The organism is Pseudoalteromonas sp. P1-26 (assembly GCF_001401795.1).
Lineage (GTDB): Bacteria > Pseudomonadota > Gammaproteobacteria > Enterobacterales > Alteromonadaceae > Pseudoalteromonas.
The window spans coordinates 115,343-285,291 of record NZ_LKDX01000002.1; the positions used below are offsets into that span (position 1 = coordinate 115,343).

General features: G+C 40.8%; 161 protein-coding genes, 1 tRNA gene and 2 pseudogenes. 119 read left to right on the top strand and 45 right to left on the bottom strand.

Features of this window, described 5'->3' with window-relative positions; all coding sequences use genetic code 11:
• Nucleotides 1–3: 3 nt before the first annotated feature.
• The 3 genes from AN394_RS01875 to barA are packed head-to-tail and all read right to left on the bottom strand — an operon-like array spanning nucleotide 4 to nucleotide 3,624.
• A complete protein-coding gene (locus AN394_RS01875) occupies nucleotides 4–330 on the bottom strand; it encodes a hypothetical protein (protein WP_055020676.1) in 327 nt (108 codons plus the stop codon).
• A 12-nt stretch (nucleotides 331–342) separates the two neighbouring features.
• Nucleotides 343–819, bottom strand: coding sequence for an energy transducer TonB (locus tag AN394_RS01880; RefSeq protein WP_055020677.1), 477 nt, complete (start codon nucleotides 817–819; stop codon nucleotides 343–345).
• A gap of 36 nt (nucleotides 820–855) precedes the next feature.
• Nucleotides 856–3,624: a two-component sensor histidine kinase BarA gene (gene barA / locus AN394_RS01885; RefSeq protein ID WP_054562246.1), complete on the bottom strand. Its 2,769-nt coding sequence runs from the start codon at nucleotides 3,622–3,624 to the stop codon at nucleotides 856–858.
• 80 nt (nucleotides 3,625–3,704) lie between these two features.
• Between barA and rlmD the strand changes: the two genes are divergently transcribed.
• The 5 genes from rlmD (at nucleotide 3,705) to eno (ending at nucleotide 11,200) form a co-directional block, all read left to right on the top strand.
• A complete protein-coding gene (gene rlmD, locus AN394_RS01890) occupies nucleotides 3,705–5,030 on the top strand; it encodes a 23S rRNA (uracil(1939)-C(5))-methyltransferase RlmD (RefSeq protein WP_055020678.1) in 1,326 nt (441 codons plus the stop codon).
• Nucleotides 5,031–5,037: 7 nt separating this feature from the next.
• The gene (gene relA / locus AN394_RS01895; protein ID WP_055020679.1) at nucleotides 5,038–7,197 is read left to right on the top strand and encodes a GTP diphosphokinase; all 2,160 of its coding nucleotides are present in this window, start codon (nucleotides 5,038–5,040) and stop codon (nucleotides 7,195–7,197) included.
• On the top strand, nucleotides 7,197–7,997 hold the full coding sequence (gene mazG, locus AN394_RS01900; protein WP_055020680.1) for a nucleoside triphosphate pyrophosphohydrolase: 801 nt from the start codon (nucleotides 7,197–7,199) through the stop codon (nucleotides 7,995–7,997). The genes relA and mazG overlap by 1 nt, the downstream gene beginning before the upstream one ends.
• Nucleotides 7,998–8,154: 157 nt before the next feature.
• Nucleotides 8,155–9,789 carry a CTP synthase gene (locus AN394_RS01905; RefSeq protein WP_054562242.1) on the top strand — a complete coding sequence of 545 codons (1,635 nt, stop codon included), beginning with the start codon at nucleotides 8,155–8,157 and terminating at the stop codon, nucleotides 9,787–9,789.
• A 112-nt stretch (nucleotides 9,790–9,901) separates the two neighbouring features.
• The gene (eno, locus tag AN394_RS01910; protein ID WP_055020681.1) at nucleotides 9,902–11,200 is read left to right on the top strand and encodes a phosphopyruvate hydratase; all 1,299 of its coding nucleotides are present in this window, start codon (nucleotides 9,902–9,904) and stop codon (nucleotides 11,198–11,200) included.
• A gap of 49 nt (nucleotides 11,201–11,249) precedes the next feature.
• Here the strand turns inward: eno and mutH are convergent, their stop codons facing one another.
• Nucleotides 11,250–11,921, bottom strand: coding sequence for a DNA mismatch repair endonuclease MutH (gene mutH / locus AN394_RS01915; protein ID WP_054554349.1), 672 nt, complete (start codon nucleotides 11,919–11,921; stop codon nucleotides 11,250–11,252).
• A 540-nt stretch (nucleotides 11,922–12,461) separates the two neighbouring features.
• Here mutH and rppH point away from each other — a divergent pair.
• The 16 genes from rppH (at nucleotide 12,462) to AN394_RS01995 (ending at nucleotide 27,368) form a co-directional block, all read left to right on the top strand.
• A complete protein-coding gene (gene rppH, locus AN394_RS01920) occupies nucleotides 12,462–12,980 on the top strand; it encodes an RNA pyrophosphohydrolase (RefSeq protein WP_054562240.1) in 519 nt (172 codons plus the stop codon).
• Nucleotides 12,981–13,013: 33 nt separating this feature from the next.
• Complete coding sequence (gene ptsP / locus AN394_RS01925) at nucleotides 13,014–15,290, top strand: phosphoenolpyruvate--protein phosphotransferase (protein ID WP_054562239.1); 2,277 nt, start codon at nucleotides 13,014–13,016, stop codon at nucleotides 15,288–15,290.
• 75 nt (nucleotides 15,291–15,365) lie between these two features.
• On the top strand, nucleotides 15,366–16,175 hold the full coding sequence (locus AN394_RS01930; RefSeq protein ID WP_055020682.1) for a sulfite exporter TauE/SafE family protein: 810 nt from the start codon (nucleotides 15,366–15,368) through the stop codon (nucleotides 16,173–16,175).
• Between the two features lie 14 nt (nucleotides 16,176–16,189).
• Nucleotides 16,190–16,993 (top strand): prolipoprotein diacylglyceryl transferase, encoded by an 804-nt coding sequence (gene lgt, locus AN394_RS01935; protein WP_054562237.1) that lies wholly within the window; start codon nucleotides 16,190–16,192, stop codon nucleotides 16,991–16,993.
• A 13-nt stretch (nucleotides 16,994–17,006) separates the two neighbouring features.
• Nucleotides 17,007–17,858, top strand: coding sequence for a thymidylate synthase (locus tag AN394_RS01940; protein ID WP_054562236.1), 852 nt, complete (start codon nucleotides 17,007–17,009; stop codon nucleotides 17,856–17,858).
• Between the two features lie 26 nt (nucleotides 17,859–17,884).
• On the top strand, nucleotides 17,885–18,766 hold the full coding sequence (gene galU, locus AN394_RS01945; RefSeq protein ID WP_054562235.1) for a UTP--glucose-1-phosphate uridylyltransferase GalU: 882 nt from the start codon (nucleotides 17,885–17,887) through the stop codon (nucleotides 18,764–18,766).
• Between the two features lie 460 nt (nucleotides 18,767–19,226).
• Nucleotides 19,227–19,763 carry an SPOR domain-containing protein gene (locus AN394_RS01950; RefSeq protein WP_054562234.1) on the top strand — a complete coding sequence of 179 codons (537 nt, stop codon included), beginning with the start codon at nucleotides 19,227–19,229 and terminating at the stop codon, nucleotides 19,761–19,763.
• Nucleotides 19,764–19,836: 73 nt separating this feature from the next.
• Nucleotides 19,837–20,445, top strand: a complete 609-nt coding sequence (locus AN394_RS01955; RefSeq protein WP_082422932.1) for an SPOR domain-containing protein — start codon at nucleotides 19,837–19,839, stop codon at nucleotides 20,443–20,445.
• 240 nt (nucleotides 20,446–20,685) lie between these two features.
• Entirely contained in the window at nucleotides 20,686–21,279 is a 594-nt protein-coding gene (locus AN394_RS01960) for a FlgO family outer membrane protein (RefSeq protein WP_055020737.1), read from the top strand.
• 14 nt (nucleotides 21,280–21,293) lie between these two features.
• The gene (locus AN394_RS01965; RefSeq protein ID WP_055020685.1) at nucleotides 21,294–21,968 is read left to right on the top strand and encodes a FlgO family outer membrane protein; all 675 of its coding nucleotides are present in this window, start codon (nucleotides 21,294–21,296) and stop codon (nucleotides 21,966–21,968) included.
• A gap of 3 nt (nucleotides 21,969–21,971) precedes the next feature.
• The gene (locus tag AN394_RS01970; RefSeq protein WP_055020686.1) at nucleotides 21,972–22,637 is read left to right on the top strand and encodes a FlgO family outer membrane protein; all 666 of its coding nucleotides are present in this window, start codon (nucleotides 21,972–21,974) and stop codon (nucleotides 22,635–22,637) included.
• A 161-nt stretch (nucleotides 22,638–22,798) separates the two neighbouring features.
• Nucleotides 22,799–22,873: transfer RNA gene (locus AN394_RS01975), tRNA-Arg, on the top strand.
• Between the two features lie 735 nt (nucleotides 22,874–23,608).
• Entirely contained in the window at nucleotides 23,609–24,019 is a 411-nt protein-coding gene (locus AN394_RS22145) for an HNH endonuclease domain-containing protein (protein ID WP_200910007.1), read from the top strand.
• 31 nt (nucleotides 24,020–24,050) lie between these two features.
• On the top strand, nucleotides 24,051–24,524 hold the full coding sequence (locus AN394_RS01985) for a hypothetical protein (protein ID WP_055020687.1): 474 nt from the start codon (nucleotides 24,051–24,053) through the stop codon (nucleotides 24,522–24,524).
• Nucleotides 24,525–24,764: 240 nt separating this feature from the next.
• Entirely contained in the window at nucleotides 24,765–26,351 is a 1,587-nt protein-coding gene (locus AN394_RS01990) for a TIR domain-containing anti-phage reverse transcriptase (protein ID WP_055020688.1), read from the top strand.
• Nucleotides 26,352–26,477: 126 nt separating this feature from the next.
• Nucleotides 26,478–27,368: a toll/interleukin-1 receptor domain-containing protein gene (locus tag AN394_RS01995; protein ID WP_055020689.1), complete on the top strand. Its 891-nt coding sequence runs from the start codon at nucleotides 26,478–26,480 to the stop codon at nucleotides 27,366–27,368.
• 298 nt (nucleotides 27,369–27,666) lie between these two features.
• Here AN394_RS01995 and AN394_RS02000 read toward each other — a convergent pair whose 3' ends face one another.
• The gene (locus AN394_RS02000) at nucleotides 27,667–27,858 is read right to left on the bottom strand and encodes a hypothetical protein (RefSeq protein WP_055020690.1); all 192 of its coding nucleotides are present in this window, start codon (nucleotides 27,856–27,858) and stop codon (nucleotides 27,667–27,669) included.
• 863 nt (nucleotides 27,859–28,721) lie between these two features.
• Between AN394_RS02000 and AN394_RS02005 the strand changes: the two genes are divergently transcribed.
• On the top strand, nucleotides 28,722–29,024 hold the full coding sequence (locus AN394_RS02005; RefSeq protein WP_055020691.1) for a helix-turn-helix domain-containing protein: 303 nt from the start codon (nucleotides 28,722–28,724) through the stop codon (nucleotides 29,022–29,024).
• Nucleotides 29,008–30,321, top strand: a complete 1,314-nt coding sequence (locus AN394_RS02010) for a HipA domain-containing protein (RefSeq protein WP_055020692.1) — start codon at nucleotides 29,008–29,010, stop codon at nucleotides 30,319–30,321. The genes AN394_RS02005 and AN394_RS02010 overlap by 17 nt, the downstream gene beginning before the upstream one ends.
• A gap of 72 nt (nucleotides 30,322–30,393) precedes the next feature.
• On the opposite strand, the gene AN394_RS02015 is transcribed toward AN394_RS02010, so the two are convergent.
• From AN394_RS02015 to AN394_RS02025, 3 genes are all read right to left on the bottom strand, one after another.
• Complete coding sequence (locus AN394_RS02015; RefSeq protein ID WP_055020693.1) at nucleotides 30,394–31,458, bottom strand: zinc-binding dehydrogenase; 1,065 nt, start codon at nucleotides 31,456–31,458, stop codon at nucleotides 30,394–30,396.
• A 181-nt stretch (nucleotides 31,459–31,639) separates the two neighbouring features.
• Nucleotides 31,640–33,073 carry a sodium:proton antiporter NhaD gene (gene nhaD / locus AN394_RS02020; protein ID WP_082422933.1) on the bottom strand — a complete coding sequence of 478 codons (1,434 nt, stop codon included), beginning with the start codon at nucleotides 33,071–33,073 and terminating at the stop codon, nucleotides 31,640–31,642.
• Nucleotides 33,074–33,305: 232 nt separating this feature from the next.
• The gene (locus tag AN394_RS02025) at nucleotides 33,306–34,034 is read right to left on the bottom strand and encodes a glutathione peroxidase (RefSeq protein WP_055020694.1); all 729 of its coding nucleotides are present in this window, start codon (nucleotides 34,032–34,034) and stop codon (nucleotides 33,306–33,308) included.
• 109 nt (nucleotides 34,035–34,143) lie between these two features.
• Here AN394_RS02025 and AN394_RS02030 point away from each other — a divergent pair, with 109 nt between their 5' ends.
• A complete protein-coding gene (locus AN394_RS02030; protein WP_054562227.1) occupies nucleotides 34,144–35,043 on the top strand; it encodes a LysR substrate-binding domain-containing protein in 900 nt (299 codons plus the stop codon).
• On the opposite strand, the gene AN394_RS02035 is transcribed toward AN394_RS02030, so the two are convergent.
• Nucleotides 35,026–36,216 carry a flagellar assembly protein FlgT gene (locus AN394_RS02035; protein WP_055020695.1) on the bottom strand — a complete coding sequence of 397 codons (1,191 nt, stop codon included), beginning with the start codon at nucleotides 36,214–36,216 and terminating at the stop codon, nucleotides 35,026–35,028. The two genes, AN394_RS02030 and AN394_RS02035, sit on opposite strands and share 18 nt — an antisense overlap.
• 110 nt (nucleotides 36,217–36,326) lie before the next feature.
• Between AN394_RS02035 and AN394_RS02040 the strand changes: the two genes are divergently transcribed.
• The gene (locus tag AN394_RS02040; protein WP_054562225.1) at nucleotides 36,327–36,785 is read left to right on the top strand and encodes an LPP20 family lipoprotein; all 459 of its coding nucleotides are present in this window, start codon (nucleotides 36,327–36,329) and stop codon (nucleotides 36,783–36,785) included.
• 100 nt (nucleotides 36,786–36,885) lie between these two features.
• Here AN394_RS02040 and flgN read toward each other — a convergent pair whose 3' ends face one another.
• The 3 genes from flgN to flgA form a co-directional block, all read right to left on the bottom strand.
• Nucleotides 36,886–37,317, bottom strand: a complete 432-nt coding sequence (gene flgN, locus AN394_RS02045) for a flagellar protein FlgN (RefSeq protein WP_054562224.1) — start codon at nucleotides 37,315–37,317, stop codon at nucleotides 36,886–36,888.
• A complete protein-coding gene (gene flgM / locus AN394_RS02050; protein WP_054553314.1) occupies nucleotides 37,310–37,630 on the bottom strand; it encodes a flagellar biosynthesis anti-sigma factor FlgM in 321 nt (106 codons plus the stop codon). The genes flgN and flgM overlap by 8 nt, the downstream gene beginning before the upstream one ends.
• A gap of 78 nt (nucleotides 37,631–37,708) precedes the next feature.
• Nucleotides 37,709–38,413, bottom strand: coding sequence for a flagellar basal body P-ring formation chaperone FlgA (flgA, locus tag AN394_RS02055; protein ID WP_054562223.1), 705 nt, complete (start codon nucleotides 38,411–38,413; stop codon nucleotides 37,709–37,711).
• A 142-nt stretch (nucleotides 38,414–38,555) separates the two neighbouring features.
• Here flgA and AN394_RS02060 point away from each other — a divergent pair, with 142 nt between their 5' ends.
• From AN394_RS02060 to AN394_RS02160, 21 genes are all read left to right on the top strand, one after another.
• A complete protein-coding gene (locus AN394_RS02060; protein WP_054562222.1) occupies nucleotides 38,556–39,488 on the top strand; it encodes a chemotaxis protein in 933 nt (310 codons plus the stop codon).
• A gap of 21 nt (nucleotides 39,489–39,509) precedes the next feature.
• A complete protein-coding gene (locus AN394_RS02065) occupies nucleotides 39,510–40,340 on the top strand; it encodes a protein-glutamate O-methyltransferase CheR (protein ID WP_054562221.1) in 831 nt (276 codons plus the stop codon).
• Nucleotides 40,341–40,475: 135 nt separating this feature from the next.
• Nucleotides 40,476–40,886 carry a flagellar basal body rod protein FlgB gene (gene flgB / locus AN394_RS02070; protein WP_054562220.1) on the top strand — a complete coding sequence of 137 codons (411 nt, stop codon included), beginning with the start codon at nucleotides 40,476–40,478 and terminating at the stop codon, nucleotides 40,884–40,886.
• A 2-nt stretch (nucleotides 40,887–40,888) separates the two neighbouring features.
• Complete coding sequence (gene flgC, locus AN394_RS02075; protein ID WP_054562219.1) at nucleotides 40,889–41,320, top strand: flagellar basal body rod protein FlgC; 432 nt, start codon at nucleotides 40,889–40,891, stop codon at nucleotides 41,318–41,320.
• Between the two features lie 13 nt (nucleotides 41,321–41,333).
• On the top strand, nucleotides 41,334–42,017 hold the full coding sequence (locus tag AN394_RS02080; RefSeq protein WP_054562218.1) for a flagellar hook assembly protein FlgD: 684 nt from the start codon (nucleotides 41,334–41,336) through the stop codon (nucleotides 42,015–42,017).
• A gap of 51 nt (nucleotides 42,018–42,068) precedes the next feature.
• The gene (flgE, locus tag AN394_RS02085; RefSeq protein WP_054562217.1) at nucleotides 42,069–43,436 is read left to right on the top strand and encodes a flagellar hook protein FlgE; all 1,368 of its coding nucleotides are present in this window, start codon (nucleotides 42,069–42,071) and stop codon (nucleotides 43,434–43,436) included.
• Nucleotides 43,437–43,596: 160 nt separating this feature from the next.
• Nucleotides 43,597–44,361 carry a flagellar basal body rod protein FlgF gene (locus AN394_RS02090; protein ID WP_054553307.1) on the top strand — a complete coding sequence of 255 codons (765 nt, stop codon included), beginning with the start codon at nucleotides 43,597–43,599 and terminating at the stop codon, nucleotides 44,359–44,361.
• A gap of 21 nt (nucleotides 44,362–44,382) precedes the next feature.
• Entirely contained in the window at nucleotides 44,383–45,171 is a 789-nt protein-coding gene (gene flgG, locus AN394_RS02095) for a flagellar basal-body rod protein FlgG (RefSeq protein ID WP_054553306.1), read from the top strand.
• A gap of 15 nt (nucleotides 45,172–45,186) precedes the next feature.
• A complete protein-coding gene (flgH, locus tag AN394_RS02100) occupies nucleotides 45,187–45,870 on the top strand; it encodes a flagellar basal body L-ring protein FlgH (protein ID WP_054562216.1) in 684 nt (227 codons plus the stop codon).
• Between the two features lie 12 nt (nucleotides 45,871–45,882).
• Complete coding sequence (locus AN394_RS02105; protein ID WP_054562215.1) at nucleotides 45,883–46,977, top strand: flagellar basal body P-ring protein FlgI; 1,095 nt, start codon at nucleotides 45,883–45,885, stop codon at nucleotides 46,975–46,977.
• A gap of 194 nt (nucleotides 46,978–47,171) precedes the next feature.
• The gene (gene flgJ, locus AN394_RS02110; RefSeq protein ID WP_055020696.1) at nucleotides 47,172–48,140 is read left to right on the top strand and encodes a flagellar assembly peptidoglycan hydrolase FlgJ; all 969 of its coding nucleotides are present in this window, start codon (nucleotides 47,172–47,174) and stop codon (nucleotides 48,138–48,140) included.
• 13 nt (nucleotides 48,141–48,153) lie between these two features.
• Complete coding sequence (flgK, locus tag AN394_RS02115) at nucleotides 48,154–50,163, top strand: flagellar hook-associated protein FlgK (RefSeq protein WP_054562213.1); 2,010 nt, start codon at nucleotides 48,154–48,156, stop codon at nucleotides 50,161–50,163.
• A gap of 2 nt (nucleotides 50,164–50,165) precedes the next feature.
• Nucleotides 50,166–51,398, top strand: coding sequence for a flagellar hook-associated protein FlgL (flgL, locus tag AN394_RS02120; protein WP_055020697.1), 1,233 nt, complete (start codon nucleotides 50,166–50,168; stop codon nucleotides 51,396–51,398).
• Between the two features lie 347 nt (nucleotides 51,399–51,745).
• A complete protein-coding gene (locus tag AN394_RS02125) occupies nucleotides 51,746–52,708 on the top strand; it encodes a flagellin (RefSeq protein WP_054562211.1) in 963 nt (320 codons plus the stop codon).
• 429 nt (nucleotides 52,709–53,137) lie between these two features.
• A complete protein-coding gene (locus AN394_RS02130) occupies nucleotides 53,138–54,103 on the top strand; it encodes a flagellin (RefSeq protein WP_054562210.1) in 966 nt (321 codons plus the stop codon).
• A gap of 162 nt (nucleotides 54,104–54,265) precedes the next feature.
• Nucleotides 54,266–55,228, top strand: a complete 963-nt coding sequence (locus tag AN394_RS02135) for a flagellin (protein ID WP_054562209.1) — start codon at nucleotides 54,266–54,268, stop codon at nucleotides 55,226–55,228.
• Between the two features lie 79 nt (nucleotides 55,229–55,307).
• Nucleotides 55,308–55,724 carry a flagellar protein FlaG gene (locus AN394_RS02140; protein WP_054562208.1) on the top strand — a complete coding sequence of 139 codons (417 nt, stop codon included), beginning with the start codon at nucleotides 55,308–55,310 and terminating at the stop codon, nucleotides 55,722–55,724.
• Nucleotides 55,725–55,751: 27 nt separating this feature from the next.
• The gene (gene fliD, locus AN394_RS02145; RefSeq protein ID WP_054562207.1) at nucleotides 55,752–57,158 is read left to right on the top strand and encodes a flagellar filament capping protein FliD; all 1,407 of its coding nucleotides are present in this window, start codon (nucleotides 55,752–55,754) and stop codon (nucleotides 57,156–57,158) included.
• Between the two features lie 39 nt (nucleotides 57,159–57,197).
• Entirely contained in the window at nucleotides 57,198–57,626 is a 429-nt protein-coding gene (gene fliS, locus AN394_RS02150) for a flagellar export chaperone FliS (RefSeq protein WP_054562206.1), read from the top strand.
• Nucleotides 57,616–57,912, top strand: a complete 297-nt coding sequence (locus AN394_RS02155; RefSeq protein WP_055197945.1) for a hypothetical protein — start codon at nucleotides 57,616–57,618, stop codon at nucleotides 57,910–57,912. The genes fliS and AN394_RS02155 overlap by 11 nt, the downstream gene beginning before the upstream one ends.
• A 7-nt stretch (nucleotides 57,913–57,919) precedes the next feature.
• A complete protein-coding gene (locus tag AN394_RS02160) occupies nucleotides 57,920–59,998 on the top strand; it encodes a 6-hydroxymethylpterin diphosphokinase MptE-like protein (RefSeq protein ID WP_054562204.1) in 2,079 nt (692 codons plus the stop codon).
• 17 nt (nucleotides 59,999–60,015) lie between these two features.
• Here the strand turns inward: AN394_RS02160 and AN394_RS02165 are convergent, their stop codons facing one another.
• From AN394_RS02165 to AN394_RS02195, 7 genes are all read right to left on the bottom strand, one after another.
• Entirely contained in the window at nucleotides 60,016–61,317 is a 1,302-nt protein-coding gene (locus tag AN394_RS02165; RefSeq protein WP_054562203.1) for a DUF4910 domain-containing protein, read from the bottom strand.
• Nucleotides 61,296–62,351: a pseudaminic acid synthase gene (gene pseI / locus AN394_RS02170; protein ID WP_054562202.1), complete on the bottom strand. Its 1,056-nt coding sequence runs from the start codon at nucleotides 62,349–62,351 to the stop codon at nucleotides 61,296–61,298. Before pseI ends, AN394_RS02165 begins: the two co-directional genes overlap by 22 nt.
• Nucleotides 62,352–62,355: 4 nt before the next feature.
• Nucleotides 62,356–63,249 (bottom strand): DapH/DapD/GlmU-related protein, encoded by an 894-nt coding sequence (locus AN394_RS02175; RefSeq protein WP_054562201.1) that lies wholly within the window; start codon nucleotides 63,247–63,249, stop codon nucleotides 62,356–62,358.
• Nucleotides 63,246–64,205: a hypothetical protein gene (locus AN394_RS02180; RefSeq protein ID WP_055020698.1), complete on the bottom strand. Its 960-nt coding sequence runs from the start codon at nucleotides 64,203–64,205 to the stop codon at nucleotides 63,246–63,248. Before AN394_RS02180 ends, AN394_RS02175 begins: the two co-directional genes overlap by 4 nt.
• Entirely contained in the window at nucleotides 64,205–64,894 is a 690-nt protein-coding gene (gene pseF / locus AN394_RS02185; protein WP_054562199.1) for a pseudaminic acid cytidylyltransferase, read from the bottom strand. Before pseF ends, AN394_RS02180 begins: the two co-directional genes overlap by 1 nt.
• A gap of 14 nt (nucleotides 64,895–64,908) precedes the next feature.
• Entirely contained in the window at nucleotides 64,909–65,601 is a 693-nt protein-coding gene (locus tag AN394_RS02190; RefSeq protein ID WP_054562198.1) for a phosphoadenylyl-sulfate reductase, read from the bottom strand.
• Between the two features lie 62 nt (nucleotides 65,602–65,663).
• A complete protein-coding gene (locus AN394_RS02195) occupies nucleotides 65,664–66,416 on the bottom strand; it encodes a phosphosulfolactate synthase (RefSeq protein ID WP_054562197.1) in 753 nt (250 codons plus the stop codon).
• 145 nt (nucleotides 66,417–66,561) lie between these two features.
• Between AN394_RS02195 and AN394_RS02200 the strand changes: the two genes are divergently transcribed.
• From AN394_RS02200 to AN394_RS02220, 5 genes are read left to right on the top strand one after another with little or no spacing between them, the layout of a single operon-like run.
• Nucleotides 66,562–68,199 (top strand): L-aspartate oxidase, encoded by a 1,638-nt coding sequence (locus AN394_RS02200; protein WP_054562196.1) that lies wholly within the window; start codon nucleotides 66,562–66,564, stop codon nucleotides 68,197–68,199.
• Nucleotides 68,200–68,202: 3 nt separating this feature from the next.
• Nucleotides 68,203–68,565 carry a 2Fe-2S iron-sulfur cluster-binding protein gene (locus tag AN394_RS02205; protein ID WP_054562195.1) on the top strand — a complete coding sequence of 121 codons (363 nt, stop codon included), beginning with the start codon at nucleotides 68,203–68,205 and terminating at the stop codon, nucleotides 68,563–68,565.
• Complete coding sequence (locus tag AN394_RS02210) at nucleotides 68,562–70,061, top strand: argininosuccinate lyase (RefSeq protein ID WP_054562194.1); 1,500 nt, start codon at nucleotides 68,562–68,564, stop codon at nucleotides 70,059–70,061. The genes AN394_RS02205 and AN394_RS02210 overlap by 4 nt, the downstream gene beginning before the upstream one ends.
• On the top strand, nucleotides 70,061–71,467 hold the full coding sequence (locus tag AN394_RS02215) for a class I adenylate-forming enzyme family protein (protein WP_054562193.1): 1,407 nt from the start codon (nucleotides 70,061–70,063) through the stop codon (nucleotides 71,465–71,467). The genes AN394_RS02210 and AN394_RS02215 overlap by 1 nt, the downstream gene beginning before the upstream one ends.
• Nucleotides 71,457–71,687: an acyl carrier protein gene (locus AN394_RS02220; protein ID WP_054562192.1), complete on the top strand. Its 231-nt coding sequence runs from the start codon at nucleotides 71,457–71,459 to the stop codon at nucleotides 71,685–71,687. The genes AN394_RS02215 and AN394_RS02220 overlap by 11 nt, the downstream gene beginning before the upstream one ends.
• Nucleotides 71,688–71,692: 5 nt before the next feature.
• Here AN394_RS02220 and AN394_RS02225 read toward each other — a convergent pair whose 3' ends face one another.
• Genes AN394_RS02225 through pseB form a run of 3 tightly spaced genes read right to left on the bottom strand, consistent with a single transcriptional unit; the run spans nucleotide 71,693 to nucleotide 74,690 of the window.
• Nucleotides 71,693–72,493, bottom strand: coding sequence for an AAC(3) family N-acetyltransferase (locus AN394_RS02225; protein WP_054562191.1), 801 nt, complete (start codon nucleotides 72,491–72,493; stop codon nucleotides 71,693–71,695).
• Between the two features lie 19 nt (nucleotides 72,494–72,512).
• Nucleotides 72,513–73,679 (bottom strand): UDP-4-amino-4,6-dideoxy-N-acetyl-beta-L-altrosamine transaminase, encoded by a 1,167-nt coding sequence (gene pseC, locus AN394_RS02230; RefSeq protein ID WP_054562190.1) that lies wholly within the window; start codon nucleotides 73,677–73,679, stop codon nucleotides 72,513–72,515.
• A 9-nt stretch (nucleotides 73,680–73,688) separates the two neighbouring features.
• Nucleotides 73,689–74,690, bottom strand: coding sequence for a UDP-N-acetylglucosamine 4,6-dehydratase (inverting) (gene pseB, locus AN394_RS02235; protein WP_054562189.1), 1,002 nt, complete (start codon nucleotides 74,688–74,690; stop codon nucleotides 73,689–73,691).
• Between the two features lie 193 nt (nucleotides 74,691–74,883).
• Here pseB and AN394_RS02240 point away from each other — a divergent pair, with 193 nt between their 5' ends.
• Together AN394_RS02240 and AN394_RS02245 are read left to right on the top strand one after the other, a co-directional pair.
• Nucleotides 74,884–75,669: a flagellin gene (locus tag AN394_RS02240; protein ID WP_054562188.1), complete on the top strand. Its 786-nt coding sequence runs from the start codon at nucleotides 74,884–74,886 to the stop codon at nucleotides 75,667–75,669.
• Nucleotides 75,670–75,811: 142 nt separating this feature from the next.
• Nucleotides 75,812–77,251 carry a sigma-54 dependent transcriptional regulator gene (locus tag AN394_RS02245; RefSeq protein WP_055020699.1) on the top strand — a complete coding sequence of 480 codons (1,440 nt, stop codon included), beginning with the start codon at nucleotides 75,812–75,814 and terminating at the stop codon, nucleotides 77,249–77,251.
• Nucleotides 77,252–77,284: 33 nt separating this feature from the next.
• Here the strand turns inward: AN394_RS02245 and AN394_RS02250 are convergent, their stop codons facing one another.
• Nucleotides 77,285–77,872 (bottom strand): DNA-3-methyladenine glycosylase I, encoded by a 588-nt coding sequence (locus tag AN394_RS02250; protein WP_055020700.1) that lies wholly within the window; start codon nucleotides 77,870–77,872, stop codon nucleotides 77,285–77,287.
• 127 nt (nucleotides 77,873–77,999) lie between these two features.
• Here AN394_RS02250 and AN394_RS02255 point away from each other — a divergent pair, with 127 nt between their 5' ends.
• From AN394_RS02255 to AN394_RS02405, 31 genes are all read left to right on the top strand, one after another.
• Nucleotides 78,000–79,112, top strand: coding sequence for a PAS domain-containing sensor histidine kinase (locus AN394_RS02255; RefSeq protein ID WP_054562185.1), 1,113 nt, complete (start codon nucleotides 78,000–78,002; stop codon nucleotides 79,110–79,112).
• The gene (locus AN394_RS02260) at nucleotides 79,109–80,512 is read left to right on the top strand and encodes a sigma-54 dependent transcriptional regulator (protein ID WP_054562184.1); all 1,404 of its coding nucleotides are present in this window, start codon (nucleotides 79,109–79,111) and stop codon (nucleotides 80,510–80,512) included. Before AN394_RS02255 ends, AN394_RS02260 begins: the two co-directional genes overlap by 4 nt.
• Before the next feature lie 170 nt (nucleotides 80,513–80,682).
• On the top strand, nucleotides 80,683–81,015 hold the full coding sequence (gene fliE, locus AN394_RS02265; RefSeq protein ID WP_054562183.1) for a flagellar hook-basal body complex protein FliE: 333 nt from the start codon (nucleotides 80,683–80,685) through the stop codon (nucleotides 81,013–81,015).
• Between the two features lie 20 nt (nucleotides 81,016–81,035).
• Nucleotides 81,036–82,751 carry a flagellar basal-body MS-ring/collar protein FliF gene (gene fliF, locus AN394_RS02270; RefSeq protein WP_055020701.1) on the top strand — a complete coding sequence of 572 codons (1,716 nt, stop codon included), beginning with the start codon at nucleotides 81,036–81,038 and terminating at the stop codon, nucleotides 82,749–82,751.
• On the top strand, nucleotides 82,744–83,784 hold the full coding sequence (gene fliG, locus AN394_RS02275; protein ID WP_054553274.1) for a flagellar motor switch protein FliG: 1,041 nt from the start codon (nucleotides 82,744–82,746) through the stop codon (nucleotides 83,782–83,784). Before fliF ends, fliG begins: the two co-directional genes overlap by 8 nt.
• A 3-nt stretch (nucleotides 83,785–83,787) precedes the next feature.
• Nucleotides 83,788–84,606 carry a flagellar assembly protein FliH gene (fliH, locus tag AN394_RS02280; protein ID WP_054562181.1) on the top strand — a complete coding sequence of 273 codons (819 nt, stop codon included), beginning with the start codon at nucleotides 83,788–83,790 and terminating at the stop codon, nucleotides 84,604–84,606.
• Nucleotides 84,607–84,623: 17 nt separating this feature from the next.
• A complete protein-coding gene (gene fliI / locus AN394_RS02285) occupies nucleotides 84,624–85,958 on the top strand; it encodes a flagellar protein export ATPase FliI (protein ID WP_055020702.1) in 1,335 nt (444 codons plus the stop codon).
• Complete coding sequence (fliJ, locus tag AN394_RS02290; protein ID WP_055020703.1) at nucleotides 85,958–86,413, top strand: flagellar export protein FliJ; 456 nt, start codon at nucleotides 85,958–85,960, stop codon at nucleotides 86,411–86,413. Before fliI ends, fliJ begins: the two co-directional genes overlap by 1 nt.
• Nucleotides 86,414–86,513: 100 nt before the next feature.
• A complete protein-coding gene (locus tag AN394_RS02295) occupies nucleotides 86,514–88,934 on the top strand; it encodes a flagellar hook-length control protein FliK (protein WP_055020704.1) in 2,421 nt (806 codons plus the stop codon).
• A 72-nt stretch (nucleotides 88,935–89,006) separates the two neighbouring features.
• Nucleotides 89,007–89,528 (top strand): flagellar basal body-associated protein FliL, encoded by a 522-nt coding sequence (fliL, locus tag AN394_RS02300; protein WP_054562177.1) that lies wholly within the window; start codon nucleotides 89,007–89,009, stop codon nucleotides 89,526–89,528.
• A gap of 9 nt (nucleotides 89,529–89,537) precedes the next feature.
• On the top strand, nucleotides 89,538–90,629 hold the full coding sequence (gene fliM, locus AN394_RS02305) for a flagellar motor switch protein FliM (RefSeq protein WP_054553268.1): 1,092 nt from the start codon (nucleotides 89,538–89,540) through the stop codon (nucleotides 90,627–90,629).
• A 22-nt stretch (nucleotides 90,630–90,651) separates the two neighbouring features.
• Nucleotides 90,652–91,053, top strand: a complete 402-nt coding sequence (gene fliN, locus AN394_RS02310) for a flagellar motor switch protein FliN (RefSeq protein WP_054553267.1) — start codon at nucleotides 90,652–90,654, stop codon at nucleotides 91,051–91,053.
• A complete protein-coding gene (fliO, locus tag AN394_RS02315) occupies nucleotides 91,050–91,433 on the top strand; it encodes a flagellar biosynthetic protein FliO (protein WP_054553266.1) in 384 nt (127 codons plus the stop codon). Before fliN ends, fliO begins: the two co-directional genes overlap by 4 nt.
• A 4-nt stretch (nucleotides 91,434–91,437) precedes the next feature.
• On the top strand, nucleotides 91,438–92,178 hold the full coding sequence (gene fliP, locus AN394_RS02320) for a flagellar type III secretion system pore protein FliP (protein ID WP_054553265.1): 741 nt from the start codon (nucleotides 91,438–91,440) through the stop codon (nucleotides 92,176–92,178).
• 40 nt (nucleotides 92,179–92,218) lie between these two features.
• Complete coding sequence (gene fliQ, locus AN394_RS02325) at nucleotides 92,219–92,488, top strand: flagellar biosynthesis protein FliQ (protein ID WP_054553264.1); 270 nt, start codon at nucleotides 92,219–92,221, stop codon at nucleotides 92,486–92,488.
• A complete protein-coding gene (gene fliR, locus AN394_RS02330; RefSeq protein ID WP_054553263.1) occupies nucleotides 92,489–93,268 on the top strand; it encodes a flagellar biosynthetic protein FliR in 780 nt (259 codons plus the stop codon). It begins immediately after the preceding gene.
• A gap of 9 nt (nucleotides 93,269–93,277) precedes the next feature.
• Nucleotides 93,278–94,408, top strand: coding sequence for a flagellar biosynthesis protein FlhB (gene flhB / locus AN394_RS02335; protein ID WP_054562176.1), 1,131 nt, complete (start codon nucleotides 93,278–93,280; stop codon nucleotides 94,406–94,408).
• 71 nt (nucleotides 94,409–94,479) lie between these two features.
• Nucleotides 94,480–96,591 carry a flagellar biosynthesis protein FlhA gene (gene flhA, locus AN394_RS02340; RefSeq protein WP_055020705.1) on the top strand — a complete coding sequence of 704 codons (2,112 nt, stop codon included), beginning with the start codon at nucleotides 94,480–94,482 and terminating at the stop codon, nucleotides 96,589–96,591.
• Nucleotides 96,592–96,611: 20 nt separating this feature from the next.
• Nucleotides 96,612–98,093 carry a flagellar biosynthesis protein FlhF gene (gene flhF, locus AN394_RS02345; protein WP_055020706.1) on the top strand — a complete coding sequence of 494 codons (1,482 nt, stop codon included), beginning with the start codon at nucleotides 96,612–96,614 and terminating at the stop codon, nucleotides 98,091–98,093.
• Complete coding sequence (locus AN394_RS02350; protein ID WP_054553259.1) at nucleotides 98,086–98,946, top strand: MinD/ParA family protein; 861 nt, start codon at nucleotides 98,086–98,088, stop codon at nucleotides 98,944–98,946. The genes flhF and AN394_RS02350 overlap by 8 nt, the downstream gene beginning before the upstream one ends.
• Nucleotides 98,947–98,972: 26 nt before the next feature.
• Nucleotides 98,973–99,683: an RNA polymerase sigma factor FliA gene (locus AN394_RS02355; protein WP_054562345.1), complete on the top strand. Its 711-nt coding sequence runs from the start codon at nucleotides 98,973–98,975 to the stop codon at nucleotides 99,681–99,683.
• Between the two features lie 40 nt (nucleotides 99,684–99,723).
• A complete protein-coding gene (gene cheY / locus AN394_RS02360) occupies nucleotides 99,724–100,107 on the top strand; it encodes a chemotaxis response regulator CheY (protein WP_016708035.1) in 384 nt (127 codons plus the stop codon).
• Between the two features lie 17 nt (nucleotides 100,108–100,124).
• The gene (locus AN394_RS02365; RefSeq protein ID WP_054562173.1) at nucleotides 100,125–100,892 is read left to right on the top strand and encodes a protein phosphatase CheZ; all 768 of its coding nucleotides are present in this window, start codon (nucleotides 100,125–100,127) and stop codon (nucleotides 100,890–100,892) included.
• A gap of 15 nt (nucleotides 100,893–100,907) precedes the next feature.
• Nucleotides 100,908–103,232, top strand: a complete 2,325-nt coding sequence (locus AN394_RS02370; RefSeq protein ID WP_055020707.1) for a chemotaxis protein CheA — start codon at nucleotides 100,908–100,910, stop codon at nucleotides 103,230–103,232.
• A gap of 62 nt (nucleotides 103,233–103,294) precedes the next feature.
• Nucleotides 103,295–104,458, top strand: a complete 1,164-nt coding sequence (locus AN394_RS02375) for a chemotaxis response regulator protein-glutamate methylesterase (RefSeq protein WP_054562171.1) — start codon at nucleotides 103,295–103,297, stop codon at nucleotides 104,456–104,458.
• A complete protein-coding gene (locus AN394_RS02380) occupies nucleotides 104,451–105,215 on the top strand; it encodes a flagellar motor protein (RefSeq protein ID WP_054562170.1) in 765 nt (254 codons plus the stop codon). The genes AN394_RS02375 and AN394_RS02380 overlap by 8 nt, the downstream gene beginning before the upstream one ends.
• A 6-nt stretch (nucleotides 105,216–105,221) precedes the next feature.
• The gene (locus AN394_RS02385; RefSeq protein ID WP_054562169.1) at nucleotides 105,222–106,181 is read left to right on the top strand and encodes a flagellar motor protein MotB; all 960 of its coding nucleotides are present in this window, start codon (nucleotides 105,222–105,224) and stop codon (nucleotides 106,179–106,181) included.
• Between the two features lie 11 nt (nucleotides 106,182–106,192).
• Complete coding sequence (locus AN394_RS02390; RefSeq protein WP_054562168.1) at nucleotides 106,193–106,963, top strand: ParA family protein; 771 nt, start codon at nucleotides 106,193–106,195, stop codon at nucleotides 106,961–106,963.
• Nucleotides 106,964–106,965: 2 nt separating this feature from the next.
• Nucleotides 106,966–107,724 carry a chemotaxis protein CheW gene (locus AN394_RS02395; RefSeq protein WP_055020708.1) on the top strand — a complete coding sequence of 253 codons (759 nt, stop codon included), beginning with the start codon at nucleotides 106,966–106,968 and terminating at the stop codon, nucleotides 107,722–107,724.
• 21 nt (nucleotides 107,725–107,745) lie between these two features.
• On the top strand, nucleotides 107,746–108,243 hold the full coding sequence (locus AN394_RS02400; RefSeq protein WP_054553251.1) for a chemotaxis protein CheW: 498 nt from the start codon (nucleotides 107,746–107,748) through the stop codon (nucleotides 108,241–108,243).
• Nucleotides 108,244–108,258: 15 nt separating this feature from the next.
• Nucleotides 108,259–108,663 carry a DUF2802 domain-containing protein gene (locus AN394_RS02405; protein WP_055020709.1) on the top strand — a complete coding sequence of 135 codons (405 nt, stop codon included), beginning with the start codon at nucleotides 108,259–108,261 and terminating at the stop codon, nucleotides 108,661–108,663.
• Nucleotides 108,664–108,693: 30 nt separating this feature from the next.
• Here the strand turns inward: AN394_RS02405 and AN394_RS02410 are convergent, their stop codons facing one another.
• Both AN394_RS02410 and AN394_RS22265 read right to left on the bottom strand, forming a co-directional pair.
• Nucleotides 108,694–109,002, bottom strand: a complete 309-nt coding sequence (locus tag AN394_RS02410; protein WP_054562165.1) for an EscU/YscU/HrcU family type III secretion system export apparatus switch protein — start codon at nucleotides 109,000–109,002, stop codon at nucleotides 108,694–108,696.
• Nucleotides 109,003–109,007: 5 nt separating this feature from the next.
• Nucleotides 109,008–111,779 carry a flagellar hook-length control protein FliK gene (locus AN394_RS22265; protein WP_055020710.1) on the bottom strand — a complete coding sequence of 924 codons (2,772 nt, stop codon included), beginning with the start codon at nucleotides 111,777–111,779 and terminating at the stop codon, nucleotides 109,008–109,010.
• Between the two features lie 102 nt (nucleotides 111,780–111,881).
• Between AN394_RS22265 and ccmA the strand changes: the two genes are divergently transcribed.
• Genes ccmA through AN394_RS02465 form a run of 10 tightly spaced genes read left to right on the top strand, consistent with a single transcriptional unit; the run spans nucleotide 111,882 to nucleotide 119,597 of the window.
• On the top strand, nucleotides 111,882–112,502 hold the full coding sequence (gene ccmA, locus AN394_RS02420) for a cytochrome c biogenesis heme-transporting ATPase CcmA (protein ID WP_095209716.1): 621 nt from the start codon (nucleotides 111,882–111,884) through the stop codon (nucleotides 112,500–112,502).
• Nucleotides 112,502–113,188: a heme exporter protein CcmB gene (gene ccmB, locus AN394_RS02425; protein ID WP_054553246.1), complete on the top strand. Its 687-nt coding sequence runs from the start codon at nucleotides 112,502–112,504 to the stop codon at nucleotides 113,186–113,188. The genes ccmA and ccmB overlap by 1 nt, the downstream gene beginning before the upstream one ends.
• Nucleotide 113,189: 1 nt before the next feature.
• Entirely contained in the window at nucleotides 113,190–113,927 is a 738-nt protein-coding gene (locus AN394_RS02430; protein ID WP_054553245.1) for a heme ABC transporter permease, read from the top strand.
• A gap of 2 nt (nucleotides 113,928–113,929) precedes the next feature.
• On the top strand, nucleotides 113,930–114,133 hold the full coding sequence (ccmD, locus tag AN394_RS02435) for a heme exporter protein CcmD (protein ID WP_054553244.1): 204 nt from the start codon (nucleotides 113,930–113,932) through the stop codon (nucleotides 114,131–114,133).
• Complete coding sequence (gene ccmE / locus AN394_RS02440) at nucleotides 114,130–114,609, top strand: cytochrome c maturation protein CcmE (protein ID WP_054562161.1); 480 nt, start codon at nucleotides 114,130–114,132, stop codon at nucleotides 114,607–114,609. Before ccmD ends, ccmE begins: the two co-directional genes overlap by 4 nt.
• Nucleotide 114,610: 1 nt before the next feature.
• Nucleotides 114,611–116,566 (top strand): heme lyase CcmF/NrfE family subunit, encoded by a 1,956-nt coding sequence (locus AN394_RS02445; RefSeq protein WP_055020711.1) that lies wholly within the window; start codon nucleotides 114,611–114,613, stop codon nucleotides 116,564–116,566.
• Complete coding sequence (locus tag AN394_RS02450) at nucleotides 116,563–117,132, top strand: DsbE family thiol:disulfide interchange protein (RefSeq protein ID WP_054562159.1); 570 nt, start codon at nucleotides 116,563–116,565, stop codon at nucleotides 117,130–117,132. The genes AN394_RS02445 and AN394_RS02450 overlap by 4 nt, the downstream gene beginning before the upstream one ends.
• Nucleotides 117,132–117,593 (top strand): cytochrome c-type biogenesis protein, encoded by a 462-nt coding sequence (locus AN394_RS02455; protein WP_054562158.1) that lies wholly within the window; start codon nucleotides 117,132–117,134, stop codon nucleotides 117,591–117,593. The genes AN394_RS02450 and AN394_RS02455 overlap by 1 nt, the downstream gene beginning before the upstream one ends.
• A complete protein-coding gene (gene ccmI / locus AN394_RS02460) occupies nucleotides 117,594–118,856 on the top strand; it encodes a c-type cytochrome biogenesis protein CcmI (RefSeq protein WP_054562157.1) in 1,263 nt (420 codons plus the stop codon).
• Between the two features lie 9 nt (nucleotides 118,857–118,865).
• Complete coding sequence (locus tag AN394_RS02465) at nucleotides 118,866–119,597, top strand: VacJ family lipoprotein (RefSeq protein WP_054562156.1); 732 nt, start codon at nucleotides 118,866–118,868, stop codon at nucleotides 119,595–119,597.
• Nucleotides 119,598–119,662: 65 nt separating this feature from the next.
• Here the strand turns inward: AN394_RS02465 and AN394_RS02470 are convergent, their stop codons facing one another.
• A complete protein-coding gene (locus AN394_RS02470) occupies nucleotides 119,663–120,886 on the bottom strand; it encodes an EAL and HDOD domain-containing protein (RefSeq protein WP_054562155.1) in 1,224 nt (407 codons plus the stop codon).
• A gap of 371 nt (nucleotides 120,887–121,257) precedes the next feature.
• Between AN394_RS02470 and putP the strand changes: the two genes are divergently transcribed.
• Nucleotides 121,258–122,769: a sodium/proline symporter PutP gene (gene putP, locus AN394_RS02475; RefSeq protein WP_054562154.1), complete on the top strand. Its 1,512-nt coding sequence runs from the start codon at nucleotides 121,258–121,260 to the stop codon at nucleotides 122,767–122,769.
• A gap of 62 nt (nucleotides 122,770–122,831) precedes the next feature.
• Here putP and AN394_RS02480 read toward each other — a convergent pair whose 3' ends face one another.
• On the bottom strand, nucleotides 122,832–123,134 hold the full coding sequence (locus AN394_RS02480) for a YebG family protein (protein ID WP_054553324.1): 303 nt from the start codon (nucleotides 123,132–123,134) through the stop codon (nucleotides 122,832–122,834).
• Between the two features lie 246 nt (nucleotides 123,135–123,380).
• On the opposite strand from AN394_RS02480, the gene AN394_RS02485 reads away from it, so the two are divergent.
• Nucleotides 123,381–123,674: a helix-hairpin-helix domain-containing protein gene (locus AN394_RS02485; protein WP_055020712.1), complete on the top strand. Its 294-nt coding sequence runs from the start codon at nucleotides 123,381–123,383 to the stop codon at nucleotides 123,672–123,674.
• 28 nt (nucleotides 123,675–123,702) lie between these two features.
• On the opposite strand, the gene AN394_RS02490 is transcribed toward AN394_RS02485, so the two are convergent.
• The 3 genes from AN394_RS02490 to AN394_RS02500 form a co-directional block, all read right to left on the bottom strand.
• Nucleotides 123,703–124,005: a DUF6170 family protein gene (locus AN394_RS02490; protein WP_055020713.1), complete on the bottom strand. Its 303-nt coding sequence runs from the start codon at nucleotides 124,003–124,005 to the stop codon at nucleotides 123,703–123,705.
• Entirely contained in the window at nucleotides 124,005–124,523 is a 519-nt protein-coding gene (gene dsbB / locus AN394_RS02495; RefSeq protein WP_054562151.1) for a disulfide bond formation protein DsbB, read from the bottom strand. Before dsbB ends, AN394_RS02490 begins: the two co-directional genes overlap by 1 nt.
• Before the next feature lie 129 nt (nucleotides 124,524–124,652).
• Nucleotides 124,653–125,804: a chorismate mutase gene (locus AN394_RS02500; protein WP_054562150.1), complete on the bottom strand. Its 1,152-nt coding sequence runs from the start codon at nucleotides 125,802–125,804 to the stop codon at nucleotides 124,653–124,655.
• Between the two features lie 334 nt (nucleotides 125,805–126,138).
• Between AN394_RS02500 and AN394_RS02505 the strand changes: the two genes are divergently transcribed.
• On the top strand, nucleotides 126,139–129,138 hold the full coding sequence (locus AN394_RS02505) for an EAL domain-containing protein (protein ID WP_152968911.1): 3,000 nt from the start codon (nucleotides 126,139–126,141) through the stop codon (nucleotides 129,136–129,138).
• A 30-nt stretch (nucleotides 129,139–129,168) separates the two neighbouring features.
• On the opposite strand, the gene AN394_RS02510 is transcribed toward AN394_RS02505, so the two are convergent.
• A complete protein-coding gene (locus tag AN394_RS02510; protein ID WP_055020714.1) occupies nucleotides 129,169–129,498 on the bottom strand; it encodes a translation initiation factor in 330 nt (109 codons plus the stop codon).
• Between the two features lie 133 nt (nucleotides 129,499–129,631).
• Between AN394_RS02510 and AN394_RS02515 the strand changes: the two genes are divergently transcribed.
• From AN394_RS02515 to AN394_RS02530, 4 genes are all read left to right on the top strand, one after another.
• Nucleotides 129,632–129,937, top strand: coding sequence for an STAS domain-containing protein (locus AN394_RS02515; protein ID WP_054562148.1), 306 nt, complete (start codon nucleotides 129,632–129,634; stop codon nucleotides 129,935–129,937).
• Nucleotides 129,937–131,607, top strand: coding sequence for a fused response regulator/phosphatase (locus AN394_RS02520; protein ID WP_055020715.1), 1,671 nt, complete (start codon nucleotides 129,937–129,939; stop codon nucleotides 131,605–131,607). The genes AN394_RS02515 and AN394_RS02520 overlap by 1 nt, the downstream gene beginning before the upstream one ends.
• Before the next feature lie 45 nt (nucleotides 131,608–131,652).
• Nucleotides 131,653–132,312 carry a GAF domain-containing protein gene (locus tag AN394_RS02525; RefSeq protein WP_054562146.1) on the top strand — a complete coding sequence of 220 codons (660 nt, stop codon included), beginning with the start codon at nucleotides 131,653–131,655 and terminating at the stop codon, nucleotides 132,310–132,312.
• A 73-nt stretch (nucleotides 132,313–132,385) separates the two neighbouring features.
• Entirely contained in the window at nucleotides 132,386–133,576 is a 1,191-nt protein-coding gene (locus AN394_RS02530) for an amino acid aminotransferase (RefSeq protein ID WP_054553227.1), read from the top strand.
• Between the two features lie 75 nt (nucleotides 133,577–133,651).
• Here the strand turns inward: AN394_RS02530 and AN394_RS02535 are convergent, their stop codons facing one another.
• The 8 genes and pseudogenes from AN394_RS02535 to AN394_RS02570 form a co-directional block, all read right to left on the bottom strand.
• Nucleotides 133,652–134,401: a DUF3379 family protein gene (locus AN394_RS02535; RefSeq protein ID WP_054562144.1), complete on the bottom strand. Its 750-nt coding sequence runs from the start codon at nucleotides 134,399–134,401 to the stop codon at nucleotides 133,652–133,654.
• Nucleotides 134,401–134,949: pseudogene (locus AN394_RS02540) on the bottom strand (sigma-70 family RNA polymerase sigma factor); the annotation flags it as partial. The gene AN394_RS02535 and the pseudogene AN394_RS02540, both read right to left, overlap by 1 nt.
• A gap of 66 nt (nucleotides 134,950–135,015) precedes the next feature.
• A complete protein-coding gene (locus AN394_RS02545) occupies nucleotides 135,016–136,665 on the bottom strand; it encodes a BatD family protein (protein ID WP_055020717.1) in 1,650 nt (549 codons plus the stop codon).
• Complete coding sequence (locus AN394_RS02550) at nucleotides 136,659–138,533, bottom strand: VWA domain-containing protein (RefSeq protein ID WP_055020718.1); 1,875 nt, start codon at nucleotides 138,531–138,533, stop codon at nucleotides 136,659–136,661. Before AN394_RS02550 ends, AN394_RS02545 begins: the two co-directional genes overlap by 7 nt.
• A gap of 1 nt (nucleotide 138,534) precedes the next feature.
• The gene (locus AN394_RS02555) at nucleotides 138,535–139,521 is read right to left on the bottom strand and encodes a VWA domain-containing protein (protein ID WP_054562140.1); all 987 of its coding nucleotides are present in this window, start codon (nucleotides 139,519–139,521) and stop codon (nucleotides 138,535–138,537) included.
• Nucleotides 139,514–139,954, bottom strand: a complete 441-nt coding sequence (locus AN394_RS02560; RefSeq protein ID WP_054562139.1) for a DUF4381 domain-containing protein — start codon at nucleotides 139,952–139,954, stop codon at nucleotides 139,514–139,516. Before AN394_RS02560 ends, AN394_RS02555 begins: the two co-directional genes overlap by 8 nt.
• A 2-nt stretch (nucleotides 139,955–139,956) precedes the next feature.
• Nucleotides 139,957–140,901 (bottom strand): DUF58 domain-containing protein, encoded by a 945-nt coding sequence (locus tag AN394_RS02565; protein WP_055020719.1) that lies wholly within the window; start codon nucleotides 140,899–140,901, stop codon nucleotides 139,957–139,959.
• A gap of 3 nt (nucleotides 140,902–140,904) precedes the next feature.
• Nucleotides 140,905–141,861, bottom strand: coding sequence for a MoxR family ATPase (locus AN394_RS02570; protein WP_055020720.1), 957 nt, complete (start codon nucleotides 141,859–141,861; stop codon nucleotides 140,905–140,907).
• A gap of 336 nt (nucleotides 141,862–142,197) precedes the next feature.
• On the opposite strand from AN394_RS02570, the gene fadI reads away from it, so the two are divergent.
• From fadI to AN394_RS02585, 3 genes are all read left to right on the top strand, one after another.
• A complete protein-coding gene (gene fadI, locus AN394_RS02575) occupies nucleotides 142,198–143,508 on the top strand; it encodes an acetyl-CoA C-acyltransferase FadI (protein WP_054553218.1) in 1,311 nt (436 codons plus the stop codon).
• Complete coding sequence (gene fadJ, locus AN394_RS02580) at nucleotides 143,508–145,733, top strand: fatty acid oxidation complex subunit alpha FadJ (protein ID WP_054562137.1); 2,226 nt, start codon at nucleotides 143,508–143,510, stop codon at nucleotides 145,731–145,733. The genes fadI and fadJ overlap by 1 nt, the downstream gene beginning before the upstream one ends.
• A gap of 134 nt (nucleotides 145,734–145,867) precedes the next feature.
• Nucleotides 145,868–146,398, top strand: a complete 531-nt coding sequence (locus AN394_RS02585; protein WP_054562135.1) for a GNAT family N-acetyltransferase — start codon at nucleotides 145,868–145,870, stop codon at nucleotides 146,396–146,398.
• A gap of 13 nt (nucleotides 146,399–146,411) precedes the next feature.
• On the opposite strand, the gene AN394_RS02590 is transcribed toward AN394_RS02585, so the two are convergent.
• Nucleotides 146,412–146,798, bottom strand: a complete 387-nt coding sequence (locus AN394_RS02590) for an MmcQ/YjbR family DNA-binding protein (RefSeq protein ID WP_054553214.1) — start codon at nucleotides 146,796–146,798, stop codon at nucleotides 146,412–146,414.
• A 190-nt stretch (nucleotides 146,799–146,988) separates the two neighbouring features.
• Between AN394_RS02590 and yeiP the strand changes: the two genes are divergently transcribed.
• The 7 genes from yeiP (at nucleotide 146,989) to AN394_RS02625 (ending at nucleotide 154,267) form a co-directional block, all read left to right on the top strand.
• The gene (gene yeiP / locus AN394_RS02595) at nucleotides 146,989–147,561 is read left to right on the top strand and encodes an elongation factor P-like protein YeiP (protein ID WP_055020721.1); all 573 of its coding nucleotides are present in this window, start codon (nucleotides 146,989–146,991) and stop codon (nucleotides 147,559–147,561) included.
• A 146-nt stretch (nucleotides 147,562–147,707) separates the two neighbouring features.
• Nucleotides 147,708–148,436 (top strand): RDD family protein, encoded by a 729-nt coding sequence (locus AN394_RS02600; protein WP_055020722.1) that lies wholly within the window; start codon nucleotides 147,708–147,710, stop codon nucleotides 148,434–148,436.
• Nucleotides 148,433–149,383 carry a stage II sporulation protein M gene (locus tag AN394_RS02605; RefSeq protein WP_055020723.1) on the top strand — a complete coding sequence of 317 codons (951 nt, stop codon included), beginning with the start codon at nucleotides 148,433–148,435 and terminating at the stop codon, nucleotides 149,381–149,383. The genes AN394_RS02600 and AN394_RS02605 overlap by 4 nt, the downstream gene beginning before the upstream one ends.
• Nucleotides 149,373–150,833 carry a hypothetical protein gene (locus tag AN394_RS02610; RefSeq protein ID WP_055020724.1) on the top strand — a complete coding sequence of 487 codons (1,461 nt, stop codon included), beginning with the start codon at nucleotides 149,373–149,375 and terminating at the stop codon, nucleotides 150,831–150,833. The genes AN394_RS02605 and AN394_RS02610 overlap by 11 nt, the downstream gene beginning before the upstream one ends.
• Nucleotides 150,823–151,971 (top strand): DUF4350 domain-containing protein, encoded by a 1,149-nt coding sequence (locus AN394_RS02615; RefSeq protein WP_055020725.1) that lies wholly within the window; start codon nucleotides 150,823–150,825, stop codon nucleotides 151,969–151,971. The genes AN394_RS02610 and AN394_RS02615 overlap by 11 nt, the downstream gene beginning before the upstream one ends.
• Nucleotides 151,968–152,951, top strand: a complete 984-nt coding sequence (locus tag AN394_RS02620) for a MoxR family ATPase (protein ID WP_054553208.1) — start codon at nucleotides 151,968–151,970, stop codon at nucleotides 152,949–152,951. The genes AN394_RS02615 and AN394_RS02620 overlap by 4 nt, the downstream gene beginning before the upstream one ends.
• A complete protein-coding gene (locus AN394_RS02625; protein ID WP_055020726.1) occupies nucleotides 152,948–154,267 on the top strand; it encodes a DUF58 domain-containing protein in 1,320 nt (439 codons plus the stop codon). Before AN394_RS02620 ends, AN394_RS02625 begins: the two co-directional genes overlap by 4 nt.
• 61 nt (nucleotides 154,268–154,328) lie before the next feature.
• Here AN394_RS02625 and AN394_RS02630 read toward each other — a convergent pair whose 3' ends face one another.
• Nucleotides 154,329–154,805: a DUF4234 domain-containing protein gene (locus AN394_RS02630; RefSeq protein ID WP_054562127.1), complete on the bottom strand. Its 477-nt coding sequence runs from the start codon at nucleotides 154,803–154,805 to the stop codon at nucleotides 154,329–154,331.
• A 221-nt stretch (nucleotides 154,806–155,026) separates the two neighbouring features.
• On the opposite strand from AN394_RS02630, the gene AN394_RS22115 reads away from it, so the two are divergent.
• The gene (locus tag AN394_RS22115; protein WP_055020727.1) at nucleotides 155,027–155,221 is read left to right on the top strand and encodes a hypothetical protein; all 195 of its coding nucleotides are present in this window, start codon (nucleotides 155,027–155,029) and stop codon (nucleotides 155,219–155,221) included.
• Here AN394_RS22115 and AN394_RS02640 read toward each other — a convergent pair.
• On the bottom strand, nucleotides 155,218–157,332 hold the full coding sequence (locus tag AN394_RS02640; RefSeq protein ID WP_408003008.1) for an EAL domain-containing protein: 2,115 nt from the start codon (nucleotides 157,330–157,332) through the stop codon (nucleotides 155,218–155,220). The genes AN394_RS22115 and AN394_RS02640 overlap by 4 nt on opposite strands.
• 176 nt (nucleotides 157,333–157,508) lie before the next feature.
• Nucleotides 157,509–160,229: an insulinase family protein gene (locus AN394_RS02645; protein WP_055020729.1), complete on the bottom strand. Its 2,721-nt coding sequence runs from the start codon at nucleotides 160,227–160,229 to the stop codon at nucleotides 157,509–157,511.
• Between the two features lie 195 nt (nucleotides 160,230–160,424).
• Between AN394_RS02645 and sixA the strand changes: the two genes are divergently transcribed.
• The 6 genes from sixA (at nucleotide 160,425) to AN394_RS02675 (ending at nucleotide 168,062) form a co-directional block, all read left to right on the top strand.
• Entirely contained in the window at nucleotides 160,425–160,901 is a 477-nt protein-coding gene (gene sixA / locus AN394_RS02650; protein ID WP_055020730.1) for a phosphohistidine phosphatase SixA, read from the top strand.
• A 49-nt stretch (nucleotides 160,902–160,950) separates the two neighbouring features.
• Nucleotides 160,951–161,301, top strand: coding sequence for a RidA family protein (locus AN394_RS02655; RefSeq protein WP_055020731.1), 351 nt, complete (start codon nucleotides 160,951–160,953; stop codon nucleotides 161,299–161,301).
• Nucleotides 161,285–161,761 (top strand): ASCH domain-containing protein, encoded by a 477-nt coding sequence (locus tag AN394_RS02660; protein ID WP_055020732.1) that lies wholly within the window; start codon nucleotides 161,285–161,287, stop codon nucleotides 161,759–161,761. The genes AN394_RS02655 and AN394_RS02660 overlap by 17 nt, the downstream gene beginning before the upstream one ends.
• Nucleotides 161,758–162,492, top strand: coding sequence for an SDR family oxidoreductase (locus AN394_RS02665; RefSeq protein ID WP_055020733.1), 735 nt, complete (start codon nucleotides 161,758–161,760; stop codon nucleotides 162,490–162,492). The genes AN394_RS02660 and AN394_RS02665 overlap by 4 nt, the downstream gene beginning before the upstream one ends.
• 77 nt (nucleotides 162,493–162,569) lie before the next feature.
• A complete protein-coding gene (locus AN394_RS02670) occupies nucleotides 162,570–164,816 on the top strand; it encodes an NAD-binding protein (RefSeq protein ID WP_055020734.1) in 2,247 nt (748 codons plus the stop codon).
• A gap of 3 nt (nucleotides 164,817–164,819) precedes the next feature.
• Nucleotides 164,820–168,062, top strand: a complete 3,243-nt coding sequence (locus AN394_RS02675) for a toll/interleukin-1 receptor domain-containing protein (protein WP_055020735.1) — start codon at nucleotides 164,820–164,822, stop codon at nucleotides 168,060–168,062.
• Here AN394_RS02675 and AN394_RS02680 read toward each other — a convergent pair.
• Nucleotides 168,054–168,974: an AEC family transporter gene (locus AN394_RS02680; RefSeq protein ID WP_055020736.1), complete on the bottom strand. Its 921-nt coding sequence runs from the start codon at nucleotides 168,972–168,974 to the stop codon at nucleotides 168,054–168,056. The two genes, AN394_RS02675 and AN394_RS02680, sit on opposite strands and share 9 nt — an antisense overlap.
• Before the next feature lie 24 nt (nucleotides 168,975–168,998).
• Entirely contained in the window at nucleotides 168,999–169,556 is a 558-nt protein-coding gene (gene smrB, locus AN394_RS02685; protein WP_054562116.1) for an endonuclease SmrB, read from the bottom strand.
• A 101-nt stretch (nucleotides 169,557–169,657) separates the two neighbouring features.
• On the opposite strand from smrB, the pseudogene AN394_RS02690 reads away from it, so the two are divergent.
• A pseudogene (locus AN394_RS02690) lies at nucleotides 169,658–169,949 on the top strand (50S ribosomal protein L3 N(5)-glutamine methyltransferase); the annotation flags it as partial.

The window sequence follows — 169,949 nt, forward strand, 5'->3', positions numbered from 1 at the left end:
CATTTATTTACTCAGATAAACAATAAATTGTGCAAGCAATGAAGATAGCCAAGGCGAAAGGCAGAGTAGGGCCACTAAATATTGATGTTTTTTCTTAAAGCTTTTTAAAACATCATCATCTATTGCCGACAATTCACCTTTCTTGATTGAATGAAAAACCATTGAGTTAGGTTTTGCCTTCATTAAACGGGCTTGGCTTTCGTATGTTTGCCACTGCTCTGTGTAATTGGTTTTTACGTAATTATTAGCTTCAATACTTAGTTTTTTATAGCGGAGGAAAAACCAAGTGAGTGAAATAGCACTAAAGATGATAAGTAAGATAAAATACAAAGCAAGCTCCCTTTAATACTTCACTACGCGTGTACCCGTGGAATAAATAATATCTGAACTAGGGCATGAATAGTTAGGTTTTAGCTTTTTGCAAGATTGCTCAGGTGTGTCAAAACAAAAATCAAAGCGAGTTTGGGTTTTCACCGCTTTATCAGTAATATTTTTCGCCAGTTCATTCCAGTGCCAATTAGTGATTACATCTTTTGCTGCAGCGGCAAATACAGGGTTAGTTGAGGCAACTACCTGAATATCTCTAATCTCATTTTGTGGCGTAATGACATACTCAATAGTTGCGCAACCTTCTTTTGCTTGGATAACTGCTTTTTTGGGGTATCTGGCAGGAAAGCGTTCAAGCTGTTGCCATTTTGCTGACTCCATTTCATTATAGCTAACAGCTAAATCTGCATACTCTAATTTTACGGGTTTCTCTTCGGTTGATGTGCAACCAAATACAAACAAACTACCAGCTAGCAATAAATAGTTTTTCATTAATATATTCCTTTATACAATTTATTGAGTGTTCTCTTATCGTTGTTGCTCAACCATTCCCGCATCACTTAACAAGTTATTCAGCTCATCAATCAGCTCAAATAATTCAGGCTCAATGTAATTTAAATCGCAATCGCCTTTTAAAGCGGTTTCGAGTGTTTCTGCAAGTGATTTTAGTTTTGGTACGCCGGTGTAACAACATGCGCCATGGAACTTGTGGACTATACTAAGTACATGTTCACAATCTTCTTTTTCTATAGCTTCATTGAGTAGGCGCAAGGTTTCAGGCACGCTGAGTAACAACATATTGAGCATTTCAAGTGCTAGTTCTTCTTTTCCGCCTGCGCGTTGTAGTGCCAATTGCCAATCGAGGCGGGCACTTTCAAATGGAGGTTCAGAGTCAACTGCGGCAGTTTTGCTACGTTCACGATTAATCGGCGCTTGCGGGCTATGATCGCTAATTATTTGTTTTAGCATGTCTTCATCAATAGGCTTAGTTAAATAGCCTTTAAAGCCATCTTTAAGTAGTTGCTCTTTTTCACCTGCGAGGGCGTGAGCAGTAACCGCAATGATGGGGGTATCTTCATTGAGAGATGACTCGCGGATAAGTTTACATGCAGTGATACCATCCATAATTGGCATTTGGATATCCATGAAGATCAAGTCATATTTATGGCTTTTACTTAAGCTGTAAGCCTGTGAGCCGTTGTGTGCGGTATCAATTAGCTCAATTTGTTCTTCAAGCAAGGTACAAATCAGTTTTAGGTTGGCATCGTTATCGTCAACAACCAGTACTTTTAGTGGTAATAATTTTTCATCACCTTGCTCAATGTTATGCACAGGGTGGTCAAGTCGGTAAGGCGCTGCAAGTACCTCGCACAATTTACGGTGGTTAAGCGGTTTACTTAAGCAAGCATCTGCTCCGCTACCGACAAAGGCTTCACGCATATTATGCGAAACCGTATTAAGCATTATGTATAAATAATCAGTGACAGGGCGCACTGCTTTTACATAACTCTTAAGTTGCTGCATATCGTCAATAGTGGCGGTATGGCCAATAATACAAATATCGTAGCTGAAGTCTTTGTTGATCTCATTTAAGAAGCTTTCTTCATCCATGCAGGCGGTAACACGAGTTTGCCATTCATGAAGTAGCGATAACGTTGCTTGGTGGGTATGCTCATGAGGCTCAAGATACAAAATACGCTTATTGATCAGTGATTGGGTCGGTAAGTCACTGGTAATTGAGTTACTTGGCGTTCTGAATACGGCATTAAACGTAAAGCAGGTACCATTACCAGGAGCTGAGTTTAGAGTAATGCGGCCATTCATCGCTTCAACAATATGTTTGGTGATGATTAAACCAAGACCTGTGCCACCAAATTTGCGGGTGATACTAGAGTCTGCTTGGCCAAATGGTGTAAATAACGCATCTTGTTTATCCATTGGGATACCTACACCGGTGTCGGTGACAGACACCAAAATCGAGGCGCGTTCTTCATCTAATAACCGGTAGCCAACATCAACCTTGATTGAGCCTTTTTCAGTAAATTTAATGGCATTACTTAATAGGTTTATCAAAATTTGTTTAAAGCGGGTCGGGTCGCCAGTTAGGTTGTCTGGCACTTGCGGATGGATAAATATTGAAAGCTCAAGTTGCTTTTCGTGAGCACTTGGTGCCAACAAGGTCATAACTTCATTAATATTGTCACGGAGCTGGAATTGCATTGACTCAAGTTCCATGGCTCCGGCTTCTAATTTCGAAAAGTCTAAAATATCGCTAATGATTGTTAATAGGCTATTTGCCGACAGTTCAATGGTATCAAGGTAATCTTTTTGGTGCTTATTGAGCGGGGTTTTATAAAGCTGGCGCGTAAAACCAATTACACCATTTAAGGGAGTACGTAATTCGTGACTCATTTTAGCTAAGAAGTCTGATTTTACTCGGTTCGCGTCTTGCGCGTCTTTTTTAGCAATACTTAACTGAATATTTTGGGTTTCGTATTGTTCGAGTGTTTCGCGGTAATCAGAGGTTGCTTGGTCAATGTGCTTTTGCATCTCATCACGTTGCACAACCATGGTTTCTGAAATAGTATTTAAACCTGTACGTAATAGCTCAAACTCGCCAAACATTTTTTGATCAAGCCCAGTGTCTACTTTACCTTCAATTAGTTTGTCGGTAGCTAGTACTAACTTATTAAGAGGCTGAATGAACATGCGAGTTAATCTAAACGCTAATACGGTGGCAAGTATGAGCGCGAGTAAAATCACCACGCCACTGACTAATAATGCCCGTTGCTGGCCAATAATAGCTTGTTGTTTGTTTAGCATGATCACCACAGTGCCTAACGATGCTTGGTAGCTGTGATGATTCCAAATCATATCTTGGCGGCTATGATTAATTATGGCAGTAGAAAATGTTAAATAGTGCTCAGAATTTTGTACTTGAATGCCATCCATGCTGTTTGCATTGCTGCTAACAATTTCTTTGAATTCACTTTGGTATTTACTAAAAATCACTAACTCATTGTTTTCATCAAAAATAGCAATTGATTGGATAGCAGGGGAGTGTTTGTTATGTGTATGACTAACTAAGCGAGTTAATAAGGCTTTATCACGCTTTATTAATGGTTGCTCAACAGCAATGGCGAGGGGCTCAATAATAGTCACGCCCTGTTGATACAAAATTTCATCGAGCTCAATGTAACGATTTATTGTAAAATAACCGCCCAGCAACAAGCCTATGATCACAGTCGGTATAAGTGTAAGGGTTAAGACTGAGTCACGTAAGCCAAATTTAGTCATAAAGAATGTTGTTATCATTATTATCGTTGTTTAAGAGTATATACTTACTCCCGCTTTATCAATAATTAAGGTGTTGCCCGATGGCACAGATTTTCAAAGCCAAAAAGAAATCCGTTTCGCAAAAAATGCTAACCCTCAATGTCACTGCTATGGATCACCAAGGGCGGGGCGTTGCTAAGCAGGGAAATAAAGTCTGTTTTGTTAATGGTGCTTTGCCGGGTGAGGAAGTAAAAGCGTTATTGATTGAAGATAAGGCACGTTTTGCCAGTGCTGATTGTAAAAAAGTGCTATCAGCCTCAGCGCATAGGGTGACTCCTTTTTGTCAGCATTATCAGGTTTGTGGTGGTTGTCAGCTACAGCACCTTAATGCAGAGCAACAATTGGTTGAGAAGCAAGCTGCGGTGAGCCAGCTGTTTAGCAAGTTCGCCAAAGCTGATGACTTAAATTGGCAAGCACCTCTGCTTAGTGAAGAGCGCCATTATCGTCGCTCTGCGCGTATTGCTGTAATGCATGACAAAGCCGCAAAGAAAATGCGTGTAGGGTATCGAGCTCAAGGCTCTAAACAATTGGTGAGTATTGAAAGCTGTGATGTGCTGAGCGGCACTTTTAAAGACGTTTTTTCAGTTTTTGATGTTCTTATCAACAGCCATTCAGGTCTTAGTAGTATTAGTCACTTACAATTATGTGAAGCTGATAACGCGGCCTTTGTGGTTATTAGGCATACCAAAGCTATTAATGCAGAGTTAAAAGCCATAGTCGTAGCGGCGTGTGATGAATATAGCTGGCGTGTTGTGTGGCAATCACAAAGTGGTGAAATTGATCACAGTGACCATCCAATGCCGTACTACCAGATACCAGCTTATGATTTACGCTTTGAGTTTGGCCTTGAAAACTTTATTCAAGTTAACCCGCAAGTGAACCAAGCTATGCTGCATCAAGCAAAACAGTGGCTTGATTTACAAGGTCATGAGCAGGTATTGGATTTGTTTTGTGGTATTGGTAACTTTTCATTATTGATTGCAAAGTATGCTAAATATGTTATTGGTGTTGAAGGGGTCGATTCTGCGGTTGCATTAGCAAAACAAAATGCGCAAACTAACTCATTGTCGAATACCGATTTTTATTGTTTTGATTTAACAAAATCAATGCAATCAGCTGCTTGGTTTAGTGCCGAACTTGACGTGTTAGTTCTTGATCCATCACGTACTGGCGCAATGGCTATTTTAGAGCAGTTACCACTTACTCAGTTTAAAACGATTTTATACGTCTCTTGTGATCCTGTTACTTTAGCCCGTGACAGTGCAATTATTTTACAAGCAGGCTTTAGCATTGAAAAAATTGGGCTTATGAATATGTTCCCGCATACTGGGCATATTGAAACGATGGCGTTATTTCACAGGAGGTAAAGCGCACATGGTAGCCACTAGACAGTCACATCAGCTAACTAAGCCGAGTGATTTTGCCAGCCGTATCGAGCTGTTAGCGCTAGCAGAAGACAAACATACCTTATTAGAGCAGGCCCACCAACTGTGCCTGCATTGCGATGATGCAAAACGTGAAAACACAGCCATTGAAATGGTGGAGATTTTAGCTGAGCTAAATTTAGATGCAGACTCTCTTGCCACTGCTTTTTTAACGCCTTATTTTTTAGCCGAAAAAATCTCAATTGAGACAGTCACCGAAAAGCTGGGTAATCACGTTGCGTTATTACTAACAGGCGTAAGCCAAATGGCTACCATCAGCACCTTAGCCCATCAAGGAAAAGGCACAGTACAAATCGATAATATTCGCCGTATGCTGTTAGCCATGGTTGAAGATGTGCGCGCCGTAGTGATTAAACTTGCAGAGCAAGTGTGCCACCTGCGTGATGTGAAAGACGCAAGTGAAGAAGAGCGCGTCATTGCCGCTAAAGAAACACGCGACATTTTTGCTCCCCTAGCTAACCGTTTAGGGATTGGTCAGCTTAAATGGGAACTTGAAGATCTTTCGTTCCGTTATTTGCACCCAGATACCTATAAAAATATCGCCAAACAGCTGGATGATAAGCGCCTTGCCCGTGAAGCCTACATGGAGAACATGGTTGCTTTAGTAAAAGCACGCTTGGCTGAAGCAGGTATTGAAGGTGAGGTGTATGGCCGCCCTAAACATATCTACAGCATCTACAAAAAAATGGCACAGAAGAACTACGAGTTCGACCAGCTTTTTGATATTCGCGCTATGCGCATAGTGGTAGAGCGCCTGCAAGATTGTTACGCGGCATTAGGTATCGTGCATACTAACTGGCGCCATTTAAATAAAGAATTTGATGATTACATCGCAACACCTAAGCAAAACGGTTATCAGTCAATTCATACCGTGGTATTTGGCCCAGAAGGTAAAACCGTTGAAATTCAAATTCGTACGAGCGAAATGCACCAAGATGCTGAGCTAGGTGTTGCTGCGCACTGGATGTACAAAGAAGGTGCATTGCCAGGACGTGGTTCAGGCTACGAGCAAAAAATTAGCTGGTTACGTAAGTTACTGCAATGGCAAGAAGAAGTTGTTGATGGCAGTGACCTAGCGGAAGAGCTTAAAAACCAAGTAGTAGAAGACCGTGTTTATGTGTTTACGCCTAAAGGGGATATTTTCGATTTGCCACTGGGTGCAACACCACTTGATTTTGCTTATTACATTCACTCAAATGTAGGGCATCGCTGTATTGGCGCAAAAGTGTTTGGCAAAATTGTGCCATTTACTCACCAATTAAGCACCGGCGATCAGGTTGAAATTTTAACTCAAAAGCAACCTAACCCAAGCCGTGATTGGTTAAACCCATCGCTAGGTTATATTAAGTCTTCACGAGCACGCTCTAAAATCCATCATTGGTTTAAGCAGCTTGATCGCGATAAAAACTTAAGTGCCGGTAAAGAAATACTCGAAACTGAGCTGCAAAAACTAGATTTAACAACCAAAGATCTAGCGCCAGCAATCGAGCGCTTTAACCTTAAAGGCCTTGACGACCTTATGGTTGCGGTAGGTGCTGGAGATGTTCGCTTAAACCAGTTATTAAACTTTATTAGTGACCGTGAGCATGACGAGCCACAAATTAAGTTTAAAAAACCAAAAAGTGTCACCGGCGATAAGAACGGTATTGTTGTTGATGGGGTAGGTAGCTTAATGAGCCATGTTGCTAAATGCTGCCGACCTGTGCCGGGCGATGAAATTATTGGCTACATTACGCAAGGCCGAGGGATTGCAGTTCACCGTGAAGACTGCGATTCGTTTGAGAAACTTCGTGAAAAGCATCCTGAGCGGGTTATATCAGTAAGTTGGTCAGACGATGTCAATGGCTCTTACTCATTAACGATTAAAGTTGAAGCGACCGATCGCTCAGGCCTTATTCGAGATATCAGCTCAGTGCTTGCAAACGAAAAGGTGAATGTGCTGAACATGAACGTCAACACGGTAGAAGATAAGCAGCTTGCGCTGTTTTCAATGCAGGTTGAAGTACATGACTTATCAAGCACCAACCGCTTATTGTCTAAGTTACACCAAATCGAAGGTGTACATGATGCAAAGCGTGGTCACTCGTAATGGATGATAAACAGGCAATTGAGCAGTCGCTTGCAATTATGTCTAAACTACGGGACCCAGAATCTGGGTGCCCGTGGGATTTAAAACAAGACTTTAAGTCAATAGTGCCGCATACCCTTGAAGAAGCTTACGAAGTAGCAGATTGCATTGAAAAAGGTGAGCTTACTGAGCTTAAAAGTGAACTTGGCGATTTACTGTTTCAAGTCATCTTTTATGCTCAACTTGCCAAAGAGCAAGGATTATTTGATTTTGCCGATGTGGCTAATACGCTTAATGATAAATTAGTTCGTCGTCATCCCCATGTCTTTGCAGAGCAAAGTGAGCTGACTGACGCTGAGCTTTCTGAGCAGTGGCAGGCTATTAAAGCACAAGAGCGAGCAGAAAAAGCAGCTTCACCACAAATGAGCCTGTGGCAAGACATTCCTGATGCTATGCCAGGGTTATCAAAAGCGAAGAAGATTCAACAGCGTGTAGCAAGCCTAGGGTTTGATTGGCCAAGTTATCATGGTGCGCTCGATAAAGTTGCTGAAGAAGTAGACGAAGTAAAAGAAGCGCTGGCTCACGACCCTTATTCAGAGCACAGTGCAGAAGAGCTTGGTGATTTACTGTTTGCAACGGTGAATGTAGCACGTCATATTAAGCGCGATCCTGAGCAATTATTACGAAGTGCCAATGCTAAGTTCGCGTCACGCTTTGAAAAAGTGGCTGCTTACTTAGATGAGCGTGGCCAGAGCCTAGAAACGGCTAGCCTCGAAGAAATGGACAACGCATGGGAAGCCATTAAAAAGCAAGCCAAGTAAGTGCATTGTAGAGCAGTTTGGGTACAGTGTAGCCAAGCTCGTTTTTTGTGCACTTATTTGCTAATTTTATCTGGATTGATAGCAGCCCCTTTGCTATAATATCGCCCCGTCTTGATTCTATATTATTCCTTTTAATTCCTGATATTCTAGGGTTCGCATGAGTACAAAATTTATCTTCGTAACTGGCGGGGTTGTTTCTTCGTTGGGTAAGGGTATTGCAGCAGCGTCATTAGCCGCTATTTTAGAAGCACGTGGTCTTAACGTGACTATTTTAAAGCTGGATCCTTACATTAACGTTGACCCAGGCACTATGAGCCCAATTCAGCACGGTGAAGTATTTGTAACTGAAGACGGTGCAGAGACTGACCTTGACTTAGGTCACTATGAGCGTTTCATCCGTACCAAGATGACTAGCCGCAACAACTTCACACAAGGTCGTGTTTATGAAGATGTATTACGACGTGAGCGTCGTGGTGAGTACCTTGGTGCAACAATTCAGGTTATTCCACACATCACAAACGACATTAAGCAACGTGTATACGACGGTGCTGAAGGTCGCGATGTAGCAATCGTTGAAATTGGCGGTACAGTTGGTGACATCGAGTCACAACCTTTCTTAGAAGCAATTCGTCAGCTTGGCACTGAAATTGGCCGTGAGCGCGCATTGTTTATCCACCTAACGCTAGTGCCATTCTTAGGCCCTGCAGGTGAAGTTAAAACTAAGCCAACACAACATTCTGTAAAAGAATTACGTTCGATTGGTATCCAACCAGATATCTTGATCTGTCGTTCTGATCGTAAATTACCAAATAACGAGCGCGCGAAGATTGCACTTTTCACTAACGTTGAAGAAAAAGCTGTTATTTCATTACCAGACGTAGAAAGCATCTATAAGATCCCTGCGTTACTTAAGTCACAAGAATTAGATAACTTCGTATGTCGTCGTTTCTATCTTGAGTGCCCAGAAGCAGATTTATCTGAGTGGGAACAAGTGTTATACCAAGAGTCTAACCCAACAGGTGAAGTGACAATTGGTATGGTTGGTAAGTACATCGAACTACCAGATGCATATAAATCAGTAAACGAAGCATTAAAGCATGCAGGTCTGAAAAACCGTTTAACTGTGAATATCGAATACGTTGATTCACAAGACTTAGAAAGCAAAGGTACTGAGTTACTTTCTCACCTTGACGCTATCTTAGTTCCAGGTGGCTTCGGAGGCCGTGGTGTTGAAGGTAAGATCTTAGCGGCTAAATATGCACGTGAAAACAAAGTTCCTTACTTAGGCATTTGTTTAGGTATGCAAGTAGCGCTTATTGAATATGCGCGTAATGTTGCAGGCCTTGAAGATGCAAACTCAACAGAGTTTAACGCTAAATCAGCACACCCAGTTGTTGGTTTAATCACTGAATGGCAAGATGCTGACGGTAACGTTGAAATCCGTGATGAGCAATCTGACCTAGGTGGTACTATGCGTTTAGGTGCACAGAAGTGTCATTTAACACCAGGTTCTAAAGTAAGCGAAGTATACGGTAGTGACGAAATTGTTGAACGTCACCGTCACCGTTACGAAGTGAATAACCACTTTGTAGAGCAGCTTGAAAAAGCAGGCTTAAGTTTCACTGGTTTATCTGAAGATAAGAAACTAGTCGAAATTATCGAGAATAAAGATCACCCTTGGTTTATTGCCGCGCAATTCCACCCGGAATTCACGTCAACACCACGTGATGGTCACCCGCTATTTGAAGGGTTTGTTGCAGCTGCACACACTCACCAAAAAGCGTCATCGTAATTTAAATAGGCCGTGCTTTATGCACGGCTTATTTGTTTAATAAGCCAATGGCATTAAGGATAATTAATAAAATTGGCACTAACTCACCATTTTCGGGAAAAGAGGAATCAAGATGTCAGAAATCGTAAAAGTGATTGGTCGCGAAATCATGGACTCGCGTGGTAACCCAACTGTTGAAGCTGATGTACATTTAGCTGATGGTTCATGGGGCCGTGCTGCAGCACCATCTGGTGCATCAACAGGTACTCGCGAAGCGCTTGAATTACGTGATGGTGATAAAGCACGTTACCTAGGTAAAGGTGTTTTAAAAGCAGTAGGCTATATCAATAACGAAATCGCTGAAGCGCTTAAAGGCCAAAACGCAGTTGATCAAAAAGCTGTTGACCAAGTAATGCTTGACTTAGATGGTACTGAAAATAAAGAAAAACTAGGTGCTAACGCTATCTTAGCTGTGTCTTTAGCAACAGCTAAAGCGGCTGCTAACTCTAAAGGCGTTGAGCTTTATGAGCACATTGCAGACCTAAACGGCACGTCAGGTGTTTACTCAATGCCATTACCTATGATGAACATCATCAATGGTGGTGAGCACGCTGATAACTCTGTTGATATTCAAGAGTTCATGATCCAGCCAGTTGGTGCTTCAAATTTCCGTGAAGCATTACGTATGGGCGCTGAAGTATTCCACAGCTTAGCAAAAGTACTTAAAGCTGAAGGTCACTCTACATCAGTAGGTGATGAAGGTGGTTTTGCTCCTAACCTTGAATCAAACGAAGCGGCACTTGCTGCAATCAAGGTTGCTGTTGCAAATGCAGGTTATGAGCTTGGTAAAGATATCACTCTAGCTCTAGACTGTGCGGCATCTGAGTTTTACGACAAAGAAGCGAATATCTACGACCTTAAAGGCGAAGGTAAAAAATTCACTTCTGAAGAATTCAACCACTTCCTTAAAGGCCTTACTGAGCAATACCCAATTGTTTCAATTGAAGACGGCTTAGATGAGTCTGATTGGGATGGTTTCGCACACCAAACACAACTAATTGGCGACAAAGTACAATTAGTAGGTGATGACCTTTTCGTAACTAACACGAAGATCTTAAAGCGTGGTATTGATAACGGTATTGCTAACTCAATCCTAATCAAGTTCAACCAAATCGGTTCATTAACTGAAACGCTTGCTGCTATCAAAATGGCTAAAGACGCTGGTTTCACAGCTGTTATCTCACACCGTTCAGGTGAAACTGAAGATGCGACAATTGCTGATTTAGCAGTAGGTACTGCAGCTGGTCAAATCAAAACGGGTTCATTAAGCCGTTCTGACCGTATTGCTAAGTACAACCAATTACTTCGCATTGAAGAAGTATTAGGTGAGAAAGCACCTTACAACGGTCTTAAAGAGGTTAAAGGTCAGTAATCTGGCTTAGCTCATCAAGACTTTAAAAAACCTCCTTCGGGAGGTTTTTTTATAGCTGAAATTGTTGTTTTAGGATTTCGCCAGTAAAGCTGGTTTTTAGGTAAAAGCCGCGAGGTAAGGTTTGTACTATCTGGCCATTTGGGCCAATAGCGTCAGTCAGCGCTTTGCTATTGGCAGCTTTTGGCCTTATTTGCATTACATCACCTAAATGACCCGAAATTTCATCTACGCGACCAAGGGCAATTAGCTCCATTTGTTCTTCCCAATCACGCTGTAAAAGGGCATCTTGCTCTGCACTTGGCTGCCATAAAAAGCCACTGCCTATGGTACGGTGAAAAGGCAGTATCTCGCGCTCGCCTAAAATTGGTAACCACAAAACATGATTCAACTTTTTACGAACCGTACTTTGTTGCCAAGTCATTCCGGTTACATTTAATAGCGGCGTTACCGAAACAAAGGTTGTTTCGAGTGGTTTGCCTTTAAATGAAATAGGAAGAGTTTTTAGCTCAATGCCTAACTCTTCAAAATCAGGTGTTGGTTTTGAACCCGCTGTTGCGCCAAGCACATATTCGATAAGTTGCCCGGTCCAGCCTTTTTCACGAAGTAAATCGTCAGGGGTTTTAAACTGATATTGCTCAGCTAGCTGCCCTAGGGTGAGGCCTGCAATAGCATCAACACGTTGCATTAATTCGTTTATAGAAGCGGGTTTTATTGGTCGCATAAGGCGTTTATTTGATTGTCTATTTATCCGGTTCATGATAGCAAATGCACGCCTTAGTGGATATCTTTGTGTTTGGGTGTTTTTTGCGCACGTTAAGTGTGGGCTAAAAATAATCAGTTTTACTTTTGGATGTTCTAGTCTAACTAATTGATATTTAGTTGTTTTACTGTTTTTTTATGTTGTTTCTATTTCATTAATTAAACAGTTGTTTGTATAAATACAGATATATAAACATGTTTATCCACAGTTTCTGTGGAGAAAGTGGATATTTAAACTGTGGATTGTGGATTTGTTTGCAATTTAGGCATGATTTACAAAAGTTATGCACAAGCTGTGGGTAAGATGATGAAAATACGGTTGTAAATAGTTATTTTAATCAAACAGCACATTTTTATAATAATTACTTCGTAACACCTTGATTAAACGTGTTTGTTAAAAAATAAATTTTCAATCTAATTTAGGCTTAGGTGTAAAGTGTTTGCTGTATCGCAGGTTATGTGGAACAATCAATAAAAATCGACTTACAAATGAGGCACTAAGGTGATTGATGCCGAAGGTTTTCGTGCCAATGTCGGAATTGTAATTTGCAATAATCAGGGACAAGTATTTTGGGCTCGTCGCTATGGTCAGCACTCTTGGCAATTTCCCCAAGGTGGTGTTGATGACGGCGAAACAGCAGAGCAAACCATGTACAGAGAATTACACGAAGAAGTGGGCTTGCTTCCTGAAGACGTTGAGATCGTCGCAAGTTCTAAACATTGGTTACGCTATAAATTACCCAAGCGTTTAATTCGCAGAGACTCAAGTCCTGTGTGTATTGGGCAAAAACAAAAATGGTTTTTACTGAAACTTCGTTGTAAAGATGAAGATGTAGATTTACTTAAAACTCATCACCCCGAGTTTGATGATTGGCGATGGGTGAGTTATTGGTATCCGGTTAGGCAAGTTGTTTCGTTTAAGCGCGATGTATATCGTCGAGTAATGAAAGAGTTTGCTCCGTTTGCAATGCCGTTTAATAAACGAGAGCAACACAAAGATCATTGGCGACATAAACGATAAGGGCAACCTTATTTAAATCAAAGGAGCAGCATCATGTTAGCCACGCTCAGATCAATTGCTGAGGCAGTGTCGCAACAGGCGGACTTAAATAGTGCGCTGGGGTGTTTTGTGCAAATGGTAAAAGATGCCATGCAAACACAGTGCTGCTCGATTTATTTTGCAGATTATAGTCAAGATAACTTTGTATTGATGGCCACCCAAGGCCTCAACCCAGATGCAGTGGGTAAGTTTCGTATTGGCTTTACTGAAGGTCTCGTTGGTCTTGTTGCTCAGCGTGAAGAGCCCATTAATATCGCTTTTGCTAAGTCTCACCCACGTTTTAAACTCTCACCTGAAGTCAATGAAGAAGGCTATAACGCGTTCTTATCTGTGCCAGTCGTGCACCAGAAAAAGGTTTTAGGCGTTATTGTTGTTCAACAAAAACTAGCCCGTGTTTTTAGCCCTGACGAAGAGTCATTTTTAATTACGCTCTCGGCACAGCTAGCTTCTCAGTTAGCTCATGCAGAAATAAAAGAAATATTACGCGTCGATGAGTTTTCACACCAAACCTCAGTATTAAAAGGGGTATCAAGTGCACCAGGTATTGCCATAGGTGAAGCCTTTGTGGTGATCCCTAAACTTGACTTTAGCTCTATTGAACTGCAAAAAGACGACGATATGAGCACCCAGCGTAAGCTATTTACCCAAGCAGTGGCTGCGACGCGGAACGAGTTTAATACCTTATCGATGACACTGAGTGACTCTATTCCGCAAGAGGCACTGGCGGTATTTGATGTTTATCAGCAGTTACTTGATGCCAAAAGTCTTGGTCAAAATGTTGAAGCGCAATTACAACAAGGCTGGAATGCTAAAAGCGCCCTGAAAATTGTTATTGAGAAATTAGTGACTCAATTCAATGCCATGCAAGATCCTTACATTAAAGAGCGTGCTGTTGATGTTAAAGATATTGGTTTACGGGTTTTACATCACTTAGTTAATACTGAGCATGCGGCAAAACCTTACCCTAAAGACACTATTTTAATTGCCGGTACATTAACCCCAGCAATGCTTGCTGAAGTACCTAAAGGGCAACTTGCCGGGGTTGTGAGTGTTAATGGTGCGGCAAATAGTCATGCTTCTATATTAACTCGTGCTATGGGGATCCCTGCTATTTGGGGCATTGAAGATGTGCCGTTATTGCAGTTTGAAGGCAAGCAAATGATTTTAGATGCCTATGCAGGGCGTTTATATATTTCTCCTTCACAAATGCTGCAAGAGGAATACAGTCAGCTCAAATATCAAGAAGCCTTATTGAACGACCGTTTTGTGGCAGAGCAAAACCTAGATGCCGTCACTAAAGATGGCGAACACATTAGCTTATTACTTAACGCGGGTCTTGAATTAAATACCGAGCATGACAATAAGCCATTTTGCGATGGGGTAGGCCTTTATCGCACCGAAGCCTGGTTTATGCAAAAAGGCCAATTTCCTTCACAGTCAGAGCAAGAAAGCTGGTATCGCGAAGTGCTAACGAGTTACCACCCTAATCCTGTGGTGATGCGTACACTCGATATTGGTGGCGATAAAGTTTTAGATTACTTCAATATAACAGAAGAAAACCCATTCTTAGGTTGGCGTGGTATTCGCGTGACCTTAGACCATCCAGAGCTATTTTTAGATCAGCTCAAGGCAATGTTAAAAGCCAATATTGGGTTGGGTAATTTAAAAATCATGCTGCCGATGATCAGTGGTTCAGAGGAAGTCGATGAATCGTTAAAATTGCTCGAACAAGCCTATTTTGAGTTAAGTGAACAATACCCCGAACAGGCAATAGAACGCCCAGAAATCGGCGTGATGTTAGAAGTACCTTCAAGTGTATTTATGCTTGAAGAGTGGTCGCAAAAAGTCGATTTTTGCTCTGTAGGTAGCAACGATTTAACCCAGTATATGCTGGCAGTTGATCGCTCTAATGCCCGCGTTGCTGAGCTATTTAACCCTTATCACCCAAGTGTACTTAGAGTGCTGTTAAAAATAGCACAAGAGTGTCAACAACATGAGTTGCCATTTAGTTTGTGTGGTGAGTTAGGAGGCGACCCTGAAGGCGCTTTACTGCTTATTGCGATGGGTTATCGAAGCTTGAGTATGAACTACGCTTCGATTAGTAAAATTAAGTTTGTGCTTAGGCGATTAAATGTCAGTGATATGGAAAAGTTACTTGCAGAGTGTTTATTACAACCCACTGCAAAACATGTACTCAGGTTAACGCGTAACTTTATGATTGAACATCAACTCGGTGAGCTATTTTATACCCCAAGCCAAGGCCAATCATGAGGGAAAATTGTGCTGTGAAGCGCCTATATATTAGTTTAGTATATGTATATAACAAATTGAATATATGAGTGTGCTATGCATGACGTAATACTTTTAATGGTGTACTGCGCAATTTTGGGCAGCGTGGTTGGATTTTTAGCCGGATTATTAGGCATTGGTGGTGGTCTTATCATCGTGCCGGTACTTAGTGCGCTGTTAGTGTCGTTTAATGTTGCCGATCCAAGCCATGTATTAGTCATTGCGATAGCAACCTCGTTAGCATCCATTATTTTTACCTCGACTTCTTCAGCCCTTGCTCATCATCGTAATGCTAACGTGCCTTGGGAAATTGCCCCATGGGTTATGACTGGTGTTGGCCTAGGCGCATTGATCAGTGGTTTTGCAGCAAGCTTTATCCCAGAGCAGCTACTGCGCTTTGTTTTTGCTGGTAGCGTGGTGTTTATCGCGCTCAGAATGGTGTTATCGACACGAAAAAAAGCCGCCAGTGAAAAACCGCTTCCATCAGGGCCTATTCTTGGCTTTTTATGTGCCATAATGGGGGCGCTGTCGGGGCTAATTGGTATTGGCGGCGGGGCGCTTATTGTGCCGCTACTGCATTATTTTTCTGTTGATATTAAAAAGGCCATTGGTTGTGCTGCTGCATGTGGTATTGTCATTGCGCTGTTCGGCTCGGTGGGTTACGTATCTGCCGGGTGGCAATTAACATCTTTCAGTGATGGATTTGCCGGATTTGTGTATTTACCTGCGTTAGTGGGGATTGTGGTTACCTCGTCGCTCATTGCGCCAATAGGTGCCAAAGCCACGCATTACTTGCCTGTGGCAACAATAAAAAAAGTATTCGCGCTATTACTTGTCATAATTGCGCTTAAAATGGTGTTTAGTTAAAGGTTTTTATTTTTATGGCTCTTCAATTTCCAGATATCGATCCGGTTATTTTTTCGGTAGGCCCGCTTAGCGTACGTTGGTACGGTTTAATGTATTTAATTGGTTTTGCTTTGGCTATGTGGCTTGCTAATCGTCAAGCAGAAAAACCAAACTCAGGTTGGACAAAAGAACAAGTTAGTGACTTATTATTTTACGGCATGCTCGGGGTAATACTAGGCGGCCGTATTGGTTATGTATTGTTTTATCAGTTCAGCTACTTTATTGAAAACCCATTGTATTTATTTAGAATTGACCAAGGTGGTATGTCGTTCCATGGTGGCACTCTGGGTGTAATTACAGCCATTGCAATTTTTGCTTGGACCCGTAAAAAATCATTATTTGAAGTGGGCGATTTTGTAGTGCCACTCGTACCGCTTGGTTTATTAGCTGGACGTATTGGTAACTTTATTAATGGCGAACTATGGGGCAGAGTGACAGATGTACCTTGGGCGTTTATTTTCCCATCAGGTGGCCCAGAGCCCCGTCATCCATCACAATTATACGAAGCCTTTTTAGAAGGTTTGGTGCTGTTCTTAATCTTACAATGGTTTATCAAAAAGCCTCGTCCAGCGGGAAGTGTTGCTGGGGTGTTCTTACTTGGCTATGGCGTGTTTAGATTTATTGTTGAATATTTCCGTGAGCCAGATGCTCATTTAGGTTTATTCGCAGGCTTTATCTCGATGGGGCAAATACTGTCATTGCCGATGGTAATTGGTGGCCTTGGTTTGTTAATATGGGCCTATAAAAAGCCGCAACACAGCGTGGCAAGCAAAGCATAACAAGAGCAAATCAATGAAACAGTATTTAGATTTATGTCAGCGTATTGTTGACGAAGGTGTGTGGGTTGAGAACAAACGCACAGGGACTAAGTGTTTAACCGTTATTAATGCCGATCTTGAATATGATGTGGCAAATAATAAGTTTCCGCTAATAACAACGCGCAAGAGCTTTTACAAAGCGGCGATTGCGGAGTTACTTGGTTATTTACGTGGTTACGACAGCGCTGCACAGTTTCGTGATATCGGCTGTATGACTTGGAATGCTAACGCAAACGAAAACAAAGCTTGGCTTGAAAATCCACATCGTCGTGGTGAAGATGATATGGGTCGAGTGTATGGTGTGCAAGGCCGCAGTTGGCAACGTCCGGATGGCAGCCACCTTGATCAACTTAAAAAAGTTATCGATAACTTATCAAAAGGGATTGATGATCGCGGTGAAATCGTCACTTTTTATAACCCAGGTGAGTTTGAGTTAGGCTGTTTACGCCCTTGTATGCACACGCACACCTTTTCTTTGTTGGGCGATACCTTATACTTAACATCATACCAACGTAGCTGCGATGTGCCGCTGGGTTTGAACTTTAATCAAATTCAATGTTTTGTGTTACTTGCTTTAGTTGCACAAATCACCGGCCACAAACCGGGTAAGGCGTATCATAAAATAGCGAATGCGCATATTTATGAAAACCAACTTGAGTTGATGCGTGATGTGCAGCTTAAGCGTGAGCCATTCGCGTCGCCAGAATTAAAAATAAACCCAAATATTAAATCACTAGAAGACATTGAAACCTGGGTTACAAAAGACGATTTTGAAGTAGTAGGTTATCAGTGTCACGATGCAATTAAGTATCCGTTTTCAGTTTAAGAACAATAAAATTTAAGGAGAAATCAATGAAAGCAGTGATCCCAGTTGCTGGTCTTGGCACGCGTATGTTACCTGCAACAAAAGCAATCCCTAAAGAAATGCTTCCTATTGTTGACCGCCCGTTGATTCAGTACGTTGTAAATGAAGCAATTTCAGCAGGAATTAAAGAAATTGTTCTAGTAACGCATTCAAGTAAAAACTCAATTGAAAACCACTTTGATACCAGTTTTGAGTTAGAAGCAACGCTTGAAAAGCGTGTTAAACGTCAGTTACTCGCAGAAGTACAATCAATCTGCCCGAAAGATGTAACAATTATTCATGTTCGCCAAGGTGAAGCGAAAGGCCTTGGTCATGCGATTAACTGTGCTGCACCTATCATAGGTGATGAACCGTTTGTTGTTATCTTACCGGATGTGATCATCGATGATGTAGCAAGTGACCTTAAAAAAGATAACTTAGCTGAAATGATCCAGCGTTTTGAAACCACCGGCGAGAGCCAAATTATGGTTGAGCCTGTGCCGCAAAACGAAGTAGACAAGTTCGGTGTTGTCGACTTAGGTGATGTAAAAATCAATCAAGGTGAAAGCGCAGCTATTTTAAATATGGTTGAAAAGCCTCCAGTTGATCAAGCACCATCAAATCTTGCTGTTGTGGGTCGCTATGTATTGAGCAAAAATATTTGGCCATTACTTGCAAAAACCCCAGCCGGTGCAGGCGATGAAATCCAATTAACAGATGCCATTGCCATGCTCATGGAAAAAGAGATTGTTGATGCTTACTCAATGAAGGGTAAAAGCCATGATTGCGGTAGCAAAATTGGTTATTTAAAAGCCATCGTTGAGTTTGCACTGCGTCGTGATGAATTCAAAGGTGAGCTTACAGACTTCATAAAGTCGCTGGTTAAATAAGCAATTCAAATTACCTAGTTGAAAATTATGTAAAAAAAGTGTCTATATGGCACTTTTTTGTTATTTACATGTTCCTCCCAATTGTCGATTATTACCCAATAAAGGATTTTTCTGATATACCTAAGTCTTAACGCATTGTTAAGATTAAAGATCAGTGAGATGCTTATTTACCCCTGTAGGATAGTTAAACTCAGCTATACTTATAAAAATACCTATGTAAAGACGGATTTTTATTGCTTTAGGTTGTCTAATATGAAAACTTAAGTATTAGGGTGTCATTAAGTTTTTATTGCAGTTAGTTAAGCACTGTACTGAAAATATTATAATAACAAATAATGTGTTAGAGTTTTCTTATGCAATGCCGTAAATCACTTTTATGGTTTTTGTATAGGTAAGTGCTAACAGATAGACTTCTTTAAAAAGAAGCAAATTTTTAATGGTACGTTTAAGAATCCTACTTATGAAATATTGCTCAAAACCTTTGCGTTACAGTATATACCTGTTGGTGTTATTGACTGTGTCTGGTTGCAGTAATAAGGCATTTCCTGATATCTCTTTTAACAAGCTTCCTGTTTTCAATGTTGTTCAGTACCTTAGCGATGTAACGCTAATGCAAAACTCATTTTTGTTGGCGCAAACCCAAAGTGAACCGGTCAGTACAGTGTTAGATCAGGCTGATACTTCTCAAGCACTATCAAGCGACTCTAAAGACTCTGTTAAACCTGACTATGCATTTGCTTTGCAATTAGCGTCTGTTAATACGGAACAAGATCTAGCTTATACATTAAAGAAAATGGCTAAACGAGCACCCAGTATTTTTCAAGGAAAGCCGATACTTAATGTTGAAGTCGCTGATGTAAATGAGCATACCTACTATCGACTTAAGTTTGGTGGCTATAAGTATTTGAAAAACGCGAAAGCTGATTGTGAAGCGATTAAACGACAAGGCATTGATTGCTGGGTAAGTAACTACACTGACAACCGAATTTATTTTTAGCGTCAAATATTCACTCTAAAGATGGCATTTTTATTGCTAAGATTTAAGTCTGTTTTTTAGAATTGACGTCACCATGCATTTTTCTATTTTCTCTAAATATCTATTTATAACCATCTGCTTAACTGCTCTAACAGCATGTATGATGAGCCAAGAGCAAACCCAGCCAGCTTACACTGAGCAGCAAGTACAGCAATTTGCTGCCGAGTGGCATAATAAACAACCTAGTATTGAGCGTCTTGCGTTGATGGAAAAAGACCTTGCGTTGTTAATCGAAGTGCTTTCAGCCAATAGCGATTTAACCGCACAACCATCACAATTTGAGCCACAAAATGATGTGATTATTCATCAAAGCGAACAAACGCAAGTACAGCAAGCATCATCCACAGACTCACTTGAGGCGATTATTGCAGCAAATAAAGCGGCTGAAGCGGGCGTGCAATTAGGTTTATATTTAACGCCGAAAAAAGTTAGTCATCAGCTCTTAAAGCTTAAACGTGATTATCCTGCTGTTTTAAATGACCTTGATTTTCGTTTTAAAACACGAGAGCAAAAAGGCGTAACCTTGTATGGATTGAGGGCTGGTCCATTTGCAAATTATACTCAGGCTACTGCATTTTGTGAGATAGCCAAAAGAATGGGGCAAACCTGTGTGACGGCACCGTTTCTTGGGCAGATGCTATAACCGCTTATTTAACAACAGAAGGGAATTGACCCTTCTGATAAACCATTCGCCTCCTCAAAAAATTAGTTACATCAGCCTACACAATTAAATCATTGTCTGAATGCAACGCTAGCTTATTGGTATTTTAGAAGTGACGTGTTTTTGTTACCACGCTTCGGCTTTTCATAATAATCCCATCAACAATAATACTTAGGCATAATTATTGCTTTGTACTTACTAAGTTTAGTGAGGATGGCAATTATGCGCCTGTTATTTTATTCAGTTTTTTTAGTGTTGGTGGGTTGTAGCTTAACTGAAGAGCCACAAAAAACGCCCCCTAGAGAAACCCCAAAATCGCCGATGGCACCTTATACGGTGCATCAATACGTTGCTGATTTAAGTAGTCAGCTGAGCCGTATTCAAGGCCCTTACAAAGGCAATGCACGTATTGCTGTGACCAGTTTTTATATGGCTGATGGCTTAGGTACTGATTTAGCAGAAGATCAGGGCAGTGGCTTGAGTCAGCAAATTCAAGAAAGTTTATTAACGCAATTTACTCAGCTTGGTTTTCATACCATAGAGTATCGATTAGAAAATACTTTAAATTTGCAGCAATCGGCCGATAGTGTACTTAGTCGTGATGTAAATACCTTACGTCAACGTCAGAATATTGACTTTGTTATTACCGGCACACTGACGCGGCAACAACATGCCTACATAGTAAATGCCCGATTAGTGAATACCAAAGATCTGCGAATTGTGTCAGCAGCAAGCACTGAGATCCCTATCAATGTAATGTGGGGCGCTGAAAAAGTTCAGCAACGTGATGGCCAGTTGTATCGAAGCGAATATTAAGAGGAACTCATTTAATGAAACGTTTAATTTTAACTTTATGTTTGCCGTTTGGCTTTGGTTGCTCGTCAATGTTAACTGGTGATGCAACACAACACGAAAATGATCCTCAGTTAGCTGCGCAAAGAGAAGTTGCCGCGCCGCATAGTAATGACAGTGTGTTTCAAACCAATCAGGCGGTAATGAATAACAGCACTTTTACAGCAGCCCCAACTCGTAAAAATATCAATCACTATGTACGTGGCATCATGCAGGATTTAGTTGAAAACTTGCAATATGTTAGTGATAACACACCAGTTGCTGTTTCAAGCTTTGTGTACCTTGATGCAGATTACAACTCAACAAATTTGCTGGGTAATCAAATTGCCGAAAGTTTTATTCATGAACTTCATGCGTTTGGTGTGCCTGTCATTGATTTTAAAACCACGGATTATATGCGTGTCACGCCAACTGGTGATTATGTTTTCAGTCGTGATTATTTAGAGCTTAGCCAAGACCAAAACTTCAATTATGTATTGGCAGGTACTTTGGTTAATCATCAAAGTGGTGTGCTCGTGAATGCGCGTATTGTTGGTTTAGCAAGCAAAGCAGTTGTAGGGTCAGCGCAAGGTTTTATCCCGCAATCAGTGGTTGATGCCCTTGATAGTACTAACCGTAGTGATGGTATTACACTTAAACAAGCAAGTGAGTAAGCTATGAAAGGTTTTGTCTTCGCATCGTTAACGCTCGCGCTTTCTGGCTGCCAATTGCTGCCAGAGCAATCAGCAGAGCCGCAAAATACCGCTCAAAATGTACCTGCATCAGCAAATACTCAAGTCGATTACGTTGCTATGCTACAAGCGCTTGAACAAAATGATATGCAGCAGGATAATGCTAACCATCGTTTATTTGCGCCTTATCAACATCATAAAACCGTTGTTAATTATGTCGAGCAAATGGCCCTTGAGTTAGTGGATACCATGCAACAAGAAAGCGAGTTAGGAATAGCCATTACTAGCTTTGTTGATTTAGATGCGAGCCTAAAAAATAGTTCTCAACTTGGTAATCAACTCTCTGAAACAATGATGCACCAGCTGCAAAAATTTGGTTTTGGCGTTGTTGATTTTAAAGCGATGGATATCATTAGTGTGACCTCACGTGGTGATTTTGTGATGTCGCGAGATGTAGAAGAGTTAGCCGAGCGTCGCATTGCCAGCCATGTTCTTACTGGCACGCTTATATATCGCCCAAATGGTGTTGAAGTGAATGCTCGAGTAATTAATTTAAACTCAAAGCTGGTTATTGCCAGCGCACAAAAAGTGATCCCTTATTTTGTGCTAAAGAATGAGTCAATCAAATCAGCAACAGCTAGCGTTAACTAGCCTCATTATTTTGCCAATCGACTTACTAACAAGTCGATTGGTTTATTCTCTTGATTACCAAAGCCTTAGACCGTTATAATTTTAGCTACAAGCTACAAGCTACAAGCTACAAGCTACAAGCTACAAGCTACAAGCTACAAGCTTTACCTCAACTTTTGAGTGGCCTCTTAGTTAAATGGATATAACGGCCCCCTCCTAAGGGGCAGTTACAGGTTCGATTCCTGTAGGGGCTACCAATGAAATCAATGGTTTACAGGCTTCTTTGTGTGTAATTTTATTTTTGTGTAGCGTATTTGTAGCGACTTAAGTCTTTACTCATTTGAGAGTTTTAGTAGAGTTAACTTTAAGTAAGGCTATGAAAATGGAATTTTTACAGTTGAATCAACCATAGAGAATTATTGGCAAGCTATCATTCTTTTTGGTAAAAATGTAGCCTTATATAAATTAGCATTGGCTAAGTCATTATATGATCTAAAAGCGTCCCCAATCGACCTAATTTCATCGGAAGAATTAGTAGTCCCATTCAGTCGCCATCTTTGCGAGCACCTTAAGCATTCACTTAAACAAATTACCTCTCGCTCAAGCAAATATTTAGATGCATGTTTAGCATTTAATAATCAACAAATTGAATTAGATGAGCTCATTTATCATACCGTCAAATTAAGCTTCATCAATGTTATAGATGCTTTTCAAATTGTAAATAATGGTGAAATTAACAAGCGTTTTTTATAGATGAAAGAAAGCAGTTATGTGGGATTCGGGTTACAGATAATTTTTTAACTTTACAGAACTTAAACATTACTCTTCCTCTGAGTTTGAAACAGAAGCGGACTGGCTATTAGTGGAAGAAGCTTGGTGGCTAGGTATTTCTAGAAATATTGTTAGTGTTCATTATGATAATGACGAGCAGTTATTGTTTACTAATAACTCGAATCGGCGAGTTAACTTAAGTAGTTGCAGGGACAGCCTGAATGGGTATCAAAAAGGGCGTTTATTATTCTTATAGGCCGATTTTAATTAATGACAATAGTTCAGAGGAATATGCTGAGGTAGATCATTTTTACCAAATAAAGAAGGTAAAAATATTAAATAATATTGACGGCGTTTGGAATCTAGCATCGGCATCCTCTAGTTGTAACAGAAGTTGTGATGGAAAAATGGCAAGAATTCCTTTATTGAGTCTATTGAAACGTTTGTACAAGCGGAACGAGTATTTCAACAATAGTCATTTAGCTCTAAAAGAAACGATAATTCAGCAAACTGGCTATACGGAGTTGATTAGGAAAGACTTTTCACTGAAAAGTTATAATGAGGCAAAGAGAAATTTTAGTTTTTTTCTGATTACAACAATAAATAAAGATTATATACTTTTATTTCAATGAATTATATTAATAAACAATCGGGAAGTAAGTTATGAAATGGCAGAAATGGCTTGAAAATTGGGATATGACATCTCTAAAAATAAAAACTCCTTTTTTAGAGATGGATTGGGCTCCTAAAGATGAAGACAAGGAAGCTGCATGGGAACTTTATATTGAATTACTTACAAGAGTATCAACACAACACCTCAACGTAGAGCATGGTGATGAAAAAGCGGCACTAAAGAGTATTTTTTCAATTTTTGATCTTACACGAAATGTAATAAAGAGTAATGGTAGGCACTGTATCCAATTTACAAAAATTGCAATTGTAGTTTTAAATCAAAAAATAAGGCCATTTACAGCTAAGTGGCATCGATTATCAAATAACGGTGCATTTGATGATTCAGATCTCTGCATTGAGTTCCGTAATGAGTTAGAACAATTACAGAGTGTTTTAAGAGTTTACACTAAAATGTTAGCTGAAATGGCAAGTGTTGAAGATTTAACAGAACTTGAAAATTCGTAGATTTAATTCTAGAAATACGCGGCATCATTATATGTATTACTTCTAAAATTAATTTATATCGTTTAATATTAACTCGGTTTCGACCCAAAATGTCTGAAGTTGTAACTGCTTTGGATTTGGAACACAGGCTAGCAAATGCTGCCGGCTATACTCTTATGGCTATCTTTATCGAATTGCTCGATGTCTTAATTGGCGCAAGGTGATTGGGTCGAAACCACTAACTCAAGATAGAGCTAACCAATGCTTACCTTTAATAAGTTACAGTTTAGACTGCAAGCGACTGAACCTACTAGATTGTATAACAATTACTGGGTTAAATGGTTGAACCCCTCGTTATCACCAACTTTATCGCGCAATATAGAAACTTCAAGGGAATTAATTTTAGGCTTACAAAGCAGTAATGATGTTGCAAATCTACTTGAGATTCCAGTTGGTCAATTGTTGTATATATTGTACACATTAGAACCCAAATATAAGTCTTTTACTGTAACAAAAAAGTCGGGAAAGAAAAGATTAATTGATAGTCCTAATGAATCAATTAAAATATTGCAAGATAAAGTTCGCCCCTTAATTGAAGCACATTATCGAGTAAAAAAACCTGTTCATGGCTTTGTTGGGGGAGGTAAGGGGATCGTTACCAATGCTATGCAACACAAGAAAAAGAACTATGTATTAAATATAGATTTGTCGGACTTTTTTCATTCAGTTAATTTTGGCCGGGTACAGGGAATATTTAGAAACGCTCCCTTTAATATGGGAAGCGCGGCAGCTACAGTATTAGCACAACTATGCACGCATAATAAGTGTTTACCTCAAGGTGCAAGTACCTCTCCAGTGTTGTCCAATTTAGCGGCTTCTACATTAGACAGGAAGCTCGTCCAGTTAGCAAAAAAGTTTCATTTAACTTACACAAGATATGCTGATGACATAACTTTTTCCAGCAACAAACCATTTTCAGGCAAGATAGTTGAAAATAGAAAAGAAGAAAGTGGATTAGAAACACATCGTGTAGGTAAATTATTAGAGCAAATAATTACAGACTCTGGTTTTCAAGTAAACCACACTAAAACGCGCTTACAGTATAAGTCGCAAAGGCAAGAAGTTACTGGGCTTGTTGTGAATGAAGGAGTTAATGTTAATCGTAAGTTTATTCGAAAAACGAGAGCAATGATACATGAATGGTCTAATGATCTCATTTCTGCTGAAGCGAGATTTATCATGCAGCGTTATAACGTTAGTGACTCTGAAGTTGGGAATGATAGGGATGGATCTATTTTTAAAAGAGCAGTGTATGGAAATTTAAGCTTTATAAAAATGGTAAAGGGGGAAGAGCATTCTCCGTATTTAAATTTATGTCGGAAGGTGTTAGAGCTAGATAACGAACCTCCTTCTTTTATTAGTAAACTTAAGGATGTGCTTGATATGTATGATGTTTTTATTTGCCACGCTAGAGAAAACAAAAATGAAGTAGCTATACCTCTCTATGAGGCACTAAAGTCTAAAGGGATAAATACATTCATCGATAGCTCCGCTATAAATTGGGGGGATTCTCTGGTTTCCAAAATAAACACCGCTCTTCAGAAAGCAAAATATGTAATTGCAATTATTTCTGATGATTCACTAAATAAATCTTGGCCTATGCATGAATTACGATCGGTATTATCAACGGAAATTCGTTCAGGAGAAATTAAGTTGTTGCCTTTAATGGTAGGTGATGCGGATGCTTTAATTTCTCAAATACCATTATTAGCGGATAAGCGGTTTATTCATTTTGAGGACAATATTGATGATGTTGTTGAAGAAATTCAAAAATTGTTAAAGGATTAATCGGATAATTTCTTATGTACTAGATAGTTCCATACGATAATACATAAAAATTTAATAGTGAGTAATTGATTAGATTTAGCTTTCTTACTGCATAAAAAAGAAGGCTTCGTAGCAAAAGATTCAAATATGAATGGACTAGAAAAGGTAAGACTTGTTGAGGATATCAGCTCTGAACTACAAGCCCAAATGACCTTCTCAGATATTGAAAATTATTTTCTTATACATGGAGTTCCTTTAGAAGATACTAGCTCTTACAGCAGCAAAAGAGTTTATTCTAAGAAAATGCTTGGACAAGTTAGTGAAGAGTTATTATTCAAAATTGCAAATGAAATTGGACTAAAAAATCTACCTAGGAATATTGTCAATAGCTCAGAGGTTTATATATGGGAAGGTGGATACTTTAAGCTATTTTTGAGCCATTTATCTTCTTTTAAAAACCAAACTTCGAATCTTCAGTTGGCTCTTAAAAAATACGCTATTTCTGGTTTTGTTGCTCACAAAAACATTGAGCCAACAAAAGAGTGGCTTAATGAAATTGAAGGGGCATTAAGGAATATGGATGCTCTGGTAGCTATTCTTACTCCAGGCTTTGAAGAAAGCAGATGGTGTGATCAAGAAGTTGGGGTAGCAATTGGTCGTGATGTGTTAGTCATTCCAATTAAAAAAGGATTAGACCCTTATGGTTTTATTGGAAAGTTTCAAGGAATTCAGGCAGAGAACAAAACAGTTGCTCAAGTTGCGAATGCTATATTTGAAGTATTAGTCAAATCACCAAAAACGAAGTATAAGATTTTAATTTCGCTTTCAGAAGCTTTATCAAAAGCTCAATCAGTTGAAGAGGTAAGAGAAAAACTTTCTATTTTAAACTCGTTGGAAGGTATTCCAACTGATATTTTAGAAAAGCTTAAACTGCAAATACTAGATAACTCTTGGCTAATGAGCTCTTGGGAGCAAATAGAAAGTATTAATCTTATGCTAAGTAAGAACAAAATTAACAGTATTCAACTTGAAAAATAGAATTACTCTAAGCTTGAGGGCTACCGTTCGGTATATGCATTATGCTTTGCTAATAAATATCTATAGGTTGAATACTTTATACTTTCAGTACAGTTATTTACAGAACTCCAAGTAAGAGCTTTCTTGCCATTCTGGCAAGTGGGTAGCTAAAGGTTATTTTTGAAGTTTGGTAGAAGATTTGAACTACCTAAAGCTTGTTTTATAGCTTTAGGTCTTATGAGAAGCATCAAAAAATGCTTTGAGTATGGCTTGATAGCTAAAGCTCGTAATAGGGCTTTAGCTATTTAAAATAATATTGTTATGCTTTTTCTAAGCGCCATTGGTAGAAGCGAGTAATAAAGGTTTTACCCGCAAACCAAATACCTTTTACTTTTTGGATTAACTCACCATCGTAATAGCTTTGTGAACATTCGCCTGTCTCTTCATTTACGTTAACATCGTAATGAAGTTTTATAAGTCTATTCTTGCTTTTGATATTTAAGCCACCCATAGTTAGCGTGTAAGCTTGCCAGTCGCTATTATCAGCAGCAGAATGCGCTAGTTCTAATAGCGAATTCCTTCTAATTGGACTGAATATTTTTTCTGGTAAGTGCGGGTGAGTAGTTTGTAGAAACTTTCAGTGGTATGACTCATCCGGCTACAATTGCCGGTAATCGGCTCACCATTGAACTGCAATTTGTCATTTCAAATGAGAAGATCGGTTGCCAAGTATTTAACTTTAGGCAACCATATCTAATTCTGTTTTGGTACGACTTGTCCGGCCTCAATTGCCGTTAAGTGGTTCACCATCACAGGGCTCCATTATCAGTGTTGGCGATTTACTCGTCAATACTGTCGATTCTTACAGTTTTCGCCTCTGGTTAAGTTTTCATTTAATAATTCAGAAACTATTTCAGAGTTAAAAATTGTTAAACTTTCTGGCAGGTAAAAACATAACTACATATTGATTGGCTTGGAAGTTACTAAGATAAAGTTTTTAAAAGTAGTTTAGTTTTTTGCGCAGTTTGATTTGTTTTTATCTTTTTCAAACAGCTATTTAATTTATGGATTCGGCAGTTTTAGGGGCTAACAAATCTCATTTTTTGAATATCACCCCTAATAATTTCATCAAAAATATAATTACTAATGACCAAAGTAATAGTGAAAATTATTAAAGTCTATTGAGGTAGACTTTAATGGAGGTGCTGCCATTATTTGAAAATAAAGTCTACTAAACTGGACTTTATTGTGACCTTTTAAGTTTAAAACTGTAAAAGTCTTTTAAAGTAGACTTATTTTATTTTATGGTGCAGGTTGAAATAAAAGTCTGATAGATTAGACTTTTATAGAAACATTGTTCAAATTGAGATTGTGATGGCAAAGAAAGTTAAAGCGAGTAAATCCCCAGATTTAAGTAGAGCGTTCACACCTTCTTTGCTTGGTGACGTTATTAAAGCGAAGAGAACACAAAGCAATATCACGCAAACTGACGCTGCATTACTTTCGGGTATATCAAAGCAGACATACATAAATATTGAACAAGGTAGTGCAGATGTAAAATTGGCCTCGTTAATGAAAGTTGTCTCGGCATTAGGCGTTAAGATATCAATTGAGCCATGGCAAAGTGATAGTACAGTTAACTCACCTCTGGAGGATGAGAATGACGTCTGGGTTTGATAGATATACACTCGACATAATTTATAGCCAAAAGCTGGTTGGTAAATTACATCTTTCTAGAGAAAGCGATAATTTATCATTGAGTTATCAACAAGAGTGGGTGGATGAAGGCTTTCCAATATCTCCTCATTTACCTTTTGGACATGACATACCTTCTGTCAATATCAGACGTTTTTTACAAAATTTACTACCCGAAAATAAGGGCCTAGATTATTTAATAGATTACTTAGGGGTATCACGGACGAATGTATTTGCTCAGATCGGTGGAATTGGTAAAGATACCTCTGGGGCTATGATGTTTTTACCTGAAGGTGCTTTAAACGATAAAGTAAAAAGTAACTTTATCGCTATTAGTGATGCTGAACTGATCAAAAGGTTATCTGATCCTCAACTATGGCATTTGGAAGTCTGGGACGGCAAACCAAGATTGTCAGTAGCAGGTGTTCAATCAAAATTAAATGTATTGTCAGTTGATAGCAAGTTAGGTTTTGGTGAAGGAGACCTTTGCTCTACCCATATTATTAAGTTTGAAAAGAATAATCAGCAACATCTTGTTATAAATGAATTTGTAACAATGAAACTTGCAAAACTAGCTGGGTTTAGTGTTGCAGAGGTTGAACTTAAATATTTTGATCACCACCCTGCGTTACTTGTAGAAAGGTTTGATAGAAAATTGTTTAGCCCCGAAAGTGTAAAGCGCAGGCATATGATTGATGCATGCCAAGCTTGTAATCTAGGGGTTGATAAAAAGTACGAAAGAAATTTAGGTAAGCAGCGAGATGTTCGTCACATTCGCGATGGTGCAAGCTTTGAAAAATTGTTTGCGCTATCTGAACTCTGCGAAAACCCAATAGCAGCAAAAATTGAAATTTTAAAGTGGGCGTTATTTAATCTTTTTATCTACAACTCAGATGCACATGGCAAAAACTTTAGCTTTTTTGTGCAAAAATCAGGTCTAACCCCAGCGCCATTCTATGATTTAGTAAACGTTAAAATGTATCCAGAGTTTGAACAGGATCTAGGTATGAGTATAGGAGATGAGTTTGACCCTGATGCAATTAATGCCTATCAGTTAGTTGACTTTGCAGATGAAAATGGAATTTCAAAAAAGTTACTACAAAGCCATCTAACTAAAATAGCGACAAGTATTAAAAATAATTTACAACAGGCAATATCGCTTGTTGATAGCCCTTCAGAATCACAAGTGTCATATCTAAAGCATTACTTTGATATAGTTAATGCTCGTTGTGATCATTTTCTTGAGCAGGCAAATGTAATCCCTGATATCGAACTATAGTTTATAGCTTAGAAATTAACGTTTGATTGTTAATTTCTAAGCTGCAGAGTTATTACTCGTTTTTAAACTAAATTAACCCGTTACTTTTTCAAGCTCGCCTGTGCGCCATGGTTCAATGATGATTTTGATATGGTCGTTTGGTTTAAATAAAGTATCAAATGCACCTTGTACGCCGTCTATCCCGACTTTACCAGTACGCATTTTTTGCCATGCAATTTTGCCTGACGCAATGTTCTCAAGTGATTGTGCAAACTCTTCTGGCTGGTAGTAATAAGAGAAAATAAGGTCGAGCTCTTTCACTGTGGCATAGGCAAAGTTAACGTTTAGTGGCGCGGTATGTACACCTGTTACAATGATTTTTGCTTTTGCCGGTGCACGTAAAATGTAGTCGTTCAATAAGCGGCTTACACCGGCACATTCAAAAATAACGACCTTGTTGTTACCCGCAAGTGCTGCGGCTGTAGCAACTTCATCATCTTCCATAGGGTTAACATATTCTGTGGCGCCAAATTCAAGGGCAATTTGTTTTTTGCTCTCTTGTGGATCAGAGGCAACGATGTGTTTTACGCCTTGAAGCTTTAACGCGGCAATCGCGGCAAGGCCAATTGGGCCACAGCCAACCACAATGGCAACATCATCATTATGCATTTGTGAGCGGTTTACTGCGTGCAGGCCAACAGCAAGTGGTTCTGTAATGGCTGCCGCTTCTGATGGAACAGCATCAGGGATAGGTAATATTAAGGCTTCATCAACAATAAAGTATTCAGAGTAGGCACCATATAGCCCAGGGGTTACACCTACGCCAGCGCCGCCAGCAGAAAGTAAAATAGGCACAGAGGTTACGCGGGTGCCTTTAGCTAATTCGCCTTTAGTATTTGGGCCGTAGCTAACGATTTCTGCCGCGTACTCATGGCCTAATAACACTTCTTGGTCATCGCCTGCATCTTTAGCCATGATGCCAAGGTTTTTATAGATATCGAATACATCGCTGGTGTGGCGGGTTATATGAATATCAGAACCGCAAATACCGCAAGCTAGGCTTTTTACCAGTACTTGGCCGGGTCCAGGTGTAGGAATATCAATTTGTTTTACATGCAGCTTGCCATTTTGCATGGCAACAGAATTCATTTGGCTCATATGTGTGTCCTCAATTCACCTTATTTGTGAATTATTAGACTAAAGTAAAGCGCCTGCCTTAATCTTGACTTTTTACGACAAAAACACAGCTTATTACGACATGCCTGTTTATAAACTGCTCATTGTGGAATATTTAAAGTAAAAACCCTCAAAGTGATAAGGGTTTTTACTTTATTAAGTCTTAGCCGAAGTAGGCTGTATTGAGGTATAAATGAGTTAATACTCCAGCAAAGTAACCTAGTAAAATGACCGGCGACCATTTTAAGTGGCTATTAAATGTGTAGATCCCTCGCGCTTGACCCATTAGTGCAACTCCTGCCGCAGAGCCAATTGATAACAGGCTGCCACCAATTCCTGCTGTTAGCGTAATAAGCAGCCATTGACCGTGCGACATATCAGGCATCATTTGTAACACTGCAAACATCACTGGAATGTTATCGACTACCGCTGACATTAAACCAAGAATAATGTTCGCACCGGTAGCAGACCAGTTGTTATAAAGTAAGTCAGAAAGCAGCGCTAAGTAGCCGATAAACCCTAAGCCTCCAACACAAATAACGATGCCATAGAAGAACAAGAGCGTGTCCCACTCGGCTCTCGATACACGGCTAAATACATCAAAAGGAACAACGTTACCTAAGCGAGATAAGCGCTCTTTGTCACCTTCACGCTCTGCCATGGCGCGCTTTCTGGCAAGAGAGCCGGGGAGTGTCACGCGTAAGAAGTAACCAAAAAACTGTAAATAGCCAAGACCCATCATCATGCCCACAACCGGTGGTAAACCAAAGGCGGTTTTTAACACCACCGCGGTGAGTATTGTCAGTAAGAATAAGCACAATATGCGAAGCGCACCGCGTTTAAGTTCAATATCTTCATCGGCCGTATCCGGGTGACGGTTATTGATAAATAAAGACATAACAAATGCAGGAATAATATAGCTGACTAAAGCTGGTAGGAATAAAACAAAAAACTCGGTAAAGGCAACAACATCGGCTTGCCAAACCATCAGTGTCGTGATGTCACCAAACGGGCTGAATGCGCCACCGGCATTTGCGGCTATTACAATATTGACGCACGACATAGCAATGAAGCGGTTATCATTTGCTGCTACCTTCATTACCACTGCACATAAAAGTAGGGCAGTAGTTAAGTTATCGGCTACAGGTGAAATACAAAATGCCAGTACACCGCTTATCCAAAATAATTGCTTGTAGCTAAAGCCTCTAGCAACCAGCCAGCTTCTTAGGCCATCAAATAAACGACGCTCTTCTAGGGCGTTGATATAGGTCATCGCAACGAGCAAAAATAGCATTAACTCCGAAAACTCTAACAAGGCGTGACGAAATGCGTCGGTGCTAAGATCAGATAAGTTTTGTGCACTGTACTGCCAAGCAATAAGGGTCCAAATAATCCCGGCTGCAACCAATACGGGTTTTGATTTGCGTAAGTGAATTTTTTCTTCGAGTATGACGAGCACATAAGCAAAGATAAAAATAACAAGGCATATAATGCCAACAGGATGGGTGAGTAAATCGATAGTACCAGTTGACGCAGCATGAGCTTGGCCACCGAAACATAGCAAGGAAAGGAGCAATCCTTGTGTTAGTTTTTTCATTGTATATTCCAATTAAATCATCTTAATTTCGTTACGGTTTAAGTAAATGTAGCTGCAGACATTTTAGATTCATTCTTTGCTTTATGTAACAAATTGGTAACTAAGATGTTGGTATTTTGAATATAAATACGGGTGATGGCGAGAGCAGACCAGTTATATAATTTATAACTTAATCAATGGTTTGAGGTTTTAAAGTAATAAAGGGCTGCAATTAGCAGCCCCAACTTGAAAATTATGCAAAGTGTTTTTCTAAATCGTCAGAGCCACCAATGTGCTCACCGCCTATGAATACTTGCGGCACTGTCTCACGACCAGAAATCGCTTTTAAACTAGTTAATGAAGCGTGTTGACCTAATACGATTTCTTCGTACACATAACCTTTCGTCTCTAGTAACGCTTTAGCTTTTGTACAGAACGGACAATTAGGCTTGGTAATAATACTCACTGATTCTGGTTTTACCTGTGCTGGGTTAATGTATTCGAGCATGGTATCTGCATCAGATACTTCAAACGGGTCGCCAGGCTTTTGTGGCTCGATAAACATTTTTTCGATAACGCCGTCTTTTACCAGCATAGAATAACGCCAACTGCGCTTACCAAAACCTAAGTCGTTTTTATCGACTAGCATACCCATGCCGTCGGTAAATTCGCCGTTGCCGTCTGGCAATAAAGTGATATTTTGCGCTTCTTGGTTTTGTGCCCATGCATTCATTACGAAGGTATCGTTTACAGAAATACATACAATTTCATCAACACCGTTTTGTTTAAATACAGCCGCAAGCTCGTTATAACGTGGCAAGTGAGTTGATGAACATGTTGGTGTAAATGCACCTGGTAATGCAAATAGCACAACTGTTTTACCTTTAAAAATTTCGTCAGTGGTCATTGATTTCCACTGCTCGTCTACACGTGTTGCGAATGTAACGTTTGGTACTTTTTGGCCTTCGATATTGTTTAACATTGTTTTGATTCCTCTTGATTTGTTGAGTGCCATTATGCGATTTAATTTATGATAGCTCCAATCGTTTGTTTGTATTAGTATGATAGGTAAAAGCTATTGGTGGTGTAATATGAATTTAAAAGACTTTGAATACGTTAAAGCGGTTGCACAATATAAGCACTTCAGAAAAGCAGCTGATGCTTGCTATGTCAGCCAACCGACATTAAGCGGGCAAGTTAAAAAGCTTGAACAAGAGCTGGGAGTTGTTATTTTTGACCGTTCAACAAAGCAAGTCACGTTGACTGTGCAAGGTGAACAACTTCTTAAGCAGATCACACTGATCCTAGATCAAACCCAAGTGCTTAAAGAAATAGCTGCCAGCTCACATGACCCACTAAAGGGTAAAATCAATGTCGGTATTATTCCTACCATTGCACCTTATTTACTGCCAACACTCTTAACTTCTATGAAGCAGGCATTTAGTGAAACCCAGTTTTCATTTATAGAAATGCAAACAGCGCAAACGCTGGTGGCCCTTGATAATGGTGAGATTGATATTGCAATTGTTGCTGATGTTGCCGATTTAGCGCCTTATCATGTGTCACCGCTTTATAAAGAAGACTTTTTAGTTGCGGTTTCTGAGCAACACGCTTTAGCACAACATACTGAAGTTGCCTTAGCTCAATTACATGAATGTGACTTATTAATGTTAAACGAAGGGCATTGCTTTAAGGAGCAAGCTGAGCAATTTTGCTTTTCAGCTGGGGTTGAAGTCTCGAATCAATATAAAGGTAACAGTATTGAAACCTTACTCGCGCTGGTGGCAATGGATGATGGGGTAACCTTTGTTCCTAAGCTTGCATGTACACCACGTGAAGGAGTGAAGTATTTAGCTATAACACCAAACCAGCAACGCCAAGTTGTCATTGCAACTCGTAAGCACTACCCACATATAGCTGGTGTTGAGCAATTAGCTAACTGGCTAAATGCTCATGAAGGCCTACAAGCTCATTTACTCACTAGCAGCTAATTCAACAATATCGTTAATTTGAATGTTAGGCAGTGGTTGCTTATCTATACTCATGGCAACCGCTGATTGCTGATAAAGCTGAGTCACTTTTATTTGATTAAGTGTGGTGATTTTGTGCGGGAGTTTATTACCCTGTGCATCCGTTAGGTAATTATGATGGGCTATATTTAAAATTTGCCCTTGCTCAAGCCCATGCGCCTTACCCAAGTTGATGATTAGTCTGTCGTTTTCGATATGCAGTATTTTACCTTGGGTGGGTAAGCAGGCCATGGCTGCTTGTAAGTCATAGGTTAGGGTTTGGTTTATATCGCTAATAGCTTGGCCATAGTCAGTTGCCCAAAATCGGTCGCTATATACATCGATGATCTCAGTCTTTTTATACGGCCAAATACCTTCTGTTTGGTAGCTTTTTTGCCAGAGCTTTTCGTAAGTGGTGCCATCAAATAAGACGTAATCTACTTTGTATGCACGCTTGAAACTATCATCTTGCCAAAATGCATAATCGTTATTGATCTTATGGTTAACCGATAAATCACGAATACGGCTCAGTAATACATATTGCGAGTTACTGCGGCTAGTGATCTCTTCAAGTAGCGCATTACTGTAATCGTATTGCTGAGTGAAAAAATGATCTACTCGCAACGGCATATTGTAATAGGCTGTCGGTTTAGCTGCCATTTGCGTATTACTTAAGCTGGCATATAAGTGTTCACTAATGGCTTTGTTTACGTCAAAAATTTGGCCCATACGCGCTTGCTCGCGATTGGCGAGTTGGCTTTGTGTCACGGCAATAAATTTGGTGTATTGGTTTGCAGGGCATTCTTCTGCTTGAGCAAAAATATCGAGGCGAAGCGTGATGGCATAGGTGTCGTTATGGCGATCTTCGCTGATCAATTCTATTTTCTGGATTTCACCATGGCTGCTTATTTTTAGCTGATCTTGCGTCAAAACCCCGTCAACTAGTGTCTGTACAGAGCTTACTCGAGCGCCAGAAAACACTAAAGCTTGAGTTATGGCGTCTTTAATGGCGGCAGATTTGGCTTGGCTCGTATCGCCATTTTTTACAACTGCATGGCCTGTAGATTCAAACCACTGCGCTAAGCTATTGTTAGAAAACAAAATTGTAAAGGCTAAGCCAAGGCCTTTTAAGCTGGCTATTGTTTTATTTTTCATGCTGACACCTAGCATTAAAACCAATGAATAACCTAAATGAGCAAGGACTGTACCACAGTGGCATTAAACGTGCATATTTGTAGCCAAAGAGTTTTAAGCGGAAGCAAATTATGCGAGCACTTCTATTCGGTGGGCTGGTTGCCTGCGCAGCATTAACCGGCTGCAGTAGTATTTTTGATAAACATGTAGAATACACTTACATTGAGCCAGATAGCTACCCAGTGCTAAAAGCCGTGGGTTATGCGCCAATTAGTGCTCAACCAGGTAGCAATGAATCGCAGCGTACTCTACTTGCGATTAAAGCCTCAAAGCTTGAAGCTTACCGCGAGCTTGCTGAGCAAGTTTACGGGCAAAGAATTTCCGCAGGCACTACAGTGCAAAACAGCATTGCTCATAATGATCAATTACAAAGCCAAGTACAAGGTGTGATCAAAGGTGCACAGGTTATTAAAACCTATGCAGTAGGGGATACCTACGCAACTGAATTACAGCTTGATATGAAGCGAGTACACGATTTATACATCGGCGAAGTAAAACCGCGCCAAGTGAAAAAAGTAACGTATTATTAGGTGCAACTTAGTATTGGCTTGCTGTATAAGCCCAGCAAATTCTGCAAGCATTAAAAAAGCGCGATAACTTAGTTATCGCGCTTTTTTAATGAAATAGTATTTAGGCTTTCAAGTTGTGAACGATTTTCTTATCGCCTTGAATCACGCTACCGCCTTGGTCGTAGGTCATCGATGATGGTGCGCCGATTAAAATATCTTTAAGTTGCTTAACACTCAACTGTGCTTGATGGGCCGCGTGAGCGTTTACATCGTTTTTCTTTTTGCAGCTTGCTAGGAGAGTATTTACTTGCTTAATAAGTGCACTTACTTCGTCATCTTGCGATTCGTTGTGCGCAACAAGCTTTTGCACTTCTTTATCAATGGTTTGAATTTGTTGGAGCAAAGAGATTTTTTGTTGGGCAATACTCTTTAATCCGTCGCCACGCTTTGCAGCAATGGCTGTCAACTCATCATCTAACAGCGCAGCAATAGACTCCAAGCACGAAACTTGTTGTGTTAATTTGCTAGCTATTAAATGATTATGATCAGCCATAGACATCAAACTCGAATGCAGCGATGTTCTTTGCTAGCTTTTCAGCATCAATTTGGTATTTACCTTCACTGATTGCTTTTTTCAGCTCAGCCACTTTATTGCTATCAAAGCCAGATGATTGCTCTGCTTTTTCTTGCAAAGATTTTAGCTGTTTAGCTTGAGGAGTTAAGCTCACAGAATCTGCACTTGCTTTTGGTGCGGCCGATTTTGCAGCGGCTGCATTAGCATTATCTTTTTGTAAATCAAGCTTTTTTTGCTTGGTATTTGTCAACACAGAAGGCTGTTGTTGACCATTATTGACATTGCTTACCATAATTTTGACCTATACATTACCCAACATATGCCTTTATATCGGCGGGCACAGCGGATACTTTAGCATAAATATAAAAAATTAAATATTTACTTGTACAGACTCGACCCCATCCACACGTGCATTTAATACTTTACCTGATTTTTTGTTTTTTACACGTACTAATTCGTCTAACGTACCATCTTCTAGAGCAATTCCGGTGGTTTTAATTCTTAACCCGCGTAATGAAGCATAGATAGTTACATTATCGCCTTTACAAACCATACAAACTTGGCTCATAACAATAGGTGTGCCGTCACGTAAATTGCGCTTACTGCGACTGCCAATAAGTATAGCCTCATCTTGAACATATTGCGTTCTAACAAATTGCTTTGGCTTCATTTCGAGGCGTAAATGTTCAGGGCGAATGACCTCTCCACGGGCTAAATTAGTGGTAACAACAACCACAGGTTCGAGCTCAATAATGCGCACGTGAACGTATTGGGTCCAACTATTTAAATCTTGGCACTTAAGTTGTACAGTTACCTGCCGATTAAAAGGAGGCTCTGTTGGTAACTCTTTGTTAATTGGTGACTCACATAACCTCTCAGGAATGCGACTATCTAATGGTAAAGCACTAATTTGAGGTGTGGTGTCCAGATCAGGGAGCTGCTCGCTAACAAAATCGATGGCGATTTGTTGAAGTTGCTCGGTATTATAAACTTCTGCCTGTAGTTGTGTTGTAAACAACAGGCTAGTAAGAAAATAAAAAACACTGTATCTTCGGCTTTTTTTTAACAAACTCATATTGTTTCGACTATGCTTATGGTTGAAAACAAGGTATAAATATTTTGCGTCAAAAAACAGACGCTTTGTAACCTTATGTAGCTTTAACACAAAGAAGGCAATTATTGTTCCAGCTCTGATTGTTTATCTTTAGGAGATTGAAATGGCAGGCATTTTAGACTCAGTTAACCAGCGTACTCAGTTGGTTGGGCAAAACCGCCTTGAATTACTATTATTCAAACTCAGAGGGCGACAACGCTTTGGTATAAACGTGTTTAAAGTAAGAGAGGTTCTGCAATGTCCACCACTTACTAACATGCCTAAATCAAATGCGTACATTCGCGGTGTTGCGCATATCCGTGGTCAAACTATCTCTGTTATTGATTTATCGATGGCTGTAGGTGGCCCTGCAATTGAAAATATCAAAGACAGTTTTATCATCATTGCTGAGTACAACCGTTCAGTGCAAGGGTTTTTAGTTGGTGGTGTTGAACGCATCGTGAATATGAACTGGGAAAAAATAATGCCGCCGCCTTCGGGAGCCGGACGTTATTCTTACCTAACTGCGGTCACTGAGATTGAAAACGAATTAGTTGAAATTCTCGATGTAGAAAAGATATTAAACGAAATTTGCCCAGTTAACACTGAAGTGAGTGCTGAAGTAGTTGGTGAAGGTGAGATTCAGCGTGACTTGGGTGAGCGTATTGTCTTTATTGCTGATGACTCTGCAGTAGCTCGAAACCAAGTCAAGCGTGCGCTTGAACCTCTAGGTGTACAAACTGAACTAGCTAAAAACGGAAAAGAAGCACTTTTACGTTTAAGAGAGATTGCTCAGCTCGATTGTCAAAATGATATTACTGAACGTGTTGGTCTATTAATATCTGATGTAGAAATGCCAGAAATGGACGGTTATACCTTAACCGCTGAAATTAAGGCAGATCCAAAATTATCACCTTTGCATGTGATCTTGCATACCTCTTTAAGTGGGGTGTTTAACCAAGCAATGATCGAAAAAGTGGGTGCTGATGATTTTATTGCAAAATTTAACCCAGATGAATTAGCGACAGCTGTGAAGAAGTGGGTTCATTGTGATTAATTATTTATAGGTGGTATTACTTTGGAAAATAAGCATTTACAACAAAGCGAATACGATCAATTCCGCTCTTTTTTAGAGCAACAATGTGGCATTGTGCTTGGCGATAATAAACTTTATCTAGTTAAAAGCCGCCTTGCGCCGCTTATGGCGCGTTTTAATGTTGAGTCTTTATCACAGTTGGTAAGTAAAACACTAAGCCCTCATGAGAGGCAGCTTCGTGCCGCTGTCGTTGATGCGATGACAACCAATGAAACGCTTTGGTTTCGTGACCAATATCCGTTTGAGTTATTGAAAACAAAACTATTTCCTGAACTTAAAGATGTGCGTAGGCCACTAAAAATATGGTCAGCGGCAAGTTCATCAGGACAAGAGCCGTACTCAATTGCCATGTCTGTTGCCGAGTTCCAATCTAAAAACCCAGGTGTATTAAAGATGGGTGCGCAAATTATTGGCACTGATATCTCTAATACCATGCTTGATATGTGCAAGAATGCTGAGTATGACTCGCTGGCGCTCGCTCGTGGCTTGTCGATGGAGCGTCGTCAAAAGTTCTTCAAGGACAGCGGTAATGGAATGGCTCAGGTAGTTGACCCTATACGTAAAATGGTCAGCTTTAGACATTTAAACTTACTCGATTCATATGCCCTAATGGGCAAGTTTGACATCATATTTTGCCGTAATGTGTTGATTTACTTTTCACCAGAAGTAAAAGCTAAAATCATTTCTCAATTTGCTCAAGCTTTAAACCCGAAAGGTTACCTGTTTTTAGGTGCGTCAGAATCAATGGCGGGCTTAAGTGATAGCTTTGATATGGTTCGTTGTAACCCAGGTATCATCTATCAGAAAAAGTAAACTCTCCTTAGCAACCTAGTCCTTAGGTTGCTAAATTTACCTATTTTTCAGTCTCTTATATAAATCAAATTACTCCTAAATTTTTGGCTTAGCTTTTGCATTAACCACTACAGAGTCAATTTTTTGGAGATGGTTATGGCTATCAGTTTTGATAAAGCATTTGGTGTTCATCCTCATGCGATGTTGATCCGTTCACAACGCGCTGAGTTATTAGCGACAAATATCGCTAATGCTGATACGCCGGGCTATAAAGCGAAAGATATCGATTTTGCCTCGGCATTAAAAGCGGCAAAAAGCAACCAACAAGGCGGCAATAGCATGGTAAGAACCGATGCTAAACATATTGCCGGGGGCAGTCGTTTTGTTGGCAGCGCAGAAATGTTTCGTACGCCAAATCAAGCAGATACAGGTGATGGTAACTCAGTCGATATACAAGTGGAACGAAACTTGTATGTACAGAACTCATTAGAGTATCAGGCAAGCCTGCAATTTATGAGTAGTAAAATTAAAGGCCTTAAAAAAGCCCTCGGTAGTCAAGGAGCTTAATCATGAGTTTGTATAATGTTTTTGATATTTCAGCAACCGGTATGAGTGCGCAAAATGTTCGCTTAAATACCACAGCCAGTAATATCTCGAATGCAAATACGATTAGTTCTAGTCAAGATCAGACATATCGAGCGCGCCACCCTGTTTTTGCTGCAGAGTTGACTAAAGCGTCAGCATCACAAAGCAATCCTCAGGGCTCTTCTGTTGGCGTTAAAGTGTTAGGCATTGTAGAGAGTGATAAACCTCTACAAATTGAATATAACCCGAACCACCCAAGTGCGGATGAAAATGGTTATATCTACAAACCTAACGTTAATGTTGTAGAAGAAATGGCAAATATGATTTCTGCCTCTCGCTCTTACCAAACAAATGTGCAAGTTGCTGATGCAGCTAAGCAAATGTTAAGTAAAACACTGTTGTTAGGACAACGGTAACCGAGGATAAGTTATGAGTAACGACATCAGCTCTGCATCATCATCCTATATGGATAGTTTGCGTTGGAATCAAAGTAGTACGCAAACAACTGAAGAAGACAACAACACGCTTTCTCAGGAAGATTTCTTTTCGTTGTTAACACAGCAGTTGTCGTTTCAGGATCCGAGTAATCCTGCTGATAACGATCAAATGATTGCGCAGATGACGAACTTTACCATGGCTGAAGGTATTTCAAACTTAAACGAGAAGTTTGATTCACTCACTGCATCAATGACATCAAATTCTGCGTTACAGGCTTCGACTCTTGTTGGTAAGCAAGCGTTACTTGAGTCTGACACCATTGATTTTGATGGCGAAAATCTAGCTAAAGGGTCGGTGGTTGCAGAAACCGCTGTTGAATCTTTAACGCTAAGAATAACGGATTCATCAGGCCAGTTAGTGCGTACCATTGAATTAGGTTCTCAGTCAGCGGGTGCACTTCGTTTTGAATGGGATGGTAAAGACAATGATGGCAATGTGCTACCTGAAGGTGAATATGACATCAGTGCTGAAGGCTTTGTAAATGGAGACTACAGCAGTATGCCAATGGCGACCTTTAAGAATATTGAAAGTGTCAATATTAATGGCGCAAGCGGCATTATCGTAAATACAAAAGAGGGTGCGGTTAGGCTAACTGATATAGCTGAAATCGCATAAGTAAAAAAGGTTTGGGTTAGCTTAGGCTAAGAGATAGGTTAGAGGTGAGTTATGAGCTTCAATATTGCATTAACAGGCTTAGCAGCCGCGCAAAAAGATTTAGACGTTACCGCAAATAACATTGCTAACGTTAATACTACGGGCTTTAAAGAGTCTCGTGCAGAGTTCGCTGATGTATACGCATCATCAGTATTTAGTTCTGGTAAAACAAAAAATGGTGACGGTGTAAGAACAACAATGGTGGCACAACAATTCCACCAAGGTTCGTTATCTTTCACAAATAACTCACTTGACTTAGCGATCACTGGTGAAGGTTATTTCGCAATGGCGAATGACCTAGGTGCACAAGACTTCACATATACCCGAGCAGGTGCGTTTAAATTAAATAAAGATAACTTTGTAGTCGATGCTAATGGCAACTATCTACAAGGTTTCCCTGTTGATGAAGCAACCGGTGATACCACTTCTGTTAGCTTAAGTACATCTTCTGCACTACAAATTCCTGATGCATCAGGTTCACCACGTGCAACCACGAATGTTTATTCATCTTTTAATCTAGACTCTCGAGCAACTTCACCGTCAGTGACGCCGTTTGATCCTGAGACAAGTGCTTCATATAACAGCTCAACATCAACAACAGTGTATGATTCATTAGGTGAGCCACATATTTTACAATTCTTTTTTGTGAAAACTGATTCAACAACTACTGGTAATGAAAATGAGTGGGAAGTGTATGCTACTTTAGATGAAAAACCGTTTGCTGCGGATGGTACTGAGCAAACTACGTCGCCATACACGCCTATTTCGACTTTTCAGTTTGACTCAAGTGGTTTACCACTAAATACAGATGGTGTAGCAAACACTGACACTACGTTTGACCCATTAACGTTACCAAATGGTGTTGGTGCTGCGGCAGGCTTATCTGACTTACTTTCTAATGGTGCCAGCTTCCCAGATGATGTCACTATTAATTGGCGTGATGAAGCAGCAACAACAAATAAAATTCCTACTCAGTATGCTAGTAACTTTGAAGTAAAAGCACTGGAACAAGATGGTGCGACTGTAGGTCGTCTATCAGGTATCGATATCGGTTCTGACGGTAAAATTGTTGCTTCATACAGTAATGGTGATACTTCATTCCTAGGTCAAGTTGCGATGGTACGCTTTTCGAACTCACAGGGTTTACAACAAGTGGGTGATACGGCCTGGAAGAAGAGCCTTACATCAGGTGAACCTATTGCTGGCGAACCAGGTTCAGGTACCTTGGGTTCAATTAACTCATCTGCGCTTGAACAATCAAACGTTAACCTAACTAACGAACTTGTTGACTTGATTAGTGCGCAGCGTAACTTCCAAGCAAATTCACGTGCGCTTGAGGTTAACTCAACACTACAGCAAAACATCCTACAGATCCGTTAATTTTAACGGCTCTAAGCTTAATCCGACACGAAGGCTGCTCCCTCTATTGGCAGCCTTTTTTCATTCTAATTATTCATTTTTCTCTTCTATTTTAGCGTCAATTTTACTTTGGCACTTTTATTGCATTTCTTAGTTATCGTATTTTTAGTGAGTCAATGTTATGGACAAAATGGTCTACATTGCCATGTCGGGTGCTAAGCAAAGTTTGCGAGGTCTTGAACTCAAGGCCAACAACCTTGCGAATGCTAACACCACTGGCTTTAAAGCTGATTTTGCACAAGCTCGCTCTATGCAAGCCTTCGGTGAAGGTCTGCCATCTAGGGTGTTTGCAATGCAAGAACGCCCTGGATCTAATATGGAATCGGGTGGTTTTGTTGAAACTGGCCGCGAGCTTGATATCGCGATGAGTGACCGTGGTTGGTTGAGTGTACAAGATGCATCAGGCAATGAGGCGTACACCAAAACTGGCACATTAAACATTACTCCAGATGGCGCGTTGATCACTAGCCATGGCCGTCAAGTAATTGGCGAAGGTGGTCCAATCATTTTGCCATTACCTATCGAGAAAGTTGAGTTTAGTGAAGACGGTGCTATTCAGGTTCGCCCACAAGGTGCGCCAGCTAACTTTTTGGAAGTGGTTGATCGCTTAAAAGTGATTGAGGCTGATAACACTCAGCTTGAAAAAGGTAATGACGGTTTATTTCGACCAAAAGAAGACATGTTGGTCAATGACCTTTGTGGTTTTTGTGATATTTCACCAAACGTAAAGGTACTGTCGGGTACGCTTGAAATGTCGAACGTAAACCCAGTGCATGAAATGGTCGACATGATCAGCAATCAACGCCAATTTGAATTACAAGTTAAATTAATGAAAACAGCCGAAGAGCTCGACGAGCGTCAAGATCAGCTGTTACGCATTGTTTAAGATGACTGAGAGGGTAGAGTTATGAATCCTGCATTATGGATCAGTAAAACCGGGCTTGACGCCCAGCAAACCGATATTTCGGTGATCTCAAATAATCTCGCGAATGCCAGCACGGTCGGTTACAAAAAAAGCCGCGCCGTATTTGAAGATTTACTATATCAAAACATCAATCAACCAGGTGGCCGTTCGTCGCAAGACACTGAAATGCCATCGGGTTTAATGCTTGGTGCCGGTGCAAAAGTGGTTGCTAACCAAAAGAACTTTTCACAAGGTAACATGCTTACCACAGAAAATTCATTGGACTGGATGATCTCAGGTCCTGGCTTTTTTGAAGTGCAATTACCAGATGGCAACATTGCATACTCACGTAATGGTCAATTCACCACTGACGAAGATGGTCGCATTGTAACTTCTGGTGCGGGTTTTCCATTACAGCCAGAAATGAACGTACCAGACGATGCACAATCAATTACTGTTTCGCAAGACGGTGAAGTGTCGGTACGTATTTCAGGACAAGCAGAGAACGTGGTCATTGGTCAGCTAACAATTAGTGACTTTATTAATCCATCAGGTCTTGAGCCTATGGGGCAAAACTTATACACAGAAACCGCTGTGAGTGGCGCACCTGTGCAAGGGAACCCAGGTATCGATGGTTTAGGTACTGTGGTTCAAGGTTCACTTGAAACGTCTAATGTGAATGTAACAGAAGAGCTTGTTAACTTGATCGAAACGCAACGAATTTATGAAATGAATTCAAAAGTGATTTCAGCGGTTGATGAAATGCTTAGTTACATCAATCAACAGCTTTAATGGGTAGGAGGCAGCATGCGTAACATTATCTTAGTCACATCGGCAGCATTAATGCTGGGTGGTTGTATGACAACGCAAAATCATCATGTGGTTCAGGATGACCCTTACTATGCGCCTATGTATCCGGAGCCAACAACAGAGCCAATGGTACCAACGGGTTCGTTGTTTGATAGTTATTCAGCAGATGACTTGTACTCAGATAAAAAGGCATTGCGCGCGGGTGATATCATCACTGTTAAATTGCAAGAATCAACGCAAGCCACCAAAGCGGCAAAAACCGAAACCGACAAAGAAACGGACGCTAGTTTAGACCCTGTTATTGGGCTTGGCGGTAATCCAGTTAACATTGGCGGTGATAGCATTCAGTTTGGTATTGGTTCTGGGGCATCGTTTAAAGGTGATTCAAAGTCTAACCAATCAAATAGCTTATTTGGTGATATATCTGTCAATGTGATGCGTGTTCTACCGAACGGAAATTTGGTTATTCGCGGTGAAAAATGGCTCACTTTGAATACCGGTGAAGAATTTATTCGCCTTGAAGGTTTAGTTCGTCCTGAAGATGTTCAAGCAGATAACACGGTCACATCAAACCGTATTGCTAATGCGCGAATTCAATACTCAGGTAAAGGGCAAATTCAAGAAACGCAAAGTGCAGGTTGGCTGTCTCGTTTCTTTAGTAGTTCGCTTTTCCCATTTTAGAGGAATAAAGTCATGAATGGGTTTAAATACATCATCGCTCTTTGCTTAATTAGCCTGCAGTTTTCTGCACAGGCTGAGCGAGTCAAAGATGTATCTATGGTTGAGGGCGTGCGCGCAAACCAATTAGTGGGTTATGGTTTGGTTGTCGGTTTGCCTGGCACAGGTGAGCAAAGCCGATTTACCCAACAAAGCTTTAAAGCCATGTTAAATGGCTTTGGTATTACCTTACCTGATAGCTTAAAACCTAAGATTAAAAATGTTGCCGCTGTGGCTGTGCATGCAGAGTTACCGGCATTCAGAAAACCCGGTCAAACCATTGATATTACGGTTTCGTCTATTGGTAGTGCGGGTAGTTTACGTGGCGGTACTTTATTACAAACCTTCCTAAAAGGGGTTGATGGCAATACCTATGCGATTGCACAAGGCAGCTTAGTCGTAGGTGGTCTAGGTGCTGAAGGGGCAGACGGTAGCCGTGTAATTATTAACACACCCACAGTGGGTCGTATTCCAAACGGTGCCATTGTAGAGCGTGCTATTAAGAGCCCGTTTATGCAAGGTGACTACATTACCTTTAATTTAAATCGTCCTGATTTCACAACGGCTAAACGCTTAGAGCAAACGATTAATGATTTAGTGGGTCCTGACAGCGCTCAGGCAATCGATGCAGCTTCAGTACGAGTGTTAGCACCGCGTGATGCTTCTCAACGTGTTGCTTATTTGTCGACACTTGAAAACTTAGAGTTTAAGCCAGCAGACACAGCAGCAAAAATTATTGTGAACTCTCGCACAGGCACAATAGTGATTGGCAAAAACGTGAAGCTACAGCCAGCGGCGATTACACATGGTGGTTTAACGGTCACCATTGCTGAGCAGCAAAATGTGTCACAGCCAAATGCTTTAAGTGATGGTGAAACTACCGTTACCAATCAAAGTATTATTGATGTGAACGAAGATGATTCACGTGCTTTTGTATTTAATCCAGGTGTTAATCTTGATGATCTCGTGCGTGCAATCAATGAAGTTGGGGCCGCACCGGGTGATTTAATGGCAATCCTTGAAGCTTTAAAAGAAGCGGGGGCGATAAACGGGCAACTGGTTATCATTTAAATTAAAACGCGCTTTCGAGCGCGTTTTTTGTTTTAGTATTTCTTAAATCATTTAGCACACAAACATCAGCCAAAATCTTGGCTCTGAAGTTACTCCATTCCTGTATCAGTTATTAGCCATTCATTTATAAAGTTTTTTATTGGCGCAATTTTTGCATTTTAATTTTCATTATTAACTATTGTGTCAAAAAGCTGATGGATACAAATCATCTCGACAAGCAAAACTTTTTTGATTTAGGCAACTTAGACTCATTACGTCAAAATGCCTTAAAAAGTGATGCCTCTAGCGATGCGTCAAAAGAGGCGCTGAAAAAAGCGGCGGCACAATTTGAATCTATCTTCACTCAGATGCTGCTTAAAAGCATGCGCAAAGCAAATGAAGCGTTTGAAGATAAAGACAGCCCATTTAATTCAAGCGGCGTTAAATTTTTTGAAGAGATGCATGACCAACAAATGTCGGTTGAGCTTTCATCAAATGGTTCGCTCGGCCTAGCTGACTTGATTGTTCAGCAGCTCTCGCCAGATGGTAAAGAGTTTACACCAGGTTCTGTACTAAGAACGACGGCTGACTTTGATAGTGATAAACGCGCAAACGGTGTCCTTAATAGCACTACTGAGGCTAAGGCTAAACCACAAGCTGTCGAGGATACATCAGCGAACGAGCAATCAGAAAACCGCTTTGAAGATGCTGAGTCTTTCATTAGCTCTGTTTGGGAGCACGCTAAAAATGCGGCTGAAAAAATTGGCTTAAACCCAGCTGTGATGGTTGCTCAAGCAGCCCTTGAAACGGGCTGGGGTAAACACATCATCAGTAAAGCTGATGGCACAAGTAGTAACAACTTATTCAATATTAAATCGGATAGGAGCTGGCAAGGTGATAAAGCAAGCAAAGTCACGCTTGAGTTTGAACAAGGTGTGCCAGTTAAAAAGCAAGCAAGTTTTCGCTCTTATCAATCGATTAAAGACAGTGTGAACGACTTTGTGGATTTTTTAAATGAAAACCCACGTTATCAAGAAGCACTTAATAATACCGCAGAGCCTGCAGCCTTTTTAGATTCGTTACAAAAAGCAGGCTATGCAACTGATCCAAATTATGCCGATAAAATTAAGCAGGTATTGAAGCGCGTTGAGCTTCAAAGCGTCGCTGCTTCATTGGTACGTTAAGGAGTAGACCCTCATGTCATTTAGCTTATATGACATAGCAAATGCCGGTGTAAGAGCTAACTCTGAGCTTTTACAAACCACCAGTAAAAACATCGCCAACGTTAATACCGAGGGCTATGTGCGTGAGCGTACTGAGTTCACAACCATGATCGATAACCAAGTCGGCCGTGGTGAAACGTATCGCTTACTAAATGAATTTGCACAAAAGCAATTAAATAGAGATACCTCTAATAAAGCGTTTTTTGATCAGTTTGTAACTGAAGCAAGCCGTGTAGATAGCTTGTTTTCAGAAGAGTCAAACAGCTTATCAACGAGCGTAAATTCGTTTTTTAACAATGTACAAGAAAGCTTAAATCAACCGTCATCAACAGTAGCTCGTTCACTGGTCATGACGGATGCACAAAATTTGATTGATCAAATGGACAGGTTATCGAGCATTGTGGTTGACCAAAAAGCAGTAGTAAATGAGCAGCTAGAAATCTTTTCAGATGAAGCAAATAACCTGATCCAAAATATCAGTGATTTAAATACCAAGATTGCTTCGGTTCATGGTACTGATCGTGAGTCAGTATCAAGTGGTTTATATAATGAACGTGATAAAGCAATTCGTGATCTATCTGAGCTGATTGATATTGAAACACTCGATGGTAATAACGGCGAGAAACAAGTGTATTTAGGCTCTGGTCAAGCACTTGTCATGCAAAGTGGCACATTTAACCTGTTTTCATTCAGTGGCGATCCTGATCCGAACTTTAAAGAATTAAAACTTGATATAAACGGTGGCAAAGCCGTGCCGCTTGAAGTTGATGTGAGTAAATTGAAAGGCAAAATTGGTGGCTTACTGGCATTTCGTGACGATATTTTAGTTCCAGCGCAAAACCAACTTGGTCAAATGGGCTTAGCATTAGCCGATGCCTTTAACCAACAAAATAGCTTAGGTATGGACGCTAATGGTGAAATTGGTGGCGATATTTTTGCTATTCCAACGGTAGATGCGTTTGGTTATCAAGCGAATACGGGCACATCAACAATGACGGCAACCCTTGAACCTGGTAAAGGCAGCGAATTGCCAGCAAGTGATTTTATTGTGACCTATACAAGCGCAACCACTGTTGAGATTCAGGCAATTGATAATAAAGGTGAACCCATTGGCACCGCATCTACAGCGAATGTGACTGCCGGTGTGATTGACTCATCAACTATTACGGGTGGTGAAGCGTTTGGTTTACAGCTCAACGTATCAGGTGCTGCAAATACTGGTGACCAATTTATGGTTAAGTTGAACTCTCAGGCTGCAACTAGCTTAGAGCTTGCAACTGAACGTCCTGAAGATTTAGCGTTAGCATCACCTATTCGAACTGCGAACGATATCAATAATACCAGTGATGCAAGTATTTCTGCTGGCACAGTGTCCGATATTGACAACTCAACGGGTATTACCGTGGGTCCCCCACCGAGTTTGGCGAATGGCGATATCACACTCGTGAAAACGGCGAATGCTAACGAGTATCAAATTACAGATGGTAACGGTACATCGACGTTTACCATTACACCACCTGCTGAGAATATTCTTGCTCAAGCAGGGGCGCCTTACGATACCTACGGCTTTGACTTTAATATTGAAGGATCACCTGCAACAGGTGACACCTTCACAGTAGAGTTTAACACAGGTGGTTTTGATGATAACCGTAATGGTTTGCTATTGGCCGATTTACAAAATGGTGAGCTAGTGCGTCAAAATGTTGAAGCAAGTAGTACAGCCGATAATCATAAAACGTTTAATCAAGCCTATTCAGGCATTGTCACTGATATTGGTGTAGTGACTAGTCAAGCCCAAACCAATGGTGCGGCCTTTACAGCATTGGCTGATCAGTCTGAAGCTTGGTATGAATCGCTATCAGGTGTAAACCTTGATGAAGAAGCGGCAAACTTACTGCGCTTTCAACAATCGTATGCAGCATCAGCACAGGTCCTTTCAACAGCACGTACTATTTTTGACACCTTATTAAGTGCGGCGAGGTAATTATGCGTATTTCAAATAACATGATGTATAAGAATAACCTTAACTCTATTCTTAACTCACAGCAAAATGTAAACAAAGCGCAAGAGCAGGTTAATACTCAAAAGCGTGTATTGACTGCTGCTGACGATCCTTCGGCTACGGCTCGCGCACTACTTTATACAGATCGCATTCAGGGTAATGAACAGTTCACAAAAAACATTACAATGCTGAATAGCCGCCTAACAACAGAAGAAAGTGTGCTGCAAAATATTAAAGGTGCGCTTGAGTCTGCTTATACTTTATCTATTCAAGCTGGTAATGGTGCGTATAGTGATATCGACCGTGAAGGTATTGCTGAAGAAGTTAAAGCATTGCAAAGTACGGTACTTGATTTGATGAATGCAAAGACCGAAGACGGTAAATTTATCTTTTCGGGTTACCAAGATAATACTCCGTCTTACACCTTTAATAGTACTTCTGGTCGCTATGAATATGGTGGCGATCAGGGGCAACACAAAATCAAAGTGGCTGAAGGTGTAGAAATCAAATCAAGTGACAATGGTTTTGATACATTCGAAAAAGTAAATGCTCGACTAAATGTGGCATCAAACGACGGCACTGTGTCAGGCGGTATCACAAGCTCAAAAATTTATGTTACTGAGCAAGCTGATTTCGATAAATTCCATCAGGCAAATTACAACGCAGACCCTGCCGCAGCCGCAAATGCCAATACACTAAGCTTTATTACTACCACAGGCACACCTAATACATTTGTTGTGCAGCAAGCTGGTGTAACGATTGACAGCGGTAGTTTTGAAAACGGTAAAATTGAATATCAAGGTATGGAGATTTCTGTTTCACCTGTTGCAAATGGCCAAGTTGATGTTGACCTTGAAGCACCACAAAAAGAGAATGCGTTAAATACTTTGGATGACCTGATAGCAGGACTAACCAATCCTGATTTAACTCAAGAAGAGTTTGATCAAGTTTTAGCTGATGCCATCGTACAACTCGATAATGCCAAAAATCAGGTTTCACTTGTTCAGGCCGGTTTGGGTGGTCGCTTAAATACGGCCAAGAAAATCGAACAATCAAACGGTGACTTAGATACTAGCAATAAAGCTGCAAAAGCTGAGCTTGTTGAGCTTGATATGGCTGAAGCGATTACTGAACTCACCAAACAAGAAACATCACTGCAAGCTGCACAGGCAACATTTGGCCGTTTGGCTAACCTCTCATTATTTGATTACTTATAATTTATGTAGGTTAAGCTTATTTAATAAACTTAACCTACAAAACCTTCCTTAAGCTTCACACTTTAAAAGCGTTTTTAGAGCACTCTTTTTAGTATTTATATCTTTAGTAAAACATCGTGATAGCGGCTTTCAAGGTAACCAGATGCCATGTTTAGTTAAAAAGCTAAAATATTTCTCTTTTAAATACAGTGCATTAAATAAAATTTTAAAAATTGTTTAAAAATTCACTAAAGGATTTTTTGAGCGGACCGATAACTTAATTAACCAAGCAGAGTAACAAACAACAGTTACCGCTTAATTAGAGTAAGTTTGAGAGTAAATGATAAGTTTACTTCGGGAGAAATATCATGGCACTTTATGTAAATACAAATGTTAGTTCATTAAACGCTCAAAGACAATTAATGAATTCTGGTAACTCACTTGACACTTCATTCAAGCGTTTATCATCTGGTTTCCGTATCAACAGCGCTGCTGACGATGCGGCTGGTCTACAAATTTCTGACCGTTTAACATCGCAAATTAACGGTCTTAATCAAGGTAACCGTAACGCGAACGACGGTATCTCTTTAGCGCAAACAGCTGAAGGTGCACTAGACGAAGTAACGTCAATGTTCCAACGTATACGTACCCTTGCGCAACAAGCGTCGAATGGTTCAAACACTGATGAAGATCGTTTGGCACTTCAAGAAGAAATTCGTTCTTTAGCATCAGAAGTAAACCGAGTTGCTGAAGATACTACTTTCGGTGGCCAAAATTTACTTGACGGTTCTTACTCAGCAAGTTTCCAAGTGGGTGCTGATGCTGTTCAAACAATTGGCTTCAGCATGAAGGATGTTGGTGGTACAGCTAATACGCTTTCTGCTAACGGTGGTTTTACTATGTCAGGTATTGCTGGTGTTGCTTCTGGTGTGACAGGTAAAGGTATGTCCACTCTTGCTGCAGGAATTAGTGATGTAGGTACAGGTTTGACTGCTGCAACTGTTGGTTTCTCAGCTTTCGGCGCAACTACAATCAGTGTGTCTTCTCAGGTTAATGCACAACAAATCTTGGCTGGTATGGATGCTATGATTGCGGTAGTTGATAAAAAGCGTGCAGAGCTAGGTGCGGTTCAAAATCGTTTCCAGTCAACGATTCGTAACCAAGCTAATATCTCTGAAAACTTAAGTGCAGCTCAATCTCGTATTAAAGATACAGATTTCGCGACTGAAACAGCTAACCTAACTAAGATGCAAATCTTACAACAAGCTAGCCAAACAATCTTGAGTCAAGCTAACCAACGTCCTCAAGCGGCATTAAGCTTACTAGGTTAATAGTTGGGAATTTGAGTCAAAGTGAAGTCAAAACTTTGACTTAAAGAAAAGCGCCTTTGTCTAATGGGGTATTAACAAAGGCGCTAAGATAGGATTATAAAGCGGAGGCGCTCAAAATCCTGACAGTAGTGTTCTAACATTTGTAAGAACATAAAACATAAAGCACAGATTATGCCATAATTTGTGTTATTAAACCCACTCTTAAACTTATCTCTCTTAAGGCTCCTAAATGGAGCCTTTTTATTCCTTTTTTAATCTTAATTAATAGTTGGCCTATTAATTGCTCTCATTACTTCAAGTTAATTAACTAATCAGCAAAGTGGCAGTATTTTGCCCCAGGCGACTTAGATTTGCCGCTGTAAGGGTCACTTTGTCAAATTCACTTTTTAATAAGTGACTTTACTTTGACAGATAAGAAGAGAGTTTATTATGGCTTTATATGTAAATACTAATGTTAGTGCATTAAATGCACAAAGACAGTTGGATAGAACAGGTACAGATTTAGATACTTCGTTTAAACGTCTATCTTCAGGCCTACGTATTAATAGCGCAGCTGATGATGCTGCCGGTTTACAAATTTCTGACCGTTTACAATCACAAATTCTAGGTTTGAATCAAGGTAACCGAAATGCGAACGATGGTATTTCACTTGCGCAAACAGCTGAAGGGGCATTAGAAGAAATTACTTCAAGTTTTCAGCGAATTAGAACCCTTGCACAACAAGCAGCAAACGGTTCAAATACGGATGAAGACAGACTTGCTCTCCAAGAAGAGATTCGTCAGTTATCTGCTGAAGTAAACCGTATTGCTGCAGATACCACATTTGGTGGCCAAAACTTACTTGATGGGAGTTACTCCGCTAGTTTTCAAATTGGTGCTGATGCCGTTCAGACTATCGGCTTTAGTATGAAAAATGTTGGAAGTACAGCTAACTCACTAACTGCAAATAGTGGTTTCACTATGTCGGGTATAGCTGGTATTGCTTCAGGCGTGAGCGGAAAAGGAATGTCTACATTGGTTGCAGGTATTAGTGATATAGGCACTGGATTAACCGCAGCTACAGCAGGTTTTAGCAATATTACTGCAAGCGGAATAAGTGTATCTTCTCAAGTAAATGCTCAGCAAGTGCTCGCAGCTATGGATTCTATGATTGCTGTAGTAGATAAAAAGCGTGCTGAATTGGGTGCTGTACAAAACCGTTTTCAATCGACTATTCGTAACCAAGCGAATATTTCAGAAAACTTATCGGCTGCTAAATCACGAATTAAAGATGCTGATTTCGCAGCTGAAACGGCTAATTTGACTAAAAACCAAATTTTACAGCAAGCAAGCCAAACAATTTTAGGTCAAGCAAATCAAAGACCTCAAGCGGCATTAAGCTTATTACAAGGTTAAAATTTAAAAAATAGTTAAAAAATTTACAAATAAAGCTAAAGCTTTCGCTTTATCAGACGATAACTGATTTAGAGAACTATCAATCTAGGACTCTATGTCGGTTAAATAGCAGGGTAGGGGTATCCCGCTGTTTAGCTATTAAATGATAAAGCGGAGGCTAACATGGCTATCTATGTAAATACTAATGTGAGTTCTTTGAACGCACAGCGTCAGTTGATGAAATCTGGCAACTCCTTAGACACTTCATTCCAGCGATTATCATCTGGCTTACGCATTAATAGTGCGAAAGACGATGCTGCGGGTATGCAAATCGCTAACCGTTTAACAGGACAAGTTAACGGCCTTAATCAAGGTAACCGAAATGCGAACGATGGTATTTCTCTTGCGCAAACAGCTGAGGGTGCACTAGACGAAGTAACATCAATGTTCCAACGTATTCGTACGCTTGCACAACAAGCGTCGAATGGTTCGAATACTGATGAAGACCGTTTAGCACTTCAAGAAGAAATTCGATCATTAGCTTCAGAAGTTAATCGAGTGGCTGAAGATACAACGTTCGGTGGTCAAAACCTTCTTGATGGAACTTATAATGCCAGTTTCCAAGTTGGTGCTGATGCAGTTCAAACAATTAGCTTTAGCATGAAAAATGTTGGTGGTACAGCAAATTCACTAACTGCTAATGGTGGTTTTACTATGTCAGGCATCGCTCAAGTTGCTTCAGGTGTGACAGGAAAAGGCATGTCAACATTAGCTGCTGGTATTAGTGATGTTGGTACAGGTTTAACCGCAGCAACAGTTGGCTTTTCTGCATTCGGTGCAACAACTATTAGCGTATCTTCACAAGTTAATGCGCAGCAAGTATTAGCTGGTATGGATGCAATGATCGCTGTTGTTGATAAAAAGCGCGCTGAATTAGGTGCGGTTCAAAATCGTTTCCAATCAACAATCCGAAATCAATCAAATATAGCTGAAAACCTAACAGCTGCACGTTCGCGTATTCAAGATACTGACTTTGCAACAGAAACTGCTAACTTGACTAAGATGCAAATCTTACAACAAGCAAGTAGCTCTATCTTAAGTCAAGCAAATCAGCGCCCACAAGTAGCTCTTTCGTTACTAGGGTAGTCTAAGTTTTAAGTCACTGTACAGAGGAAATTTTCAGTACAGTGGCTTATAATTTAACAGATAACAGCTGGAGAGAGAAATGATAGATATTAATTCCGCAGCTAGGGCTTCAGATAATGTTAATACTTCAAACAGTGTTTCTGTAAAATCAGTGTTAGATGAAGAGAAGCTTAATAAAGGCACAGAAATTGCTAGTAGGGAACCTGTTAATATTGATGAAGTTTCAAGCAAGAAGCGTCAAGAAAAGCAAGATATGATTGCTGAGGTAAAAGAAAACCTCGAGAAGCTTAATAAATATATACCGGTAACTTCGACAAACTTAATTTTTGAGTTTGATGAGCTAGGTGAACCACCGATCATTAAAGTGCTCGATAAAGAAAGTGAAGAGGTGATCCGTGAGATACCCACAGAAGAGTTTCGAGAAGTGGCTAAAGCTTTGGATGAATTTGCCGATAAATTAACTAGTAAAGGTATGCTATTTAATCATTCAGCATAAAAGTGTAATATTTTTCAGGAGGTTAAAATGCCGTTAATTACTTCAGCTGGAATTGGCTCTGGCTTAGATCTTGAGAGCATTATCTCAGCAACCGTAAGTGCTGAAAACACTCCTAAAATGAACGCATTTGTTGCAAAAGAAGAGTCTTTACAGGTAGAGCTTTCAGCGATAGGTGAAATTAAATCTGCTCTTTCTAAGTTGCAAGACACTATCGAGAAGTTAGCTGATCCAGATAACTTTAACAAAAGAACTGCAACTATCAAACAGCCTACCAGTGATGATGGTGATCTGATATCAGTAACACCAACTTCAGATATTTCTCCTGGGGATTTCAACATTGAAGTATTAGAACTTGCTCAAGGTAGTAGAGCAACATCTAATGATGGCCTCTTTGCATCCACTGATGATGTGGTTACGGCATCAGGTGGTACTTTATCGTTTGCAGCAGGCGATAAAAATTTTGATATTACCTTAGATGCAGGTGCAACTCTTGCTGAGTTGCGCGATGCCATAAATGATTCAGATGACAACTTTGGCGTAACTGCCAATATTATAAATACAGGTACAGAGTCTAAGCTTGTCCTAACCTCATCTGTTACAGGTACTGGCAATGATTTAGTAATTACGAATGATACTGCTGAACTTGATAATGTTTCGACACTTGCTAACGATGGTGTTACTGCTGGTGGTATTGCAATTGCATCTGGTGATGAAGCTCAAGACGCTTCGATAAAAGTTGATGGTATTACTATTACTAATGATACCAACACGTTTAAAGATGCTGTTCAAGACATGACTATTACAGCTAAAAGAGAAAGCGTCGATGGTGAAACTGCAAAGTTATCAGTTCAAGTTGATCGTGAAAGTGTCACTAAGCTCGTAGATGAATTCATAGCGAATTATAACAATGTAATCGGGCAGTTAGGTTTTCAATCAAGAGTGGGTAAGCCACTCAATGGTGATGCAACGATTCGCTCTTTACAATCACAGCTTGTCAATAATTTATCTGTTAACTTAACAGATGCAGGTCCATTTGAAAGTATATTTGATATTGGCTTAGGCGTTGATAAGGATGGTTATTTAGAAAAGTCATCTCTAGTTCGTAGTTTAAATGAAGCAATGGACGAAAACTACGATGATATTGGCAAGGCTTTTGCAGGTGAAAATGGACTAGCTACACAATTTGAAACTTTATTAGAAAACTATGTTGACTCTAACGGTATAATTAAACAAAGAGAAACAAACTTAAACGCTCAGTTAGATGATCTCGAAGATGATGTCGCTAATCATGAATACCGTATGACTGAGCTAGAAGCTAGGCTTCGTAAACAGTACTCAGGTCTTGATGTATTATTGGCTCAGATGCAATCGACTCAAACTTACTTGAGTGCTCAATTATCTAGTTTACCAGGGTTTACTAAATCAAAATCTTAGTAGTAGCTAATGTCTTCAGCAATTATTTGTAGGTAAATTATGTATAATGCAAAAGTAAGAAATTATCAGAAAGAAGCACTTAAAACTCGAGTTGCAGGTGCTGATCGTTATGAAATAATCCAAATGTTAATGGCTGGTGCTTTAGAAAAAATGGTATTAGCAAAAGTTGCAATTGAGAAAAAGCATCTTGAAGCTAAAAGTGAGCATTTATCTAAGGCATCTGCAATTATTGAAGCATTAAGAGGATGCTTAGATTTTGAAGTGGGTGGTGAGGTTACAGAAAACCTCTATGCATTATACTCATATATGCTAGACCGCCTTCTTGATGCGAGCATTAAGAATGATCCTACCATCATAGATGAAGTTTCGAGCTTATTAAAAGAAATCAAATCAGCATGGGATTCAATTCCTAATGATATTCGTCAGCAGACACTGAGTGAAAACGGTGTTGATGCTAATGTTGGCTGAACGCTTAGATAAACTAGATATTTGCCTCTGTTCTTTGTTAAAAAATATTGAAAATATGCATTTTGACGAGGCTGTAGCAAATACTAAACAGATTGAAAAATTACTGGAACAATGCTTTGCATCATCTGATATGTCAAATACAGATGTTAGTCGTCTTGAATCAATTTTAAATGATTTTAATAACTTGATAACGAAAGTAGCTTCTTTGAAGGCAGATACTGCAAAATCATTGGGCACACATCTCAAAACTCAAAAAAAATTAGACATTTATAAAAGTATAAAATAAGAGCCTTATGACTAAAGAATCGAGCTTAGAGCAGCAAATAGAATCGCTAGCAGAAAAACTTGATAGTTCTTTGCAGCAACAGATAAATGAAGAGAAGTTTGCAGAGCAAGCTAATATTCGGTTTGCTAATAATGTAACTGCTTTTGAAAAATACTACCCTGAAATTGCGCAAGCGATTAAAAACTATAAAACTCGGGATGACTTTTGTTTACATGTAACTCGAGAGCTTAAAGCAAATTTTGTTAAAAAAGGCGAAAAAGTACCTTTATATAATGATAATCCTTACACCCAATGCGTTGAACAAGTTGAAAGAAACCTAAATAAACCTGCTATTAGTGCGGTTAAATATGACTTCAGAAAAAAGAAGAAAGACAATCGCATTCATGTTAAATACATGAATAAAATTAGTGAATTACTAGCTAATATAAGAGAACAAAAACCTGATACATTGAAACGACTGCCAGATCGCTTCCCTAGCGCAATGATTTTTGGCATTGGTTTAGGATATCACCTTGAGTATTTGCTTAATAAGGTTGAGTTTGATTATATCCACATCGTGGAACCTGACTTTGAGCTTTTTTTTGCGAGCCTGTTTTGTATAGAGTGGGATGTAATTATTCAAAGAGTAGATGATTCATTAGGTTGTTTATTTATACATCTAGGAATTAGCTATGAAAACTTCTTTGATTCACTTTACAAAGTTGTACAAGATATTGGGGCTTTCTCAATATCTAAAACCTTTTGCTACCAACACTACCCAAATAATGAATTAAACTCATTAATTTCAAATTTCTTTAAGCAGTTTTATCAATTTCAGAACGGCTTTGGTTTTTACAATGATGCTGTTACTAGCATAGCTCATACAATTAAACATATGAATAGTAACTTGCCATTTTGGATAAGTGATAATGTTGTAGCTGATGATGTAGCTGAAATACCTGTTTTTGTCGTGGGTAATGGACCATCATTAGATAGTGCGGAAGAATTACTAAGACAAAATAAAGATAATGCAATTATTTTGGCTGCAGGAACCGCCTTAGGTTCACTGCTTAAAATGGGTATAAAGCCAGACTTTCATGTTTTAATCGAGCGTCCTAAACGTAATTATGAAATTTTGCTTGAGACTCAAAAGAAAGAAGATTATTCCGATTTAAATTTATTAACAACTAATGTTATCTACTCACATACTCCTGAGCTTTATAAATGGACAGGCCTTGCAATAAAGGGGAACGAAGCAGGTTCAGATTATTATGCTCTGGCTAGAATAGGGAATGGATTGTTGCGTAGAGAAATAATTCCCTATTCAAACCCTTTAGTTGCAAATACAGCATTGTCTTATGCTAGTTCGTTTGGGTTCAAAAATATCTATTTAATTGGTGTGGATAATGCGATAACAGGTTCTGGGGAGCATCATTCTAAGTACTCTATTTACAATGATTCTTCTTTAAAACGTCAGTTTAAGCCTCACAGCGGTTACGATCATGAAGTCGAAGGGAATCTTGGGAACATAGTTTATGCAAATAATTTCTATATGGTTTCTAAAAATCAAATGGAATTATTAATTAAACATAAACCAAACTCTAATTACTTCAATGTTGGCCATGGTGCAAAACTAAAAGGAGCTTATCCATTAACTGAAGAAGAAGTCTTAATCCCTAGCCTTTCTACAGATAAAAACGAGGTTGTTGAATATATAAAAAATACTCAGTTTATCAGTGAGTCAGTAAAGGATGATGATTATCAAATGCTTGACTTAAAAGCTTTCTCTACTATAGCAAAAAACATAAAAGATATATCTCTATCTAGCTTTTCGAGTCGCCAAGATTGTTTAGATATTCTTCGGCGTCAATCGAGGTATGTATATTCTTTGAGAGGGGGGCGTTATAGTTACTACTTTCAATTATTCAAAGGCTCTTTGTTATATTATCATTGCCCATTGATAACTCTTTTATATAGCTATGAGGATGATAATTTAACACTTAATTGGTTTAAAGAGGGTCTAGATATGTGGAATGAGTATTTAGACGAGATTGAAGCTGATTTTCCTGAAAGTTATGATAAGCCATGTGACTGGGGACTGGAGTAAAGAAAGAAGCGCTTTATTCAAAGCGCTTCTATTAATTTATTTTCTAACGCAATCTTTATTAAGTTTATAATCTCATCAGTGCTGATTCCAAGAATGTTAGCCAGGTCTATAACATCATTTTTTCCATCACAGTAAGCTAAAACATTAAGAAGATTCCTCGCAACATTTGATGAACCTTTTTTGCTAAGAGTTGGGTATAAGTTATATTTGCTTAATTTAGGTTCACATAACTTAGTTGTAATGTACTTGTGGTTTTTTTCAAATAATTGAACACACTTCTTGGCAAAGTCTAGCCCACCTTTTAAACCAGAGGGGGTCATAAAAGTTAAGTCATCTAATGAAGTATGGTACTCAGGATAAACTCCATACTTTGTCCTCATTATAGAAGTAATTGGTAAATCGATATTGGGTGCACAATACTGGCGTTCATCACTTCCTCTTTTTAAAAAAGAGTATATCTTTGCGTCATTTTTATAGTTTTCACTTAATACCTTTTGAACGACTTTGTCACTCAAGTTATCACCATAACGTGATTGTACAGTTGAATAGTCACCGTCATCCCCTATGCATGTTAAAACTAAGCCTGCAGCAATATTACTTTTTAAATGTTCTAAATTACGGCTTAAATAGGTGATTGTGCCAATAGTCTCCGTTGTGAAAACAAAGCGATAACTATAAAAGTTATTCTCATTTTTTGCTAACCAGTTGATCAAAGCCAAAGAGACAAGGGGGCCTGAAAGCTCATTATTTGCGAGTGAGGGGTGACAAACATAACTAGATATTAAAATTTCCTTTTCACTTTTACCCGGGATAAGAAGTTCTGCATAGGTTAAAGAACCATCAAAATGATGACTGTTAATGAATACGTGGTAATCATCTTCAGTTAGAGACTTTCTTTGTTTGTCTGTTATGCAAAAACCCCATCGAGGCTCATAATAAGATGTAACGTAAGGAATTGCTTCAGGCTGTTCAGGCAATGAATGCAAATGTTCTTGTAGCTCATTAAGCGGGATTATTTTGTCGACTTGGGTTGAGTAGCCAAGTACATGTAAATTTGAGTCTTTAAAATCTACTACAGTATTCCCTTTAGAATCTTTTATCCACGCTTCTTCAATACTCCACTCTTTAGGAACAGTCCAATCAAATACTTGGGTACCAGAACGTACTTCATGCTTAACTAATGAGTACCCTTCAATATAATCATCAATAATATCTAAAGTCTTTCTAACACCATTACCGGTAATACTTCTGCAAATAGGAAATAACTCCTTTGCGATTTGATGTAGTGCTTTTCCGTCTAATTCTTTAAAGTTTGACATAGTAGACTCCAATCTAAAGGGGTTCCTGCATTAATATTTTGTTTTGCTGTGCACTTTAATACTTTGTTTTTATTTTTTGGGGCTAGACCATGGCCAGGACGAATACTTCTTATCATGTCACTAGTGATAAGTCGTCCTTTTGGGATATCTTTAACAGCATATAGTGACCGGAAGTTTTTGCGTGGTGACGAGTTACTGTAGTCAACCTTACCAATAGTAGCGAAACCGTTTCGTAATTTATCGGTGAATTCTTTCATTAGGGAAATAGGTAAAGAAAACTCAGAGTCAATTGCTCCGTCTTTTTGACTCACGGTAATATGCTTTTCGATCATCGAAGCGCCGTTGGCAATAGCAATAAGAGAACATATTTCATCCGTACTATGGTCAGAAAGCCCAATAGGGATATCAAAGCTTTGTTGCATATCAGTGATTGTTGCTAAGTTAAATTTGTCATAAGGGGCAGGGTAGTTACTTATACAATGCATTAAACCGATATTTCTATTCCTTACTTTTTTACATGTGTCTAATACCTCTTCTATCCCAACTTTATCTATGATACCGGTTGAAATAATCACAGGTTTTTGCGTTTTAGCAGCCGCCTCAATTAAATCTAGGTCCATTGCTTCAAAAGAAGCAATTTTGTATGCAGGGCAGCCTAACTCTTCTAAAATACAAAGTCCCTCATGAGAAAATACGGAAGAAAATAGAGTGATACCTATCTCTTTCGCATAATCAAATAAAATGGGGAGCCACTCCTTAGGGGTTGCGCCTTGTTCATAAAGTTCAAACAAGCTACGGTCTTTCCACAAACCACTTTTTACAATGAAGTCACCTTCACTGATATCCAATGTCATATCATTAGCAGTAAAGTATTGAATTTTTACAGCATCAAAACCATTTTCTTTCGCTGCTAATATTAACTTCTTAGCACGATCAATCTCATTGTCATGATTACCTGATATCTCTGCAATTAAATAAGGTTTCGAGTGGTTTTGAATGTTGAAATTATCTATTACAATTGATTTATTAAACATAGTGTTAGTTTGCCTGGTCTTCTATGAATTTTCTGAGGTTAATAGTGTGTTTTATTGCAAAGTTACCCGAAACATCAGCTTTTTCGGGTATATCACATACAACAGTTGAACCAATTCTAACCTTTGCTTTATCTCCAATTTTAACCCAGTTTGATATCGTACAATTGGCGCCAATCCACACATCACTTCCTATCGTTGATCTACCAGCAATATTTGAGTTACCACTAATTTCTGTGGATTGTCCGATAACAACATCATGAGCAATGTTTACGCCAATTCCTATGTGGCAATAATCACCGATAAGTGTTTTTCCCGAGTAAAACAATCCTTTTGAAATGTTTGAATTTGCATGTATGTAGCATCCTTTACCAATAATGACTGAACCATAATGAGTAATATGCTTTTTTATGCCATTTATTGACTTCGCAAGCATTCCTTCGGTGCTAATAGTGCAGTTTTGGGCTATGTATGCATCATCATTTAACACCGTGTTTTTTCCAATATATGCTCCTGAACAAATGGTTGTATTATGACCAATGTGAACAGGAGGGCAAATAACAGCATTTTCACTAATTGAAGCTGTTGGGCTCACATAGTGGGTTATTAATTCTTTTGTTGAGAAGTAAGTATTATGAATGTAATGAAATAGATCATCGAATCTATTAGTTGTTATCACCGCTTTATCAGTCTGAATGATTACTTCAGGAGCAATTATGCAAGCCACATTGCTATTGTTTATAGCTTGTTGGAAGTATTTTTTATTTGCTGCGAGTACGATGCATTCATCTCCTGTTCCCCAACAAAAATCTGTACATTTTGCTTGAATGTCACTATGAATATTCTGTGTTTTAATATCATCAAATACAGATAAAAGTTCGTTTAAAGGGATTTTGGTCATGTAAGCAATACCTCTGCTATTCTTTTTGCTGCTAACCCATCTATAAGTGGCTTTCGTGGTTTTTTAAGAGAAATGTTATTCAGAAGTTCCTTGAAGGGTTGCCCACTTATTTTGTTTGTTAGACAACCTAAACTATGTGCTAAGCCTGATTGTTGCCAAGAGTTAGCTATTTTTATTTGATTCTCAGCGAAGTAACCACAACTAAATGGTATACCAATATATGCCATTTCATAGCTTAAGGTGCCTGCAGAAACAATAGCATAATGACAGCGTTTTATTACTTCTGAATAATCACTTAAGTCGACATGAGTTGTAATGTTAGCGTTGTTTAGTTTCTCAACTAAAGGAATTGAGCTAGATAAGGATGACGCAACAAGGTGAATCTCACCTTTGTATACCCTATTAATTTGGTCGATTATGCTGGCGGCAACACCATTATCATTACCGCCGCCCATGCAAACAAATACACCCTCACCCTCTAAAGGTTTAGTAACCAAATTAGGGTTTATGATGGCAAATTTAGCGCCGCAAAGCAGCTTGGTTTCTCTATTTAGTACCGCCTTGTTGTACCAGTATTTATTCGCACAAGGGTTTATATTTATTACAAATTTACCTAAATAACTTCCTTCACACTTAAAATCATATTGACCAAATACAATCCCATAGGAAGTTAGAGTTTCTTGGAAGATCACATCACATTGATAATGATCAATTAAAAGTTTGGGAATACTCTTTTCAATACATATTTGCGCAATTTCACCAGCATCTGAAAAGCTATTATTTATTTTTATGACCTCATCAAAGTGTAGATCTATAAATGAGTTATTGAAATTTTTTCCGACAATTGCAATGGTTTTTTGTTTTCTTTTTTTTAGTTCTTTAGCAATTTCATTGCATCGATTAAGGTGCCCATAACCAACACTTGAGTTAGCATCAAAGTTAAATCCAATAGCCATTAATTCTGTTTCATTGCTTTATAATACAATTCAGCTCTAACCCAATCATCTTGAGTATCTATATCATGAACTAAATAGTGAGGTAATATATGTATTAGTGCGTCAGATGAATCTATTACTTTTTTAATTTCCTTATCGTTGATTGTTTTGTACCAATAAAATTGTCCAGCATCATGGTAAGCTTTTTGTAAATCTTGCGATCTGTTGCTGACGTGTTGAGGAAATAAAAGCTCAAGTCCGTTTTCTGTCTGGGTAAACCCCCTATATGGGCTGTAATGAAATTCAGTAGCGCTGAAGCAAGCATTTTTCTTGTTTGACTGATTGAGCATATTGAATGAATTTATCAGCTGTTCTGGATTTATAAATGGAGTAGTTGGGTAAATACAGCAAATGTAATCAATGCTTTGTGTTTGCTCAAAAAAGTTTAAGGCATCTTGAACTACTTCTCTGGTAGGAGCGAAATCATCAGCGAGTGCAGGATCACGCATGAAGGGAACCTCAGCACCAAATTGCTTTGCTATTTCAGCTATTTCAAAACAGTCAGTAGATACAACCACCTTGTCAAATAAACCACTGCTGATAGCTGTTGTTATTGCGTACCCGATAATAGGTTTACCGCAGAACAGCTTAATATTTTTTTTGGGTATTCTCTTACTCCCACCACGGGCAGGAATGATCGCTATTTTCATTTATTGTCCAGTCGTTATTCGTGTAAGCCACACTCACGCTTTAATCCAAAAAAACGTGTTTGTTCTATGCTCTCTACTTCATATATTGATTTAGTAGTGTGAGTATCACCGATTGAAACATATCCCTTATGCCAAAGAGGGTTGTAATCTAGAGAGTTATCTTTTATGTAGCTATCAATATCTTTAGAGGTCCAATCTAAAATAGGAGACACTTTGTATCGATTATTTGATAATTCAATGAACTTTTTTTGGTCACGTGTGGGTGACTGTTCCTTCCTTATCCCGGAGAACCATGTTGCTGCGTGTAAATCATTTAATGCACGTTGCATGGGCTCGACTTTCCGGTTTTGATTGTAAAGTTCCAAGCCTTCTAAACCATTTTCCCAAACTTTTCCAAATTTTTTTTCGTACTTTTCTCTATCAAGTAATGGCCTAAATGTTTTCAAATTTAAGTTAAGTGTAGATGTTAGATGTTTTGAAAATTCAATTGTCTCATCAAATAGGTAACCTGTATCAATAAAAACAACTAAAATATCAGGCTTATGTAATGTCATTAAATGAAGCATAACAGCAGCTTGGGCACCGAAACTAGTACTTACGATATGTTGTTTAGGTAAGTTTGTTAGAGCCCAACCTATACGTTGGCTAGCTGTCCAGCTAACCATGCGTTTATTGATTAAGTCGATATCTATATTTGTATCCAACATCATAACTCCATCACTTCAGAATTAAATTACCTCTAATTATATCGGCCGAAGTTTAGAAATATTTATTTGAGATGAATTGAGCACAAAGTATCAGAGCGCAATCCTAGTCTAAGTGTTTCTAGAGAGATAACATCTTCATATGCAATATTTCCCATATTTACATCACGGCCATATTGCTTAATCATGAAAACTTGGTGGGCTTTTTTGGGAGCTTCAAAGATTAATTTGTCGATTTCAACACCTGATTCCATTACTTCCTCTACTAATCCCATTCTTATTTCGCCATCACCTCGATATAAGCCAGCTGTTCCACTTTCTCTTCCTTCTAAAATTATACTTTTTGCCCCAGCATTAATTTCACTTTTTATTTGCTCTACCCATTTTGATGGAGACACAACCACCTTATCATCTTTACTGCCCACTTCAGAAAGCACAGTAAAGTCTTTTGCAAATCGGCTAATTAGTTCGTTTTTTTCTTTTTGTGGGATTGAAATTGTACCGTCAGATATTTCAATTAAAGATAATTTATGTTGTTTAAGAAAATCGATGTATTCATCCACTTTATTAGTTAAGTAACAATATTCGAATAAGGTACCACCAAGGCAAGGTTCTATACCATGAGATTTTATTAAATCTAATTTTGCTTCTAAATTGGGAGTTACTAATGATGTTCCCCAGCCAAGCTTGATAACATCTATGAATTCACCGCAGGCTTCTAATTGCATTTTGAGCTGCTCTAAACCCAACCCCTTATCAAGCACATTAGTTTTACCTGTTTGGCGCGGTTTAGTTGGTCTTTGGTCGATGAGTTTCATATCTAATCCTTTTTTAAAATATATGATAACTTAAGCATTATCTATGCCTGAATTACTGTATCTGTTTGTTTTATTTTACTTCATAATAGATTAGGTTTTAGCAAAAATACTTATTTTTTAACTGATTTGATATCTAGGAGCTTAGTTGAGTAAATTAACATCACTTAATGCTGAAGTTTTAGTTATCGGTGCAGGCATTGCTGGTTGTTGCGCTGCGTTAGAGGCAGCTTATGCAGGTAAGAAAGTAATTTTAATATCAAAGATTCCGCCTCTACACTCTCACTCTGTCAGTGCCAGAGGAGGAGTAAATGTTGCCATAAATGAACCCGATGCTTTTGCTCATATAAATGACTGTCTTAATGCGGGTAGAGGAGTTGCTAGTAAAGATTGTATTGAGTATATGTGCGAGTCTGCTCCTGAAAATCTTCATTGGTTAGAAAAATTAGGTGTGCAGTTTAGTAAAGATGAGTCAGGGCACTACAAAAACAAAGCCTTCGGAGGTTCTAATATTCCCAGAGCTTGCTTTAGTAAAGATAGGACCGGGCTTGCGATTATGGTCGCTTTAATCAAGCAAATAAAAAAGAATGAACAGATCACCTTACTAGATCAGATGATGGCTGTAGAGTTAATCCAAGAAAGTCGTCAAGTTATTGGCGCTCAAGTTTTACACTTGCGGAATACTCAGCTATTCAAGATTTTTGCTAATTCAGTGGTATTGTCAACTGGAGGAGGTTTGAATAGCTATAAATATAATACAAATGCTGTTTCTACAACTGGTGATGGTCTGTCCCTCGCATTCAATGCTGGTGCTGCTTTAAGGCATATGGAATTTGTTCAGTTCCACCCTTTGGGTTTACGAAATAGTGGTATACAAATACCTGAACCTGTACTTGGTGCTGGTGGTAAAATAGTCTCAATTTCAAATGACAATGTTATGTCACGTTACTATCCAGAGAAAAAGGAGTTGGCTGGTAGAGATAAAGTGTCTATAGCAATTGCAAAAGAATTAAGTAATCACCCAGGCTCTGAGCTCTATCTTGACTTAACAAACATTCCAGAGGAAAAAAAGTTTGCTTTGAAGGAAGCTTCTTTGATAGCGGCTACTTACCTTAATGCTGATGTAACTAAGGATAAAATTTCTATAATACCTTCAGCTCATTATTTAATGGGGGGGGTTAGTTGTAATATTAATGGTCAAGTTCTTAACTATATGGGCGATATAATAAATGGCTTATTTGTTGCGGGTGAAGCAGCTTGTAATGGTGTACATGGTGCAAACCGGATCGGTGGGAATTCATTGCTTGAAGTGGTTGTCTTTGGTCGTCTCGCTGGACAAAATGCTGCAAAGCTCCAAAAAAAGGCCAATTACCAAAGTGCCTCTTTCAAGGAGTTCACTTTTCCGTTTGGGGATAGCAAAGAAACGATGGGAGAAATTCTGAGTACTTTGAAAACGACAATGTCTCAAAACGTTGGAGTAATAAGAAATGAAAATGGGTTGAAAGAGCAGTTGAAAATATTAGCCGACTTGAATCAAAGGTATTTAGATATAAAAATCAGCGACCGCACTCATTTTTATAATCAGCAAATAAAACAATATATTGAACTTAAAAATATGCTTTTAATCTCAGAGGCTATATGTCGCGCGGCTCTTTGTAGGCCTGAATCAAGAGGTGCACATTATCGTGATGACTTCCCATCAGAAGGCAATTTTTTTGAAATGGCTACACTAACCTATAAACACGAGTCAGGTGGAATGGCATGTGAGTTAATTAGGATTTCATAATTAATGAACACAATAACATTAAACATTTATCGTTTTAACAAAGAAACAGTGAGTCCATCAATCTTACAACCTTTTACTCTTAGCTATAGCAATGAACAGACTCTTCTCGATTTGCTTATGAGAGTTCTGTATGAATTTGATAGCACTCTGGCTTTCGATAAAAACTGCCGAATAGGGTTGTGTGGTAGTTGTCGTTTAAAAGTTAATGGCAAAGTGATGTTAGCTTGCAGTGAAAATGTAGCAAAGTTAGTTTCCGAATTTGGCAATGAGCTTGAAATAACCCCTTACAATTGCACGAAAGTTGTTCGTGACCTAATAGTTGAGCCGCAGTTTGAAAACTGTTCAGAAATAGAGGTGAAAAAATGAGTAATAGTTTTTTAGGTGCGGGTTCTCGCTTTAAAGAAGGTCCAGATCAACGCTTATATAACAGTGCATTTCAATATGAACTTGAATGTAGCCCATATATTATGAGCAACTTAAGTATAGCGGATATGAGTCATGTCATGACTTTAATTCAAGGGGGAGTAATTTCTTCATCGAAAGGAAGAAAGTTGCTATCAGGCCTTCTTGAAGTCCACCTACAAGGAACTGAAAACATTCCCTTAGATCCTGCAGTAGGAGATAGTTACAATAATAGAGATAAATATTTGCAACAGCATATTGGTCCTGATAGTGGTTATGTCCACATCGGACGTGCTCGAAGGGAAGCTAGTACAATAGCTTGGCAAATGGTTTGTCGCGAAAAATTATTTTGCCTTCATGAAAAGTTAATTCAGTTATGTGAGGTATTTAATCAAGTTGTTTCACAGCATTTAAATACTTTTATGGCAGACTTTACCTATTTACAACATGCACAGCCGACTACCTTAGCCCATTATTTACAAGGGTTTCAAAGACCGCTATTAAGAGACATTAGTCGCGTAGAAACAGCTATAAAAATGGTGAATTTATCTCCTGCATGTTCAGGGAGTGTTAATGGCTCTCAAATTGAGATGAATCGAGAGTTTATTGCCGAGTTGCTGGAATTTGATGGCATATTAACTCACACTCGGGATGCGATGTGGGCACCAGATATGTGTATAGATGTGATGACGAGTCTTTGTTCGATAATGACAAGCTTAAATCGAATCAGTGAAGAGTTTATAATTTGGAATAGCGCAGAATTCTCTTATCTTGAGTTAGCTGATGGCTTTACCCGCACAAGTGTCATAATGCCACAAAAGAAAAACCCATATGGGTTAGCATTCATTCGCGGTCAAGCTAGAACCTTTAATGGCATGATGACAAATATTTTATCTACAAATCAGACTATTAGTGGGCAGCCTGATAACCGACTCTATGCTTATGGAGAGCTACCAAAGGCTTTAGATTATGCTATTCAGTGTGTCGATCTTTTTGCCGGGATTTTATCTACATCTAAATTTAACAAGGATAAGCTTGCAGAAGCTGCAGCTGACAAATTTATTGTTGCAACAGACTTATGCGATATGTTGGTCAAATTTTCGGACTTAGATAATCGTAGTGCTCATAAAATCATCGGTAGGGCAGTAAGGAATGCTTGTGATGAAGAGCAAGATGGTTTTACTCTTGATAGTATAAAGTTAGCAGCACAGCAGTTGAATATTGATTTGCCAAACATTCCAGATCAGGTATTTAATTCTAACATTGACATACCTTCTCTTATTTCTTTAAGGAAAGGACTTGGTAGTGCAAACCCCGAGCAAGTCCAATTAATGGTTCAGGACAGTAAAAACAGTATAGCTAAGGCACATTCGTTTCAAGGAAATTATAGAATGTCATCTTTCAATGAGCGCTTTGTGAAAAAAGTGAACCTCTTTTTGAATGAGCTAAAGGACAAATAATGTTAACAAGTATTTATACAGAAATAGCTAACAAAAAAGGTACGAAAATAGCGGTTTCATTTGACGATAAAGAATATAGCTATGATGAGTTTCATACTGAAATAGACAAATTCGCTACTTTTTTAAAATCAAAAAATATCAAGCCTAGTCAAAGAGTCGCAGTATCAAATTTTTCACCTGTTGAGCTTCTTTTTTCTTATTATGCTGGTGCAAAATGTGGGGTTAGCATAGTGCCTATTCCCTTTATTGATCCACAGAGACTACAGGGGGCATTGGAAACTAGTGATGCTGCATTGTTTATTGAATCTTACCCTCAATTAGAGTCAACGAATATTGATGTTTCATTTGATCAAGAAGCTATGGTTATTTTTACTTCTGGAACGACTTCCAGCAAATTGAAAGGGGTAAGATTATCTCAGTGTGGCATCAACGATATTTGTGCATTCATGAATAGTAAGATGGAGGTTGATGAAGGAATTGCAGAATTAGTTTTTGCTTCAATAGATCATGCATTTGGTTTTGGGCGATGCCATAGTGTCCTGATGGCCGGCGGAAGAATTGTACTACCAACTCAGCTTAGTAATCCTTTATCAATTTCATCATTGTTTAGTAAGTATGATTGTAATGCATTATCAACGGCACCTTCTTTGTTAGCAGCTTTACTACAAGTAGGCAAAAGTGAGTTGGCGGCAGTTGCAGACAACCTAAAATGGCTACAAACTGGCGCGATGAGATTTGATCACTTTTTCCGAATTGAGTTATGTAATTCACTGCCTAAAACAAGAATATTTCTCCATTATGGGTTAAGTGAAGCTATGCGAGTAACATTCTTTGAGCTAAACCGTAATTTAGATAAGGTTAAGACCGAAGGACCTGCTTCAGAATGCTCTGAGTTAAAAATTATTGATGAGCAAGGCTGTGCTTTACCCCCTTTCGAAAGTGGGCGAATAGCAATTAGAGGAAGTAATTTATGCTTAGGGTATCTCGATGATGAGCTATGGAATAGTCAGCTTCAAGATGGTTGGTTTATAACTTCTGATGTTGGGTACTTAGATGAGCAAGGTTATCTAGTCTTTTCAGGAAGAAGTGATGATGTAATAAATTATAATGGTGTTTTAGTGCACCCTGATGAAATAGAATCTAAACTGGTGACGTTATTTAAGAGCAATGCTTTTACAGTACTTGGTATGGAAGATCCCAGTAAAGTTAAAGATAGTATTATTGTTTTATGTGTAGAAGGAGAAACTAAAGTAACTCTTAAGGATGTAGCAAAACATTTGAAAGATACTGATTCAAATTTTAGACCGAATAAGCTATTTACATTAAGTGAGCTACCACGAACACGTTCTGGTAAAGTAAGTAGAGCATTAATTAAAAAGCATTTATGTGAGCAATATGAAAAATAAACAAATCATAAAAGAGTTAATTTTAATTCAAAACCCAAGTGTGGATCTTAGTAACGAAGCGGATTTTTCATCAAGCTTTGCTGAACTTGGACTGGATTCTATAGATGTTATGACTATAGTCTTAAAAATTAAGAGAGAGCTAGGTATAGACATCAACGATGAACAGTTGTCTAAGTTAGGTACTGTTTCTGAGTTAATAGAGTTTTTAGATAATAAATAAATGCATTAAGCTTGGTAGGGGCGACTATTCGGTGGCTCCGCAAGCCAACTGTAAATATCATCTCTCATCAGCTCAGTCGTTGCTTTATAAAACTCTCTCATATTGAAGCCCCAGACGCTGCCATGGCACATTTTAGAGTGATTTAATTTAAATTTTTTTTCGAAATTTTCAAATATTTTGACATTTTTATCTCTTTTTATATCGCAGTTTAAATATGTTACTAGATGATAAAAAGCTTTCATTTCTGTGTGCTGCCCAGTTTCAATTGGGTGTATGAACTCTTTTGTATATCTGTAAGGTACATTCATGTCAGACTCACATTGGTGAACAAGGCTGACAATTTGTTTTGGGTGAATACCTACGGAAATAAACATACTGTCAAGCTCCAGCATCCTTGAAAAAGGAGTGTGCATACCATAACTATGAGGAGCTGTGTTTTCGCAAATATAAGAAGCTTCTTTTCCTATAGCAGTGCGAGACGAAAAAGGGTGAAGCTGTCTAATGCTTCCTGCTTGATTTCTGATAAATTCGCTAAAAGCACCGGTTTCAGAAGGTGTATTTTTTAGTGAAAATGGAATGTTAGTATTACAAAGTGAAAAGCTATGGGTTGGCACTACAATTGTACCTTCTGGGCCTATCAAATCCATAATCACTTTAAGGTGTAAATTTAACAGCTCGAACTTACTCAAAGAAAGAGAAATACCAACTTTTGTGATATCTCCAGTAACATAAACAACTTTTCCTTCTGTGATACCAACAGAAGAGTATGCCTGTTTTAAACTTTCGTAAGATATGTCTGCTAACATGAAAGCTCTAATTCCTTGTTTAATTCACTAGGTTAAAGAATGCCGTAATTACAGCTTTTTGCTGATCTGCTGCCATAGTTGGATGCAGAGGAATAGTAACAGCCTGTTTGTAGTAGCTTTCTGCATTAGGAAAATCACCTTCCGAAAAGCCTAAAGCTTGATAATAAGGCTGTAAATGGATCGGTATATAATGCAAGTGAGCAATAATTCCTTGCTCGCGCATGCCTGTAATGACTGACTTGTGTTTTTCTACTTCACACTGCGTTAAACGAACAATATATAAATGGTAGCTAGAGTAACAATCATCCGATTGTTTTAAATGAGCTACCGTTGAGTTTGCAAATGCATGGTTATATGTTGTTGCAATGTCGTTTCGCACTGATACAAAGTTGTCTAGCTGCTTTAACTGACTCAGTCCTAAAGCGGCTTGCATATCAGTCATTCTATAATTAAAACCAAGCTCTAACTGTTGATAATACCAAGGGCCGTGACTTGGCTCGGTCATTTCTTCAGGAATATTAGTAATACCATGACTTCGCAAGCGGCTCATTTTTTTGTTGAGCTCAGCGCAGTTGGTAACCGCCATACCCCCTTCAGCAGATGTAATTATCTTGACTGGATGAAAGCTAAACACAGTAATATCTGAATAAACACAGCTGCCAACAGGCTTATCTTTGTACTTCGCGCCAATAGCATGCGAGGCATCTTCAATAACCTTAAAACCATACTCTTTGGCAAGTGCATTGATTGCTGCCATATCGCATGACTGACCAGCTAGATGAACAGGGATCACGACTTTAGGGAGTTGCTGGTTTTGTTTGGCTAACGTTAGTTTTTCTTGAAGCGCTGCAACAGACATATTGCCTGTTTCAAGGTCGATATCAACAAAATCGATGTCTGCGCCACAATACAGGGCGCAGTTACTCGAGGCGACAAAGGAGATTGGCGATGTCCATACAATGTCATCTTTACCTACGCCTAAAGCTAGGCAAGCAATATGTAACGCTGAAGTCGCACTGTTAGTGGCACAGGCATAGTGAGCACCACAATATTCTGCAATAGCACTTTCAAATGCCGGAACAGCAGGTCCTTGCGTTAGCCAGTCAGACTTTAATACATCAATTACGGCGTTGATGTCATCTTGAGAAATATTTTGTTTGCCGTAAGGAATTACCTTATTCGTCATAATGCAGTATTACAGTAACGCTTGGACATTGAAGTTTTTAATTTCTTCAATGCTCATATAATCTGGGTTATCGAGTGAGTTATACTCGAAACCTTGGGCAACTTGCTCGCCTTTTTCGCCAAGTGCGTTTTCAGTAAAATCATTGCTACGACTACTGAATTTTATGCCCGGAGCGATTACAAAGTGATCGCTATATTCGTACGTTTCAAAGCATAAGTCGGCAGGACACATAACTTCGTGTAACTTTTCACCAGGGCGAATACCAATTATTTTAATTGGTAAGTCAGGTGCCATTGCTTTGGCAAGATCAGTAATGCGAATTGAAGGGATCTTCGGAACGAAAATTTCGCCACCTAACATACGCTCAAAGTTTGTTAAAACAAAATCAACACCTTGTTGCAGGCTAATCCAGAAGCGAGTCATTTCTTCATGAGTAATTGGTATATGGTCGCGGCCTTGGTCGATAAATTTTTGGAAAATAGGCACAACAGAGCCACGCGAACACACTACGTTACCGTATCTTACTACAGCAAAGGTTGTTTTATGGCCGCCAGCAATATTGTTAGCAGCCACAAATAACTTATCTGATGCAAGTTTAGTCGCACCATATAAGTTGATTGGGTTCGCGGCTTTATCAGTCGACAGTGCAATGACTTTTTCTACGTTATTATCAAGAGCCGCATCAATGACATTTTCAGCACCATTAATATTGGTTTTGATACATTCCATTGGGTTGTATTCAGCGGCAGGTACTTGTTTTAATGCTGCTGCGTGAATCACATAGTTCACACCACGCATAGCACGACGAAGCCTTTCTTTATCGCGTACATCACCAATAAAATAACGCATACACGGTTGGTCAAACTCTTGCTGCATTTCAAACTGTTTGAGTTCGTCACGCGAAAAGATAATGATCTTTTTTGGCTTATAGCGTTCTAGAAGCGTTTTGACGTATTTTTTACCGAATGAACCGGTACCACCGGTAATTAAAATTGTTTTATTGTCGAACATAGTGTTACCCGAGTTATTTTTCATTGGCGTTTGATACGCAAAGTGAGAATTTTGACACAATTCTCAGTAATTTAACTATTAACTAATACACTAGCAAGTCAGATGCCAAGTTAATTTATCTAAACCATGGTACAAAGTGCAAATTTTGGCAAATTAAGCTATAATTTAAACAATCGGTTTGTCGGAGGCCGCCATGAAAATTCAATCACCCAATACCGGGTTTTTAAACCAAACTCAGCAAACGGGTAACAAGCTTGCTGAGCAACTAGCATCAGGTAAAAAAGTAAATTCAGCGGCAGATGATGCCGCTGCACTGCAAATTATTGATAGATTAACATCGCAGCAAGATGGCTACAGTCAAGCAATTAATAATGCGTACGATGGCATTTCTTACTCGCAAGTAACAGAGTCAAATTTATCTGGTGTAAATGATGCCGTTTCTCGCATTCGAGAGCTGTCTATTCAAGCGGGTAATGGTGCGCTCACAGATAATGATAGAGCTGCACTTCAAGAAGAAGTGTCGCAATTACAAACGCAAATATCAGAAACGTTTGAAAATGCGACATTCGGTGGTAAACCTTTATTTGATGGTGAGCAAGTGTCGTTTCAAGTTGGTCCTGATGCCAACACCACACAATCAGTGACGCCATCTGATGGCAGTATTGCTTCAGTTATTGCAGGAATCGATATTTCAACCCAAGCAGGAGCTCAAGCTGCGATTGATATTAGCGACCAAGCAGCTGAAGAAATTAACACGCAAAGAGCTGAGCTAGGCGCTTTTCAAAACACCTTGGCGAGTACGATAAAAGGTTTAGGCAACCAGCGAGAGAACATTGCTGCGAGCCAAAGCCGAATAGAAGATACTGACTATGCAAAAGCTGTGTCTGATCAAGTAGCTAATGATATTTTATCGCAAGCATCGATTGCCTTACGTGGCCAAGCAAATCGTTCAGCCGAATCTATATTAGGTTTACTTTAATTCTTTAGTATTAAATTTTAGTGCTAAGTGACTATTTTTTGGCGTTGATGTCAATAAATTGCCGCTTAGCGCTTGCATCCCTCCTAAACTCGCTTACAATTTAGAAATTAACTAACCTCGTGGTAACTGTGGTTCGCCAATAATGATCTTAATTTTAGACAATAATAATAATCGTGCGATAGGTTTACATGCAGCACTTACCTTCATTGGTGAAACTGCACAATTAGTTGATGAGACTTCATTACAGTCTTTTTGTGAAAAACATCAACAGCAAGAATGCATGGTCATTCTTGGTGCTTTACAGCAGCTAAATCACGAGGCTGTGATCAAACAGTTTCCAGCCATTCCGTTTTTATTAATTGGTGAAACACTCAAACCGTTACTAAGCATTGCTAATGTAGTTGGTTTAATTTGTGAGCCGTTTAACCATGATGTAACTACTCAGCTATTGCATGATTGTCAGCAATATCAGCGCATGCTACCGGGTGACCATAAACAAGCTAAATCTAACAAATCGTTTGATGGTTTAGTCGGTGAAACCGAAGCTGTAAAAGATGTGCGCTTTTTAATTGAACAAGTAGCAAAAACCGATGCAAATGTACTGATCTTAGGTGAGTCAGGCACAGGTAAAGAAGTTGTTGCACGTAACGTTCATTTACTCTCTAAACGCAATACCGGGCCATTTGTGCCGGTAAACTGTGGTGCTATCCCAGGCGAGCTTCTTGAAAGTGAGCTATTTGGCCATGAAAAGGGTGCTTTTACGGGGGCTATTTCTGCACGAAAAGGGCGTTTTGAATTAGCGCAAGGCGGCACGCTGTTTCTAGATGAAATTGGTGATATGCCTTTGCAAATGCAGGTTAAACTATTGCGTGTGTTGCAAGAGCGTAGCTATGAGCGAGTAGGGGGTACTAAGCCTATTCAAGCGGATGTACGCATTATTGCTGCAACTCACCGCAATCTTGAAGAGATGATTGAGCAGGGCGACTTCCGTGAAGACCTTTTTTATCGCTTAAACGTATTTCCAATTGAAAACCCTTCGCTTAGTGAGCGTGCCGACGACATTCCTCTACTTTTAAAAGAGCTAATGCGTCGTGTGAACGAGCAAAGTGGCACAACGGCCAAATTTACTGAGCGTGCGATTCAAAGCTTAAAAGAGCATGCGTGGCCGGGGAATATTCGTGAACTTGCTAACTTAGTTGAACGCATGGTGATCATGTTCCCTGATAAAGTAGTTGATGTGCCAGACCTTCCAGCTAAATATCGTTATATTGAAGTTGAGGCTTATGAGCCTGAGTATCCAGAAGAGTTGATGGAGCGAGATGCTTTCAACGATATTTTCAGTACAGGCTTTAGTGATTATGATGATGAAGAACCTGATGTACCAGCAACAACGGTTGACTCAGGTTTACTACCAGATGAAGGAATTGAGCTCAAAGAGTATCTTGCTGAGCTAGAAATCAGCTTAATCAGCCAAGCATTAGAGCGCTATGATTACGTTGTTGCACGAGCTGCAGAAATTTTAGGTGTTAGGCGCACCACACTGGTCGAAAAAATGAAGAAATACAACCTAACGCGTGACTAAGCCGCGTTAGGTTTCTTCCTCGATTTTATCTCTTTAATATTCACTAATTATCTCAGCTTTTCTAAAGCAATCATTGCTATGGTCATTTACCATGCCACAGGCCTGCATGTGGGCATACACTGTAGTAGGGCCTAAAAACTTAAAACCGCGCTTTTTTAAATCTTTGGCGAATGCTGTTGAGACTTCAGTAATAGCCGGGTAATCCTCTAATTTATCAAGGTTGTTTACCAACGGTTTGCCACCAACAAACTGCCATTGGTAATTTGAGAAACTGCCAAACTCTTTTTGAATCTCAATAAAACGTTGCGCGTTATTAATAGTGGCGGCGATTTTAGCGCGATTACGAATAATACCTTCAAACTGCATTAACCTTTCGACGTCGTCTTCGGTCATTTTGGCAACCTCTTCGACAACAAAGTTTTTGAAGGCACTGCGATAGCCATCACGCTTTTTAAGTATGGTATACCAACTCAGTCCCGCTTGTGCTGACTCTAAGGTTATAAATTCAAATAAGCGGTGATCATCATATAATGGCACCCCCCATTCTTGGTCATGATAGGTCACATAATCTTCTTTGCTGGTATCGAGCCACGGGCAACGACAATGGTGTTCTTTTTGCATTATTCCCTCGCGATTGTCATTTTTTTGTCAGTGTTGTTTTGTCTTTAATTTATTGAAATAAAACAAAAATAAATTTGGTACGGATTGTGCATTTAGCTAGGTAGACACGATTTTTTGAGTATCGATTATGGCCTTAGCAAATGTCCTAAAACCACAATTTATCACAGCCAAACAATATAACCCATGCTTACAACAAGAAGAGTATGTGGGTGAGTTGAGTGAGCTGCGCCAACAAGCCAGTTGGTTAGGTCATTTGGTTGATACCATGCCTGCGGGTGTGGTGGTTTTAGATGGCCGAGGCATGATCGCAAAAGCTAATCAAATTGCCATTGATATGCTAGGTGAACCCCTCGAAGGTGAAAAGTGGTTTAGCGTAATTCAACGCTCATTTCGACCACAGCAAGACGATGGACATGAAGTATCACTTAAGGATGGCCGTTTAATAAAGCTTGATATTACTGCGCTTGCTCCAGAGCCAGGGCAGTTAATTTTAATGACAGATTTAACTGAAACCAGGCGATTACAAAAGCGAGTAGCACATATGCAGCGCTTAAGTGCGCTTGGCAAAATGGTCGCTTCGCTTGCTCATCAAGTCAGAACACCGTTATCTGCGGCCATGCTTTATGCTGCCAATTTAGGCTCAAAGCGATTGCCAGAAAGCTCGCGTGGCAACTTTCATACGAAGCTAATGTCGCGTTTAAAAGATTTAGAAACCCAAGTGAACGATATGCTGTTATTTGCCAAAAGTGGTGAGCAACAAGTGGTCGAAAGCGTTTCAATGCAACAGTTACTTAATGAAGTAAAAGCCGGTGCTGATGCTATGGTTGCACAAAATAACAGTGAACTTAGCGTGAACTTGCCTGAGCCAGATATTGAAATTATGGGTAATAAAACTGCTCTGGCGAGTGCTATTCAAAACCTGATCCACAACAGTATTCAAATTATTGGCTCTGAGGCTGTGGTAACCCTGAGTGCCGAACGTGACGAAACTAGCGAAAACTGCGTTCGCATCAGTGTCAGTGATAATGGCCCAGGTGTTGATTTACGTCATGCGAACAAATTATTCGAACCTTTTTACACTACCAAAAGCCAAGGCACGGGGCTTGGACTTGCAGTTGTAAGTTCAGTCGCCAATGCGCACCAAGGACGGGTTGAAGTGACTAATAATGCTCATGGGGGAGCATGTTTTAGTTTGATCTTGCCAATTAGTGCAGAACCAATGTCAGCGGAGGCAAAATGAATACTAACTCTATTTTAGTCGTTGAAGACGACGCAGGCTTACGAGAAGCACTGATTGATACCCTTGAAATGTCGGGTATTGATTGCGTTGCTGCAGATAGCGCTGAACAAGCGATGATCTTGCTTAAGCAAAATAGCTATTCATTGGTTGTTAGTGATGTGCAAATGGGCGCTATGAGCGGCCTTGACCTATTACGTAGCATTAAACTTAATTATCCTGAGTTGCCGGTATTAATGATGACGGCCTATGCCACTATCGATGATGCTGTAGAAGCAATGCGTTTAGGCGCGATTGATTATATGGCAAAACCGTTTGCACCAGAAGTGCTTCTTAATATGGTGAGTCGTTATTTGCCTGAAAAGGAAAAAGAAACCGATGGCCCAATCGTTGCCGATCCATCAAGTATTAAGCTATTAGAGCTCGCGAGCAAAGTTGCCCGCTCAGATGCCAGTGTCATGGTACTCGGCCCAAGTGGCTCGGGTAAAGAAGTCTTGGCTCGTTTTATCCACGATAAATCAAATCGTAGCGATGCTCCCTTTGTGGCTATTAACTGTGCTGCTATTCCTGAAAACATGCTTGAAGCAACCTTATTCGGTTACGAAAAAGGGGCGTTTACCGGCGCGATTCAAGCTTGCCCGGGTAAATTTGAGCAAGCTCAAGGTGGTACCATCTTACTAGATGAAATCACTGAGATGGATTTAGGCTTACAAGCTAAATTACTGCGTGTACTTCAAGAGCGCGAAGTAGAGCGCTTAGGCGGTCGTAAAACGATAGAGCTTGATGTTCGCGTTCTAGCTACAAGTAACCGAGATTTAAAAGAAGCAGTGAGCGAAAATCTATTTAGAGAAGATTTATATTATCGCTTAAATGTATTCCCGCTAATGTGGAAACCATTAGCCGAGCGTCCTGGCGACATTATTGTATTGGCTGAGCATTTAATAGAGCGTCATTGCCTGAAAAGTAAAGAGCCTATCGCTCAACTAAGTGAGGGTGCGAAACAAAAGCTACTATCTCATGCTTGGCCTGGTAACGTACGAGAGCTTGATAACGTTATTCAACGGGCGTTGATATTATGTGATGGGAATAGTATTCATCAAGATGATGTCTTTATTGAAGAGTTGCTTACGGTTGATATAAAGCCAGTCGCTACGCCGCCACACAACGCACCGGTATATCAAGAACAGCCTGTTGAAGTTAATTTAGATACCGTGCCACAAGTGAGTGAGCAAGGTAATTACAAAGACGAGCTGAAAGACAAAGAGCATCGTATTATTTTAGAAACCTTAGCGCGTTGTAACGGTAAGCGTAAAGAGGTTGCAGAAACCTTAGGTATTAGTCCGCGCACGTTACGTTATAAACTGGCGCAAATGCGAGACTTGGGTATAGCCTTACCAGCATAAACTCCTTCCAAAAAGTTACTCAAACAAGCTCACATTTTTGTGAGCTTGTTTGCTGTCAAAACTCTGACATGTGAAATTAATAATTCAAGTTATTGAATTTACTTGTTTTATTTTGTGGCACGGTTTGTGCTTTATCAGTGCATAAGTAAACTGCATTGTCAGAGAGTATTATGAAAGTTCAAAACAGCGCATTATTTCAAGAAATGCAAGCTATGGCTTCAGAAGTAGGCCGTAGTAACTCAATTAATAATTTACCAACACAAACTCAGCCAACATCGTCGGCACAGTTTGGTGATTTACTTACCAATGCACTTGATACAGTGAATGGCTTACAACAAGACGCTAAGCAAAAAGTAACAGCAATGGAAATGGGTGATCGCAGTGTTTCTTTAGCTGACGTAATGATTGCTTCGCAAAAATCATCAGTCGCTTTTGAAGCTACGGTGCAAGTTCGAAATAAACTTGTTGAAGCTTATAAAGAAATCATGAACATGCCTGTGTAACTAGGTAGTGGAGAATTATTGTGGCGCAATCTAATCAATCAACTGATCTAGCCTTAGCAGGCGGCGGTATCGACTCAAACGATACTGATGATCAACAAGAGCAAAAGTCAGGCTACCTAAGTGCCTTAAACGGTGTAGATGTTTTACGTCAGGTTACTTTAGTGATCGCTTTGGCAATCTGTTTGGCTATCGCAATTTTTATTATTATTTGGGCTCGTCAACCAGATATGCGTCCGCTTGGCAAAATGCCAACGGAAGAGCTTATTCAAACGCTGGACTTTTTAGACGCTCAAAAGATTGATTACGAACTTGATGGTAACGTCATCTCTGTTGAAGAAGGTGAATACCAAAACATCAAATTATTGATGGCTCGTGAAGGCCTAGAGCAAGCGCCAAGCTCAGGGACTGACATCATCATGCAAGACATGGGGTTTGGTGTTAGCCAACGCCTTGAACGTGAACGTTTAAAACATGGTCGTGAGCAACAGCTTGCACGTACCATCGAAGAGCTAAAAAATGTTACTCGCGCCAAAGTACTTTTAGCTATTCCAAAAGAAAACGTATTTGCTCGTCGCGAAAAACAACCTTCAGCGACGGTAGTGCTTACCTTAAAACGCGGTCGTACACTTGACGGTGAAGAAGTTGACTCAGTAGTTGATATTGTTGCCTCAGCAGTCCAAGGTTTATCGCCAGAGCGTGTTACTGTTACCGATCAAAATGGTCGCTTACTTAATTCAGGCTCACAAAACTCACTTGCTGCTCGCTCTCGTAAAGAGTATGAAATTGAACGTAAGCGTGAAGAAGAGTACTTAAATAAAATCGATAGCATCCTTATTCCAGTTGTAGGCTTAGGTAACTATACCGCGCAAGTCGATTTAAACATGGACTTTAGTGCAGTCGAAGAAACACAAAAACGTTATAACCCAGACTTACCCGCTGTGCGCAGTGAAACCACGTTCGAAGAAAACAACATCGGTGGTCTTGCAGTGGGCATTCCTGGTGCGCTAACGAATCAGCCGCCAGTTAACTCTAATATTCCAGAAATTGCAGGCCAAGGTGGAGCAGGCTCAGCAACGAACCCAAGTCGTTCGCATAAAGAAGCAACACGTAACTACGAGCTTGATACAACAATTTCGCATAAGCGTCAGCAAACCGGTGTTATTCGTCGTATCAGTGTTTCAGTTGCCGTTGATTATGTACCGCAGGTGGGTGAAAATGGTGAAACAACCATGGTTCCTCGCTCTGTAGAAGCATTGTCAAATATTCGTCGTTTATTACAAGGCGGTGTTGGTTTTGATATGCAGCGTGGTGATGCACTTGAGGTTGTCACAGTGCCATTTGTTCGTGAAGATGCTGGTGAAGCGATTGAAGTTCCACTTTGGGAGCAAGATTGGTTCATGAAGATGCTACGCTTAGCATTAGGTGCACTGGTTATCATCGTACTGATTGTCTTTGTAGTAAGACCTATGCTGAAACGTCTAATTTACCCAGACGATACACTAGAAGAATATGATGAAGATGCATTAAGTGCAGGTGTAGATATTGGTGATAGCACGCTAGATATGCTAAATAAAGACTTTGACTCTGCTGCTGTAGGATTCTCAAGTGATGGTACACTACAGCTGCCAGACTTACATGGCGATGAAGATTTACTCAAAGCAGTTCGTGCATTGGTTGCAAATGAACCAGAACTGTCTTCTCAAGTAGTGAAAGCGTGGTTAACAGAAGATGACTGATCAAGAACAAAAACAACTACCACCGGCGTTTGATGTTGATAAATTAGACGGTGTTGATAAGGCGGCAATCTTATTGCTGAGCTTATCAGAAGAAGATGCTGCGCAAATCCTTAAGCACTTAGAGCCAAAGCAAGTGCAAAAAGTGGGTATGGCAATGGCTGCGCTAGATGATTTATCGCAAGCGAAAATTAGCGCAGTCCATAATTTGTTTATTGAGCAAATTCAAAGCTTCAGTACCATAGGCTTCCAGTCTGAAGACTTTATCAAAAAAGCTCTTACAGCAGCGCTTGGTGAAGACAAGGCAGCAAGCCTTATTGACCAAATTGTTATGGGCTCAGGGGCGAAAGGTCTTGATTCATTGAAGTGGATGGATTCAAAGCAAGTGGCGAATATTATTCGCAACGAGCACCCGCAAATTCAAACCATTGTTTTATCGTATTTAGAGCCAGAGCAATCAGCGGAAATCTTGTCGCAATTCCCAGAAAAAGTGCGCTTAGATTTAACCATGCGTATTGCAAACCTTGAAGAAGTTCAACCAGCAGCATTGCAAGAGTTGAATGAAATCATGGAGAAACAGTTCGCAGGTCAAGCTGGTGCGCAAGCTGCGAAAATGGGTGGCTTGAAAGCGGCTGCTGATATCATGAACTACCTAGATACCAATGTTGAAGGTCAGTTAATGGATTCAATCCGTGAACACGATGAAGAGATGTCACAGCAAATCCAAGACCTTATGTTTGTCTTTGAGAACTTAATGGATGTTGAAGACCGTGGTATTCAAGCGATCCTTCGTGAAGTACAGCAAGATGTATTAATGAAAGCAATTAAAGGTACTGACGAAGCATTAAAAGAGAAGATTTTGGGCAATATGTCAAAACGTGCTGCTGAATTACTCGCTGATGATCTTGAGGCAATGGGCCCTGTTCGTATTAGTGAAGTAGAAGCGGCACAGAAAGAAATTCTTTCTACGGCACGTCGTTTAGCTGACTCAGGCGAAATTATGCTTGGTGGCGGTGGTGGTGAGGAGTTCCTGTAAGCCATGAGTAAGTCTTCATTTCATACAGGACGCCCAGTGCATGCCAGTGAAGCTGCCGATGAATTATTGGAAAACTGGCCAATTCCTGAAGTGACGCAAGATACAACAAAACTCGCTGGACGCTCAACGGCGTATGGCACGCCTTTAGCTGACTTATATCGTAAAGAGCAGCAAAAGCAGCAGGCCGAAGAGCAGCCAGAAGAGCCTGAAATTCCGTCCCTAACAATGGCTGAGCTTGAAAAGATCCGTCAAGATGCCTACGAAGAAGGACTAAAGCAAGGCCATGAGCAAGGCTATATAGATGGTTTTGAAAAAGGCGCACATGAGGGAAAAGAAGCTGGCTTTAAAGAAGGTGTTGAGCTTGGTAAGGAGCAAGGCCAAGAAGAAATAAAGCCAATTTTAGAAGAGCAGCTGACCAACTTAAGAAGCTTACTTGATAGCCTTTCTCAACCATTATCTAAAGTCGATGAAAGTGCCGAAAAGCAGTTAGTGCAGTTAGCTGTTATGTTAACTGAAATTTTAGTTTACCAAGAAATTAAAACCTCACCTGAAGTCATTTTACATGCTTTGAAGCAAGCTATTGATGCGTTAGGTGAAGAGCAAGCTAAAGTACGTATTCACTTACACCCCGATGATATTACTTTAATTACTGAAAGTTATGGCGAACAAACTATCGCAGATAACCATTGGCAGTTAGTTGCAGAGCCGACTTTAGAACGTGGTGGCTGCGAAATTAAAACCCCGCAATCATCCCTCGACATGACAATAAAAACCCGCGTCAAAGAAACGTTGGAAAACTTTTTGCATAGCAGTGGTATCTAATACTTTTTAGGCTCATTATGAGTGCTCAATCAATGACTCTAAGCGAACGCTTACAGCGCTATGAAAAACATATCAAGGCCCCAAAACCAGCCGTTGCCGGTATTCTGACGCGTGTAGTTGGTTTAACGCTAGAAGCAAAAGGGCTTAGAGCACCTGTTGGCAGTCAATGTAAAATTGAAACCATTAACGGCTTTGTTGATGCTGAAGTCGTTGGTTTTAACGACCAAACACTTTACTTGATGCCAAATGATCACATCTCTGGCGTACTGCCTGGTGCACGAGTTATCCCAAAGCTAAATGAAACAGGACTGCCTGTTGGCATGAGTTTACTTGGCCGTGTAGTGGATGGCCTTGGTCGACCACTTGATGGCTTAGGTGCCATTAATGCTGAGCATCACTTAAAGTTTGCGCAAAACTCAATTAACCCTCTTGCAAGACGACCAATCAGTCAACCTATGGACGTAGGTGTTCGAGCCATCAACTCCGTTATTACCGTAGGTCAAGGGCAGCGTATGGGTCTGTTTGCAGGCTCTGGTGTCGGTAAATCAGTATTACTGGGTATGATGACTCGCGGCTCTGAAGCAGATGTAATTGTGGTAGGTCTTGTGGGTGAACGTGGTCGTGAGGTAAAAGAGTTCATTGAAGAAATTTTAGGTGTTGAAGGGCGTAAGCGCTCAGTGGTGGTTGCAGCTCCAGCGGATGCTTCACCATTAATGCGTTTAAAAGGCTGTGAAAGTGCAGTGACCATTGCGGAATACTTTCGCGATCAAGGTCTTAACGTATTGTTATTACTTGACTCCGTTACCCGTTATGCCATGGCGCAACGTGAAATCGCCTTAGCCGTTGGTGAGCCTCCTGCGACTAAGGGGTATCCGCCTTCAGTATTTGCTAAATTACCAGCGCTGGTGGAGCGTGCTGGTAATGGTGGTGAAGGGCAAGGTTCGATCACCGCGTTTTTCACTGTGCTTAGTGAAGGGGATGATATGCAAGATCCAATTGCTGACTCTGCTCGCGCTATATTAGATGGCCACATTGTTTTATCTCGAGATTTAGCTGACAGTGGTCATTATCCGGCTATTGATATTGAAAAATCGATTTCTCGTGTTATGCCACAGGTTGTATCTGAAGCGCATATGCAACAAGCTCGAGTGCTAAAACAAGTGTATTCAATGTATCAACAGAACAAAGATATGATCACACTAGGTGCGTACCAAAAAGGCACCGACCCTATGCTTGACCAAGCAATTAATATGATGCCACGTGTGAATCAATTCCTTCAGCAAGGCATGAAAGATGTGATCAGTTATGATGATGGTCTACAAGGTCTTGCACAGTTATTAGGACAAGGTTAATGGCTCAAAGTAAACTTGATTTATTGTTAAAGCTCGAGAGCGATAAAGAAGAATCTTTACGCATGGATTATTTAAAAGCCCAGCAGCACTTACAAAGTAATCAACAAAAACTGCAAGGGCTGAATAACTTTCGCATGGAGTATTCTCAGCAGTTGCATTTGAAAGGACGATCTGGTTTGTCTAGTGCTGGGTTTAGTCAATATCATGCCTTTATCGCAAAAATTGAAGAAGCGATACGCCAGCAAGCCAGCACAGTGAATACTGCAAAACAGGTTGTTACGCAGCGCAAAGCATTGTGGTTAAAACAGCAAGTGAAAGCAAAAGCAGTGGCGAAATTAATCGAAAAGCAAGCTGAAAAACAAGCGATGAAAGTAGCTAAAGCGGAGCAAAAAATGCTGGATGAATTTGCTTCAAATCAGTTTTATCAACGTCAACTTAAAAACGCACTTCTCTAAAATACTATCTTTTTTAGGCATGTTAATTGCATTTACCTAACCAGTAGCATTAATTTTGGCACTTGCGGCGGCAAATTGCCTCTTTAGTTTTAGGTGAATTATGGCGATCAGTGATATCAATTTGCAGGTTAAAACTGAGCAAGGTACTGGTTTTTCAGGCAAAGACTCAGAGTCTAGCGACAAAGCATCGGGCTTAAGTTTTTTAACTTCACTTACAGAAGCAAGTGAAGCGGCAAACGCGCAAGCAAATACCACCCCTCAAACAAAAAGTGATGCAGATACTCATTCTGTTGATGAAACTAAAGCTGTCAGTATTTCTGAAGAACCTAAATCAGATGCCAAATTAGGCGACGAAAACACAACTGCTGATGCTAAAGTTGCAACTGCTACCGCGTCTACACAGCAGCAATCTAAAACAAGTCCAGATATTCGTAATGCAGCTGTAACTAAAGAGCCAAGCGATGAACTTGCTCTTGTAGAAGATGAAGAAAATTCACTGCTTTCGCAAATTAATGCAGCTCAAGCTATGAGTACACGTGTTAATAAATTGATTGAAAATAATGACTTTAGCCCGGTAGTTGTTGATAAAAAACCAACCCCAATCGATACCATTACACCTGTTATACCTTCACCGATGACAGACGTTGCACACACCGATGATTCAAAAGCCGACGCTGAAGGCGACAGTTCAATAGCAAGCTTATTACATAAGTCTAAAGTTGCGACAGCGGTAGATAGCCAGCTAAAAGCGATTGGCGATTTACCACCAAAAGATAGTGTGACTCCGATTGTTGATGGTCCATTAACAGACAAAGAAAAGCAGGGTGTTTCAGCTGTTAATACACCGGATACAAAACCTCAGGTAGCTAACTTTGCCAGTGCAACACAAGCAACTGACAACAAAGAAACCACAGTTGATGTAGACGCTCTGTTAAATAGCGCTCAAAAACAGACTGTGAATTCAGACGCTGCAAAAACATCTGATGGCAAAGAACTTGGCTTAAATGAGACAAGTAAAACTGTTTTAAATAAGGTGGTTGCAGATTTAAATAGCGATGCTCAAGTAGATACAAAAACAGCTGAAGTTAATTCAAAACAAACACAAAGCTACACTGACAAAACGGCAGCAAATTTCAGTGCTGAGCAAAGCATTGCTAAAAACATTGAAGCTGGCACGGCAAAAGTGGCAGATAAACCAACTGACGCAGCTGCCAAAATTGATCAAGCCGTAACAGAAAAACCAGTTTTAGATAAACCAGTAACAGATAAGTCAATCGTTAGCTTGCTGGCCAAAGTACAAAGTGGCGATGGGCAGGCTGTAAGTGAGTTCGCTAAAGGTTTATCGCTAACCTCTGAGCAACAAATAAATCAACTTAAAGCTGATAATAAGCTCGGTGCTGATGAGGTGGCAACAATCAAGTCGCTATTGACTGATGTGAACAGTAGTAAGCCTACAACGCAAACTGCACAGAGTCCTGTATCACAACTTGCTGTAGAGCAAGACATTGCTGAAGAAAGCCAGGCAAAACAAGATGCTAAATTAGCTGACAATAAAGCTCTCGATAACAAATTACCTACAGGTGTAGAAAAGCAAATCACGGCGCTGACTAAGGATGAGCAGCAAGCATTGTTAAACAAAGTGAACACTCAGTTGCAAACGTTAACGCCGGGCACTGCTCAGTACGAAAAATTAGCTGCAGCTCAAACTGTGCTGACAGAGGCTATAAATGCCCCTGCAACAGCCAGTACTGCGATGCCAGTAACCGCAGCAACAGTTAATGTTGAAAATAATAAAGCGAAACAAAATAATACCGCGCAAATTACAGCCGATGTGACAAAAGTAGTTGCTAGTGAAGAAGTAACCACAGAGCTTGTTACAAAAATTAATACAGAACGTACACAGGAAACTGTTACTGTGCGTGTAGCTCAATTATTTACCCAGCTAACGACTCAAGCAAATGCAACAACACAACCAGGTGCCTATGAAATGGCTCATCAGCAATATGAGCAAGTACTAGACGTACAAACACTGCATACACAAACAACTGCGCAAACTCAGACTCAATCTAAATCGGTGAATGTTGACCCTGGTGTAATGCAAGCGATTAATATCATAAAAAGTGATGCTGCAAAGATGCTTCAAGAGCGAGTTAGCGCGTTACTAAATATTAATAATAAAGAAGCTGAAATTCGCTTAGATCCGCCAGAAATGGGCAGTATGCAAATTCGTATACGTAGCGATGCGGAGCAAGCTCAAATTAATTTTGTTGTTCAAAATCAGCAGGCTAAAGAAGCTTTAGAGCAATCAATGCCACGCTTACGAGAAATGCTTGCACAGCAAGGTATTGAGCTTGGTGAAAGTAGTATTCAGCAGGGGAACCCTGAGCAACAACAAGAGCAGTCTGGGCAAGGGCAGCTTGCTGGAAATCAACAGGCTGAGGAGCAGCAGCCAGAAGTAACAGCACAAAGCGCAGAAACTTCTCGACAACAATCTTCATCATCAATAGATTACTATGCATAAGTCCTGCTATTATAAGAAATAAAATAGTTACAGCGCGATAAACAGCTTGCTGTAACTTTGAGGGAAGTGACAATGGCCGAAGAAGCAAATTTAGAAATAGAAGATACGGGTAAAGGCAAAAAGAAGCTGATTATCATCATTGCTGCTGTAGTGTTGATTGCTGGTGCTGCTGCGGGTTACTTTTTATTTATGGGCGATGATGCCCCTGAAGAAAGCCTAGCAGATGAAACCACAGTGACAGAGGCTGCTGCACCATCGAGCTCCGCACAGATTGGTTCGGCTCTGTATGTCGCAATGCCACGCCCATTTGTATTTAATGTACCCGGTGCTAGTCGCGACCGAATTGTACAAATAAAAGTTCAGCTACTTGTTCGAGGTGAAGTGAACGAAGAAACTGCCAAAAAGCATATTCCACTTATCGAAAGTACCTTACTTGGCGTTCTTTCAACAACGACCGCAGATGAATTAGGTACCAGTGAAGGTAAAGAGTCAGTACGTGTTGCTGCACTTGAAAAAGTACAATCAGCATTAAGTGATGTTGAAGGTAGCAAAGTGATAGAGCGGGTATTATTTACCGGCTTTGTGATGCAATAAGGGGTCAGCGTGAGCGATTTATTATCTCAAGACGAAATTGATGCGCTCTTACATGGCGTTGATGAAGTCGAAGAGGAAGATATTCACGAAGGTGATGACTTAGACAGTAATACCTTACAGTATGACTTCTCATCACAAGATCGTATTGTTCGGGGTCGTATGCCGACCTTGGAGATCGTGAATGAACGTTTTGCCCGTCATATGCGAATTAGCCTATTTAACATGATGCGCCGCACCGCTGAGGTGTCGATTAACGGCGTACAAATGATTAAATTTGGCGAATATATTCATACCTTATTCGTGCCAACTAGTTTGAACATGGTACGTTTTCGTCCGTTGAAGGGCACCGGCCTAATTACCATGGAAGCCCGATTAGTATTCATTTTAGTGGATAACTTTTTTGGTGGTGATGGCCGCTATCATGCAAAAATAGAAGGCCGTGAATTTACCCCAACAGAACGCCGTATTGTTCAAATGCTGCTTAAAATTATCTTCGAAGATTATAAAGAAGCATGGGCGCCGGTAATGGATGTGTCTTTTGAGTACCTTGACTCAGAAGTTAACCCAGCGATGGCTAACATCGTAAGTCCAACTGAAGTGGTTGTTATTAGCTCTTTCCATATTGAGCTAGATGGTGGTGGCGGTGATTTCCATATCGCATTACCTTATTCGATGCTTGAGCCAATCCGTGAATTACTCGATGCCGGTGTGCAATCAGACACTGAAGACACTGACTTACGTTGGAGTAAAGCATTACGTGATGAGATCATGGATGTTGAGGTCGATTTATCGACTCAATTGCTTGAGGTTGATCTAACGCTACAACAGATTATGGAGCTTAAAGCTGGCGATATTATCCCTGTTGAAATGCCAGAACATATCACCGTATTTGTAGAAGAATTGCCGACCTTCAGAGCGAAAATGGGCCGCTCTCGTGACAATGTGGCACTACAAATTAGTGAAAAAATTAAACGCCCTGAATCAGTTAAGTCAGAACTACATGTGTTCACAAAAGGTGGCAAAAAACTGGATTCAGATGCAGAATTAGCAGAACTAGAAGAAGATCTACATCTATCTGAAGGTGTAGATTTAGACTGGTAGTCGATTTATAAGGTTAAACATAATGAGTGATGATCAAGATACAATGGACGAATGGGCTGCGGCACTAGCCGAAGCTGAAGAAGCTGAGGGTGGCTCAGGCGATGCTGCTGTAGCGGAGCTTGATGAGTTAAAAGATGAAAGACATGAGCTGTCTGGCGACGAAAAACGTAAACTTGATACTATCTTGGACATTCCAGTTACTATTTCGATGGAAGTGGGTCGTTCAAAAATCAACATTCGTAACTTATTACAGCTTAACCAAGGTTCAGTGGTAGAACTAGACCGAGTCGCTGGTGAGCCACTTGATGTATTGGTTAATGGCACCCTGATTGCGCATGGTGAGGTGGTTGTCGTCAACGATAAGTTCGGTATTCGTTTAACTGACGTTATCAGCCAAGTTGAGCGTATTAAAAAGTTACGATGAATGCTTTAGTCGCTTTAACAAGTGCGTCGAGCACTGCATTTCCTACGGCATCACCGACGGCAGATTTACTGTCTATGGTGATGTCTTTGCTTTTAGTGCTGGTGGTTATTATTGCTTTGGCTTTTTTGGTTAAAAAACTAAATCCAAATCTTGCTAATAGTGATGAATTTAAAGTAGTGCGCAGTTTGCCTTTAGGTTCTCGTGAGCGCTTGATGGTCATTGAAATCGATAACGCTCAGCACCTAATTGGTGTGACCCCGCATAGTATTAACTACCTGCATAAGCTAGAAACACCACTACAAGAAAAAGAACTGCCAGAACTTGCCAAAAAATTTGGTAAGTTGCTGAACCCACAATCACCTTCAAATAAAAAGAATTAACGCTATGATCAAGTGGATACTTATTTTAGCAAGTGTGTTGTTTTTGCCGTCGGTTAACGCTGAAGGCATAGAAGCACTGACCATTACCACCAACCCTGATGGCTCTCAAGATTACTCCGTGACGCTACAAGTGTTAGCGATCATGACGGCGCTGAGCTTTATTCCAGCGGCGGTCATTATGATGACCTCATTTACAAGGATTATTGTGGTTCTGGCGATATTACGCCAAGCAATAGGCCTACAACAAACGCCATCGAATCAAATTTTGTTAGGTATGTCGCTGTTTTTAAGTATTTTTATTATGGCGCCAATTTATCAGCAAGTGAATGAGCGCGCTATTGAGCCATACTTGAATGAACAAGTTACCTCAGTGCAAGCATTAGAACTTGCCAAAGAGCCAATGAAAGCGTTTATGCTCTCGCAAGTTCGTATAAAAGATTTAGAGACTTTTGCGAAAATAGCTGGTTATGAGCAATTAGATTCGCCAGAAGACACGCCGTTGATTGTATTGATCCCAGCGTTTGTTACCAGCGAATTGCAAACGGCCTTTATCATTGGTTTTATGTTTTTCATCCCATTTTTGATTGTGGATTTAGTCGTGGCCTCCGTATTAATGGCCATGGGTATGATGATGCTTTCGCCGATGATTGTATCTTTGCCGTTTAAGATTATGCTGTTTGTATTAGTAGACGGTTGGAGCCTTGTGATGGGCACGCTGGCAAAGAGCTTTGGGCTCGGGGTGTAACAATGCAATTCAAGACACATAATTAGGTAGGAGAGGCAAAATGGAACCAGAAATTTTTGTCGATATACTCAGTGACGCGCTATTCTTAGTTATAAAGTTAGTGTCTGCAATCGTAGTACCTGGCTTATTAGTCGGTCTTGTAGTGGCAGTTTTCCAGGCGGCAACATCAATCAATGAGCAAACCTTAAGCTTTTTACCTCGTTTGCTGATTACCATAAGCGCACTTATTATCGGTGGTCACTGGTTCACGCAAGAGCTTATGGATTATTTTACTCGTTTAGTGATGTCGATACCGGAGATAGCAGGCTAAATGGAATTTCCATTTGCGGTTATTATTCAATGGCTCAGCGATTTTTTGCTGCCATTAGTGCGTATTAGCTCAATGATTATGATCATGGCAGGCCTTGGTGCGAAGAATGTACCAAGCCGAATTAAGCTTGGTTTAGCGGTAGTTGTAACCTTTGTTGCTGTGCCTATGCTGCCCCCTGCGACTTTTAATAACTTATTTTCGTTTGAGATGATCCTTGTGGTCATTCAGCAAATGCTTATTGGTGTGGCGATAGGCTTTGCTTCAGTACTATTATTAAATACCTTTGTTTTAGCAGGGCAAATACTCGCGATGCAAACTGGTCTTGGTTTTGCGTCCGTCGTTGATCCATCGAATGGTCTGAGTGTACCCGCTGTGGGTCAGTTTTACCTGATTTTGGCTACCTTACTGTTCTTTGTTTTTAATGGTCACTTAATGATGATCCAAATGGTCATTCATAGCTTTGAAGTATTACCAATTGATGGCAATTGGTGGGCGGTTGATCATTATTGGGATATCGTTACTTGGGGCGGTTGGATGTTCACCACAGCCTTGGTGCTTGCTTTAGCACCACTGACAGCTATGCTGGTTATTAACATGTCGTTTGGTGTGATGACCCGTGCGGCACCGCAGTTAAATATTTTTTCGATTGGTTTTCCGTTTACCTTAGTGGCTGGGCTCGTGATTATTTGGGCAACGCTAGGTAACTTCATGACTCAATTTGAGTTTCAGTGGTTAAAAATGGTTGAGTTAATGTGCAGCCTTGTTGGTTGTACACCTTAGGAGCACGCCATGGCTGAAGATTCAGGTCAAGAAAAAACCGAAGAACCCACGCAGAAAAAAATTGATGATGCCAAAAAGAAAGGTCAGGTTGCCCGCTCAAAAGAGCTAGGTACAATGTTTGTGCTTATCTTTTCAGCTATTTCCTTATTGTTGTATGGACCTGAAATTGGCAAAGGTCTTTATAATGTGATGGGGCGCTTATTAAGCCTTAACCGTAATGAAACCTACGACACCACTAAAATGTTTTCAGTGTGGGGAATTGTTGCGGATGCGTTGTTATTCCCTATGGCAATGTTTGTGTTGATCATCGTGATAGCCGCTTTTGTTGGGAATACTTTACTGGGGGGCTATAACTTTAGTTGGCAAGCGGCAGCACCAAAAGCAAGTAAGATGTCGCCGGCTAAAGGTATTAAGCGTATGCTTGGCCCTCAAGCAGGAGTAGAGCTAGTTAAGTCTATTTTAAAATTTGTAGTGGTTGCAGGTTTTGCGGTGTTCTTAATTAATACTTTCTTTGATGAAATACTGCACCTAAGCATTGAAAGCGCGCCCGGAAATTTTATCCATGCACTCGAAATCCTCTCTTGGATGTTCTTGGGGCTAACTTGTACGTTAATCATTATTGCAGCAATAGATTCTCCTTATCAAAGTCACAAACACCATAAACAGTTAAAAATGACCTTACAAGAGGTAAAAGACGAATTTAAAAACTCTGAGGGTGATCCGCAAATAAAAGCGCGTATTCGCCGTACTCAGCGTGAAATGTCGCAAAGGCGTATGATGCAAGATGTACCTGATGCCGATGTGATTGTAACCAACCCGACCCATTATTCTGTAGCACTTAAATACGATACAGCTAAAGCGGGTGCGCCAATTGTGCTTGCTAAAGGCGTGGACGAGCTTGCTATGCAAATTCGTAAAGTGGGTAAGGGTAATGACGTGCCAATTGTTGAATCACCGATGCTTACACGTGCGCTGTATCACACCACCGATGTGGGCAATCAAATACCTGATCAGCTATTCACAGCCGTTGCGCAAGTGCTGGCTTATGTCTTCCAGTTAAAGCGCTTCCAAAAAGGGCGTGGAAAACGTCCTGTTCCACTTAATAAAAAGCTCCCAATACCCGATGCTTACAAATATTAGTCAGTAGTTATATAACTTGGAATAGTTATTGCAAATTCCGTGTAGTGTCAATATTTTGAAATTGTTGAATTATGGAATTTAAAGCGGTATTACAACAACTTAACAGAGATAAAAAAGAATATGCGAAGGGTATCGGCACGCCGTTAATGGTACTTGCTGCGCTGGGCATGGTGATTTTACCCCTGCCGCCATTTCTTTTAGATATTCTATTTTCGTTTAATATCGCGTTAGCACTGGTGGTGTTACTGGTTACGGTTTACACCATGAAACCACTTGAATTTGGTATGTTCCCTGCGGTTCTACTAATTGCAACCATCATGCGCTTAGCACTGAATGTCGCCAGTACCCGTGTAGTATTGCTAGAAGGTCATAATGGTGGTGATGCCGCTGGTAAAGTTATCGAGGCCTTTGGTTCGGTGGTTATCGGTGGTAACTATGCAGTTGGTTTAGTGGTCTTCCTGATTTTAATCATTATTAACTTTGTGGTTATCACCAAGGGTGCTGGCCGAATTTCTGAAGTATCAGCTCGCTTTACTCTTGATGCAATGCCAGGTAAACAAATGGCGATTGATGCTGACTTAAACGCCGGTTTCATTAGTGCAGAGCAAGCCCGTGAACGCCGTGAAGAAGTCACCCGCGAAGCCGATTTCTATGGTTCAATGGATGGTGCGAGTAAGTTCGTAAAAGGCGATGCGATAGCGGGTATCGTTATTCTAGTGATTAACATCGTTGGTGGTTTATTTGTTGGTATGATCCAACATGATTTATCGTTCAGCCGTGCGATGGAAGTGTACACCTTGCTAACCATTGGTGATGGTCTAGTTGCACAGCTACCTTCACTATTACTGTCTATCGGTACCGCAATCGTTGTTACCCGTCAAAATGAATCGCACAACATGGGCGACCAAGTTAAGACACAGCTAGGTAACGAAAAATCACTTTATATCGCATCAGGTATTTTAATCATCATGGGTATTGTGCCGGGTATGCCGCACATCGCATTTTTAAGCTTAGGTGCATTACTGGGTTACCTTGCTTATTTCACACAGCAACAAAAAGCCAAAGCAGAAGCCGAAAAAGCAGAGCAAGAGGCAAATGGTGGTGCACCAGGTACAGGTGTTGCCAATAAACAAGAACAAAAAGAGCTGGGTTGGGATGACGTTCAGCAAGTTGATGTTATTGGCTTAGAAGTAGGGTATCGATTGATTCCACTTGTTGACCAATCTCAAGGTGGTGAACTGTTAAATCGTATTAAAGGTGTGCGTAAAAAACTGTCTCAGGAGCTTGGCTTCTTAGTACCTCCTGTGCACATTCGCGATAACTTAGAGCTCGACCCGAATGCTTACAGAATCACTATGATGGGTGTTTCAAGCGGTGAGGGTGAGCTTAAGCATGGTGATGAGTTAGCGATTAATCCAGGCCAAGTATTTGGTCCAATCAAAGGGGTTGCCACTACAGACCCAGCATTCGGATTAGATGCGGTGTGGATCAAACCTGATCAAAAAGATGAAGCACAATCACTTGGCTATACCGTCGTTGATTCAGCAACTGTGGTTGCAACTCATATCAGCCAGTTACTTACTAACAGTGCTGCTTTACTACTTGGTCATGAAGAAGTACAAAACTTACTAGATATGTTAGCGAAGAGTCATCCACGTCTTGTTGAAGGACTGGTTCCTGACGTATTACCACTTACTACTATCGTAAAAGTGCTACAAAACTTACTTAATGAAGGGGTGGCAATTCGCGATATGCGCTCGATTGTACAAACTCTTGTTGAGTATGGTCCACGTAGCCAAGACCCAGATGTGCTAACGGCTGCAGTGCGAATTTCACTGCGCAGACTAATCGTTCAAGACGCTGTTGGTATGTCTTCTGAGATCCCTGTCATAACCTTGGCGCCTGAGTTGGAACAGATGTTGCATCAGTCACTTCAGAATGCAGGTGACGAAGGTGCCGGAATAGAGCCAAGCCTTGCAGAGCGACTTCAGCAATCATTGAATGAAGCGCATCAAAACCAAGAAATGGCCGGTGAACCTTCGATACTGTTAACGTCAGGAATGTTAAGAACTGTGTTATCTCGCTTCGTTAAGTACACCATCCCAGGTTTAAGGGTGATGTCTTACCAAGAGGTACCAGACGAAAGACAGATTAAGATTGTCAGCTCAGTAGGCCAACAATAGGATAGTAAAGGGGTTGAACCATGAAAATTAAACGTTTTTTTGCTAAAGATATGCGCACAGCACTGAAAGAAGTGAAAGATGAACTAGGTGTTGATGCGGTTATTATGTCGAACAAAAAGCTTGCTAACGGCGTTGAAATCGTTGCAGCTGTTGATTACGACAAAGCAGCCCCGAAAGCCGAAGCTAAACCAGCAGTGGCACAATCAGCACCTGCTCCACAGCATAACTTTGTTAAACCTGAGCCAATGCGTGCTAAACCTGAGCCGCAAGCGAAAGTTGCTGATAGCCTACAAGCGTTACTTGAGCGTCAAGCCCCACGCCCTCGTTCGCCAGAGCTTGCGTCAATGTTTAGTCAATCTGGTATTGATACGAGTGAACACTATCAACCAAAAGAGCCAAGCTTTGAGCAGCAACAGCCTGAATATAAGCAAGCTCCTCGTTATCAACAGCAAGCAGCACCTCGTGTACAAACTCAAGCACATAGCTTAGGTTTTGATGACGACTTAGATTCTGGTTTTGATGATTTAGATTCACCAGCCGAGCACAAAAACTCAGCACCTGCGAATCAATCAGAAATGACGACCATGCGTGAAGAAATGAATGCGATTCGTCAATTACTTGAACACCAAGTATCTGGCTTAATGCAACAAGATATGGCACGCCGTGATCCGACTCGTGCATGTATGATTGACCGCTTAGCAGGTATGGGTATTGAACGTGATGTTGCAGAGCAAATGGCTTGTTTCATTCCTGACGACGTATCACGTCAACAAGCGTGGCAAGCACTTCTGCAAATGGTTGAAAACCAAATGCATACAACGAATAACGAAATTCTGCGTCAAGGCGGTGTATTTGCGTTAGTGGGTCCAACAGGCGTTGGTAAAACAACCACAGTTGCAAAATTAGCTGCACTGGGTGCACAAAAATATGGTGCTGATAAAGTGGCGTTGATCACCACTGATACCTACAGAATTGGTGCCTACGAACAATTGGCTACTTATGGTCGTATTATTGGCTGTGGTGTTAAGCAGGTAAAAGATGCGAATGAATTAGCTGAAGTGTTATACCATTTACGTAATAAGCGTCTAGTATTAATAGACACAGCGGGTATGAGCCAACGTGATTTACGTTTAACTGAGCAGTTAAATACCCTAATGCGTAATCAGCGTGTTGATATTCGTAGTTATTTAGTATTAAGTGCTACAGCACAGATAAATGTGTTGCAAGAAACCGTAAGACACTTTAAAAAGGTTCACCTAAGTGGCTGTATCTTCACTAAATTGGATGAATCTTTAAGTTTAGGTGAGATTATTAGCATAGCGATTCAAAATCGCCTGCCAATAGGGTATCTTACTAACGGTCAGCGCGTTCCTGAGGATATTCGCGTAGCGAATGCTGAAAAACTAGTGAAAAAAGCTGAACAATTGTATTTAAAACGAGCAAAAGCACAACATTCAAGACGTCAAGCAGTAGCGTCGAACACAGTAGGGATGTATGATTAACACAGTATTAGATCAAGCAAGCGGCCTGCGCAAAATGAATCAAAATAATAATAGTGGCGTTAAAGTTATCGCTGTTACTGGCGGTAAAGGTGGAGTGGGTAAAACCAACGTTTCACTCAATACCGCAATCGCATTAGGTCAGCAAGGAAATCGTGTATTAGTATTAGATGCCGATTTAGGTTTGGCAAACTGTGACGTAATGCTTGGCCTTCGTGTTGAACGTAATTTATCTCATGTTTTGTCAGGCGAGTGTGAGCTTGACGAAATTCTTGTTGAAGGCCCTGCGGGCATCAAAATTGTACCAGCAACGTCTGGTTCACAAAGCATGGTTGAATTAACGCCATCTGAGCATGCAGGCCTTATTCGCGCTTTTAGCGAGTTAAATACCGAGTTTGATATTTTAATTGTCGATACCGCCGCAGGTATTTCTGACATGGTATTAAGCTTTTCTCGTGCAGCCCAAGACGTTGTTGTGGTTGTATGCGATGAACCTACCTCAATTACTGATGCTTACGCACTTATTAAAGTGCTTAGCCGTGAGCATGGCGTATATAAATTTAAAATTGTTGCCAATATGGTGCGCAGTTTGCGTGAAGGGCAAGAATTATTTGCTAAACTTTCAAAAGTAACGGATCGTTTTTTAGATGTTTCAATGGAGTTGGTAGCAACCATTCCTTATGACGAGAACATGCGTAAATCTACGCGACGTCAAAAGGTGATTGTTGAATTATTCCCGAACTCACCGGCAGCGGTGGCGTTTAAAACATTAGCAACAAAAGCAGTTAAGTGGCCGATCCCTAATCAACCGTCTGGCCATTTAGAATTTTTTATTGAAAAACTAGTAAACGGCTAACTATGACAACATCGGTGAATAAAGCGATGGGATATCAATCAGCACAGAACTTAAATGCGATTGTCGAAAAACATGCCTCTTTAGTCAAAAAAGTGGCGTGCCATCTAATTGCTCGTTTACCTGCCAGTGTACAACTCGATGATTTAATTCAATCAGGCATGATAGGCCTAATTGAAGCATCAAAAAACTTTGATGCTAGCAAAGGTGCTAGTTTCGAAACCTTCGCTGGAATTCGTATTCGTGGTGCGATGTTAGACGAAATTCGTAGAGGTGACTGGGCGCCACGCTCAGTTCACCGAAATGCCCGCCTTGTGGCTGAAACCATTTCCGAATTAGAAAGCACTTTAAATCGTGAGCCCAAAGATACTGAAGTCGCTGAAAAACTTGATATTACGCTAGATGAGTACCATCATATTCTACATGATGTAAATTCGAGTAAAGTATTAGGTATTGAAGATTTAGGTGTAGATGAAGACGTCATCACACCAGTAGGTCAGGATTTAGGACTAGACAAACCGTTTAATAACGTTAAAAATGAGCGGTTTAACCAGTCTCTATTAACGGCTATCCAATCGTTACCAGAAAGAGATGCTCTCGTTTTGTCTTTGTACTACAACGACGAAATGAACTTAAAAGAAATAGGACACATACTCGATGTTAGCGAGTCGCGTGTGAGTCAAATACATGGTCAGGCGATGATTAAGCTCAAAGCAAAAATCAATGACTGGATTAATTAGTAGTAAGTAAATAAAGGTTCAAACCTCACCGGAGGATGTTTTGGATAAAAACATGAAAATTCTTGTTGTTGATGATTTTTCTACAATGAGACGTATCATTAAAAATCTATTAAGGGATTTAGGTTTTACCAATGTGCAGGAAGCTGACGACGGTTCAACAGCATTGCCAATGCTACAAAATCAAGAATTTGATTTTGTTGTAACTGATTGGAACATGCCTGGTATGCAAGGTATTGATTTGTTACGTGCAATTCGTGCTGATGATAGCCTTAAGCATATTCCTGTATTAATGGTGACAGCTGAAGCGAAAAAAGAACAAATTGTTGCTGCTGCTCAAGCAGGTGTTAATGGCTATATCGTTAAACCATTCACTGCTGCGACACTTAAAACCAAATTGGAAAAAGTGTTTGAACGTTTAGGTTAATCTAAGGGGAGAGGCTTATGTCAGCACTTGCTGCGCCTCAAATAAGTTTAGAGCAAGCTCGTCAACTTGTTGAGTATCTTGAAAATGGTGAACAAGAAAAAGCAGATAAGCTCATTCTTGACGCTGCATCAAAAGAACAATCAGAGTTGTTTGCTGAAGTCGGCAAATTGACGCGTCAGCTTCATGAAGCGTTAAAAAACTTTGACCTAGATACTCGTCTCACTGATTTAACTACTGACGCGATCCCAGACGCTAAGCAGCGCTTAAATTATGTTATGGAAATGACAGAAAGCGCCGCCAATAAAACCATGGATGCGGTTGAAGCAAGTTTACCAATAGCGCAACAACTTGCTGATGAAATTGCCGCAATCAAACCTACGTGGGATCGTTTAATGAACCGAGAAATTGAACTCGGTGAATTTAAATCGTTATGTCATAGCTTAGATAAGTTCATGAATAACTCGCATACCAAAACCGATGAGCTCCAAGGTTTGATGACTAATGTGCTGATGGCGCAGGATTATCAGGATTTAACCGGACAAGTTATTCGCCGTGTTATTGAGTTGGTGCGAGAGGTAGAAGACAGTTTAATTAATCTCTTAACTGTGTTTGGCAGTCAAGAAGATGGTCATCAACAACAAGAAAAACAGGCCATAGAAAAAGCACCTGCAACAAGTGACACACTAGCAGGTCCTGAAGGGCCAATTATTGATAAAGAGTCTCGCGATGATGTTGTCTCAGGACAAGATGAAGTCGATGATCTATTATCAAGTCTGGGCTTCTAAGAGGAGAGTAGCTGCATGAGCTTTGAAGTCGATGAAGATATATTACAGGATTTCCTTGTTGAAGCAGGAGAAATCTTAGAGCTTTTGTCAGAGCAATTAGTTGAGCTTGAAAACAACCCAGAAGACAAAGATCTATTAAACGCCATTTTTAGAGGCTTCCATACTGTTAAAGGTGGTGCAGGCTTCTTAAGTATGACTGAACTTGTAGATGCGTGTCATGGCGCAGAGAATGTTTTCGATTTATTACGTCAAGGTGTACGCAGTGTAACACCAGAACTAATGGACGTAATTTTACAGGCTCTCGATACTATCAACGAAATGTTCGCTACGATTCAAAATCGCGAACAGCCAGAGCCTGCAGACCCAGCCCTATTAGAAGTCCTTCATAAATTAAGTCAGCCACCAACCGCAGAAGAGCTTGCTGGTGAAGATTTATCTGTAGCAGAGGATGTTGCAGTTGCACCTGAAGAACCTGCAGTTGAAGAGCCTGCTGTTGATACGCCTGAAGTCACAGCAGATACAGCAACAGACAATATCGATGAAGATGACCCGTTTGCGTTTGATATGTTATTTGATGGCGGCGGTCTTGCAGATAGCAGCGCTGAGCCTCAAAATATTGACGAAATCACCGAAGACGAATTTGAAAGCTTACTAGATGAACTGCATGGCAAAGGCCAAGGTCCAGCAGCGACTGCTCCTGAAGCAATTAGCAGTGATAGTGACGATATTACCGATGATGAATTTGACAGCTTATTAGACGAACTGCATGGCGTTGGTAACTTTGGTGAAGTAAAACAAGATACTCCTGCTCAGCCTGAAGCAGCAAAACCTGCACAGCCGGCTCCTCAAGCACCTGCAGCAGATACTTCAAGCAATGACTCAGACGATGAAATTAGCGATGACGAGTTTGAAGCGCTGCTTGATGAATTACACGGTAAAGGTACTGCTCCTCAGTCTTTAGAAACGGCTGCGCCAGAAAAAGCGCCTGAACCACCAAAAGCAGAACCTGCAAAACCAGCACAGCCTGCACCATCAAAACCGGCACCTACCCCTAAACCTGCTGCCGCAGCGCCTAAACCTGCTGCCGCAGCGCCTAAACCTGCTCCAGCTCCTGCAAAAGCACCAGAAAAATCGCCTGCAGCTTCTGCTGCACCGAAAAAAGCGCCACCACCACAGGCAGAAACAACGGTACGTGTTGATACTAAACGTCTCGATGAAATCATGAACATGGTGGGTGAGCTGGTATTGGTCCGAAACCGCTTAGTGAGCCTTGCTAATAACAGCAATAGCGAGTCAATGGGCAAAGCCATCTCTAACCTAGATGTGGTAACCGCAGACTTGCAAGGCGCGGTGATGAAAACCCGCATGCAGCCAATTAAGAAAGTATTTGGCCGTTTCCCGCGCGTTGTTCGTGACTTAGCCCGTAGCTTGAAAAAAGATATTAACCTGCAGCTAGTTGGTGAAGAAACCGATTTAGATAAAAACCTTGTTGAAGCACTTGCTGATCCATTGGTGCACTTAGTGCGTAACTCTGTTGACCATGGTATTGAAATGCCAGATGTGCGTGAAGCCGCAGGTAAACCGCGTACAGGTACCGTAACGCTTTCGGCATCACAAGAAGGTGATCACATCCTACTAACCATTCGTGATGATGGTGCAGGTATGGATGCTGAGAAACTGAAAAAAATCGCAATTAGCAAAGGGGTGATCGATCACGACCAAGCAAGTCGCTTGTCGGATACCGAAGCGTACAACTTAATCTTTGCACCAGGTTTCTCAACCAAAGAAGAGATCTCTGACATCTCAGGCCGTGGTGTCGGCATGGATGTTGTTAAAACTAAAATCACTCAGTTAAATGGCTCGGTTAATATTCAGTCTGAGCTGGGTGTAGGTACTGCACTTGAAATCAAGGTGCCATTAACACTTGCTATCTTACCGACCTTAATGGTTGTTGTGGGTGAGCAAACATTCGCATTACCACTTGCTGGTGTTAGCGAAATTTTCCACCTTGATTTAACTAAAACTAACGTAGTTGATGGACAACTGACAATTATTGTACGTGAAAAAGCGATCCCGCTTTTCTATTTACAACATTGGTTAGTAAAAGGCGCCAACCGCCAAGAGCGTAAAGCCGAAGGTCACGTGGTGATTGTACAAATAGGTACTAAGCAAGTGGGCTTTGTAGTTGACTCGTTAATTGGTCAAGAGGAAGTTGTTATTAAACCTTTGGATGCCTTATTGCAAGGTACACCAGGTATGGCAGGTGCGACAATTACTTCTGATGGTGGCATTGCATTGATCCTCGACGTACCTAGCATGCTTAAACACTACGTTGGCTAATAATAAATAATAAAGTGCAGCATTTAGCTGCACTTTGAATGATATAAAACAAGAGAGTGCCAATGGCAGTCAAAGTATTAGTTGTTGATGATTCAAGCTTTTTTCGCCGCCGTGTAAGCGAAATTTTAGAGCAAGACAGCAATATTCAAGTGATTGGTTTTGCCGTAAACGGTCGTGAAGCGGTCGATAAAGCCCGTGAATTAAAACCTGATGTAATTACTATGGATGTTGAAATGCCGGTTCTTGATGGCATTAGTGCCGTGAAAGAAATAATGGCAGCAACACCGACTCCTATTCTAATGTTCTCATCACTCACCCGTGATGGTGCAACAGCAACCCTAGATGCACTTGATGCTGGTGCCTTAGATTTTTTACCGAAAAAATTCGAAGATATTGCGCGCAACAATGAAGATGCAATCGCGCTTTTACAAAATAAAGTAAAAGAGATTGGTCGCCGCCGCCTTTCTCGTTTTGCGCGCCCAGCACCTATTTCGCGACCAACTCCGGCTCCTGTACCACGGAGCAGTAGCAGTACAAGTGCTCGCAGCGGGATTGTTCAGCCTGATCGCAGCTTTAGCCGTCCAGCTCCTGCTAGCTCGCCTGCAGCCTCGTCATCGAGTACAAGTAACATTCGCGCTTCGGGCAAGCAATATCAGTTGGTTGCTATTGGTACATCAACCGGTGGACCTGTAGCGCTACAAACAATTTTAACTCAGCTGCCAGCTAACTTTCCGCATCCAATTTTGCTTATTCAGCATATGCCAGCTGCGTTTACACCTGCTTTTGCAGCCCGCCTCAATGGCTTATGCAGAATCAATGTGAAAGAAGCGCAAAATGGTGACCGCTTAATGCCTGGTACCGCTTATTTAGCACCTGGTGGTCAACAAATGCTAATAGAAGGACGAGGCGGCTCTCGCACACTACGTGTGTTTGAAGACGACAGTCCGCGTATTACTTATAAACCGAGTGTTGATGTGACTTTTGCTAGTGCTGCAAAAACCTTTGGTGGTGATGTGCTAGCTGTCGTATTAACGGGCATGGGCGCAGATGGCCGTGATGGTGCGCGTATGCTTAAGCAAGTCGGTGCTACTATTTGGGCGCAAGATGAAAAAACCAGTGTGGTGTATGGTATGCCACAAGCTGTTGCAAATGCGGGGCTGGCGAGCGAGAGCTTAGCACTAACCGATGTTGCAGCTCGCCTAACACGTGAGACTGGTTGTGGATAAGCTATCTTTTCTTGGCTTAATTGTCGCGATAAGTGCCATCGCCTTTGGTTATGCATTAGAGGGCGGTGTTGTTTCTGCACTATTTAATGGTCCTGCGCTTATCATCGTACTCGGTGGTACGCTTGGGGCTGTGATGCTTCAAACCCCTGCAAGTGTTTTTACTAAAACACTAAAGATCAGTCATTGGGTGTTTTTTCCGCCATATCACGATATTGATGCAGCCATCGAACAAGTTAAGCGTTGGTCACACAAAGCACGCCAAGAAGGTTACTTAGCCCTTGAGTCTGAAGCGCTGTCGCATTCAGATCCTTATGCGGCAAAGGGGTTGAGTCTACTTGTTGACGGGATTGATGAGCAAAAGCTCAGAGATACCCTTGAAATTGATTTAATGCTTGAACGCGAGCGCTTACTCGAGGTAAGCCGGGTTTACGAAGCAATGGGTGGTTATAGCCCTACAATTGGTATTCTAGGTGCGGTACTCGGTTTGATTCAGGCCATGCAATTTATCACCGATCCTGAAAAACTGGGTGCCGGTGTCGCTACTGCGTTTATCGCTACTATTTATGGTGTTGGTTTAGCTAACTTATTATTTTTGCCTATGGCGAATAAACTTAAGCAGCAAGTTGAGCAAAAAATGCTTTATCATGAACTACTTGCTGAAGGTATTATTGCTATTTCGCAAGGTGAAAGCCCACTTAATATCGAACTAAAACTTGAGGCGTACCGTGTAGAGCGCCCAAGCTTAGTTGACGAGTAATTTATTATGATGCGCCGTCGTCTGCGTCATAACACGTCAAAAAACCAACATACTGAACGCTGGCTTGTCTCTTATGCCGATTACATGACCATCATGTTTGCTTTTTTTGTGGTCATGTATGCTATCGCAATTAGTAAAAATGAAGATTTTCAAATTCTCTCAGACTCACTGGAGCAGGTGTTCGAAAAATCAGCTCGTCAGCAACAACAGGTTGGCACTGGGGTTAACGGCACAGGCATACTAACTGACAGAGTCAGCCCTGAGAACGACATTCTATACGGTGAGAGCATTCGTAAAGATGAGCAAGGCCCTGAATTACTCGATGGGCAAAGCGAAACCAGCAATATTGAGAAAAAACATCTTGGCAAGCCTCTCGACAGCTTACTTACTAAATTGCAGTCTGCGCTTATTGATGAAATTCGTGATGGTGAAGCGAGTTTAGAGCTTCACCAAGATTGGCTTATCATCGAATTAAGTTCAGGTATGCTGTTTTCATCGGGCAGTGCTGTTGCACAGCAGCGTGCCAAGCAAGTTGTTGGTTTAGTGAAAGATATTATCGCACCGGTTGATAACTACATTCGCGTGCGTGGTTATACCGATAACGAAGGTATTCGTAATGAGATGTTTCGCTCAAACTGGGAGCTATCTGTAGCGCGGGCTACATCCGTACTGGTTGAGCTTGAGAGTTTAGGCATTAACCCTGCACGTATGGCTATTGAAGGCTACGGGCAGTATTCGCCCTTCGCAAGTAATGACACTGAGCAAGGTCGCGCAGAAAACCGCAAAGTGGTTGTTGCATTGTCTAAATATGGCTTACCGCCAAAAGAGCCAGAAAATACGGAACAAGAGTCACAAAACCAACCCCAACAGACGACAGAAATTGAGTTGCCAAGCGATGATAACAGCATTAAAGTGATTCAATTACCACATGGTGGCATTAGGATTACCACGCGCAATGAACAATAATAAGGTGTGATGTGAAAGTTTGGACCGTAGCGAATCAAAAAGGTGGAGTAGGGAAAACAACAACAGCCGTTAGCCTTGCTGGTATTCTTGCTTTACAAGGAAAACGCGTGTTACTTATTGACACCGATCCGCATGCATCATTGACTTATTATTTTGGTATCGATTCAGAAGACTTAGAAGTTAGCGTGTATGATATCTTTGCGCGCGGCAATAACATGGCCAGTGAAGAAATTTTACAGGCTCTATGTCCATCAACACTTGAAAACCTTGATATCTTACCTGCGACTATGGCAATCGCGACGCTTGATAGAAGCATGGGCAATAAAAATGGCATGGGCTTAATACTTAAAAAAGCACTGGCCAAAATTAGCGACCATTATGATTATGCGATTATTGATTGCCCGCCTGTTTTAGGGGTTTTGATGGTTAATGCACTTGCAGCCAGTGAGCGAATTTTAGTGCCAGTACAAACAGAATTTTTGGCCTTAAAAGGGCTTGATCGTATGATGCGTACGATGGAGCTGATGCAAACATCGCAAGCAAAACAGTACCAATATACAATTATTCCTACAATGTACGATAAACGTACTAAAGCATCACTTGAAGCTTACAAGACTCTGCAGGATAATTACAAAGATAAAGTATGGTCAGGCGTGGTGCCTGTCGATACAAAGTTTAGAGATGCTAGTTTAGCACAGCAAGTGCCGATTCAATTTTGCCCGCGTTCGCGTGGCGTTTTTGCCTATCGTGCACTGCTTGATTACTTAGTTGCACAAGGTTAAAGATGAGTAAGCATTTATTTGCCAATGAAAAAGTGATGACCCAATATTTGGGCGCTTTGTTGTGTGAAGATGAGCCTACAGACCAAAATCTTGAGCCAGTCGCAAAGCTGCTGGAGCAGGTTAAAGAGCCTGAAACTAAGACAGAAGAAAAGCTGACAGACGTTCAGCCTACTCCAGAACCTGTTTTACCACCCCCTGAACCGACTAAAGAGCTTGAGAAAACCGAGAACCAAGCTAATATCAAAGATATAGTCGCAGAACCTAAAGCTGAACTGGTTGCAAAAACCTCGTCTGATCGTCAAGAAGACTATTTTGATGGTGAATTTCAGGCATTATTCTTTGAGGTTGCAGGGTTAACGCTTGCTGTACCGTTAAAAGCATTAGGGGGAATTCATCAGCTGGCAGAGGTTAACCAATTATTTGGTAAACCTAAATGGTTTAAAGGTGTAATGCTAAACCGTGAAGAAAAACTAAATGTTGTTGATACTGCACGTTGGGTTATGCCAGAAAAGTATGATGAAAAATTAGAACAATCATTAGATTATCAGTATTTAATCACCTTAGGTGATAGCCAATGGGGATTATTGGCTGAAAAGCTCGTAAATAATATTACGCTTCGTAAAGAAGATGTAAAATGGCGAGCAAAATCAGGTAAGCGGCCTTGGCTTGCAGGTGTCATCAAAGAGAAAATGTGCGCCTTGATTGACGTTGAAAATTTAAATCAATTGCTAGAGCAGGGCTTAGACAGCCGTGAGCAGTAACTATTTTTACGGAGTAATAGCATGAGTGAAGAAAGACTACTGTCAGCAAATAAAAACGCTGATAGCAACGATGAAGTGTTACAGTGGGTAACCTTTAAACTTGAAGAAGAAACGTACGGCATTAACGTAATGCAAGTACAAGAAGTACTTCGCTATACCGAAATTGCTCCTGTACCAGGTGCGCCTTCTTATGTATTAGGTATTATTAACCTACGTGGTAATGTTGTTACTGTTATCGACACTCGTGCACGTTTTGGCTTAATGGGTGCTGAGGTCACTGATAACTCTCGTATCGTTATCATTGAAGCTGAAAAGCAAGTGATTGGTATTTTAGTCGACAGTGTCGCAGAAGTGGTTTACCTACGTAGCTCTGAAATTGACAGTGCGCCAAATATTGGCACAGAGGAAAGTGCTAAGTTTATCCAAGGTGTATCTAATCGTGATGGTGAGTTACTGATCTTGGTTGATCTTAATAAATTATTAAATGACGATGAGTGGGACGAGCTAAGCGCACTATAAGCGTTTGGAAATTATATGCTGTTATACTCTTTGTTTGGTGCCTCAATCTTACTTGTATTAGTGTGTTTGGGGCTTATTTTTGTCAATAACAATAAGCAAGCGGCGGCGATTCAAGCCAAGCAAAAACAGTTACAAGAAGCTCAACAGCAATTGAGTATTTTACGTAGCGAGGTGGCTGAGATGCGAGCCGGCATGCTGAGTATTGGCAAACGCGTTGTTGCTGTTGAAGAAAAAAGTAAAGAGCTTGAACAGCTACAAGATGCACAAAAATATGATGATCCGAATGCGAAAATTTATTCGCGAGCGGTTAAAATGGTTGAGCTAGGCGCTGATTTAGAAGAAATAATTCGTGAATGCGAATTACCTAGAGCCGAAGCTGAGCTACTCATGTCACTTCATAAACAAAAAGGCGCCCAATAAGGCGCTTTTTTATTTGAGTACATTTGAGCACTAGGCTTGAATGTTGAGCTTACCTTGAAAGTCTTGCCAACCTGGTGGAAATTTACCACGCAATACGTACGAAAAAGCAATTAACTCGGCAATGACATAATAGAGCTCTTTCGGGATTTCTTCACCTAACTCAAGATGTGATAAGGTTTGTGCTAAATCAGCATCTTGGTGTATCAAAATACCTTTTTGCTCAGCAAGTTTGACGATTTCTTCAGCCAATTCACCAAAGCCTTTACTGGTGACACGTGGCGAGCTACCAGCTTCGTAGAGTAAGCCAATTGCTGATTTATGCACCGCTTGTTCACTCATAAGAATTATACCTTAATGTTAATAATCGCATGGGATTTATAAAAAGCTTGGTGGCTTGACGTTCCTTGTTGCAAGTTTAACTCACCTACATTTAAGCCATGGCCTGCTAATTTATGACGCAGTGTTTCTAAATGCGGATGAGCAAGCGCTGTCACTTCTTGTGAAGAAGCGAGCAACTGGCAATCAACTGCTTTATCCATCACCTCTGCGGTAATTTGTAACTTGCCAAGCTGTGCATAATCAAAGTTCAAGCGCACAAACCAGACATTTTTCGCTTCGAGTTTATTTTTACTTGGCTTTTTATACTGTCCTAAGCTGATTTCTGTTTGCCCTGTTTCAGGAGGTAATTTCATCGGCAAGAAAAATTGCGCTAAAGCACTGTTATCTTGTTGCTGATTGATAGGTGTTGTTTGCACCTGAGCCAAAGTGTTTTTTAGTTGTGAAGCTTCAGCCGCCATGGCTTGTATCGCAGGCTGCTGTAGCTGCTCGAGTAATTTATTACCGTTAACGGCTTTAAAGTTGGGCACTAACACTTGCAGTAAGGCATCAAGACCTGTTTGATTATTAAAACTAAGGTTGGTTGGTGCTTGATTAATAATTGGCGCGGCAAGTGAAGCCACAGCTAATTGTTCTAACCCTTGGCTAAAGCTCGCTTGCTGAGTCTGGCTGGGTAATGCTGTTGGCCTGAGGATACTTAAAAGCTCTCGTTCAATCGTAGTAGGGTGCATGTTTTGACTCGAGATCATGCGATTAAATGCTTGATTTACGAGTCGATTCAAATCTACCGAAGACGATGTGTTTTGCTCACTCAGAGCTACAAGTTTTTCTGTTAATTGCACTGGTATAGGTGTGCTTGCTAAAGGTTTGCTTTCAGGAAGCGGTAATAGCTTCGCAATCAGTGCAGCCTCAATCGGTCTTATCGGCAACAATGGCTGACTCAAGTTGGGTTCTTTCAAAGCTAAGTAGGGGGCATGTAATTGAGTTTGCTGCTGGGCAACTTTTTGTAATCCTGCTGTTTGCTCAGCTGGTGTTCGAGTCGCTAGATTATTTTGTTTTACTTGCTTATTAGGCTCTGCTAGAAGACTTTTAGCTACTGTTTTTACAGCTTGTTGTTGTGAAGGGGCAGGTGCTCCTTTTAAATCAGGCTTTACATTTAGCGCAGAAGAATTTGGGTCTGTGCTTAATGTCGCTTGTTTAGTTTGTGTAACCTGCTCACTCGGGTTTTTAACTACTGAATTAGCAAGGTTACTTTTAGCTTGGGCGAGCTGCTCTGAGGCTGGTTTGTCAGATTTCATGGCAGTAACAGCGCCGCTAACTGCTTTGTTGTCTACAGGTGCTTGTTGTAAAGCCGTATCTTTATTCAAAGCAGGAGTTTGCGCTTTACTATTGATTGCTATTTGAGTGGCAGGGCGCTGCACGCTAACAAGCGGCTCTAAGCTGACTTTTATCCGTTGCAGTAACTGTATTAAAGGTGGAGTCTTGTTATAACTCACGGGTAAGCTAACTTGCCTTGTAGACTGACTTTCGGTTAATGGCTCTGTCTGTTTAGTCGCAGGTAATGGCGTATTGGCTGAAACTGGCCCACTGGTTTTTTGTGCTACTTGGGGGACGGCGTGTTGTGGCGCGCTTTGTTGAATAGCGGCAAACTTTACTATATTGATTTTATTAGCATTAAAGCCCTGTTGGCTAATTGTATTTTTGCTTTCAATCAGCTGATGCGTTGACTGGTTAACAGCCGCTTTGGTGGTAGCAGGGAGCTTTTCAAAATAGCGCACTGCATCACTAATACGCGTTTTTAAATCAGCAAAACTGTCTTTTAGCCAAGAGCTAATGGGGGAATTTGAGCTGCTCGATGGCGCTATCAACGTACTCTTAGGTTCAACAGCTTGGCTTTTTAATGCTTGATTGAATGTCTCTGACAGAGAGTTCTTTAACAGTATTTGTTGCACAGGTGCTTTATTTATAAGTTCAACAGTATTTTTAACTTGCTGGGGTATTAGTTTTAATGCATGAGGATGAAATTGCCACTGCGCTTGAATTTGCTTAGCTTGTTTTGGCGATATTGCCGGTAGCGGTAAAGTTAATTCATTACTTTGCTTGTTTGCAACGCTTAACTGTACTTGTTGCCCAGCTAATTTTAAATTCATTTCAGGGGTTAGCTTAGCCACCAACTCAGCTACTTTTTGTTGGCTAACACTTTGCTGATGGAGAGAATCCCCAAAGCGATTAGTAATGTTTAAATTAAAGCTATTTTGTTGGTTGGTAGCAGGCAGCAAAATGGCTTTAAGTGGTGCTTCAGCTTTTAAAAGAGCAACCAGGCTATTGTTAAGAGCAAACTCAGCTTTTAATGCCGGTAGTTGTAGTAAAGGTTTACTTGGTGCAATCTGAGCCGGGTGCGGCATATTTGTATTTGCACTCCCTTGCGTTAGCAAGTTCAGTAGTGCTTGTAATTGCTGGCTTTTGCCAAGTGTAATCGTCAGCGGTGCTGGTGTGATAGTCAGCTGTTTACCATCACTACTTAATTGAATATTGGCCGCTAAAAAGCGCTCAGTTTTAAGGTTTTCTTGCTCTGTTGATAAGCGTAATGTTTGCCATGAGTTATTGATTAGCACGTCCATTTGCACACTGTGCTTACCAATCACGATATTACGGGCAGTTAGGCTCTGCTCAGCCAGCATTTTCAATGCATCATTAGGTGATTGCTGTGATGCACTGCTGATTGCTTTTGGGTCTAGATTAAGCTGAGTGCTGAGAGTCAACTGGCTTTGTTTATTCATTATTTTAGATCAAATATAAGTTAATCGTTTTAAAGCAATATTCGTATTACCCTATCATTATGGTAGACTAACGCCTAATTTTGGGTATAGAGAATCGTCATCTTGTTACACATTAAGGCCGTCACCTGCATCAAGCAAGATCGTTGTTTGTTTGCGGATCTTAATTTCAGCTTGAAATCGGGACAAATTATGCAGTTAGCTGGTCCGAATGGGGCTGGTAAAACATCATTATTGCGTATTATCGCGGGTTTCGCTATGGCGGATGAAGGCGATGTTTTGTTCCAAGAACGCTCGATTACGAAATACTATGATGAATATGCACAAGAGTTATTATTCATCGGCCATAAAACAGGGGTAAATACACAACTTACTGCCCTTGAGAATGTCGCATTTTGGCTAAAAATTAATGGCTACGATAGCAAACAAGACTTGTATCCGATCTTAGCAAAAATAGGCTTGGTGGGTCTTGAGGATGTGCCTGTTCGTATGTTGTCAGCAGGGCAACAGCGTCGTGTCGCCCTAGTAAGACTGTGGTTAAACAGCGCCAAACTATGGATCCTTGATGAGCCATTTACAGCCCTTGATAAAAGCGGTGTGGCATTTTTACAAGAACGCTTTGTTGAGCACCTAAATGCTGGCGGCGCGATTCTTTTAACTACCCACCAAGATTTAACGACACATTTTAGTGACTTACAAACAGTGACTTTGGAGTATCGCCACTGATGGTAAAACAGCATTCGTATTGGCAATTATTCTCTGCGGTTTTTTCTAAAGATCTTAAATTAGCGTTTCGTCAGCGTGCTGAAATCGTTAACCCTATCTTGTTTTTTCTTATTGTTATTACACTTTTTCCGTTAGCAATTGGCCCTGAACCCGGTCTACTTGCTCGTATGGCTCCGGGCATTATTTGGGTCGCTGCGTTACTGTCGACCATGTTAGGCCTAGATAAGCTATTTCGTGATGATTATCACGACGGAACACTAGAGCAATTAATTGCTTCATCATACCCATTACCGTTAACTGTCCTTGCAAAAGTGGCAGCGCATTGGGTGATCACGGGGTTGCCTTTAGTGTTAATGACTCCGGTATTTGCTTTGTTATTGAATTTAGAAAGTTCAGCGCTTTTAGCAACCGTTCTGACCTTATTGTTAGGTACGCCATTGCTTAGCTTCATTGGCGCAATTGGCGCTGGACTCACTGTGGGGCTACAAAAAGGCGGCATTTTAATGAGTTTGCTTGTTTTGCCTTTGTATATCCCTGTACTAATTTTTGCAACCTCGGCTATTGATACCAGCTCTATGGAGCTTGCCTATAGCGGACAGCTTGCAATCCTTGGTGCCATGCTAATCGTAGCGATTATAGCGGCGCCAATTGCCATATCGTCAGCATTGAAAGTGAGTGTAAGTTAATATGTGGAAGTGGTTACATCCCTACGCAAAAGCAGATCGTGCTTACCAATTGTGTAACACCTTACTGCCTTATTTCGCCGTCGTTACGGTGGTTTGTATGATTGTTGGATGGGTCTGGGGGCTTGCTTATGCCCCAGCCGATTACCAACAAAAAGACAGCTACCGAATTATTTTTATCCATGTGCCTTCAGCTATTTTATCTATGGGCGCTTACTCTTCTATGGCGATTGCAGCAGTGATCGCACTAGTATGGCAATTACGTAATGCAGAACTTGCAGTGATTGCAATTGCACCTGTCGGGGCATGTGTGACAGCGATAGCATTAATTACCGGTGCAGCATGGGGTAAACCTATGTGGGGTGCATGGTGGGTGTGGGATGCACGTCTTACCTCTGAGTTAATTCTGTTATTTTTATACCTTGGTGTGTTATCGCTTTATCATGCTTTTGAAGATAAAAAAGCAGCGGGGCGTGCTGCTTGTATCTTAGCCATTGTTGGTGTTATCAACTTACCGATTATTCACTTCTCGGTGGAGTGGTGGAATACCTTGCATCAAGGTGCAACCATTACAAAGTTTGATACTAAAGCCATTGATCCAAGCATGTTTTGGCCATTAATGGTTAACATTGTTGCGTTTGCAGGTTTTGTTGGTGTGGTGACGTTAATCCGCCTTAAAAACGAAATTCTCCAACGTGAAAAGCATCGCCCTTGGGTGCGTGATATGGTTGAGCGAGGTTAATCATGCAGTTTGATTCTTTTGCAGATTTTATTGCCATGGGTGGCTATGGCTTTTATGTATGGTTGTCTTTTGGTAGCTGTGCATTAATTTTACTCGGTATTTTATTTAGTTCGTTAAACGATACAAAACGTATTTTCTCTTCAGTAAAGCAGCAAGCACAACGTGAAGAGCGCATTAAGAAAGCGAAGCAAGAGGCAGGGCAATGAATCCAAGACGTAAAAAACGTTTATTAGCAGTTGTAGCCATTATTTTTGGTGTGGGTGCAACGATTGGTTTAGTGCTGTACGCACTGCAAGAAAACATTAATTTATTCTATACCCCAAGTGAACTTGTTGAGGGTAAAGGACCAAACAAAGAAAAACCGCATATTGGCCAAAAGTTACGTATTGGTGGCATGGTTGTACCTGGTTCAGTTGTTCGTGACGAATCAAGCTTAAAGGTAAGCTTTAAACTGATTGATAAAGGCCCTATGGTGACAATTAATTATCAAGGGATTTTGCCGGATTTATTCCGTGAAGGCCAAGGGATTGTGGCGCAGGGTGTGTTAGTTAAAGCCAATGAAATTGATGCCTTTGAAGTACTTGCAAAGCATGATGAAGAATACATGCCTGCAGAAGTTGCTGAAGCTGTGAAGGGTATCAAACACGAAAAACCGACGTATAACTTAGATAACGGCAATTAATATGATCCCAGAACTCGGTTATTTTTCTTTAACACTGGCCATGGTGCTCAGTGTTCTATTGTGTATTTTTCCTTTGTGGGGCGCGCATACCGGCAATTTACGTTTAATGCGTGCAGCCCCATCACTGGCAATTGGACAATTCGTATTTGTACTTTTGTCTTTTGCTGCACTTGTTTATGCCAGTTTAACCGACGACTTTACTGTTTCGTATGTTGCTTATCACTCAAGTAGCACCTTACCTTGGTATTACAAAATAACCTCGACATGGGGTGGTCATGAAGGGGCAATTTTACTCTGGTTAGTAATGCAAGCGGGTTGGACAGCAGTTGTCGCTATGCGTTCGCAATCATTACCTTGGGTATTACGTGCTCGTGTACTGGGTGTACTAGGCTTTTTAGGTGTTGGCTTTATGCTGTACACCTTATTAATGTCGAGCCCATTTGAGCGCCTATTACCGTATTTCCCAGTTGAAGGTCGCGATTTAAATCCGTTATTGCAAGACCCGGGTATGATTATTCACCCGCCATTGCTCTATATGGGCTATGTGGGTTTATCTGTGTCGTTCTCATTTGCTATTGCAGCGTTACTTACAGGTAAGCTTGATAATACTTGGGCTAAGTGGTCTCGTCCTTGGACTATGACAGCATGGGGCTTTTTGACACTCGGTATTACCATCGGTAGTTGGTGGGCATATTCAGAACTTGGCTGGGGTGGCTGGTGGTTCTGGGATCCAGTTGAAAACGCATCATTAATGCCATGGCTTGTGGCAACCGCATTGCTGCACTCATTATCAACCACCGAAAAGCGTGGTGTATTTAAGTCGTGGACCGTATTACTGGCTATTGCAGCATTCTCGTTAAGCTTACTGGGTACCTTTATTGTTCGCTCGGGTATCATTGTATCTGTGCATGCTTTTGCCTCAGATCCTAACCGCGGTATGTTTATTTTAGCTTTCTTAGCCATTGTAGTTGGTGGTGGTTTATCGCTTTATGCACTGCGTGTTTCGCAGGTGAAAAGTGAAGGCCGTTATAAGTTTGCCTCACGTGAAGTCGCGCTTTGGCTAAATAATATTTTCTTAGTTGTGGCAACGCTGATTGTATTGCTAGGTACATTACTGCCAATGATCCACAAAGAACTTGGCTTAGGTAGCATTTCGATTGGTGAGCCGTTCTTCAATAAGATGTTTGCTATTTTACTGGTACCGTTTGCCATTTTAATGGGTATGGGTCCGCTGTTACGCTGGAAACAAAACAAGTGGTCGATGTTGCAAAATAAGTTTGCACTATCGGCTGTCGTCAGTCTCGTGGCTACGGCAGCGTGGTTATATTCAAGTTACGATGTAATTGCGCCAATTACCTTTATTGCAACTGCGCTAGCGGTATGGATTGTTGTTACTACAGTGGTTGATTTAGCGGCAAAAGTAACTATTCACAAAACCTTAGGCGAAGGCTTTAAACGTTTAGGGCTAAGCTATTGGGCGATGGTTTTAGGCCACGTTGGTTTAGCGTTCGTGATTGCAGGTGTAACGCTCACCTCTGCTTATTCAGTAGAGCGAGATGTTTCAATGAAGCCGGGTGATATTGTGGCTTTAAATGAATACCAGTACCGCTTTGATGGTGTTAAGTCTATCCGCGGCGCAAACTATAGCGGCCATGCTGGTGTTGTCACTGTGCTGAAAAACGATAAACAAGTAACCGTTTTACATGCTGAAAAACGCCGTTATGACATTGGTATGCAGTTTATGACTGAAGCGGCTGTTGATGCAGGCTTTACGCGTGACTTGTATCTAGCGCTAGGTGAGCAATTAAGCCAAGGTGCGTGGTCGTTACGTATTTACCATAAGCCTTATGTTCGTTGGATGTGGCTCGGTGGTATCTTGATTTCACTGGCAGGCTTTTTAGTACTTGGTGATAAACGCTATCGCCAAAAATCGACTAAGCAGGAGGCTTCAGCATGAACCGTAAACTACTCGCACTAGCACCTTTACTGGTTTTCGTTTTACTGTGTGTATTTTTATATCAAGGTTTGTTTGCTAACCCGCGTGAGCTGCAAACAGGGCGTATTGGGCAGGCTATGCCAGCTTTTAACCTGCCAGATTTGATGGATGAGTCAAAGCGTTGGACTGATGCAGATTTAAAAGGTGAAGTTTACTTACTTAATGTGTGGGGCACATGGTGCCCGACCTGTTTAGCTGAGTTAGGCTATTTAACCGAGCTTAGAGAGCAGGGCGTTAAGATTGTTGGCTTATACTACGAGCAAGGCTACGACCCTGACTTTGATGGCCAGTTTGATATTAACGCACTACGCGAAGATGTCACTAGCATGCTTAATCGTGCTGGCGACCCATATCAATTTAATATCTTAGATTTAAAACGCACATTAGCCCTTGATTTAGGTGTGTCTGGCGCACCAGAGACCTTTTTAGTCGATAAACAAGGCACTATTTTGCTGCACCATACCGGCGATATTAATCCGCGTGTGTGGCGAGCCAAATTCGCACCGTTAATGCAGGAGTTACAGTAATGAGACTCGTGATTTTTTTAGCAAGTTTGCTTATCACGTTTAGCGCATTTGCAGAGCAAGACAAGTATCAATTTGATGATAAAGAGCAAGCTGTTCGCTTTAGTGAACTTACCAAAGAGCTGCGTTGCCCTAAATGTCAAAACCAGAACATTGCCGATTCAGACGCCGTTGTAGCCAAAGACTTACGTGACAAAGTATTAACGCTGGTAAAAGATGGCAAAAGCAAAGATGAAGTCATCGATTATATGATTGACCGTTACGGTTACTTCGTACATTACGATCCACCAGTAACACCAGCAACCTTAGTGTTATGGGTATTGCCAGTATTAATTGTGGTACTTGGCTTTGGCTTTATTGTTTTACGCCAACGTAAGGCATCTGTAAAACAAACATGGACAGAGCAAGACGAGGCACTGCTTGCAAAGTTAATTGAACAAAATCAACGTCAGGAGCAAAGCTAGATGGCATTAATGTGGGCTTCTTTTGTTTTACTCACACTGGTTGCATTGCTATTTGTTGTCGTTCCGTTTTTTAAACGCGAACGTATTCAACGCCTTGATCACAATGCAAACTCGGAGTTAATCCGAATTTATCATCAACGTTTAGACGAGCTTAAAGCTGACTTAGATAACCAGCGTATTGATGCACAAATGTTTGATGAGTCAGTTAACGAGCAAAAGCGTCGTTTACTCAATGAGCTGTCTCCGGAAAAAGCGCTAAATAGTAAAGGTAACAACCGTATTTTTGCCCTTACTGGCGCTGGCTTTTTAATTGTTTTAACGGCTATCTTTTACGGTTACACGGGTAGTCAGCAGCAAATTAAAGGCTGGCATGACGCGATGGCAAACCTTAAGTCGTATGGTGAACGTGCCGTAATGCAAGATGGTGAGCCATTAACACCGAATGAGCTGCAAGCATTTGCTTTAGCATTGCGTACCAAGCTTGATCAAAGTGGTGATGATGAAGTAGCGTGGATGCTGCTAGGTCGTGTTGCGATGTCATTAAATGAATTTGATATGGCAATGCAGTCATTTGATAAGGTTCTTAAAATGAACCCAGATAACAAGCAAGTGCTGATCAGCTACTCGCAAGTCCTGCTAATGGAAGGCAGTGATGCGAATATGTCTCGTGCGGCGACTATGTTATCGAGAGTGTTAAAAGCAGAGCCGACCAATATTGATGCTATCTCATTGCTAGCCCTAATTGCTTATGAGCGTAAAGATTGGCTGCAAGCAAAAACTGCGTTTGAAGTACTGCTTGCAAGTATGCAGCAAAACGACCCGCGTTATAGCATGATTGCAGAGCGAATTGCTGAAATTGATGCCCATTTAAATAATGAGCAGCAAGTTACAAATACAAAACTCGCAGAAGCTTCAAACAGTGAAATTAGCATCACGGTTGATTTAGACTCTGCACTTGCAGATTCGCAGCCACAAAACGGCACGTTATTTGTTTTTGCAAAAGCAGCCAGTGGTCCACAAATGCCATTAGCTGTGGTAAAAATGACCGAATATAGCTTTCCGCTAACCGTGACGTTGAGTGATAGCAATGCCATGGTAGAAGGCTTGAACCTATCAAGTGTCGATAAAATTATTTTAACTGCGCGTTTATCAAAAGATGCAACTGTGGTAACTTCTAGCGGCGAGTTGGAAGGCAAGTCGGATGTTTTAGAGCGTGCAAACGTAAAAGAATATTCTTTGCTAATTAATGAGTTAATACCTTAAGGATAGCCGATGTTTAGGCACAGTATATTTTTTATCTTTTTTGTAGTGCTTGCAGGATGCGCACAAATACCTGAAGAAAAAGCGGATGAGCGAGACCCATTACAGTCGTTTAACCGTCCTATGTATGATTTTAATATGGACGTGCTTGACGCTTATATTCTTCGCCCAGCAGCTGTTGGCTACGTTACTGTCACGCCAACACCGGTAAGACGTAGCATTGTTAATTTTACCGATAACATCACCGCACCAACGGATATGGTCAATGCTGGCCTGCAAGGTAAACCTGGTAATATGGGTATTAGCCTAGCGCGCTTTTTAGTGAACTCTACGGTAGGTTTACTCGGCTTTTTTGATGTCGCTTCATCGCTGGGTTTAGAAATTGTCGATGAAGACTTTGGTCAAACCTTAGGTGTATGGGGTGTAGGAGATGGCGCTTATTTGATGATCCCAGGTATGGGGCCAAGTACAGCACGAAACCTAACAGGTGATGTGGTAGATAACTTTGTGTTACCTGAAATCACGTTAACAACACCGCAGACTATTTTGGTGTTTGCGCTTAAAGCGGTTGAAGCCCGTGCTTCATTAATGCCACAAGAGAGCCTATTAAATGAGTCGTTAGACCCATATATTTTCGTGAAGGATATTTACTTCCAGCGTCAATTATATGAGCTACATGATGGTAATCCGCCAGTTGAAAAAGAAACGGATGATTTTGACGAAGACTTCTTAGAAAATCTTTAAGATTATTCAAATAAAAATGCCAGCAATTGCTGGCATTTTTTATAGCATTAATAGATTGATATTCATCAGTCTCCAAACACACTCATTTGGTCATTAGACCAACTTAATGCGTCGTGGTAAGCGTCCGGGACTTCTTCTGGCTTAAGGCCCAACTGTTGTTGGATTTCTTTCGCTTTTTCCCAATTTGCTTGCTCATAGAATTTTACAAGGTTTAGATAGGTAGCGAGTAAGCCTTCATCTTTAAGTAGAGCGTCTTTAATTTCGTTGGTCAGCGGTAACTTATTCATAACGCTTGGCATATCTTCATCTAAGATAGCATCCATTAATGACATCATGCCTGTTAAGAAAGCCATACCTGTATCGCGTAACTTACCATGACTAATTGCCAGTAATTCAGCAAACCGTGCTCGGGTTAGCGACAGGCGGATCAGTTCAGCAGGTTTATCTGCAGATACTTGAGCTGCAAATAACAGCGACAAGAAACGTTTAATTTCTTCGCTTCCTAATACGATAAGCGCTTGCTTGATTGTGCTGATTTCGGCACGGCGTTTAAATGCCGCGGAGTTTGAATAGCGTAATAGCTTATAAGATAAGTTAACGTCACGTTCAAACACCTCAGTGATTTTTCTAAGGTTTAAATCAATACTTGATGTTTCGTATAGGAGCTCGGCAAGAGCCATCTCAGAAGGTGGCAAAGTTTTACTTTGTACCATCTCCGGTTTTGAAAAGAAAAAGCCTTGAAAGTAACTAAAACCCATTTCTAGGGCAAGTTGGTATTTCTCGTAAGTTTCGACTTTTTCGGCAAGCAACTTGATGTGCGGGTGAGGTTTTATCGCTTCAATAACCGCTTCAATCGACTCTTTGTCTGTGGTTAAAAAGTCAATTTTGATCATATCGATATACGGATAAAAATGACGCCAGACAGGTTGATGAATGTAATCATCAAGGGCCAGTGTGTAACCACGCTCTTTTAAATCTTTAACCAGAGCAAGTAAACGTTTACCTGGTTGAATAGTTTCAAGAATTTCGACAACGACTTGTTCTTTACCCAGTAATAAAGGGTAGCCTTTTTGGAGTGTCTCTAAAGTGAAATTAATGTAAGCTGGTTTGTTATCCGTTAAATCTTCTAAACCAAAATTGAACTGACTACCTTCAATGAGTCGTGATGTTGCTTCATCGCCATCAATGTCTGGAAACACGTTATCTACGCCATCCCTAAAAAGGAGTTCGTAGCCGACAAGTTTCTTTTCCTTATCTAAAATAGGTTGGCGTGCAGCGTAAAAATACATAGTCCTGGCATGTCCACTTCGGTTAATTCATTTATCCATCAGCAATATATGTCATTGTGCCTGAAATAGCATTAATTAAATGCGAGTATTTGAGGATAAATACTGATTTTATTCTGATCTTAAGACTAGGATAAATTGCAATTGAATTCTATAACTTGAGATTAAATATCATATTTTTGTTATGAAAAGGTTGAAATTGTAAACCCTGTCATTGAACTGCTTGATTGGAGTTGAAGGGGGGAAGCATGTTATAGTCATGGGTGATATCGGTTTTTACCCCAATAATGTCTTAAAATTAAATAACTTGCGAGTCATTATTCGGATTAAAAGCCAACATTAAACAACTTTTGGAGGCTAATTTGGAAACAGGAATGATAATTTCGTTAGCAATGTACTTCATCGTCATGCTGGGGATTGGGCTGTATGCTTATAAGCAATCTACCGACGATGTATCAGGCTATATGCTAGGTGGTCGTAATTTATCACCAAGTGTTGCTGCGCTTTCAGCTGGCGCATCAGACATGAGTGGTTGGCTGCTAATGGGTCTACCGGGTGCAATGTATTTGTTTGGTTTAAGCAAGGTTTGGATTGCCATAGGTTTAGTACTCGGTGCTTGGGCTAACTACTTCCTAGTCGCGCCTCGTTTACGTGTTTACACAGAAAAGGCGAATGACTCAATCACCATTCCAGATTACTTCGCGAACCGCTTTGATGATAATAAAAATATTCTGCGTGTGATCTCTGCGATTGTAATCATTGTTTTCTTCACCTTGTATACCTCGTCAGGTGTTGTTGCAGGCGGCAAGTTGTTCGAAAACTCATTTAATATGAGCTACGAAATGGGTCTGTACATCACAACCGGTGTCGTCGTGTTATATACCTTGTTTGGTGGCTTCTTAGCAGTGAGCCTGACTGACTTTGTACAAGGCTGTATCATGTTTATCTCGTTGCTGGCTGTGCCAATTGCAACGTTTACCATGCTTGATCAGCCAGTTATGGATACACTTGCAAATGCACGCTATGACTTATTATTAAGCTCACCAAAAGAATCAGAAATTCATGCACTTAATATGATGGATTGGTTTGCAGGTGGTTCAACGATAGCGATTATTTCTGCAATGGCATGGGGCCTTGGTTATTTTGGTCAACCACATATTATTGTGCGTTTTATGTCTGTGCGCTCTGTGAAAGATATGCCGACTATGCGCCGTGTGGGTATGTCGTGGATGACGCTTTCAGCTATTGGTGCTGTGCTAACAGGTCTATTTGGTGCTGCTTATATGCTTGAAAACCAAATGCCAATTGATGATAAAGAAACGATTTTCCTAGTGTTGTCTGAGCTTATCTTCCATCCTTTAATTGCTGGCTTCTTATTGGCAGCTATTTTAGCGGCGATTATGAGTACTATTTCATCACAGTTATTAGTTTGTTCAAGCTCACTAACCGAAGATTTTTATAAGATTTACTTAAACCGTAGTGCATCTCAAAAAGAGCTGGTTTTAGTAGGTCGTATTAGTGTTATTTTGGTGGCTCTATTTGCTATTTACTTAGCCTATGACCGCGATAGCTCTATCTTAGATTTAGTGAGTAATGCATGGGCAGGTTTTGGTGCTGCATTTGGTCCACTCGTATTACTGAGCCTTTACTGGAAGCGCATGAACTTACAAGGCGCTATTAGTGGTATGGTTGTTGGTGCTGCAACAGTACTATTTTGGATTTACGCGCCAATTACAATTGATGGCCAAGCATTAAGTGCAATCATTTATGAGATTGTCCCAGGCTTTATTTTATCAACAATTGCTATTGTTGTTGTTAGCCTTACAACTGCTGAGCCGAAAAAAGAAATTACAGACTTATTTGATGAAGTTGAGTCGTCACTGTAGTTTTTGATTAAACACAAAAAAGGGCAACATCTGTTGCCCTTTTTTATGATCTAAATTTGCGTTTAGCTTGCCGCTTTTTCTTTTATATCAGCAACGTTGTCGTCTGACTTTGCTTTTTTAGGCTTAGCTGGGGCGTCTTTTGCACCTTTAAGTACCGCCATAAATTGGTCTTTTTCTTTTGCCATTTCAAGCGCCAGTGACTCAATTTGTTGCTCGCTTAATGGTACATCAACTTTTTCAAGCATTAGTTCTAATGACTCAGCAATGTCGAGCATTTTGTCATACGCATCAGCTTCTTTCTTAGTAGTAAACGTCATGCGCTCGACTCCGTTTCTTTCTACAACATATTTAACAACAACAGCCATGATTTCTCCTGCATTTAAGCGTGGCATTTGCAGCGTAATACCGCCACTTTGATTACTGTTTTTATATACAGTAATGCTTCGGGGCTTACTTTGCAAGTAACTTGAGAAAAATTTTATTCAGCAAATTTGACAATAATAGGGACATTAGCTTTATTTAAATTGTTACCCAAAGTTAAACACAAGCGATGGAGTGAGTGTTGGGTAATAGCTAACTACCTGTCCAAGATGGACATCATGGAGGAAATTATGAAATTACTATCAAGTATTTTACTTGCCACAAGCATTGCGTTACTACCTGCTACATCGGCATTCGCCGTTAAACCAACCGGAGCAACACAAGTTAAAATGCAAAAGCTCAGTATAAACAAAGCTAGCATAGATCAACTTACTCAATTACCGGGTATTGGAGAGTCAAAAGCCAAAGCGATTGTTGAGCACCGTAAAAAGCAAGGTCCGTTTAAGTCGGTAGAGCAATTAAAAGAAGTAAAAGGAATTGGCGATAAGCTATTTGCTAAACTTGAGGGGAAAATTACATTATAAATAGCGGGCTATTCACCTAAACAGGGCGTTATTCGCCCTGTTTAAATTCATTGATAGCTTTGTCTAAATGCGCTAATGCGAACATGTTTTCGATAGGTGTTGTGATGAGTGGGTAACTTAAGCCCGCTAACAATAACCAAGGAATAAGCATCCAGCCTTCAAAGTAGGCCAAGCCTAAAAATAATGGTGCTAAAAAGGCAAGCTTACATACTGATAAAATGATCTTTTTGCTTGGGCTTAAATGAGCCAAAGCAAGGGCAATAATTTGCTGGCGTTGCCTTACTTTAAAGCTTTTTAAAGCAGGGATTTGGCTAGTAAAAAAATAAATCATTATAGCGACTTTTTGCTCACTAATCGGCTAACTAAAACAGCCACAAATACCACTGAAAATGCTGCAAAAATCACTTCCATCCATGCTGGCATACTCATAGAAGCAAACTGCCAATCGATATTTCCGCAATCACCAGTAGCGGCAAAGAAGCTAGGGATCCATTCATGCAAAGGCATAAAACTTGGGAAGTTAGGTTCAAATGCACAGCTAAATGCAAAAGGGTCAGTATTGTTTTGCATTGCAATGTGTTCTTTGGCAATAAAGTAACCCCAAATTGCAGAGACACCCCAAGTGGCAAATGCGACTAAGCGAACAACCATATTTTGTGGGTTAATTGCACCAATCACACCCGCTGCAAGTAAGCCTAAAACAGCAGTACGTTGATATATACACATGATGCATGGCTCAAGGCCCATGTTGTATTGAAAAAATAACGCAGTGATTTCAAATGCGAGTGAAATAACGGCTAATAATAACCAAGGTGTTCTTTTAGTTGCTAATTCTGCTAACCAATTCATGAAAGTTCCAATTTCAAATTGTTTTCAAGATTATGCTTAGACAGGGCAGTAGGTGCAAGTATCTAAGATGAAATTATACGAAAAAGGAGCCGACTGGCTCCTTTTTATTAATCATATCTAGGCTGGCTGTTACACACTAACAGCTTGCAAAGACTCACTTTGATAGCAGCCTAATACACGGGTGTATTGGGTGTGTTCTTTTAGCTCTTCAAGCGCTTGCTTAACATGTAAGTCATCAAGGTTTGCTTCAAGGTCAACATAAAACACCTCTTCCCATGGGTTTCCAGGTACTGGGCGAGATTCCAATTTTACTAGGTTAATTTGATGTTGTTTAAAAATCATCAAGGCATCAGCCAATGAACCCGCTTGTTGTTTGGTCGCCATAATCAAACTGGTTTTTGTTGGAATTTGCTTAGATACTTGCAACGGGTTACGCGCGACGACAATGAAGCGGCTATGGTTTTCGCTTTGGTTTGCAAGGCCTGATTTAACGACTTCTAACCCTACATTTTTACCTGCTTGTGCTGAGCCGATAGCGGCGCTGTTTGTAGTTTCAACCGCTGATTGTAATGCATGGAAGGTTGAGTCACAGGTTTCATGTTGAATATCACCTAAACCCTGAATGAAGCGGCTACATTGAGCAAAAGGCTGTGGGTGAGCAAAGATTTTATTAATGTGAGAAAGCTCAGTACCTGGCATTGCTAATAAACAGTGCTCAACGCTGTGAGTGACCTCACCGACAATTGATACTTGTGCATGTTGTAATAAATCGAACACTTCATTGATACTACCTGAGCTGGTGTTTTCAATTGGCAGTAAGCCGAAATCAGCTTGGCCACTTTCAACTTTGCCAGTGATTTGATCAAAGCTCGAACAGCCCATCTCAATCAGCTTACCTGGGCGACGGCTAAAATATTTATGGCAGGCTAATTGGCTATAAGAGCCTTGACCACCTAAGTAAGCAACACGATGACTTTCGCTCATTGCTTCAGGGTTTAGATTCTTTTGTAGCATTGCTTGTTGATTCAAAACAGAATCTTCAAGAATAGTTTGGAACACATTATTGATGTAGTACGCATCTAGACCTAGCGACTTACCATAATTAATAAGCTTTTCGAGTAATGCTTGTTCGCGGGCTTCATCGCGAATTGGTTTGTTATTGGCAATTTTATATTCAACTACGCTGTGGCTAATACGGCGTCTTTTAGCCAGTAACACCAATAAGTCGGAATCTATTTCATTAATATCGTGTCGTAACGCATTTAATGTATCAATGCTCATGTTGGTTTCCTCATTCCAAAACAGTGCACAAACAAAAAAGCCTCCCAAGTGGGAGGCTTTAGCTATTCGGTGAATTTATCTCGCAAACAGTTAAGCCTCCTCTATCTAAAGAAGCTAAAAAACGAAAAATAAGTGCGAGAGATAATTTGTTTCATTGAACTAATGTAAAAACACTTGTATGTAAAGTCAACTGCCTATCGCAGCTAATTTAGAAAACATCGGTGTTTACTCAGAAAATTCATTTATATTTATAAAAAATTTATAAATATAAAAATGAATCTGGTATATTTGTTTTTGCACAATAAATAATAACAATTATTAATAAGGTAGTCCTGTGGTGTATCGACGACCGCCATCACGTTTTGGTGTGAATTCATTAAGTATGAAATTGTCGCTGCTGATCTCTGCGATTTGTTTGATTGCAGGTATATGTGCTGCGGCTTTGATGCTTAAATCTGAAGAAAAACAGCTTGTGTTTGAAGAGCACGAACTTTTAAAGCACTCTAGTGAACGCTTGAGTCGTCAATTTAACCGCTTGATCAAAACCAAAATCAATATTGCTGAGCAGGCGAATAACGTCGTAAGCAGCCAGCTCCTTCACAACGAATCGCATTTACAAAGTAAACGCAGCGCAGAACTCAAATTTGCCCTCGATGGCAGTATCCGTAGTACCTCAGAAGATGGTTTATCGGCTGCGTTTCTCCCTCAAGATAAATATTCTGAATTTTATAAACAGCTTATAAACGATTCTGAATCGCTATGGAAAATCGTTTCACCGACCTTAATTCAAGATTTCTTTAATTTTTACCTTGTCACCAAAGACAACTTTATTCGTATCGCACCACCTAACTGGGCACTCAATGTACCTGGTAGTTTTGATTTTACTAAAGGCGAAACCTTCAATTACGCTCAGGCAGCAACTAACCCCAGTCGTGAAGCGGTGTGGTCAAAAGTGTATTACGACACTATATGGCATAAGTGGGTGGTGAGTGTGCTTGTGCCAATCTACCTTGATAACGATTTTTTTGGTGTCACGGGCAGTGATATCGCGCTTGAAACCTTATTGGCACAGTTGCCTATCGGTGACCGTGAGCAGCATCTGTTAGTGTTTGATGCAAAAGGTCAGCTGTTAGCTCACCCTGATTTAGATAAAACCACGCTTGAGCAATATGGTCGTGAAGGTAAAAAATTACTCACCGAAGATTTTGTAAACCCTGATCTGCAAAAACTAGTGTCTGAAACCATTCGTTTAAAGTTACCTGAGTCGGCAAATTCATTCGTACAAGATGGTGAAACACATATTATCAATATTCGTAAAGTCGAGAACCTAAACTGGTATATTGGAATTTATAAAAAGCGCTCGTCTGCACTTTCTGCGCTTGAAGAGTTAAAAGTAAAATTCTTTGGCTTGTTTATCTTGTACGCTATTTTAGTTGCTTTGTTATTGCATCAAGCACTTTATCAATTAGTACTGCGTCGCATTCATTCGTTGGTTAATGCGGTAGTTAGTTTTGGCAAAGGACAATTACAAACTGAGTTTCCAAAGGCTAATAAAGATGAAATTGGCACGCTAAATGGCTCGTTTAGAGACATGGCTATTGAAATTCGTAAGTTGATCGATGGCTTAAACCAGCGCATTAGTGAAAAAGAAATAGCTGAAAAAGCGGCGAATCGTTTATCTAAAGCTGTGGCTTTCTCTGGTACCGGTGTGGTGATCACCAATCAAGACTTTGAGATCAAATACGTGAATCCGAAAATGGTTGAAATGACCGGTTTTGAGGAGCGTCACTTTATTGGCTCGCCGCTGCTGAATATCATTTCACAAGAAATGGCGATTTTAGTCGATGATATTGATATCGATTTGCGTAGCCGTAATTATTGGCGCGGGGATACCTTATTACAAGGGAATGAACGCCAATCAGTTTGGGTTTCGTTAAGTATTTCACCAATTCGTGAAGATGGTGGTGAGATCACCAGTTACGTGGCATCAGCTCAAGATATTTCGTTTGTAAAAGAAAGCCAGCGTAAGATGGAGCAATTGGCTTACTTTGATACCTTAACGGGGCTTGCTAACCGTACTTTCTTCAGAATGCAGCTGCGTAAATCAATGGCACTGGCTGAACGTGGTCATTATGCATTTGCCTTATTCTATTTTGACTTAGATGAATTTAAACGTATCAACGATACACTAGGGCATGATGCTGGGGATCAGTTATTAGTAGAAGTGGCTAACCGTTTGAAAAAGCGTTTGCGTACGGAAGATACAATAGCGCGTTTAGGTGGTGATGAATTCGCGGTATTATTAAGTGGTATTGAGCACCAAACACATGCCATGGAAGTGGCCAATACGATTCAGCGCACGCTTAATGAGCCAATCAAATTAGGTAACAATGAAGTGATCATCAGTGCCAGTATTGGTATCACAATGGCACCATTTGATAGCCAAGAAGAAGATCAGTTACTTAAACATGCCGACCTTGCGATGTATGAAGCAAAAGCGAAAGGGCGTAATACTTTCCACTTCTATAGCCAAGAGCTTAATGCGGCAGCAAACGAACGCTTATTTATTGAAAATGAGCTTCGTACTGGTATTCGCGAAGGGCAGTTTAGAGTTTATTATCAACCACAAGTTGATTGTAGAAATAACCAAGTGGTTGGCTACGAAGCACTTATTCGCTGGTTCCACCCTAGAGAAGGGATGATCCCACCGACCAAGTTTATTCCTATTGCTGAGGCAACGGGCTTAATTGTTGAGTTAGGTGCGTGGATACTGCAAGAGGCGTGTGAATTTGCAGCGCGTTTAGCTAGCCAAGATTTAAAGAATAATATTTCAATTAATTTATCGGCACGTCAGTTTAAAGATGCGAATTTAGTGTCGACACTGGATAAGATCATCAAACAAACAGGAGTTGAGCCTAAACGCTTACACCTTGAGCTAACAGAAAGTATGCTGATGGGGCATGTTGAAGCCGCTATTCTACAACTGCATCAGCTAAAAGCTTTGGGCGTGTCAATTTCAATCGATGACTTTGGTACAGGCTACTCTTCACTGAGTTACCTTAAACGTTTCCCTGTCGATATTTTGAAGGTTGATCGCTCGTTTGTGAAAGATATTCCACAAGATAGTAATGATATGGAAATAACCGCTGCGATCATTGCAATGGCGCAAAAGTTGAAGCTTAATGTTGTTGCTGAAGGGGTGGAAACCATTGAACAGATTGAGTTTTTACAAAACAACAACTGTTATATTGTGCAAGGTTACTACTATAGTAAGCCTATCCCAGAAGAAGAGTTGCCAACACTTTATGAACAGCTCAACTCATTGAATTCATAAAATACAGAAATCAAAAAATAAGGGGGGTGATTAGCCCCCTGCAATTTTAACTTTAAATTTTAGTCCTTCGAGAATCGCTTTTAGCTTATCTCTGTCATCACCTTGTACTTCGATGATACCGTCTTTTACTGCACCGCCTTGGCCCATTTTACTTTTAATGGTTTTGGCTAATTTTTTTAAGTCATGCTGCTCGCTGTCGATACCAACAACTAACATCACGCCCTTACCTTTGCGTCCTTTGGTTTGACGTTCAATGCGTAAAAAGCCGTCTTTAAAAATTTTACCTTGGCTTGGTTTACTTTCTTTAGGTTGCTCAATGCGACCCGTAGCAGTTGAATAAACTAGATTATTTTCGCTCATGGTAGATCTCGTTATAAAAGCTTGGCTAAATGATAACAAATTTCATCCTAAGTGTTTTAATTTTTGGCTTATTTGTTTTAAGCGGTTATATTTAGTTAAGTATCAGGAAAGATTTGTTTATTAGGAGTTTATTATGAGTTTAACGCGCAGCACTTCTGCTGATGGCGCTATATTAACCGTACAAATCAAAGGAAAATTTGATTTTAATTTGGTGCAATCTTTTCGTCAGGCGTACGCCGATCTCAACGACAATATCGATAAAGTGGTTATAGATCTCAGAGAAACAGATTACATGGACAGCTCAGCGTTAGGTATGTTGCTGAACATGAAAAAAAACCTAACAGGCAAAGTTGAAACAATTCAAATTAGTAACTGCCAACCGCAACTGAAAAAAATCCTGCAAATATCACGTTTTGATAAAAAGTTCGATATTGATTGATGCTTAATATTCTGGTTGTAGACGATCTTGCCTTAAATCGTCGCTTATTAACCGTGATGTTAGAGCAGCAGGGCTACCGTGTTTATAGCGCTGAAAACGGTCTTGTTGCTTTAAACCTGCTCGAAGAACACACCATTGATATTGTGTTACTCGATGTCATTATGCCTGTGATGGACGGCTTTGAAACCGCTGCTATTATCAAAGAGCGCTTTAGCCAAGTCTATTTGCCGATTATTTTTATTACCTCTTTAGAAGACGAAGCGAGTTTTGAGCGTTGCTTAGCGGTTGGCGGCGATGACTTTTTACATAAGCCGTTTCAAGAAGTGATTCTTAACGCGAAAATTAAAGCGCATAGCCGGATCCGTAATTTAAGCCAAAAGGCAAGAGAGCAAAATCTACAACTTGAATATCATCAAAATCAAGTTGAGCGTGAACATGAAATTGTCGAACATATTTTTAATAATGCTCTTGAGAACCAGCAATCTTTTCCAAAGCATTTAGATTTTCATTTATCGCCTGCGGCTATGTTTAATGGCGATATGTTTTTGGTCGCACAAAGCCCATTAGGTAGCTTATATTGCATGCTTGGTGATTTTACTGGTCATGGTTTAGCCGCTGCAGTCGGAGCTCTCCCTGCTTCAAGAGTATTTTATACCATGGTGAGTAAGGGCATGTCTGTGAGTGATATTGCCGCAGAAATCAATTCAGTATTAGGTAAGTTATTACCAGGCCACATGTTTTGTGCTGCAACCATCATAGAGCTTAGCAGTACCGGAAAAAGTATCTCGGCATGGCTAGGGGGCTTACCCGATACCTATATCATCAATCAAAGCGGTGAAGTTATTCGTACCCTTGAATCTCAACACATGGCACTGGGTATTTTAGAAGAAGATGAATTCGAGCGTGCACTTATTCACATTGAAGTAGAAGACACATGCCGTATTGTCATGGCAACCGATGGTATCATTGAAACGACTAGTCCACATGACGAGTACTTTGGTGAGCATCGCTTTAAAAAAGTGCTAGCCTCAAAACCTGCTATTTCTACTGAGCAAGTACTTGAACGAGTCAATAAATTTGCCCGTGGTAGTAAACAACAAGACGACTTGAGCCTCGTATTATTAAATTGCTTACCAATGCGCGAGCCTGAGCAAAAATCAGAGCCGCTATCCGCATTACCTTTTAATTTTTCATTGAGCTTGAACTCAAAGCAAATCAAAAGTACCGATCCGGTGCTGGAAGTTGTTGATGTAATAAGCAAAGTAGCGGGGTTAAATGCACATCGCGCTAATATCTTTTTGATACTCTCAGAAGCGTATAACAACGCTTTAGATCATGGGGTGTTAGGTCTCGACTCAGAGGTCAAAAATCAGGAAGATGGCTTTTTAATTTATTATCAACAACGTGAAGAGGCCCTCGCAAATTTAACCGATGCCTTAATCATTATTGATATTCGTTATTGCCCAGAAGAACTTGCTTTATATTTTACTGTTTGCGACTCAGGAAATGGTTTTAGTAAAGAACAGGCAAATCAACAAAGCCTTGCAAGAGAGCATGGTAGAGGCTTGTGCTTGCTTGGGGAAGTAGCTTCAAAAGTGACCTTCAATAGTGCAGGCAACCAAGTCGAAATTTATTATCAATTAACAGCAAGCAGTACTAGCTCACACTAAAATCGCATGTTATCATTCTGGCATTATAGATGTTTGGATGGCTAAATGATTTCTAACTACTTATCGACAGCTCAGCTTAAATTACCAGAAAATTTGGTTGCTGAGCAATTATCAAACCTTGAACATTATCTTGCAGAGTCAGCTTTACCAGCAGTGCGTTGGGAGTATCAAATTCCTGAGCTAGGCGAGGGTGGTGCGTGTAGCTTGTTTGGCTACTTACAAGATGAACCATTCAAATTAAATGATTATGTTGCCGATGATGCTACCAATACTGAAAAACTGGCTAAGCTTCAACAAATTATCGATTTTGTTGTTGCCCAAACTCACGTTGATTGGTTTGGTATTTATCAAGCGACAGAGACTAATGAAGGTTCTCAGTTATTAAAGCTGGTTTATCATGGTGCACCGAGCCGTCCATTATTCCCGCTAACAGAAGCATTTGCTAAAGGTAGTAACAATGTTCAAGTTGCACTTTCTAAGCAAGGGCGTGTGATCAATAACGTAGCCGATTACCTTGCACAAGGTGGTGAGTATTATACTTGCGACCCGAAGGTGAAAGCTGAGACTTGTTTACCATTATTATCAGACAAAAATGAATGCTTAGGTATTATAGATGCAGAAGCATTTAATAATGATTTCTTTGATCAGCAAACCCTTGCATTACTTGTGGCTTGTTGTATTAAAATTCCTCAACTCTTGGTCTAATTTAACTAGTAATCAGGCTGGGTTTTTATGTTAAGCTAGTGGCAACGCTAACCCCTATAAAAAGAGATAGTCAATGTTCTCAGAATTAAAACCATTACCAACAGATCCTATTCTTGGCCTAATGGCGGCCTTTAAACAAGATACAAACCCAAAGAAAATCGATTTGGGTGTAGGTGTTTATAAGGATGAGCAGGGCAATACGCCTGTATTAAAAGCGGTTAAAAAAGCGGAAGCGTTTCGTTTAGAAAACGAAACCAGTAAATCGTATATTGGCTTGGCAGGTAACCTAGATTACTGTCAAAAAATGGAAAACTTATTACTGGGTGAGCATCCAGCACTTTTAGCTAACCGTGTTCGCACTGCACAAGCACCAGGTGGTACAGGTGCATTACGTGTTGCAGCTGAATTCATCAAACGTTGCAACAAAGATGCGACTGTATGGGTAACTACGCCAACGTGGGCAAACCACATCAGCTTATTTGAAGCGGCGGGTTTAACAGTAAAAGAATACCCTTACTACGATTACGAAAATAAAGACCTTTTATTTGATGACATGATTAATACCCTTAAGCAAGTGCCTAAAGGTGATGTTGTGTTATTCCACGCATGTTGTCACAACCCAAGCGGTATGGATTTAAATGCTGAGCAATGGAGTACCGTTGCTGATCTTGCTGTTGAAGTTGGTTTCACGCCACTGGTTGATATTGCTTACCAAGGTTTTGGTTCAAGCCTTGAAGAAGACGCAGCGGGTCTTCGTAAATTAGCAGCAGCGGTAGATGAGCTAATCATCTGTTCTTCTTGCTCGAAAAACTTCGGTCTATACCGCGAGCGTATCGGTGCATGTTCAATCATCGCTAAAGATGCAGCGACTGCTGATATCTCAAACTCTGTATTATTAAGCGTTGTACGTAGCATCTATTCAATGCCTCCTGCACATGGTGCTGATATTGTTAGCACGATTTTAGGTAGCACTGAGCTGACGCAAATGTGGCACGACGAGCTTGATGAAATGCGTAATCGCATTAATGGTTTGCGTACTTTAATCAAAGAAAGCTTAGCTGCGAAAGGCATTGAGCAAGACTTCTCATTTATTGACCGTCAAAATGGTATGTTCTCATTCCTAGGTATTAATAAAGAGCAAATCGAGCGCTTACAAAAAGAGTACTCTATCTACATTGTGGGTTCTAGCCGTGTAAACGTTGCTGGTATCAGTGATGCAAACATTGATTACTTTGCAAATGCAGTAGCAGACGTTTGTAAGTAACCTGCTTTATAGCGATAAAAAAACCGCAGTGTGCGGTTTTTTTATGCCTGTAATATGTGTTACTACGAGTAGGTATTAATGCAGCCAGCGAATGGCGTCATTGATCATACTGTTGTAGCTATCAAGTGGAGCGCCAATACTCGCTATTAAGATAGTATCCGCTCGCTCACCACGGTTGATGTGGCCAGCGAAACGCTCATCATTGAAATCGTCAGAGCCAGTGCCAAATGGTTGCTCGTCAGAAGGCACAATGAATACCGTCATCGGGCCAAAATCAGACTCAAATACCAAGTGCAGACCTTTTTTGCCTTGAAAGTCACAAAACATTAAATAGGTTACTTTACCTGGTAGCTCATCTAAATGTCCGCCAATGGTGGCAAACTTTTCGTTCACATAGGCAAGGTCTATCGCTTCATGTTTATCTAGCGAGCCTATCTCATGGTATAGGTGCGCAAAGGCATGCTCACCCACGCTGTATAACGTATGTTGTTTGTTAGTGACAAAGAACACACTAATTGCTACTAAAAACGACGCTGCAGCGGCTAAATACAAGCGATTAAAGGCAAAGCGCGACTTAGCCTCAATAATGGTGTCTAGCGGCTGCTCTGAAGGCGCTTTTTCTGCGGCATAGGTATTATCAATAATTCGCTTTGCTAAATTTTCAGGCACGGGGATGTTAAGCGCATTACTTAGTTCATCATCTAAAGCGCGCACATCATCAATAAACGCCTGTTTATCTGTGTCCTGCTCGGCAAACGCTTCAAGTTCCTTATCAATAGTGCTTGGCTCGGCGAGGATGCGGCGGCGAAACTCGAGTTCATCCATTAATTTGATGCTCCTCTAAGTTGATCATCATCACTGCTTAAAGCCTCTTTAAGCTGGTTTCTGGCACGGAAAAGTCGTGTCATGACAGTATTTTTATTTAAATCGAGGATCTGGGCAATTTCATCGCCAGAGCAACCCATTACTACTTGTAATAGCAATGGCTCTCGATACTCTTGTGATAACTTTCCTATTTGTCGTTGAATCACTGTTTGTTCCATTTCAGCATCAAGGGTTGTACTTTGTTCATCTACAAGGGTGTCGTTTTCAACATCGGCGTAATCAAATTGTTTACGTTCAAAGCGGCGTGCGTTCTCGCGGCGCAAAATAGTTAACAGCCAAGGTTTGACTGCTTGTTGATCTTGCAGTGAATCCAAGGCACGCCAAGCCCTCAGGAAGGTTTCCTGCACTAAGTCTTCAGCAATGTTCTGATCACGACACAACCAATACGCAAAGCGAAAAAGCTCACTGTGGTAGACATGAACCAGCGCTTCATATCGCTTTTGTTTTTCTGTCATAGTAACTAAGACCTGCCTATCAGAAAAAAACTTTCTGAGATTATTATTTTTTTCTTAAAAAAACGGCTAATTCAAGATTAGCCGTTTATTTTCTAATAGTTAATCGTAAAGATTTTTTAATTCAGTATCATTACTTGTCGATTTAGTGTGCTTTGTTGCTTGGCTTAGCAAACTGACGATTAAGCTTAAATCAACCTGTTCATCTGCTGAACTATAAAGTTTAGTGCGTAATTTAGCAATTTCATCATTAAGTTGTGTGTTTTTCAGTGATGCTAGTAAACACTCGATGGCGGCTGCATTTTTACCTGTTTGCTGTTTTGCATAAAGGTTCAATGCGTTATAAAACCCTGAGCTATTGTTTTGCTTTGCAAACTGCTTAAGCTCATTTAACGATACTGATGAACCACTGGTAGGTAATGGCTCAGCTGTCGACTGTTGAGGGCGCTTTTTAATGTAAAGCACTAAGGTGATTAACCAAAGTCCATAGCCGACAATTGCCACGATAATAAGCCACACAGGGGTCGTAACTTGCGTAACGGTTTCTACATTAGTTGGCGTATCACTCAGCTCATTAGAGCTTGCGGTTTGCGGCTCTGCGATAGCTGGAGCTGTTGGTGTGAGTGGATTTGTACTTGGCACAACGGTTAGTGTGCGTGAAGGTATGGTCGCATAGCTAATACGATTGATTTTAGTATTAAACCAAGGCAGCTTGATTTCAGGCAATGTGTAAGTGCCCGGTGTTTGCGGTAATAAAGCATAAGAAGCAGTTTGCTGTGAAATAACGCGGCCATCACGTACCAGGTGGTTACTCTCTTTTTCATCAGGGTAACTTCTAAAACCTTGCACCTGCGGCATATCGATATCAGGAAGTTGCTCTTTAGTAACCCCCAATGCGGTTAAGGTGATAGTTCGAGTGATTGGCGTGCCAACTTCAACGGTGTCGTCTTTTGGTTGCCATTGCTCATCAAGGTTAACCAGTTCACTTGGTAGCCATGCACCTGTGTAGTTATCTGGAATTGGCTTGATTTCAACATCAACATCTTCGCCCATCGCTGACACAGCCATTTGGCGATAGTTTTGACGAATACGGCCGTTGAACACAGGTGCCGTAATAGTATTTACGCCACTTTTTTGTGGCTGCACTAAGTACTCACGGGTGATAACTAAATAGCGTTTGCCATTAATTAACTCATAGTCTTCAGATTGCTTGTTAATTGGGGTTAGCTCAGCGTTTTCCATTTCTGGCGTAGTTAAGTTGCCATCAAGCAATTCTTTGTTGTTGTCTAAATACAATTTAACTGTATAAACACCGGCTTCTTGCACGTATAAGCTAGTTGGCTTGATGCTTGTTTTAATGAAGGCTTCTTTATTTTGCTCTGAGGTTTGACTGCGCTTAGCTACCGTTAGCTCAATGGGTTTTGAACTGACACCAGCTACAGTAAATGCAGGGATGGTATAAGTGCCTTGTTTGCGGGTCATCAGCTTTACAGACCAGTTAGTTTGCTTACTGATTTCACCATTAATAATATTAGTGCGCGAGCTAACACTGGTCGGCCCAACAACAAAGTCTTTTAATAGCACCGAAGTGTCTGGTTGTTCGCTGTTAATAGAGTCGTCTGCTGAGATGGTTAAAACAAAAAACTCACCGGCAAGGACAGGGTTTTTATCAACACTTGCCTGTAGCTGGGTGGCAGCCCAAAGCGGCGCTGCCGCGATTAGCAATAAACAACATAATAATCGCATTACCATGATTTTTCGGCTCCTCGTGGACGACGTTGATAGTTTCGTTTTTGTGCTTCTAATTGCATTTTATTTCTTAATAAGATCGCAGGATCATCGGGAACTTTGCGCAGCAGCTGGTTAAGTTGCTGGGCTTTCTCTTTCTCTTCATTAGTCAGTTCAGCCGCTTGTGCCTGCATGGCTTGTTGCTCTGCTTGCTGTTTAGCTTGTTCGTCGTTTTGCGATGGCTGTGGCTGGGCCTCTTGTTGCTCGGGAGCTTGCTCTGGCTGTTGTTCTCCTGATTGTGACGACGTGTCTTTTTCAGATTGCATTTCAGGTTTGTTTTGCTGGTCACTTTCAGACTCGCTTTGTTCACCTTTTTGATCTGATTGCTCACCTTGGTCTGAAGGTTGTTGGCCATCTTGCTGCTCACTCTGCTCAGAGTTTTCGCCTTGCTGTGAATTTTCACCCTGTTGCTTTTGCTGGTTATCTTGCTGGCCATCAGAGTTTTGTTGATCATTGTTTTGCTGTTGATCTTGTTGCTGCTGTTGCTCTTGCTGCTGCAATAACTGTTCTACGAGGGCTTGGTTTTCTTTTGCCTCAGTGAAGTCATTTTTAAGCTGTTGGGCTTGCTTATATGCTTCTATGGCTTGTTCTAGCTCACCTGCCTTAGCAAGGGCATTACCGTAGTTGTACAAACCCGTTGCGGATTTATCTTCACTAAACGCATCCATGGCCGCTTGGTAATTACCTTGCTGATAAAGAGCTGCGCCTTTAAGTTGTGTGTTTTCAGCTTGGGCGGCTTGTTCAAATTGATTTTGCTGATAGGCATCAAGAGCACGTTGGTCTTGGTTTTTAAACACCTCAGGTAATTCGGCGGCGTAAACCTGTTGCTGAGGTAGGAACATAACAAACAAAAAGCCAACTACTAGGCTACTACGGCGAATTAAAAAGAGCGCTAACGGCAATAAAATAATCAGGCCGTAAATACCTGCATCAACACGCCATAACGCTTGGCTTTGCTTCTCATCTTTGAGTACTTCAGCATTGGCGGTTGGGGCAAATGTTTGAATATCTTGATTACTAGTTTGATACAGTGCAAATTTGCCACCGCTGTTGCGTGCAAGCGAACTTAAGCGGCTGACATTAAGTGTTGGAATCACAATCTGTCCTTGAATGTCTTTTAAAAAGCCTCCTTCAGGTAGCTTAATCGGCGCACCTTGCTCTGTGCCAACTCCGTAGACATTTAAACGATAATTAGACTGAGCGGTAAAGCGGCTAATATCTTCTTGATCTAGGCTATCAACTCCATCTGTGACTAAAATAATATCACCATCTAAATAGCCAGCTTGTTTAAGTAAGTCGTCGGCTTTTTCTAGGCCTTCAATAACATTTGAACCTTTGCTCGGCATGATATCAGGGCTTAGGCTTGGGATAAGGTTAGCCAAAGTGCTAGCGTCATTGGTTAGCGGCGAAATGGTAAATGCAGAGCCTGCATAAGCCACTAATGCCGTATCACCTTCTTTGAAAAGCTCAATCATATCAAGTGCTTTAAAGCGAGCCTGCACTAATCGGCTTGGTGCGATGTCGGTACTGAACATGGAGTACGACATATCCATCACAATGACCCGCGCATTCTTTGCTTGAAACACGGGAACTTGTTTTTTCTCAAAGCTTGGACCTGCTGAAAAAACGATGGCTAACAGGATAAACACCGCAACTAACCAAAGCGGTTGGCTTTGTTTTTTATGGTTATCGCTCATTACAAATTGTGCCAAATGGGGGGCAATTAAATCAGCGGGGGCGCTTTTTTTGTTGCGTACCAACAGCACACTAAAAATAATCAGCGCGGGGATTAATAACCAAAGTAGGGCAGGGCGAATAAATTCAAAATCCATACTAGCTCTCCTGCTTAAATTGGCGAATAAAACTCACGAGCATTGCTAAGCTTATTAAGCCTAGCGCCACAAGCAGTGGAATATAAAACAATGAAATTTGTGGGCGGAACGTTTGTTCATCGCTACTAATTGGCTCAAGCTTATCGAGCTCTTGATAAATTTGCTGTAAGCCAGCCACATCTTTTGCTCTAAAGTATAAGCCGCCGGTTTGCTCGGCAATACGCTTGAGTAGGCTTTCATCTAAGTTACCGCCACTCATCCCCCCCATATTAAATAGGCTGAAACCACGCGGGTTATCAGAGCCAACACCTATGGTATATACCTTAATGCCTTCTTCGCGGGCTAACAGCAGGGCATCTTCTGGATCAAGGTTACCGGCGGTGTTTTGACCATCGGTTAATAGTACAACGATACGGTTACTTTCATCTTTATTAGCAAAACGCTTTACAGATAAACCTAATGCATCACCAATGGCTGTTGCTCTACCTACTAGACCAATTTGCGCTTCGCTGAGCATTTGGCTCACGGTTTTAACATCACGAGTAAGAGGCGTTTGTAAAAATGCGGTATCACCAAATAAGATAAGACCAAGGCGGTCACCTTGACGCTGTTCAATAAAGTCACTGAGTACGGCTTTTACCATGGTAAGCCTATCAACATACTGATTCTGGTAGGCCATATCTTGCTCTGTCATCGAGCCAGATAAATCCACCGCCAGCATAATATCGCGGCCTTCATTAGGCAGTGTGATAGGTTCATCAAGCCAAGTTGGATTTGCAATAGCGACAACTAAAGAGATCCAAACAGCCCATTCAAGCAATGAAACTTTTCGGCTGTGTTGCTGTACTGCTTGATTATTTAAGCCAAGCTTAGCAAAGCCAGGAATACGTAAACGTAACTGCCCTTGTTGCTTTAACGGCATAAAGCGGCTTAATAACCAAGGTAGGGGTAAAAGCACAAAACACCATGGCCAACTAAACTCAAACATTAATTGGCTCCTTGAGTTTAAAGTTGCTAATAGCACTGCGTAATTTAGCCCCGAGCTCAGCATTATTACTTTGTTGTTGATAAAGCGGCATCAACTCGTCGTAACTAAAGTTGTCGCCACTGAGTTTAGATAAACTTTCTGACCACTTAGCCAAAGGCTGAGAAGCAAGCTGACTGCTGTAATAATGACGAGTTAAGCGTTTTAAAATAATGTGTAGCTCTTGCGCGTCATCATCACTAAGGGTTTTACTTAATTTAATGGCTTGTTTTTTGGCTTTTTTAAACTGCTGGTTTTTATATAAAAGCACTAAGCCGAAAATTATTAACGAACCAACTAAGGCGATAATTAGCCACCAAATTGGAGCAAGTGGCCACCATGCAACCTCGGTCGGTGCAATGACATCATGTAAGCCATCTAGCGGATTTTTTTGCATTGTTACTTTCTCACTAATTGCAGCTCAAGAGGAGTGGCTGCACTGAATGAAATTAAACTAAGCCCAGATTTTTGTAAGCGTTTTAATCTGTTAGAAAACGACTCTTCGGCAGACTTAGCAAAGCGCTCGCGAAATTGCTTATCCATTAGTGGTAAAGCAAGCTCTTGGCCATTTGCCGACACTGTCACCGTTTGTTTAAAAGCAGGTAGCTGGTGCTCGAACGGATCGCTAATATGACAGCCAATCAATTCACAGTGCCTGCTCAGCATTTCAAGTTGTTTGAAACTTGCTTCATCAAGGGCGCTAAAATCAGAGACGATATAAACCAAGCTCCCTGGTTTTGCTAAATGATTAAGACGTTTAAGGTTTTCGCTGAATAAGCTGGTGGCTGTTTGATCGATATTAGTCAGAGCTTGGCTGTGAATATCACATAAGTTGTGACAAAGCTTTAACACAGCTTTCTCTCGTGAGGTCGGTTTTAATTCGTGATGACCTTGCTGGTTAAATACCAAGCCACCAATGCGATCACCTCGTTGACACGCCGACCAAGCAACCAGTGCGCTAATGTGCGCTGCTTGCACCGACTTTAACAGTAACTTTGAGCCAAACAGCATCGAGTTAGAAAAGTCGGTAAATACAAAAACTGGGCGTTCTTTTTCTTCTTGAAACAACTTAGTGTGGGTTTCGCCAGTGCGTGCGGTAACACGCCAGTCGATAGAGCGTATGTCATCACCGGCTTGGTAATGACGCACCTCGGCAAACTCCATACCGCGCCCTTTATGAGGTGCAAGGTATTGCCCAGCTAAGCTGTTTTTGATTTTTACTTTGGGCGCAAGTTCTAGCAAACGAGCTTTGGCTTTGTAATACATCAACTCTTTGAGTGATAAATTGACGCCTTGACTATGACTCGCTGCTAACCACGCCGCTGTATCAAATTGGCTCGACATAGCTTATGGCACTGCCACCAATTCTAAAATACGGCTGATCACATCGTCTTTACTGATGCCATCGGCCTGTGCTTCGTAACTTAAGATAATACGGTGACGCAATACATTATGCAGCACTGCTTGAATATCATCTGGGGCAACAAAGTCACGGCCTTCTAGCCAAGCATGCGCGCGGGCACACTTATCAAGGGCAATGGTTGCACGCGGACTTGCGCCATATTCAATCCAGCGACCAAGTTGCTCATCAAGCTCTGCTGCTTCACGAGTGGCAACAATTAACTGTACTAGGTATTTCTCAAGCGGCTCAGCTAAATACAAACCTAATATCGCTTTACGGGCAGCAAATAGCTCACTTTGACTAATTTGTTGTGTCGTTGCCTGCATATCAGAAATAGCCTCGCCACGGGTTAGGCGTAGGATATCTAATTCGTGTTCAGCACCCGGGTAATCAATGCTCAAATGCAATAAGAAGCGGTCAAGCTGAGCTTCTGGTAGTGGGTAAGTGCCTTCTTGTTCTAGCGGGTTTTGGGTTGCCATAACCATAAACAGATCAGACAGTGGATAGGTGTTTTTGCCTACCGTTACTTGGCGTTCAGCCATAGCTTCTAGTAGGGCTGATTGCACTTTAGCAGGGGCACGGTTTATTTCATCAGCCAAAATTAGGTTATGAAATAACGGGCCCTTTTCAAATACGAACTCACTGGTTTGCTGGCGATAAATATCGGTACCAGTTACATCTGCTGGTAATAAGTCTGGGGTAAATTGCACACGTTGGAAACTGCCTTCAACGCCTTTCGCTAAGGCATTGACTGCACGCGTTTTCGCAAGACCCGGAGGGCCTTCAACTAATAAGTGGCCATCTGCCAAAATTGCGATTAACAGTGCTTGAGTTAATTGTGGTTGGCCGATAATTTGCGTGTCTAGGTATGATTTTAATTGTGAAAATGCGTTAACTGCCATAATAAAAAGACTGTCCTAAAAGCGTGAGTCAAAAATTGTTTTTGTTATGCGCCAATACGTTATGTTCAGTACCGATAAATTCTTTGCGCGGTACCGTGGTGGGGCGCTATTAACAAGTTATAAGGATTCAAAAGTTATAACACAAGTGTTAGACACAAAATCCTCAAATAGTTCGTTATTTTTTAAGGATTTTTAGCCTACCATATAAATACGGTGTTTTTTTGTAAATAGGCCGAAAAAAGCCTATGGTTGAAAACTTACTATTGGCATTCGTACACGGGTTGTTTTAGAATCAGGAAAAACAAACAGGTCAGACCTGTCAGCGGGAGAGCATAAATGTCTGAGCAAAATATACTTAAAACAGCAAAAGGCGATCGTATCGCTATCGTTAGCGGCCTGCGAACGCCATTCGCAAAGCAAGCCACAGCATTCCATCATGTACCAGCCCTTGATATGGGTAAGTTAGTTGTCAACGAAATGCTTGAACGACTTAACTTTGATAAATCTGAAATTGACCAACTTGTATTTGGACAAGTAGTGCAAATGCCAGAAGCGCCAAACATTGCCCGTGAAATCGTATTAGGTACGGGTATGCCTGTTTCTGTTGATGCATATTCTGTTTCGCGTGCGTGTGCAACAAGTTTCCAAGCCATTGCTAACGTAGCCGAGTCAATTATGGCAGGCTCAGTGCAAGTAGGTATTGCCGGTGGTGCTGACTCATCGTCTGTATTACCTATTGGTGTTAGTAAAAAATTAGCGGGTAGCCTTGTTGATTTAAACAAAGCACGTACGCTTGGTCAGCGATTAAAGATTTTCTCTAAACTACGTCTAAAAGATTTACTTCCTGTTCCGCCTGCGGTCGCTGAGTACTCTACTGGTTTATCTATGGGTCAAACAGCAGAGCAAATGGCGAAAACACATAGCATCAGCCGTGAAGATCAAGATGCCTTAGCACATCGTTCGCACACCCTTGCAAGTCAGGCGTGGGCTGATGGTAAACTTAAAGATGAAGTAATGACTGCACATGTTGCACCTTATAAGAGCTTTATTGAGCAAGACAATAACATTCGTCATAACTCAACGGTTGAAGGCTACGCGAAATTAAAACCAGTATTTGACCGTCAGCACGGATCAGTGACTGCAGCTAACGCAACGCCATTAACTGATGGGGCGGCTGCGGTATTAATGATGAGTGAGAGTAAAGCCAAAGCATTGGGTTACGACATTCTAGGTTATGTACGCAGTTTTGCTTTCTCAGCAATTGGTGTACATGAAGATATGCTAATGGGTCCGGCGCATTCAACGCCAATTGCCCTAGATAGAGCAGGTATCACATTAGCTGATTTAGACTTAATCGAAATGCATGAAGCATTTGCAGCGCAAACACTGGCTAATATGAAGATGTTTGCGTCAGATAAATTTGCACAAGAAAAGCTAGGTCGCAGCAAAGCGATCGGCGAAATTAACATGGACAAGTTCAATGTATTAGGTGGCTCACTTGCATACGGTCACCCATTTGCGGCAACAGGTGCGCGCCTGATCACGCAAAGCTTACATGAACTTAATCGTCGCGGTGGCGGCTTAGCGCTTACGACTGCGTGTGCAGCGGGTGGCTTAGGCGCAGCCTTTGTATTGGAGAGTGCGTAATGACAGATTCAGTATTTAGTTTATCAGTGGCTGATGACGGCGTAGCCGTTGTAACCATTGATGTGCCGGGTGAGAAAATGAACACCCTGCGCAGTAGTTTTGCAGAAGATTTAAAAACCTTACTCAAAGACGCACAAGCGCAAGCAGTAAAAGGCATGGTATTTATTAGTGGTAAAAGCGATAACTTTATCGCCGGTGCTGATATTAAAATGCTTGATAGCGCCAATAGCCGTGAAGATGCATTAGCGTTAAGCGAAATGTGTCAGCAAGCATTTTTCGATATGAAAAAGCTGCCTTTTCCAACAGTAAGTGCTATTCATGGTGCTGCATTGGGCGGCGGTTTAGAGTTTGCTTTAGCGTGTGATTATCGCGTGTGTTCAGACAGCGATATCACTAAGCTTGGTTTGCCAGAAGTACAGTTAGGCTTATTACCTGGTGGTGGCGGTACTCAACGTTTACCTAAATTAGTTGGCTTGCAAAAAGCACTTGAGTGGATGCTTACAGGTAAGCAAGTGCGTGCTAAGCAAGCGAAGAAAACAGGCTTAGTAAATGACTGTGTACCACACAGTGTATTACTTGACGTTGCAAAAGAGTTTGCCCTGAAAGGTAAGGCGAAGGCTACTAAACCTAAGCTAGACCGTTTAAGTCAATTACTTGAGTCAAACCCATTTGGTCGCAATATTATTTTCAAAAAAGCACAAGAAAACGTGCTGAAGAAAACAGGCGGTCACTACCCGGCACCTTTAGCCATTATTAAAGCTGTTCGTGCAAGTGTTGAACTTGATCAGTTAAAAGCATACAAAACTGAAGCTGAAGGCTTTGCCACGCTGGTAATGAGTGATGAGTCAAAAGCATTACGCGGTATTTTCTTTGCAACCACTGAAATGAAAAAAGAGTGGCGTAATGATGATGCGCCAGCAATCGCTAAAGCGGCAGTATTAGGCGGCGGCCTCATGGGCGCGGGTATTGCCCATGTTAGTGCTGTAAAAGCGGGTGTTCCAGTGCGCATTAAAGATGTGGCTGAAAAGGGCATCAGCAATGCAATGAACTACAGCTATAAGATTTTAGATAAAAAGCAAAAGCGTCGTATTTTATCTAAAGCTGATCTACAACAAACCATGAACCGCATTACCGGCACCACCGATTACAGCGGCTTTAAACACATTGATATCGTTATCGAAGCCGTGTTTGAAGATCTTGCTTTAAAGCAAGGTATGGTGGCTGATGTAGAACGTGAGTGCCAAGACAACACGATTTTTGCAAGTAATACCTCATCATTACCAATTGCACAAATTGCTGCTGATGCAGCACGCCCAGAAAATGTAATTGGTCTGCATTACTTCTCACCTGTTGAGAAAATGCCACTTGTTGAGATCATTCCACATGAAGGTACGTCTGAAGAGACTATCGCACGCGTTGTTAACTTCGCCCGTAAGCAAGGTAAAACACCAATTGTGGTTAAAGATATGGCTGGTTTCTATGTAAACCGTATCTTAGCGCCTTATGTCAATGAAGCGGCTAATTTACTGCTAGCAGGTGAGCCAATTGAAAAGATTGACCAAGCATTGGTTGAGTTTGGATTCCCGGTAGGGCCTTTAGCGCTTCTTGATGAAGTAGGGATTGATATCGGTTCTAAAATTGCGCCAATCCTTGAAAAAGAATTGGGCGAGCGCTTTAAAGCGCCGGATGCCTTTAATCGCTTAATCGATTCTAAGCGTTTAGGTCGTAAGACTGGCCGTGGTTTTTATCTTTACGACAAGAAAGATAAAAAAGTGGATGAGTCAGTTTACGAGCTACTTGGTGTTACGCCATCACCTCGTTTAAACAAGAGCGAAATTGCTAAACGTTGTGTTGCGCAAATGCTGAATGAAGCGGTGCGCTGTTTAGATGATGGTATTATTGCAAGCCCACGTGACGGTGATATTGGTGCTATTTTTGGTATCGGTTTCCCACCATTCTTAGGCGGTCCATTTAGCTATATGGATAAACTGGGTGCAGCACAAGTGAGCTCTGAAATGGCGACTTTTGCTAACTACAACCCAATTTTCACACCTTGCGATACGTTAAAAGCAATGGCTGAAAAAGGTGGTCGTTTTTACCAAGCAGAAAGCGAAGAGCCGGCAGTAGTTGAAGCTACGCCTGTCGATCCGGTTGAAGTAACCAAAGAAGTGGTTGAAGACGAGCAAGCGTCAGAAGATGCTGATACAGAAACGACTAAAAGCTAATTCTTTAAATTAGTTAATTTTAAAAGCCCTGCTCATTGAGCGGGGCTTTTTTCTTCTATATTGGCCATAAGTGGTATTTAACTCACGAAATCAGTTTGTTATAACTAGGTTTATTTACAAAGCGATTAATCACCATGACTCTCACCACTGCGCGATTAACATTACGGCTGTTAAATGCCGATGACTGGCCATTGTTTTATACTTTGCATAATGATGCTGAAGTGATAGCTAAATGCTTCGATAAGCCCTCAGAGGCGCAGCTGCGAGCTAAGTTTAATGAACGCTTAAAGCCTTGGCAGCCAAATTCGAATTCACCACTTTGTTTAGTTATTGTTGAAACCAGTACTGGTAAAGAGGTGGGGGTAACTGGGTTTACTTCATCAACAGTGCCAGATAGTCAAGAAGTCGGTTATTTGTTGCTGCCTAATTTTCATGGTCGTGGCTATGCCACAGAGTCTTTGCAAGCAGTGCTTGATTACGCCAAATCAGAACATGCTGTACGTGAATTTAAAGCGGTTGTTACCGAGGGTAATATCGGTTCAGAAAAAGTACTTGAGAAATGTGGTTTTCAGTTAGTCGATAGGCAGCTAGATGCGTATGCTATTGGCGGTGTTTTGTATACCGATCATCATTTTCATTTAAGTTGCACTGATCACAGAGCGTGATCAGTGCGCAATTTTACAGATGAAGCTCAATCGCTTTTCTGTCTTTTTCAGGCATATTCGCAACCACTAAATCAAACGAATTATCAATCATTCGTTCAATCTCTCCTTGTGGTACGGTGCCGTCTAAAATAACCGTATTCCATAAACGTTTGTTCATGTGATAACCCGGGATCACCGACGGGAAAATATCACGCAGTGCTTGGGCTTCATCTGGATCGCATTTCAGATTTAGCCACCATACAAGGTTTCCCTCATCGTCTGTTTGGCCTTCTTTGCCCTCGGCAAGGGTGGCAAACATTTTATGATTCACCTTGTAAACGTCGACATCTTGGCCAAATGGTTGGGTGATCATCACCAATGGCTTTTTCATTAAATACTCGTGTACTGTGTGTTGATTCATGATCCAATCCTTGAAGTCATTTTTCGTAGTTATAAAGATAGCAGCTTTTTCGTAGTTTTGAGACAACTATTGTCATAATTTGCTGAAAAATCGAATAAATAACGGCTGCGAGTCAAAACTGTAAATTTTTATTGAACAAAAGCCATTACGTGGTAAATTTCTGTCATCAAAAAACGATAGGAATACACCCATGCCTAAGGCAAGTGAAGTTAAAAAAGGCGCCGCTATCGAGCATAACGGCCGTGTTTTAGTAGTTAAAGATATTCAACGTTCAGTACCACAAGGTCGTGCTGGTGGCAGTTTATACCGTATGCGTTTATACGATGTGGTAACAGGCGGTAAAGTTGATGAAACATTTAAAGACAGCGACATGCTAAAGCTTGCTGATCTCATTCGTCGTGAAGCTATGTTCTCTTACATTGACGGTGAAGAGTATGTTTTCATGGATAACGAAGACTACACGCCATATAACCTAAATAAAGAAGCGATCAGCGAAGAGATTTTATTCGTTAATGAAGAAACTCAAGGTCTTCACGTTATTGTGATTGATGGCTCGCCAGTTGGCTTAGATTTACCATCGAGTGTTGAGCTTGTAGTTGAAGAAACAGACCCTTCAATCAAGGGCGCTTCAGCAAGTGCACGTTCAAAGCCTGCACGTTTAACAACGGGTTTAACGATTCAAGTTCCTGAGCATATTTCAACAGGCGACCGTATTCGTATTAATACCGTTGAGCATAAATTTATGGGTCGCGCAGAAAAATAATTCTGTAACTCCTTTGAAAGCCGGCTTATAGCCGGTTTTTTTGTTTTATTTGTAACGCGCTCATAACAAAATTCATTGAAAAAGGAACGAAAAACGCGCATTATTATTGGCTTACGAAAACAATAATAAATACCAGTAGTAGATTAATGTTGAACCACGGATTGGAAAACAGAGAATACATCAAACTCCCCGAAGGCGTTGATATCGCCATAACTCCCGCTGGCGTTGTTGCCCGAAGCTATGCCTACATTATCGATTTTATTATCCGTAGTTTGGTTTTACTTGCTGTAGGTACTGTATTTGCCTTTTTTGGCGATGCTGGGCAGGGACTTATATTAATTGCTTACTTTTTAATTTCATGGGGTTATAACGTCCTGTTTGAAATGGAAAGTGGCCAAACGCCGGGTAAAAAACGCCTTAAAATCCGTGTTGTGCAAGACAATGGCTTACCAGCAAGCTTTTCGCAAATTGTAGTGCGTAACCTACTACGCCCAGCCGATATGCTACCTATAGGCTATTTCTTAGGCCTTGTGGTTATGTTGTTTAACAACCGTTTTAAACGCATTGGTGATTGGGCTGCAGGCACCATGGTTATTTACGACGATGAGTTAGCTACGCGCCCTGAATTATCTCAAGGTGAAGTGCATATTCCTACCATTAGCTTAACCACCGAAGAGCAATTAGCTGTGCTTGCTTTTGCAGAGCGTCATGATGAATTATCTGATGCAAGGCGCCGTGAATTGGCAGCTATTTTAGCTGCACCGTTTTCTGCTGAAGAGCATGAGATTGAGGCGCAACTTGTTAGTTACGCACGCCACTTTGCAGGTCAAGTTCAACACGATAACGATTACCCGCAGCAGGAGGGTAAGCAATGAAGCAAACTCAATTTGTAAAATCAAATAGCGTCAGTTGGGATGAATTTGAAGCGCTTTGCGAGCAAAGTAGTGCGGAGTCTTTACCTGTTAATTTTCCTAATTTGTATCGCAAAGTCTGTAATGATTTAGCCATTGCGCAAAGTCGTCAATACAGCCCGGTGTTGATTGAGCAAATAAACAGGTTGGTACAGTTAGGACAAAAGCGCCTTTATTTATCTCGAAGCAATCAATTTTCTGAAATATGGCATGTGGCCCGCACGGCATTTCCGCGTGCACTGTATGAAAATCGTTTAATGCTTGGTATTAACTTATTGGCATTTTGGGGATTGGCCTTAATTGCTTTTATTTGGGTAACTATCGACCCTGATGCTGCGTATACATTTTTAGGGCAAGGCACTGTCCTTAATATCGAACAAATGTATAACCCTAGTGGTAGCGTTCAATCGGCGGAGCGCGGCGCATCGCAAGATCTGATGATGTTCGGGGTCTATATCTACAATAACATTGGTATCGCATTTCAGATGTTTGCAGGTGGCGTATTGTTCTGTGTTGGCGCTGCTTTTTTTCTATTGTTCAATAGTTTTTATTTTGGTGCTGTTGCAGCTCACATTGTGAATGTTGGATTTGAAGGGCCGTTTTTTTCGTTTGTAATAACCCATGGCTCATTTGAGTTAACCGCTATCATCATTGCCTCAGCGGCCGGGTGTCAAATAGGTTATGGCTTGTTAAATCCTGGGCAGTATACTCGCGCATATGCGATGAAACAGGCTGCAGAAAAAGCGCTTCCACTGATTGTTGGCGCATTTTTAATGTTAGTCATTGCCGCTTTTATCGAAGCATTTTGGTCACCCCGTGATATTGCTAACGAAGTTAAATATTTAGTTGGCAGCGGTTGTTGGGCTTATGTCGTTTTTCGCTTATACAGGGGAATGCGTTATGGAGCTTAATCGACTTAGCTTCAATCCTCGCAAGCGCAGTGCTTACGAAACCTTTGATTTAACAGTGTTGCTAGTTAAGCAGCATGCTCTAGCGTTGGTTTCTTTGTATTTGATGATGGCAGTACCCGTATTTTTGATTGTCGGCTTTTTATTAAGCTGGGGCATAGGTGGCTTTGTTGTTTGGTGGCTTAAACCTGTATTTGAGCGACCTTTACTCGATTACATGTCAAAAGCGGTTTTCAATCAGCCAGTCAACATAATGAGTAGCTTAAAGTCACTCAAGCAGTTAAAAATCGCTGATATATTAGCGCATTTAACCGTTTTTAGGCTCAGCCCAAACAGAGCATTTTTAGCCCCTGTAGAACAACTTGAACGACTATCAGGTGAGCGCAAAACTAAGCGTAAGCAGGTGTTGTTTGCTTCAACTAAGCCTAAGCAGACATTGTGGATGCTGTTCTGTGTACATTTTGAGTTTATCTTATTGATGGGAATATCGGCACTGACAATTGCACTTGTGCCCCATTCATTCTCTGCACAAGAAGCCATGTACCAAATATTCGAAGCGCCAATCTGGGTTGAGATAGCGTTTAACTTTATTTATATCATCAGTATCTCGTTAGTCGCACCGTTATTTGTAACAGGTGGTTTCCTTGCTTATTTACACCGTCGAGTTGAACTAGAAGGCTGGGATATCGAGCTGGCATTTAAAAATATTCGCACCCGTCTTGCAGGCGTAGTCAGTGCTGTAGCACTACTTATACTTACAACGTTTACACTGCAACCATCAACAAGCTATGCAGAGCAAATCGATAAGCAAGCGGTAAAAGAGCAAGTTACGGCTCTTTATAATGAGCCTAATGTCATTGAAACTGAGACCACGTGGGTGCCAAATATCGAAGCAAAAGGTAGCTCATCAGAGAGTGATTGGTCTTGGCTTATCGATGTGTTTACTGCCATTGGTGAAGTGTTTGGCATATTTGTTTGGGTACTGGTCGGTTTATTAGTTATTTGGTTGGTTTATTACCTAATGCAAAAACGCGGTTTTTTTGCAAATTTAAGCTTACCAGAACGTACAAAAGTAAATGAAGAGCCAGTTATCCCAACCTTATTTGCAGAAATTAAAAGTAAGGATTTACCAGCAGATTTAATTGCCGCTGCAAAGCAATGTTTTGAGCAAGGTGAGCACCGCTTGGCGCTGGCGTATTTGCTTCATCATGCGCTGAGTTGGGCGCAGCAACAACATGAAGTGCGCTTGCACCGCTCGATGACTGAGCGCGAATGTAAACGTGCAATTGATGCTAGGGTGCCAAATCAAGGACAAGCAATTTTTGCCCGCTTATTTTCTGCGTGGGTCACGGTTGCTTGGGGCCATAAAACCCCTGATATCGACTTTATCGAGCTGACAGAGCAAATTACGGCAATGACAACAGAGACTAAGGAGCAAGCCCATGAAGCTTAAGGTTGTGCTCATAGCGGTGCTAGTGATGTTTAGCTTATTTGTTATTGCTGGTATTGCTTCTTTAGATTGGCAGAAAAAAGAAATAGAAATTGGCTTTCATAGTGATGTGGCAAAAGATAACTTCACGATGGCTAAGCGGCTACTTAAAGTCAATGGTATCGATTGGAATAAAAACAAACGCTTGGCAGAGCAAGCACAAAGTGATGAGTTAAACATAGACCCACAAAGTATCTTAATTTTGGATGAGGCGGTGCTTGCTGACTCCTACCAATTAGATGTGCAGCTTGCTGATTGGGTCGCTGATGGCGGACGTTTAATTTATGTATTAAACAGGCAACGTGATGAGCTGGCGATTGATAGCACAGTATTTTTTAGTCAGCTTGGCATCAATGTACAAAGCCAAGAAGATGTTTTTGAATATGATTTTGCGACGCTCAAAGAAGGGAATAAAAATAGTAATTTATTAATTGATGAAAACACTCAGCTTGACCTTGAGCTAAGCCGTGCCTTTTTTATTGAAAACTGCCCCGGTGTGAGTACAAATAATGATAACGGCGATACCTTGATGTGTGACTTTGCATTTGGTCAAGGTAGGGTCATTGTGATGCCATCGCTGTTACCTTTTACCAATTACCGACTTCGCCATCTGGATCATGGCAGTTTATTGCTTTGGTTAAGTAAAGGGGCTGAAAAAGTAACGTATGTACCTTATCTGACTTACCCAAACTGGTTTGCTAAATTATGGCACTGGAGCTGGCAATTTGTGGTGACGTTGCTGTTATTAATTGTGCTTGCAGTGTGGCATATCAGTAGTCGTATCGGCCGCTCTTATGCTCCTGACTTCGATATAAAAACCAGCTTTAATCAGCATATTCGAGCAGTAGCAAACTTTTATTCAGAGCATGGTCACGAAGCCGTGTTATTTACTGCACTCAAGAAAGATTTTTACGCCAAAGTAGAGTCGCGAGTGCCTAACTTTAAGATGCTTAGTGCTGAAAAGCAGGCGCAGATCATCGCTAATTTAACTCATTTTGAAAAACAACAGGTGGCTGAGTTGCTTGCTAGCAAGTTGCCTGAGTCCAAAGAACAACGAACAGAATATATAAAACGATTTAAACAATTAAGGAATGCCTTATGAGCACGGAATTAGACACTAATCGCATGAGCTTAGTTGAGGCAGCTGATGCAGTAAAACAAGTAAAGCATAACATTTCGCGTGTCTTAGTTGGTCAAGATGCTATTGTTGAAGATGTGCTTACGGTGCTCTTTGCGGGTGGTCATGTATTACTTGAAGGGGTTCCAGGGCTTGGTAAAACGCTACTGGTTAGAGCCTTAGCAAAAAGCTTAAATGTAGACTTTTCGCGAGTGCAGTTTACACCGGATTTAATGCCTTCAGATGTTGTTGGTCATAGTTTGTATGATATGAAATCAGGTGAATTTAATATCAAAAAAGGCCCAGCATTTACTAATATTTTGCTGGCTGATGAAATCAACCGTGCACCAGCTAAAACGCAATCAGCTCTTCTTGAGGTGATGCAAGAGCAACAAATCACCATTGATGGCGAGTCATTATCTATTGATTCACCGTTTATGGTATTAGCCACTCAAAACCCATTAGATCAAGAAGGGACGTACCCACTGCCTGAGGCTGAATTAGACCGTTTTATGATGAAAGTGGAGCTTGGTTTTCCTTCTCATGAATCGGAAGTTGAGCTTTTAAAACTGAATACACAAATTGTCTCTAATGAAACCAAAGTAGAGCAGCTCCCAGCGGTATTGGATGCTAAGCGAATTGCTGAAATTAAACAGCTTTGTGCAGATATTTTAGTAGACGAACAAATACTGAATTATGCCGTCGATATCGTGCGTAGTTCACGAACTTGGCAAGGTGTGCTCCACGGCGCAGGGTTACGTGCCTCAATTAATATCATTAAAGCGGCAAAAGTAATGGCATTAATGAATGGCCGTGATTTTGTAACTCCTGATGATGTGAAGTCAGTGTCTGTGAATATATTAAGACACCGATTAATTTTATCGGCTGATTTGGAGCTGGAAGGGGTGTCATTTGATGAAGTGATCAATGCCATTTTAGCCAGTGTTGAAGCACCACGCTCATGAAACGCATCAAGCATAGACCTGCAAAACGCTTAATACAATTAACAGCTTTACAGCTGTTATTGTTGCTTGTCTGTGCCATTGCATCAGTTGACAGCTTAGTGCTAACGGCCTTGCTCTTAGTGCCTTTATTGCTCGCATTTGTAGATTACATGGCATCGAAGTCAGAGCCTTTACTTGAAGTAAGTGCACAAACGAGTCTCAACATGGCTTTGTATCGCCGCCAAGCATTGCAGCTAGTGATTAAAAATAAAGCGAAGCATGCGACCATGCTAGATGTCAGTGTTCATTTAAGTAATGCAATTGAGCTACAAAAGCCACAGCAAACGGTGTTTATAGATGCAATGCAACAAGCAAAGCAGAGCTTTAGCTTACGCGCTCACAAACGAGGTGATGCGCAGATCAGTGCCATTGAAGTTAGGGTAGGGTCGCCATTTGGCCTTTGGCAAACAAACTGGTTAGCTGAGCAAGCAATTCAATTAAAAGTGTATCCCGACTTTAGCCGGGTTACTTCAAAGCAGCATTTAAATGGCGTAGTGAATAAGCCTATTTCAGGCTTAAAGCTCACTAAAAAGCGCGGTGATGGTATCGAATTTCAGCAGTTACGTGAATATCGCCAAGGTGATAGTGTTAGGCAGATAGACTGGCAGGCGACCAGTAAGCGTCGAAAACTCATTTCTCGTGAGTATCAAGAAGAGCAGAACCAACATGTCATAGTGATGCTAGACGCTTCTAAAAAAATGGCCATTGAAGCTAATGAAGGCAGCCACTTTGATCATGCTTTAAATGCATTATTACTGCTGTCGCACACAGTTTTAAAGCAAGGTGATTGGTTTAGCATGCAGAGCTTTAACCAAAATCTGCGTTGGTTACCTGATGTAAAAGGTGCGCAGAATGTATCACGGGTAATGAATCACTTTTATGATCTATACCCAGATAAGAGCAGCAGTGACTATTTAGTGGCTGTGAACCAATTAATCGCTAAACGCAGTAAACGTTCTTTAGTGTTATTAGTTACCACCCTTGATGAGCAAAGCATTGATGAGTTAATGCCTGCAATTAAGCTATTACAAAAACACCACTTAGTGGCACTTATTAATATTAATAACCGTGCTGTAAATGAGGTGCTCGATGAGCCTATTGAAAAGTACGAAGATGCAACCAGTTACTGTGCAGCATTAGCACTACTAAATTCACATAAAGCCAATATGGCGAAGCTGAAAAAACAAGGTGTAATAGCCATTGACTGTAACCCTGAGCAGCTGCTACCGCATGTGCTTAACACCTATTTAAATGTGAAGCACTCCGGGGCATTGTAAGACCAGCTGGCAATAAAAAAGGCATTGAATTCAATGCCTTTTTTATTAAATAACGAAACGATTATTTTTGATTATCAATAGCTTCGTTAATTTTGTATTGGAAATAAATAACGTTAAAGAAAAACGTTAAAATACCACCTAAATGAACTGGTTCATTACTGCCTTCATTAATCAACTCTTTAATCGATGTACGAAGAGAGAAAATTAATACAATGGCAACAACAAACGAAATCAGTGACACAATACCACCAATTTCAGGTGAAACTCCTGTAAAAGACAACGCAATATTCACAATGTACAAAGCAACATAGCCATAAACTAAGCCTTGGCTTACCTGGTTTTTTGCTAATGCATTGGCTTTATTGGTTCGGCTTACTAGCCAGTATACGGCGTAGATACCAAATGTGAAAAGACATAAAAAGAACACGCCCCAAGCAGAAAAGCGGTCAAAATTTAAAATAGGTTTATTACCGCTGGTATTTTGCTGTGTAAGCTCAGCTTCTGGCGCTTCATAGATGTTAGCTGATTCTTCAGACATAACGATTCCTCATAATTATTTTTGTATATTCCTTTGTGCAAATTGCACGTACCGATAATAGCAGTGAGGCTGGTTTTTGTACATCATTTCAACAGCCTAGAAAGTAAGGTTAACTACCATAAAGGTCAGTATAAATAAGCCTTATAGAGGGTATAGCATGAGTGAAGTTTTAAAGGTTGCTGAATTTATGTACACTGCCGCAGATTTTAATGAGGTGCTGTGTGTTATTTGTATTTTTGAGCTGTGTATTTATTTTGGTGATGTATTTAGAGTCTTTGTCTAAAGGGATGCCGGTAAAGCGTTGGATGCTGCTAGGTGGAATGCTTGGGCCTATCGCTTGGTGTTTATTTAACGTGCATTATCGCCGCGCATTTGTGCGCCATGTTGGCCGCCAATCTTGTGGCTGGCGCCCTTAAACTTTTGCTGTTTTTAACAGGCTCGGCGCAGATTTATCGAGTTGTTTTTGTAGGAAGGCGGTAAATTCAGGCTGAGACAGTGGCTTAGAGTAGTAGTAGCCTTGAACCGTCTGGCACTTTAACTGCTCTAACATCACAACCTGTTCGGCTTGTTCAACCCCTTCTGCAACCACATGCAAATCAAGGTTATGGGCAATAGTCACAATTGAGTCAACCATATTGCGGCCACGCTCTGATTGCATGTCGTCAATAAAGGCTTTATCAACTTTCAAGGTATTAAGCGGGAACTGTTTAAGATAGGCTAAAGATGAGTAACCCGTGCCAAAGTCATCCATCGCAAGGTGAATACCCCGAGCACTGAGTGAACGCATTACTGCAATTGCTTCGTTAGGGTCGTCCATAACCGTACCTTCGGTGATCTCCAGTTCAAGGAAGTAAGAGGGCAATTCATTCTTTTGCAAAATCACATCAATACGAGTGGTTAAATCAGGTAAGCTAAACTGCTTAGCCGATAAGTTCACAGCAACACGACCGTTGAATAAGCCTTGATCTATCCATGCTTTTACATCGCGGCATGCTTTATTTAAAACAACTTCACCAATTTCGATAATTTGCCCAGTTTCTTCAGCGATAGGAATAAACACTCCTGGGCTGATCACACCTTTTTTCGGGGTAATAAAGCGCACAAGAGCTTCCATACCATCGAGTTTACCTGTACGAATATTCATTTTCGGTTGGTAATACACTTCAAAGTGATCTTCTTTTAAGCCGTAACGCATTAAGTTTTCGATTTGTAAGCGTTTAACTGCTTCACGGTTCATAGTGTCGTTGAAGAACAGATAGCTATTGCCTTTTTTCTTAGCGTGATACATGGCTGTATCCGCATTTTTAAGTAATAGTTCTGGGGTATTGCCATCTTCAGGGAACAGCACGATACCGACACTTGAGGTGATCACTAGTTCGTGACCCGCCATATTAAAAGGTGTGGCAATGGCGGCTAAAAAGAGTTTTGCCATGCGAGTAATGGTATGAATATCGTTGGTACCCGACATGACCAGTGCAAACTCATCACCGCCTAGGCGATAAAACACATCTTTTTCACGGGTTAACTTATTCAAGCGCATCGCAAGCTTAGATAGCAAGCTATCCCCAAGTTGGTGACCCAGAGAGTCGTTAATTTTTTTAAAGTTATCTAGGTCAAACACTAATAAAGCGTGATGGTTATCTTGCTTAGCGAGCTTTTTCAGGTTGGTGAAAAATAAGTTTCGGTTAGGTAAGCCCGTTGTGCGGTCTCGGTTCGATAAGTTATGTAATTGTGATTCGGCTTTTTTACGCTCAGTTTGATCTGAAAACACAACGACATAGTTACATATTTGGTTGTGCTCATTTTTGATTTCATCAATTGAAATTTCAATCGGTAACAGCTGCCTTTTCGCATTGCGAAGTTTAACCTCTTGCTGCCAATGCTCTGTGGCTTTTACGGTGGCTTTAATTTCATCCACATAGCTTTGGTCATAGCCATTTAAGGTAAAATCTTTCTTTAAATATTGCTCTCGAGTACCACCAAATAGCGTTAAGAAGCTTGGGTTTAAGTCAACCAGCTTAAAGTTTTTATCGAAAATGGCGATGGCGTCAGTTAGCGACTCAACGCATTTAGCGAATAGGTTTAAGCGGGCTTCTGTTGATTTAAGCTGAGAAATATCTCTTACAGTGCCTGTCATACGCAAAGGGTTGAGGTTTGCGTCTTTTTCGATGATTTTGCCGCGATCCAGTACCCAATGCCAACGACCGAGGTTGTCTTTAATCCGGTAACTTGCTTCAAAAAAGGCGGTGTGTTCGGCAAAGTGTTTTTTTAGGGCTGTTTCAACGTGTTGTAAGTCGTGTGGGTGAATCAATTCGCGGTTAGGGGGAAAGCCGCTGCTACTGTTTGTATCTGAGGTGTATTTATCGTTAATTCGCAGCACTTCTCCGGTTTTAATATTCCAATCCCAGAGGGTATCGCCACTGCCTTCTACGGTACTTTTTAAGCGATGTTCTGAAATACGCAGTTGTTTTCGAGAGCGCTTTAATTTGAAAATTATAAATAATAGGTACGGCAATAACAGCATCATAATAGCACTTGGAATAAGCAGCAATGTGCTCTGTTCAAGCTCTATGGGGCTGGCGGATGCTGAAAAAATCCCAGCCATACTTATTGTTAAAAAAGCAGAAATCATTTTTATTATTTTTATCATTAATGCATTACCGTAATTCGCACCAATTAATCTAATCTAAGCTCGCGTTCGAGTCAAAGAGAATGCGAAGAAAGGCTTGCTTTTGGCTGTTTTTTAGCCTTTGGCTCACTTAAAAGTTCTATTCTTGGCCTGTTTTCACTGAACGTTTCGGTAATATACTGCTGCATTTGAGTAAGGCTTAACTTATCAAGTGCCTCTAAAAGCTGTTGTTGCATATTAAATTCAGTATCGCGATTACCAATAGCTAACCATAGGCGCTGTGAGCGTAAGCGCAAATTTTTATCTTTTTCAGCAATGTGTGTAACAAGACCTGCTTTGGTATCGAGCCATTGCTGCTCAGAAATGTTGTTTACTTGTGGCACATAATTATTAATAAATTGCTGGTGACGCTGAAGTATCTCATCAGCACTATGCATAGGTGACTGCACGTAAAAAGCAATACCAGCACGGGTATTAAAAGGAGCATAGCCCGCACCAACTAAGTAACCGAGCTGTTGCTTGGTTCTTAACTCATTAAAATAATCTTGGTTTATTAAATGATTAAGTACCATCATTTGCACCTTTTCGGTAGTGTCATCCGTTTGTGCTTGATAGTACAGCACCATCGCATGATCGCTACAATTTAACGTGAAGCGCTGTTGATCTACTTCGGTTATATCGTTAAGTGGTCGCGTTAAATCAATAATTGTGGTGCTGTCAGCTAGGTGTTTAGTCACTTGCTTTTGGAACTTAAGCGCATCACTACGTTGCCAGTTACCATGTAAAAAAGACTCAACGTGCAAGGCTTTAAAAAACTCATTTCTAAAGCAATTAAATTGATGGAAGCTAGTATCCTTTAAAGCTTGTGCTAAGGCATTAGGCTCTGGGTTCCATGGCATGATTTGCGCACCCAAAATACTAAATAGCTCACTAACAGGTTTGTTTTGATTGCTGTTTCGCCAGTGTCTAACGAGCTGCTTTTTATATTCAGCAAAGCGTTTTGCGCAGATTTCAACATTAAAGAGTGCTTCAAGTAACTCATTAACCAGCTCTAACTGACTCGATGAAAGACCCGCAGTATGTAGGGTTAAGCCACCTTGGTGAGAGGTTAAGTGATAACTAAGACCAGCCAATTCTGCTGGATAAAATTGCTCAGCAACACTGTCCATAAACAGGTCTGCAAATAAGCGGGTAAGGGCCATGTGTTTAACATCTTTAATTGCAAAGGTTGAGTCCATTGCTAAGTAAAAATGCCCTTTAGCTACTCTGAAAGTTGCGTCTTGTTTAAACCAAAAATCAAAGCCGTCTCGTGTGACTAAAAGCTCAGGTGATTTATTTGGCTCGTCTAATGGTAATAGTTCAACATCTTTTGTGAGGTATGGGTTAGCACTTGGTAAGCACATCTGTGGTAATGGCGTGTTTATTTCACTAAGCGCTTCTAACCAACTTGCTGAGATGTCTTCTACTTTATATGGTGTGTTGTACCAAGCTGTAGTGTGCTCAGGCTCAACACCTGGATGAATGAGTACCAAGCGCATGTTATCAGGTGTTAGCCATTGCATAGCAATTTCATGGGCACAACGGTTAAAGCCTTCCATTAAATAATCGCCTTGCACATAGTTGGCTTCATCGTAATGCTGCATATTAATGCTTAAGTTACTCACCCAATCAATTAAGCGCGCTTTTTCTTGGTTATCAAAGGCAATTTGCAAGAGGTTCTTTTTGTCTTGATAAAGACGCGGCAATTTATCGCAGTTTTGGTTAATTAAGCAGATATACTCAAACACCATTTCAACGATATCTTCATAGTATTCAATACCTTCATCAGTTAACGCCATACTGATGTTAAAATCTTTGAAATTACTGCCATTAATGCCACCACCTGCTGAGAGGGCATTGATCCAGCCTTGCTCTTTTAAAATAGAGTACAGTGACCCTTTGCCTTCGTAGCCGAGTAAGTGGGCAATAAAACTAACGGTTTTGTGACGATAAAAGTCATCTATATTTGGCATCGCAAAGCTAATAATGAGCTTTTGCATATGTTTATGTGGCTCAATGTGTAACACCTTACCTAAGTCTTGTTTACGGTAAAGTGGCTGCTCTATGATCTCTTTACTTTTTGGCTGACCTTTAATTTCGCTAAATAACCGTTTTACCCAGGTGGTCATGGTCGCAATATCTTCATTGCTACATATCACAAGTGTCATCCACTGAGCCTGATAATGGCTATCGAAAAAAGCACGTAGCTCATCACTGATACAGCCCTCACGATCCGCGAGGGTTTGCTGGTTACCGACCGAAAACTTTGCAAAAGGGTGCGCTGGGTTAACAGTTTCTTTATGAGCCTGATAAATACGGCGGCCGTCATCTTTTATTTTTAGTTTAAATTCTGCGTCTATAGCATTACGTTCTTTAGTTGTCTCTTTAGGATTTAAGAGTGGGGCAATAAAAAAACGACTGAATTGTGCTAGTGCCTCAGCAAACTGTTGGTTATTAATATCAAAGAAGTAGCAAGTGTGCTCAGTGCCAGTCCAGGCATTGGTGTTGCCACCAGATTGCGATACAAAATTAGAAAATCCGCCCGATTCTGGGTACAGGTCAGTGCCTAAAAAAAGCATATGCTCTAAAAAGTGCGCGAGACCTTGCCTATCAAGGGGGTCATCGAAATGGCCTGCGTTAATAGCCATTGAAGCCGCTGATTTTGTTGACTCTAAGTCTTGCACTAAAAGTACTTTTAGACCATTGTCCAGTGTTAGGGGTTGATATGTTCTGTTATCATTGCGGCTGATATTCAAAAGATGCTCCTGAAAGAGTGCGTTAATGTCCTAACAACAGATGATATTTTCAGGAAAGCTAAAAAAGACAGAGCTACGAAAATCTACCTGAATATCATAAGCGGATGTTTAATGTATCTAGTGATGATATTCTAATATAGCGAACAATCAAGCAAACTGGCTACTGTTTTATATTCTTTAATCGGTTGATTTTTTATGAAAACAATCTTAATCATGCGCCATGGCGAAGCTACGCCAATGCAAGCAGATGATGCAGCAAGACAACTGACCGAGACCGGTCACCAAGAAGCCAGTCGAATGGGGCAGTGGTTAGCAACACACCATAAACCTGATGCTCTGTTGGTAAGTCCTTACATTCGCGCACAACAAACTGCTATGGATGCGACGCAACATATTTCGTTACAATTTAACGAAACTTGCAGTGATATTACCCCCGATGGTGTACCGCAAATTGCTGCTGATTACCTAGAAACCTTGATTGCTATGCATCCAGACTGCAATACCTGGTTGGTCGTTGCCCATATGCCAATTGTTAGCTACTTAGTTGATCAGTTAAGCCCTGGTCATATGCCAATCTTCAATACAGGGGCGGTTGCTGTTATCGAATATGATGAACACAAACAGCGCAGTCAGTACCTCAGTATTCACTCGCCAAATAACGTCGAAATCTAACAGTGGATTTGCTAAATTAGCGCCACTGTTAATTTTTTAAGTTCTTACTATGACAATCGAACGTTTACAAACCGGTGCGCGTATGAGCCGCATCGTTAAGCATAACGGCACAGTATACCTATGCGGCCAAGTTTGTGCTGATGCCGAAAAAGATATCACCGAACAAACTCAAACCATGCTAGATAAGGTCGAAGCGCTACTTATTGAAGCAGGTAGTAGCAAAGAGCACATGCTAAGTGCCACAATTTACCTGAAGAGCATGGAATACTTTGCAAAGATGAACGCTGTTTGGGATGCATGGGTGCCACAGAGTCATGCACCAGCTCGCGCTTGTGTTGAGGCAAAAATGGCGCGCGATGCATTATTAGTTGAGATTTCTGTCGTTGCAGCCGTTAAGTAACGAGCAGCGTATCGCGCAGATGATTGCTCGCTTTAATGAGCAATCAGGGCGCGAACTGATTGAACTGCCACATTGGCATTTTTGCGACAATGAGCAAGATGCCAATGACTGCGCATTGCTGGTTTTAAATGGCGTAAAACAAGCAACAACCCCTTCACTTTATTGGTTTAAAGCCAATAATGAAGCCCTTCCTGAAGTTGGTGATTTAGCCATTTTTACCAATTGGCAGGGACAGCCACTCGGCATAATTGAAACCGTCTCTGTAACTATTACCCCATATAATCAAATAAGCGCCGATTACGCCGTATTAGAAGGCGAGGGCGACAAGAGCCTTGAGTACTGGCAGCGTGTGCATTGGGATTATTATCAGCGAGAGCTCGCAGGTACAGGCTATCAATGTCATCCAGAGATGCCGTTGGTGTGTGAGCAGTTTAAGTTAGTTTTCAAGGAGTCAGAATGAGCACGAATCCTGTGGTTCTTATTACCGGAGGCGGCCGCGGTATAGGTGCAGCAACAGCAAAACTATTTGCTAAACATGGCTATGATGTGTGTATTAATTATAAGTCAGATCACGCAAGTGCAGAGCAGGTCGCTGATGAGATTAAAGCGCTTGGCGTGAATGCTTATTTGTTGCAAGCCGATATTGCCGATGAGCAGCAAGTACTCGCCATGTTCGCCAAATTAGATGCTCAGGTTTCGCGGTTAGATGTGTTAGTTAATAACGCAGCGATGATGATGCCGCAAATGCCGTTATTAGAGATGGATGCTAAGCGTATCAACGCTATTTTAAGTTGTAATGTTACAGGGGCATTTTTGTGCGCGCGAGAAGCAATAAAGCGTATGGACAAAGGCAGTATTGTCAATGTTTCATCGGGTGCGTCGCGAACAGGCTCGCCAAATGAATACTTAGATTATGCAGCATCCAAAGGAGCGCTTGATACTTTCACGATTGGCCTTGCTAAAGAAGTGGCGAGTAAAGGTATTCGAGTTAATGGGGTAAGGCCAGGCCTTATTTATACAGATATGCATTGCGATGGTGGTGAAGCAAACCGAGTTGATAGGTTAAAATCTAAGTTGCCGCTAGGGCGTGGTGGTGAGGCTGATGAGGTTGCCTCAGCGATTTACTTTTTGGCAAGTGAGCAAGCATCATTCACAACGGGCAGTTTTATAGACGTATCGGGTGGGCTTTAGTAAGCCTCGCTGGTGGTAACTGCGTTGAGGGGTTATTATTTCCTAATATAAACCATAAAAATAACCCAAGGTAGCCCATGGATTCACAAAAGAAATCGACTTTATTTCTGTTCGGCTTATTTATGTTCATTATGTTGGTGGGGCTGTTTGGTGTATCGCAAACAACACGCTGGAGTGAACCTTTAGCTAACAATATATATGCAATTGCGGGCCTGTTTGCTTTTAGTGGTGATTGGACACAAGAGCTTTATAAAACCAATCAAATGAACCCTTTCATTGAATTTGCTCGATTTGCAGCCCCCTTAACGACAGCATTAATTTTCTTCTATCTAATTTTTGATGGTGCAAAGCAGCTCATTGTATATTTACTGAGGCCTCGCTCTGACTTTCAGCTTGTTGTGGGTTTGGGAAATAAAGGTTCTGCCATTGCTCTATCTGCATTGGCTGCGAATAAATCAGTTATAGCAATCGAAAGTAACCCTGAAAATAGTCATATTGCCTTACTGAAACAAAAAGGTGCGATTGTGCATGTTGGTGATATTAATCAATCAGTTGCTGATAAGCTTCACTTACAGCATGCTGAGGCGGTATTTTTCTGTTGTGGCGATGATAGCCATAACATTACTATTGCTCAGCAAGTACTTACTAACTTACCCAACTTGAAAGCGCCCGTTTTTGTACATCTGCATAGTCGGGTATTAGCGGATCAACTTAAACAACTCCCTCGATTTATTGAAAATACCAGCACCGAACTACGCTTTTGGCGTAAAAGCCAGTTACTAGCAGAGCAGCTTTTTGCCAAGCATTCGCCGTTACCACTGCTTAATATTCAAGGAAAAGACCAAGTTCATTTGGTTATTTTTGGTAGTAATGACGCGGCGTTAGATTTAGCAAGAACTTATGCGAAAAGTGCTATCTACAGTAGTTTAAAGCCGGTAAAAATTACTTTAATCACTACCGAATCTAACGCAGAGTTGAGTGCAGAACTTACAGCTATTGACGCTGCCGCTGAGCTTAACGTTATTAATAAGCAAGTTCATGAGTTACTCGCAGATAATAAACTGCTGCTCGATATCATTTCTAATGCAACGCAAATTTATATTTTCGATACACAGCAATTAAACTGTTTCTCAATCGCTTTGACACTTCGCAATAAGATGCTAGTTGAATGCCTATTTATGGCACCCATTTACTACGCAACTAGCTACACCGAATTTAGTGAACAACAACAAGCTAAAACAAGGCAAATACCTGATAACTTGGTGGCTTTTAATGATAACAGTAAAGATATCAATATTAGCGCAGTGACTCAGCCTCGTGGCTCAGTGTTAGCTAAGCGAGCTCACGAACAAAGCTATCAAGCAAATCAAGATAATGTTACTTCATGGCAAGACCTACCTTATAGTTTAAAGGAAGCCAATAGAGCTTTTGCGCTGAGTTGGCGTGAAAAACTGGCGATGGTAAATGCACGTTTTAGCAGCCACTCAAACAGCATTGAATTATCAGATAACGAGCTCAATATGATGTCGTCGATGGAACATGCTCGCTGGTGCGCTGAGCGTAAAATTGATGGCTGGCAGTTTTCTAGTACTCGCTCAAATATTGCAAAACGACATACACTGATAAAACCTTGGCATGATTTAACACAACAACAGCAGCAAGGTAATAGTGATTTTTTTGCCGCAGCTGTTAACGATTTACTGTTACTGGCAAAAGATACAACGCAACCTTTTGGCATTGAAAAAGTGGTCACCGTGGCAGTCACAGGCCATCGCTTCACAAACCTTGAAAGCCAGCAACATGACACTTTGGTTCGAGATATTGATCAGCAGTTAGATGCGCTTAAGCAGGCTCATCCAAATTGTCATTTTCAGTTTGTTTCTGGTCTTGCTGAAGGAGCTGATAGATTAGTGATAGAGCGAGCGCTAACCCGTTTAGACGCTAGTTTTATTGCTCTACTGCCCATGCCTTACGAACTGTATAAATTGGATTTTAGTAAACAAGATAGTGAGTTTGAACAGTTGCTCGCCAAAGCACAGTGGTTTGCAGAAATTCCCCCTGTTTATCGAAGTTTAGCCGAGATGGAAGATACAGCTAATGAGTCTCGTGCTTTGCAATATGCCTCTTTAGCAGCGCACTTGGTTGCTATGGCCGACGAGCTGATAGCTGTCTGGGATTCTCAACCTAGTAGAGGAATTGGCGGTACAGCTGATGTTGTAAATTGGTGGCAGCATGGTGTGCCTGAACAGTTTAAGCGCCATTACCCGTTTACTAGTAAGGGACTTAAAGCTGAAGTGCGTATTGTAGACTTTAAGAGAGATTAGCTAATGAGTGAGAAGTTAGTTAAGCATCAATACTTGGCGTTTATTTCATATCGTCACGCTGATAATAAGCAAACCGGTCGCCAGTGGGCAACCTGGTTGCATCAAGCAATCGAAACCTATGAAATCCCAAAAGATTTAGTGGGTCAAAAAAACGCCCGTGGCGAGTTGATCCCTGAGCGTATTTTCCCCATTTTTCGCGATGAAGAAGAGCTCCCAGCCGATGCTGATCTTGGCAATGCAATTACACGTGCACTAGATAATACTCAACTGCTTATTGTGTTATGTTCGCCTAACGCAGTGGCATCTACTTATGTTGCAGATGAAATCGATTACTTCAAAAAGTTAGGCCGAAGCGATCAAATTATTGCCGCAATGATTGACGGTGAACCAAATGCAAGCTGGGATAAAACAAAGCAATCGCAAGGGGTTGCGCCAGAGGATGAATGTTTTCCAAAGCCCTTACAATATGCTTACGACGCACAGGGCAACCCAACAACACAATTAGCTGAGCCTCTAGCGGCTGATTTTCGGGTTAATCATGATGGCAAGCTTGAACAAGGCTGGACCTCAATTGAAGCATATAAACAGTATTTAAAATCGCGCACTGAATTTTCAAGCCAAGATTTAGCTCGATATGTTGAGCAATACCAAGCTCAACAAAAATTGATGCTGTTAAAAATTATCGCAGGCATTTTAGGTGTGCCACTCGGAGCATTAACTAAGCGCGACCAAGCTTATCAATTAGAACTTGCTAAGCAAAAGGCAAAGCGTTTGCGCCAATGGTTAAGCGCCGTCGCTATGCTGGCTGTTATTGCAGTGGTAGCGGGTGTTTTTGCTTATATTAAACAGCAACAAGCCATTAAAAATGAACAGCTTGCGCAACAGCAAACTAAAATAGCAACTGAGCAGCGTGATGCTTCATTGTTAAATCAAAGTCGCTTTTTGCTTGATAGGGCCCGTCAAGCTAACGATGATGGAGAGCATGATACTGCGTTGCTATTAGGCCTCAATGCACTACCCGGTTTATATGGCGGAGAGCGTCCAATGCCCGGTGGAATAGGGCAATTGCGTCGGGCGATTTATGCCAATAACAAACACTTTTATTATCAAGCACAAGAAAAAATTGAACAGTACCAATATGTTGAAAATGAACAGCTGTTTGTACTTTCAAATGGCAAAGTTAAGCGTTTATCAATAACAGACAGTGACGAAGATAAACTGCTTAAAACTGAACAGTTTGTTCAAGGCTTTAGTCTGAGCCGTGATAACAAACAACTTGCTATAGCGACTCGAGAGGGCGAAGTCAGTGTTTGGGATAGTGATACCTTAACCAAACAACAAAGCACCGAAATTAAAGCCGAGATAAAAAACCTAGTATTTAGTCCTGATAACAAAACCCTTTATATGAGCAGTCATTTTGACCGGCTCATTGTTTGGGATGTCACTAATAATGCGCTTTTATACGATGTTAAACATTCTCAGCAATACGGCTTGGCAGACATTCAAATTAGCCCAAATGGTCACTATATTTTAACGACTCCTGAGCTCGTGGGGCCACTTAAACTCTTCAACGCTCAAAATGGAAATGAAATACGCTCATTGGATTTAGCTTATGATTTTACAGCTAAAAATAGCTTAGCTCGACAAACAGGCTTTACCAATGATAGCCAAGGCTTAGTTATTTACGATCTAAATGGTACCCGTGTTGAAGCAGTTGAAAGTGGCGAGCAACAAGGAGTTACTCCGCATATTCATACCTTGATGAGTAAAAATGGAGAATACGTTTATGCAATGGCCACTGTTAACCAAGTGCAATCGACAACCGAAAATGCTGATTTTATTCGTAGTTTAGAAAAGGCACCGACACTTTGGAATATCAAAACAAATCAAGGTAGTCAGCTTAGCCATTTTTCAAATGTTGAAGATGGCGCATTTACACCAGACGGTAAGCTTTTGATCACATTAGCGTATAAAAATGTGCGTGTGTGGGATGTCGCAACTGGTATTGAAGTTAATAACTTTAAAATTAATCAGCGCACAAAGCTTGTTTTAACAAACAGTGAGTTGGTTAACGCCTCGAGTGATGACAAAAGTATTTCAATTTGGTCATTACTGAAAAATAGCCCTAGCATAGCACTTAGCGAAAAAATTAATTTATGGGGCGCTGAATTTAGCACTGACGGGCACACTCTAACAGCACAGAGCCTTGATAATAAAAACCAGCTTTATATGTTTAATAGCTTGAGTGGTGAGCTTGTTCGACGCATAGATTTGTGTGAACGACATCGTGTTAATATCGCCGATGTAGCCAATGCAAAACGCTTTATAAGTGTGGAATGTGGTTATGGCAATCACCAAGTATTTGATCTAGAAAAGAACAGCTTAATTGAGTTTGGTGACAAATATGATTCGTCTTCGGTGGTGTTATTAAATGAAGCACAGCATTTTGTTTTATTTATTGAAGATTCTTGGAACAAAAAAGCGCTTTACTTAGTTGACTTGATGAGCGAACAAAGCATCGCCGAAATCCCCCTTAGTGAAGATACCATAATGACCGAGCCTAGGCTGAGTGCTGATGGGCGTTATTTATTGCTAGGTAATAATAAAAAAGGGGTGATGCTTTATGATTTACAAGCGAAAAAGCCGCAGTTTAATACAACTAAAATAGCCCGAGTTCTTGATGCCTACTTTGTGTCACAAGCAAACCGTTTGGTAATAAAAGCAGCCAAGCGTAAAGTGGGTATCTTGGATTTGCAAACCGGTGAGGTTTTAAAACAACTGACCTTCCAGTCTGATATTGCAGACCTACTTGTTAAGGGGAGTGAGCTGGTTATTGGATTAAAAGACAAAGCTGTTGTGGTTGTTGACACTGTTAGCTTGCAAGAACTTTATCGATTTAACACCACTGAAGAAGCTGGGGATTTAAGCTTATCAGCATCAGCAGAATATTTAATAATTAATCAAGGCAAGCCTAGTATTTATCATCTTGACACGGGTCAGCTGTTTTATCAGGTTGATGATTATCAACAGCAAAAAATAGCGTTTGATGAGCATGCTGACCGCTTAATCATATTAGCTAATCAAGGCAAGCTGTTTAGCTTACCCGCATTGAGTCGTGAAATTAATGATGCTGCGAAAAATGCATTGCCAAAAAGACGCAACTGCTTAACGCAAAAACAGCGTGAAGATAACTTTATTTCGCCATTAAATGTTCAGCAAAAACAAGTGCGAGGATGTTTAAAGTAAAATACTTAACCAGATGCTAAAGCTCACCACACTCAATACTGTTGAAAGCACGACGCTACTTGCCAGTGTCGCTTGGTGTTGCTTAATTTGATTGGCGATTAGATAAGCGTTGACCCCTAAAGGAGAGGCGCTTAAAAGTACTAACACGTTCAGTAATGATTGCTCTAGATTGAATACGCTGCCTGCAAAAAAGTAGACCCCGCACGGTAATACAACTAGCTTGATGATGGTTGCGATGATTGAGGCTTGTAAGTTGTCGGCCACTTTATAAAACGCAAGGTTCGCCCCTAATACAAACAACGCACAGGCAATGGCAGGTTTGGCAAGTAGACTCAGGCCATTTGCTAAATTATCAAAAAGTGTAAAGCCAAGTAAGTTAACAGCCAAGCCGCTACTGATGCTTAACACGACTGGATTCAGCAGCATGTTTTTAGCAAATGCTCGCCAAGAGAATGTTTGCTGCGACTTAGCACTGAGCAAAAAGGTAAGGGTAAACAAAAGTGCGCTATGAAAAGTGATGATCATAAACACAATGCCGACCATCTGTTGCCCAAGTGCAGCAATAATTATAGGTAAACCTACCAGTACCGTATTTGAGTAACTACTGCCAAGGGCAAAGACAGCATGACGTGACGGCGCAGACTGCTTGCTAATAAGGTAGCGGTCAAGAACATAGCCAAGTGCGTAAATGGCCAATACCGGGATGTAAAAGCTCAAAAACCCCGCAATGGACACACTATTTTGTAAATCGGCTTGGGCCATATTTAAAAATAGAAAAGCAGGCACACTGATATAAAAAGTAAACTTACTTAAACCTGCTATATGCTCTTTCGATAAAAACTTGCTTCGCGAGCTGATGTAACCACTTAGCACGATAAAAATCAGTGGAAAGATAATCGAAAAAATATGCACTTTAGGCCTTATGATAAGAAGACGTTATCGTCTGAACTCATCACTTTGTGGAAGATTAATTAAAATAAGTACTGCACCTTTACCACCAAATTCAAGAGGCGCTTGGTGCATAGCAATCACATCAGGGTGTTGAACTAAATATTGCGGTACCTTGTGTTTAAGTATGCGCTCACCAATGCCATGCACAACACAAGCGCAATAGTAATGCTGTTTTTTACACTCATGAATTAAACCTGCCAACTCATCTTTGGCTAATTCTTTATTTAAGCCATGTAAATCAAGGGTTAAATCTGGTGGGTAATCTCCACGGCGAAGTTGTTTTGCTAAAAAGCTATCGTGACCTGGTTTGACATAACTTACGGTGCCATGAGTGTCGATGTCTGGTACATATTCATCAGAAAAGAAAAATTCTGCCTGATGTTGCTTTTTTTGCTGGGAAAATTGCTTCGCTTGTGACACTTTAGGCTTATTGGTGAATCGAATAGTGTCTTGTTTAAATGCTTTGGCACCACTGATACTCTGACGAAATAAGTCAATATCGTCAGTGCTAATGTGGTTGTTGGCGTGGGGATCTTTTTTCATGGCGGCAGTCTAAACAAAAAAACGCTAAAAATCGAGTAAAAACCAACTGAAAAGACGGTACAATACGCGTCAGAACAGACTTTGAAAGTTAAGGAACATACATGAACCATTTCCAGATAGAAGACGCAATTTTAGACGAGGCAATTGCAGAACTTTCAACGTTGCATGATTGGTTACGTTGGACAACCAGTCAATTTGCCAGCAGTGGTATTTTCTTTGGGCACGGCACAGATAATGCGTGGGATGAAGCAGTTAGCTTATTATTACCCGCATTAAGTTTGCCAATCGACGCGCCAAAAGAGCTAATGCATGCGCGTTTAACCAGCACCGAGAAAAACCGTTTAGCTGAACTAATTGCAGAGCGTATTAATGATTGTACGCCAGTACCGTACC

What these genes read in the sequence shown, in the direction of transcription:
- ccmD (WP_054553244.1), top strand. Translation starts at nt 113,930, where the DNA reads ATGCAGTTTGATTCTTTTGCAGATTTTATTGCCATGGGTGGCTATGGC.
- AN394_RS02180 (WP_055020698.1), bottom strand. Translation starts at nt 64,205, where the DNA reads ATGGCTATTGGATTTAACTTTGATGCTAACTCAAGTGTTGGTTATGGG.
- flgB (WP_054562220.1), top strand. Translation starts at nt 40,476, where the DNA reads ATGGCTATCAGTTTTGATAAAGCATTTGGTGTTCATCCTCATGCGATG.
- AN394_RS02485 (WP_055020712.1), top strand. Translation starts at nt 123,381, where the DNA reads ATGAAATTACTATCAAGTATTTTACTTGCCACAAGCATTGCGTTACTA.
- fliL (WP_054562177.1), top strand. Translation starts at nt 89,007, where the DNA reads ATGGCCGAAGAAGCAAATTTAGAAATAGAAGATACGGGTAAAGGCAAA.
- AN394_RS02480 (WP_054553324.1), bottom strand. Translation starts at nt 123,134, where the DNA reads ATGGCTGTTGTTGTTAAATATGTTGTAGAAAGAAACGGAGTCGAGCGC.
- flgE (WP_054562217.1), top strand. Translation starts at nt 42,069, where the DNA reads ATGAGCTTCAATATTGCATTAACAGGCTTAGCAGCCGCGCAAAAAGAT.
- AN394_RS02405 (WP_055020709.1), top strand. Translation starts at nt 108,259, where the DNA reads ATGCTGTTATACTCTTTGTTTGGTGCCTCAATCTTACTTGTATTAGTG.
- AN394_RS02105 (WP_054562215.1), top strand. Translation starts at nt 45,883, where the DNA reads ATGAATGGGTTTAAATACATCATCGCTCTTTGCTTAATTAGCCTGCAG.
- AN394_RS02125 (WP_054562211.1), top strand. Translation starts at nt 51,746, where the DNA reads ATGGCACTTTATGTAAATACAAATGTTAGTTCATTAAACGCTCAAAGA.
- AN394_RS01880 (WP_055020677.1), bottom strand. Translation starts at nt 819, where the DNA reads ATGAAAAACTATTTATTGCTAGCTGGTAGTTTGTTTGTATTTGGTTGC.
- barA (WP_054562246.1), bottom strand. Translation starts at nt 3,624, where the DNA reads ATGACTAAATTTGGCTTACGTGACTCAGTCTTAACCCTTACACTTATA.
- AN394_RS01960 (WP_055020737.1), top strand. Translation starts at nt 20,686, where the DNA reads ATGCGCCTGTTATTTTATTCAGTTTTTTTAGTGTTGGTGGGTTGTAGC.
- sixA (WP_055020730.1), top strand. Translation starts at nt 160,425, where the DNA reads ATGAAAACAATCTTAATCATGCGCCATGGCGAAGCTACGCCAATGCAA.
- AN394_RS01995 (WP_055020689.1), top strand. Translation starts at nt 26,478, where the DNA reads ATGAATGGACTAGAAAAGGTAAGACTTGTTGAGGATATCAGCTCTGAA.
- AN394_RS22145 (WP_200910007.1), top strand. Translation starts at nt 23,609, where the DNA reads ATGGGTATCAAAAAGGGCGTTTATTATTCTTATAGGCCGATTTTAATT.
- putP (WP_054562154.1), top strand. Translation starts at nt 121,258, where the DNA reads ATGATAATTTCGTTAGCAATGTACTTCATCGTCATGCTGGGGATTGGG.
- fliI (WP_055020702.1), top strand. Translation starts at nt 84,624, where the DNA reads ATGAGTGCTCAATCAATGACTCTAAGCGAACGCTTACAGCGCTATGAA.
- AN394_RS02510 (WP_055020714.1), bottom strand. Translation starts at nt 129,498, where the DNA reads ATGAGCGAAAATAATCTAGTTTATTCAACTGCTACGGGTCGCATTGAG.
- fliN (WP_054553267.1), top strand. Translation starts at nt 90,652, where the DNA reads ATGAGTGATGATCAAGATACAATGGACGAATGGGCTGCGGCACTAGCC.
- fliG (WP_054553274.1), top strand. Translation starts at nt 82,744, where the DNA reads ATGACTGATCAAGAACAAAAACAACTACCACCGGCGTTTGATGTTGAT.
- AN394_RS02665 (WP_055020733.1), top strand. Translation starts at nt 161,758, where the DNA reads ATGAGCACGAATCCTGTGGTTCTTATTACCGGAGGCGGCCGCGGTATA.
- AN394_RS02590 (WP_054553214.1), bottom strand. Translation starts at nt 146,798, where the DNA reads ATGAATCAACACACAGTACACGAGTATTTAATGAAAAAGCCATTGGTG.
- AN394_RS02555 (WP_054562140.1), bottom strand. Translation starts at nt 139,521, where the DNA reads ATGTTTGAGTTTAGTTGGCCATGGTGTTTTGTGCTTTTACCCCTACCT.
- AN394_RS02655 (WP_055020731.1), top strand. Translation starts at nt 160,951, where the DNA reads ATGACAATCGAACGTTTACAAACCGGTGCGCGTATGAGCCGCATCGTT.
- AN394_RS02545 (WP_055020717.1), bottom strand. Translation starts at nt 136,665, where the DNA reads ATGGTAATGCGATTATTATGTTGTTTATTGCTAATCGCGGCAGCGCCG.
- AN394_RS02090 (WP_054553307.1), top strand. Translation starts at nt 43,597, where the DNA reads ATGGACAAAATGGTCTACATTGCCATGTCGGGTGCTAAGCAAAGTTTG.
- flgM (WP_054553314.1), bottom strand. Translation starts at nt 37,630, where the DNA reads ATGGTAAGCAATGTCAATAATGGTCAACAACAGCCTTCTGTGTTGACA.
- AN394_RS02140 (WP_054562208.1), top strand. Translation starts at nt 55,308, where the DNA reads ATGATAGATATTAATTCCGCAGCTAGGGCTTCAGATAATGTTAATACT.
- flgA (WP_054562223.1), bottom strand. Translation starts at nt 38,413, where the DNA reads ATGAGTTTGTTAAAAAAAAGCCGAAGATACAGTGTTTTTTATTTTCTT.
- AN394_RS02625 (WP_055020726.1), top strand. Translation starts at nt 152,948, where the DNA reads ATGAAACGCATCAAGCATAGACCTGCAAAACGCTTAATACAATTAACA.
- AN394_RS01970 (WP_055020686.1), top strand. Translation starts at nt 21,972, where the DNA reads ATGAAAGGTTTTGTCTTCGCATCGTTAACGCTCGCGCTTTCTGGCTGC.
- pseF (WP_054562199.1), bottom strand. Translation starts at nt 64,894, where the DNA reads ATGAAAATAGCGATCATTCCTGCCCGTGGTGGGAGTAAGAGAATACCC.
- AN394_RS02220 (WP_054562192.1), top strand. Translation starts at nt 71,457, where the DNA reads ATGAAAAATAAACAAATCATAAAAGAGTTAATTTTAATTCAAAACCCA.
- ccmB (WP_054553246.1), top strand. Translation starts at nt 112,502, where the DNA reads ATGGTAAAACAGCATTCGTATTGGCAATTATTCTCTGCGGTTTTTTCT.
- AN394_RS02215 (WP_054562193.1), top strand. Translation starts at nt 70,061, where the DNA reads ATGTTAACAAGTATTTATACAGAAATAGCTAACAAAAAAGGTACGAAA.
- AN394_RS02400 (WP_054553251.1), top strand. Translation starts at nt 107,746, where the DNA reads ATGAGTGAAGAAAGACTACTGTCAGCAAATAAAAACGCTGATAGCAAC.
- AN394_RS02490 (WP_055020713.1), bottom strand. Translation starts at nt 124,005, where the DNA reads ATGATTTATTTTTTTACTAGCCAAATCCCTGCTTTAAAAAGCTTTAAA.
- AN394_RS02385 (WP_054562169.1), top strand. Translation starts at nt 105,222, where the DNA reads ATGATGCGCCGTCGTCTGCGTCATAACACGTCAAAAAACCAACATACT.
- flhB (WP_054562176.1), top strand. Translation starts at nt 93,278, where the DNA reads ATGGCTGAAGATTCAGGTCAAGAAAAAACCGAAGAACCCACGCAGAAA.
- AN394_RS01905 (WP_054562242.1), top strand. Translation starts at nt 8,155, where the DNA reads ATGAGTACAAAATTTATCTTCGTAACTGGCGGGGTTGTTTCTTCGTTG.
- AN394_RS01940 (WP_054562236.1), top strand. Translation starts at nt 17,007, where the DNA reads ATGAAACAGTATTTAGATTTATGTCAGCGTATTGTTGACGAAGGTGTG.
- AN394_RS02135 (WP_054562209.1), top strand. Translation starts at nt 54,266, where the DNA reads ATGGCTATCTATGTAAATACTAATGTGAGTTCTTTGAACGCACAGCGT.
- AN394_RS02205 (WP_054562195.1), top strand. Translation starts at nt 68,203, where the DNA reads ATGAACACAATAACATTAAACATTTATCGTTTTAACAAAGAAACAGTG.
- AN394_RS02375 (WP_054562171.1), top strand. Translation starts at nt 103,295, where the DNA reads ATGGCAGTCAAAGTATTAGTTGTTGATGATTCAAGCTTTTTTCGCCGC.
- flgK (WP_054562213.1), top strand. Translation starts at nt 48,154, where the DNA reads ATGTCATTTAGCTTATATGACATAGCAAATGCCGGTGTAAGAGCTAAC.
- galU (WP_054562235.1), top strand. Translation starts at nt 17,885, where the DNA reads ATGAAAGCAGTGATCCCAGTTGCTGGTCTTGGCACGCGTATGTTACCT.
- fliD (WP_054562207.1), top strand. Translation starts at nt 55,752, where the DNA reads ATGCCGTTAATTACTTCAGCTGGAATTGGCTCTGGCTTAGATCTTGAG.
- AN394_RS02210 (WP_054562194.1), top strand. Translation starts at nt 68,562, where the DNA reads ATGAGTAATAGTTTTTTAGGTGCGGGTTCTCGCTTTAAAGAAGGTCCA.
- AN394_RS02175 (WP_054562201.1), bottom strand. Translation starts at nt 63,249, where the DNA reads ATGACCAAAATCCCTTTAAACGAACTTTTATCTGTATTTGATGATATT.
- flgC (WP_054562219.1), top strand. Translation starts at nt 40,889, where the DNA reads ATGAGTTTGTATAATGTTTTTGATATTTCAGCAACCGGTATGAGTGCG.
- fliR (WP_054553263.1), top strand. Translation starts at nt 92,489, where the DNA reads ATGGAATTTCCATTTGCGGTTATTATTCAATGGCTCAGCGATTTTTTG.
- AN394_RS02670 (WP_055020734.1), top strand. Translation starts at nt 162,570, where the DNA reads ATGGATTCACAAAAGAAATCGACTTTATTTCTGTTCGGCTTATTTATG.
- AN394_RS02605 (WP_055020723.1), top strand. Translation starts at nt 148,433, where the DNA reads ATGAAGCAAACTCAATTTGTAAAATCAAATAGCGTCAGTTGGGATGAA.
- AN394_RS02500 (WP_054562150.1), bottom strand. Translation starts at nt 125,804, where the DNA reads ATGAGCATTGATACATTAAATGCGTTACGACACGATATTAATGAAATA.
- mazG (WP_055020680.1), top strand. Translation starts at nt 7,197, where the DNA reads ATGGATGATAAACAGGCAATTGAGCAGTCGCTTGCAATTATGTCTAAA.
- AN394_RS02370 (WP_055020707.1), top strand. Translation starts at nt 100,908, where the DNA reads ATGAGCTTTGAAGTCGATGAAGATATATTACAGGATTTCCTTGTTGAA.
- AN394_RS02250 (WP_055020700.1), bottom strand. Translation starts at nt 77,872, where the DNA reads ATGCAAAAAGAACACCATTGTCGTTGCCCGTGGCTCGATACCAGCAAA.
- flgL (WP_055020697.1), top strand. Translation starts at nt 50,166, where the DNA reads ATGCGTATTTCAAATAACATGATGTATAAGAATAACCTTAACTCTATT.
- flhA (WP_055020705.1), top strand. Translation starts at nt 94,480, where the DNA reads ATGGAATTTAAAGCGGTATTACAACAACTTAACAGAGATAAAAAAGAA.
- AN394_RS02515 (WP_054562148.1), top strand. Translation starts at nt 129,632, where the DNA reads ATGAGTTTAACGCGCAGCACTTCTGCTGATGGCGCTATATTAACCGTA.
- AN394_RS02675 (WP_055020735.1), top strand. Translation starts at nt 164,820, where the DNA reads ATGAGTGAGAAGTTAGTTAAGCATCAATACTTGGCGTTTATTTCATAT.
- ptsP (WP_054562239.1), top strand. Translation starts at nt 13,014, where the DNA reads ATGTTAGCCACGCTCAGATCAATTGCTGAGGCAGTGTCGCAACAGGCG.
- relA (WP_055020679.1), top strand. Translation starts at nt 5,038, where the DNA reads ATGGTAGCCACTAGACAGTCACATCAGCTAACTAAGCCGAGTGATTTT.
- AN394_RS02445 (WP_055020711.1), top strand. Translation starts at nt 114,611, where the DNA reads ATGATCCCAGAACTCGGTTATTTTTCTTTAACACTGGCCATGGTGCTC.
- AN394_RS02395 (WP_055020708.1), top strand. Translation starts at nt 106,966, where the DNA reads ATGAGTAAGCATTTATTTGCCAATGAAAAAGTGATGACCCAATATTTG.
- AN394_RS02570 (WP_055020720.1), bottom strand. Translation starts at nt 141,861, where the DNA reads ATGGCAGTTAACGCATTTTCACAATTAAAATCATACCTAGACACGCAA.
- fliO (WP_054553266.1), top strand. Translation starts at nt 91,050, where the DNA reads ATGAATGCTTTAGTCGCTTTAACAAGTGCGTCGAGCACTGCATTTCCT.
- AN394_RS02015 (WP_055020693.1), bottom strand. Translation starts at nt 31,458, where the DNA reads ATGAGCCAAATGAATTCTGTTGCCATGCAAAATGGCAAGCTGCATGTA.
- AN394_RS01965 (WP_055020685.1), top strand. Translation starts at nt 21,294, where the DNA reads ATGAAACGTTTAATTTTAACTTTATGTTTGCCGTTTGGCTTTGGTTGC.
- fliS (WP_054562206.1), top strand. Translation starts at nt 57,198, where the DNA reads ATGTATAATGCAAAAGTAAGAAATTATCAGAAAGAAGCACTTAAAACT.
- flgH (WP_054562216.1), top strand. Translation starts at nt 45,187, where the DNA reads ATGCGTAACATTATCTTAGTCACATCGGCAGCATTAATGCTGGGTGGT.
- fliQ (WP_054553264.1), top strand. Translation starts at nt 92,219, where the DNA reads ATGGAACCAGAAATTTTTGTCGATATACTCAGTGACGCGCTATTCTTA.
- AN394_RS02565 (WP_055020719.1), bottom strand. Translation starts at nt 140,901, where the DNA reads ATGTCGAGCCAATTTGATACAGCGGCGTGGTTAGCAGCGAGTCATAGT.
- AN394_RS01985 (WP_055020687.1), top strand. Translation starts at nt 24,051, where the DNA reads ATGAAATGGCAGAAATGGCTTGAAAATTGGGATATGACATCTCTAAAA.
- AN394_RS02025 (WP_055020694.1), bottom strand. Translation starts at nt 34,034, where the DNA reads ATGTTAAACAATATCGAAGGCCAAAAAGTACCAAACGTTACATTCGCA.
- AN394_RS02355 (WP_054562345.1), top strand. Translation starts at nt 98,973, where the DNA reads ATGGGATATCAATCAGCACAGAACTTAAATGCGATTGTCGAAAAACAT.
- flgJ (WP_055020696.1), top strand. Translation starts at nt 47,172, where the DNA reads ATGGATACAAATCATCTCGACAAGCAAAACTTTTTTGATTTAGGCAAC.
- AN394_RS02130 (WP_054562210.1), top strand. Translation starts at nt 53,138, where the DNA reads ATGGCTTTATATGTAAATACTAATGTTAGTGCATTAAATGCACAAAGA.
- AN394_RS02030 (WP_054562227.1), top strand. Translation starts at nt 34,144, where the DNA reads ATGAATTTAAAAGACTTTGAATACGTTAAAGCGGTTGCACAATATAAG.
- AN394_RS02470 (WP_054562155.1), bottom strand. Translation starts at nt 120,886, where the DNA reads ATGTATTTTTACGCTGCACGCCAACCTATTTTAGATAAGGAAAAGAAA.
- AN394_RS02010 (WP_055020692.1), top strand. Translation starts at nt 29,008, where the DNA reads ATGACGTCTGGGTTTGATAGATATACACTCGACATAATTTATAGCCAA.
- AN394_RS02060 (WP_054562222.1), top strand. Translation starts at nt 38,556, where the DNA reads ATGGCAGGCATTTTAGACTCAGTTAACCAGCGTACTCAGTTGGTTGGG.
- fliH (WP_054562181.1), top strand. Translation starts at nt 83,788, where the DNA reads ATGAGTAAGTCTTCATTTCATACAGGACGCCCAGTGCATGCCAGTGAA.
- fadJ (WP_054562137.1), top strand. Translation starts at nt 143,508, where the DNA reads ATGACAGATTCAGTATTTAGTTTATCAGTGGCTGATGACGGCGTAGCC.
- AN394_RS02465 (WP_054562156.1), top strand. Translation starts at nt 118,866, where the DNA reads ATGTTTAGGCACAGTATATTTTTTATCTTTTTTGTAGTGCTTGCAGGA.
- ccmI (WP_054562157.1), top strand. Translation starts at nt 117,594, where the DNA reads ATGGCATTAATGTGGGCTTCTTTTGTTTTACTCACACTGGTTGCATTG.
- AN394_RS02255 (WP_054562185.1), top strand. Translation starts at nt 78,000, where the DNA reads ATGGCCTTAGCAAATGTCCTAAAACCACAATTTATCACAGCCAAACAA.
- AN394_RS02640 (WP_408003008.1), bottom strand. Translation starts at nt 157,332, where the DNA reads ATGATGCTGTTATTGCCGTACCTATTATTTATAATTTTCAAATTAAAG.
- AN394_RS02550 (WP_055020718.1), bottom strand. Translation starts at nt 138,533, where the DNA reads ATGGATTTTGAATTTATTCGCCCTGCCCTACTTTGGTTATTAATCCCC.
- fadI (WP_054553218.1), top strand. Translation starts at nt 142,198, where the DNA reads ATGTCTGAGCAAAATATACTTAAAACAGCAAAAGGCGATCGTATCGCT.
- AN394_RS02160 (WP_054562204.1), top strand. Translation starts at nt 57,920, where the DNA reads ATGACTAAAGAATCGAGCTTAGAGCAGCAAATAGAATCGCTAGCAGAA.
- AN394_RS02560 (WP_054562139.1), bottom strand. Translation starts at nt 139,954, where the DNA reads ATGCAAAAAAATCCGCTAGATGGCTTACATGATGTCATTGCACCGACC.
- AN394_RS02245 (WP_055020699.1), top strand. Translation starts at nt 75,812, where the DNA reads ATGATCTTAATTTTAGACAATAATAATAATCGTGCGATAGGTTTACAT.
- AN394_RS02630 (WP_054562127.1), bottom strand. Translation starts at nt 154,805, where the DNA reads ATGTCTGAAGAATCAGCTAACATCTATGAAGCGCCAGAAGCTGAGCTT.
- AN394_RS02295 (WP_055020704.1), top strand. Translation starts at nt 86,514, where the DNA reads ATGGCGATCAGTGATATCAATTTGCAGGTTAAAACTGAGCAAGGTACT.
- fliJ (WP_055020703.1), top strand. Translation starts at nt 85,958, where the DNA reads ATGGCTCAAAGTAAACTTGATTTATTGTTAAAGCTCGAGAGCGATAAA.
- yeiP (WP_055020721.1), top strand. Translation starts at nt 146,989, where the DNA reads ATGCCTAAGGCAAGTGAAGTTAAAAAAGGCGCCGCTATCGAGCATAAC.
- AN394_RS02195 (WP_054562197.1), bottom strand. Translation starts at nt 66,416, where the DNA reads ATGAAACTCATCGACCAAAGACCAACTAAACCGCGCCAAACAGGTAAA.
- AN394_RS02260 (WP_054562184.1), top strand. Translation starts at nt 79,109, where the DNA reads ATGAATACTAACTCTATTTTAGTCGTTGAAGACGACGCAGGCTTACGA.
- pseI (WP_054562202.1), bottom strand. Translation starts at nt 62,351, where the DNA reads ATGTTTAATAAATCAATTGTAATAGATAATTTCAACATTCAAAACCAC.
- AN394_RS02430 (WP_054553245.1), top strand. Translation starts at nt 113,190, where the DNA reads ATGTGGAAGTGGTTACATCCCTACGCAAAAGCAGATCGTGCTTACCAA.
- AN394_RS02080 (WP_054562218.1), top strand. Translation starts at nt 41,334, where the DNA reads ATGAGTAACGACATCAGCTCTGCATCATCATCCTATATGGATAGTTTG.
- AN394_RS02410 (WP_054562165.1), bottom strand. Translation starts at nt 109,002, where the DNA reads ATGAGTGAACAAGCGGTGCATAAATCAGCAATTGGCTTACTCTACGAA.
- AN394_RS01930 (WP_055020682.1), top strand. Translation starts at nt 15,366, where the DNA reads ATGCATGACGTAATACTTTTAATGGTGTACTGCGCAATTTTGGGCAGC.
- ccmE (WP_054562161.1), top strand. Translation starts at nt 114,130, where the DNA reads ATGAATCCAAGACGTAAAAAACGTTTATTAGCAGTTGTAGCCATTATT.
- AN394_RS02005 (WP_055020691.1), top strand. Translation starts at nt 28,722, where the DNA reads ATGGCAAAGAAAGTTAAAGCGAGTAAATCCCCAGATTTAAGTAGAGCG.
- fliE (WP_054562183.1), top strand. Translation starts at nt 80,683, where the DNA reads ATGAAAGTTCAAAACAGCGCATTATTTCAAGAAATGCAAGCTATGGCT.
- nhaD (WP_082422933.1), bottom strand. Translation starts at nt 33,073, where the DNA reads ATGAAAAAACTAACACAAGGATTGCTCCTTTCCTTGCTATGTTTCGGT.
- AN394_RS02530 (WP_054553227.1), top strand. Translation starts at nt 132,386, where the DNA reads ATGTTCTCAGAATTAAAACCATTACCAACAGATCCTATTCTTGGCCTA.
- AN394_RS02155 (WP_055197945.1), top strand. Translation starts at nt 57,616, where the DNA reads ATGTTGGCTGAACGCTTAGATAAACTAGATATTTGCCTCTGTTCTTTG.
- AN394_RS01955 (WP_082422932.1), top strand. Translation starts at nt 19,837, where the DNA reads ATGCATTTTTCTATTTTCTCTAAATATCTATTTATAACCATCTGCTTA.
- flhF (WP_055020706.1), top strand. Translation starts at nt 96,612, where the DNA reads ATGAAAATTAAACGTTTTTTTGCTAAAGATATGCGCACAGCACTGAAA.
- AN394_RS02225 (WP_054562191.1), bottom strand. Translation starts at nt 72,493, where the DNA reads ATGTTAGCAGACATATCTTACGAAAGTTTAAAACAGGCATACTCTTCT.
- AN394_RS02455 (WP_054562158.1), top strand. Translation starts at nt 117,132, where the DNA reads ATGAGACTCGTGATTTTTTTAGCAAGTTTGCTTATCACGTTTAGCGCA.
- AN394_RS02525 (WP_054562146.1), top strand. Translation starts at nt 131,653, where the DNA reads ATGATTTCTAACTACTTATCGACAGCTCAGCTTAAATTACCAGAAAAT.
- AN394_RS02520 (WP_055020715.1), top strand. Translation starts at nt 129,937, where the DNA reads ATGCTTAATATTCTGGTTGTAGACGATCTTGCCTTAAATCGTCGCTTA.
- AN394_RS02585 (WP_054562135.1), top strand. Translation starts at nt 145,868, where the DNA reads ATGACTCTCACCACTGCGCGATTAACATTACGGCTGTTAAATGCCGAT.
- AN394_RS02600 (WP_055020722.1), top strand. Translation starts at nt 147,708, where the DNA reads ATGTTGAACCACGGATTGGAAAACAGAGAATACATCAAACTCCCCGAA.
- rlmD (WP_055020678.1), top strand. Translation starts at nt 3,705, where the DNA reads ATGGCACAGATTTTCAAAGCCAAAAAGAAATCCGTTTCGCAAAAAATG.
- AN394_RS01950 (WP_054562234.1), top strand. Translation starts at nt 19,227, where the DNA reads ATGAAATATTGCTCAAAACCTTTGCGTTACAGTATATACCTGTTGGTG.
- AN394_RS02535 (WP_054562144.1), bottom strand. Translation starts at nt 134,401, where the DNA reads ATGGATGAACTCGAGTTTCGCCGCCGCATCCTCGCCGAGCCAAGCACT.
- dsbB (WP_054562151.1), bottom strand. Translation starts at nt 124,523, where the DNA reads ATGAATTGGTTAGCAGAATTAGCAACTAAAAGAACACCTTGGTTATTA.
- AN394_RS22265 (WP_055020710.1), bottom strand. Translation starts at nt 111,779, where the DNA reads ATGAATAAACAAAGCCAGTTGACTCTCAGCACTCAGCTTAATCTAGAC.
- pseC (WP_054562190.1), bottom strand. Translation starts at nt 73,679, where the DNA reads ATGACGAATAAGGTAATTCCTTACGGCAAACAAAATATTTCTCAAGAT.
- lgt (WP_054562237.1), top strand. Translation starts at nt 16,190, where the DNA reads ATGGCTCTTCAATTTCCAGATATCGATCCGGTTATTTTTTCGGTAGGC.
- pseB (WP_054562189.1), bottom strand. Translation starts at nt 74,690, where the DNA reads ATGTTCGACAATAAAACAATTTTAATTACCGGTGGTACCGGTTCATTC.
- AN394_RS02350 (WP_054553259.1), top strand. Translation starts at nt 98,086, where the DNA reads ATGATTAACACAGTATTAGATCAAGCAAGCGGCCTGCGCAAAATGAAT.
- AN394_RS02240 (WP_054562188.1), top strand. Translation starts at nt 74,884, where the DNA reads ATGAAAATTCAATCACCCAATACCGGGTTTTTAAACCAAACTCAGCAA.
- AN394_RS02620 (WP_054553208.1), top strand. Translation starts at nt 151,968, where the DNA reads ATGAGCACGGAATTAGACACTAATCGCATGAGCTTAGTTGAGGCAGCT.
- AN394_RS02035 (WP_055020695.1), bottom strand. Translation starts at nt 36,216, where the DNA reads ATGAAAAATAAAACAATAGCCAGCTTAAAAGGCCTTGGCTTAGCCTTT.
- AN394_RS02450 (WP_054562159.1), top strand. Translation starts at nt 116,563, where the DNA reads ATGAACCGTAAACTACTCGCACTAGCACCTTTACTGGTTTTCGTTTTA.
- flgN (WP_054562224.1), bottom strand. Translation starts at nt 37,317, where the DNA reads ATGGCTGATCATAATCATTTAATAGCTAGCAAATTAACACAACAAGTT.
- AN394_RS02615 (WP_055020725.1), top strand. Translation starts at nt 150,823, where the DNA reads ATGAAGCTTAAGGTTGTGCTCATAGCGGTGCTAGTGATGTTTAGCTTA.
- mutH (WP_054554349.1), bottom strand. Translation starts at nt 11,921, where the DNA reads ATGCGACCAATAAAACCCGCTTCTATAAACGAATTAATGCAACGTGTT.
- smrB (WP_054562116.1), bottom strand. Translation starts at nt 169,556, where the DNA reads ATGAAAAAAGATCCCCACGCCAACAACCACATTAGCACTGACGATATT.
- fliP (WP_054553265.1), top strand. Translation starts at nt 91,438, where the DNA reads ATGATCAAGTGGATACTTATTTTAGCAAGTGTGTTGTTTTTGCCGTCG.
- AN394_RS02365 (WP_054562173.1), top strand. Translation starts at nt 100,125, where the DNA reads ATGTCAGCACTTGCTGCGCCTCAAATAAGTTTAGAGCAAGCTCGTCAA.
- flgG (WP_054553306.1), top strand. Translation starts at nt 44,383, where the DNA reads ATGAATCCTGCATTATGGATCAGTAAAACCGGGCTTGACGCCCAGCAA.
- AN394_RS02040 (WP_054562225.1), top strand. Translation starts at nt 36,327, where the DNA reads ATGCGAGCACTTCTATTCGGTGGGCTGGTTGCCTGCGCAGCATTAACC.
- AN394_RS01990 (WP_055020688.1), top strand. Translation starts at nt 24,765, where the DNA reads ATGCTTACCTTTAATAAGTTACAGTTTAGACTGCAAGCGACTGAACCT.
- AN394_RS02610 (WP_055020724.1), top strand. Translation starts at nt 149,373, where the DNA reads ATGGAGCTTAATCGACTTAGCTTCAATCCTCGCAAGCGCAGTGCTTAC.
- AN394_RS02165 (WP_054562203.1), bottom strand. Translation starts at nt 61,317, where the DNA reads ATGTCAAACTTTAAAGAATTAGACGGAAAAGCACTACATCAAATCGCA.
- eno (WP_055020681.1), top strand. Translation starts at nt 9,902, where the DNA reads ATGTCAGAAATCGTAAAAGTGATTGGTCGCGAAATCATGGACTCGCGT.
- AN394_RS02190 (WP_054562198.1), bottom strand. Translation starts at nt 65,601, where the DNA reads ATGTTGGATACAAATATAGATATCGACTTAATCAATAAACGCATGGTT.
- AN394_RS02000 (WP_055020690.1), bottom strand. Translation starts at nt 27,858, where the DNA reads ATGGGTGGCTTAAATATCAAAAGCAAGAATAGACTTATAAAACTTCAT.